The sequence below is a fragment of the Rhodoferax bucti genome (genome assembly GCF_005876985.1).
GTDB classification, from domain to species: domain Bacteria; phylum Pseudomonadota; class Gammaproteobacteria; order Burkholderiales; family Burkholderiaceae_C; genus Allorhodoferax; species Allorhodoferax bucti.
In genome coordinates this window covers 115,344-338,458 of the sequence record NZ_VAHD01000002.1, presented here as the reverse complement: position 1 = coordinate 338,458, position 223,115 = coordinate 115,344, and the positions used below count along the sequence as shown (strand labels likewise).

The window sequence follows — 223,115 nt, the reverse complement described above, 5'->3', positions numbered from 1 at the left end:
TCCAGCTGATACGCCGCTTGGCCCAGCGGCTTGCCCGTTACGCCCACGGGGCGGCCCGGCTTGGAAAACCGCAGCGCATTCACCAGCAGCTCAGTCATGATTTTCAAAAAATCCGGCGCAAAGCAACGTATGCGGGCCGGCTCCAGCCGCACCTGCACGGGGTGGCCGCCAAAGATCTGGGCTTGGCTGTCCACCTCGGCGTCTGCCAGCTTGAGCACGGCCTGTGCCTCGGTGCTGAAATGGTGGCTCCACAGCACATCGCGCACGGCAGGCACCACATCCACCACATCCCGGGCGGCGGGCAACAAGGAATCGCGTCCGGCATTGAGCTCGGCCCAATCCATCATGCGGGTGACCAAGCGGGTCAGGCTCTTGGCGTTGCGGTGAATGTCCTCCAGCATCTCCTGCACCCGAGCTTCGCTGTAGCGGCTGCGGCGCAGCATCAACAACTCGCTGGTACCTAGTAGGGTAACCATGGGGGTGCGCAGCTCGTGCGGAATGGTGGCCATCACCGCGCTGCGCAACTGGGATTTTTCGCGCTCCACATCTGCCTTGAAGCGGGCTGCCTTGTCCAGCAGGGCCGTGACGGCTTGCAACAGCTCTGCCTTGGCCCAGGGTTTGCTCAGGTAGTCATCCGCCCCGGCGGCCATGGCGCGGCGCACGCTGTCGCGGTCGTTCACCGAGGTCAGCATGAGCACCGGCGTGGTGGCCAGCGTGTCTGAGGCGCGCGCCGCCTGCATAAAGCCCCACCCATCCAGCGAGGGCATGTGGATGTCGCACAGCACCACATCGGGCCGCTCTTCGAGCGCAATATTCAGGCCCTGCCGGCCGTCCTCGGCTTCCAGCACGGTGTAGCCGGCCTGGCGCAACACATTGATGGTGAGCTGACGCACCGCATAGCTGTCATCCACCACCAATATGACGGGCACCGAAGCATTCATACACAACCATTCAATCAGGAGATAAGGGAAACACCGGCACGCTCAACCGGCAGAAAGAAAGCCCATGCGCGCGCAAATGGCGCTGGTGGTGCTCCAGCAGTCATGCAGTGCATCCGCGTGCTGGGCGCATTCTTCGGGGGTGAAACTGTGACCTTGCTTTTCAATGGTGAGCGCCAAGCGCGACAAGGCGGCCAGCCCCAGGCTGGCGGTAACGCCTTTGAAGGAGTGGCCCAGCTCCAGTAGCGCATCGGTGCGGCCCGCACGCAGGGCGTCCAGCAAGTCGGTGTAGCAGTTGGCATCGGTGCGCATCACGCCGTCTAGGAGCGACTGGTAGCCCTGCAGAGTGACGCCCACACACAGCTCACCGATCATGCCCATGTTGAGGTGCTCCGCCACATCGCCGGGGCGGAAGCGGCGGCGCGGCTTGGGCACCTCGGGCGCCGAGGCTGCCTCAGCCGCTTCAGCAGCAACAGGCGCGGCGGCAACGGCGGCCGGCACCGGCTCTACCGGCTTGGGCGCCACTTTGTCCAACGGCAAGGCCACCGAGGCCCCGCGCACACCGAAATGGAGCACCAGCTTGCGCTCCAAGGCATGCAAGTTCACAGGTTTGGGCAAAAAGCCGTCCATGCCGCCCGCAAGAACCCGCTCGCGGGATTCGTCCACCACATCTGCCGTGAGCGCGATGATGGGCAGGTCGCAATACGGTTTGGGCAAGCGGCGTATGGCTTCGGTGGCCTGCAGGCCATCCACGTCGGGCATGTGCAGGTCCATGAGCACGATGTCGGGCAACTGCTCCTGCACAGCGTGCACCGCCTGGCCTCCGTGCTCGGCAAAACGCACCGTGTGGCCCATGTTGAGCAACAAAGCCTGCATGTATTTGCGGTTGATGGCGTTGTCCTCAGCCACCAGCACGTGCAGGCCGGGGGTGCCGGGCTCACGCCGCACCGTCACCACATCTGCGGCCTGGTCTGTGAGTGGCCCGCTCAACGGCAGGCGCAGGGTGGCGACAAACTCGCTGCCCTGGCCGGGTACGCTGTGGGCCACGATATCGCCGCCCATATGGCGGGCGAGGTTGCGGGAAATCTCCAGCCCCAGCCCTGTGCCGCCAAAGCGGCGTGCGCTGCTGGCATCCCCCTGCTCAAAACGCTGAAACAAGCGGTCCAGCACCTCGGGCGACATGCCCATGCCCTGGTCTGTGACCCGCAAGGTCACCAAGGCGGTATCGCCCGCCGCAAGAGGCCGCTCATCGGCCACCGTCACCTCCAGCCGCACCGTGCCGCGCTCACTGAATTTGAGCGCGTTGGACACTAGGTTCAGCATGATTTGTTTGACGCGGGTGCTGTCGGCGTGCACCCAGCGGTGAAGGCGCTTGTCTTGGCTCACTTCCAGGGTGAGCCGCTTCTCCAGCGCCACCGGTCGCATCAAGGATTGCACATCCGCCACCATGGCTGACAGCATCACGGGCTCTGGCTTAAGGCTCATCTTGCCGGCCTCCAGGGCCGAGGCATCCAGGATGTCGTTGAGCAGGCTCAGCAGGTGCTTGGCCGAGCGGTTGGCCGTCTGGATGTAATCGTCCTGCTGGGCATTGAGCGGCGTGAACTCCAGCAAACTCAGCATGCCCAGCATGCCGTTGAGTGGGGTGCGCAGCTCGTGGCTCATATTGGCCAAAAAGCGCGACTTGCCGGCGTTGGCCGCCTCGGCTTTCTCGTTGGCCAGACGCAGCTCGTCGTGCAGGCGGTGCAAGCGCTTGCGCTCACGCTCTACCTGGGTTTGCCGGGCGCCGATCGCAATGGCAGAGGCCAGCAACAGCACCGCAAGGCTGGCCAAGAGGTGCAGCTTGGCCTCGGTGGCCGCCACTTGCTGCTTGTACGAGGCTTCTTGCTCGGTGCTGACCACCAGCGATGAGCGCATGGTGAGCGCATTCATTGCCGGTGCCAATGCATGCAGCTCCTGGGCCAGGGGCATCCACTCGTGCTCCGTAGCCACCCTGCCTTGCAGGATGCGGTCAGCATGCGCTACGGCGGCGCCCAGTTGCGCGCGCGCCGTGGTGAATTCTGTGGTTTTGCGGAAGTCTTCTGCCGCGAGGGATTGGTCCACCACTTCCAGGCGGCTGAGGAGCAAATCGAGCTCAAAGTCCAGGGCATCCGCATCGGCGGGGTGGTGGCTGTGGGCGGCCATGTCCACCGCATGCGAGAAGCGCAGGTACTCCCGCTCCAGTTGGTACACCGAAGGAGCAAACGACTCGGTGAATGCGGACTGACGCTGTCTGGCGCTTTGCAGCTCCACGTAGTCCTGCTTCCAGAGAAACCCCACCATCCCAAGCGAGACCGCTGTGGCCAACAGGAGCCACAGACGTCTTTTTTGCATCACGGTGAGGGTGAGCACAGAGGCTCCTCAGTGGGTTGCGAGGCTTACTCGACGTTGATCGACTTCAACTGCCAGGCAGAGCGCTCGTAATAGGTGGTGGAGCGCAGCTCGGCCTTGCTGTCAAACGGGTAGACGATGAACAGCGGCCCCTTGGTACGGACGGGGATGGCTTGGCCATTCATTTTGTGGGCCACGATGACATCAAAATTCTTGGCGTCGTCGGCCGGAATGGTGGTCTGGTAGTCGTTCAAAGCGGCCGCCTTCAGGGTGGTGCCGCTGGCCTTGGCGGCAGCTAACACATCACGCAACAGCGGGCCTTGGAACTTGATGGGCGCCTTGTCCCAAGGGGTTTGGGCCGTGAAGGTCTGCTGGGGCAGCTTCTCCAGCATGTCCAGGTCAAAGGCGGCGCCGGTGGCCGTGTTTTTGTCGGCCACTTTGCCGGAAATCGTCAGGATGACTTTGCCCTTGGCTGGCTCCAGGGCATGCACCTGGCTTGCAGAGACCAAAAAAGCTACGGCAACAGATGCCAGCGACAAGAAGGAACGGACAGCACGCATGGGAAGACTCCTTTTTTGAAATTTTTGGAATAATACGACAAATACAGCTTATTTGGCAAAAATATTCAAAACATTCAAATATTGTCATCGTTAACGCAACACGGACCAGAAGCACCAAAAAAGCCATTTAAAATGTTTCAAATGAACATGTTGTAATTTTTGATAAATTTGATACATTAGCCAAAAACAAGGACCATTCTTATGGCTACCAACTTCCACCAACCTTCGGTACTTGCGTTGTATGACGCGATGCCGGTCCCCATGATCACCTTCGGGGTGAACGGCGTAGCCACCTATGCCAACCGGGCGGCGCGCATCCACCCGGACAAGCCGGTGGAAGCCATGAGCGGTCGGGTCGTCATCAAGAACCTGGCCCAAGCCATCACCCTTGGCAGAGTGAAGCTGCCCTTCCAGACCGAAGTGGGGGTGAGCGAAGGCCACAAGATGAAGGGTGTGTTCATGGCCGGCCCCTCCGGGCTGGACATTGCCTTTGTGGGCGCACTCCCTGAGGCTGAAGCAACCCACGCCGGCCCCGGTATCCAAAGCCGCATGGGGTTGGAGCAGATCATTGAACTGCTGCAAGACGAAGTTGGCCCGCCCATGCGCAAGCTCACCGGCCTGCTAGGCCAACTGCCCGAGAGCGACAAAGGCGCGCGGCTGGAATTGGCTGCCGACGAGCTGCGTGAGCGCCTGCGCCGCCTTGCAGACCTGCTGGCGGTATTTGGCGAAGAAGCCATGCTCATGGACGACCGCATGGACCTCGGAGCCTTGGTGACGCAAACGGTCGAAGAGCTCAAACCCAAAGCCCTGCAGGCCAAGGTGCGCTTCGAAGTGCGGGCGCCCGGCAATACACTGCCCCCCATTTACGGCAACGCCCGCCTCATCAAGCGCGCACTGCACGAGTGTTTTGACAACGCCCTCACCTACTCCCGCCGTGAAGTGAAAAGCGGTGTGGACTGTGTGGTGCAAATCGGCTACACCCTGACTGGCGAGCACGTGCTGATCAGCGTACGCAACCAAGGCGCTATTGCCCCGGAAGACAAAGGCATTGAAACCCGCGACCTCTTTACCGCCCGCCGCACCACCCATGCCAACGGTCGCCTGGGCCTGCCGCTGGTGAACCGAATCGTGGGCCTGCACGGCGGCAACATGCGCATGTCTATCGTGGACGGGGAGGACACCCGGGTGAGGATCGAATTCCCCACCGGTGCCCCGCAACGCGGGCAAACCAATCTCGATATGGAACAGGCCCAGCGCTACGCCGCAGACCTGGCCCAACTCATGTCACGTCGCAAGAAAGAGGATGCATCATGAAACGCAAAGCACTCATCGTGGATGACCAACCCGATATCCGCAAACTCATCATGATGACCATGGAGTGTGAGGATTTCGACCTGTTTGAAGCCGACAACGGTGAAGACGCCCTGCTCACCGCCCAAAAATTGCGCCCCCGCCTCGTGCTGCTGGACGTGATGATGCCCGGTGCGCTGGACGGCTACCAGGTCTGCGAAAAAATCAAGGCTGACCCCATTCTGGGCAGCATGACCAAAGTGATTTTGCTGACCGCACGTGGCCAGAAAACCGACATCGAGCGCGGCCACGAAGCCGGCTGCGATGCCTATCTGGTCAAGCCCTTCAGCCCGATTGAGCTGCTGGACACGGTGGACCGCCTGGTCCCCTGAGCGCAGCACACATGCGCTACCTCCAGGGCCTGTCGCGCTGGCGCCGCAAGGTGCTGCCGCCGCACAGCATGACCACCACCATCATGGCGGCTGCGCTGGCAGTGATGGTGTTGGCGACCCTGGCATTCGGCGGCTACACCCTGGGGCGCATTGCCGACAACATGCAGCACATGGCCGAGGGCAATGCCAGCGCCATTGCCCGCATGGTGGCCGGCAACAGCGCCGCAGCATTGGTGACCGAGCAACTCAACAACCTGCAATCCAGTGCCATCGATGCGGTGCAACTGCCCAACATTGAGCGCATCAGCATTTACCGGGCCACCGGCATCAACCTGATTGAAGCCCGCCGCCAACGCGATGGCGTGCACGTGTACACCGGCGCGCATCTGGACCCGGCACAGCGGGCCGCCGGCCTGCCGGCCAGCCATATGGAAGACACGCGCTATGTAGCGTGGCAAGAAGCAGACAGCAGCAACCCCGACGCCAATGTGTGGGTGCGCGTGGACTACAGCCTGGACGAACAAAACAGCGTGCTGCGCAGCCTGACCGTGCAGGCTTTAGGCGGCACCCTGGCACGCTGGGCGGTGGTGATGGTGTGCCTGTACCTCATCATCCGCCGGGTATTGCGCCCGGTGCGCGAACTCACCGAGTTTGCCGCCATGATTCCCCTGCGCATGGGCGAGGAGCTGCACCTGCAGGGCGCCAGCACCGAGGCCCACGCCCTGCAAGCCGCCATCAACCAGGCCAGCCGGGGCATGGCTGCGCAGGTGAACCGGGTGCAGGCCATTGTGAATACAGCGGCCGAGGCCATCATCGGCCTCGATGAGTTTGGCCGGGTCACCAGCACCAACCCTGCCGCGAGCAGCATTTTCGGGCGCACCGCGGAAGACATTGAGGGCCAGATGATTGACCGCTGCGTGCCCGGCCTGGACGCGCAGGCCCTGCACGCCATGTTCGGCGAAGGCATGGAGCACATCCTGAGCATCAGCCGCGTCACCCGCCACGACTTCATGGGCATGCGCGCAGATGGCACCCCCTTCCCGGTGGAAATTTGCCTGGGCGAAGTGAAGAACGACCCGGCCTTGCGCTACGCCTGCATCGTGCGCGACCTGACCGACGAGCGGGCGGCGCAAGAAACCTCCGAGCTGTACGAGCGGGCGCTGGCCAGCAGCCACAACGCGGTGTTCATCACCAACGGCAAGATGGAGCACCAGCCCATCGTCTACATCAACGACGCGTTCCAGAAGTTTGTGAACCTGCCGCGTTGGGACATTCTGGGCGAAGGCCTGGCCCTGCTGCGCGGCCGCAATGCCGATGACCCCGGCGTGCACGAACTCACCCTGGCCGTGCGGGAGCACCGCAATGCCAATGTGACCATACGGCGCGAGCTGGACAACGGGCAGATACAGATCGCCGAAGTGTCGCTCTCACCCGTCAAATCCGACCAAGGCACCTTGACGCACTTCGTGGGCATCGTCTCCGACATCACCGCCCGTGTGCGTGCCGAGGAAGCCATGGCGGAGCGCCGCGCGCAGCTGGACACCATTTTCAGCCTCAGCCCCGATGGTTTTGTCATGTTTGATGCGCATGACCGCTTGGTATTTGCCAACCCCGCGTTGGAGCGCATTACCGGCCTGCACCCGGACCCACAAACCCCGTTGACCTTGGCGGACTTTGAAGCCGAGTTGCGCAGTTTGTGCGATGAATCGCTCCCCCTGCCCGTGATGCGTGGCGATCAGCCTGATGCGTCTTGGGAGGAAAGGCTCCAACTCGTGCGCCCGCAACGCCGGGTGGTGCAAGCACGCTCGCGGCGCAACGAGGCGGGCCGGCGCGAGACGATTTTGTACTTCCGCGACATCACCCACGAAGACCAGGTGGACCGGATGAAGAGCGAATTTCTCACCGCCGCCGCCCATGAGCTGCGCACGCCCATGGTGAGCATCTTTGGCTTTTCGGAGCTGCTCACCCGCCGCAAATTCACCGAACAGCGGCAGACCGACATGCTGCAAACCATCCACAAGCAATCGGGCCTGCTGGTGAAAATGCTCAATGAGTTGCTGGACCTGGCCCGCATCGAGTCCCGCGGCGGGCTGGACATGCAAATCACCCCCCAGCCCCTGGCTGCGATGGTGGACAGCAGCATCCAGAGCCTGATGCTCAAGGACACCGACCGCCCCGTACTGCTGGCCCCGGTGCCGGACCTGCAAGTGCTGATGGACCCCGAAAAAATGCAGCAGGCGCTGGTCAACCTGATTGCCAACGCGTTCAAGTACTCGCCCCACGGCGGGGATGTGCGGGTCACCGTGCGCACCGAGGCGGACGAGGGCCAGCGCTATGCCGTGATCGATGTGCGGGACCAGGGCATCGGCATGACCGCAGAGCAGTTGGGGCGCGCGTTTGAGCGCTTTTACCGGGCCGATGCGTCGGGCAATATTCCCGGCACCGGGCTGGGCCTGAGTCTGGTGAAAGAGATTGCCGAGCTGCACAAAGGCCGCGTGACGCTGCAAAGCAGCTTTGGCGAAGGTACGACCGCCAGCTTGTGGATACCGCTCGCCTGAGCGGCGGCGGAAAAAAACACAAAGAAGGTGCGGGGAGCAACGGGCGCAAAAAGCGCTCAGTCTGCGTGCCCGATCAAGCGGACAGGCTTTGGGCGTGGAGCTGGCGGCTGCGGGCCAGCGACTCCAGCCTCTCAAAGTCCACCGGCTTGCGGAACACCGCCGTACCCTCCGGCAGGCCGCCACGCTCGGCGACCTCACTGGCGCTGAAGCCGGTCACCGCCACCACCTGCAGGTTCGCATAGCCAGAGCCCGCTTGGGTGAGGGAGCGCACCATGTCAAAGCCATTCATGCCGGGCATGTTGAGATCGGTCACTACCATATCGGGCATCCACTGGCCAATCCGTACCAGGCCTTGAAAGCCATCGCTGGCGGTGCTGAGTTCCACCGGGAAATCCCACCCCTCCACCATCAAAGAGAAGAGCTGGCGCAAGTGGGCATCGTCCTCCACCACCAGCATGCGCAGCGCGCGGCTGGCGGGCTCCCGGGTGCCATGCACCACAGGCGCCAACATGCCGGTGCGCTCTTGCCGCAGCTTGTCGACCGCACTGCGCAGAATGCGCCGGTGTCCGCCGGCCGTGCGCCAAGCGGGCAATACACCTGACTCCACCCAGAGCTGCACCGTACGTACGGCCACGCCCAGCACCTCCCCGACTTCGCGGGTGGTCATGAGTTCGTCATTGCTGGAGATTTTGCGCATGAACGGGCAACATGTTTGCTATATTTTCAATAGCACCTCGCGCTAAGCGAGCATAGCTTCCCGCTCTAAAAGACGTACCGTGAGTGCGTCCAGATAACCGCACAGGCGATCGGCACTCAAGGGCTTCTGGTAGCGCACCACCCAGTTGGGCAAGCGGGCGTCGGCATTCAACTCTTGCGGCGTCATGGCGGTGAGGGCGATGATGTTCAGGCCCTCCAGCTCCTCGTCTTCGCCCAGCGCTTCCACCAGGGTGAAACCGTCCATGGGCTCCATGACCAAATCGGTCACCAGCAAGTCCGGGTGCATGGCGCGCACATGGGCCAGCGCGTGGGCGGCCTCGTTGATGATGGTGAGCTGCGCCGGATGGCCAATGCGGGCCAACAGGGCTTTGAAAAAGGCGATCTGCACCGGGTCGTCCTCCACCAGCAGGATGCGCAGGGGGCGGGCAGCAGTTACACCGGCGAGGCCGGTGCTGCGGGAGTTGAGCAGTTGCTCCACGCTGGTGCGGAAGATGCGGCGGTGCCCGCCGGGGGTGATCCATGCGTCCAGCTCCCCGCTGATGACCATTTTTTGCACCGAGGTGGTGGACAAGCCTAGCAACTTGGCGGCTTGCTGCGTGGTCAACACATCACGTTCTGCGTTCATAAATAGGATCTCCGGTAGCGATAGCTTAAAGTTATCAAATCCACACTTTAGCCGAATATTTTATTATAAATGTTTTTTGAATTTAAAAAACAAAATCGATTTAAGCGTTTGATTCAAACAAAACACATCAACTTCTTTACCGTATCAGCTATACAAATGCCATTGCACGCGCTCTGCAACGATTACCGCAGCAGAAGAACGGGCGGAAGTGTCGGAAGCGGCACTGGCGTGTGCGCTGACGGCTTTTTTAACGAGTGCCATGGAAGTGATTCCTTTCAAGTGGGGAGAGTGTGAAAACGTGGGCGCGGGCCAGAGGGAACAAATGCACAACGCTCAGGCCCGGCCCATTGCTGAACGATGCGTAGACAAACATGGGGAGTCGCTTCAAAGCGAGGGGCTGACTTCAAAGCCGGGGTCGGCTTCTTCGATCAGGCGGGTCACCAGATAGATCAGCTCTACCGGCTGGAAGGGCTTGACCAGGTAAGCCTTGGCACCACTGGCCATACCGGCATCAATGTCGGCCTGGTGGTCGGCGGAAGACAGCATCACTACTGGAATGTCTTTGAGCAGTGCATCGGCACGCATGGTTTCGCAGGCGGTCAGGCCACTGACACCGGGCATGCGCACATCCATGAGCACCAAATCGGGGCGGTGCTCACGCGCCATGGCCAATCCTTCTGCACCGTCGGCGGCCTCCAGCACATGAAAGCCCATATATTCGAGCGTCATGCGGATCAAACGGCGAATGCCGGGGGTGTCTTCAACCGAGAGAATTGTTTTTTCATGGAATTAAATGAATTAAAACATTTAAATCGACTTTATCGAAAATTCGTTTTTTTGTGTTGAATAAAACCGCATTTCGATGCCAAAACTTTCTATCAACTTGTGGCCTCCCATAGATTTCATGTTTATTTTTTCCAAGCTCGTGGGGTGGTTCACCCAGCCTTTGTTCTGGCTGTTGCTGCTGTTGGCTGCGACCTGGGTGCTCGCGGCGCGGCGTCCGCGCGCGGTGAGGCCCTTGCTGGGTGCGGGCATCGGGCTGCTGGTGCTGATCGGCTGGCAGCCCTTGCCGGAGCTGCTGATTCGCCAGCTGGAGGCGCGCTATCCCGAAATACCGCTGAACGCCGATGTGCAGGGCTACGCCGGCGTGGTGGTGCTGGGTGGCGGAACGGCGGCCGGGCGGGTGCAGCAAAACCATGCCCACGCGCTGATCAACGACGGCGGTGAGCGGCTTGCCGTGTCTGCCGCACTGGCGCTGCGACACCCGCAGCTGCCACTGATTTACACCGGTGGCGAGGGCGATCCGCAAGGCGGCGGCCCCAGCGAGGCCGAGCGGGCGCGGGTGTTTTACGAGAGCTTCCGGATTCCTGCCAGCCAGGTGCGCTACGAAGCGGTGTCGCGCAACACCTATGAAAATGCGCTGCTCACCGCCCGGCTGCCAGGGGTAGACCCCCGCGCACGCTGGTTGCTATTGACCTCGGCGTGGCATATGCCGCGCTCCATGGCCACCTTTGAAAAAGCCGGTTGGAATGTCACCGCCTACCCGGTGGACTACCGGGCGGAATTCCCGGTGGTGTGGACCCGGTATTCGCTGCAAGGCGGCGTGTCAGACTGGCAGCTGGTGCTCAACGAACTGATAGGGCTGGTTGCCTACCGCCTGGCTGGCAGGCTGTAGGCACAGGCGGGCTGTGTTGCCGGCCTAGGTGGCCACATGGCGGTACGCCCGCACCTGGTCGATACGGCGGCCTTCCAGGGTCACCACCTCAAAGGTCCACTCCCCCACCACCACCAAGGCGCCGGGCTGGGGCAGCTGGCCGGTCACCGCCATCAACAAGCCGGCCAGGGTGTTGTAGCGGCCACGTTCTTCGTCCGGCAAATCGTCTTCAATATCCAACCGGGCTTTGAGTTCGCCTACCGGCATCAGGCCGTCCAGCAACCATTGCCCATCATCTTGCAGAGTGGCCCACGCCTGCTCCTGGGCATCGGGCTTGAGCTCACCGGTAATGGCCTCCAGCAGGTCGTGCGGCGTCATCAGGCCTTGCACCACGCCGTACTCGTCCACCACAAACACCATGCGCGCCGACTTGACGCGGAACTGCTCAATCAGCTCCATGCCCGTGAGCGTTTCGGGCACAAACACCGCCTGCTCCGCCAGCGAATCCAGAGCGCCGGTGTGCTCCGCACCCGCTGCCAGCAAGCGCGACACGCTCACCAAACCCACCACATTGTCCAAAGAGCCCCGGCACACCGGGTACCAAGAGTGGCTGAGCCCTTGTCCGGTGCCGGAGGCTCGCTGCAAGGCGTCTTTGACCGAGAGCGAAGCATCCAACCAGTCAATATCCACGCGGGGCAGCATCATGCTGGTCAGCGGCCGGTCGTCGAGGTGGAACACATTGCGCACCATCTGGTGCTCATGCTCTTCGATGATGCCGGCGTCTACGCCCTCTTCGAGGCTGGCCGAGATTTCTTCTTCCGTCACCGCGCGGTTGTCCGTGGCCGTGAGGCGCAACAACTGCAAGGTGGTGTGGGTGGCATAGGCCAGCAGCTTCACAAAAGGTTTGGCACCGGTGGCCACCCAGGTCATGGGAATGGCCAGCGCGCGGGCTACCGTTTCGGGGTAAAGCTGCCCGATGCGCTTGGGCACCAGTTCCCCGAACAAGATGGTGATGAAGGTAATGCCCGTGACCACCAGCGCCGTGGCAGACACCTCGGCCACCCGGTGCGACATGGTGAAGTTCGCCTCCAGCCACTGCGACACGCCATCGCTGAACGCCGCCTCGCCCACGATGCCGTTGAGCATGCCGATGGACGTAATGCCCACCTGCACCACCGACAAAAACTGCGTGGGGTTGTCCAGCAGCGCCAGCGCCGCCTTGGCCCCCTTGTCCCCCGCCTCGACCATGGTCTGCAAACGGACTTTGCGGCTGGCCGTGAGCGCCAACTCGGACATGGCGAACACGCCATTGAGCAAAGTGAGGACAAGAATGATCAAAAAATCCATGAAAGGCCAGCGAGAATCACGACCATGGCAATGTACCTTATCGGTGATGTTCAGGGCTGCGACAGCGCGCTGGAGCGGCTCACCCAGTTGATCGACTTCTCCCCCAGCCGCGACACGCTCTACCTGCTGGGCGACCTGGTCAACCGCGGCCCGGAGTCTGCACAGGTGCTGCGCCGGCTGATGCGCTATGGCAATGCGGCGCGCAGCGTGCTGGGTAACCACGACCTGCACCTGCTGGCCACGCACTACGGCGTGCGCAAGCCTGGCAAAAAGGACACGCTGACCGAGCTACTGCAGGCCGAAGACGCCCCGGCCCTGTTGCACTGGCTGCACCAGCAAAAGTTGGCGCTGCTGGAAACGGTAGGGAAAAAAGAGCTTTTAATGCTCCATGCGGGCGTCCTGCCTGCGTGGACAGCTACTAAAACCATAGCACTGGCCGGCGAGGTAGAAGCCGTATTGCAAAGCCCGGACGCCGCCAGCTTCTTCCCGCAGATGTATGGCAATGGCCCGGACCGTTGGAGCGACAGCCTGCAAGGCGCCGACCGGCTGCGGGTCATCGTGAACGCCCTCACCCGCATGCGCTATTGCACCCCGGAAGGCGCCATGGAATTTGCCCACTCCGGTGGTTTGGCGGATACGCCCGAAGGCTATGTGCCCTGGTTCGATGCGCCGGATCGGCAAACGGCAGACCATGTAGTGGCATTCGGCCACTGGTCCACGCTGGGCTGGCTCAACCGCAACGACGTGTTTTCGCTGGACAGCGGCTGCGTCTGGGGGGGCTGCCTGAGTGCGCTGCGGGTGTCCCCCACCACCGATGGCGGGCTGGACACCGAGCTACTGCAAGTGAAGTGCGCCCAATCCCAACCGCCCGGGGACTGAGCCTACCCATCCGCGATCAGGCGGACTTGAACAGCGCCGCTACCTTGCGCTTGGGCTTGATGTTGGCAGAAATGCTGCGGCCAGCAGGCTTGGCGGCAGTTTCCCACGAGGGTGCAGCGGCCTCGGTGGCCGGGGCGCTGGGCTCGTAAGGCTTGTCAAAAAACGGATCGCGCGGTGCGGGTGCCGGGCGACCATGGTCACGGGGAGCCCGGGTACGGTAGGCATCATCCCGCTCATTGCTGTGGCTGCGGCCACGGCCTTCCCCGCGATCGCCCCGACCATCACCACGGCCCTCGGCACGCGGACCCCGGCCATTGTCGCCGCCTTCGGCGTACATGCGGCGGCCATCGTTAATACGGCCTTGGCTGCGGATGTCCGGGCGGTCTTCGTCAAACTCCACTGCTTCCAGCTCGATCTTGGTCTTGATCAGCTTTTCAATGTCGGCCAGCAGGCGCGCATCGTTACCGCCGCCCACAAAGGTCACCGCCAAACCGGAAGCGCCGGCGCGGCCGGTGCGGCCAATGCGGTGCACATAGTCTTCGGCGTTGAAGGGAATGTCGAAGTTAAACACCGCAGGCACGTCTTTGATGTCCAGGCCGCGCGCGGCCACATCGGTACACACCAGCAGATCGACTTCGCCTTTTTTGAAGGCTTCCAGCGCCTTGAGGCGCTCGTCCTGGCTCTTGTCGCCGTGCAGCGCAGCGGTTTTGAGGCCTTCACGCTCCAGCGAACGGGCCAAGCGGGCACAACCCAGCTTGCTGTTCACAAACACAAAGGCTTGCTTCATGCCGCGCTGTTTCAGGATCTGGTGCAGCGCGTGGCGCTTGTTGTCCTCACCCACACTGTAGAAATGCTGCTCCACGGTGGAAGCTGTGGCGTTGGAGCGCGCCACTTCAATGGTCACCGGGTTTTGCAGGTAGCTATTGGCCAGGCGCTTGATCTCGGGCGAGAACGTGGCGCTGAACAGCAAGGTGGTGCGCGTCTTGGGCAGGTAGCTCAGGATGCGCTGCAGGTCCGGCAGGAAGCCGATGTCCAGCATGCGGTCGGCTTCGTCCAGCACCACGTACTCCACCTGGTTGAGTACCGCGTTTTTGGCTTCGATATGGTCCAGCAGACGGCCGGGAGTGGCCACCAACACTTCGACGCCTTTTTTCAGCTCGATCGTCTGGGGCTTCATGTCCATGCCGCCGAACACCACGGCGCTGCGCAGGTTGGTGTACTTGGCATACAGCTTGACTTGCTGGGCCACCTGGTCCGCCAACTCGCGGGTCGGCAAAAGCACCAGAGCGCGCACGGGGTGGCGGGCGGGGGAGGTGGAGGCGTTTTCGTGCTTCATCATCCGCTGCAGCAATGGCAGCGCGAAAGCAGCGGTTTTGCCGGTACCGGTCTGGGCAGCGCCCATCACATCTTTGCCGGTCAGCACGACAGGAATGGCCTGCGCCTGAATGGGCGTCATGGTCTCGTAGCCCATTTCGGCCACTGCGCGGGCGATAGGGTCCGCCAGTTGCAACTGGGCGAAAGCCATGGTGGGGGTGTCCGAGGTGAGCTCGTTGGAGTTCACGGGAGTAGGAGTCAATTCAGTAATCAAATCGGTAAGGCATAGCCATAAAGAGTGCTATCCATCCGATAGCGGGTCGCCCGAAGGAAGTCAGGGCAAATCCCGATTATCCTCTAGTTCCCAATTTCCACGAAGGGCCGCCCCAAGGGGAAATAGCCCCCTCGGGGGGCAGCGACCCGCAAAGCGGCGGAGCGTGGGGGCTATATGGTCCGGCTAGAAAACGTGTCGCAGCCCTTGACGCTGCCGGTTTTCAGGCCCTTGTCGAACCAGCGCTGGCGCTGGGCACTGCTGCCGTGGGTAAAGCTCTCGGGCACCACCGCGCGGCCTGAACCGCGCTGCAAGGCATCGTCGCCGATCTTGGCGGCGGCGTTCATGGCCTCGGCTACATCGCCCTCTTCCAGCAGCTGGCGGGCATTGTTGGCGTGGTGTGCCCAGACGCCGGCGAAACAATCCGCCTGCAGCTCCAAGCGCACGCTCAGGGCGTTGCCCTCGGTGGCGCTCGCGCGGCCGCGGGCTTCCTGCACCTTGGCACTGATGCCCAGCAGGTTTTGCACATGGTGGCCAACCTCATGGGCGATCACATAGGCCTGTGCAAAGTCGCCCGGCGCGCCCAATTGCTTTTGCAAGGTCTCGTAAAAACCGAGGTCGATATAGACCTTTTGATCGGCAGGGCAATAAAAAGGCCCCATGGCGCTCTGGCCCTGGCCGCAGGCGGTGGGCGTCGCCCCCCGAAAAAGCACCAGCTTGGGGTTGCGGTAGGTGCCGCCGCCTTTGCTAAAAACCTCACCCCACACGTCTTCGGTATCTGCCAGCACGGTGGATACGAATTTGGCCATCTTGTCATCGGCTGGAGGGCGCTGGGCAGGCACTTGCTGCACATGGGCGACTGGCGCGCCATCGCCACTCAGCACGCCCAGAATGGTCAGGGGGTTGATGCCCAGCACCCAGCCCCCTAACAAGGCAATCACGATAGTACCCACGCCCAGCCGCCCGCTCAGCAGCGCACCCAAGGGACCGAGCCCGCCGCCGCCGCCACTGAAGCCCCCTCCGCCACCGCTGCGGCGATCTTCGACGTTGTCAGACTCGCGGTTGCCTTCCCATTTCATGGTGCGGGCTTTCCTTGGGTGGAGTTTTCAATGAATTGCGCCAGCTCCGCCGACCAATCGGCCGACTCGGGCTGCAAGGCTTGCAGGGACTCGATCTCTACCCCCGCATCGGCCAGCATTTTTTCGGAGGCCCCGTTGACGCGGTCCTGGTGGGCTTTTTTGTCCAGATACACCACGCGCTTGATACCCACCTGGATGATGGACTGCACGCAGCGCGGGCACGGGTACTGGGTGGCATAAATGGTGGAGCCATGCAGCGGCAGCGTGGTGCAGTTGAGGATGGCGTTCTGCTCGGCATGCACGATGTAGCTGTGGCGGGAGTTGAGCGGATCGCTGTCGTCGTCCTGCCAGTAGTGCTCGTCGGTATCGTCACAACCACGCGGCAAACCGTTGTAGCCGACCCCTGAAATCTTGTTGTCCGGGCTGACGATGCAGGCGCCATTGCGCTTGCGGGCGTCTTTGGAGCGGGCAGCCGCGAGAAGCGCCACGCCCATGAACATGGAATGCCAGTGAATCAGGGAATCGTTTTTCATAGCATGCAAGGGTTTTAGTCAGTCTAGCACCGGCCGCAAACCCGGGCTGCTGCGCCGCTCCAGCAGCACCGATGCGGCAAACACCAACAAACCCACCAGGGACAGTACAGCCCCCACGTAGCCGGTGGCCGCGTAGCCAAAACCCAAGGTAATCACCAAGCCGCCCAGCCACGCGCCCAAGGCATTGGCAATGTTGAAGGCCGAATGCATGGAGGCGGCGGCCAGCGTCTGCCCGTCGGAGGCCACATCCATCAGGCGGGTCTGGATGGCCGGGCCGGCGGCAAAGGTGCACCCGATCAAAAAGGTGCAGGTGCACAGCATCCAGGGCGTTGCGGCGGTCAGGCTGAACAAGGTCATCACCACCACGTTGAACACCAGCATGCCCCCGATGGTGCCCATCAGCGCAATGTCGGCCAGCTTGGAGCCCACCACATTGCCCACATTCATGCCGACGCCGAACAGGGCCATGATCAACGGAATCATGACGGCGGGCATGTGCGCCACCTCGGTGGCAGTGCTGGCGATGTAGGAGAAGATGGAAAACATGCCGCCAAAGCCGGTGGCGGCCAGGGTGAGGGTCAGCAGCACCTGCGGGTGGGTGAACGCCACCAGCTCGCGCATCACGCTGGCGCCCTCATGGGCTTGGTCGCGCGGCAGGTAGAACCAGATCAGCGTGACAGTGAGCGCACCAATCAGCCCCACTGACAAAAACAAGACGCGCCAGTTGAGCGACTGGCCGAAATACGCCATCACCGGCGTGCCCAACAACGTGGCCACGGTAAGACCGAGCATGACGTAGCCAACCGCCTGCGCCCGCATCTGCACCGGCACCAGCGAGGCCGCCACCAACGCCGACACCCCGAAGTAGGCGCCGTGCGGCAAGCCGGTCAGAAAGCGCAGCAGGGTAAAACTCCAGAAGTCTGGCGCCAGGGCACTGGCCAGATTGCCGACGGTGAACACCGCCATGAGCACCAGCAACAACGACCGGCGCGAGGCTTTGGCCCCCGCAATCGCAATCAGCGGCGCGCCGACCACCACGCCCAAGGCATAGGCGCTGATGACATAGCCCGCCTGCGGCGTGGTCACTTGGAAGGTAGCAGCCACATCCGGCAACAAGCCCATGATGGCGAACTCGCCGGTACCAATACCGAAGCCACCACACGCGAGCGCCAGAATCACCAAGGTAATTTGAAACCGGGTCAACGGGGCGGATGCATCTTTCAACGTCATGAAATCCTTGGGGTGGCGCGAGGGCTCAGGGAACCCATCGCTATCAAAACAGGAGCTGCTTGCGCAAACTCCACGGGCGCTAGAGGCCTCAATGGCTTACAAATCTTACGAGATGACGGTCTTCTCGACCAAGCGGTCGTCACCCAACACGATCAGACTGAACAGCAGCTCGTCGAGGTTGGACGCCAACGCCGTCTTGCGGGCCAGCAGTGGTGTGGCTTGGGGGTTGAGCACCACGAAGTCGGCCTCGCAACCGGGCAGCAGGTTGCCCACTGCAGGCCCACCGTTCGCGCCATCCAGCCCCAAAGCGCCTGCGGCACCGGCAGTGTGCTGCCACCATAGGTGCTGGGGCGAGAGCGAGAGGCCGGGCTTGGTCTGGCCCTCCCGGCCCACGTAATACGCAGCCAGCATGGTGTGGAAGGGGCTGAACGACGTGCCACCGCCCACATCGCTGGCCAGGCCGTAGTGATAGCCCACGCGGTCGGCACCTTCGTAGTCAAAGAATCCGCTACCCAAGAACAAGTTGCTGGTGGGGCTGATGGCCGCGGCCGCGCCGGTGTCGCGCATCAGAGCGCGATCATCATCATCAAAATGGATGCAGTGGGCGTAGATGGCGCGGTCGCGCATTAGGCCGAAATCGTCGTAGGTGGCGAGGTAGGAGCGGGATGCCGGGAACAGCTCGCGCGCCCAGGTGATTTCGTCCTTGTTCTCGGCCACATGGCTTTGGATCCACACATCTCCGTATTGCTTGGCCAACTCGCCCGCGCCGCGCAACTGGGCATCGGTACTGGTGGGCGCAAAGCGCGGCGTAATGGCGTAACCCAGGCGATCCACGCCGTGCCAGCGCTGGATCAGCGACTCGGTGTCGCGCAGGCTTTGCTCGGTGCCGCTCACGCTGCCCTGCCCCTGGTTCACCAGGTAGTCCGGCGCATGGCGGTCCATCAGCACCAGCCCGGTGATCAGGCGCATGTGTCGTGCTTGCGCCTCGGTGAACAAGGCGTTGACCGATTCGGGGTGCGAAGTGGCAAAGGTGAGCGCGGTGGTGACCCCGTTGCGCAGCAGCTCTGCTACAAAAAACGTAGCTGCTTGCGCACTGTGGTCCTGGGCTGAGAAGCGATTTTCTTCTGGAAAGGTGTAGTTCTCCAGCCAGGGCAGCAAACCGCTGGCGGGCGACCCGATGACATCGATCTGCGGGTAGTGGATGTGCAGGTCAATAAACCCCGGCGCGATGATGCGCCCGGGAAAATGCTGTACCGGCACCTGCGGGTACTGCTTTGATACGGTGCTGTACGCACCGACGGCCTGCACCACCTGGCGGCCTTGAGCGTCGGGGCCGACGACCAGCAGGCCGTCTTGCTCATACAAGGCACGGGCCACGCCCTCGCTGCGGGGGGCAAACCAGAGAAGGGAGGCGCGATAGGCGTTCATGGTGGTGAGCTTCAAAGACGCAGGAAGTGGCGTAGCAGCAATGTCTGTACCAAGCGCTGAAAAATCAGTGAGCGCGCAGCGTGCAGCTGTCGCCAATGCCATCGCGCCAGACGCGCACTTGCGACAGGCCCGGAAACTCGGCAGCCATAGCGCGCCAGATGAACGCAGCCAAATTTTCCAACGTGCCGGGACCGAGGCCTTCCACTTCGTCCAGCAAGTGATGGTCCAGCTGAGGTCGCAGCACCTGAATGGCGTTACGCAAATGACCCAGGTCCACCACCATGCCGGTGTCGGCATCGGCGCTGCCGGCCACCGTCACTTCAGCGTGGTAGGTGTGGCCGTGGATGCGGCGGCTTCCGGCAATTTCTTCGGCGTCATCCACCGTGCGCTTGAGAGTGTGCGCAGCATCAAAGAAGAACTTCTGGCTGACCTCGCAGCTGCGGGGGAGCGGAATGGCGGGTGCTTGGGTCATCGGATACCTGTGATCTTGTGGGTTTGCAGGGAGAGGCGCCATGCCGGGCGCTGCATGCACTGGGTGATGCAGGTCTCGGTGTTGGCGGCGCGCTGCGGGTTGTCCATGGGCTGCAGGTAGCGGTGCTTAAAGTCTGCGGCCTCGCACTCTTCCAAAGTGATGCCGGCCTGCGGCCACACCAGTTTGAGTTCGTGGCCCTGGCGCTGAATCCACTGTGAGCCGGCTTTGGGGCTCACGCAAATCCAGTCGATGCCTTCGGGCGCCAGCACCGTGCCGTTGGTTTCCACCGCGATCTGAAAGTCTAAAGCGTGCAGCGCGTCGATCAGCGCGGTGTCCACCTGCAGCAGCGGCTCGCCGCCGGTCATCACCACAAAGCGGTGGGCCGTGTCACCAGCTGGCCACTGTGCTGCAATGCGCTCGGCCAGCGCCTGCGCGGTGCTGAACTTACCGCCCAGCGTGCCATCGGTGCCCACAAAGTCGGTATCGCAAAACTTACAGACAGCGGTAGCACGGTCTTGCTCCCGACCGGACCACAGGTTGCAGCCCGCAAAGCGACAGAACACGGCGGGGCGCCCTGCATGCGAGCCTTCGCCCTGCAAGGTGTAGAAAATTTCTTTGACTTGGTATGCCATGGCAGTTATGCAGCCACAGCGAAAGAAAGAGAGAAACAACAAGCGGCCACAGGCGTGGCGGCGAGGTTTTTGTACATGGTAGTCCTCTACATGGCTCCGGAACACAAAAGGCAAGGCCCGCCGGAGCAGCGGACATTGGATTGGATTTTACCGTGCGGGCCTACAAACGGTATACAGCGCCGCAGATACTATCTATTTGATAGCTGCCCGCGCAGAAAGAACGGGCGCTAGAGGCCTATTTGGTACTCAAACGCCGCCCTGCGGCGGTCCAGAGTGCTTGGCGGGTGCTCAGCGAAAGGTTTCAAACACATCATCCAAGCGCTGGACATACTTCTGGCGCAGGGATGCGTCGATAAAGCTGGCGTCAAAGCTGTTGCGTGCCAGCGCATACGCGTGCTGGGCGCTCAGGCCCAGGGCGGCAAATGTCTGGGCGAAGTTTTCGTTCAGGTAGCCGCCGAAGTACGCCGGGTCGTCGGAATTGACAGTAGCCATGATGCCGGCGTCCAGCATGGTGCCGATGTTGTGCTGTGCCAGTGTGGGGAACACGCGCAGCTTCAGGTTGGACAAGGGGCAGACGGTGAGCGGCATCTTGTCTGCAGCCAGACGCTGCATCAGGGCTGCGTCGTGAATGGCTTGCACGCCGTGGTCGATGCGCTCGACCTTGAGCACATCCAGCGCGCTCCAGATGTAGGCGGGGGGCGCCTCTTCACCTGCGTGCGCAACCAGCCGGAAGCCTAACTCGCGGGCGCGGGCGTAGACCTTGGCAAACTTCTCGGGCGGGTGCCCGACTTCGCTGGATGCCAAGCCAATGCCCACAATTTTGTCGCGCAAGGGCAGCGCCTGCTCCAGGCATTCAAAGGCTTCCTCTTCGCTCAGATGGCGCAAGAAGCACAAGATCAGCGAGGCGGTCATGCCGAACTTGGCGGGTGCATCGGCGCAGGCGCGGTACAGGCCGTTGATCACCGTCTCGGCACTCAAGCCGTGGCCTGTGTGCGTTTGGGTGTCAAAGAAAATTTCGGTGTGCAACACGTTGTCGGCCTGGGCTTTGGCCAGATACGCGCAGGTCATGTCGTAGAAGTCCTGCTCGGTCTTCAGCACCATGGTGCCCTCGTGGTAGATGTCCAAAAACTCTTGCAGGTTGTTGAACACATAGGCGTCGCGCAGCGCCTGCTCGCTAGGGAAGCGCAGCAGCACGTTGTTGCGCTTGGCCAGTGCAAACATGAGCTCCGGCTCCAGCGAGCCTTCGATGTGCATGTGCAGTTCGGCTTTGGGCATGGCGCGCAACAGAGCGGGCATGCGATCGGCGGCGACGGTGGGTACGTTGGGATGGGTGCGCATCAGCAGACTCCAAAAGTGATTGTTTCTTGCTTTAAAAAGCGGCGGTACGCAGACGATGCTTTGTCTGCCACCGTGTGGACCTCCGCCCGCACATCGAGCGGCAGACAACGCGGGCGCTGGGATTCGAGCACCGGCTTGTCTTGCATGAAGATGGTGTGTTGAAAGTCCTGCAGCTTGCTGTCTGGCGAGTCAAAGTCCGCCATGGCGAGGCGGAACCAGACGCGGCTGGTCTCCGGCGTCACCGGGCAGATAAACAGTGCAATAGATTCACGAAAGCCTTGCAGCGCCACACTGGCGGTATCCGGCACCTTGGTCAACACAGCGGTATAAGGCGCGACGACTTCATAGGTGTATTCCACCTGCGCAGGCGCAGTGGAGTGCACATTGCTTTGCGGCTGCCAGGCAAGGCATTGGGTGGCCAGCAGGCCGGTGGGGGTGGGCTCGACCTGGTAGTCGTCAATCGCGGTCGCTTCGCGCATGCCCAGCCAGCCTTCGTGGACAAAACCGAAGTGGGCCATGTCCAAAAAGTTTTCAACAATGCGCGGCGCACTGGTGGCCACGTCGTAAGGCCCGCACAGCACTTTGCGCAACTGGGCATCAGCCTCTGCGGCAAACGCCGGCAGTGGCACAGCCGCATCCGGCATCAACTGCACCCACACCAAGCCGTAGCGCTCTTCCACCCCAAAGGTGCGCACGGCATGGCTGGCAGGCGGCACAAAGCCTGGCAATGCGGGCACATGCACGCATTGGCCCGCAGCCGAGAACTGCCAGCCATGGTACGGGCACTCCAAGCGGCCCTCACACACCCGACCCAAAGACAGCTTGGCACCCCGGTGCGGGCACTGGTCTACCCATGCATGGGCCCTACCCGCCGCATCCCGCCAGAGCACCAGCTCTTGCTCCAAGAGCACGACCGCTACGGGGACTGCAGTGAGCGCCGCACTGGCAGCCACCGGATGCCAAAGAGATTGTTCTTTCAAGGCTTTGCTTTCATCCAACAGGCCCATGGCCCCATGACACGAACAAAAAAGGGCCGCACCAGGCGGCCCTTGATTCATACCCTCACCAATTACTTGGCGCCGGGGACCTTGCCTTCGACGCCCTTGACGAAGAAGTTCACGCCGGACAGGAACTTGTCGTCCGCAGTCTCGCCGTCTTTCAACACTTCCTTGCCGGCGTTGTCCTTCAGAGGACCTTTCCAGATGGCGAAGGAGCCGTCTTTCAGGCCGGCCTTGACTTCGTCGATCTTGGCCTTGGTTTCGGCAGGCACGTCTTCCGCGATGGACACGATGTCAATCGCTCCGTCCTTCACGCCCAACCAGGAACCAGTACCACCCTTCCAGCTGCCATCCAAGGCGGCCTTGGTGGCCTGGATGTAGTAAGGACCCCAGTTGATGATGCTGGATGCCAAGTGGGCCTTGGGGCCGTAGGCGGTCATGTCGGAATCCCAACCGAAGGCGCGCTTGCCCTTGGCTTCAGCGGTCTTCAACACGGCAGGCGAATCGGTGTTCTGGAACAGAACGTCAGCACCACCGTTGATCAGGGAGGTAGCCGCTTCGGTTTCCTTTGGTGGGTCAAACCAACCATTCACCCAAACCACTTTGGTCTTGATCTTGGGGTTGCTGCTTTGGGCGCCCAAGGTGAAGCTGTTGATGTTGCGGATCACTTCGGGAATTGGGATGGAAGCCACCACGCCCAGCGTGTTGGTCTTGGTCATCTTGCCGGCGATCACGCCCGCCATGTACGCACCTTCGTAGGTACGGCTGTCGTAGGTGCGGATGTTGTCGCCTTGCTTGTAGCCGGTGGCGTGCTCGAACTTCACGTCCTTGAAGTCAGGGGCCACCTTTTGGATGGGCTCCATGTAGCCGAAAGTGGTGCCGAAAATCAGCTTGTTGCCGTCGGTCGCCAATTCGCGCAGCACGCGCTCTGCGTCGGCAGACTCAGGCACGTTTTCGACGAACTTGGTGACGATCTTGTCGCCGAATTCGGCTTCCAGGGCTTTGCGGCCGTTGTCGTGCGCAAAGGTCCAGCCGCCATCACCCACAGGGCCTACATAGGCAAAGGCAATCTTCAAAGGTTCAGGCTTGGGTGCGGGTGCAGAGGCTGCGGGAGCCGGTGCAGGTGCGGGAGCCGGTTCTTCTTTTTTGCCACAACCCACCAGGGCTGCGCTGGCCACAGCCGTCAAAGCGGCGGCTTTCAGCAAAGAACGTTTTTGCAAATCTGTCATGTCACTTCCTTATAAAAAAACGAGGGTTGGAAACGAAAACATCAAACTCAAGAGCCCGGATAAAACGGCTTGCCAATGGAGGCAGGCATATTGATCCGGATCCAACGGGGATTACGGGAAATCAGCGCCAAGACCACTATGGTCGCAAGATAGGGCAACATGGTCAAGAACTGGCTGGGCACTTCCACTCCGATGCCCTGCAAATGAAACTGCAACATGGTCACCCCACCAAACAGGTAAGCCCCAAGCAACACCCGTGCCGGGCGCCAGGTTGCGAAGGTGGTGAGCGCCAGCGCAATCCAGCCCTTGCCGGCCACCATGCCCTCCACCCACAGGGGCGTGTAGACCACCGAAATATAAGCCCCGGCCAATCCGCACAGGGCGCCCCCGGCCACCACCGCCATCAGGCGGATGCCGCGCACCGGGTAACCCAGCGCATGGGCCGACTCGGGGCTCTCGCCCACGCTGCGCAAGATCAGGCCCGCACGCGTGCGGTACAAAAACCAAATCAGGGCCAGCGCAAACAGCACCGTGAGGTACACCATGGGGTGGTGTTTGAAGAAAGCCGAGCCGATAAACGGAATGTCGGACAAGCCCGGCACCGCAAAACTGGGGCGCTCGGGCATCTTCTCTTGCACATACGAAATGCCGGCGAAAGCGGAAAAGCCACCGCCAAACAAACTCAGAGCCAAGCCGGTGGCGTACTGGTTGGTGTTGAGCCAGATGACGAGCACGCCAAAGATGGCGGCCATCACTGCGCCGGCGGCAATACCGGCCACAAAGCCCGCCACATCGCTGCCGGTGTGCACCACGGCCGCAAACCCGGCAATGGCGGCACAGAGCATCATGCCCTCGGCACCGAGGTTGACGATACCGGCCTTCTCATTGATGAGCAGCCCCAGCGATGCAATCGCCAGCACCGTGCCGGCATTCAAGGTGGCTGCAATCAGCAGTGCGTATGCATCCATTATTTTTTACCTCCCGCAGCAGACACCCATTTCAGGCGGTAATTCACCAAGGTGTCGCAGGCCAACAAACTGAACAACAGCAAGCCCTGGAACACCCCGGTCAAGGACTTGGGCAAGCCCAAACGCGATTGCGCCAGCTCGCCACCGATGTAAAACATGCTCATAAGCAAGGCCGAAAACAACATGCCCACGGGATGCAGCCGCCCCACATAGGCCACGATGATGGCGGCAAAACCATAGCCCGCTGGCACATACGGCGTGAGCTGGCCGATGGGGCCAGCCACCTCCAACGCACCGGCCAAGCCCGCCATGCCGCCGGACACCAGCAAGGCCGTCCACAATGCCTTGCGGGAAGAAAACCCTGCGTAGCGCGCAGCCGCAGGGGCCAGCCCCCCCACCTGCTGCGCAAACCCGGCGCGGGTGCGGAACAAGAAAATCCACACCCCGGCCACGCCCACCAGTGCCAGCACCACGCCAATACTCATGCGCGAGCCCTGGAACAGGCGCGGAATGCGGGTCGCCGCTTCAAAAGTCTTGGTTTGGGGAAAGTTGTAACCCAAGGGGTCTTTCCACGGGCCGTAAACCAGGTAACCCAGCACCTGCACCGCAACATACACCAGCATCAGACTCACCAGAATTTCATTGGCGTTGAACTTGTCACGCAAAAACGCTGTGAGCCCGGCCCACACCATGCCACCGGCAATACCCGCCAGCACAATGGGCACCACGATCCAGCCCCCGGTAGTTTTTTCTGCCAGCAGCGCCACACCACTGGCCGCAATCGCGCCGATGATGTACTGGCCCTCGGCACCGATGTTCCACACATTCGAGCGGAAACACACCGCCAACCCCAAAGCTATCACCAGCAAGGGCGTGGCCTTGACCACCAGCTCACCCAAGGCATAGCCGCTCTTGATGGGCTCCCAGAAGAACACCAACAGGCCCCGCACCGGGTCTTTGCCCAAAGCGAGGAACAGGGCAATGCCGATAAGCACCGTCACCAGCAAAGCCAACAGCGGCGAGCCGTAGCCCCAGGCCTTGGATGGCTGGGGGCGGGCTTCGAGTTTCAATCCGGTCTTAGCCATGGGCCACCTCTGCTGCTGCGGCCACGCCGGAACCTTCCCACAATCCGCTCATCCATTCCCCGATCTTTTCTACCGTGGCCTCCGCCACCGGTACAGAGGGCGACAAACTGCCACGTGCAATCACGTGCAGGCGGTCGCTCACCTCGAACAATTCGTCCAGCTCTTCGCTCACCACCAGCACAGCGCAGCCGGCATCCCGCAGGGCCAGAATTTCGCCGCGAATCTGCGCGGCCGCCCCCACATCTACGCCCCAGGTGGGCTGGGACACGATGAACAGCTTGGGCGCTGCATCGATCTCGCGGCCCACGATGAACTTCTGCAAATTGCCGCCGGACAGCGAACGCGCCGCCGCACCCGGGCCATTGGCTTTGACGTTGAAAGCCTTGATGATGCGCGCCGCATGGTCTTCCAGCTGGCGCACCCGAATCCAGCCACCCGCGAACTTGGGCGCAGAAATGGACTCCGTGCGGGTCAACAACATGTTTTGGGCCAGACTCAGCGTAGGTACCGCACCGCGGCCCAGACGCTCTTCGGGCACAAAGTGCAGGCCCAGCTTGCGCCGCGCACCAGGGTGCAGGGCAGACGCATCGGTTTTCCCCATGCTGACACTGCCCTTGGGCGCCCGCACGTCTTCACCCGACAAGGCATACAGCAATTCCTTTTGGCCGTTGCCAGAGACACCGGCAATGCCCACCACCTCGCCGGCATGCACCGTGAGCGAAATGCCATTCAGGTCGACGCCGAACTGGTCTTCGCGAGCCAGGCTCAGGTTTTTCACGGTGAGCACCGGGGAGCCTGCTTGCTGCGGGCGATGCTCCAGCTGCGGCGGCTCCGCGCCGATCATCAAGCGGGACAGCGATGCGTTGGACTCTTCTGCCGGGTTGCACACGCCGGTGACTTTGCCGCCGCGCAGCACGGTGCAGGCATTGCACAACTCACGGATCTCGTGCAATTTGTGCGAGATATACAAAATACTGCAGCCCTCTGAGGCCAGCTTTTTGAGCACCACAAACAGCTTCTCGACCGCCTGCGGCGTCAACACCGAGGTGGGTTCGTCCAGAATCAGCAGCTGCGGGTTGGTCAGCAAGGCACGGATGATTTCCACCCGCTGCATCTCGCCAACGCTCAGGGTGTGCACCGGGCGGCTGGGGTCGATGTCCAGACCGTATTCGGCCGCCTTGGCGGTGATGCTGGCGGTGACCTGCTCCAGGCTTTGCGCCTTGTCCAGACCCAGCCACACGTTCTCCGCCACGGTGATGGTGTCAAACAGGTTGAAGTGCTGGAACACCATGCTGATGCCCAAGGCCCGCGCCTCTTTGGGGTTGCGGATATTGGCGGGCTTGCCGTTGAACAGCACCTGGCCGGCATCGGGCTTGATGGATCCATAAATGATCTTCATCAAGGTAGACTTGCCGGCACCGTTTTCGCCCAGCACGGCATGGGTCTGGCCGGGCAGCACCGTGAGCGACACCTCGCTGTTGGCGATCACGCCGGGGTAGGCCTTGGTGATGCCGGTGAGTTGCAGCCGCGGCACGGCAGTCGGAGGCGAAGTGGATTCCATACAGGCGTGTTGTCTTCTTTAATTATTCTTTTCGGAGCTCTGCGGCCACCGATTTGATGCGCTCACGCAGCCACTTATTGGAAGCACTGGTGTGGGTGCGGGCATGCCAGAGCTGGTAGTACATCATGCGGGGAAACTCCACAGGGCAAGGCAATATTGTGACCGGCAGTGTGTCCACAAAACGTTCACAGTACTGACGGCCGGTAGTCAACACCAGCAAGGTTGATGCCACCATGCCCGGAATCAGGCTGAAATGCGGGCAACGGGCCACGATATGCCGCTGAAGCCCCAAGCGGGTGAGGTGGTCGTCAATCACGCCTTTGGCGCCGGGATGGGTAGCGCCCGGCGCAATGTGCTCGGCCTCCAGCCACTGGGTCTGGTCCCAGCCGCGACGCACGGCGGGGTGCTTGTTGGACACCAGACACACCACCTCATCGCCAAACAGGCGGCCCAGGTGCAAATCATCCGGCGGCTGCGGCCAGTTGCCAATGACCACATCAATATCGCCCTGGGCGAGTTGGGTGCGGTAGTCCGCCGCGCCGCTCAGGGGGTGGATTTCAATCTCGGCAAAAGGGGCCTGCTCCTTGATCTGCGCCACCAGTCGGGGCAGAAACAAGGGGTCGAGGTAATCACTGGCCGCCAAGCGAAAGGTGTTGCGCGCCGCCGCAGGCTCAAAGCCCCGCGCGTCAGAGAACAACATCTCCGCGGCACGCAATATGCTGGCACTGGGCTCGAGCATGCGCAGCGCCGTCTCAGTGGGCACCATGCCGGAGCCGGAGCGCACCAACAAGGGGTCGCCGGCAAAGTCCCGCAAGCGTTTGAGCGATGCGCTGACCGCCGGCTGGTGCATGCCCAGACGGATGGCGGCTTTCGAAACGCTGCGCTCGGTTAACACGGTATGAAGGACCCTGATCAAATGAAGGTCTATCTTGTCGAAAAGGGATTGGTCTCTCATACACAGCGTTCAATTGGACCCATATGCTAATGCGTATGGAAACGGAACAACACCCGGATTACCCTCCCGCACGAGGAAACACTCCATGACCACCACTCCCCTGAAGTTTGTACGCCGCGGCGAAATCGTCACGCTGCACGATGTTCCCCCCACCCGCACCCTGCTGGAGGTGCTGCGCGAAGACCTGCACTGCACGGGCACCAAAGAGGGCTGTAACGAAGGCGACTGCGGTGCCTGCACCGTGGTCGTGGGCGAATCGGTCAACGGCGAACTGCAGACCAAAGCGGTCAACAGCTGCATCAAGATGGCCCACAGCCTCAATGGCAAGGCACTCTGGACGGTAGAAGACATTGCCGCCGACGACGGGCGCTTACACCCCGCCCAGGAAGCCATGGTGCAGTGCCACGGCTCGCAATGCGGCTTTTGCACCCCCGGCTTTGTGATGAGCTTGTTTGACCTGTACCGCCACCATGCCCATGCCGGCGCCCCCATCACCCGGGACGACGCCCTGCACGCCCTGAGCGGCAATTTGTGCCGCTGCACCGGCTACCGCCCCATCCTGGATGCCGCCCAAACCATGCTGGGCCAGCCGGCCGTAGACCTGCGCGAAACCGAAACGCTATCAAAATTGGAGCTGCTCGCGCAGGAGGGACGGGCGCTAGAGGCCGATTCTTCTTATATATCCCCCACCACCCTGCCCGCCTTGCTGGCGGCGCGGGCGCAACACCCTGAGGCGCAAATCGTCGCTGGCTGCACCGACGTAGGCCTGTGGGTCACCAAGATGCACAAGGATTTCCCCCGCGTGCTGGATGTGACCCAAGTGGCCGAATTGCGGCGCGTGGAGCAGTACCCGCACCACATCGCCATCGGCGCCGCCGTCACCCTGACCGACGCATTTGCCGCCCTGGTGGCGAACCGGCCGCAGCTGGCCACGTTTGCCAGCCGCTTTGCCGGTTTGCCGGTGCGCAATGCAGGCACGCTGGGTGGCAACGTGGCCAATGGCTCGCCGATTGGCGACTCCATGCCCCTGCTGATTGCCCTGGGCGCCAGCGTGGTGCTGATGGCCTGGCGCGGCAAAGGCAGGCAAGCGAAAGCCGTGCATCGTGAGCTGCGCCTCGAGAACCTCTACACCGGCTACCGCCAGAACGTCATGGCGCCGGACGAAGTGTTGGCCTGGATCAAAGTGCCCAAGACCGTGCCCTATGAGCGGTCACGTGTTTACAAGATTTCCAAACGCTTTGAAGACGATATTTCTGCCGTCTGTCTCGCGCTGAACCTGCATATCGAAAGCGGCATAGTCACCCACGCCAGCATCGGGGTGGGTGGTGTGGCGGCCACGCCAGTGCGTGCGCTCAAAACACAGGCCGCCTTGCTCGGCAAGCCCTGGAGCGCCGCCACAGTGAAAGCCGCCCAGGCCACTTTGCGAGGCGAGTTCAGCCCGATTTCCGACATGCGCGCCAGCAGTGCCTACCGGGTCGAGGTGCTGGGCAACCTGCTGCAGCGCTACTGGCTGGAAAGCCAAGGCCTCACCGCCATCAATCTAGAGAGCTATGTGCTGACAGGAGAAGCCGCATGACTGCCTCCCCCATGAATTCAACGCGCATGCCTACGCTCTCCCCCGACGTCGCCGCCGCCGTGCCCGCACCCCGTGGCCCGGCCGCCGGCGTCAACCAGTTCCATGAAAGCGCCGTGGCCCAAGTGGCCGGCGCCGTGCACTACATCGACGACCTGCCCGAGGTGCGCGGCACCCTGTATGCCGCGCCCATTCTTTCCACCCACGCGCACGGCAAGCTGCTGGGCGTGGACAGCACGGCCGCGCGCGCCATGCCGGGCGTGGTGGACGTGGTGCTGGCCGAGGACATTCCCGGCGACCCCATGTTGGCCGCCTTTGCCGGCGACGAGCCGGTGTTTGCCTTGGACACCGTGCAGTTCGTCGGCCAGGTGGTGGGCGTGGTGCTTGCCAAAACGGTGATGCAAGCCCGCCATGCCGCCCGCAAAGTGCAACTCAAGATAGCACCCTTGCCGGCCATCCTGTCGGTGCAAGAGTCCATCCGCACCAAGAGCTTTGTGCTGCCGCCGGTCAACGTGCGGCGCGGTGATGCGGATGCGGCCCTGAAAAGCGCGCCCCACACCCTACACGGTACGCTGGAAGTTGGCGGGCAGGAACACTTTTACCTGGAAGGCCAGATTGCCTATGTGCTGCCGCAAGAGCAGAACCAGTGGGTGGTCTACAGCAGCACCCAGCACCCCGGCGAAGTGCAGCACTGGGTGAGCCACGCATTAGGCATCGACAACCACGCCGTCAAGGTGGAATGCCGGCGCATGGGTGGTGGCTTCGGCGGCAAGGAAACGCAGGCCGGCCATCTGGCCGTGTGGGCGGCCATTGCGGCGGCCAAAAACCGCTGCGCCGTGAAGCTGCGGCTCGACCGGGACGACGACTTCATGGTCACCGGCAAGCGCCACCCCTTTGCCTATGAATACAGCGTGGGCTTTGACGATACCGGCCGCCTGACCGCCCTGAAACTGCAAATGGCGGTGAACTGCGGCTTCAGCGCCGACCTGTCCGGCCCGGTGGCGGACCGCGCCATCTTCCACACCGACAACGCCTACTACCTGCAGGATGTGGACATCACCTCCTACCGCTGCAAAACCAACACCCAGAGCCACACCGCCTTCCGCGGCTTCGGCGGCCCGCAGGGCGTGGTGCTGATTGAGGCGGTGATGGGCGACATCGCCCGTGCGCTCAAGCTGGACCCGCTGGATGTGCGCATGCGCAACCTCTACAGCGATGAGGTCATCCCCGGCACCGATACCGCCAATCCCATCCGGCGTGACACCACCCACTACCAGATGAAGGTGGAGGACAACATCCTCCAGCCTCTGCTATCAAAATTGGAGCTGTCCGCGCAGTACCGACGGCGGGTAGAGGCTATTTCGGCATGGAACCAGACCAGCCCGGTGCTCAAGCGCGGCATCGCCATCACGCCTGTCAAGTTCGGTATCAGCTTCACGGCCACGCTGTTTAACCAAGCGGGCGCGCTGGTGCATGTGTACACCGACGGCAGCGTGCAAGTGAACCATGGCGGCGCCGAGATGGGCCAGGGCCTCAACACCAAGGTCGCCCAGATTGTGGCGGACGAGTTGGGCATTCCCTTCACCCGGGTGCTCAGCACTGCCAGCGACACCAGCAAAGTGCCTAATGCTTCTGCCACTGCAGCCAGTGCGGGTACCGACCTCAACGGCCGCGCGGCCCAGTTTGCCGCCCGCAATGTGCGCGACAACCTGGCCGCCTTTGTGGCCGGGCTCGATGGCTGCGGCGCAGGGGCCGTGCGCTTCAAGCATGGCGAAGTGTTCTCGCCCACCACCACGCGCAGCTTCGACGACGTGGTGGAAATGGCCTATGCCAACCGCATCCAGCTCTGGAGCGACGGCTTTTACCGCACGCCCAAGATCCACTACGACAAGACGACGCTGACCGGCCGGCCCTTCTACTATTTCGCTTATGGTGCAGCGTGCACCGAAGTGGTGATCGACACCTTGACCGGCGAGAGCAAGGTGCTCAAAGTGGACATCCTCCACGACGTGGGCCGCAGCATCAACCCCGCTATCGACGTGGGGCAAATTGAAGGCGCCTTTGTGCAGGGCATGGGCTGGCTCACCACGGAGCAACTGGTCTGGAACGACAAGGGCACCCTCAGCACCCACGCGCCCAGCACTTACAAAATCCCCACCGCGGCGGATGTGCCCGAGCACTTCAAGGTGGACCTCTGGCACGAACCCAACCGCGAAGACAACGTGTTCGGCAGCAAGGCGGTAGGCGAGCCACCTTTCATGCTGGGCATCAGCGTGTTTGAAGCCTTGCGCGATGCGGTAGCCCAGGCCAAAGGCCCGGGCTCGGCCGTGCATCTCACGGCACCGGCTACCGCAGAAAACGTACTCAAAGCGCTCAAGGTTTAACCGGCGCCGCCTGTAGCAGGCGGACCATGGCGTCAAACCCGCGCGCCTGCGCCAGTTGCAAGGGCGTGTGGCCGCTGCGGTCGGTCAGGCGCGGGTTGGCGCCCGCCGCGAGGAGCTGGCGCACGATATCGGTATGGCGCGCGCCGCCATCGCCCAGCACCACCGCCTCTATCAGCGCGGTCCAGTGCAGGTTGTTCACATGGTCCAGCGGAGCCCCGGCGGCAATCAGCTGGCGCACGACCCCTGCATGGCCCAGATGGGCGGCGGCAATGAGCGCCGTGCCCTCGTAAGGGCTGGTGATGTTTTTCGCACTCGCACCGAGTTGCAGCAGCAGCGCCAGAGTGTCTTCATCGTCGGCCACAGCGGCAATGGTGACCGGGTCGTACTGCTGATACTCCAGCGCATTGGGGTCCGCCCCGGCGGCAGCCAGCAAACGGATGGCATCGCGCTGTCGGGCGTGGGTGGCCACATGCAAAGGAGTGCGCTGCTGCGGATCACGCACTTCCAACACGGGCTTGGCCGCCAACAGGGACCGCAGCTTGGCGAGGTCGCCCCGATGGGCCGCACCGAGCAAGCCGATGTACTGCGCAGCCTGTGCGGCCGTGGGGGCCACCTGGGCCAGTGCCCCGGTGCTGCCCGCCACGCCCCACAGGGCGGCCAGCAGCACCAGGATGGAAGTGTGTGGGCGCATGGCGTGCTTACTTCAGCAAGTCAGCCACTTTGTCCAGGGCAGCAACGGCGCACTGCTCGTCCAAGTGGCCACCGGGTGCGCCACCAATGCCTACGGCGCCAATCACTTCGTTGCCCACCTTCACCGGCACGCCACCACCCACCAGCAAGAAACCGGGGATGTAGACCAGGGTTGCGGCAGCGGGATTCTTTTGGGTGTTTTCCATCATCGCCAGCGTGGTGTTTTTGGCAGATGCGGAGGTGAAGGCCTTGGCGCGGCTGGCTTCCAGGGTGTGGGGGCCGGCATTGTCAGCACGCTGCACGGCACGCACGGTGCCCGCGCGGTCCACCACGGTGGTGGTCACGGCGTAGCCTTTTTCGCTGCAAGCGGCAACCGCTGCAGTGGCAATTCGGTTGGCCAAGTCCAGCGACATGTTGCGCTCGGTGCGCACAGCGGCGTTGGCAGCGGGCGCTTGCGCCTGTGCGTGCGCGGCGGAGGCGGCCAACACAGCGATAGAGGCAAAAGCAAGGGCAGACAAAGACTTGTTCATACGGTTCTCCTGAGGGTTTTGAAGGACGGCAGACTGTTGTTTGCCGTTGGGAGAACTGTAGAAAAAGGAGGCGGTGCGGGGTATTCGTAGGCTTACGCGCAGGGCTCCGTAGAAATACGGAGATGGGCTATAGGAGGTGGGGGGAGGGATTCGATCCAAAGGTATCTCCCGCTATCTACGAATTGCTTCTTTAATAGCGGCCATTGGGATTTAGACTTTCGTGTTGTTTAGGTTCAACATCCATATGCGGCAAAAACAGACATGCCTCAAAAGAAATCCCAAGAAGAAGTTATTGCCGCATTCCAGTCTGTGCATGAGCATCGGTACGACTACTCCAAGGTAAGGTACCAAAATAGCACCACGAAAGTTGAGGTCGTCTGTCACCAGCACGGGGCCTTCTTCGTCGCCCCTGGTCATCACGCCAATGGCGTGGGCTGCCGCAAATGCTACTTCGACCGCCAGAAGACCTCTAGAGCCGAATTTATAGAAATATCTAGGCAACACTTTGGCGATCGATACGACTACAGCCTAATTTCAGAGCTGCCGCCTGCTGGTGGAAAAGTCAGCATCCGCTGTCTGGCACACGATTTGGTTTTTCAGCAAGAATTCCGCAACCACCAGCGAGGGCATGTAGGCTGCCCACAATGTATTTCGCTAAAGCATGCCCTAGATATGGGGCAGTTGACACCCGAGTTATCAGACACCGTGCTGCGTGCTCGCTTCCAAGCACAGGCGCAATCAGTCCACGGTGACAAATACCAATACGACGCTTTTCAGTACGTGAACTCGGGAGTAAAAGGCGTCATCCGTTGCTCTGAGCACGGCCCCTTTGAGCAAACTCCCTCCAACCACCTACGTGGAACCGGATGCCCGCAGTGTGCAAAGGTAAAGCGCTCCGAGGGAACATTCAAACAACGATGCAAAGAGCTGGGGATCGACTATTGGCGAGCCCTCAAACGTCGCCAAGGGGGAATGCCCGACGAACGAATTCAGAATCAAGGCACCCTTCGGGGTTCACGCGAAGTCGGCCCCATCACGGTTAACAACGTCAAATACCCCAACATTGAAGAGGCTGTACGCAGCCTGAAGCCACCCGCAAGCTCTAAAACCATATTCAGATGGATTGCAAAGGGTATGACCGCAGAAGACGCTTTTACCCGCGTTCCGAATCCAGGGTACGGGAACGGCATCATCTATCTGGTGACCCACCTGAACAGCGGTAGGCAGTATGTCGGCATCACCGTCCAGACACTATCAAGGCGTTGGCAACAGCACCTGCAAGATGCAAAGTCCGGCGAGGTAAAGGGTGAAGAGTCCTTGCATGCCGCAATTCGTACCTTCGGAAATTCGGCATTTAATATTGAGCAAATTGATAGAGGGACCAGCAAGGGAACGCTAGAGGCTAAGGAGCGCGAGTGGATTCAATGCCTAAACACGCTGGCACCATCCGGATTCAACATCTCGCCCGGAGGAACGAGTGGTGGATCCAACCCGCGGACCACTGTTGTCGACAGCATCCAATTCCCAAGCAGTAAGGCCGCGACGGATTACGTTGCCCGCACGCGTGGCATCACATACTATGCAGCCGCAGCTCGGATTCGCCAAAATCGCATTGATGTGAAAAGTCCACCTAAGCGAGGTGAAGGCATTGCCTCGACCTCTGCCTACAAAACTTGGAGCCGGTTGATCCACGGCGTGACCAACAGCAGATCAAAGGCCTACATCCAAGGAGTTGAGATTTATCCTGCATGGCGCACATTCGATGCATTCCTATCAGACATCGGGCACCCCCCACAACCTAGCATGGCCTTCGCTCGCTTGGACAAAACCCGCGGATACGTACCCGGCAATTGCATTTGGATGACCAAAAGCGAGGCTAGCAAAGTCAACGCTGCTTACATGAAAGCAGCCGGTCTGTTAACCGGGCGGCGCAGGAAAAAATGAAATCTCCCTATTTAAAGGCGAAGACACCGCACTAGGCTGCCTCAATAAGACCCTCACCCAGGTTGCGACACCGCGAGGCTCCCATCCTCATGCGGCTGCTCATGTCCCTATCCTGCAACTCAAATAAATCTACAACCCACGCTGCCCGATTCATCACTCCCCGTCTTCTACCAACGCCGCGTAGTGGCGTATCAGGTGCGCCAACGACGGCGCCTGCAGTTTCTCAAACAGGTTGGCGCGGTGCGTCTCCACCGTGCGGGGTGACACGGCCATGGCGCGGCCGATTTCCTTGTTGGTCAGCCCCTCGATGATCAGGCCCAGCACCTCCCGCTCGCGCTCCGTCAGGCCGGCGTAGCGCTGGCGTGCAGCTTGGTCTGCCGCATGGCGCTGGCGCGATTTCACATGCCGCCGCACCGCCTGCTGCAGGGTGTCCAGTAGCAGCTCGTCGTCCACCGGTTTTTCCAGAAACTCGGCTGCACCCGCCTTGAAGGCACGGCGGCACAAATCCACCGTGCCATGCCCGGTGAGCAGGATGACCGGGTGATCTACCCCCGCAGCCTGCAGTTGCTCCAACACCGCCAAGCCCGAAAGGCCGGGCATGCGCATGTCCAGCACCACAGCGCCCAAACTGTTGCGGTCAAACTGGGCCAAAAACACTTCGGGGTGGCTCCACTGGGCCACCCGCAGCCCCACCGTGCTGATGAGCAGGTCCAGCGCATCGCGCACCGCCTCGTCGTCGTCCACCAGGTGGATCAAGGGGGACAAAGAAGCCATATTGCTCATGCCAAGTCTCCTGCCTCGAGCGCAGCGGCCGGAGCCTGCTGCAGCTCCAGCACAAAGGTGGCACCGGGCCCGTCTGCCAGATAACGCACTTGCCCGCCCATGCTGCCGGCCAAGGTGTCGCACAGGCTCAAACCCAGCCCCAAACCACCTGGGCGGGCGCTCACAAAAGGCTCAAACAAGCGCTCGCGCAAGTCTGCGGGCACGCCCGGCCCGTTGTCCTGCACGAGCAAAGATGCCACGCTACCGCTGGAGTGCACACTCAGGGTGAGCACTCGCTCGCGGTCTGCCACCTGCTCCAGCGCGGCCAGGGCGTTCATCACCAGGTTGTGCACGATTTGCTCCAGTGCCACACCATCGGCCAGCACATGTACCTCGGGGCTGCCCGCCCAGCGCACCTGCACCGCACGGCGCTCGCACTCCGGCTGCAACAAGGCCATGACTTCGCGCGCCGCTTGCAACAAAGGCACCGGCGCCAAGGCCCGCGCATCCGGGCGCTCAATGGCGCGGCGCAAGCGGGCGACCACCTCTGCCGCGCGACGCGCTTGGGTGGCTGCAGCCTCCATGGCCGTGCGAGCGCGCGGCAGGTCTGCGCCGTCGTCTGCCAGCAAGCGGCCTGCTGCCTGGGTGTTGGCCAGCACGGCCGTCAGGGGTTGATTCAGCTCATGGGCCAGGCCAGCCGCCATTTCGCCCATGGCATTGAGACGCGAAACCTGCCCCAGCCGCAACAACTCTTCTGCCCGACGGCGCGCCTGGCGCTGCTGCTGCCCGGACCACCACAAGCGCACGGCCAGGCTCCAGCCCCCACACCACGCAGCCATCCATGCCCACTGTAAATCCCCCCAGCCGTAACTGCGCTGAGCCACCATGTCAAACGGCTGGCTGGGTGCGGCCAGGTGCTTGCGGAACTCCAAGGTGCGCAGGCCACCACGGTCCGGGGCACCATGCAGAGCCCAGCGGGCGCCCTCATGCTCCAGCCAGACGCGGGTGTGGCGAGCGGCTGCGGACTCGGCTTGCTCACCAAACGGCCAGTCGGCCCACGGCACCATCAAGGGCAAAGACACTTCCAGGGCATACGAGGCCGCAGGCTCTGCGGTGCCTGCAGCAGGCGCCATCACGATCCAGAACTTGCCAGCGGCCAGCTCGGCCAAAGCCAGTTGAGGCCGCCCTGCCTGCCGGCTGGCCTGCTCTAGGGCTTCGGCCAAACTGCCGGGCGCGGCCCACGACGCACCAGGCGCCTTGCGCCACATTTGCAAAAACTGGGGGTAAATCGCAGGCAAACGCGGGTCAATGTCCGGCTGCATCAGGCTCAGCGTGGCCAGCACGGCTTCGTGCTGCACTGCCCGCTGAGAAAGCAAGCGGTGGGCAATACGCGCACCGGTTTCAAAATCGTCCACGCTCTGCCGGTAAGACTGCTGCACCAGCAGCGCACACCCCAGCACGCAGCCCAACAACCACACCACGCCCAACACCGGGCGGCGTTGCAGGGCGAAGTAAGCGGGAAATTTGCCGGAATGTAAAAGCGTGCGCATGGAAAATTTTGGCACACCTTGGGCCACTGGCTGCGCCACACTGGAGCCGCAACAGCGGTTTTCGGGTTTGCACTATGCTGGCTTCATGCTTTACGTACATACGCGGCGCATCCTCACCACTTTCCTTCTTTTTGGAATGCTCATCAGCACGGCCAATGCGGAGCGCCGCTCGCCCGTGTTGTTACAGCTGGACGATAGCAACCCGCCTTTTATGTATGCCATCGACGGAGAACCAGCAGGGGTGTATCCGGCATTGGTGAAAGCGGTGTTTGCCCGTGCGGGTGTTCCGGTCCAGCTGCAGGCCAAGCCCTGGGTGCGGGTGCTCAACGATGTGGATCGGGGCCACGGGGGTATTGGCGGGGTCTACCGCACCAACCAGCGTGCCCGCAAATGGGATTTCAGCACGCCCCTGCTCACCGAAAACATTGCCGTGTTTTTGCGCAAAGATGCCAATTGGACCTTTACGGATTTCTCCGATCTGAATGACCGCACCATCGGCACCGTGCGCGGCTGGAGCTATGGCGAATCATTCAACACGGCGCGCGCCATTCCGCTACTCAGCGCAGAGGACACCCAGAGCGACCGCATCAACCTGCGCAAGCTCGCTAGCGGCCGGCTGGACGCGGTGTTGGCAGTCGAAGAAGCCGGCAACATCGCCCTCAAAAGCATGGGCATCAGCACGATTGCACAGGCAGGGCGCTACCTGAGCGCCAACCCGGCGCATATTGCGTTTGCCAAAAGCAGTGGACGGACGGCCTTGTTGCAACAACTGAACAAAGCCATTGCAGACCTCAAACGCGAGGGCGAGATCAACCGGATTTTTATGCAGGAGCTGAATCGGCACACCGCCGCCGAGGCCCTGAAAAGCCCGCAGTGATGCGACCTACACCCCAGCCAAGGAGCGCAGCCCGTGCGGATCGACCAGATTGACCGTGCGGCCCGAGCCGCTGATGAGGCTGCGTTCACGCAGGTGGCGCAACACGCGCGAGAGGGTTTCGGGCGCAATACCCAGCTGGGCGGCAATCAAGCGCTTGCGCTGTTGTAGTTGCACAGCGCAGACGCCTTTGTCGTTCGACTCGGCGTGCTGCAACAACCACTCGGCACAGCGTGCCTCTGCCCCTTTGGCCAGGCGGCTCACGGCGAGCTCCGTCTGCTCCCGGTGGGCGCGGGCCACGCCAGTCAGCATGGTGGCGCTCAGTTGCCGGTTGGCAGCCAGGGCCGCCTGAAATTCAGCCACCGGGACCTGGCGCAGCACCACATCGGTCTGAGCCACGGCATCCATGGCGGCAGGCAAGTCCAGCACGGCGGCGGTGGGATCCAGCCACGCGGGGCCTTGCATCTGGCCGAGCTGGTGCTCCATGAGCTCATCCCGGTTGCCGGGGCTGCCGCAGATGCCGAAGATCACACGCCCGCTCTCCAGGTAGGAAACGGTGGGAGCCACGTCGCCCCGGCGCAGCAGCACCTCGCCCGCCGACCGGCGCTCGGGGCTGCAGGGGGTCAACAAAGGAAGGAGTACAGGAGGGACAGATGCCAACATGACGCCCACTGTGCCTTTGCCCCCTGCGGCGCACCTTGAGCAAGATCAAACATCCTGCGAGGCCCCCAAGCCCGTGCGGGCTTTACAACACCAGAAGCGCCCGGAAGTCGTTCACGTTGGTGTGCGTAGGGCCAGTGGTAAACAGGTCGCCCAAAGGCGCAAAAAAGCCCACGGCATCGTTGCGATCCAGGCAGTCGCTGATGGAGACACCGGCCGCCAATGCGCGCGCCAGGGTGTCCGGGGTGACCAGCGCACCGGCGTTGTCTTCTACCCCGTCAATCCCATCGGTGTCGGCGGCCAGGGCCCACACCTTGGGCTGCGCTTGCAGGCCGAGGGCGAGGCCCATGCAGAACTCGCCGGCGCGTCCGCCCCGCCCTTTGGCTGCGCCCTCGCGTCGCGGGCGCACGGTCACGGTGGTCTCGCCGCCGCTCAGAATCACACAAGGCTTGGCAAAGGGTTGCACGGCGGACGCCGGTTTGAGCGCTGCCGTGCGGGCCAAAGCCGCATGCACCTTGCCGACCTCGCGGGACTCTCCCTCCAGCTCATCGCTAAGGATGTAGGCATGCAGGCCCATGCTGCGGGCCAGGTCGGCAGCTGCCTCCAACGACTGCTGGGGCGTGGCGATCAAATGCACCGTGTTGTGAGCAAACACGGCATCGCCGGGCTTGGGGGTTTCCAATACGCCGGACTCCAGCGCTTTGAGCACGAAATCGGCCTCCAGCGCTGATGCATCCTGCGCGAGGCGCTTCAAAATCGATAGCGCGTCCGCACAGGTGGTGGGGTCCGGCACCGTGGGGCCGCTGGCGATGACGCTGGGGTCGTCACCCGGCACATCGCTGATCAGCAGCGTCACCACTTTGGCGGGGTAGCAGGCTGCGGCCAAGCGCCCGCCCTTGATGGCGGACAGGTGCTTGCGCACGCAGTTCATCTCCTGAATGCTGGCGCCGCTCTCCAGCAAGAGCTTGTTGATGCGCTGCTTGAGCTCCAAGCTGATGCCGCCCTGCACGCCGTCTACCTCCCACTGCGCGGGCAGCGTCAGCAAGGAGGATCCGCCACCGGAGATGAGGCAAATCACCAAATCGTCCTCGGTGAGCCCTTGGGTCAAGGCCAGGATGCGTTGGGCTGCGGCCAAGCCGGCAGCGTCAGGCACCGGGTGAGCGGCCTCCACCACTTCAATGCGGGCTGGAGCTGCGTCTGCCGGTAGCGGCGGGGTGTGGTCGTAGCGGGTAACGACCAGACCCGACATTGGCAGGTCTTGGGGCCACAGCGCGTCCAGCGCATGGGCCATGGCGCCACCGGCTTTGCCTGCGCCCAGCACCAGCGTGCGCCCCTTGGGCGGCTCAGGCAGGTAGTGGTTGAGCGTATGCGCGGGTAGCGCTTGGCGCACTGCGGCCCAGTACAGCTGGCTCAGCAACTCGCGCGGGGCAATGTCAGAGAAATGCGCAGGGGCTTGGGGATGGGTTTCAGTACTTGGCATGTTCATCGCTTGATGCAAAAGTAAATGGGGCAAAATTCAGGGGCGCACTGCGCAAAAGCACAGCCCGGGATGCTCGGCAACGTGGTGCTCGCCTCTGGCAGCCAATCTGGCCTGCCAGCGGGATTCGGCCTCGACAGGAGCCACCTTTGCCGGTGGGAGACTTGTTTGACGGAGAAACACATTCATGGGCACTTTGCTGATCCACAACGCGCGCGCGGTCGCCACTTTCGACCACGCTGACCCGGCACACTCCACCGAGCTGCGCAACGCTTCGATTTATATCGAGGGTAACCGCATCGCTTTCATTGGCGCTACGGCCGACCTGCCGCCACACGCGCTGGAGGCTGACGAGGTGATCGACGCGCAGCGCCATCTGGTCACCCCCGGTCTGGTGAACACCCACCACCACATGTACCAGAGCCTCACGCGGGCTATACCCGGTGTGCAAAACGCAGAGCTGTTCGGCTGGCTGCGCGGGCTGTATCCCATCTGGGCCGGGCTGACGCCCGAGATGGTGCAAGTGAGCACCCAGATCGCCATGGCCGAACTGCTGATGAGCGGCTGCACCACCAGCAGCGACCACCTCTACATCTACCCCAACGGTGTGCGGCTGGACGACAGCATTGGCGCAGCCACCGAGATCGGCATGCGCTTTGTGGCCACCCGCGGCAGCATGAGCGTGGGCCAGAGCCAAGGCGGCCTGCCTCCGGACCGGGTGGTAGAACAAGAAGACTTCATTCTCAAAGAAAGCCAACGGCTGATCGAGCGACACCACGATGCAAGCTGGGGCTCCATGCTGAATGTGGCGCTGGCGCCCTGCTCCCCGTTCAGCGTGAGCCGCGACCTGATGCGCGAAGCGGCCCTGCTGGCCCGCAGCTTCAAGGGTCAGGGCGTACGCCTTCACACCCACCTGGCGGAGAACGACCACGACCTGGCCTACAGCCGCGAAAAGTTCGGCTGCACCCCCACCCAATACGCCCGGGACCTGGGCTGGCTGGGTGAGGACGTGTGGCACGCCCACTGCGTGAAGCTGGATGACGAAGGCATCAGCCTGTTTGCCGCCAGCCGCACCGGCGTGGCGCACTGCCCGTGCAGCAATATGCGACTGGCCAGCGGTATTGCGCCGATACGCAAAATGCTGAACGCCGGCGTGCCGGTAGGCCTGGGTGTGGACGGCAGCGCCAGCAATGACGCGGCCCACATGGTGAACGAGGCCCGCCAGGCCCTGCTGCTGGCCCGCGTGGGCCGCGCCATGCAGCCACCCGAAGAGCGTGTGTTGCCCACTGGCGAACGCCGCACCTTCTTCGGTTGCGATTTGGGCCCGGCCGAAATGACCGCCCGGGATGCCCTGAGCGTAGCCACCCGGGGCGGCGCGCAAGTACTGGGCCGCAAAGACATCGGCCACTTGGCGGTGGGCATGTGTGCGGACATGGTGCTCTTTGACCTGGACACGCTGGGCTTTGCCGGTGGCGCGGTGCACGACCCTGTTGGCAGCCTGCTGCTGTGTGCCAGCCCGCAGGCGGACTACACGGTGGTCAACGGCAAGGTGGTGGTGCGCGAGGGCCACTTGGACACGGTAGACCTCGGCCCGCTGATGGAGCGGCACAACCGGCTGGCCCTGCAGCTCGCACAAGCCGCGACCCGCTAGACCCATTAGACCAACCTCGCCAGCCCCCGCATGGGCTGGGGCGCCGGCAGGCCAATGTTCGCGGGCCGTTATCGGCAGTACCGTGCCCTCGTTCAACGCCTTTTTGCTCCTGAAATAGGAGCTACTCGCGCAATATCGACGGGCGCTAGAGGCCAACTCGAGCCTCAACGCACCAGGCAGGGGCGCTTGGGATCGAACTTCCAGCCAGGGATCAGGTACTGCATGGCCACGGCGTCGTTGCGCGCGCCCAGGCCGTGCTGCAGGTAGAGCTGATGGGCTTTTTCCACCTCCGCCATGTCCAGCTCCACCCCCAAACCGGGCGTGGTGGGCACCGCAATCTGCCCACCCACGATCTGCAGTGGGTCTTGGGTGAGGCGCTGGCCGTCTTGCCAGATCCAGTGCGTGTCAATCGCCGTGACCTTGCCCGGTGCAGCGGCTGCCACATGGGTGAACATAGCCAAAGACACGTCAAAGTGGTTGTTGGAGTGCGAGCCCCAGGTCAGCCCCCAGGTCTGACAGACCTGCGCTACGCGTACGGAGCCTTGCATGGTCCAGAAATGCGGGTCGGCCAAGGGAATGTCCACCGACTGCAAGGCCAGCGAATGTGCCAGCTCGCGCCAGTCGGTGGCAATCATGTTGGTGGCGGTGGGCAGACCGGTGGCGCGGCGGAACTCGGCCACCACTTCACGGCCGGAAAACACACCCTCAGCCCCACAGGGGTCTTCGGCATAGGCCATCACGCCATGCAGATCACGGCACAGGCGCACCGCGTCCTTCAACAGCCAGCCACCGTTCGGGTCCAGGGTGATGCGGGCTTGCGGGAAGCGGGCATGCAAGGCGCGGATGGCCTCCACCTCTTCTTCGCCGCGCAGCACACCGCCTTTGAGCTTGAAATCTTGAAAACCGTAGCGCGCATACGCGGCCTCGGCCAAGCGCACCACGCCGTCGGCATCCATGGCTTTGTCGTGGCGCAGGCGCTTCCAGTCGTCGGCTTCATCCGGCTCGCTGATGTAGGGCAAATCGGTCTGCTGGCGGTCGCCCACATAAAACAGGTAACCCAGCACGGCCACGCTGCTGCGTTGTTGGCCATCGCCCAGCAAAGCCGCCACCGGCACGCCCAGGAATTTGCCCAGCAAATCGAGCAAAGCGCTCTCTACGGCGGTCACTGCGTGAATCGCCACACGCAAATCGAAGGTCTGCAGGCCACGACCCTCGCTGTCGCGGGCGGCAAAGGCTTCGCGCATGCGGTTGAGGATGGCGTTGTAGTTGCCTACTGCCTGACCCACCACGAGAGTGGCCGCATCTTCCAGCGTCTGGCGGATCTTCTCGCCGCCGGGCACTTCACCCACACCGGTGTTGCCGCTGCTGTCGGTCAGGATGACGATGTTGCGGGTAAAAAACGGTGCGTGGGCACCACTCAGGTTCATCAGCATGCCGTCATGGCCGGCAACCGGAATGACGCGTAGCGCAGTCACCACAGGGGCGCCGCGCACAGAGGTAGTTTCAGACGGGGTCATGGTCAATCTCCTTAGCGGGGCGCTCGAAATGGAAGGAAGGGTGGCGCCCCTACATATAGGACATCATACAACTAAACCGCATCAACCTGCGACTTTCTCAAGCGGTCCTTGCTGTTGGCAAGATGGGTTCGCATGGCGGCGCGGGCCGCATCCGCGTCCTGATTGCGGATGGCATTGAAGATGTATTCGTGTTCGCCATGTACCCGCTGCAGGTAAGCCAAGCGCCCTTCCGGCGCACTGCTGGCGGTATTGATACGGGTACGCGGAATGATCATGGTGCCTAGGTAGGTCATCAAATCCGCAAAGTGGCGGTTGCCGGTGGACTTGGCGACTTCCATGTGAAAGCTGAAGTCCGAGGGCACGGCATCCGAATCTTCTTCGATCGACTTTTGGAAAGCATCCAGCATGGCTTGCATGGCCTGCAGGTTGGCCTCGGTGCGGCGCTGGGCGGCCAAGCCGGCGGCCTCGGTTTCCAAGGAAATACGCAGCTCCAGCAGGGCAATCACGTCGGCCACGGTGGCGAAATCCACGTCAGCGATCTGGAAGTTGCCACTGCTTTGGGGCGCCAGCGCAAAGGTGCCCACGCCGTGGCGCGTCTCCACCAAGCGGTTGGCTTGCAAGCGCGAAATGGCCTCGCGCACCACAGTGCGGCTCACATCGAAGCGGGTCATGATTTCAGACTCGGTGGGCAGCTTGGCCCCGGGCTGGATGGCGCCTTCGCGGATGCTGGCAGCGAGGCTTTCCACCACTTCATTCACCAGGCCTTTGGAGCGGCGCGGACGCAGGGCATCGGCAGATTCAGAGCTTGCAGAGGCCGCAGCGGGTGTTCTAGGGGTTTGCACTAGGTCCATGGAAAAGTCCTTGACGCGGTCTGAGACGATGACCACAATTTAACACATCAGACAACATACAACTGACAATTCAGCTCTCTATTTCATGACAATCAAAGTACACCACACTTTGCTGATGACCGGCGCCGCAGGCGGCTTGGGCACTGCGATGCGCGACCGCCTGAAGGCCAATTGCGAGGTCTTGCGCCTCTCCGACCGGAGCGATGTCGGCCCTGCCCGCGCGGGTGAAGAAGTGGTGCTGGCCGACCTAGCCGATGCCGCCGCGGTGGACGCCATGGTGAAGGGCGTGAATGCCATCGTGCATTTCGGCGGCATATCCGTGGAAGGGCCGTTTGAGCCCATCCTGCAAGCCAACATCCTAGGCGTTTACAACCTGTACGAAGCAGCACGCAAGCATGGCGTGAAGCGCGTGGTGTTTGCCAGCTCCAACCATGTCACCGGCTTTTACAAGCAAAGCGAAACCATCACCCTGAACCACCCTGCCCGCCCCGACAGCCTGTATGGCGTGAGCAAGGCGTTTGGTGAAGACCTCTCGCGCATGTACTACGACCGCTACGGCATCGAGACTGCGTGCGTGCGCATTGGCTCCAGCTTTGCCGAGCCCAAAGACCGCCGCATGCTGGCGAGCTGGCTGAGTTTTGACGACCTGCACCGCCTGGTCACCGCCTGCCTGACGACCCCCGTGCTGGGCCATACCGCGATCTTCGGCATGTCCGATAACGCGGTCACTTGGTACGACAACAGCGCAGCCCGCCATGTGGGCTATGTGCCGCAGGACAGCTCCGACCCGTTTCGCGAAGCGGTGTATGCCCGCACGCCCGAGCCCGATGTGACCGACCCTGCGGTGATTTACCAGGGCGGCGGCTTTTTGTTTCAGGGTGAGCCGATGACGGCGCACCTGCCCGCCAAGAAGAAGGCATGAGCACTACAGTGCAGCCCCGCACCCTGCCTGTGGAGTGCTTGAGCACCGGCCGCGACCAGGTGGGCGAGAGCCCCGTATGGTCGGTTGACGACCAATGCCTGTATTGGGTGGACATTGAAGCTCCTTGCATCCACCGCCTCGACTGGGCGACCCGTGTTCAAAGCAGCTGGACCTTGCCCGAGCGCGTGGGCTGCATCGCCCTCAGCGACCGTGGCACCCTGATTGCCGCCATGGAAACCGGCATTTTTGAAGTGACGCTGGCCGAGCCCCCGCTGGCACACATCAGCCTACTGACAGGCGTAAGCCACCCCCAACCCGGCATGCGCTTCAACGATGGCCGCTGCGACCGCCAAGGCCGTTTCTGGGCGGGCACCATGGTGCGCGACATGGGCCTGGCCAGCGCTGCCGGTGGCATTTACTGCCTTGACACCAGTGGCCTGCGCGGCCCGGTGCTGCAGGGCTACATCACCCCCAACGGCATGGCTTTCAGCCCCGATGGGGCCACCGCTTACCTGTCTGACTCGCACCCCCGCATGCAAAAAATCTGGCAGCACACGTTTGACGGCGCCACCGGCACTTGGGGCCCGCAGACCGCGTGGGTGGACATGCAAGCCCTGCCCGGCCGCCCCGATGGTGCTGCGGTAGATGCCGAAGGCTGCTACTGGATCTGCGGCAACGACGCGGGCCAGGTACACCGCTTCAGCCCCCAGGGCGCGTTGCTTCAGTCCATCGCCGTACCGGTCAGCAAGCCGGCCATGTGTGCCTTTGGCGGGCCTGAGTTGCGCCACCTGTTCATCACCTCCATCCGCCCTGCCGCACCGGTGCCCGGCTTTGATACCGCGCTGGACGGTGCCCTGCTGGTACTGGAGCCCGGCGTGCAAGGCCTGCCGGAGCCTGTGTTTTCCCGCTTTCCCGTTCGATAGTTTTCCGTTCGCTAACCCCCACCAATCCCATCAGAGGAGACAACATGAAACTCGTACCTACCGTCCTGGCCGCCGCCGTGACTGCACTGAGCTTCGCAGCGCATGCTGCAGAGTTCAAGTCCGCCGACATCCACAACTCGGACGACTACCCCACCGTCACCGCCGTCAAGTTCATGAGTGAAGAGCTCAAGAAGGCCTCCGGCGGCAAGAACAGCATCAAGGTGTTCAACAAGGGCGCCTTGGGCACCGAGAAGGAAACCATCGACCAGGTGAAGATCGGCGCACTCGACATGGTGCGCGTGAACATCAGCCCCATGAACTCGGTGTGCGCCAAGACCAACATCCCGGTGCTGCCCTTCCTGTTCCGCTCGGTGGACCACTTGCACAAAGTGCTGGACGGCCCCATCGGCGACGAAATTGCCAAGGACTGCGAAGCCCAAGGCTTTGTGCTGCTGGCCTACTACGACTCCGGTGCGCGCTCCATTTACAGCAAGAAGCCCATCAAGTCGGTGGCCGACACCAAGGGCTTGAAAATCCGCGTGCAGCAGTCTGACCTGTGGGTCGCCTTGACCGCGGCCATGGGCGCCAACCCCACCCCCATGCCGTTTGGTGAAGTGATGACCGCGCTCAAGACCGGCATCATCGATGCGGCGGAAAACAACTACCCCTCGTATGGCTCGGGCAGCCGCCACTTTGAGGCCGCCAAGTACTACAACAAGACCGAGCACTCCATGGCCCCTGAGGTGCTGTTGTTCTCCAAAGCCACGTTTGACAAGCTGTCCAAGGCGGAGCAAGACCAGATTCGTGCAGCGGCCAAAGCATCTGTCGCATTCAACCGCACGGCCTGGGCGGCCTACGAGAAGAAAGAGTACGACATGGTGAAGGCCGCCGGCACCGAGATCGTGGAAGTGGACAAAAAATCCTTCCAGGACGTGATGGGCCCGGTCTACGACAAGTTCGCCAACACCCCTGACATGAAGCGCCTGGTGAAGGCCGTGCAAGACACCAAGTAAACGTGTCGTTTGAACACCCCGGCGCTCTGCCGGGGTGTGTTTCCCACCCACCGGAGCTGTTCATGTATACCCGCTTCTGTGCCACGCTCTCCAAGCTCAGTCTGATGCTTGCAGTGGCTGGCCTTATCGTGCTCATCGCCTGCGTGCAATACCAGGTCATCGGGCGCTATGTGTTTAACGACACCCCCACCTGGGCCGAGGCCTTGGCCTTGCTGCTGGTGCTCTACATCACCGCGCTGGGCGTGGCGGTGGGCGTACGCGACGCCGGCCACATCGGCATGGACTCCATCATCAGCCTGCTGCCCGAAAAGCTGCGCCTGAAGCTGGAAATCCTGATCCACATTCTGGTCGGCATCTTCGGCGCGCTCATGGCCTACAACGGCTACATCTGGGCCGCCCTCAAGTGGAACGACCAAAAACCCATGCTGCCCATCCCCTCCAGCATGGACTACGTGCCGCTCATCATCGCCGGCGTGCTGGTGGTGCTCTTTACTGTTGAACATGTGATCGCCCTGCTGCAGGGCAAGGAAGTGGTGCCGGCATGGAACTGATTGTTTTGGGTGTGAGCTTTGGCTTGCTGTTGATCATCGGCGTGCCGGTGGGCTTTGCGGTAGGCCTGTCGTCGGTGGCCACCATCATTACTGCCGGTTTGCCGGTGGCGGTGGTGTTTCAGAAGATGGTGGGGGGCATGCAGGTGTTCTCCTTCCTGGCCATCCCCTTCTTTATTTTTGCCGGTGAGCTGATGCTGCACGGCGGCATTGCCCACCGCATCGTGCGCTTTGCCAACAGCATGGTGGGCCATGTACGCGGCGGCTTGGGCATGTCCAACGTGGTGGGTTGCACCTTGTTCGGCGGCGTGGCCGGCTCCCCCGTGGCCGATGTGTCCGCCATGGGCTCGGTGATGATTCCGCTGATGAAGAAGGAAGGCTACGACACCGACTACGCGGTGAACGTGACCACCCACGCATCCCTGGTCGGCGCATTGATGCCCACCAGCCACAACCTGATTTTGTACACCCTGGCCACCGCAGGCATTGCCTCGGTGAGCGTGCTGGGCATGATGCTCGCCTGCGTGGTGCCAGCCCTCTTGCTGACCGGCCTGAACCTGCTGGCCGCCTATGGTGTGGCCATCAAACGCGGCTACCCCACACGCGGCGCTTTCCCCGGTTGGGGAGAGGTGGGCAACAGCTTCCTGGCCGCGCTGCCGGGCCTGCTGATTGTGGGCATCATTTTGGTGGGTATTTTGTCGGGCGTATTCACCGCCACCGAGTCTGCCGCTACGGCGGTGCTGTGGGCCTTGCTGATCACTGCCGTGGCCTACCGCTCGTTGTCGTGGAATGACTTCATCAAGTCCTGCGCCAAGGCCTGCAAGACCACCGGGGTGGTGTTGTTCCTAATCGGCATCTCAAATGCCTTCGGCTACTTCCTGGCGATGTACGAAGTGCCTGAGCGCACCGGTGAGCTCATGAGCACCGTGACCCAGAACCCCTGGATGATCTTTTTGATGATCAACGTGGCCTTGTTCGTGCTGGGCACCTTCTTGGACATGGCGCCTACACTGCTGATCTGCACCCCCATCTTCCTGCCGATTGCCCAGAAATTTGGCATGGACCCGACGCAGTTCGGCGTGGTGATTTTGATCAATTGCGCACTGGGCCTCAACACTCCTCCCGTGGGGACAACCCAGGCGGTCGGGTGTGCCATCGGCGGCATCTCGGTGGGTGAAGTCATGCGCTCCATCCTGCCGTTTTACGGAGCCCTGCTGGCCTGCCTCGCGCTGGTGACTTATGTGCCCACGTTCTCGCTGTGGCTACCCACTTTCGTTCTTGGACATTGACCGCCCCTCAAGGAGCACACTATGCAACGTAGACACCTTTTGCACACCGGGCTGGCCCTGGCCGCCGCCCCCACACTGGGCTGGGCCGATACATGGCCGGCCAAGCCCATCACCCTGGTGGTACCTTTTCCACCAGGCGGATCTACCGACCTGATTGCCCGTGCCCTCTCCACCAAGATGGCTGAGAAACTGGGCGCCGGCTTCACCTTCATCGTGGACAACAAGGCCGGGGCCACCGGCACCATTGGCGCCGCGCAAGTGGCACGCGCACCGGCAGACGGTCACACCTTTCTGGTGTCGTCTCTCGGGCCCTTTGTGATTGCGCCGCACCTGATCAAAGCGAACTACGACGCGCTCAAGGACCTGGACCCCATCACCATCGTGGCGCAAGCGCCCAACGTGCTGGTGGTACCTGCGGCCTCGGCGCGCAAGTCGGTGCCCGAAGTCATCAGCTACCTCAAAGCCAACCCGGACAAGATGAGCTTTGCCTCGTCAGGCAACGGCAGCAGCGACCACCTGACGGCCGAGCTGTTCTGGCAACAAACCGGCACCAGCGGTGTGCATATCCCCTACAAAGGCGGCGGCCCGGTGATGACCGACCTGCTCGGCAATCAGGTCGATTGCTCGTTCATGAACATCAACACGGCCCTGCCCCAGATCAAAGCCGGCAAGTTGCGCGCATTGGCCATCACCAGTGCCAAGCGCTCGCCTTTGCTGCCCGAGGTGCCCACCTTGGAAGAAAGCGGCGTCAAAGAAGCCAACGTCAACTCCTGGCAAGCAGTGGCGGCACCCAAGGGCCTGCCGGCGGACATCAAAAAGCGCATCCATGAGGCCATCGTGGCTTCCATCAAAGACCCCGCAGTGGCCCCCAAGCTGCTGGAGCTGGGCTTTGAGTTGGTGCTCAACACCCCGGAGCAATTTGCCAGCTACCAGGCAGCCGAATACGTGCGCTGGCAAAAGCTAATCAGCGCCCGCAACATCAAAGCGGATTGATGCCCCCATGAGTTCGACTCCCTCTACGCAACAAGATTCACCGCGCAGCATCCGCATGCACGCGGCGGACAACGTGGCTATCGTGGTCAACGACGGCGGCCTGCCCGTGGGTGCGGTGCTGCCCGATGGCGTCACCCTGGTGGACCGCGTGCCCCAAGGCCACAAGGTGGCGTTGACCGCCATCCCCCAAGACGCTGCCGTGCTGCGCTACAACGTGCCCATCGGCTATGCGCTCAAGGACATTCCCGCCGGTGCCTGGGTGCATGAGCGCCTGCTGCACATGCCCGAAGCCCGAGCGCTGACCGATCTGCCCCAAGCCACGGCCCCCGCCTGGAGCGCCGAGCCCCTCACCGGCTACACCTTTGAGGGCTACCGCAACGCCGATGGCTCGGTGGGTACGCGCAACATTCTGGCTATCACCACCACAGTGCAATGCGTGGCCGGCGTGGTGGACTTTGCGGTGCAACGCATCAAGGCCGAGCTGCTGCCGCGCTACCCCAACGTGGATGACGTGATTGGCCTGGAACACGCCTACGGCTGCGGCGTGGCGATTGATGCGCCCGACGCCATCATCCCCATCCGCACGCTGCGCAACATCTCCAAGAACCCCAACTTTGGTGGCGAGGTGATAGTGGTGAGCCTGGGCTGCGAAAAGCTGCAGCCTGAGCGCCTATTCCCCGCCGAGCAGCGTGCTATCGAAATAGTAGCTACCCGCGCAAGCAATACGAGCGCTACATGCACATTGGACACTCCAACAGCGCCGGAGCTCGACGTGGTGTGCCTGCAAGCTGACAAGCATGTGGGCTTCATGAGCATGATTGACTCGGTGCTCGCCAGCGCCGTGCCCCACCTGGAGCGGCTCAACGCGCGTCGCCGTGAAACCATTCCCGTCAGCGAGCTGGTGGTGGGCGTGCAGTGCGGTGGCAGCGATGCCTTCTCGGGTGTCACAGCCAACCCGGCGGTGGGGTTTTGCACCGACCTGCTGGTGCGCGCTGGCGCCACGGTGATGTTCTCAGAGACCACCGAAGTGCGTGACGCCATTGAGCAGATGACCGCCCGCGCCACCACCCCCGAGGTGGCCGATGCCATGGCCCGCGAAATGGCCTGGTACGACGCCTACCTGGGCCGCGGCCAAGCCGACCGCAGCGCCAACACAACCCCCGGCAACAAGGCCGGCGGCCTCTCCAACATCGTGGAGAAGGCCATGGGCTCCATCATCAAGTCCGGCACCGCCCCTATCAGTGGCGTGCTCTCGCCGGGCGAGAAGCTGCGGCACAAAGGGCTGCACTACGCCGCCACCCCGGCCAGCGACTTCATCTGCGGCACGCTGCAGCTGGCCGCCGGCATGAACCTGCATGTGTTCACCACCGGCCGGGGCACACCCTACGGCCTGGCCGAGTGCCCGGTCATCAAGGTGGCCACCCGCACCGACCTCGCGCGCCGCTGGCACGACCTGATGGACGTTAACGCTGGCCGCATTGCCGATGGCGAGGCCACCATCGAAGACATGGGCTGGGAACTCTTCCACCTGATGTTGGAGGTGGCCAGTGGCCGCAAAAAAACCTGGGCCGAGCACTGGAAGCTGCACAACGCGCTGGTGCTCTTCAACCCGGCCCCTATTACCTGATTTACCCGACTTCACCGAGGCCCGCCATGAGCTACCCCACCCCTTACCGCCCGTTTCCTAACCAGTTCAAGCAAGACCTGCTCGCCGGCAAGCGCCTGATCGGCTGCTGGGCCTCGTTGGCCAGCCCCATCAGCACCGAGGTGCTGGGTGTCGCTGGTTTTGACTGGATCCTGCTGGACGGCGAGCACTCGCCCAACGACGTGATTACCTTTGTGCCACAACTGATGGCGCTCAAGGACAGCGTGAGTGCGCCTTTTGTGCGCCCCACCAGCAACAACGCCATCGAAATCAAGCGCCTGCTGGACGCTGGTTTCTACAACTTTTTGGTGCCTTTTGTGCAAAGTGCCGACGAAGCACGCCAGGCTGTGGCCGCCACCCGCTACCCGCCTGAAGGCATGCGCGGCGTGTCGGTGGCCCAGCGCAGCAACCGCTACGGCTCGGTGGCCAACTACTTCCAGGAAGCCAACCGGCACATGTGTGTGGCCGTGCAGATCGAGAGCCGCGAGGCGGTAGCCGCCAGCGGCGAGATTGCGGCCGTACCCGGTGTGGACTGCATTTTTGTGGGTCCCTCCGACCTCGCTGCAGGCTATGGGCATTTGGGCAACGCCAACCACCCGGAGGTGCAAGCCGCCATTGCCCATGTGTTTGCCCAGGCCAAGGCGCAGGGCAAGCCCACCGGCATCCTGGCGCCCGTGGAGGCGGATGCGCGCCGTTATATGGAAATGGGCGCGACCTTTGTGGCGGTGGGCAGCGACTTGGGGCTGTTCCGCAACGCTACGCAGGCTTTGCGGGATCGCTACCTCAGCTGATGTCTTTGCAGGGACGGAGGCTGGGGCGCAGCGCGTTCTGCTCCGTGTCCCCCGCCCTTCGGGCTCCTCCTTGACCTGCGCAGAACGCGCTCCGCCCCAGCCTCCTTGGCTCCAACACTTTTTTCTTACTACCTCACTCCAACACTATGACCACTCTTGGATTTATCGGACTCGGCATCATGGGCGCCCCCATGGCAGGCCACTTGCTGGCCGCCGGCCACACCGTCTACCTGAACACACGCGGTAACGTACCCGACGCCTTGCTGCAAGCCGGCGGCAAGCCCTGTGTCAGCGCGCAAGAAGTAGCGCAAAAAGCCGACATCATTTTTTTGATGCTGCCGGACACCCCGGATGTGGAACTCGTGCTGTTCGGCGCCAACGGCGTGGCCGGAGGCCTGAGCGCCGGCAAGACGGTGGTGGACATGAGCTCCATCTCGCCCATCGACACCAAGGCCTTCGCGGCCAAGATCAATGCGCTGGGCTGCCAGTATGTGGACGCACCAGTGTCGGGTGGTGAAGTGGGTGCCAAGGCCGCCAGCCTCACCATCATGGTGGGCGCCGAAGAAGCCACCTTCGCCACCGTGCTGCCCCTGCTGCAGCACATGGGCAAGAACATCACCCTGGTGGGCGGCAACGGCGACGGTCAAACCACCAAGGTCGCCAACCAGATCATCGTGGCGCTCAACATTGCCGCTGTGGGCGAGGCCCTGCTGTTTGCGAGCAAAGCCGGCGCTGATCCGGCCAAGGTGCGCCAGGCGTTGATGGGCGGTTTTGCTGCCTCGCGCATTCTGGAAGTGCATGGCGAGCGCATGGTCAAGCGCACCTTCAACCCCGGTTTTCGCATCGGCTTGCACCAGAAGGACCTGAACCTCGCCCTGAGCGGCGCCAAGGCCATGGGCCTGGCCCTGCCGCAAACCGCCGGTGCCGCGCAGCTCATGCAGATGTGCGCCGCCCACGACATGGCCAGGCTGGACCACTCGGCGCTGGTACGCGCGCTGGAAATCATGGGTGCCCACGAAGTCGCGCAGGGCTGAGCTTTCTCGTTTCTCTGCGGTGGGGCGTGGATGGTGGGTAAACGGCTCCGTTCGTGTCCCCCGACCTGCGGTAAGCCGCAGGTCTCCTCCTTTACCTCACTGCGCCATTCACCCACCATCCCCGCTTCGCGCGGTAGGATGGCGGCATGCTGACGCTCCAAACCACCCTCACCTTCTTCGCCGCCTCGGTACTATTAGCCCTCTCCCCCGGGCCCGACAACGTGTTTGTGCTGCTGCATTCGGCCGTGCACGGGCGTAAAGCGGGCCTGCTGGTGGTGTTGGGGCTGTGCAGCGGTCTGCTGTTTCACACGGCAGCCGTGGCGCTGGGCTTGGCCGCGGTGTTTGCAGCATCTGCGGCGGCCTTCACCGCGCTCAAGTTGCTGGGCGCGGGCTACCTGCTTTACCTCGCCTGGGGGGCCTGGCATGCGCCGGTGGGCATCAGCGACACGGCCCAGCAAGAAGCCATGACGCCTCTGCAAACCTATCTGCGTGGCGTGATGATGAACATCACCAACCCCAAGGTCGCCATCTTCTTCCTCGCCTTTCTGCCGCAGTTCGCCGACCCCGCCAAGGGCTCCATGGCCTTACAGATCGTGGCGCTGGGTGCCGTGTTCATGCTGGCCGCTTTGCTCACCTTCAGCACCGTGGCCTGGTTTGCCGCCGGCTTCGGGCAGGTGTTCAAACGCTCGCACACCGCGCAACGGGTACTCAACCGGGTAGCCAGCGTGGTGTTTGTGGGCCTGGCGGTGCGCCTGGCGACGGCACAGCGCTAAACCCGACACCCCCATGGCGCAGGACGCGGCACAAGCCCTGCTGGACGAGGCCCTGCAAGCCATAGAACAACGGCAGTGGCCCCTGGCTTTGGCATCGCTGCACAAGGCTTTAGCACTCGCTTCTGACGATGCAGCCCTGCACATCAACCTCGCTTTTGTGCTGGACGGGATGGGCGATTTACCCACGGCACTAGAGCACTTGTGTAATGCGCTCGACCTGGCGCCCGATCTGCCTGAGGTGCATCTGCACCTAGGCACCGTGCTGGCCCGGCTCGGCTCGATAGACATGGCCGAACAGGCTTATCGGCAAGCCATTCAGCGCGTACCCGACATGGTGGCGGCCTGGTGCAACTTGGGCAGCTTGCTGGACCACACCCACCGTGGCGCGGAGGCGGAAGCCTGCCTGCAGCCGGACAACCCGCATGCCCGCTTCAACCTCGCCTGCCTGCTGCTGCGCGAAGGCCGCCTGCAAGAGGGATGGCAAGCGTGGGAGCAACGCCAGTGGCCCATTCACCACGCCCACGACTGGCGCTGCCCCCGCTGGCGCGGCGAGCCCTTGCAAGGCAAAAACATCTTGGTAGTGCAAGACGCCGGCTTTGGCGACATGCTGCAATTCAGCCGCTTCATCCCCCTGCTGCAAACGCGAGGTGCCACACACACCGCCGTGCTCTGCCAGCCGCCCTTGCATCCCCTGATGGCGCAGCTACCCGGCGTGCACGCGGTGTACCGCTGGCAGGAAGCAGATGTGGCCCTCACCACCCGCCACTGGGACTACTGGGTGCCGGTGATGAGCCTGGCCGCCTACCTCGGCAGCGAGGCTGCGCCCTACGGCCCCACACCGCCCTATTTCGCACCCGGCGCTCCGCCCACCCACGCCAATTTACGCATCGGCATCGTGTGGCAGGGCAACCCGGATTTTCCGCACGACGCCCAGCGCTCCATCGCCGATGACTCGGTGCTCGCCCCGCTACTGGCCGTGCCCGGCACACAGTGGATCAACCTTCACAAAGACAAGCAACCCACGCTGCCGCAGCTACACGCAGTCGATGGTGGTTTGCGGGACTTTGCCGACACTGCCGCGGTGCTCGCCGGGCTGGATTTGGTAGTCAGCGTGGACACCGCCGTGGCCCACCTCGCGGGCGCCCTAGGCGTGCCCTGCTGGTTGATGCTGCCCGCGTATATGACCGACTGGCGCTGGATGCGCGAGCGCAGCGATACGCCGTGGTACCCGTCGCTGCAATTGTTCAGGCAGGTCTCAGCGGGCGATTGGACCTCGGTCGTCGCCCAGCTCATGGCCCGCCTGCAGGCACCGGATGCCGCGCAGGCTATTCGGTCTTTGCGCCGCCCTCAAACCAGCGCTTGATCACATCGCGCTCCGCGTCGGTGATGTTGGTGGCGTTGTTCATGGGCATGATTTTGGTCACCACCACCTGCTGGTACACCGCCTGTGCGTGGCTGGCCAAGGCTTGCGGGCTGTCCAGCCGCACATTCTTCATCTGCACTGCTTCGCCATGGCACATGTAGCAACGCTGTTCGAGCACCGGCTTGATATCTTTATAAGCCAATGATGCTGTAGCGCTTGTGGAATCTGCTCGAGCAGCTCCTGAATTCATAGCAATTGGTGGCTCGGGCTTCATCCACACCAAGGCCCCCAAAATGACCAATACCCCCACCGCCGCATAGGGCCAGGGGTGGCTGTTGCGACCCAGCTTGTAGCCGTGGCGCAGCACAAAAAACTGGCGAATGGCCGCCCCCGCAAACATCATGAGGATGAGTACCAGCCAATTTTGCGGGTGGCTGTAGGTAAAGCTGTAGTGGTTGCTCAGCATGGCAAACAACACAGGCAGCGTGAAGTAGGTGTTGTGCACGCTGCGCTGCTTGCCGCGCCAGCCGTGAATCGGGTCTACCGGCTCACCGGCCTTGATGCTGGCCACCATCTTGCGTTGGCCGGGAATGATCCAGTGCGCCACGTTGGCGCTCATGGTGGTGGCGAGCATGGCGCCAATCAACAAAAACGCCGCGCGCCCCGCAAACCAGTGGCAGGCCAGCCAGGAGGCAATGCACACCAGCACCGCCACGCCCGCGCCGACAATGGCATCCCCGTTTTTGCGTTGGCCGAAGCGGCGGCAAATCTGGTCGTACGCCAACCAGAACACCACCAGAAATGCCAGCGCCACGGCAATGGCGGCATGCGGGTGCCAGGCCTTGACGGAGGCATCAATCAGGTAGGTGCGCGCGTTCCACAGGTAGGACACGGTGAACAGCGAAAAGCCGGTCAGCCAGGTGCTGTAACTCTCCCAGTAAAACCAGTGCAGGTTCTCGGGCAGCTTGGGGGGCGCCCCGGCGAACTTCACCGGGTGGTAGAAGCCGCCGCCGTGCACTGCCCACAGCTCACCGCTCACGCCCTGCTTTTTCAGGTCCTCGTCCACCGGCGGCGTGAGGCTGCTGTCCAAAAACACAAAGTAGAACGAGGAGCCTATCCACGCGATGGCGGTGATGACGTGCACCCAGCGCAAGAGCAGGTTGGCCCAGTCGAGTAAATAGCTTTCCATGCAAAGGTTCTCCTCAAAACTTGTTGTTGACTTGCAAGAGTTGGGCCGCCACCGCGACCGCAATGATTTCCGGGCGCTTGTCGTTCACCCCCGGCACGCCGATGGGGCAAGTCACATGCGCCAACTCGGCCTCGGTATAGCCACGCTCGGCCAGACGCCGCCGGAAGGTGGCCCATTTGGTGTGGCTGCCAATCAGGCCCACATAGGGCAAATCGCCCGCCGCACGCTGGCGCTGCAGGCAGGCGGCCACGATGTCCAGGTCTTCGGCGTGGCTGAAGCTCATGATCAGTACCCGGGCGCCCTGCGGCAAATCGGCCACCGCCGCCTGCACCGGGTCGGAGTGCTCGCACTGCACATTCGCAGGCACCACCTCGGGGAACACGCCGTCGCGGCTGTCCACCCAGGTCACGTCAAACGGCAAGCGCTCCAGCACCTGCACCAGTGCCTGGCCGACATGGCCTCCGCCAAACAGGCCCAGCGGCCAGTGCTTGGGGCGCAAGCGCTGTTGCACAGCGTCCTGGTCTGCCGGCCCCACCACTTCAAATTGCAGGCTGACTTGCCCGCCGCAGCATTGGCCCAAGCTCGGCCCCAAGGCAAAGCTGTGCACCTGCGCGGGCACCGGCTCGCCCTGCATGTGCGATTGCAACAAACGCTGGGCCAGCGCAGTCGCATCCAGCTCTAGGCGGCCACCGCCCACCGTGCTGATCAACTGCTGCAGGGTCACCGCCATCCAGGCCCCCACCTCACGGGGCACCGAGCCACGCGTGGCATGTACGGTCACCAGCACGGCCGTCTGCTGGGCCAATACCGTGTGCAAGAGAGCAAGCGGGCTCACAAACAGATACCTTTTTCAACACCTGCGGCCGCACTGCCCGCATAATTTGCGGCACAGTACGCGGGCCAAGACCTGCCAGGAGACATGCCATGCCCACACCGTCGTTGATGAACCCGGCCGCGCACACGCGCGGCTTGAAAACCAGCCTTTGCCTCGGCCTGCTCGCACTGCTCAGTGCCTGCGGCATGCTCAAAACCGAGCCGGCCAAACCGCCCGTCGCCCAAGCTCCCACCCCGCCGGCTGCGCCTGTGGCCGTGCCCGGCGTGCCGGCCCAACCCGCCATGGTGTCCCAGGCGCCAACGCCCCGCGATTACCGGCGCGATGCAGCCAGCCACCTCTATTCCAAAAACAGCAACCGTATCTACACCGGCAAATTGCCGCCCCTGCTCTACGCCGTAGGCGTGTTGCAGGTGGATATCGACCGCCTGGGTCAGGTCACCGATATCCGCTGGATGCGCGCGCCCAGCCACGCCCCGGAGGTCATGGCCGACATCGAGCGCTCGGTGCGCGCCGCCGCCCCTTACCCCGCGCCGGTGCGCATGGGCAAGGTCACGTACACCGATACGTGGCTGTGGCACAAGAGTGGGCGTTTTCAACTGGATACCTTGACCGAAGGCCAGATGTAATGGGTTAAGAGCCCCGGTAGGTCGAATAGCTCCAAGGGCTTACCAGCAAAGGCACGTGGTAGTGCTGGTCGGCATGGGCCACGCCGAAATCGAGCGCCACGCGGTTCAAAAAATTCGGCTCGGGCAGCACCACGCCCCGGGCCTTGAAATACGGCGCCACCTCAAACACCAAGCGGTAGGTGCCGGTTTGCAGGCTGGCGTTGTCATACAGCGGGCCATCCGGATTGCGGCCATCTGCGTTCAACACAAAGCGTTTTACCAGCGTGGCCGACTCACCGTCCGTGGTGTACAGCGCCACCGTCATGCCTGCGGCCGGGGTGCCGTGCATGGTGTCCAGTACGTGCGTGCTCAAGCCCATGGCGCCTGCCTTTCGAGTGGAAAATTCAAAGTGTATACACTTTTGGGCAATCTCGGTATCATGGATTCATGGAGACCACTACCACCGGTTTCATCGTGGAGGCCATCACCGCCGCCATCGTGGACCACCAGCTCAAACCCGGCGCCAAACTGGCCGAGCAAAAACTGGCCGACCAGTTCGGCGTGTCGCGCACCCTGGTGCGGCAGGCCTTGTTTCAGCTCTCACGCAACCGGTTGATTCGCATGGAGCCGGCGCGTGGCGCCTTTGTGGCGGCACCGTCAGTAACCGAAGCGCGCCAGGTATTTGCCGTGCGCCGCATGCTGGAAGCCGGCATGGTCCGTGCATTCATTGCTGCCGCCACTCCCGACCATATCGATGCGCTGCGCCACCACATTGCCGAAGAACAAAGTGCTGTCCACCAAGGCAGCATCAGCAACCGCACCGAGTTGCTGGGCGACTTCCATGTGCGCATGGCCCAACTGCTCGGCAACGAGGTGCTGGCCTTGATGCTGATGGACTTGCTTTCGCGCTGCTCGCTCATCACGCTGATGTACCAGTCCAGCGATTCGGCCGCGCACTCCCATGAGGAGCATGCAGCGCTGGTGGACGCCCTGGAAGCCCGCAACGAAGCTCTGGCCCTGCGGCTGATGGACGAGCACCTGCAGCACGTGGAAGCCAGCCTCACCCTGCCCCCGGAAGACACTTTCTGACGCCCTCGCGAAACCCCATGAGCACCTACGACAGTACCCAACCCTACCCCCGCGACCTCATCGGTTACGGCGAATACGTCCCCCACGCCCAGTGGCCCGGCCAGGCCCGCGTAGCCGTGCAATTCGTCCTCAATTACGAAGAAGGCGGCGAAAACAGCGTACTGCATGGCGACGTCGGCTCGGAGCAATTCCTCTCCGAGATGTTCAATCCCGCGAGCTACCCCGACCGCCACATCAGCATGGAAGGCATTTACGAATACGGCTCCCGCGCCGGCGTATGGCGTATCCTGCGCGAATTCGAGCAACGTGGTCTGCCGCTGACTGTGTTCGGCGTGGGCATGGCGCTGGAGCGCTACCCCGAGCTGACCCGCCGCCTGGTGGAGCTGGGCCACGAGATTGCCTGCCATGGCCACCGCTGGATTCATTACCAGAACATGGACGAGGCGCAGGAGCGCGAGCACATGCAACTGGGCATGGCGGCCATCGAAAAGCTGACAGGGCAAAGACCGCTGGGCTGGTACACCGGCCGCGACAGCCCGCGCACCCGCCGCCTGGTGGCCGACTACGGCGGTTTTGAGTACGACAGCGATTACTACGGCGACGACCTACCCTTCTGGATGAAGGTGCAAAAGACCGACGGCAGCGTGGTGCCCCAGCTCATCGTGCCCTACACGCTGGACTGCAACGACATGCGCTTCGCCCTGCCCCAGGGCTACTCGCACGCCGACCCGTTTTTCCAGTACATGAAAGACACGTTTGATGCGCTCTACGCCGAAGGCGACCCTCACAGCCTGAACGCCCCCAAGATGATGAGCATCGGCATGCATTGCCGCCTGCTGGGCCGCCCCGGACGCATCACGGCGCTGCAGCGCTTTCTGGACCACATCGGCCAGCACGAGCACGTGTGGGTGGCGCGGCGCATTGACATTGCGCGGCACTGGAAAGCCACGCATCCTTATCAAGGCTGAGTGATGAGCACACTAACTCTGGAACAACTCAACACCCTGCCGCTGAGCGAGGCGGTACGCCTGCTGGACGGCTTGTACGAGCACTCTCCTTGGATTGTGGAAAAGGCTTTGCAACAACGGCCCTTTGTGTCACTTGCGGCCTTCAAACATGGCATGGCGCAAGTGGTGGCCGCAGCGGGACGCGAGCCCCAGCTCGCGCTCCTACGCGCCCACCCCGAACTGGCCGGCAAGGCCATGGTGGATAAAAGCCTCACCGCAGAGAGCACCAACGAGCAAAGCAAAGCCGGCCTCACGCATTGCACACCGCCCGAGTTCGACAAAATCCAGCGTCTGAATGCGGAGTACAACGCGCGCTTCGGTTTTCCCTTCATTCTCGCTGTGCGCGGCCCGCGCGGCACGGGCCTCTCCAAAGCGGAGATCATCGCCACGCTGGAGCGCCGCGTGCAAGGCCACCCGGACTTTGAGCTGGCCGAGTGCCTGCGCAATGTGCACCGCATTGCCGAGATCCGCCTGAACGACAAGTTCGGCTACACCCCGACCCAAGGCCATCAGGTGTGGGACTGGCAAGAGGCGCTGGCCCAACACACCGATGCCGCCTATGCAGGCACCGGACAACTCACCGTGACCTACCTGACGGAGGCTCACCTGGCCTGCGCCCGCCAGATCCAGGCCGACATGCTGGCGGCCGGCTGCGACAGTGCCACCATCGATGCGGTGGGCAATGTGGTTGGTCGCTATGAAAATGATAGCTACCAGCGCACATCCGACGAGCGCCAGAACCAAAATTCACCAAAAACCCTGCTCACCGGCAGCCACTATGACACCGTGCGCAACGGCGGCAAGTACGACGGCCGGCTGGGCATCTACGTGCCGCTGGCTTGCGTGCAGGCGCTCAAGACTCAAGGCCAGCGCCTGCCGTATGCGCTGGAAGTGGTGGCCTTTGCCGAGGAAGAAGGCCAGCGCTACAAAGCCACCTTTCTGGGCTCGGGCGCACTGACCGGCGACTTTGACCCCACGTGGCTGGACCAGACAGACGCCGATGGCATCACCATGCGCGACGCCATGGCAAAAGCCGGGCTGAACGTGAACGCGATTGGCGCCATCCGCCGCAACTCTGTTGACTACCAAGGCTTTGTGGAAGTCCACATCGAGCAAGGCCCGGTGCTTAACGCGCTGGACATTCCGTTGGGCGTGGTCACCTCCATTAACGCCAGCGTGCGCTACGTGGGCGAGATCACCGGCATGGCCAGCCACGCCGGCACCACCCCCATGGGCCAACGCCGCGACGCGGCTGCTGCGGTGGCCGAACTGATCTTGCTGGTGGAGCACTGCGCCACCCAAGATGGCGACTCGGTAGGCACCGTGGGTCAGCTGCAAGTACCGAACGGCTCCATCAACGTGATACCGGGGCGCTGCCAGTTTTCGCTGGACTTGCGCGCACCGTCCGATGCACAGCGCGACGCGCTAGAAGACAAAGTGCTCACCGGCCTGCGCCTGATTTGCGAGCGCCGGGGTCTGCACCACAGCCTCACCCGCACCATGCAGGCCAGCGCAGCCCCCAGCGCGCCCGAATGGCAGCAGCGCTGGGAAGCTGCAGTGAGCGCACTAGGCGTACCGCTGCACCGCATGCCCAGCGGCGCCGGCCACGACGCCATGAAGCTGCACACCATCCTGCCGCAGGCCATGCTGTTTGTGCGCGGCCTCAACTCCGGCATCAGCCACAACCCGCTGGAATCCACCACCAGCGACGACATGCAACTCGCGGTCGATGCCTTCAGCCATCTGCTGCACCAACTGGCCCACGCGGCCTGAACTTCTGAGCCCACCATGACCACCCCTTACCAACAACTCGACACCTGGATTGACGCGCACTTTGACGAGCAAGTGCGCTTTCTGCAAGAACTGGTGCGCGTACCCACCGACACGCCCCCTGGCAACAACGCCCCGCACGCCGAACGCACCGCCGAGCTGCTGGCCGCCATGGGCCTGCAGGCCGAAAAACACAGCGTGCCCGCCAGTGAGGTACAGGCTGCCGGCATGCAAAGCATCACCAACCTGGTGGTGCGCCGCCCCTACTCGGCCGGTGGCATCACCATCGGCCTCAACGCCCACGGCGACGTGGTGCCCCCCGGCGAAGGCTGGACGCATGACCCCTACGGTGGCGAAATTGCCGACGGCAACATGTACGGCCGCGCTACCGCCGTGAGCAAGAGCGATTTTTCCAGCTACACCTTTGCGGTGCGCGCCCTCGAATCGCTGGGCTTGCCGCTGAAGGGCGGCGTGGAGCTACTGTTCACCTACGACGAAGAATTCGGCGGCGAACTCGGCCCCGGCTGGTTGCTGGAAAAGGGCCTCACCAAGCCTGACCTACTGCTGGCGGCCGGTTTTTCGTACCAAGTCATTACCGCGCACAACGGCTGCCTGCAAATGGAAGTGACGGTGCACGGCAAGATGGCGCATGCGGCCATTCCCGAAAGTGGTGTGGACGCACTGCAAGGCGCCGTGCACATCCTGAACGCGCTGTACGCCCAGAACACGCTGTACAAGCAAGTCACCTCTGACGTGGACGGCATCAACCACCCCTACCTGAACGTGGGCCGCATCGAAGGCGGCACCAACACCAATGTGGTGCCCGGCAAAGTGGTCTTTAAGCTGGACCGCCGCATGATCCCCGAAGAAAACCCCACCGCGGTAGAAGCGTCCATTCGCCAAGTGATCGCCGACGCGACTGCCCAGATACCTGGAATCACCGTAGATATCAAGCGCCTGCTGCTGGCCAATTCCATGCGTCCCTTGGCAAGTAACCAACCCTTGGTCGATGCGCTGCAAAAACATGGCGAAGCCTTGTTTGGCGAACCCATCCCCGCCATGGGCACCCCGCTGTACACCGATGTGCGGCTGTTTGCCGAGCGCGGCATCCCCGGCGTTATCTACGGGGCCGGCCCGCGCACCGTGCTGGAGTCACATGCCAAGCGCGCCGACGAGCGGGTGAGCTTGGAAGATTTACGCAAAGCCACCAAAGTGGTCGCGCGGACGTTGCTGGATCTGCTGCAAGCCTGAGGACGACGTACCTGCACAGGGTAAGCCCTGTGCAGCGCAGGCAGCCGTCCCCGGAGAATGAAACGCACCGCCAAGGAGAACGCCCCAAAGTTGGGCACTCTTCTTGCTTCGCTCTACCCATCTGTTGACACTGAAGGATGTACGATGAAAAAGCGCCAGTTTCTCCACGCGATTGCTTTTGCCGCCGCCACCTTGGCAGCCGGCTCTGCCTTGGCCCAAAGCACGCCCATCAAGTTCCAGTTGGACTGGCGGTTTGAAGGCCCCTCGGCGCTGTTTCTCACCCCTGCCGCCAAAGGCTATTTCAAGGACGCCAAGCTGGACGTCACCGTGGACGCCGGCAACGGCTCGGGCGGCGCGGTGACCCGCGTGGCCTCGGGCGCCTACGACATGGGCTTTGCCGACCTGGCCGCGCTGATGGAGTTCCACGCCAACAACCCCGACGCGCCCAACAAACCCGTAGCGGTGATGATGGTCTACAACGACACGCCGGCCTCGGTGATGGCGCTCAAAAAATCCGGCATCAAAACCCCCGCCGACCTGAACGGCAAAAAGCTCGGCGCCCCCGTGTTTGACGCCGGCCGCCGCGCCTTCCCCATCTTTGCCAAAGCCAACAATGTGAGTGGTGTGCAATGGACCGCCATGGACCCACCCCTACGCGAAACCATGTTGGCCCGCGGCGATGTGGACGCCATCACCGGCTTTACCTTCACGTCCTTGCTCAACCTCGAAGCCCGGGGCGTGAAGGCCGACGACGTGGTGATCCTGCCCTACCCCGACTTTGGCGTGAAGCTGTATGGCAACGCCATCATCGCCACCCCCAAGCTACTCAAAGAAAACCCGGCCGCCGTGAAAGCCTTTTTGCTGGCATTCACCAAGGGCGCCAAGGATGTGATGGCCAACCCGGCCGCAGCGATCAACGATGTCAAGGCGCGTGACGGCATCATCAACACCGAGCTGGAAACCCGCCGCCTCAAGCTGGCGATTGATACAGCCATCAACAGCGCCAATGCGCGCACCGAGGGCTTCGGCCAGGTCAATGGCCCGCGCCTGTCGCTGATGGCATCGCAGGTGTCGGATGCCTTCAACACCAAAACCCGTATCAACCCCGATGCGGTGTGGAACGGCAGCTTCCTGCCCTCCAAGGCGGAACTCAACATCCTGCCCAAGAAGTGAGCATGAGCGCGCCCCAGAAAGCGCCGATGACTGCGCCCGCCTCTCCCTGGTTTGTGGACTTCCAGGATGTCTGGCTTGCCTACAACGATGAGCTGCTGAAGCAAAACCATTTTGCCGTCGAAGCCATCGACCTGAAGGTGCGCAAGGGAGAGTTCATTGCCATCGTCGGCCCGTCCGGCTGTGGCAAGTCCACCTTCATGAAGCTGACCACCGGCCTGAAGATGCCCTCCAAGGGCCAGATCCTGATCGACAACGCGCCCGTCACCGGGCCGTTGAAGATTTCCGGCATGGCCTTCCAGGCCTCGTCGTTGCTGCCCTGGCGCACCACGGTGGACAACGTGCTGCTGCCGCTGGAAATTGTGGAGCCCTACCGCAGCAACTTCAAAGCCAAGCGCAAAGAGTATGAAGAGCGGGCGCGCAAGCTGCTGCAGAAAGTCGGCCTGGGTGGCTATGAGGACAAGTTCCCCTGGCAGCTCTCAGGCGGCATGCAGCAGCGGGCCAGTATTTGCCGCGCCCTCATCCACGAACCCAAAATGCTGCTACTGGACGAGCCCTTCGGCGCGCTCGATGCCTTCACCCGCGAAGAGCTGTGGTGCATCCTGCGCGACCTGTGGACCGAGCAGCAATTCAACGTGATTCTGGTGACGCACGACCTGCGTGAGTCGGTGTTCCTTGCCGACACGGTCTATGTGATGAGCAAGAGCCCCGGCCGCTTTGTGGTGAAGCGTGAGATCGACCTGCCGCGCCCGCGCGACCTGGAGATCACTTACACCAAGGAATTCACCGACATCGTGCACGAGCTGCGCGGGCACATCGGCGCCATGCGCTCGACCGCCCCGGCGGCTTCTGGTGCGATCACCCAATAAAGGCAGGCGATGAGCAAAAAACAAATCGAAACCTGGGCCCCCTGGGTGCTGCTGGTGGTCTTCATCCTGCTATGGCAGGTGCTGTGCAGCGTCTTCGCGGTGTCGGAGTTTGTGTTCCCCAGTCCGGCACGCATCTGGAGCCAGTTTTGGGAGTTCAAGAGCATCATCGCCGGCCATGCATGGCGCACCTTCTGGGTCACCATGGCGGGCTTTGGCATTGCCATCGTGGTGGGGGTGTTGCTGGGCTTTGTGATCGGTAGCTCACGGCTGGCCTATGCCGCGGTGTACCCGCTGATGACGGCGTTCAACGCCCTGCCCAAGGCAGCGTTTGTGCCGATTCTGGTGGTGTGGTTCGGCATTGGGGTGGGCCCGGCCATCCTGACGGCGTTTCTGATCAGCTTCTTTCCCATCATGGTCAATATTGCTACCGGCCTGGCCACGCTGGAGCCGGAGCTGGAAGACGTGCTGCGGGTGCTGGGCGCCAAGCGCTGGGATGTGCTGATGAAAGTCGGCCTGCCCCGCTCCATGCCTTACTTCTACGGCTCGCTCAAGGTCGCCATCACGCTGGCCTTTGTGGGTACCACGGTGTCCGAAATGACCGCCGCCAACGAAGGCATTGGTTACCTGCTCATCAGCGCCGGCTCCGCCATGCAGATGGGCCTGGCATTTGCCGGTCTGGTGGTGGTGGGAGCCATGGCGATGGTGATGTACGAGCTGTTCAGCGCGATCGAAAAACACACCACTGGCTGGGCCCACCGCGGCTCGCAAAATCACTGATCCATGGTTTGGCATGCTGAATTGGCCCTCGACTACCGGGTCGAGGCAGAGCGCTGTGTGGCCCGCTACCACCACAGCGGCCCACTGCGCATTTTGCAAAACCTGTACCCCGAGGGGAACAGCATTTGCCAAAACGTACTGGTGCACCCACCGGGCGGTTTGGTGGGGGGCGATACCCTGAAGCTGAACATCACTGTGGGCGCGGATGCCCACGGGCTGGTCACTACGCCAGGGGCAACCCGCTTCTATAGGTCTGAGGGCCCGGTAGCTACGCAAGACACCACCTTGCGGCTGGAGGCAGGTGCCCGCCTGGAGTGGCTGCCGCTGGAAGCCATTTGCTACGACGCCTGCCACGCAGTGAACCGCGTGCGTCTGGAGCTGGCGCCCGGCGCCCAGTGCCTGGGGTGGGATATCACCGCGCTGGGCCTACCCCATGCCCAGCTGCCCTTTGTAAAAGGCAGCCTGGAGCAACACTTGGAGATACCCGGCATTTGGCTGGAGCGTGGCACCTTGCGTGCAGACGACCAGCGCCTGATGAACGGCCCCACCGGGCTGGACGGCCACCGCTGCCTCGCCACCCTGTTTTTTGCCAGTGGCAGCCCATGGAGCCGGGCAGAGAAAGAGGCCTTGCTGGACAGCGCCCGGACTGCCATTCAGGGCCACAGCCTGGCGGCCACGGCGGGCGCCACCAGCCCGAACGGCCATACGCTGGTGTTACGGGTACTCGCCCCCACCGTGGAGCCCGCCATGCAGTTGCTGCGCACCGTGCGCAAGCAGTGGCGCGCCCAAGCGTGGCAGCTGGCAGGGGCCGACCCGCGCATTTGGGCCATGTAATTCCCCTGTTCAAGGGCGGGCTACGCCACCATAATGGCTGCGATGGCCGCCCTTGATACGGATTTTTCCACTTGCTCTGCGCTCGTCGTCGACGGGAATCCGACCTCGCGCTCCATTCTGGTGTCCCAGCTGCGGGACTTCGGTGTGGCCAGCGTCGCCCAAGCGGCCCGCGCAGTAGATGCGCGACGCCAGCTCGAATTCCGCACCTTTGACTTTGTGTTGTGCGAGCAGCACTTCCCCACGGACTCCATGTCCGGCCAAGACCTGCTGGACGACCTGCGCCGCAATCAGTTGCTGCCGTTTTCCACCGTGTTCATCATGATCACCGGCGAGGCCACTTACGCCAAAGTGGCCGAGGCTGCGGAGTCCGCGTTGGACGGCTACATGCTCAAGCCCCACAAGGCCACGCAGTTGGGAGACCGGTTGGTAGCCGCGCGGGTGCGCAAGGTGTCGCTGCAGGCCATCTTCACCGCGATTGAGGAAGAGAAGTTTGAAGACGCTGCCCGCCTCTGCCTGGAGCGCTTTGAGTCCCGCGGCATGTTCTGGCTGTACGCGGCCCGTGTGGGGGCGGAGTTGCTACTGCGTCTGGGGCGCTGCCAGGAAGCACAAACCCTCTACAAAGCCGTGGTGGACGCCAAGACCCTGCCCTGGGCCAAGCTGGGCGTGGCCCGTGCACAGCTGGAAGCCGGCCAGATCAACCAGGCCACCACCACCCTCGAAAAGCTGATTGGCGAAGACGCCAACTACGCCGACGCCTACGACGTGATGGGGCGCGCCCAGTTTGAGCTGGGCCGTTTCGACAAGGCCCTGGAGACGTACAAAATGGCGTCCACCCTGACGCCCGCCTCTATCACCCGCCTGCAGAACCTGGCGATGATGACCTACTACTCCGGCAACCATGAGGAGGCAGAGCCACTCTTGGACAAAACCACGCGCCTGGGCCTGGAGTCCAAAATGTTCGATGCCCAAACGCTCGTGTTGCTGGCCTTCACCCGGCTCAACACCGCCGACCGCAGGGGTCTGCAGCGTTGCCACGATGACCTGCTGCGCCTCATCGAACGGGATGCCGAAAACCCGCGCCTGTACCGCTTGGCGGCCATCGTGGAAGCCCTCAACCTGATCCAGCAGCACCAGTTCGCCAAGTCTGTCGAGGCAGTCCGCGAGATGGCCAAAACCGTGCGCGAGCCGCTGTTTGACTTTGAATCTGCCAGCAACTTGGTGGCGCTGATGGCGAACCTCGCGGCCAAAGCCATTCAGCTCAATGAACTGGAAGAAACGGTGGATGTGATGGGCCGGCGTTTTTGCAGCAACCGCTCGCTCACCGAATTGCTGGCGGCCAGTGCCATTGCCCACCCGCCCTATGCCGACCGGCTGCGGCTCGCGCAATCGCAAGTGCTGGAATACGCCGAAACCGCCATGGCCCTGAGCCTGGGCGGTGACCCCACCAGCGCGGTGAAAAACCTCATCCTGCATGGGCGGGACACGCTCAACTCCCGCCTGATCGACAACGCCTACCAGCTGCTGCAAAAGCACAGCGGCAAAGTGCATTCAGCGCCCGAGCTCCTGAGCACCGTGCAGCAACTCAAAGCCAACTGCGGCCCCGTGGTAAACCGTGCCTCGCTGGGAGAACAAAAACGCCAGGCAGGAGGCTTGGCCTTGCGCACCGGCAAGCGGGTGGCACCGGAGTTCGAAAAGCTGCCCGACCCGCCCCCTGCGGCGCAGCCCGCAGAAAGCGTGCTGCCCGGCGCTTAAATTGCCACCAGCCCGCGCACGCCGTCCACTTCCATATTGCGGCCCATGCCACGGGCCAACACCGCGCCACGCTCCATGACGATGTAGTTGTCGGCCAGCTCCTGGGCAAAGTCGTAGTACTGCTCCACCAGCAAAATAGCCATGTCGCCACGGTCTGCCAGCATGCGGATCACCCGGCCGATATCCTTGATGATGCTGGGCTGGATGCCTTCGGTAGGCTCATCGAGGATCAGCACCTTGGGGCCCGCGGCCAGCGCGCGTGCAATCGCCAATTGCTGCTGTTGTCCACCCGACAAATCGCCGCCCCGGCGGTGCAGCATTTGCTGAAGCACCGGGAACAACTCAAAGAGCTCGGCCGGAATCGGTGTGCCGGCCGGCTTGTAGGCCAGGCCCATGCGCAGGTTTTCTTCCACCGTGAGGCGGGCAAAAATCTCGCGGCCCTGGGGCACAAAGCCCAACCCCAGGCGTGCCCGCTCATACGGGGTGAGTTTGTGAATATCCTTGCCGCCCATGGAGATGGTGCCGGACTTGATGGGGACCAAGCCCATCAGCGATTTGAGCAGCGTGGTCTTGCCCACACCGTTGCGGCCTAGGATGACCTTGACCTTGCCGACCTCGGCCTCCAGACTCACGTCCCTCAAGATGTGGGAGCCACCGTAGTACTGGTTGATGTTTTTTACTTCAAGCATGGCAAATCAACCTCAACGGCCCAAATAAACTTCAATCACACGCTCATCCGCCTGCACCTGGTCCAAGGTGCCTTGGGCCAGCACCGAACCATCGCACAGCACGGTGACGATGTCGCTGATGGTGCGGATAAAGCTCATGTCGTGCTCCACCACCATGAGCGAGTGCTTGCCCTTGAGCGAGAGAAAAAGCTCTGCAGTGCGCTCGGTTTCCTCATCGGTCATGCCCGCCACGGGCTCATCCAGCAGCAGCAGCTTGGGGTCTTGCATCAAGAGCATGCCGATTTCCAGCCACTGCTTTTGCCCGTGGCTCAGGTTGCCCGCCAGGCGCCCCACGCTGTCTGCGAGATGGATGGTGTGCAGGATGTCTGCCAGTCGGTCGCGCTGCGCGGAGTCCAGCTTGAAGAACATCGACGCCTTCACACCCTTGTCGGTCTTGAGCGCGAGCTCCAGGTTTTCAAACACCGAGAGTTGCTCAAACACGGTGGGCTTCTGGAACTTGCGGCCAATGCCCAACTGCGCAATTTCGGATTCTTTGTAGCGCAGCAAGTCAATGGTGCTACCGAAAAACACGGTGCCCGTATCGGGCCGGGTTTTGCCGGTGATGATGTCCATCATCGTGGTCTTGCCCGCGCCGTTGGGTCCAATGATGCAGCGCAACTCGCCGGGCGCAATGTCCAGCGACAGGCCGTTGATAGCCTTGAAGCCGTCAAAACTCACATGCACATCTTCCAAGTACAGGATACGCCCGTGGGTCACGTCTACCTCGCCCTGGTTTGCCACGCGGCCGAAGCCCGCCGTGCGCCCGCCGGACTCGGTTTGCCCCTTGTGGGCGGCCAAAGCCTCCATGTGCGCCTGCACGCGACGGGCGCCTTGCTCCAACAGATCGGGAGTCATGCTTTCCCTCCCTTCAGCTTCTTGATCAATCCCACCACACCATCGGGCAGGAACAAGGTAACGCCGATGAACAGCGCACCGAGGAAATACAACCAGAACTCAGGGTAGGTCACGGTGAGCCAGCTCTTGGCACCGTTGACGATGAAGGCGCCCACAATCGGCCCTATCAACGTCGCACGCCCGCCCACTGCGGCCCAGATGGCAATCTCAATCGAGTTGGCCGGGCTCATTTCGCTGGGGTTGATGATGCCGACCTGCGGCACATACAGCGCGCCCGCCACGCCGCACATCATGGCCGAGATGGTCCAGATGGTGAGCTTGTAGCCCAGGGTGGAATAGCCGCTGAACATGACGCGGCTCTCCGCATCGCGCACCGCCTGCAACACGCGGCCGAACTTGCTGCCCACCAACCAACGGGCCAGCAGGAAGAACACCAGCAAGGTCACCGAGGTCATGACAAACAAGGTCATACGCATGCTGGTGGTGGCAATCGGGATATCCAGAATGCGCTTGAAGTCGGTGAAGCCGTTGTTGCCACCAAAGCCGGTTTCATTGCGGAAGAAGAGCAACATAGCCGCAAATGTCATCGCCTGAGTGATGATGGAGAAATACACCCCTTTGATGCGCGAGCGAAAGGCAAAGTAGCCGAACACAAAGGCCACCAGCCCGGGCACAGCAATCACCAAAAACAACGTCGCGCCGAAGCTGCCGGACAGCGCCCAGTGCCAGGGCAGCTCTTTCCAGTCCAAAAACACCATGAAGTCCGGCAGATTGCTTTTGTAGTTGCCGTCCAGCCCGATCTGGCGCATCAGGTACATGCCCATGGCGTAGCCGCCCAACGCGAAGAACAAGCCGTGGCCCAAGCTCAAAATGCCGGTGTAGCCCCATATGAGGCCCATGGCCAGCGCGCAAATGGCGTAGCACATGATCTTGGCGGTAAGTGCCACCGCAAAATCGCTCAGGTGCAAGGCGCTGCCTGCGGGCACCAGCAGATTCAACGCAGGCACCAGAGCGCACAACACCATGAGCGCAGCCAGCCAGGCGGCCCAGCCTGTGCGGGTGAGCAGCGGTTGAGGGGTAGGTAAGGTGATGTTGCTCATGCTTCTGCGCTCCGGCCTTTCATGGCAAAAATGCCTTGCGGACGCTTCTGGATAAAGATGATGATGAAAACCAGCACGGCGATCTTGGCCAGCACCGCACCGGTCCAGCCCTCCAGGAACTTGTTCAAAATGCCCAATCCCATGGCCGCGTACACGGTGCCAGCCAGCTGCCCCACGCCGCCCAGCACCACCACCATGAACGAATCCACGATGTAGCCCTGGCCCAGGTCGGGCCCCACGTTGCCCACCTGGCTCAGTGCGCAACCGGCCAGGCCAGCGATGCCCGAGCCCAGCGCAAAGGCATAGGTGTCGATCCGCGCCGTGTTCACGCCCATGCAGCTGGCAATCGGGCGGTTTTGCGTGACGCCTCGCACAAACAGGCCCAAGCGTGTTTTCTCAATCAAAAACCACACGCCGGCCAGCACCGCCACGGCAAAGGCGACGATGACCAAGCGGTTGTAAGGCAGCGAAAGGTTGCCCAGCAACTGCACGCCGCCGCTCATCCAACTCGGGTTTTCCACACCCACGTTTTGTGCGCCAAAAATGGTGCGCACCAGCTGCATCAGCATCAGGCTGATGCCCCAGGTAGCCAGCAAGGTTTCCAGCGGGCGCCCGTACAGGAATCGGATCACGCTGCGCTCCAGCGCCGCACCCACCAAAGCAGAGGCCATGAACGCTACCGGCAAGGCCGCGAGCAGATACCAGTCAAACGCACCGGGCAGGTATTTCTGAAAGAGCACCTGCACGGTGTAGGTGGCGTAAGCGCCGATCATCATCAGCTCGCCGTGGGCCATGTTGATCACTCCCATCAGGCCATAGGTAATCGCCAGGCCCAGCGCCACCAGCAAGAGGATGGAGCCCAGACTGATGCCGCTAAAAATGGCCCCCAAGCGGTCACCCCACGCAAGGCGGGCTTCCACGGTGCCCAGGCTCTTTTGCAGCGCAGCTTTCACGCCGCCGTCTGTCTCGACCTGCAAGCGCTCCACCAGCAAGGTCTTGGTAACCGCTTGGGCGCTGCTCCCCAACTGCGTGGCCGCCTCCAGGCGCTTGGCTGCATCGTCGCTGCCCAGCATGGCGGCGGCGCGCAGCAACTGCAGCTTTTCTTTCAAATCAGGGGCGGTCTCGCTCGCCAGCGCCTTCTCCAGCAAAGGCAGCTTGCCGGCATCCACCTGCCCGCCCAGGGTTTTGATGGCTGCACGGCGCACCTCCACCTCGGGCGACAGCAGCTTCACGGCGGCCAGCGCCGTGTCCAGCTCGCCACGCATGCGGTTGTTGTTCATCACGTCTTCGGCGGTGTCTGGCACCGACACTTCTGCCTGGGTGACCGGGTCGATGCCCTTGCCATCCAGCACCATCACCGGTACCTCGCCCACGAGCTTCACCGCATCATCGGCCAGGGCCTGGATGAAGCGCACCGTGCGCGCATCCGCGTTTTCCACCGCTTTTTGCAGTGCCGCCACGCGGGCATCGCTCTCGCCCGATGCCATGCTTTTTGCCTCGTCAGCGCTCAGTGCGTATGCGCGAGCAGCTATCAAAAGCATAGCAATCATCAGCCATTGAAATATTCGTTTTGGCATACGCCAATCTCTCCGGGGTAAAAACAACAAGCCGCCACGCCTTTTGCAAGGCTGTGGCGGCTCTGGCTAAACGCTAGCCTCTCCCTGCCTTCGCCTTATTTCTTTGCGGGCTCATCGGGCTTCTTGTCATTGCCTTCGATGTAAGGAGACCATGGCTTGGCCTTCACAGGGCCGGGGGTCTTCCACACCACGTTGAACTGGCCGTCAGCCTTGATTTCGCCGATGAACACGCTCTTGTGCAAGTGGTGGTTCTTCTCATCCATCTTGCTCACGATGCCGCTGGGTGCCTTGAAGGTTTGGCCGGCCATCGCTGCGATCACCTTGTCCACATCGGTGGACTTGGCCTTCTCAACGGCTTGCTTCCACATATTGATGCCGATGTAGGTGGCTTCCATCGGGTCGTTGGTCAAAGGCTTGTCTTTGTGGCCGGCAATGCCCTTGGCCTTGGCGTAGTCGGACCACTTCTTGATGAACTCGGTGTTGGTCGGGTTCTTGATGGACTGGAAGTAGTTCCATGCAGCCAGGTGACCCACCAAAGGCTTGGTGTCCACGCCGCGCAGTTCTTCTTCACCCACCGAGAAGGCCACCACGGGTACGTCTTTGGCGTTCAGGCCTGCGTTGCCCAGTTCCTTGTAGAAAGGCACATTGGAGTCACCGTTGATGGTGGACACCACGGCGGTCTTGCCGCCGGCAGAGAACTTCTTGATGTCAGCCACGATGGTTTGGTAATCGCTGTGGCCGAAGGGGGTGTATTTTTCGTCGATGTCAGACTCTTTCACGCCCTTGGACTTCAGGTAAGCGCGCAGGATCTTGTTGGTCGTGCGGGGGTATACATAGTCAGTGCCCAGCAGAACCCAACGCTTGGCAGCGCCACCTTCTTTGCTCATCAGGTAGTCCACTGCAGGAATCGCTTGCTGGTTAGGCGCCGCACCGGTGTAGAACACGTTTTTGGAAAGCTCTTCACCTTCATATTGCACGGGGTAGAACAACAAACCGTTCAGCTCTTCGACCACCGGCAGCACGGACTTGCGGGACACCGATGTCCAGCAGCCGAAGATGACGGAGACTTTGTCCTGGGTCAGCAACTGCTTGGTCTTTTCAGCAAACAGGGGCCAGTTGGAGGCGGGGTCCACGACCACGGGCTCGAGCTTTTTGCCGAGCACGCCACCCTTGGCGTTGATTTCGTCGATGGCCATCAACACGGTGTCTTTCAACACGGTTTCAGAAATAGCCATGGTGCCGGACAGGCTGTGCAGGATACCGACCTTGATGGTGTCAGCCGCAAAGGCGGGCACTGCCGACAAGGTGGTGAGAGCGACGGCAGCGGTGAGTGCCTTCAAAGTAAAACGACGTTGCATGTGGGCTTCTCCGGGGGTTAAACAAATCCATCTCGCATGTCGCAAAACAATCTCAAACGAGGTTTTGTGATGCGATGGAGTGACTGTAGGTTTGCCCGCCCGAACCGGAAATACGCCTAGTGGCGTACACCGCCCGGCCGCCGCCACGCCCAAAAACCGGCATGCCTGCGCAGCCGGTTGATGGAGCGACGTGAACGATCAGTTTGTGGTCGTGGTCGTTGTCGTGGTGGTCACATCATCCGCACCCCGGCCCTGGCGCACGTGCCCCACGGCATCGTCCGCGCCACGCCCTTGGCGCACATGGCCTGCCGCGTCGTCAGCGCCACGGCCGCGACGGGTGCCACCGGAGTCATCGCGGCTCGCGGTGCTGACCGTGCTCGAGGTGGTGCCGCTGGCGGTCGTGGTGGAGGACGACGATGTGCCGGATGAGCTGGACGAGCCGGAAGACGAAGAACCTGAGGACGAGGAGCCCGAGGAGGACGACCCCGAGGACGAAGAACGGCCGGACGAGCTGCCCTTGTCCGCCATGGCGGGGGCGCTGGCCAGGGCCAGCATCAAGGTGGCGGCAGAGAGGGCGAGGGTGGTGCGGAGAGCGTTCATGGTGTGTTTCCTTTGCGTTGATGATGAGAGATTGGTCTAATTGTGTGTGATTTTTTCCCACACACAATTGCACTATATGCGGGAAAATCTCCCACCACAATAGATTTTGTGTAAATTTTTCCCACAAACAAGTTACATTTGGGCCATGGACAGTCCCTCCCCCTCTCTCGCCGGCCCGGCCCCCGCACTGGTACGCGCACTGCGCCGGGTGTTGCGCCCGCTGGTGCGGGTGATGCTGGCGCAAGGCATCACCTACCCCTACCTGGCCGAACTGCTGAAGAACCTGTTTGTGGACGTGGCTGCCACCGAATTCCGACTGGACAACAAGCCCCCCACCGACAGCCGCATCAGCCTGATGACCGGCGTGCACCGCAAAGACGTGAGCCGCCTGCGCGGCGAGCTGGCACAAGCCAGCGAGGCGGTGCCGGACGTGGTTTCCCTCGGTGCCCAGCTGGTAGCCGTGTGGCTGGGCACCGCCCGCTACCTGCATGAAGACGGCAGCCCCCTGCCCTTGGCGCGCTTTGCCAGCGAGGGGGGCGAACTGTCGTTTGAAAGCCTGGTGGCAGGGGTGAACAGCGACATCCGCTCCCGCGTGGTGCTGGACGAATGGCTGCGCCTGGGCGTGGCCCGCCTGGATGACGAAGGCCGTGTCTGCCTCAATGCCGAGGCCTTCGTGCCCAGCGAGGGGTTTGACGAAAAAGCCTATTACTTCGGCCACAACCTGCATGACCACGCGGCAGCGGCAGCCCACAACCTGCTGGGCGGCCAAGCGCCATTGCTGGAGCGCAGCGTGCAGTACGACGCACTGAGCCAGGCTTCCGTTGCCCAGCTGGCCAAGCAGTCGCGCGATGCCGGCATGAAGGCCCTGCTCGCCATCAACAAAAGCGCCTTGGCCCTGGAGCAGGCCGACGCCACCACCACGACCACCGGCAGACACCGCATGACCTTCGGCATCTACTTCTACACCGAACCAGTGACGGACGCTCCAACCAGCGCGCCCCCGCAGGACGGAGGTGCCGCATGAGCCGCGCCCGCACCGCCATTCACAGCGCCTGGTTGGCCCTGGGCCTGCTGTGTGCCCTGCCGGGCTACGCCGCCAATGTGTGCGGACGCAGCGACTCGCCCATCAACCCGCAAGCCGCAGTGGCACCAGGCATAGGCGGCACCGGCGACACCGCACTTCGCCCCGGCATCGGAGGCACGGGGGATGTGGCCGGCAAGCCGGGCATAGGCGGCACCGGCATCGACAACGGTGGAATCGGGGGCACCGGCATTGTGGGCGTGATCACCGGTTTTGCCAGCATCTGCGTCAACGGGGTGGAAGTGCATTACGACGATGCCACCCCCATCCAGGACAACGGCCAGCCCGTCAAGGCCGGCACGCTGGCCGTAGGCCAGATGGTGGCCGTGGTCGCCCGGGGCCAGGGGGACGAGCTGCAAGCCCAGCGCATCGCACTCCAGCACCAGGCGGTAGGCCCGGTGGAGCGGGTGGATGTGCCGCGCCGCGAAGTGCGGGTGCTGGGGCAAACCGTGCACTGGAGCGGCGATACCGGCGCGCTGGCCGCACTGCGCCCCGGGCAGTGGGTGCGGGTGAGCGGCCTGCGCTTGAGTGACGGCAGCATCGAGTCCACCCATGTGCAAACCGTGGCAGCGCAAGCCCAGGCCAGCCTGTCCGGTCCGGCCGAGCACGGGCCGGACGGCAGCATCCGCGTGGCGGGCGCCACCATCAACACCCGCTCACTGGGGCTCATGGATGGCTTGCGACTGTGGCGTGCAGCCTTGGGTGGGCAGGAAGTCCGCCTCCAAGGCCCATGGGATGGGAGCCAACTGCTCGCCACCGCGCAGGAAGTGCAACCCACCCGCAACGCCTTGGGCTCAGTGGAGCGCGTGGTCGTGGAAGGCTTTGTCAAAGCCGCCTCCAAAGACGCGCTGGACATCGGCCAGGGCCGCATGGTCTGGGGCACCCAAGTGAGTGAGCGCCAGCGCGCCGGGCTGAGCCCCGAACGCGAACAGCGGGTGCGCATCACCGGCGTGCGCGGCAGCGATGACCGCATCACCGTAGAGCGGATCGAGCTGCGGCAAAGCCTGGACAAACGCCCAGGCTCATCGGGGCGCGGCAGCGACGACAAGGGCCGCAGCGGCAAGTCAGAGGATTCCGGCAAATCCGACGACTCCAACTCGGGCAGCTCCGGCAAAACAGAGAGCGGGGACGACAGCCGCAACGGCAGCAACACCAGTGGCAGCAACAGCGGTAACTCCGGCAAAACGGAAAGCAGCGACAGCAGCAAGTCCGGCTCGTCGTCGGGCTCGTCGTCCGGCAGCAGCGGCAAATCGGACAGCTCGGGTACATCGGGAAGCTCGGGCAGCTCCGGAAGTTCCGGGGGGTCCCGCAGCTCGGGCAGCTCCAGTGGACGCAGCAGCGGAAAATAGCGAAGATAGCGCTTCGCCGGCACGCCAGCCGCTCCTGTTTTTATAGCTACTCGCGCACATCCCATGAGCACTAGACGCCGATTTCTCTCGCAAACCGCAGGCCTGAGCAGCTTGGCTGCGTTCACCGACGCCCTGGCCATGGGCCAAATGCCGCTGTTGCACGGCATACGACGCGTCAAAGGTGATGTGCGCCTCAACGGCGCGCCCGCCCGCGTGGACCAGGCCGTGCTGCAAGGGGACACGATTGCCACCGGCGCCGGCAGCGAAGTGATCTACGTGATGGGCAACAACGCCTACCTGATGCGCGACGACAGCACGGTGCAATTCATGCAAGACGGCGCAGTGGGCGTGCTGCGCCTCATCACCGGCAAAGTACTGGCGGTGTTCGGCCCCGGCGCCAAGCGGATAGAAACCCCGGCCGCCACCATCGGCATACGCGGCACCGCCTGCTACATGGAGGCGCTGGAGGCACAGCCGCTGTATTTCTGCCTGTGCTACGGCACTGCCGACATCCAGCCCCTGGCCGATGCCTCGCAAGCCCGCACCCTGACCACGATGTACCACGACGCCCCGCTCTACATCGGCAACGACACCGGCAAACCCCTGCTGGAAAAAGCCCCGGTGAAAAACCATCGCGATCTGGAGCTGATCCTGCTCGAAGAGGCCGTGGGCCGCCAACCGCCGTTCATGCAACGGCGCGCAGGCGAATCGAACTCCTACTGAGCGCGCGCCACCAACGGCTCCGCGCCGGTAGCGAGGTGATCGGCCGCGACGGCGGCCAACCAGTCCATCACCACCCGCACCCGCGCCGACAGATTGCGCCGGTGGGCGTACACCAGCGTGAGCGGCATGGCAGGCGCCTGGTACTCCGGCAATATCTCCACGAGCGCCCCGCTGTGCAAGCCGTCCAGCACGCCCACCCGCGGCACCTGGATGATGCCCAGTCCTGCCGCACAGGCGGCCGCATAAGCCTCGGCGTTGTTCACCGTGATGGCACCCGCCATGGGCACGGTTTGCAACTCCCCCTCGTGCAGGTACTCAAAGCCGTCGGGCCGAGCCCCCAGGGTATGGGCGTAGTGCACCAGCTGGTGAGCCGCCAAATCCGCAGGCGTGCGAGGCAACCCCTGGCGCGCCAGGTAGGCCGGGCTGGCGCAGTTGCACATGGCCATCTGCCCCACAGGGCGGGCCACCAGGCCGCCCTCCCCCAGCGGCCCGCCACGCAATACGCAATCAAAACCCTCGCGCACCAAATCCACCCGCCGCTCGGTGCTGCTGATTTCCAGCTCCAGCAGGGGGTGGCGGGCCAGCAACTCGGGCAGGCAGGGAATGACCGCATGGCGCGCCATGCCGGTGGACATGTCCACCCGCACGCGGCCGCGCAGTGCCGGCCCCGAGGCGGGTTGAAACATGGTTTGCAGTTCATCCGCATCGGCCAGCAAATCTTTGCAGCGCTCGTAGAACAGCTGCCCATCCTGTGTGAGGGTGACCTTGCGGGTGGTGCGGTGTAACAGGCGCGCGCCCAAGCGGGTTTCCAGTTGCTGGACGGCCACCGACACGCTGGCTTTGGTTTGCCCCAAGGCTTCTGCGGCCTGGGTGAAGCTGGCGAGTTCGGCCACCCGCGCGAAGACTTGCATCGATTCCAAGGTGCTCATTGTTTTTTTATAGCAAACAATCAAATCCAAAAATGGCTATTTATCCCTTTTTAGCCCATCAATAGACTGCAGCTCTTCTCAACCCCTTACGGAAAAGCACCCCATGCACACCACGACCACCCCCACCAACGCTACCACTCCTACCCCTATTGCCCTGATCACCGGCGGCAGCCGGGGCCTGGGTAAAAACGCGGCCTTGCACATCGCCCGCCAGGGCATGGACGTCATCCTCACCTACCGCAGCCGTGCCGACGAGGCCGAAGCGGTGGTGCAAGAAATCCGCGCGCTGGGCCGCCAAGCCCATGCACTGCAGCTGGACACCGGCCATGTGGGCAGCTTTACGGCCTTTGCCGATACCGTGCGCCACACCCTGGCGCAGACCTGGCAGCGGGAGCGCTTCGACTTTCTGGTCAACAACGCGGGCGTAGGCATTCACGCCAGCCTGATGGAAACCACCGAAGCGCAGTTTGACGCGCTGTGCAACATCCATCTCAAGGGCGTGTTTTTCCTCTCGCAAGCACTGCTGCCGCTGATGAACGATGGCGGGCGCATCATCAACATCTCCAGCGGTCTGGCACGCTTTGCCCTGCCCGGCTATGCGGTGTACGGCGCGCTCAAAGGCGGCGTCGAGACCCTGACCCGCTACATGGCCAAGGAGCTGGGGCCGCGCGGCATTGCGGTGAATGTGGTGGCCCCGGGCGCGATTGAGACCGACTTCGGCGGCGGCCTGGTGCGCGACAACGCCCAGCTCAACGCCTTTGTGTCTGCCAACACCGCGCTGGGCCGCGCCGGCGTGCCGGACGACATCGGTGGCGTCGTGGCCTCGCTGCTCACCCCTGCCAACCGCTGGGTGAACGGCCAACGCATTGAAGCCTCGGGCGGCATGTTTCTGTAAAAGATCACAGAACGGCGGATTTCTTGGGGCGCATTGTTCAGGCGAGAACAATGTGACCCCCATTTGGCTGCAAAAACCGTTATCGTTCACCCATAAATCGATAAGGGAGCCCCAAAAAGGGGAAAAACAGCATGACATTCGCATCCATACCGCCCACCCTCCCCCCCGAAGATGTCGCCCTGCGCCGCGCGGCACGGACCCTGATTGCCACCACCCTGGGGGAGTTGGTCGACCAGGATCAGGACTGGCTGGGCGCGTGCCGCAAGCGCATCAAAGACCGCATGTCGAATGCCAAGCACATCATCTTCAACAACGAGCGAAAAATCGGCATGCTGCTGCTCGGCCGCACAGACGATATTCCCGCACTGGAAACCCGCAATCGCCAGCTGGAGCAGGCCGCTCGCGTTTGCGGCCACGCCTTGGACCTGCTGGATGAGATGGTGAACCTGCCGCCCGTGCTCACCCCCGCACCCAGTAAGCCCGTGCGCAAGGCCGGCCTGGGGCGCAGGCCCGCCACCAGCATCCGCCGCGAACCCACCACCAGCCCCTGAACCGGGGCCCGGCACCGGTAACCGCCCAGCCTCTGGTGCAGGTGGGTCAGGCCGGCGCGTCGAAGCGAAAGCTCGACGCCGTCACGCCGCCAAACACATTTTCATCGTGGTACACGCAGGTGGCGGCATCGTCATACGCCGCGCCGACCGCCACCATCAGGGGCAGCAAATGCTCCTCGCGGGGGTGGGCTATGCGGGCAGATGGCGCAGCAGCCCAGTCCAGCAGCGCACGCACGCGCACATCCGGGGCGGCCGCCATGGCGTCCTGCAGCCACACGTCAAACGCCTTGGAGGGCGCACGGCCGCCGGGCCCGAAATTGCGCAGGTTGTGGTAGCTCAGGCCGCTGCCCACGATCAGCACGTCCTCATCCCGCAAGGGAGCCAGTGCCCGACCCAAGGCGATGTGCTCGGCCGGGTCCAGCCCCGCACGCAGGGACATTTGCAATACTGGCACTTGCGCCTCGGGGTACATCACTGCCAGTGGCACAAAGGTGCCGTGGTCGTAGCCGCGCTGGGGGTCGAGCGCCACCGGCAAGCCCGCGTTTTGCAGCAAGCCCTGCACCCGATCGGCCAGCGCGGGCGCGCCGGGTGCGGGGTAGACCACCGAGTAGGTGTGGGCCGGAAAGCCGCCATAGTCGTACACCATGCCGGGCGTGGGGTGGGTGCCCAGGGTGAAGGCGCGCTCTTCCCAATGCGCAGTCACCATCAGGATGGCTTTGGGCGTGCGGCCGATCTGGCGCGGCATATCCACTAGGCTTTGCTCCAGGGTGGCGAGCATGCTGCGCATGTCGTCCATCCAGGGCCAGGGGCCACCGCCGTGGGACGCAAAGTAGGTAGGCATGCGGGAGGTCATAGGGGTATCCGTTTCTTTTCAAAAAGGCGTTGTTCGGTAGGGCTCAGTCGCCCAGGTGGATCGTGGCGGCCAGCGACACACCGGCCGGGGCCTGGTAGTCCGCCACCACCCAGGCGCGCGGGCTGTGCGCAGCGGCGTCTTGCAGCAACTCGGTGATGGTGCGGATGGAAGCGCGGTCCAGCGCGGCAAAGGGCTCATCCAGGCAGGTGAGCGCTGCCCCGCTGGCGCAGGCGGCGGTGATCCACACCTTGCGCTTGGAGCCGGTGGAGAGCATGTACATGGGCTTGGGCAGGTGCTCCTCCAGCCCCAGTGCGATCACCAGCTCGGCACATAAAGCGGCATTCCACTGCTGCCACTGGCGGCTGCTTTGCTGCAAAAACTGCTCTGCAGCCGTCTGGTCCCAGGCGCTGGTGCGCGGGTCGATCCAAAAGGCATGGTGGCGGTACACGGCGGGCTGGCTTTGCAGGCTGACGCCCGCGAGCTGCACACTGCTACCGGGCACCTGCAAATCGCCGGCCAGCATGCGCAACAGGCTGCTCTTGCCGCGCCCTTCCCCACCGGTGACCAGCGTCACGCCCGGCTGCAACTGCACGTCCATCGGGCCCCACAAGGTGTGGGGGCCTGCGCTGCAACGCAGGCCACGGGCCATGAGCACAGAAGAGTTTGGCAGGGTTTCAGCCGGCATGGGATCACAAGCTCCAGAACAAAACGCTATAAAAACAATAGCTGCTTGCGCAAGCTATTCGAGCGCTAGAGCCCAATTTTTCATAAAAAAAGGCCAGCCTTGCGGCCGGCCTTCCGGGGGCGGCGGTAAGCGCCGCGCCGCAATCGCAATTACTGCTTGATGGCTTCCAGAGCGATGGTGATGGTCACGTCGTCGCCCACGTACGGTGCGAATTTACCGGCGTTGAATTCAGTGCGCTTGATGGTGGTGGTGGCATTGGCGCCGATGACGTCTTTCTTGTTCATCGGGTGGGTGGTGGAGACGAAGTTGGTCAACTTCAGCGTCACGGGCTTGGTGATGCCCTTGATGGTCAGGTTACCTTCAACCGCAGCGGGCTTGTCGCCTTCAAACACCACTTTGGTGGACTTGAAAGTGGCAGTGGGGAACTTGGCAGTGTCCAAGTGGTCTTCGCCCTGGATGTGGCCGTTGAATGCGGGGAAACCGGTTTCCACAGTCTTCATGTCGATCACGACGTCCACAGCACCGGTCTTACCAGCCTTGTCGAAAGACACGGTACCGGTGGTGGTGTTGAAACGGCTTTGCTGATTGGACAAACCAAAGTGGTTGTACGAAAAGCTGGAGAAAGTGTGGGAAGAGTCAATCGCGTAAGTCGCGGATTGGGCGCTGGCAGCACCGGCGAAAGCGGACAGTGCCAAAGCGGCGGCGATGAGGGAAGTACGCATGAAAACTCCTGATTTACGGGTTGGTTAAAAAAGAAAAACTCGGGGGAAACTTACAACTTGCCCACGCCGGTCAGCGCGAGCTTGAACTTGACTTGCACATCGTCAGCGACCATGGAGGTGTCGGCCCACTCGTTCTCGCCGATCTTGAAGGCCAAACGCTTGAGCGGGAAGGTACCGGTCACGGTGGTCGTGGCACCGCTCTGGGCCAGGGCCACAGGCACCACCACATCGCGGCTGTTACCTTTGATGGCGAGCTTGCCGCTCACTTCAAACTTGCCACCACCCAGGCCTTTAACGGCGGTGGACTGGAAGGTCGCTTGCGGGAACTTGGCGGTGTTGAACCAGTTCGGGCGGGGCAGCTCGGCGTCCGTTTCGGGCACACCCAACGTGGCGCTGGCGATGTCTACGGTGAAAGCAATCTTGCTGGTGTCGGGCTTGGCGGGGTCGAACGCAATTTGCGCATCAAACTTCTTGAAGCGGCCTTCCACCGGCACGCCCATCTGCTTGCTCACAAACACGATTTCGCTTTGGGCGGGCACCAGCTTTTGCTGGGCAAAGGCGGACGCGCCCATGAATGCAGACGCCGCCATGGCAGTGGACAGAATTACGCGGGAAACCAACATGTCAAATCCAATCAAAAAATCGGGCCAAAAGGGAGTTCAGTCGCGGCCGGGCACCATGCGGTTGATCAGGCCATCGCGGTCTATCCACTGGTGCTTGAGTGCAGCGGCAATGTGCAGACCGGCCAGTCCGATCAAGGCAAACGCACTAAGTTCATGAAAAGGCTTGATCATTTCGGCCAGTGCCTTGTCGGCGGGCACAAAGTCAGGCAAAGGCAGCACGCCGAACACCACGATGGGGAAGCCTGCGGCGGAGCTGTACGCCCAGCCGATCAGCGGCACCAAGAAAAACAAGGCATACAGCGCGTGGTGGGTGCCGTGGTGGGCCCAGGTTTGCCAGGCGGGCATGGCCGCAGCAATCTTGCCGGGCAGCTCGGGCGGACGGTGCGTCAAGCGCCACAGCAGGCGCAACGCAGACAGCGCCAGGATGGTGATGCCGGCCCACTTGTGCCAGTTGTACAGCTTGAGGCGGGTGGGCGAAAACGGCAGGTCTGCCATGTACACGCCGACCGCAAAAATACCGATCAGTGCCAAACCCAATACCCAGTGCAACACGATAGCCGTGAGGCTGTAGCGCTTGGTGCCGGCGTCAAAAGAGGAGGTGTGCTTGCTTGCCATGCCCCGAAGTCTAGGGGGCAAATGTTTCTGATTTTTGAATCTAATTGATGACTTGATTCAAAAAATATGAATGATCAAGTTCCCGGGTCCGTATGCTGAACCTCGGCAAATGCGACAAGCGGTGTGGCTTAGCGCCCTGAACGGCGCATTTCGCGCAGCATAAAGAGGTACAGCCCCTCTACCTTGTCCCGCGCCCAGGGGGTTTTGCGCAAAAACTTGAGGCTGGAGCCCACGCTGGGCTCAAAGGTAAAGCAGCGCACCGGGATGCGCTCGCCCAGTCCATCCCACCCGTAGTAATCCGCCAACTCGGTCACGATGGCTTCCAGGGTCTTGCCATGCAAGGGGTTGTTGGCTTGCTTGGGCGGGGCGGGTGGAGATGCATCGGTGCTCATGCGCTGATTGTCGCAGCCTCACCGCATCTCAAACAGCTCCTGGTGAAAGTCTGCCGCCGGCAAGCCCTGCGCCACCAGCGCTGCCTTCAAGGCGCGGCCAAATGCAGGCGGGCCGCAGAACCACACATCGGCCTCGCGCCAGTCCGGCACGGTGGCGCACAGGCCGGCAGCGTCCAGCCGACCATCGCGGGCATCGTGCAGCACATGCAGGCGCACGCCTGCAGCAGCCGCGTCGTCTTCCATCTTGTCAATGGCGCGCGGGTCCAACACGGCGGTGGAGTGAAAGAGGTCAATCTGCTTGCCGTCCGGGGACGCGGCCAATGTTTTCATACGGGCCACAAACGGCGTGATGCCGATGCCCGCCCCCACCCAAATCTGGCGCCGCTTGGGGCTCTGAAACGTGAACTGGCCGTAGGGGCCTTCGATCTCTGCGGCGTGCCCCACTGTCAGGTAGTCCGGCAAGGTGCGGGTGTAGTCGCCCAGCTCTTTGATGAGAAAGGTGATGTGCCCATCCCCCTGCCACGCGGAGCTGATGGTGAAGGGGTGTGCCCCCTCTTTGGCATCGAAGTTCACAAAGGCAAACTGCCCCGCTTGGTGACCGGGCCAGCGCCCGTCCAGACGCAGCGCCACATACAGCACTTGCAATTCATCAAAACGCTCCACTGCCTCGATCACCCCCACCACCTTGCGGTGCTCGCCCACTTTCCGGAACAGCACCACCACCGCAGAGACCGCCCCCGCCAGCATGAGTGCGGTCATGAACGGCGCCAGGCCCTGCGCCCAGTAACTGAAGTTCATCAACACCACGGCGTGGAACACCAGCACCAAGTACGTCACCGCCAACACCCGGTGGGTTTGGAAGAACCACTTGTAGGGAAAGCGCTTGATGAGGGCCAAGGCAATCATCAGCACCGTGGCGTAAAACGCCCACTCGCCCACGCCTTCGGCCAGACCGCGCCAGCTCTGAAGGAGCTTGAAGACTTCCACCGTTTGCTCCACCCGAGGCGGGCGTCCGCCGGCCGGTGGCGCCATGAGCCCGGAGCCGATCAGCCACTTGGGTGAGTTGGAGCACAACCAGTGCAAGATGGACACCACCAGGCCGCCGATACCCAGCCATTTGTGCAGGCGGTACATCTTGTCCAAGCCGCCCAGGTAGGGCTCAAACCACACCGGCCGCACCGCCAGCACCATGCCCACACTCATCATCGCCATGCCCAGCAAACCGGTGTAGTTCACCAGCGAATTGCGCACCGCAAAAAAGCCGGGGGGCGTGCTCAGCAGCGGGTCGGCCCACAGCCACCACGCGGTCAGCCCTAGCAGCAAACCCCACAGCACAGATTTGATTTTTTGCATCCCTTGGTCCTTGGTTATTTGAACCAGACCACTTTACAAAGCCCACGTAAAGCAGAGGCAAACGGCGGGTGACACCCCGGCAAACAGGGTTGTGCTACATCAACAAACGCCCAATCCCCTACCCTTCAAACTGGGGGTGCAGCTGCCGGATGCGGCTCATGGCCATGCCGGCTGCGGCCGTGCGCGTCTCCACGCCCAGCTTCACAAACACGCGCTCCAAGTGCTTCTTCACCGTCATGGGGCTGCTGCCCAGAATGTCACCGATGTCTTTGTTGGTCTTGCCCTTGACCACCCAGTACAGCACCTCGGCCTCTTTGGCGGTGAGCTTGAAGGACAGGCTCATGGCCTCGATGACGGCGGTGTCGGACACCTCGCGCATCACGATCAACCAGTCGCCACCGGCATCGCTATCGCCGATCTGTTGGTGCAGCCGGAAGGTGAGGCGCTTGGGGCCGCGCTCCAGGCTCAGCTTGGCGGGCTCATCGCCCCGAGCCACGGTCTGCAGGCAGGCCTGCAACCAGCCCAGCACCTCGGGTGGCGTGGTGGGCGCCTGGGTGCCGCAGTAACGCTCCAGCAGGTCCCGCGCCAGCGGGGTTTGCCACATCAGGCAGCCGTCGGCGGCGCGCACGGTGATGGTCGCGTAGCCGAAGGCATCCAACGCATTGCGGGTCTGGCGCCGCTCCCGCGCGCCGGCCAGGTGCACCCCCATGCGGGCCAACACCTCTTTGGGTTTGATGGGCTTGGTCACATAGTCCACCCCACCGCTCTCCAGTGCTGCCACCAGGTATTCGGTTTCGGTCAGGCCCGTCATGAAAATGATGGGAATGTGCGTGGTTTGCGGTGCGGCCTTGAGGCGACGCGCGACTTCAAAACCATCCATGCCGGGCATCATCGCGTCCAGCAAGATCACATCGGGCAAGGCCTGCATGGCCCGCATCAATGCGGCTTCGCCCGAGGTGGCGATCAGCACCGTGTAGCCGGACTCGTCCAGTGCGTCATGGAGCACCGACAGGTTGTCAGGCACGTCGTCCACGATGAGCACCACGTCACTATTGGCGCGGTCCAGCGTGCCGTCCAGCCGGGCGGCATCACTCAGGTCAACGGGGTTCATCAGCGGGGCTTGCATCGAGCACTTTCTGCAGTTGTTCGGCCATGGTTTCAAACTGGTACTGGCGGGCCAGTGCCTCTTGCTGCGCAATGAAGGCCGCGCACTCGGGGTGCTCCACCTGCAGGTTCTGCAGCTGGTTCAGCACCCCCCGGTAGTAGCCCAGGCGGGCCACCTCCAGCAAAGCGCGGCAGGCACTAGCGGGCAGTGCCCCTGCTGCCGCAGGCGCAACGGCAAGGGGCGCTGGTGCAACCGGCGGCGCAGTCTCGTTTTTGTCCACCCACACCAGCTCCAAGCGGCGCTCCAGCCAGTCCAGCAACTCACTGTGGCGCACGGGCTTGACGATGAAGTCTTCCGGCGGCAAGCCCAGCCCGTTGTCCAGCCCCCGGTCAAAGGCATTTGCTGACACGATGGCCACGTGCGGCTGGCGGCCGCCCAAGGCGGCGTTGCTGCGGATACGGCGCAGCGTTTCCCAGCCGTCGATGCCAGGCATGGCCAGGTCGAGCAGCACCACATCGGGCCGCAAACCGGCGGCCAACAGGTCCAGGCCATCGTGGCCGCTGGCCGCCGTGCGCACCTCAAAACCCAGGGGCGCCAGCAGGTTGACCAGCAGCTCGCGGTCGGCCTCCTCGTTGTCCACCACCAGCACCTTGCGGCGCGCACCGGCATAAGCCAGCCGGGGCTTGCTGTGGCCCGGCATGTGCCGCGTGTCTGCAGGCGGCATGTGCAGGTCCGGCAAAAACAAGCGCACCTTGAACACCGAGCCCTGCCCCAGCACACTGGTGGCCGACAACTCGCCGCCCATGAGGTCGGTGAGCATCTTGGCAATCGTCAGGCCCAGTCCCGAGCCACCGGAGGCCACTGCAGCCCCCGACGCCGCAATGGACCCTCGGGTAAAGGGCTCAAAAATTCGGTCCAGCTCCTGCGCCGGCATCCCGGGGCCGGTGTCGTGGATCTCGATGTGCGCCATCTCCCTCGCATAGCGCAGCACCAAGCGCACACTACCGGCCGCCGTGAATTTGATGGCGTTGCCCAACAGGTTGATACAAATCTGGCGCAGGCGCTTTTCATCGGCCCGCACCCACTCCGGCACATGGCCCTGCACTTCAAACTGGAACTGCAGCCCCTTGGCGGCGGCCTGCAACTCAAACATGCCGGCCAACTCGGCCATGCCATTGGCAAACTGCATGGGCTTCACATTGAGCGTGAGCTTGCCGCTCTCGATGTGGGCCATGTCCAGCGTGCCCTCAATCAGCGACAGCAAATGCTCTCCGCCCCGCTTGATCACGCTCACCGCCTGCTTGCGGTGGGGCGGAATGGCCGCGTCCTCGCCCATGAGCTGGGCATAGCCCAGGATGCTGTTGAGCGGCGTGCGCAGCTCATGGCTGATGGCGCTGATGTAGCGGCTCTTGGCCTGGTTGGCGGCTTCGGCGGCTTGCCGCGCCTGCTCGGCCACGCGCTTGGCTTCTTGCAAGGCCGCGTCCGTCTGGCGGTGGGACTCGATCTCGCGGAGCAGCAAATGGCTCTGGCGGTTGGACTCCTCCTGCGCCACCTGCCGGCTCTTGTGCGCCAGCACCAGCCACCAGGCCACGATGCCAGACATGAGCAGCAGCGCCGCAAACGTCTTGCTAAAGCCCGAGCGCAGCGCGGCCTCCACCGCAGAGCGCTGCTCAGTCAACGCCGCCAAGGTGCCCAGCTCCTGCGTGTAAAACATGGCGAATACGGTGGCCAGCAGCGGCAGGATGACCAGCATCAACAGCAGAAAGTGGCCCAGCCCCGTATCCAGAAACGGCCATACTTTTTTGGGCAACAACCAGCGCAAGGCGCCGGACCACTGGGTGGCCAGGTTCGCATGCGGCTTGCACATGTCGCCACAGCGGGCATCCAGCGTGCAGCACAGCGAGCAAATAGCGCCTTGGTAAGCCGGGCAGTGCGCCATGTCCGGGCCCTCGTAGTCACGCTCGCAGATAACGCAGCGCTGCACTTTGGGTGTCACGTCAAACGCTGAAGTTTGGGTGGCTATGGGTTTTGCGCAGGTCAAGGAGGAGCCTGCGCAGCAGGCGGGGGACACGGAGCAAAACGCATCGCCGCCCAAACTCCCTCCACTCTCTCGCGCGATGTAGTACCGGCCTTTCGTTACCCACGCAATGAGCGGAGAGGTAAGCAGCGATGTAACCAGCGCAATGACTGCCGAAAACGCCTTGGCCATGTCGCCAAAAAACCCCAGGTACGCCGCCACCGACAAGACCGAGGCCATGGCCATGGCCCCCACGCCCACCGGGTTGATGTCGTACAAATGCGCGCGCTTGAACTCAATGCCCTTGGGCGACAAGCCCAGCGGCTTGTTGATCACCAGATCGGCCACCACCGCCATGATCCACGCGATGGCGATGTTGGAATACAGGCTGAGCACATCGCCCAGCGCCTGGAACACATTCATCTCCATCAGCATGAAAGCAATCACGCTGTTGAACAGCACCCACACCACCCGGCCGGGGTGGCTGTGCGTCAGGCGCGAAAAAAAGTTGCTCCACGCCAGCGAGCCCGCATAGGCATTGGTCACATTGATCTTGAGCTGCGACACCACCACAAACAACGCGGTTGCGGCCACCGCCCAACCCAGTGTGGGGAACACGTACTCATACGCCGCCAGGTACATCTGGTTCGGGTCCACCGCGCGGTCGGTAGGCACGCTGTGCTGGATCGCCAGATACGCCAGGTAGGCGCCCCCCAGCATCTTGACCACGCCCAGGAACACCCAACCCGGCCCCCCCACCAGCACGCCGGCCCACCAACGCAAGCGGTTGGCCGCAGTGCGCTGGGGCATGAAACGCAGGTAGTCGGCCTGCTCGCCCATTTGGGTGATCAGGGCGATACCCACCGTCAACGCAGCACCAAACAAGTGCAGATTAAAGACACCAGACGCCCCTTTCTCCCCAGCGTAGTGCGTGATGCCGGCAAACGCTTGCGGATCACGCACCAAAACGAAGCCAAAGGGCACCACCAGCATCACCAGCCAGAGCGGCTGCGTCCAGATTTGCAAGCGGCTGATGGTGGAAACCCCGTGGGTCACCAAGGGAATAACGACTACCGCACAAATCAGATACCCCCAAGTAGGCGGGATATCCAGCGCCAGCTCCAAGGCGTAGGCCATGACGGCCGCCTCCAGCGCAAAGAAGATGAAAGTGAACGAGGCGTAGATCAGCGAGGTGATGGTGGAGCCGATGTAGCCGAAGCCCGCCCCGCGGGTGAGCAAATCCATATCCACCCCATAGCGGGCGGCGTAAACACTGATGGGCAGCCCCGCCAGAAAAATCACCAGCCCGGTGATCAGAATGGCCCAGAAAGCGTTCACAAAGCCGTACTGCACCAGCAGCGTGGCGCCCACGGCTTCCAGGATCAAAAAGGACGCCGCACCGAACGCTGTGTTTGCCACCCGGAACGACGACCACTTGCGAAAACGCTGGGGTGTGAAGCGCAGGGCGTAGTCCTCCATGGTCTCGCTGGCGACCCAGTTGTTGTAGTCACGGCGGATTTTCACCACCCGCTGCGCAGGCGCAACCGGGGGCGGAGGGGGCAGGAAATCGGTAGACACGGGCCTAGCGGGTGCAGATTCCATGCCACCAGCCTGCGCCCTTTGGCGTATGGCACCACAACAGGGCACGGGCTTTGCTTAGAGTCTTGCAACGCCCCCGGCCTGCCCCTGGAATAGAAGCATATGGAACTCACCCCTCGCGAAAAAGACAAGCTCATGCTGTTCACTGCCGGATTGCTGGCAGAGCGCCGCAAAGCCCGTGGCCTCAAACTCAATTACCCGGAGGCCGTGGCCCTGATCAGCTGCGCCGTGATGGAAGGCGCACGCGACGGCAAAACCGTGGCCCAGCTCATGAGCGAAGGCCGCACCGTGCTGACCCGCGACGACGTGATGGACGGCATCGCCGAAATGATTCCGGACATCCAGGTCGAAGCCACCTTCCCCGACGGCACAAAACTGGTGACTGTCCATCAGCCCATCGTCTGAACACCTCTTTCCGGAGAACGTCATGTCCAAAACCCTGAAATCCGCTCTTCTTTTCATAGCTGCTGGCGCACTATCCACGGGCGCTAGCGCCCATATTGGCTCAGATGTACACAGCCATAGCAGTTTCATGATCGGCCTGCTGCACCCGCTCGGTGGCATGGACCACTTGCTGGCCATGCTGGCCGTGGGTGTCTGGAGCGCAGTGTCTGCCCGCCGTGCCGGGCCTGCCCTGCTGTGGGGACCGCTCGCCTTCGCCAACATGCTGGTGCTGGGCGCATTGCTGGGCCTGCAGGGGCTGGGCGGTGCGGCGGTGGAGCCCATGGTGGCCGCCTCCGTGCTGGCACTAGGCCTGCTGGTGCTCACACGCCAAGGCATGAACGCCGCTGCGTCCATGGTGTTGGTGGGTGGATTTGCTGTGTTCCACGGACTGGCCCACGGTGCGGAGTTGGCAGCTACCGGTGACGCGGTTGCGGCCGTGGCCGGCATGTTTGCCACCACCATCGCGCTGCACCTGACAGGCGTAGCACTGGGCTGGACCCTGCGCGTCTCCCCCGTGTGGGCAACCCGCGCCACCGGTGCGGCAGTGGCTGCTTCGGGCGTGGCCCTGTTGATGCAATTGGCGTGAAGGACGGCACCATGACCCCCGGCGAACTCCTTCTTGACGACGGCGAGCACCTGCTCAACACGGGCCGCCGCACCGTGACGGTGGTGGTGCAGAACCAGTCGGACCGGCCTATCCAGGTCGGTTCCCACTACCACTTTGCAGAAACCAATGGCGCGCTCGGCTTTGACCGCGCGGTAGCCCAAGGCATGCGCCTGAACATCGCATCCGGCTCGGCCGTGCGCTTCGAACCTGGCCAGCAACGCACCGTGGAGCTGGTGGAGATTGCCGGCGACAGAATGATTTACGGCTTTCGCGGCCTCGTGAATGGACCAGTCGACACAAGCGTCGAGGGGAAACTTTGATATGGCAACGATTGGACGCCGCGCCTACGCGGAAATCTTCGGCCCCACCACCGGCGACCGTGTGCGCCTGGCAGATACCGGCCTGATCATTGAGGTCGAAAAAGACTACACCCTGGCCGCCGGAAGCTACGGCGAAGAGGTGAAATTCGGCGGTGGCAAAACCATTCGCGACGGCATGGCCCAAAGCCAGCGCACCAGAGCGGAAGGTGCCGTGGACTGCGTGCTGACCAACGCCCTCATCCTCGATCACTGGGGCATCGTCAAAGCCGACATTGGCCTCAAGGGCGGACGCATTGTGGCCATCGGCAAAGCCGGCAACCCCGACACGCAGCCGGGCGTGAACATCGTCATCGGGCCGGGCACTGAGATCATCAGTTGCGAGGGCAACATCGTCACCGCAGGCGGCATCGACAGCCACATCCACTTCATCTGCCCGCAGCAGATTGAAGAGGCACTCTCCAGCGGCGTGACCACCATGCTGGGCGGCGGCACCGGCCCTGCTACCGGTACTTTTGCAACCACCTGCACGCCAGGCCCATGGAACATCGAGCGCATGCTGCAAGCGGCCGACGCCTTCCCCATGAACCTGGGCTTTTTGGGAAAGGGTAATGCCTCGCTGCCTGCTGCGCTGCACGAGCAAATCAACGCCGGCGTGATCGGCCTCAAGCTGCACGAAGACTGGGGCACCACGCCCGCAGCCATCAGCAACTGCCTGGACGTGGCCGACAACACCGACACACAAGTCGCCATCCACTCCGACACGCTCAATGAATCGGGGTTTGTGGAGAACACCATAGAAGCGACCAAGGGTCGCAGCCTGTGCGCCTTCCACACCGAGGGCGCAGGCGGCGGACATGCGCCGGACATCTTGAAGGTCGTGGGTCAGGCGAACTTTTTGCCCAGCTCCACCAACCCCACCATGCCCTACACCGTCAACACGCTGGACGAGCATGTGGACATGCTGATGGTGTGCCACCACCTGGACGCAGGCATTGCCGAAGACCTGGCCTTTGCCGAGAGCCGTATCCGCAAGGAAACCATTGCGGCCGAGGACATCCTGCACGACATGGGCGCGATTTCCATGATGAGCAGCGACAGCCAGGCCATGGGCCGTGTGGGCGAAGTCATCATCCGCACTTGGCAGACGGCGGACAAGATGAAGTCGCAGCGCGGCTCGCTGCCAGAGGACTCCTCACGGAACGACAACTTCCGCGCCAAGCGATTCGTGGCCAAGTACACGATCAACCCGGCCATCGCCCACGGCATCAGCCACGAAGTCGGCAGCATCGAAGTCGGCAAGTGGGCCGACCTGGTGATCTACAAACCCGCCTTCTTTGGCGTCAAACCCGCGCTGGTCTTGAAGGGCGGATTCATTGCCCACGCCGCCATGGGCGACCCGAATGCGTCCATCCCAACCCCGCAGCCGGTGCACTACCGCCCCATGTTCGGCAGCTTCGGTGGCGCGCTGCACCGCGGTTCGCTGACCTTTGTGTCGCAGGCAGGTTTGAACGCAGGCATCAAGGAACGCTTCGGCCTTGCGAAGAACGTCGCGGCGGTGAAAAACATCCGCGGCATACGCAAGCAGCACATGGTGCACAACAGCTACTTGCCCACCATGGAGATCGACGCGCAAACCTACAGCGTGCGCGCCGACGGCCAACTGCTGACGTGTGAGCCGGCAGTCAAGCTGCCCATGGCGCAGCGCTACTTTTTGTTCTAAAGCCGTATCACGCACGCCATGGACATTCGCATCGATGACCTGCAGGGGGCGGCCATTGCCGCCCTGCTGCAAGTGCACCTGGATGCGATGCACCAGCACTCGCCACCCGAGAGCGTGCACGCCCTCGATCTGGAAGCTTTGAGAGACCCGTCCATCACCTTCTGGACGGCATGGGACGGGGATGCCCTGATGGGCTGTGGCGCGCTCAAAACGCACAGCGCCACCCACGCAGAGCTCAAGTCCATGCGCACCGCCGCGGGCCATGAACGCAAAGGGGTTGCGCGCGCCCTGCTGCGGCATATGGAGGCAGAGGCGCGGGCAAGAGGCATGCAGCACATCAGCCTGGAAACCGGTACCAACGCCCCGTTCTTCCCGGCCCACAGACTCTATGAAAGCGAAGGATTTGTAGAGTGCGGCCCGTTTGCCGACTACCAGCTAGACCCCTGGAGCCGGTTCATGACCAAGGCCCTCACCTGAGAGGCGCAGGTGCCCCTGCGCCACAATGCGGCCATCCACCAGTACACCTGAATTCATATGCTCCAAGTCTCCAAACGCATCCCCCAAGGCCAAGGTCTGGCACCGGTCCTCGTCAAGCGCGCTGCCACCGTCGAGTTGGATTGGGACGTGCGCCAGAAAAGTCGTTTTGACGCCACCGACAGCCAGGGCCGCCAGATCGGCGTGTTTCTGCCCCGTGGCACTGTGGTGCGCGGTGGCGATGTGCTGGTGGCCGAAGACGGCTCTCTCATCGTCGCCCAAGCCGCGCCGCAAGCGGTGCTGAAGATCACCCACTGCAGCAACCATGGCACACCGTTCGACCTGATCCGCGCGGCCTACCATTTGGGCAACCGGCATGTGCCCATTGAGCTGCAGCCCGACCACCTGAAGATTGAGCCCGATCACGTGCTGGCCGACATGCTGCGTGCCATGCACCTGATCGTGAACGCGGTGGACGAAGCGTTTGAGCCAGAAAACGGCGCTTACGCCACCGGTGGACACCACGGAGGTCATCACCACGGACACGATCGCGACCATGGACATGACCACGGGCATTCCCACGCCGGCCACAACCATGACCACGCGCTCAAGCCTGCGGCTACTTTGCGCGGAATCCCGGTCGCGGTGCAAGCCAAACCGCATGTGCATGGCCCAGACTGCAAGCACGGTCACGACCATGGTCATGACCACCATCACGGCGACCAGTAAACCCATTCAGCCATGCTCGACAGCAGCCTGATGCAGCTCATGTGGCTGGCCTCCCCGGCCTTGCCGATTGGCGGATTTTCCTACTCCGAATGCCTGGAAGCGGCCGTGGAGTCTGCGCGAGCCGCTACAGAAAGTGAAGCGTCCGTCTGGCTGGTCGACCAACTGCACATGACGCTGGCCCGCTCCGAGCTGCCGGCGGTGGCCCAGGCCATTGCCGCTTGGCGCGCAGACGACCAGCCCCGCATCGCCGAGCTCAATGCCTGGGTGCTGCAGACCCGCGAAAGTGCCGAGTTGCGTGCGCAAACCGAGCAAATGGGCAAGAGCCTGCTGGAATGGTTGAAGAACCACACCACGGCCACGCCCGCACAAATCGCCCTGCTTGCCGCGCAGTCACCGACCTACCCGATTGCATTCGCGCTGGCCGCAAGCAGCACAGGTGCCCCGGTCCGCGAGTGCCTGTTGGCCTTTGCCTTCGGCTGGGCCGAGAACATGATGCAGGCTGCCATCAAGGCCGTGCCACTGGGCCAAAGTGCCGGGCAGCGCATCCTGTCGGCGCTGACCGCCGAGATTCCTTTCGCCGTCGATTACGCGCTGAGTGTGAGCGACGACACCCGCCAAGCCTTCAGCCCCATGCTGGCCATTCTGAGCAGCCAGCATGAGGTGCAATATTCAAGGCTTTTCCGCTCCTAGCGCCCGTTGAACTTGCGCAAGCAGCTCACTTTTTGATAGTAAACACCATGTCCGCACTTCACCACATCGCCAACCGCACCAAGACCCTTCCCCCGCTGCGCGTGGGCATAGGCGGCCCCGTGGGCTCCGGCAAAACCACCTTGCTGGAAATGCTGTGCAAGGCCATGCGCGACCAGTACGATTTGGTCGCCATCACCAACGACATCTACACCAAGGAAGACCAGCGCCTGCTCACCGTGAGCGGCGCCCTGCCCGCCGAGCGCATCATGGGCGTGGAAACCGGCGGCTGCCCGCACACCGCCATCCGCGAAGACTGCTCCATCAACTTGGAGGCCATTGACCGCATGCTGGTGGACTTCCCCGATGCCGACATCGTGTTTGTGGAGAGCGGTGGCGATAACCTGGCCGCCACCTTCAGCCCCGAGCTGAGCGACCTGACCATCTACGTGATCGACGTGGCTGCCGGTGAGAAGATTCCCCGCAAAGGCGGCCCCGGCATCACCAAGAGTGATTTGTTCGTCATCAACAAAACCGACCTGGCTCCCCACGTGGGCGCCAAACTGGAAGTGATGCGCGCGGACACCGAGCGCATGCGCAACACCCCCAAGGGCATGAAGCCCTTTGCCATGACCAACCTCAAAGACCTGACCGGCCTGCAAGAGGTGATCCACTTCATCGAAACCAAAGGCATGCTCAAGGCCGGCTAGAATACGCAGCTCTGGAAGCTTGGCCGAGCGGTTTAAGGCACCGGTCTTGAAAACCGGCGAGGGTTTATCCCCTCCGTGAGTTCGAATCTCACAGCTTCCGCCAAACACCCAGTATTCATGCGGGTTTCAGGGCTATCTCACACGATATGTACCTATTTATGGACCATACGCTGTGAGTCCTACTGATTCGATCTGAAACACTGAAATTGCCAACGGCACGCAGTCGACAGAACTGAGACACGGAGCCTCGCCTCCCCGCTTTTCAAGAAAGCGTGTCTCATGGCCAGCTATTCCGATCAGTTCACCCGACACGACCCTTGGGCCTTCAGGCCTTCGATGCCAATTGCGACTTGGCCAGCGGTACTCCTCAAGGACGCACGTGATCTTTTGCACGGACTTGACTCAGAAACGCTGATACAAATTGCTGAGGAACTCGAGCTGGCTTTGAGGGAGTATTCGCAGCCTTACAACTTTCCGCCAGATAAGTCACATTGGATTTGGTCCAGAGTTCTGCCCGGGTGGACAAGCGCGGAGAGCATTAGTTCGTCGGAGAACATCCGAAAAAACTTTGAAGACCTGAATCTGTTCTTGGCCTTCTATCGCCCGAGGGATTTCCAAGCGGACTCTCGACTCAACTTCGCAGCAACTGAATGGCAACTTTTGGCTGTTCTAGCCATCTGGAAGCTTATCGATGCTTTCGACGCATCTTTTCGTTCCGATGGTATGGAACGTGCGCCAATCAATAGAAAACCTGTGGATGCGTTAAGTGCGACCGCTGCATTGGCAATGGAGGCACAGGCAGCTGTTGCTCACGCCGTACAAATCAAATTACGAGCTCGACACATCACAGAACTCGAGGAGATGCGTAGCCGGAATGAAGCGGCCAATCGATCCAAAAAGGGCACTTCTGCAGTGACGGTGCGCCATCAAAAGATGGATTCTGTTCGCCTAGCTGCTTTTGCTCTAGCGGACAAAGGAAAGTTCGAGTCTCAACCAACTGCTGCAGAGGCAATTTCGAACAACGTTGAGATTTCACCGGGAAAATTTGTACCTTATCAAACAGCATACCGTTGGTTGCTGAAACGCAAAGATTGGGAAGACAAGATCGCCAATCGTGCCAATTGACCTCTACTCAGTACAAGCTTACCTCTACTGAGTAGAGGGGGTGCGCAATCAGCGCAGTGAAAGCACATTCGGGTCTTCTCAACTTGACCTAGGACCCGCTAATGTCATCAACGCAATTGCACCCAGCCTGCCCCGCATGTGGACAAGAAATCGTCATTGACTCTCGAAAGAGGATTTTGGAAGCACTGCCGGAGCGGGGCTATATTCGACAAAAACTGCTGATCCCCCATCTAGTCCCGTATTCCCCCGCCACACTTTGGCGGCGTGTCAAATCCGGAGAGTTCCCTGCTCCGATAAAGCTCTCGCCACGTATCACTGCTTGGCGCATCGAGGACGTTAAAGCATGGCTGAATGCAAACCCAGACTCCAAGCGCAGGTCAAAAAGCAGTCCGCAGTAGTGCCTTGTTTTCGAAAAGTCCTCTGGAAAAGGCTGTGTGGTGTGCAAACGTTTAGACAGGCGTAAAAAAGCCCTCTCTAGGAGGGCTAAGGCTCCTGGTGGAGCTTGGGAGTTGGAAAGCGTTATGGGGTTTTAGGGGCGGGAGCAGGTGTCAAAACAGACAGGCCCAGCATTAGAGCTCCATAGGCTTGCCTTCCTGTAAGCCAGGCAACGGCTTCACGAATTGCGCCATAGGCAACACTGTGACCAGTGATCGTCAAGCCGCGCTTAGCCTCATCGCCGGAGAGTGTGTCATCTACGCGCAAAAGCGCAATGCATTCCATTTCAACGAAATATGGCGAAGCTTTATCAAGCTCTTGATTCACGGTCGTCTTCATCGTAAAACTAAATAGGCCCTTATCTTCAGGAACCTCGCTGAGACTGATTTCATTGCGTGGAGGTGACGAGATCTTGCTATCTGTGGGAACATGATTTGGGATTGCCTCCACCCTGCTTTTTACAAAGAAAAGCTGCTCTAGCTGTATTGGGTGCGGTGCGTTACCACTCATGCTGCAACTCGGTATTGTTTATAGCTGTCATTATTTGCTGCAGCAACGTAATCAGCGAGAGATACAACTGTGTTTGGCGTTGACATTGGTGCAACAAAACCACCCTTCTGCACCCTTACCAAGGAAGCCTTATCCCAGCGTACAGATGCCGCCTCCGCAGGCACGACGCGTACATCTAAATGACCGCCTGTGGCCCTTGCGAGCTTGACCATGCTCTCGATTGTCATATTGGAGTCACCACGAAAAATCTTGGTGATGTAGGCGGCGCTCGTACCTATTTTTTCAGCAATTGCCGCGTAAGTCATATTGACGGATTTCCGTTGCTTGTCGAGACCCACAGCGAATTCAAGCTTCGCAGCTTCTACCCAGTATGAGTCGCTTTTCTTGGACTCAGTCACAAATGATTTGAGTGCTTTACTCAGCTTCATCGTCAATTACCTCGCATGTATTGTTAGCTCGAGCTTCAAAATAAGTGGTTCTAAGTTTCGCGGCTCTTGAAACAGAAGATTTGTCTGCCTTTTGCCCACTTTTGCGCACACCCGTCGTGCAAATTGCCACCTGGTTCCCCTCTCCTTTGAAAAAGAAAAGTCGCAGTGGTCCTTTTATAAACTCATATATCTTTTCCGCTTTGTTGGCCTCGTGAAACCAGGCGCTTGGCGCTCCATGAAGTCCATGTTCTGCGACATATCCGATCATTTCCAGCAGGCTCCCCCGCGCGGCTGCCGTACTCGCGTCACCATGTAGAAGGAAATTTTCGGCGGGGCATAAATCGCCGTCCATAACGCCAACAACTTGATAGGCATCTTCTGCCAAAATCTTGATTTTCAAGATGTTAACCTATGAGTTAAGGTTGTCAATGATACAGAACATCTAAATGACCCGCTTTTTAGTGTCACTTCGTTCACTTTCCACACTCCTTGCGTTCCCACTTGTCCTTCGCCGTCCCCTCTGCAATCATCTGCCATTGCATGTTCTCGAGAGAGTCCTCGCCACCACAGGCCAAAGCCTTCACATGATCCACGACCCAGCCAGGGCAAGGAAACTTGTGCAGCCCCGTACTCGGACAGGCTCGTTCCTTGATAAACGCCCTCAGAGCTGCCTTGCTTCTGGTGGTACTCGGCGTGGGCGCTTGTGGATAGTAGTAGGGCCAGAAGCATGAATTTACTCACGAGGGGCCCATCGATAGCCAGCCGAAATTGTCAAACCCACCATGGCGTGGATTGGGAAGTCGAGACTGTTCTGAGTCCAGCCAACTAAACCTATCTGGATCCCAAGCATCGCCAACTGACCATGCTTTCCCCGTCTTTAAGAAACACAGCATCGGCGGCTGTTTCAACTTGATTATTGAAAACGGCACTCGATCGTCAGCCATGAACAGTATTTTCCCGCTATAGGTGCTATCTTGAGGTGTCACATCCACAAGCTCGCCAGATTCTTCGAGCAGTACTGCATGATGCTGGGCTAGGTAATAAGTAGCCCCATCATTGCACTCACCAGGCCAAATCGCCCAGCCATACACGGCCGTCCCAAGACCAGCATTTACCGATGCGTCAACGTTAAACCAGCACTGCAGAGCCTTGTAACCAGCTACGGATCGGTTGGGAATGTATTTGGGCGGAGTAGATAAGTACGCCCCCCTCACAGAGAAATCTACTTTTTCCAAAACTGGATGGTTCTGGATGTAAAGGGCCATTTGGTCCACACAAGTGGCATCCAATTCGTTCACTTCGTACAACTCCCCTCAATACCGTTCAACGCGGCCATCGCTCAACACCCGGACACAACCCGTTTTGCCACCGCTGTAATGTTTACCGTTGAAGTTCACACCCGAACCACCACAAACCTCGGATTGCGTTGAAGCTGAATAGCTCGAACTCGATTTGCTGGAGAGTTCGCCCTGTATGCGGGAGAGCTGCTGCTCGTAGTCTGCGCGCACCCTGACTTCGGCATCGTGACTTCCCTGGGCGTAACCGTCCTGATAACCGTCTTTGTACTTATCGCCACAAGCTACCAATACGACGGCAGCCAGCATGATCACCAGAATGCGCATAGATCGACTCCTACAGCGACTTCAAAATTTCGTCACGCTTACGCTGATAGGCTTCCTTATCAATCAGTCCCTTCCCGAGCAATTCCTTAAGCTCCTGCAGTCGCTTCTCGACGGTCTTATTTGGTGGTTCAACTGCCTGTACTGGGCATTCGCTGCCCTCAAGCACCATCGACTTGGTACTCTCGCAGAACACGTAAGACGCCCCCTTTGAAGCGACTACTGCAGGTTTCGCTACTGGGGTTGATACCGGTTTCAGGTCTTTCAACTTCGGAACAGCGGCGAACGTATCTGCCGCACGGCGGTAGTCCATCTGGGCAGCAACTGCATCTTGATAAAGCTCCGCCCATGACTGCAGCTTGGCAAGCAAAGCTGCCTTAGCCGGATCGGATTGCACTGTGTACTTGTTCCACTCGGGTGCGGCGGTGCCTGGAAAGCCAAGGTACGAAACATTGAATGCGACGGTCCCGATGTAATAACGGCCGCCAGTTTGCGATTGCACCGTATGGACCACCAAAAACGTCTCTTGCTTGGAGCCGACAGTTGTCGAATCCACCTTGATGGTCATGCAGTCATCTAGCCGACCACGTCCCCGGACACGCTTTGCAAGGCTTTCACCATCACAAGGGGCGCCAGACCAATATGCCCCATTGTTGGAGCGCAGGTTTGTAACGATGACTTGGGTAGCCGCGATTTCTCCCGCTTCCCAAGCAGTCATGCGAATGACGCCAAGAGGGATGCTGTCAGCACTCCCGCCTGAAGTAGACACCTTGGCGTCTTCAAACTGCCACGTGCCATTGCCGCTGTAGATTTGATAACCGCCGATTTGGTCATCGGCGTAGATGTACTGGCCTCGGGCGAAGGTAGGAGCTTTCTCCCCTTCAAAGAGTTCTCTCGAGTGTGCGCCTTGAAGTAGGCCAAGAAGAGAAAAAAGAAATACCAATACCGCCCGTGTAGGGATAGCCACCATGAGTCCTCCGTGAATTTTTACGCCAACGACGGAGTGGCCAGTTTGTGGCTCTGGTCTGAATTTATCCGAAAAATGGTAGCGTCTTAGCACCGCGCACGTCTGCTGCGTAAAAAAGCCCGCGCGGGGCGGGCCTTGGTACTGGGAATCAATGTGCCTTCAGGGTTCCGCCCCATGGATCAGAACCAACGCACTAGGGCCCTCCTTCTGAAGGCAAAGCACCTCCCACCTTATGAATCGTGACGCCTGATCCATTGTTTGAAAACGCACCCCACGATTCACGTTCCTCCCTAGGAGTGAGCGCATAGTGCGCACCGTTTGGGTATTGATTGAGTAGCCAGTAAGACCGGATTGGGCTTGTTTCAGGTGCGTACTTACCCATGCAATCCTTTTCAATTCTTGTCCTGAAATCTGCTATCGGCTCGCCTTCCCCCCTCACCCAACGTTTGTATCCCGTCCCTGTTTGAGTAGCGGTGCTCGTAATGGTTTCGTCATCCTGACCCATAGCCGGGATGTAAATAAACGTCACCTCGTTTTCAGCCGATGGTTGCTTCGCCTCCAATGCAGATATGCGTTGTTCAAGCTTTTGCATGGTTACTCCTGAGGCACTCCTGCGGATGAAACCTCACCAAAGAGCATCACCACCTGATTCGGCGCCCGTGGCGTCTCTGACGTTGCACGACTTTTAAACGTTTCTTCCGTCTCATTGGGCATTCGGTGCCAGTGATTGCCGTGGTTGTCGTAGATGTGAGTAATCTCGCTCTCCGTTTCTCCCATGCCCACCAGAATGATGAACATTACCCGCTCTTGCAGTGCGGTCGCTACGGTCTGTTCCAGGGCTTCGATTCGCTTCTCAATGCTTTGCATGTTGCTCCTCCAACTTCGCAATCCGTGCCGACAGTTCATCGATCTCAGCAACCCTCGCAAGGGCCCCAAGGGCAGTTACAAGCTGTGCACCGTTGGACGGTGATAGCTGTCCTTCAGACACTGCGGCGATGACTGCGCGGCCCTGTTCGGTCAGGCTTCCATCTGTGGGTAGTTGAAGACCTACAGGCAAATCAATCGGCTTAACCGAGGGAATGACCTTATCCAAGACAAGGCGAGCGGCCTGTAGATCGCCACCTCTGGCCGCTGCAATCACCTGTTCAATGATTTCAGGGACATGCACAGATAACATCTGACGCAGCTTTGCAATCTCGCCGTGTCCAGGCGCTCTCCCGTTTGGGTTGCCGGACTGCCCCGGCTTGAATCGAGTGTCTTTTTTGTCTGCCATTGCCTGCTTTTTTCCTGCTCAATCAGGCGAAGTTGCCAACAAACCTCGGAGCTGTAGAGGTTCTGCCAACTGGGAACCGATCTGCGAACCAGCCGTTGCACCCCACTGTTGTGCACGCATTGCTTGGCCTTGATTCAACCTGCGAACCAGATCAGTCAACCCGTTGGTCGCATCCTCAGCTAGAAGGCCTTTGGAGAGCAGCAAGCTTCCGACCTGATCACGCACCGCCTGTGGTGTCGAGACTTGATTCCAAGCGCTTTTAAGTGCGCCCGCTGCACCCAGCACATTCCCAGACTTTGCGGCTGCCAACGCACCCCCCGCATCACCGAGGGCAGACATGTCCAGATCACCCGCTCCGAATTGACGAGCAGCGGTCTGAGAACCACGACCAACCGTCTCAAGTGACTTCAGGCGAGATTCCTTGGCGACCTTTGCAGCGAATGAACGGAATCGCAGCTCATCGCCGAAGATTGCAGAGAGCTTTTCCCTAGTGGCCGGTTCCTTCCACATCTTGAGGATTTCTGTCTGACCCGCTTCTTTGCCAAGTTTGCTGCGCAGTGCTTCAAATGCACCCAACTGAAACGCTTGCTTCTCAGAAGCGGATAAACCTTGGACTGCACCCGAAATCGCTGCACCATTCTTTGAGAGGCTGGAACGTCCGAGCTGAGCGGCATCGATCAGTGCCGACGGACCCGCAAAGGCATCCCGCGCACTCTTGTAGAGAGAAACACCGGTCTTCTGGTCTGTCGTGAGGTTGTCGAGCTCACCAACAAGCTTGCTCTTCAGGTCTTGATACGAAAGCCCCAGCGGAGTCAGCTTGCCAGCAACTGGATCCCACTGTTTGGCAATTTTTTGATCAATACCCTGCTTAACGTGGTCAAGGTCAGTCATCGTCCAGCTTGGCTTTTCAGGCAAATTGAGCAAGCTGCTGGAACGCTGAGGGGCGATGTCCAGAGTGAAAGGCATTTGACGAGCTGCTGCCATCTCACGACCCAGAGAGATAGCGCCTATGTCATCTGCTGCTGCAACGATGGACTTCAATGATTCAGATGGAGCAACAGATGTTCTGCTAAGTTGTCCATACAGTGGTGCTGCCGCCTCATGACGCTGGGAAATCCAAGACTCAAGTGTGGGCGAGAGTCGCTGTCCAGAAGTCTCCAATCCAGTCTCAGCCGCACTGATCAAACGGTCTGCACGCGTTGCCTGACGTTGATGAATCAACTGCTCAACAGCCTCTTTTGTACGCCCTGGCATTGTTGCCACCGTATCAAGCAACTGCTTTGTATTTTGTCCACCGGCATCCGCAAGGGTTGCCTCATTGCCAAGCTTGGTTAGACGAGATTTGACCTGCGTAATGGGATTGGATTGCCCAGACGTAAAAACTTCACCACGAGCATCCCTAGCCAAAGCTTCAGCAACCTTTTGCTTTGCCGCCTCAACTGCAGATGGAACAGAGAAGCGCTGCGAGACATTACGACCTGCAGCCCCCATACCCGCCAGAACGGGAGCACCAACAGCACCCAGGCCTACTCCAGTTGCTCCGCCCACCAATCCATCTTGAACGACGCCCTCCAGTGAGTCGGCCGTGGAGTCACCAACACCTTGGACTGCTCCGTACCCAAATCCAGATGCTGCAGCGTTTTTAATCTTCGCCCCTAGCCCTGCAACTGTACTTGCGTGCTTTACGGCAGCAGACATCGGAAGCATGGCCTTTGCATATCCAGCAGCACGTCCAAGTGGATTCAGTACCATTGTTGGGGCAGAAGTCGCCGTCTGAGTGAGCGCTGTTGTGATTGGGGCTTCATCTCTACGCGCATCTACCATTCCTCGATAGCCATCACGCAACTCACGGTAGTTCTCAGCCATTGGTCGTCCGTTGACAGCGGATTTCAGTGGCGTACCCAGCACGGCGAGCACTTCATCTCCGAAACCCATAAGAGGACCGTTAACAGCAGCTACAAGGCCCTGCAAGCTGGAGCTAGCCTGTCGACCCTCTTGATAGGCTGGCGACTTTGTATCTGCTCCAAACCGCTCATAGGCTTGATCGTATTTGTCGACGCTCGGTCCATTGAATTTAGCGAACGCTTCATCGTATTTGTCGGCCATTACTTAACTCCCGTAACCATCTTCCAGTTGGCCAGGGCCTTCTGATCTTTGAATACGTATGTTTTCCCATTGGGCGCAACCACGGAGAGTTGCGAATCGCTGCCACTGTTGGCCAGCGCAGGAACATCGGCAGGCTTGCCCAGCGCTCGGTCAGCATTGAGACCGTATTCACTTCCCTGCTGGCGATACTCACTCCGCTTGGAGTTGTAGGCGTGCGCACTCGCGGCAGTGAGCTCCGTGGCCAAAGCCAAGAAGTCCTGACGTTGAGTTGGCGTCAACTTCGTGCCACTCATGGACTGCGACAGGTATTCGCGGAGTCTGTCCATACGACCACCCGCAGCCATCGCCATACCTAACTCACTTTCGCGGACCACGGAGCCCGGATCAAGCAGCTTCATGATTTTTGTCGCCGCTGCTGTATCGCTGATGGGAGTACCTTGTGATAGCGATGCCTTGATCTGCTGAAAGGCACCTTGCATTGCGCTATGGTCTTTGTAGATGGGCTCTTGCTTGAAGGCACCACCAAGCTTCATCTCATTGTCAAAGCCTTTTTGACCGTCGCTCATGCTGATGTTGGTGGTTGACGCACCTGCACGCTTCTGAGCCAGTTGAAACTGCTCAAAGCTGCCTTTGTAGCCCTGCCCAAGTGCATATTCGTACTCTTGCACGGCTGCGGGTGCAGCCTTGGGCTTGGGCAGACTGAAAATAGGTTTCATAGTTTCGCGGTCAAGCATCACCTCGCCTTCTTTGATGGTGAGGGGGGTCTTGTCCTTTTGCAGGACTTGTTGCAAGCGCAGAGACTCCATCGGGTCAACGCCTGCCATCGCCTGTGCATAGCCTTGGAAATCAAACCCAGCCGGTTTAGCGGGTGTCATGCCGCTGGTGGACATGTTGCTCAGGCTAGGGCTGTACAAGTTTGGCCCTGTGTCCCCTTGGATGTTGAGGGGCACTTGTGGGCCTTGCTGCGCTGGAACTGCTGGGGTTGCGTAACGCTTCGCCAACTCTTCCATTTGCTTCTGCTTGGCCATCTGTGCTTGTGCTGCATCCAACTGGAGCTTTTGCATCTGCCCTTGAGCCTGACGGTTTTTGTATGCGTCGAATCCAGCCAAAGCCTCTTGAATCCGCTGCCCATCGTTGGCACCGTCAAAGCGAGGGCCAGCCGCAGCCAGCAGCCCAAGCGAGAAGCGGGTGTTGTCGTCGCCAAATGCGTCTAGTAGTCCTGCCATGATGTTCCTTTAATGAGCTATTTCGTTGTCGCTTGACCAAGGCAAAAATGCCAAAAGCCGTGAAATTTCAGGCACTTCGTACCAGCCGCCCGCATCGCTAGGAATTGAGAAAGAAAAATGTCCAATGTCTGTGACCACAGCCGCGTCCGATGCGACCAACAGTGGCCAAAGCCACGGCATCTGCTTTTGCACCGTTTCAGATACAAATGCTGCAAACGCTTCATTTTTTTCTTCGTCAGTCTTTGGAATCGGTCTTGGCTGGTGCGCTGACCATGGCGTGGATATGTAAACAGCCATGTCAAGCAACTTTGCGAGGTTGATGTTCTCGCAACATGATCAAGCTCGACAGCCAGTCGTTTACCTCCGCCTCCACAAACCCAACAGAATTGGGGCCAAGAGCGACGGGACATGGGAAAGCCTGCTGACGGAGGCGTTGATAGATGGTCGATTTGCAGAGGCCCGTTTTGCGAACCACCTCGGGCAATCGGAGGATGCGGATGCTTCCGGAATCTATAGTCTTTGCACTCATCGAGAGAACTCCCTTGGACTGGAATACTCTCTATTGAACGCCTCCGCACGTCCTAGAAAACCTCGTTTCTCAGGACAGTTGCAGGCAGTTTCTTGGCCTTACCGAGTTCATTGCGAATCGTTTTCAACTTGCCTTGAAACGCTTGGTCTTCCGTTCTCCCTGCTCGCAAGCCATCGCTTACAAATTGCCGTGAGAAGTAGGCCTTGAGCAGTTCGACATCTGAGGCCTCCTTGCGCCCAAATGCGGCGTAGAACCACGCCTTGATTTTTTGATAGTCCCGCCAGAGCGAAAGATAGAACTCCTGCGTGCGCTTCTTGGGCCTACCCCTTGAACGCAGCACTGCGGGAGGCCTGTCCGCCACCAGACCAGCGAGCTCATTGCAGCGGGGAAGTGACTCCCTATCCATCACCACATCCCCACACTTTTCGTCCACTTGCGGAAGTATTCCAATATATCGGCCTGAGCCTCAATCGGAAGCTCTAGGCATTGCTCCCTCATATCCTCACGCGCCTTCGGACTGTCGTCGTAATAGTCGCAGACCAACTCCGAGTACTTAAGCAGTTCAGCCGTAATACGAGGAGCAGTCAGGGCAGACGGTTGCGTGTTGCACGCACTGGCAAATGCAACATGCAACTTTTGCCCTCCAGTTGCACTCCTTTCTCCCTCAAGTTGCACACCAGTTGCATGGCTTGTTGCTGCCTGATTGGCTGTTTTGGGAGGCTGGCCAATGGGCGGTTGCACAGAAGTTTCCGCACCTGTTGCATAAATTGCCTTTGAAGTTGCGTGTTGCATCTCTAAGGGCGTGCAACTTGCAACTGCTTTTGTCAGTGCTTCTCGAAGGCTCATTACTTTGTCCCTCCGGTCACATCCCCAAGCTCCCTCGCCTTACGCAGATGCCTGGATACGGTGGACTTGTTCACCTCCAACTCCGCGCAGATCTCGCCAGGGGATAGGCCCTCTTTGGTGAGTGCGACGACACGGTCATAGGTGGAGTCCTCTACGGTGCTCCATTTCCACTCCGCGCGCACGTCGGTACCGCCAAGTGTGAGTTCAAGGCTTTCGGCTTGTCCCCCGCTCAAATGGCGACTCTTGGTAAATTCGGCAATGAAAACAGCGCCCTGAGAAGGGTCGTAGTCGTTAGGGCGTTTCAGGCGAATAACAGCGTCAAGCAAGTCCTCACGTTTGGAGGTTCCCCTCTGCTCGCCACCCTTTCCAGCATGGTGAACCAGCACTACAGCAATGCCCCTGCGACGTAAATGAAGAATCCAATCGGCAATAGGCGACCAGCTCTCCGCCTCGTTTTCCCGACCGGTTCGCGCCCATGAGCTGATGTTGTCCAGAAAGACGATCTCTGCATCTCCGATCATGTGATCGACGGCCACTTGACCTTCGATTGTTGAGATGTCCGGCAGTGTGCGTTCGTCAGGCAGCAGGTCCGGAGTGAAGACCCGTAAGTACCCACGCTCTGGCTCTACGTCAGGGCAATGCATCAGCAGCCGCTTTTGCATGACACTTCCCTGCAGCTCTCCGTCCAAATACAAGACTTTCCGTGGCTTTGGAGCCTGCCAATGAACAAAGCTCCCGCCTGTTGCACATGCGTATGCAACGCTCAAGCCAAAGTGCGTTTTGCCAATACCCCGAGCGGCGAAGATCATGCAAAGGTCTTGGGAATGCAACCAGGGCGCGAGAAATACCTCGCGCTCCTTGAAGTGCATCTGTGCGAGGTCGTGAGCGTCCAAGGCCTCAAGCGGCTTGAAGACGACCTTTTCTTGAGTGGGCTGTATGGCGCCAATGTCTGCAGCAAACTGATCCAGTTCCGCTGTCAGTTCTGCGTAGTTCTCTGCCTTCATTGAAATGCCTCCACCAAGCGGGTGATTCGATTACTTGCAACCATCACTCGTGCTTGGTCGACATCCGTAAGGCTTACGCCATTTGCGACATTGCCCGCCGCAACCGCTATCAGAGTGGCTTCAAAAGCCATGACGCTCAACGCCTGTCTTGGGCTTAAGGGTGTGGGCTTCTGCGGCAAAGACTGACGCCCATCCTCCACCCATGCACCTAGATGCTTCGCTGCGTCCACGAAGTCATTGCCGGTGGTCTTGATTTCGTACGCGAGTACATCACCACCCTTTTCTCCGCAGTTCATGCAGACCCATGCGCCGCTGGCCGCATTAACCCGCATCGAATTCCCGCCATGAAAAGAGCAGTCGGTGGTTTTCCACTTTGAACGGGCAGGCCCGGACAACTTGAGGCCCTTGGATTCAAAGTAACTGGTTGGCTCTGGGAGGAGGTTCCGATCAAAGCCCATTGATCACCCCCAGTTGAGTGGCAAATCGCTTCAAGGCGGCAAAGTCTTCGCAGTACCTGGTCATTCCGTACTTGCAGGCCGTAAAACCACCATTCTTTCCTCGATGCACTGCATGCCCCGCAAGTGCCATCTGGGCAATGAGCGTGTTTTCCTCTTTACTTGGGAGAGGTCGTGTGGCAAATTCTGCTGCTGAAACTGCGATAGTTTTAGCGCCCTTGATGCCCTGCGTGTCGAGGGCGTTTTCTTTTATGGGCGTAGCGGTTCCGCTCCGGTGGAGCTGGCTGTATTGGTCCATTGGTCGGCCCTCACTTACTAGCTTGAGCTTTAAGCCACGCACGGACATCACCGCACCGCCATGCCGTCACACGCACTGACAACTTAACTGGTGTCGGGAAGCTTTCCGATTTCACTTTTCGCCAAAGCGTCGGCATGCTGAATGGCAATGGTGCATTCGGACATCTTTTACTTTGAACAAGCTGGGATGCACGCATAAACGCGCCGTCTGGCATGGAGTCAAATGCATTTGTGCTTTGCATCGCGGCCTCCATCAATGGGTTGCCTGTTCGGTGCGCTTGACGTGCAAGCGTTGAACCAGCTCTCTAATTTCGGCCTCTGTCTTACCAGCGATACGCGCGGCATTGATAGCCTTAACTTCATCAGATGGCCAGCCTACAGAACGCTGTCCAATCGGCACGGGCTTGGTAAACAGCCCGGCGTGGATTGCGCTGTAGATGCTTGCATTGCTGCGGTGCCCTGTTTCCGCTTTGACAGTGGGCATTCTCCAGATTGACATATCTGGCCCCTTTCGTACGGCTTTGGCTGCCGTTGTTTTGATGGGGCAAATGTCAGTCTTCGGCGCTTTTGAGTCACTCCCTGAGTGCCAGCTAACCGTCCGTTCTGCCAGCAGGCGGGGTGCCTGCAAGCCAGACCTCTCTCAATTGTTTCTCTGTTACCTTAAAGTTCAATTCATTCCAAACTCGCTTTACATAGTCACGCGCGAAAGCCGACTTATTGTTTCCGTAGCTTTCCTTGTGGTGCGCCCACTCACTCTGCACAAACTCCTTCGCTTGACGAGCTGGTCTATTTTTTGCAATCCCCGCATTTCTAGCCTGCTCCCTCCTAATATCACCAGGCAACTGTTGGTTCGCTTTCTGCAGACCCTCCAAAGCCGCTTGAGATGCGAGGTGCTCAAGATATAGGGAGCTATAGAGGTTGGTAATTTTTTCCATGTTTTGGATCACTACGTCTATGTCTTCAGCGGAACTCCTCAATGACTCCGCTAGACGCCCACGGAGATACGCAGAAATCGAAACGTACTCAACCAGCGACTCCCACGTAGGAATGGCTTCCCAATCTCCGCTTCCCTTCCTTGATAGATGGGTTCCAAAAATTACTGCAATGACAACCAATCCACTGAGTAGCTGATCGTTCGCTTTGGAACTAGCATTAAGCAAGCGTTCCGCTCGTTCGGTATAGATGGTTAACTCAGCCTTTTGCTGGTCAGACAGAGGCTTGCGCTTTGCCTGATGCTTCAGCACTTGAATCATTGGGAATGCACTTCCACATTCCGCTAACAACTCTGCATTGAGACCACATCCGTCAATCAAAATATCTTCAATTGCAGAATATTCCCTATCCAACAGGTGCTCTAGCGCTCTATCCATAGGTTGTTTTCCTTTGATCGTTTTCAACTACGCAGAACCCTGCGATAGGCCTTCAAATTGGCATATGTCGGCAGCACGATGTACCTGACCTTGCATCGCTCCAGCTCTCCGATCGCATCAGCGAGATCTGCGTCGCTCATGCCCTCGGAACAAATTGATACCGCTGGCTCCTTCGGCGCACCGAGGATGGGAATCCAGCGCAAGTTACTCATGATGGGACTCCCGGAGCTTGGATGAAATTACACGCAACTTCTCCAAGTCGGTTTGAGCGTAGTTCGCAAGAACAATGATCCGCTCTTCGGCTCTCCCTATCTCTTCTTTGCTCTCAGGGCTGACCTGAACCATCGTGTCGGTGATCATCTCCAAAACAATGCGCAAACTGTCCTGAGCCGCGTAAATTTCTTCTGAGAATTTGCCGGGGGTGTGTTCGTCAGCTTTATGCATTTTGAATCTCCTCCGCAAGAGTCATCGCTTCACGGATACGACCAACTTGTGACGCGAGAAGCATCGTGAGCGCTGTCGATTCTTCGCGGTCCCAACGGGCAGTGTCGACCACTATATCGTGCTTTTTCAAGCGCTTCGCTAGCTCATCGTCGTAGCTTGCTGCGTGTGCGAGTTGCCAAATTAGCCCTCTCGCTACCTCAATCCACCCAGATAACGCGCCAGTCCAAACCGCCTGTTGCAATCCATCTTGAATATCGATGCTCTTCAATGTGACAGACTCTTGTTCACTTTTTGCCTCTGGGGCGATAATTCCTTTAGCCAATTTCACTCCGATACAGTGTTTACGGTTAGGGTCTGGTGAGGGCTCCACCCCTCCCCATTCCCGCCTTGATTGCCCTGCATAAACCGGCGCAGGGCTTGCCGGTTATTTCTTTTCAGGGATCGGCGCTTCGTCGATCTTGTCTCTGACCCATTGCGGTCCGCCCAAATCCTTCAGCTTGTCTTTTTGGCTCTCTGCCATCCGTATGACGACAGGAACCGTAACTTCCCCAGGCTTCAGGGATTTGCGGCCTTGTCCGCGCCCCGCACCACCTCGCGACTTTGCTGGTTCGTTGCTCATATTGAACTTTCACTTTACTTTTTTTGATATTGTATTCGTTAATCAAAATATTGCAATAGGCAGTTGTTCAAATGAGGGGCGTGTTCGGCACAAAGGAGGCATCATGAAAATTGAACTGGAAAGAGTGGCTCTCTACCAGGAGGTTTGGGATAGGCCGTTTGCAGACATCTGCAGTAAGTACAGGATGTCTCAATCTAAGCTACGAGCAGCATGTCGTGCTTTGGGAATACCTGTTCCGACCGAACGTTATTGGGCAAAGCTGGCCACCGGGCAAGATGCTGCCAAATCGCCTCTGCTAGAGGAATTTGACTGCTACACCTACGCCTACGAGCAGGTGAAATCACATGCAGACTTCGTGGAAGAAGAGGATCTCCATTGGCTAGAAAACAAGCTCAAATGGGAGCGCGCGCGCGAAAACCTGATTGCTGTGGTTTCGCCCCCGACGAAGTGGGACCCAGCCATACGAGAGGTAAGAAAACACTTGGAGGCTCAAGCAGTCCGAGTGAACCAACAAATTGCCGAGTACGAGGCGAGAAAGTTAAGGCCACGAAACGCAAATAGAAGTTGGGAGCCCGATTGGAACAATCCCTCCGGCCCAGTGGAGGCAGGCGCATTCCTGGTGGACAAACATTCGGTAACAGGCTTCCGGGTATCGCCAGCCACTTTCAAGCGCGCGTTGTCCATCGCCAATGCAATTGCTATGGCATGCAGATCAAGGGAACTGAAGTTTGAAGTGCTTAAAACCCACGGTCCTATAGTCATAAGTAGAGAGGCCGCCACGATTACGCTAGCATTACGCGAGCGACAGGAGGTTGCTCCTTTGCCAAAAAGTGTTCTCAGCCCCTCAAGGCATTACCTCCCGACCGACAAGCTTGCGCTTGTAATTAGTAGGCACGGTGGAAGCGATTTGCAAATTGTCGATTCAGCAGACTTCAAAGTAGAAGATCGACTAAACGAAGTGTTCTGCTGCATGTGGAAGCAAGTCGTGCGCGAAAAAGAAGAAGGCCGACACCGATCTTACGAACAGCAGGAGAGAGAGGAAATTGCAAAGATCGAAGAAGACATTCGTGGACGATTGGCCGCAGAGCACGCCCTTAAAGATGCAGAAGATGCGAGGAAAGCTGCCTTGGTTGCCGACGCCGAATCATTTGCTACTGCCGAGCGAATTCGGGCCTACGTGCAAAACGCTTCAGAACTAGTCACAGATGAGCTGCACGACCTGTTTTCGCAATGGCGAATGTGGGCGCTCGATGTTGCTGACGCCAAAGATCCCACGAAAGCACTTTTCAAAAAGCTGAGAGAGGGAAACCACCCGAGCTAAACCAAGCCCGCCGCCCGCATTTGGCTGTTCAATTTTTTGGCCTTTTCATATTGCCTTTGAACATGTGCATCAAGATCAGATTGCATGACGTAGAGGGGCCCTTTCCTCGTTCCTGTGATTCGGAATGCAGGCACTGGTAACAGTCCATTCGATGCCTTGCGGGTAGCGACACGCTCAGAGATCCCAAAATACTCCTCGCAGATGTCTGCCAACAAAAGTCGTTTGTCTTCCGTCATTGAGCAGCTCCATCCTTCGGATGCTGCTCACAGGATGATTTGTGGAGTTTCAGTGCAGCGACTTCGACCTGCAGCTTCTCCACCTGCAAATTTGCGAGGCGATCGTCTCTAAGCTGGATCACAGAATGCCATTTACTTGCACCCCATAGACTGATGATGACACCCAAAGCAATGACACCACCGGCAAACGTATTGGCCGTTCCCTCATTGCCCTTTGTCACTTCCAGCATCCGTTTGTTCAACTTCAAAATCTCGTTGTCCTCGACAGTCTTGCCGACTTTTGCCTCAAGCATCACCACCGCCTGGTAGTACTGCATCTTTTTGTCCAACGATGACGAGTAAACCGCGACAAAGGAGAAGATCGAAGTAACGATCAAAGTGAGACCAAACAGGCACGCGAACTTGTAGATGTTGTCGGTCGGTATGGGAAGGCTTGGGTTCATTGACTGTGTTTTCGCTATGCTGCTTTAGTGCCGATGGGAACAACTTTACTTCCCAACTCAGCGCTAGACGTCGAGCAAAAGTCTGCCCACTTCTGCATTAATTTTCGACGCTTTTCAAACGCATCACTCCGCAGGTATGCACGCTCAACGGCATCACCAACGGTATGTGCCAGAGCCTTCTCAGAAATCTCATACTGAAAATTCGTGCGGTCCTGAGCCCAATCTCTGAAGGTAGAACGGAGACCATGAGGCACGGCATTACGTCCGTTATCACTTTTGTATCCCATGCCCTTCATCAATTTACTCATGGCCATATCTGACAGAGGGGTCCCTTTACGGGGAGACGGAAACAGAAGGTCAGACCCAGCCATCCTTTCAAGACCCTCTAACAGTGTTATGGCTCGCTTGGACAAAGGAACACGGTGAGCGACACCGGACTTCATGCGTTGTCCAGTTCCCTCCCCTTCGCTGTCTTCACCTGGGATAGCCCAAGTCTTACCCACCAAGTCAATCTCAGACCAAGTGGCATGCCGTACGTTGTGCGATCGAACACTAGTCAACAACAAGAACTCCAGCGCCCTTGCACTTTGCCCAGATATAGCGCGAAGGTCTTTTGCAAAGTTCCCAACCTGATTGACTTGAACTGCTGGCTGATGCCTGACTTTCTTCACCTTGTTGGGGGACGCTAATTGGTTATCAAGGTTGTCTTTCCAAGCAGCAGGGTTGTCTCCAGTTCGATGGTTCAGAGTCTTGGCGTAGCTAAGAATCGCTTCAATTCGCCCACGGACGTTCACAGCGGTCGTCGTTTTGGTAAGCCAAATCGGCCGAAGAATGTCCAAGATATGAGAGATCGCAACGTCCCTGACCCAGAGTTGGCCGATGACCGGATATGCATACTTCTCCAGGGTTGATGTCCATTGAGCCGCATGCTTCTCATTTGTCCAGCCGGGCGTATGCGCCTCAATGTATTCCTCTGCGCACTGTTTAAAAGTCACGTTCTTGGCTCGACTTCTAGCAAGTGCTGCACGGCCTTCCTTTCTCGCTTCAATCGGGTCAAAGCCATCGAAAACTTGCCGCTTAGCACTACGGGCCCGCTCCTTAGCATCCGCCAAAGTAACGTCTGGATAGCCCCCCAATCCCATCTTCCGCCTCTTACCTGCAATCGTCGTCCGCAGCACCCAGCAGCGCGCGCCCGTCTCAAACACCTGCAAGCCTAGGCCTGAAACCCCACCCACGGCGTGAAAGCCGACCTTTGTGAGACGCTTGATCTCGAGCGCGCCCAACTCCTTGACTATCTTTGGCATTCTTTTCTTTGCATCAACTTATGTACCAATAATAATGAGATTAAGTGATACGTCAAGAAACCAACTGATGCAATGAAATGCTTACTCCCCTGAGGGGATCATCTGACTTGATACGATATGAGCCTTCTCAATACCTGTACTTGGCAGACACAGCTTCCGCCAGAACGCAACTTGATAAGTTGTTGATTTTTAAGGGATTTACTGCATTTTAGCAGCCTAAGCATCAACAAGCAAATATCAAAGCTACTATCAAATGCCACAGCGGTTCAAACCCTGTGGCGTTTTTCTTTCTGGATTGCGCACTTCCTATTGCCATCTGCACGGAGGCGTTTGGCAAGACGTGCTGTCTGGCAAAGTTATTGAGTTGACGATGGTTGTTGGTAGGCGCTTACACTGAAAGCGTCACGGCAACACCACCATTCGGTGCGGGCTTGCCGCTGACCAGCGCGTAGGGCAGACACCAGCCCACTGCCGCAAAGCCCACTTTCCCTGATTCGTAATTCTCTGAGCCCATCAGCAACTCGGGTTGACTTTGCCCTGCGCGTTGATTTCAACCCTTCAAGGAATCAATCCATGGCTACAGCACTTGTCCCCTCAAATTTCCAACCCCACTTTAAGCGCGTCGCAGCAGGCGAAGACCGGCATGCAGATGTGTACTGCGTCATCGCATCCCTAGTTGGCAACGCCAAGACACTGGACGACATCCGCAAACAAGCCGAAACGCTGGGCGTGCCCAAAACAGGGCCGTACTACCCCTATATCGACGGCGACCTGATTGCCAAACTTCTGGCGGGGTATGGCCTGGTTGCCACGGTGTGGAAAGAGTCCAAAGACTTCAAGGATTTGCCCGATGTGGCGATTGCGATGGTGGATTACGACGCGGACTGGGAGGTGGGCCGATGCGTGGTCTTCCACCGCATGCGTTCAGCAGACGGAAAAACCGCCCAGTCATATTGTGTGGACTCGTCGGCGGGCAAACCTGCGGTCACCACGGACCTGACCGGGTTGATCCCAAGCTGGTACATCGGTGTCACACAAATGCAAAAGACGTCAAGTAAGTAAACCATGAGAGCCGACCACCGCTATCTGATGCTGGAGTTTGGCAATGCTGTTTGAACAACTCTTAATCCACCCATTGCAGAAGATTGAGTTGATCGACCCATGGCCGGGAGACACTCCCGGTGTTGCAGGAGTCAGCTTGCTTGCCGGTGCCATGATCTTGCACTTCGATCAGACAGCGATGGTTTGCACCTCCCCATTGCGGTACATGCGCAGCCAGTCAGGGACCACCATCGCAGTTCCTGGCACGGAAAGCATGGCATCTCTGGGTTACCGGCTCACGCTGACACCACGGGACGACGCGGATCTGATGTTTCCGTCATGCCTTCACCGCAGGGTGATTGCACCCAAGGAATGGATGGTGTCCGCTGATCCCAACGCCGCGTCCGTCGGCCACGTGTTGCTGCTGGCCGAAGTGGAGCAGAAATCGCAGGCTGCATGGTCATTACGGATGCAGTTTCTTGGCGGTTCGTACTGCCTGACATGGCGACCAGACCTCGACGGCTGCATTGAGTTCGCACCAGCGGGGCGCCAGCACACCATTGACCGTATCGTAGTCACCAGTCAGGACGGCGCATTTGGATGGCTCCACCCAGCCTATCCGCATCCGTTTGTTCTGGACGAAAGCTGCTGGCGCTCAGCCCAGGTCAGCGATTGGCCGTGGCCTTTACGCAAGGTGCTGCAAAGTCAACATGCACGGGAAACGGTCTACCGAGACACGATGTGCCGAGCCTTGGCAGCGAGATTTAGACAGGCACCACTGCTACGGCAGCGGTTGCTTGCACTGCGTTACCCGACGCAGATCGAGGGCGTACCGGACGGACTGATCCTCGACGTTGCTGCTGAACTACATGCAATTGTTAACTTGGGTCCAAATCAAAGCCCCTCGATATGGACCGCGACATGAATCGAGTTCTTATTGCTCAGATTCGATCACTTTTTCATCAAACTGGCTATTGAAAGCGGAACATGAGTCCAAAAAAACTTGAATACAATGACTTCCATGAAGAAAAGGAAGTCAAAATGGATGAGCAAGGATACTTCCACACGTTCCCAGCCGTGCAAGGTTCCCAAGCCGGAAGGCATTTTTTTATCGCAATGTGTCCTCTTCGCATCATTCCAAAACTTTTTGTTTTTGATGAAGAAGAAGTTCCGCCAGAGCTTCGTGCACAGCGCACCCTCAATCGTGCTCGTGTGCCAGAAATCGCACAGTACTTGGTGGATAACCCAGCAAGCTATGTAATGTCCGCACTGACTGTTTCTGTAGACAGTCAAGTCAAGTTTAATGCCATCGACCCAAGTAAGCAGGCATCGCTGGGCTTCCTCCAAATTCCCATGGATGCACGCATCCTAATTAACGATGGACAACATCGTCGTGCGGCAATCGAAGAGGCTATCAAGGAATCGCCAGAGCTAGGGCACGAAAACGTGCCTGTCCTCTTCTTTATAGATGAGGGACTAGACCGAAGTCAGCAAATGTTTGCGGATTTAAACAAGTACGCAGTGCGACCGAGTTACTCCCTGTCGACCCTGTACGACCACCGTGACCCGGGGTCTGACTTGGCGCGGTACCTAGCTGGTAATTGCTTGGCATTTAAGGGGTTGGTAGAGATGGAGAAGTCCACTATATCAAACAGATCTACCAAGCTCTTCACGCTCAGTGGGATCAAGCACGCTAGTCGCGCACTACTGCGGAAGTCTCTGCGCGAAGCAGTGTCAAGTGAAGAAAAACTGCTTGCAAAGGAGTATTGGGATACTGTTGCCGAAAATGTTGCTGATTGGATTCGTGCGCGTACCAAACAAGTATCTACGGCAGAGCTACGTCAAGAGTATGTGCATTCGCACGGTGTTGTGCTTCACGCATTAGGTATTGCCGGTGCAGCTTTGCTTTCTCAAAACCCAAAGGGGTGGAAGAACCAGCTAAAGGCGCTCAAGAAGATTGATTGGTCACGCACCAATGTGGCAGATTGGGAAGGTCGAACCATGCTGCATGGGCGCATCAGCAAAGCATCGACCAATGTGCGACTTACAGCGAACTACATCAAGCAGGTTTTAGGGGTTCCCTTGTCTGAAGATGACAAGCTGATCGAATCCTCTCAAGCCGTCAGCAGCTAAGAATACCTTACTGGAACAAACATGGAACATTTAGCAACGTCGCGCGAAGACGTCCTTAGGATTTACCGACATGACAACCGACCTTGGGTAATCGGCTATAGCGGAGGCAAAGACTCCACGGCAGTAGCTCGCCTAGTCTTTGAGAGCTTGCTCTCCCTACCAGCCGAGGAAAGGACCAAGCCCGTTTTTATTGTCTCTTCAGATACGTTAGTTGAGACCCCCTTGGTTGTGGGAATCATCAAGGACACTCTTGAGGCGATGGGTAAGTCCGCATTGACGCTTGGGTTACCTATAGTGGTTGGGCCGCCGGTAACACCCCAGACAGATGAAACTTTTTGGGTCAACCTGATTGGTCGCGGCTATCCAGCCCCTACCAGGCAGTTCCGATGGTGCACCGAGCGGATGAAGATTGACCCGGTCAGTGATTTCATAAAGAGTAAGGTAGCGGCGTATGGAGAGGTGATTGTTGTACTGGGATCGCGCAGCCAAGAAAGCTCCTCTCGTGCGCAAGTGATGCGGAAACATCGCATCGAAGGTTCACGACTGTCACGCCACGTCAGCCTACCGAACGCATTTGTATTCACCCCCATTGACGAATGGTCTGCTGACGATGTTTGGGAGTACTTATTTTCAGGACCGGCCCCCTGGGGTGGCGATCACCAGGCGTTGTTTGACTTGTATAAAGGATCGAACGCCGGGGAATGCCCATTGGTTATTGATACGAGCACACCGTCGTGTGGAAATTCACGTTTTGGCTGTTGGACCTGTACCGTCGTGACCCAAGACCGAGCGATGGATGGACTGATTGAGACGGGCCACACTTGGATGGTCCCTCTGCGAGATTTTCGCAATGAACTTTACAAGTCCACATTGCCGGAAAATAAGGCTATTTATCGGAGCACCAAGCGCCGAGACGGCTCGGTCACGGTGTTGACAAATAAGAAGACCGGTGAGGACAAGCACATTCTTGGCCCTTACAAAATGGAATACCGCCGAAAGTTTCTTGAAGATTTACTGCAAATCCAAAAGACCATCGACAAGACCAATCCTGGACCTGCTTACGCGCTCATCACGAAACCGGAGTTGGAAGCCATCCGTGTTCAGTGGCGTTTGGATCCCAATGAGCCAGATTGGGAAGATAGTTTGCCGCAAATTTATCGCCGCGTGATGGGGAACGCGGCCGACATAGCTTGGGAGGTGAACGACGATTTTGTGTTTGCAGGTGGAGAAGAGAGCCTGATCGCCGAGCTAAGTGCAAAACACGGCGTGTCCAAAGAACTGTTTATGAAACTCATTGAACTTGAGCTTTCGTTTGAGGGCTACTCGCGCAGGTCAAAACTACAAGACAAGTTAGGTGAGCTGCTAGCACGTGACTGGGCTGTAGGCGACAAAGTGCTGACACGCAAGATGGGTGAACGGGTCGTCGTGAGGGATCGCGACGATCAAGAAAAGGCTTTGCTAGCCAAGTATGCAACTTTGCAGGGGGCGTTGGGCGATGCTGCTTAAGAAACTAACACTTGTAGATGTCGGCACTTACGCGGGCCAACAAGACTTTGATCTTGCTCCTCGCATTAAATATGGGGCCAAGCGCCCGATCATATTGTTTGGTGGATTGAACGGAACCGGTAAGACCACATTTTTGACGGCTGTGCGCTTGGCACTGTATGGCCGCCAATCACTGGATGTAACACCAACACAAAAGGAGTACGAAGAGTATTTGCTGGAACTGATACATCGGCCAAGGCATCTTTTGGTAAAGGCAAAACAAGCCAGCGTAGCCCTGGTATTTGAACATGCCCGTATGGGCGAAAGAGCAACCTATAACGTGGTTAGATTTTGGGAGGAGCGAGGTAAGGGAGCAGAGGAGCGTCTTGTTATCTACCGAGACGACGCTACCGAGGCATATTTGAGTGATGAGCAGGCCCAAAGTTTTTTGAATCAACTGGTGCCTCCAGGTGTCGCCCAGTTTTTCTTTTTTGATGGTGAAAAAATCTCTTCACTGGCAAAGGATGACTCCGATGCAGTTTTAGCAGATGCGATCAAAAGGCTGCTGGGGCTTGACTTAGTTGATCGGCTCAATAGTGACTTGAACGTTTTTATGCGTAGCCATCGGGCTTCCTTGGGTGATAAAAAACTTAGAGAGGAAATTGATCTTCATGAAACAGCTCTCGCTGCCGCAGAGGAACTTTCTGGCCTCTTGGGTAAGAAGCGGAATGCACTTGAGGAGCAACGCACCTTAGCGACCGAGAACTTCCACAACAAGAAAGCCGAGCTCTCATCACAAGGAGGGGCATGGTCAGTAAATCGATCTGAACGTGAGGCGGAGTTAGATCGTTTGCGTGAAAAGCGATTGCGACACGAAGAGGCGCTGCGAGAAGGTCTCAATGGGCTAGGTGTATTTGCGCTGGCGCCAAATGCTTGTCGACGTGCAATTGCCACTCTGACAGCAGCAGAAGGACAGTTGGATATTGAAACGGTCAAACGAGCCGTCACAACCCGCGCCGATGAACTCATAGATGTTCTAACAAAGGCGATCTCGATTGGAGCAAAAGATCAATCGACCTTAGCAGCAACAGTGGATGCTTGGGTCAGCGGCTTTGATGTGGGTGTCTCAGAGGCTGAAAAAAAGGTGTCCCTAGGCTCTGCTGATATTCGGCAGGTACGCAACGCGTTGGAAGGTCAAGTGAGAATCGAGCATCAGACGCTCAAAGCAGAATTTCAGCAAGCTCGAACGACGCTTGAACAAGAAGAAAAAATTCAAGATCAACTTGCACATGCACCTAGCGATGACTCAATTAAAGCGGCTTTTGAAGCTGTCACGGTAGCCGCACAAAAACTTGGCGGAATTGAGGTCGAAAGAAGGATGCTTATTGAAGAGCAGCGCAAAGTTCTATGGCAATCTATCGAGCTGGTGAGGAAGCTGAAAAAACTTGAGGAAAAGCTGGTCAGCGAAGGGGGGGTTGAACGTGGTCACCTCGCGGCGGAATCAACCCAGGAATTGATTGCAGAGTTCAAAGTATCGGCAGCGCAACATAAGTGTGAATTATTGCGGCAGCACTTCGTGAAGGCATTTAAGCGTTTGGCACGTAAGGACGACATCGTGAGGGATGCGCACATTGATGCGGAGACTTTTCAGGTCACGTTAAAAGACGGTTCGGGTCGTGACGTTGCCAAGAAGCGGTTGAGTGCTGGGGAAAAGCAAATCTACTCCATTGCGATGCTGGAGGCGCTAGCGAAAACCTCCGGTCGAAACTTGCCTGTGATTATTGATACGCCCTTGGGACGACTGGACAGCAAGCATCGCACAAAACTTGTGGAATCGTATTTCCCAGTAGCTAGTCATCAGGTCATTGTGCTGTCCACAGATACGGAAGTGGACAGCAAGTTTTACGACGATTTGATGAACAAGATTTCACATGCATACCACCTGTCATTTGATGAGGACAGTGGTTCAACTGAAGTCAAGCCTGGCTATTTTTGGCGCAACACTGCGGAGGTGCACTGACATGTTGCCTAAGAGAATGAAAATTTCAAAATCATCAGCAGATAGCCTGAAGATGCTTAAAGGTCGGACAGGGGTGACACCAAACTTGATTTGTCGAATTGCGCTCCTCTTGTCCATCGAAGACGGAGAACAAGGTGGCCACCGTACCTGCGACCAAGATGGCAATGAATTCAACTCGTCAACATTGTTTGGAGACCATGGTCTATTGTTTGAGTGCTTGTTGCGAGAGCTACATGGTGAATTAGATACGAAGGCATGTGCCTCCACTATCGCTAGTCATATCGAAGTAGGCCTAGACCGATTGAGAAAATCCAAAACTCTCTTGGAGCTCGTGGAACATAGTGGACTCACCAGTGCAAACGTGGGTACGAATATGTAGAAAACGGATTTGATGCATTTCCAATCGCAGTTGGGCTTGCTCCAACCGGAGACAAAAAAGGGTGCCTTAAGAGCACCCTTTTTTTGCAACTGATTGCGTTAGATCGAAACCTCTTGCGCCAATACTCCATAGCACAAACGATAGGCTGCAGGCTTTTTGCCGACCTCAGCCGGTTTTTCCTTGTTGGAGATGTGTTCTTCTTTAATGATGTCGCACATTTCATCAATAGTTGCATCCAACACTACCATTGGATCGCGAATCCATTTAAACAAGCCATTGTCCCAATCGGACTTAGAAATATTGGCACGAAACGCCGAGATCATTGGGAACAACCAGCCTACAGGAAAGAACCCATCAATCTGGCCACCTGCAAAATAAGCCTCACGCTGCTTATGTGCAACTGATGCAACCCGACCAGTATTCTTGGCATTGGCGGTTTTAACTTTGAGGCGTGGCAGTAGTTTCACGCCACGGCGCTGCACCTCATCTGCGAGCTTCAAGATCTCCTGAAGTTTTGGCAGCATGATGTCAAAGCTCTGCACCGGAGTCGGTCCAGTTTGATCTTCTGCAAATTTGTCCAACACTTTTCCTGTCTGACCGAAGTAAGTGTTCGGATGTGTCTTGCGGTCTGGAAACACTGTGAGGTTCAGCGCAACCATCAAGGAGAGCAAATACTGAACATCAACTGGTTTGGGGTCGCCTTGGAAATAAGCGATCTGGTCGTGACCAGCCTTGCCGTCCATTTGATTCTTAATTTTGTCAAACAAACCACGCAAGTTTTCTAGACTCTTGTCATCAACCTGGAGCGAGCGGTTTAAGCCCTCTGCCATCGCAGGGATAACATCTTTTTCCAGCCCTTCAAAGATGTGCAAACGCACCATGGCATTCCATGGATCAGGACGATCAGGATCTTCGCTGGTCTGGAAAATAGCGGACAGCGTGTGTGCCCCGTTTGGAACGCCATGTTGGGCTTTGTCAGAGAGCGTAAGGGTTAGCTCACCCTTGCCGCCAGCACTTTTCACGTGCTCAGCTTTCTCCACCAAGATAGTGATGCCGTTGTTCATCAATGCCATCATGTCTGGCTTTTCCATCAAGGTTTCAACAATCGCAGTGGCGACCGGACCTTTGAGCTCGTCAGAGCCTTTTTTTAATGAAGGAGCGCGGGGATTTACTTCGAGCCAATCACGTAGCTCGGTAGGTAGTGCCTCAACGGCGACATAACAACTACCAACCTTAGGACGTGAAGAATCCTGATTGACGAAGGGGATGGGGTGAGAGCGATATTCGTCGACAGGAAGACGAACAATAAGAGAAGAAGCCATGGTAAATTTTCCTTAACAGAAGGCCTGAGCCCGCTACAAAAAACGTTTGCAATTACGCAGACGCACTTTTGTTGGCAATTCGGAATCCCTACCGGGACGCTGAATTAACGCCAACGGTCAGAATATACCCTATTCTTCAACTTTGGTGTCAAGCTTTATTTAAAAACTTTCGACCCCACCCTGCCTGGAAAAACCTATGGGCAGATGTGATGCGTGGCACTTACTTCGGACAGCACGAACCCTTCGATGTTTCCGCAACAGTTAACCGTTGCCGGAATTCTCTAAGCTGCAGAAGACTGGCAGTTGGTAGCGCCGACTGAGCAAGAACGTCATCCTAGCCAAAGTTTCACCAAGCTGGACAGCCAATGCGACCGATAGCTAAAGTGATGCCATCGGCGCTGCTGGCCATGTTGGCGGCGGTAGGCCGTGCCGCGTGAGCTGCGGGTAAACTCAATACATCCAAACCAAAGGGCTGCGGCATACGTCGTAGCCCTTTGTCGTTTCTGGCTTCGCGCTCATGCGGCTGAACCTCAACTGGGAAAACAGCCATGAAGACCGAACCTCTTCCCCCAATGCCAGGCACCACGCTTGAGCACCTACGCCCTGACCAGATTTGCGATGAACCGCCAGCGTTGTTCTCGCTGGGCAATGTGGTTGCCACCCCTGCCGCATTGGCAGTGATCCAAAAACACGGCGCATCTATTCCGCATCTGTTAACTCGGCACCAGACTGGCGACTGGCAGGACGAGCTGTGCACCAACGACCGCAATGCCAACTGGCGGGCGGCATTCAGTGGCGAACGCGTCCTGAGTGCATTCAATATCGGCACTGCCGACCAGCCCGTCAAGATTTGGATCATCACAGAATGGGATCGAAGCTACACCACGGTTTTGACCCCGGCATGCTATTAGCCATGGGCGAGGAACCCGTCTCCACGCGGCCAATGCGAGAACTGCTGCTGCAACAGCCACTGTTGCCGATCACCCCGGATCACCGCATTGACGATGAAGCTGCCGACGCAGATTTACTGCTTGAGCTGGCCGACAAGGCCGAAACGGTGATGAGCACCATCAACTTGGGTCTGTCCGCCGTGGGCACGATCCTGGCGCACGCCTCGCCCGAGGTAGGTAGTGAAATCTCAGGCTACATGATTGAAGCTCTTGGCTGGCATATAGCGGACAGCTCAGATGCCGCAGCCGCTTTGCTCAGCCTCGTCCACGCATGCAGGCATTACACCGCCGACCATTCGCCACCCCAGCCCAAGAAGGCTCCGATGGTCAGGTTCTGACACAGAACGCCATCGCAACATCCCCACCAGCCGCGCACCGTCGCGGCTTTCGTTTATGCGCTTAACGTCGGCACATCACATATGTGTCGGCGTCAAAAGCGACCAAATTTGTGAGTAAAACCATGCAGAAAACCATCCACCAAAATGCTGCTCCAGCCACCAAGGAACTAGCGGACATGACCGCTGACGACTTTGCACGCGCAGCCCGCGCCGCTTCGACCCGGCGTGAGAATGCAAAAGATGTTCGTTACTTCATTCAACAAGGTGGAACGCTGCCAGCAACTCCGGCGGTTTTGGTAGCGTGGTTGACCAAAGTCGCCAGCCAGTTGGCCCCAGCCACGATACAGCGGCGCATGCTGTCCGTTGGACTGTGGCATCAAGAAAACGGGCACCCATCGCCCATCACCGACCCTCAGGTCAAACGGGTATTTGCCGGAATTGGCCGTACAGTGGGCTTGGCACAGCGCATGGTCGCGCCTTTGGTACGGGATGATTTACTGGCCGTTCTGGTGGCGGTGGATCGACAGAAGCCCATGCGTGCAGCCAGAGATACAGCCTTGCTGCTGACCATGTTCAGTGGGGCACTGCGCAGAGGCTCCGCCATTGATATTCTCGTCGAGGACATCACAGCGCACGAGTACGGCATTGATCTGCTCTTGCGGCGAAGTAAGACCGATCAGGCGGGTAAGGGGTTGGTGGTCAGTATTCCGTATGCGTTGGGCGACAAATGCCCGGTGAAGGCCATTGCCAAGTGGCGCGAATTGGCAGGCATTGAGTCAGGCTACCTTTTCCGTAGCGTGAACAAGCACGATCAGGTTGGGGCGACCAAACTGCACGCTGATTCAGTCTGCCGTATCGTCAAGCACGCCATCATGTTGTCGGGCCGCGACGCTAGTAAGTACAGTTCACATTCGGCCCGGGCGGGCTTCGTAACTTCCGCCGCCGCTGCACAAATGCCCTTGGCGGACATTGCACAGGTTACGAAGCATCGCGGCTTGCAAAGCCTTCAGCGGTACTTGCGGGTGGTGGATCAACGCCGCACAAAGTCGTTGCTTTGATCGTTTTCAAAAAGCATTAGGGATGATCCGGTGCTTTTGTTGGTCAGCCTTCCATTCAGGACTTGATTCAGTTTGCTGCTGGGATGGACTAGAATGATTGTTGGCTTAGGGAGCCAGCCCCTCCCGCCCGACTTCGGGCAAGGTGAATCCCTTCAAATTTTTCTTCCACTTTGCTTCACAAGTGAGCACAGAACGGAAACGGGAGGACCTGTTCTATCGTGTGTTCACGCGCGGAGTAAGGTATGTCTCTCTCATCTTTTGAAGTTAAGCAAATTGCCGCCTACATCAAGGCGTCATGTTTGCACCTCCCCCCAACTTTTGATTCGCCCAAGTTAGGTCAGTGGCTGGATGCCATTTCTCGCTCATCAGGATTCCGCGACTGGAACGCATTGAGTGCGATTGCGCCAGATGTTCCTAAAACCGAATGGGGCGAATGGTCCGGGGCTTTCTTCGGTTTTGCGCGGGTGTTGATTGATGGCAAGGAAGCCACCAATCATTTTTCTTGGCACCGCAACAACGAATCCAGTCGGCACGAGATTGCCGAAAATTTAGCCAAGTCTGTCATGGATCACCATGGCGCAACGATCCGCGGGGTCAAATTAAAGTACTCCCAATCCGATTGGCGGCAGTCTGAATTTCAGATAGTCACGGCTGCTACGGTGCGCCAGCAGATGCCGTTCCACAGGAATGCTGCATCACCAATCGTTGCGACATCTGCCGACAAAGATGTCACTATGCTGATCTGGTGGCTAAGTGAAAGTTACACGATGGCGGAGCATTTGCCAAAGCGAGAGCGCAAATTCAGTTGCCATTCATTTCGCTTCGACTCCGACGAATCGCCAGGTGCGGTTTCTGGCACCACCCCGCAGGGGCCAGACTCACTAACCGATCACTTTCTCAAAAACGTGACAGGCGCAGTTCTACCCAAAAGAACTTGTCTATACATTTCTCTACTGCCTAACGGCCCAGATGGATCATTCGTCCCAGTCAGGGTTCAGGAATGCAACGGCCAAGGTGAATTGACATCATCTGATTTTGGATTTGATAGAGACGAAGCTGTGCTGCAAGTGCAGGCCCTCAACGCCAAGAGCGGATTAACAGTGGCCGACATGGAGGCCATTGCCCGCAGATATAACAAGCATGAGCCTTATCCAGAGGAGGATTTTTGCGAATTCTCCGGCATCTATGACGAATGAAACCAGTTGTCGTCAAAGGAACTCACCATGCCAGCTTATCACTATCAATGTGCATCCTGTTACTGCACTCTTTCCTTAGATCCTGAACCTGACGATGGCATTTATTATTCTGTTGTCAACGGCGATTTATGTTGGTCATGCCAAGCCACGCAGGATGCGAACGACCAAAACGATGACGATGACGACTAGAGCGGATATGTAGCCATCTATTTCTTACGAAGTGACTGAATGGCTCCCTGATGTTGATTTTCGCGGAAAGCCATTTGACATCGGGGTGCTTCGCTTACACAGGTTAAAAAGTATGCTGACAGGCAGCCACTTGGCATCATCTGCATAACGCACAGGCCGTCAGCAACCAGACCCTTAGTAGCAAGTGCCCCGTGTCTCGAACGGCAACTTTGGCGGGCTGCCCTATGATCCACGGTCGAGCAGACGGTGCGGTCAACTCCAGCAGCAGGCCTACCATTGTGCCAACTCCGATTCGGACTCGGTAGGCTTGGCAGTCGCAGTGTCCGTGTCACCCGATTCGGCAGGCTCGATTTTGCCAATGGGGCGTACCCGGACATCACCATTGTCCAGCACACGAATAGACACCGATCTGCCTACCGAAAGGCCGGACGCAGCCAAAACAGCAGCAGGTAATCTCAGGCCAACCGAGTGGCCCCAGCGGTTTAGACGGGTACTCATGGTGAATTTCTCCTTGCATAGCCAATGAATACCGTCAAATTGCGTGGGTGCTGCCATTGGCTCAATCAATGGCAGCGGGCACTATTTATTGCAGGGGTGGCACGTAGCAGTGCGTGCCATGCGCCCAGTCCGGCACGGGCAGCACGTTGGCGGGGCTAAAGACTTCTGACAGCTTGATTTTGGGTAGGGCTTCGGGGCGGCGGTCGCCTCCAACTTCGATACCCGTCTTGCGCGAGATCGCGTTGATGTACTCATTGGCGGTGCTGCGGCTCTTGAACTGGTCTCGAACGGCAGTGCCCTTCAACCAAGCCGTATAGACCTTGCGTTCGTTGAAATCCAGCATGCCCAATTCGTCCTCGGTCAGCAATTGCTGGATGGCAGAGCGAATGCCAAAGGACTTGATGCTGTTGAAGTACACGGCTGCGATGTCTACATTGCGCCAGCCCACGCCGGATTGCAGCTTCAAATACTTGAGCCCTTGTGAATACAGCTTGAGTTCCACCCGGATCGAGTCACGGAACGCCTCAATAATCTTGGCTTGCAGCGGGCCAGGATTAGGCCAGTCTTCCAGCAGTTTCAGATACTTGTCGTACACCGTTAGAACGCGGTACTTAGAGCGGCGCTTCTTGGTAAACCCAAGGCTGATGTCGGTGTCACTGTCCTTGTGCTTGCCGCGAGGGGTGTTCTGGTCGATAGCCGTGATGATGGCCAGCACGGCAGAGTGTGGACACGCAAAGTTGGCCGTTAGATGCACCTCGGTGAGCCAAAACAGCCCGTCATACCACTGTTGGCGCTGGCGAGGATCGACCTCTATCCCCAGCTTGGCGGTAAGCAAATCGAAGATGCGGCAAACGTAGTCCACAAGATTGCCATGCCCAAAGACGTTGTGTTTTTGCAGGATTTGCGGCGGGCATACGTGAATCTCCAACTGCTCAGCCGTGCCCCCAGGCTGAACCCTGCGAGAGCGCACGTAGTAGTTGCAAGCATCATGGCCCAAGGTGCCGTTGACCGCGTTCGCGGCACTGCGTATCTCTCCCGTGTCTTTGTCGGTGAGTTTCCATATGCCATTGCCCAGGACTTTGTGCGTGCATGGCCCGGTCACGCGAAATCGGTCAATGTGGATATTGGGGGCTTGCAGCTGTGTGACGGCATTGACAGCAGTGTTGATGGGGGTAGTCTTAAACATGGTGAATAGAGCCTAGACAGCTCTCGTGGTTAATGGTGTGTACAAATTGCGTACCAATGTGATTTGGTATAGCTTTTGGCAACGGTAAGCAAAAAATACTGGCATCCGGTCAATGGCGTTCGCCGGGTTCGTTGTGTGAGAGGTGTTGCAAAGAACCCCGCCAAATTCGCAGTGATCTGGGCCGTTTTATGCATTTATGCATGCATGCAGGCCATGCATCAACGCGCATGGCCTGCATATCGGGGTTGCTTTAATGCAGGCCGTCGCCGATGTCCAGCAGTTCGGTAGCCACGCTGTGTTTACCTTGGCGCGTAGCAGTCAGGCCCCTGGACGGCTTGGCCAAGTCGCGTGAAACAGTCCACTGTTTGATACCGAGTGCCTTGGCAATATCCTTTTGTTTCAAGCCAGCCGCTGCGTACTGACGCACCAGAATCTCGCGCTCAGCAATGGCAATCTCCTTGGCCGAAAGCTCAGACGCAGGGTCACGCCATTCCCAGCCCGTCTTGAACTCTCCGTCAATGACTGCCCACCACCATTGAATCGTTGCAGGCAGTTTGTCGTGCAGGCCCAAAGTCTTGCGGCAGATATTGAAGCCGCCGCCAATCTCGACCGGGGCACAATCATCCCGTGTCAGCCGAATCAAGTTGCTGGCGTGGGCAAGATACTGTTCGCAGAAACGATCCCCCGCTTTGGTGGCCCGGTCAAAGACAACAAGTGCGATGCCGCGCTGGGCGAGGTCGTGAATCACTGTTTCCAAGCGAATTTCATCGTCTCGGCGTGCGCTGCTTGGGCTCAGCCACTTGGCAATATCGTCCAAGATGACAACCTTGGTGCGAGGGCGAGAAAGCAGCGATTCACGCAGGGCATCGCGGCCCTCGGCAGTGTCCAGATATGCGGCGTGGTCTTTTTCATGGTGACGGTGGTAGACGGCAAGGCGTTTTTGCGTGTCAGCAGCCGCCCAGTCGCGGTCATGTTGCTGCAAGATGTTGATGAATGCCGCATCCTCTTTCGCGTGACCACTACTGACAAGCAGAGTGACATCCACTGCGCCATCAGTTGCAAATGGGCCAATGTCGCTATTGGTGGCCAGACTGCGTGCCAAAAGGTACATGAAAGGGCTGGTGTCTACGTTGGGATCGGCGCGAAAAACTGTTAGTTCGCCTGCGGCAATCAGCCCTTGCATCAGCGGAGGCGACAAATGCTGAGCGCCTTGTGCCAGTTCGTCCAAACTGCGCAGTTGGAAGTGGCGGATGTTGTTGAATTCGTCTTGAAGGGATGCCATGATGCAGAGTCTTTCAAATAGTGTTAGCGGTTGTAGGGGCGGCGGTGCTGCGTTTAGCCATGAGTTTTTGCACCCACAACTCCACTTCACTGGCGACCCAGCGCACAGCGGCACGGCGAGACGACCCCAATCTGACCGGCTCCGGGAAGTCGGGCTGAGCGTAGATGAAGGACTTCTGAAAGCCCACGATAGACATCACACGCTCAATGTCGATTAACTGAATGACGGGTGGATCGTCTGATGCACGCTCGACAGGCACGCCAATGGTCAGCTTTGTGGAGTGGCGCGGCGCTTTCTTCTTCGGTGCGCCGTTGAGATACTTCGTGCGTACTTCGACTTTGCCGGAGTATCCTGGGCAGTGCGGCGGTTGTTTTTTGTCCATGAGAACATGCTTACCGCTGGGCTGCGTCATGTGGTGAATCCACAAACGATCAGGGTCTTGCACCACATAGGTGTGGCCGTCTTTTGGGGCGGGTTTGAAGTGCTTGGCGAAGGTGGCGCTGACGAAGACAAGGCTGTCTTTCGGCATTGCTGCCAAAGTGCTTGCGACGGAGGTCGCACAGACTTTGGGTACTTTATAGACGAGGTGGTCGGGTGGGCGCTTCGTCTTGCGCATAGGTACTTTCGTACTGCGCATAGATGCCGTCGGCCTGCGCAAAAGTGCTTTCGTCCAGCGCGTAGGTGCTTTTGTGGGGAAGTCAGAATTGATGTCCATTTCCAGTCTCGTTGGTTCGAGGGCTGGAAAGGCAAACGCCAACCAGCCCGGTTAAGGGATAGTTGGCGTCATTCGGACAAGTCCACTACTGCTGTGGAGTCAAGCCATGCCTCAGCTTTGAAAGCTGCGGGACGCCTCGTCAAGGGATGCAGTGACGAGGAGTGACGGTCACAAAATGACGCAATCACAGGCGTATTCTGTGCTCAGTACACCTGACTTGTCAAATTCGGTTGGCATTTCAACGCAAATGCGGGGGGTGCTGGCGCGTCTAAGCCGGGCATTTGGACATGCAAAATTTCTCCCAGTCCGCGATGAGGCTGACCCGTCTATCGTAGAAATCAGTGCGCAAGTACGCCGCCGCGACCGCATCTGGCAGCCGATGCGCCAGTGCCTGCTCGCAGACCTCGAACGGAAAGGTAGTTTGCTCCCCCGCCCAGTTTCGGAAGGTCGAACGCATCCCGTGAACCGTGATGTCCGTGTAGCCCATTCGCCGCAAGAGCATAGACATTGCCATATTGGAAAGTGGGGAGTCCTTCTTCCTTCCTGCGAAGACGTATTTCTTTCCTGAAAACGGACGCACCAAAGTCAAGATTTCTAGCGCCCGCTTGCCCAGGGGGACACGGTGCTCGATACCCGCCTTCATTCGCTCCTTGCCAATGACCCATAGGCCTTTGGGCAAGTCGAATTCATCCCAGGTGGCATCAATCACTTCACCAGTACGCGATGCACAGAGGATCAAAAATTCGAGCGCATAGCGGGCCATACCGCTCTGCTCATTCAATCCAACGATGAAGGCTGGCAGTTCCTCATATGGCAAGGCGGGATGGTGTTGGTGACGTTCAGCGTCCCGCAACTTGGGAAGCATGTGCTCAAGATGCCCTTTGAGCCGCGCAGGGTTATCGCCCTCACGCAGGCCATGCACGGTTGCCCAGTCGATCACTGATTCAATGCGCCCACGCAAGCGCATGGCCGTTTCTGTCTTATTTACCCAGATTGGTTTGAGGACTCGAACTACATCTGCTGCATGCACTGCACCGACAGGCAATTGACCAATAAACGGATATGCATACTGGGACAGGGTGTTTTCCCATTGCTGTGCGTGCTTGGCATTCTTCCAAGATGACCGCGACAGCGCAATGAACTCTTCGGCACAGGTTTGAAACGTCTTGGACTTGGCTTGTTGCAGCTTTTGTTCCCGCATTGCCTCCCTCTTGGCAGCCATGGGATCAACACCCCCAGCTCTGGCATCTCGCAGAGTTTGTGTCTTTTCACGGGCCTTTTGCAGCGATGTGCCGGGGTACGCCCCCAGGCCAACGGACTTGGCCTTGCCGTGATCCATGTAACGGAACAGCCAACTGGCCGTTCCGTTCTTGGCGATGCTCAGGTATAGCCCTTGACCATCGCCGACCAACGCATTCTTTGGGGTGCTGAATGCGAGGTCTTGTATCTCCCGGATTTTTGCTTTGACCTTTAGGTCGGTAAGTTTGTGGATCGCCATAGAGGTATTTTGGGTGAAGTTTTGTTCGACTGAACCCCAACTATCAAGCCACATATCAAAGTCGTGCGATTTCTACCGGATAGTCGCGGTGAATGGCGGACTCAAAATGCACGTAACCCGTTGAATCTCATGGGTTGCAGTACACTCGCGGAGAATCACGGAAGCTACTTGCACTGTCACAGCTTCCGCCAAACACCTCTTTGGCGCAGTGCTCAGGCGTCACACCGCCGCACCATGACCACCGACGCTTCCCTCCCCCCACTCTCGGCGCTGTTCAAGCACCAAGCCTTCGTCCGCTACTGGTTCGCCCGCATTGCCGGCATCATGGGCAACCAGATGCTCATGGTGGCGGTGGCCTGGCACATGTACGACCTGACCTCCAGCGCGTGGGACCTCGGGCTGGTGGGGCTGTTCCAATTTGTGCCCGCCTTGGTGATGACGCTGCCCGCAGGGCATGTAGCCGACCGCCTGCACCGGGGCCGCATTTTTGCCGCCTGCATGGCTTTGCAGGCGGGCGTGGCGCTCACACTCTTGAGCGCCACCCTGGGGCAGTTTGCGTCGCGCGAGCTGATTTTGCTCATCTCGGTGGTGCTGGGGGTGGCGCGCGCCTTCCAAATGCCCGCCCAGCAGGCACTGGTGCCGCTACTCGTACCCACCAATTTGCTGGGCCGTGCCGTGGCACTCAGCTCCACCGGCATGGAAATCGCCGTCATCAGCGGCCCTGCGCTGGGCGGCTTGCTCTATGCCAGCGGCGCCACCCATGTGTATATCTGCTGCGCCGTGTTGATGCTGCTGGCCACCGGGCTGATTCTGGCGGTGCACTACCGCCACAAACCTTCTCACTTGGCCGCCACGTGGTCCAGCCTGTTTGCCGGCGTGCGTTTTGTGTGGGAGCGCAAGCTGCTGCTGGGCGCCAGCTCGCTGGACTTGTTTGCGGTGCTGCTGGGCGGCGCCACCGCCTTGCTGCCGATTTATGCGCGCGACATCCTGCACACCGGGCCCACCGGCCTGGGCTTTTTGCGGGCGGCGCCTGCGGTGGGCGCGCTCACCATGTCACTGGTCATCACCCGCTGGCCCTTGCGCCGGCATGTGGGCAAGCGCCTGCTGAGCGCCGTGGCGGTATTCGGGCTGGCCACGGTGCTGTTCGGCATATCCGAATCCTTCTGGCTGTCCATGTTTGCCCTCACCGTAACCGGCGCAGCGGATTGCATCAGCGTGGTCACCCGCAATACCTTGGTGCAGCTGGAAACACCTGACGAGATGCGCGGGCGCGTCGCCGCTGTCAACTCCATCTTCATCGGAGCCTCGAATCAGTTGGGCGAATTCGAGTCCGGCGCCACGGCGGCGATGTGGGGCCCGGTAGGCTCCGTGGTGGTAGGCGGCATCGGCACCATGCTGGTGGCAGGCCTGTGGTTCAAGCTTTTCCCGGCTTTGGCCCACCGCGATCACATGGAGCACCAAGGCAAACGGTAAGCGCCAACAGCGCGCTCAAGTCCACAGGTCCAGCGGCGGATCAGCCACCACGGCGCGCAAAATGTCGGAGCGGGACACAAAACCGCGCACCGTGCCCGCCTCGTCCACCACCGACAACCCGGGCAAACCGGTATCCAACAGCACGCGCGCAAGCCGGCGGATATCCGTGTCAGCAGCCACACTGGGTACCGGCGTCCACATCACCTCCTGCACGCTCTGGGCCAGAAAAGCCCGCCACACCAGCGCATGGGCATCGGCGCGGGGCAAGTGCTCGGCGCGGGTCAACTCTGCCCGGGTGAGTAGCCCCACCAAAACACCCTCTGCAGACACTACGGGTGCTTGCGCAATGCCATGCGCATGGAGCTGTGCCCAGGCATCTTCAATCGTGGCGGAGTCGGACACCGTGACCACATCGTGGCTCATGATGTCGGCCACATGGGTCAGGGGTTGGCGGGTCTGCGCAGGTTTACGGACCTCGCCGTAGGCCGCCAGGGCGGCCCGGTGTGCGATGTCGGTGGCGGGGGCCTCCAACGAGGGGGCGCTCAGCACATCAGTAAAACGCAGCGGGCTGTGGTCCTGCGCATCCAAGCCCAGCGCTTCGATACGGCGACTGCGCGCAGTCCGGCGTATGCCGGCCACTTTGCCCAGCTCCTCCAGAGAGCCCCGGAATATCTGACCTGCTTTGCCGTAAACCGAAAACATCAAGTCCCCCTGCATGGCCGGGCGGGCCGCGGCGCAACCCCTTCAGTCCGGATTGGACAGGAAAATTTCCTGCAAGTCACTCAAAAAGTCGAAGCCTTTGATGGTCGGGCGCACGCGGGCAAAGTCCCGCTCAATCAAGCCTTTGCGCTCGGCTTCTTCCAGCCCCTTTTGGATGGCGGTAATCGCCAGCCCGGTGCGCTCAGTGAAGTCGCGCAGCCCGAAGCCATTGCGCAAGCGCAAGGCGTTGAGCATGTACTCAAACGGCAAATCAGCACGGGCCACTTCGTCATCCTGCGCCACGGCATGGCCGGCCAGCGCCTGCTCCATGTAGCGAGCCGGATCACGGAAGCGCACCTGCCGCACCACCCGGTGCGCAAAGCTGAGCTTGCTGTGCGCGCCGGCACCTATGCCCAGATAGTCGCCAAACTGCCAGTAGTTGACGTTGTGAAAACAACGGTGGCCTTGGCGTGCATAGGCCGACACCTCGTACCGGTCCATCCCGGCCGCCGCGGTGGCCTCGGAAATGCGATCCAACATGGCGTAGGCCGTGTCGTCTTCCGGTATCTGCGGCGGAAACTTAGCGAAGTAGGTGTTGGGCTCGATGGTCAGGTGGTAAATCGAGATGTGCGGGGGCTGGAACTGCAGCGCGGTGGCCAAGTCTTCATCCAGCTGCGCCTGCGTCTGCCCCGGCAGGGCGTACATGATGTCGAGATTGAAGGTGTCGAACGAAGCAGCCGCCTCCTCCACCGCCGCCAGCGCCTGCGCGCGGTCATGCACCCGGCCTAGGGCTTTCAGGTGGGCGTCGTTAAAGCTCTGCACCCCGATGGACAGCCGCGTCACGCCAGCGCCCCGAAAAGCCTTGAACCGGTCTTTCTCAAAAGTGCCTGGGTTGGCCTCCATGGTGATTTCGCAGTCCGCCTCCAGCCGCAGGCGGGCACGAATGTCGCCCAACAAGCGGTCAATCGCCTCGGGCGAAAACAGGCTGGGCGTGCCGCCGCCGATGAAGATGCTGTGGATGTTGCGTCCCCAGATCAGGGGCAGAGCGGCCTCCAGGTCGGCGATGACAGCGGCTATGTAACGCTGCTCTTGTACGCCGTCCAGCTGCCCGGCGCCGGGCCGCCACAAGCCGGAAGCGCCCCCGTGGGGGGCCGACGCCAATGGCGTCTTGGGGGCAAATTCATGCGAGTTGAAGTCGCAGTAAGGGCACTTTTTGATGCACCACGGCAGGTGCACATACAAGGACAAAGGCGGCAGCGCACTGAACTGCAGGCTGCCCGGGCGCATGTAGTGCTGGATGTCGCGCTGTACTGCGGCAGCACCCTCAGCAACGGGCGTGATCGGGATCATGCGCCTCAGGCTCCCATCCAGTTGGATCGGATCAAAGCAGCCATGGTCGCGGCGGCTCGGCCGCGGTGGCTATGGGCATTTTTGACTTCCACTGGCAGCTGGGCAAAGGTCTGGCCGAACTCGGGGATCCACATCACCGGGTCGAAGCCGAAGCCGTTGCTGCCTACCGGCTCAGGCGCAATCTGCCCGACCACACGGCCGACCGCTATCAGCGGCTCGGGGTCGTCCACACTGCGCACCGCCACCAGGGTGCTCACCAGCGCGGCGCGGCGGTTGCTCACGTCCTTCATTTGTTCCAGCAGGGCTTTGACGTTGTTGTCATCCCCTTTGGCGTAACCAAACTGGGTGGCGTAGTAGGCCGTATCCACGCCTGGCAAGCCGCCAAAGGCGTCCACACACAAACCGGCGTCATCGGCCAGCGCGGGCAAGCCGGTGTGCTGTGCTGCGTTGCGCGCCTTGGCCAGCGCGTTTTCAATAAAAGTGCGAAACGGCTCGGGCGACTCGGGCACGCCCAGGTCGCCCTGGCGCACCAACTCACAGCCCAGCGGGGCAAACATGGCATTGAGCTCAGCGAGCTTGCCCTGGTTATTGGATGCAAGAACAATCTTCATAAGAAATAAGCCTCTAGCGCTCGCAGAATATGCGCGAGCAGCTATTATTTTGATAGCACCTGTTGCTGCAACTGCATGAGTTCACCCACGCCTTTTTCAGCCAGCGTCAGCAGTTGGTCCATCTCAGCGCGGGTAAAGGCCACGCCTTCAGCCGTGCCTTGCACTTCCACAAAGTGGCCGGCGCCGGTCATCACCACATTCATGTCGGTATCGCAGGCCGAATCTTCGGTGTATTCCAGGTCCAGCAAGGGCGTGCCATCCACAATGCCTACGCTGATGGCCGCCACGGCGGCAGTGATGGGCGTCTCAGTGATCTTGCCAGCAGCCAGCAAGCCATTGACTGCGTCTTGTGCGGCCACGAAGGCGCCGGTGATCGCCGCCGTGCGGGTGCCGCCATCGGCCTGGATCACATCGCAATCCAGCTGGATGGTGCGCTCGCCCAGTTTTTTCAGGTCAAACACGGCGCGCAGCGAGCGGCCAATCAGCCGCTGGATCTCCTGGGTGCGGCCGGTCTGCTTGCCTCGGGCAGCCTCGCGGTCGCTGCGGCTGTGGGTGGCGCGGGGCAGCATGCCGTATTCGGCCGTGACCCACCCTTCGCCACTGCCTCGCTTGTGCGGAGGCACTTTTTCTTCCACCGACGCGGTGCAGAGTACCTTGGTGTTGCCGAACTCGATGAGCACCGAGCCCTCGGCGTGCATGGTGTAGTGACGGGTGATGCGCACCGGGCGCAGTGCATCAGCGGCGCGGGCGTCGGAGCGGACAAATGCGGTCATGGAGACTTCCTCTAAATTCCGGCAGTAGCCGGAGGCGAACACAGCGCTAGTTTTTGCGGGCAGCCGAGCGGCGAATCGCTTCGTTGATCTCGGCAATCGAGCGCTCTATGGCCTCGTCATCCAGATCATCCACCTCGGCATCGGCCCACGCGGCTTGCACGGTAGAGGCAAACACGCCTTCGCTGATGCTGTCGGTGGAAATCGTGCCCTTGGTGGACTCGAAGCTGTCCGGCGTCTCCCACTCCATCGCGATCACGGTCACGTTGTCGCAGTGCGGGCCCCCCTTGAGCATGGCTTGCTCCACCAGATCCGGCGCGGCCTCACCCACCGGTTTTTGCGAGAGGTGGTAGACGATGTCTGAATCCTGCAAAGGGCCCCACAAGCCGTCAGAGCACAGCAGCAGGCGGTCGCCTTGGTGCAAGGGCACCGGGCCGGTCATGTCAAACACCGGGCGCATCGGAGAGCCCAAGCAGGTGAACAACACGTTGCGGTTAAAGCCCACGGGCGTGCCGCCCGGACGCTCCATTTCCTTTTGCTCGGAATAAGAGTGGTCGCGGGTGCGGGCCAGCAACTCGCCCTGGCGCACAAAATACAAGCGGGAGTCCCCGCAATGCACCCAGTGCACCGCGCCGCCTTGCACCACGGCGGCGACCAGGGTAGTGCGCGGCGTATCCGGCAAGTTGCGCTCAGCGGCGTAACGCAAAATCTGGCGGTGCGCGGCCATCACGGCTTTGTTGAAAAACTCACGGACATCCGGCAACTCCGGTGTCGCTTCCTTTTGGTACAGCGCCGAAATGACCTGCAAGGTCATCTGCGAAGCCACTTCCCCTTCGGGGTGCCCGCCCATGCCATCGGCCAGCAAAAACAGGCCCGAGGCTTTGGTGTAGCAGTAGCCCATGCGGTCTTCATTTTTTTCCCGCCCGCCTTTGCGGCTGATTTGAAAAACAGAAAACTTCATTTCGGCTTGGCCGCAGCAGGTGTGGCCCCCATCACGGTCTTTTTGGTGTCGGACACCATGGAGTCAAACTGCATGCGCACCTTCTCGGTGACGGTGAGCTTGGTGTAGCGGCGCTCGCCTTCGCGCGAGAGCTCTTTTTGCAAGGCAAAAACCGATTGGGGCCGGGAGAGCGGGTCCAGCGACATGCACCACTCCACCACTTCAATCAAGTTATCGGAATACACCCCGCGCAAGCGCGCCAGCGAGGTGGTGATGCGGTCTTTTTCCAGCCGCTGCGGCGCTTCATTGGGCGGGTAGCCCTGCATGCAGGCGTAGATGCAAGCGCCGATGGCGTAAATATCCGTCCAAGGCCCCATGGAGGCATCGCGACGGTACATCTCCGGCGCGGCAAAGCCCGGTGTGTACATGGGGCGGATGAAGTTGCCTTCTTTGCTCAGCACCTCACGGGCCGCACCAAAGTCAATCAGCACCGAGCGGTTGTCATCGGTAATAAAGATGTTGGCGGGCTTGATGTCCAAGTGCAGCATCTTGTGCTGGTGCACGATGCGCAAGCCGCGCAAAATTTCGTCAAACAGCGAGCGAATCGTGGATTCGCGGAACACCTTGCTCTTCTTCAAATCCCGGGCGGTCACGATGAAATCCTGCAAGGCAGCGCCTTCTAGGTAGTTCATCACCATGTAAACAGTTTCGTTCTCGCGGAAGAAGTTCAGCACGCTCACCACGGACGGGTGGGAGATTTGCGCCAGCGAGCGCCCCTCTTCAAAAAAACTCTTGAGCCCGAGGCGGTACAGCGACAGTTTCTCCGTCTGCACCTGCGGGAGAAGCTCACCCGGAGCGCGCGTGGCCAAGGAGGAAGGCAAATACTCTTTCACTGCCACCTGCTGGCCTTCGGAGTCCAGCGCCAAGTACACCAAGCCGAAGCCCCCCGCCGCTACTTTGCGGATGATGCGGTAGCCACCGATGATGGTATCCGGGGGGAGAGGCGCTGGCTTGACCTTTGACATAGGGGCAGTGGGAATGCTCGTGAGGTTCGTTTGAAACGGGTTATTCTCGGGGCCGTTTCCATCGCCGCGAAAGCCCTTGATGCCAGTTTACAGCATGACCGGTTATGCCAGTGCACAGCACAGCACAGCCTCCAACGCCCCGGAAGGGGAAGCCCGCTCCCAACCCGTCACCCAGCTCGGTCTGGAAGTGCGCTCCGTCAACAGCCGCTTTCTGGACCTCACCTTCCGCCTGCCGGAAGACCTGCGCCAGTTCGAACCAGCCCTGCGCGAGTTGCTAGGCGGCAAGCTCAAGCGGGGCAAGGTGGAGGTGCGCGCATCGGTGGAAAGCACCAGCGCCACCAACATTCCGGAACCCACGCCCAAGCTGCTGCAAAAACTTAACGCCACCCAGGACAGCATCCGCGCCTGGCTGCCCACCGCTAACCCCTTGAGCGTGGCCGACGTGATCCGCCTGGCGGCCGCCGAGCAAGGCACCAGCCGCGACTGGAGCGCCGATGTCATGCCACTGGCAGAAAAAGTGCTGAAAGAACTGCTCAGTGCCCGCCAGCGCGAAGGCGCCCGCCTTGCCACCATGCTGCTGGGCCACATCACCCAGTTGCGCGCCTTAGCAGAGCAGGCCGGCCCGCTGGTACCCAAGCTGGTGGAGCAGCAACGCCTGCGCTTCATGGAGCGCTGGAAAGAAGCCATGGCTTTGACGGAAGGCGCCACCCTGCCAGAAGCCGCGCAGGACCGTGCATTGACGGAGGCCACGGCCTTCGCCATCCGCATTGATGTGGCCGAAGAAATCACCCGCCTGAACTCCCACCTGGACGAGTTGGAGCGTCTGATCAAAAAAGGCGGAGAAATCGGCAAACGCCTGGATTTTCTGATCCAGGAGTTGCACCGGGAAGCCAATACCTTGGGCTCCAAATCGGCGGCGCTGGAGCTGACCCACATTTCCGTAGACATGAAGGTCTTGGTCGAGCAAATGCGCGAACAAGTGCAGAACATAGAATAAGAAGGCTTTAGACACCGCATCACGGAGCCTCAGTCCATGGACTACCCCGGAAATCTTTTTGTCGTTGCCGCCCCCAGTGGGGCCGGCAAGTCCAGCCTGTGCAAGGCCCTGCTAGAGTTGGACTCCCGCCTGCAACCCTCTGTCTCCCACACGACCCGCCCGCCACGGGGGCAAGAAAAGCATGGCCGAGAGTATTTCTTTGTGTCACAGCAAGAATTCGATGCGATGGTGGAGGCAGATGCCTTTGTGGAGTGGGCGCATGTGCACTCCAACCGCTATGGAACTTCCAAAAAAGCCATTGAAGACCGTATGGCTATGGGCGCGGACGTGATTCTGGAAATCGACTTCCAGGGCGCCGTGCAGATCAAAAATGTCTTCAGCAATGCCATTTGCATCTTCATCCTGCCGCCCAGCTGGGAGGAGCTGCGTTCCCGCCTAGAGCGACGTGGCGAAGACTCACCCGAGATCATCGACATGCGCATGAAGAATGCGCAATTAGAGGTCGCACAGGTCGGAAAATTCGACTTCGTTATAATCAACGAACTGTTTGACCGTGCGCTTTTCGATCTGAAAGCCATAGTCCACTCCCAGCGACTCAAGATTTCTGCCCAGCGCCGTGCGCGTGCCGAAACATTCCAAGCGCTGAACATCCTCTAGCTTTCCGGAGAAATTCATGGCCCGCATCACCGTTGAAGACTGCCTCGAGCAGATCCCTAACCGCTTCCAATTGGTTCTGGCTGCCACTTACCGTGCCCGCATGTTGAGCCAAGGCCACACCCCCAAAATCGAAAGCAAGAACAAGCCCGGCGTGACTGCCCTGCGCGAAATTGCGGCCGGTAAAGTCGGCATCGAAATGCTGAAAAAAGTACCGCTGTAAACCCAGCCTGCTGAATTTAAAAAAGCACCGCTTGCGGTGCTTTTTTCATGTGCGGACCACAAGCCGCGTAGCCGCGCTACATTTACACCATGGGCAGCCTTCTTCAAACACCTCCAAGCACCTCGAACGCCGGCAAGTCCGCCAAACCGGGCTCGCCGGTAGCGGCCGTCAACGCCGCTGCAGCCAGTTTTGCCGGACTCACAGCGAAACTGGACTACCTGAGCAGCAGCGATGTAGAGCAGGTGCGGCTGGCCTACCGGTTTGCCGATGAAGCCCATTTGGGCCAACTCCGGAACAACGGAGAGCCGTACATCACCCACCCCATCGCCGTTGCGGCGCAATGCGCGGAGTGGAAGCTGGACGCCCAGGCCCTGATGGCCGCCCTCTTGCACGATGCACTGGAAGACTGTGGCATCACCAAGATTGAGCTGATTGAAAAATTCGGCTCCCCGGTGGCCGAACTGGTAGATGGCCTCACCAAGCTGGACAAGCTGCAATTCAATACCCGCGAAGAAAATCAGGCCGAGTCTTTCCGCAAGATGCTGCTCGCCATGGCGCGCGATGTACGGGTCATTCTGATCAAACTGGCCGACCGCTCACACAACATGCGCACGCTGTCTGATGTGCCGCGTAGCAAGTGGGGCCGGATTTCATCAGAAACACTGGATATTTACGCCCCCATCGCCCACCGCCTGGGTCTGAACCAAACCTACCGGGAGCTGCAGGACCTGTCTTTCCAGCACCTGCGCCCATGGCGCTATGCCATCCTCTCCAAAGCGGTTGCCAAAGCACGCAGCCGCCGGCGCGACCTGATTCAGAAAGTGCAAAAAGAGGTTGAAGAAGTTTTTGCGCAAGCGAAAATGCCTATCCGCATTGCGGGCCGCGAGAAAACCTTGTACTCCATCTACCAGAAGATGGACAAAAAACACCTCAGTTTTGCGCAAGTAACCGACATTTACGGCTTTCGCGTGCTGGTGCCTCAGGTCACCGACTGCTATACCGCCTTGGGCCTGCTGCACCAGCTCTACAAGCCGGTGCCCGGCAAATTCAAGGACCATATTGCGATTGCCAAGGTCAACGGTTACCAGTCATTGCACACCACGCTGGTGGGCCCAGCCGGCATCAACATCGAATTCCAAATGCGGACCGAGGCCATGCACGTGGTGGCCGAATCCGGTGTGGCGGCTCACTGGCTCTACAAGGTCAACAACCCCGAAGACGGTACAGCTGACCGCTTGGGCACCAAATGGCTGCAATCACTGCTCGACATCCAGGACGAAACCCGCGATGCCGCCGAGTTCTGGGACCACGTCAAGGTAGACCTTTTTCCCGACGCGGTGTACGTTTTTACGCCCAAGAGCCAGATCATGGCCTTGCCACGGGGCGCCACTGTGGTGGACTTTGCCTATGCCATTCACAGCAATATCGGCGACCGCACCGTGGCTGCGCGCATCAATGGAGAGCAAGTGCCTTTGCGCACCGAGCTGAAAAACGGAGATGTGGTGGAAGTGGTAACCGCACCGGTATCCACTCCCAACCCGGCATGGCTGGGTTTTGTCCGTACCGGCCGCGCCCGCTCAAAAATCCGCCATCACCTCAAAACCATGGCCCAAACCGAGTCGGAAGGGCTGGGAGCCAAATTACTGGCGCAAGCGTTGCGGGCCGAAGGGATCGAGAGCTTCCCGGAAGACAGCCCGGTATACGCGTCTTTGTGGGACAAGCTGTTGCGCTTTACCGGCAACAAAACCCGCCAAGAGCTGCTGATGGATATCGGCCTGGGCAAGCGGATTGCCAACATCGTGGCCAAACGCATGGTGAATTTGCTCAGCGACACAGGGGAACGCCCCGACGCCCTGATTCTGACCCGCGAGCGCTTTACCGCACACGAAACCAACTCGCTGAGCTCTATCACTCTGGATGGCAGTGAAAACGCCTCCGTGCAATTTGCCCAGTGCTGCCGGCCAGTCCCCGGCGACACCATCGTGGGCTACCTGGGCCGGGGAGAAGGCCTGGTCGTCCACATGGCGGATTGCGGTGTCGCCAAGAAGCTGCAAGCCAGGGACAGCGAGCGCTTTATCGGCGTGGAGTGGGCGGACGAACCGGTGCGCGCTTTCGAAACCGGCTTGATCGTCACCGTGAGCAACGGCAAAGGCGTATTGGCCAAAGTGGCGGCCGCACTGGCGTCTGCCGAAGCAGACATCATCCACATCGATATGGGGGAAGATGGCATGCGTGAGGCTTCTGATTTGCGCTTCATCGTGGGGGTGCGTGACACCGCCCACCTGGAAATTGCATTGCGAAATCTGCGCCGCACACCATCCGTATTGCGCGCCCAGCGGTCAAGCAACGGCGCTAGTTGAGCGTCACACCGATGCAGGTGCGGGGTACTGCACCTTCAGCACCTCGATATCGCACACGCGATCGGGCATCACCAACTTGAGCTCATCGCCCTCGCGGGCCTTCAGCAACGTGCGCGCAATGGGCGAAATCCAGCTCACCTCGCCAACAGCGCTGTTGGCCTCGTCAATCCCTTTGATGGTGATGGTGCGCTCCACATCCTGATCGTCCACATAGGTCACCGTGGCGCCGAAGAAAATCTGCTCGTTGCCGTGGTGCAGTGAGGGGTCTGTGACCTCCGCAATCTCCAGACGCTTGGTCAGGAAACGGATGCGGCGGTCGATTTCACGCAGGCGCTTTTTGCCATAAAGGTAATCGCCGTTCTCTGAGCGATCACCATTGCTGGCGGCCCAGTGCACGATGTCCACAATCTTGGGGCGCTCGTTGTCGATCAGGTCGAGCAACTCATCGCGTAGCGTCGCGAAGCCTTGGGGGGTGATGTAGTTTTTGCCGCCGGCTGGCAGTGCAGGCAGTTGCAGCTCATCATCGTCTGCACCATCGGACTCTTTGGTAAAAGCCTTGCTCATGGATGTGCCCATTGGGGAATCAGAATAAGAAAAAGGTCTGCAACCTTGCGATTGCAGACCTTTACTTTTTGGTGCGGCTGGCAGGAATCGAACCCACGACCCCTTGGTTCGTAGCCAAGTACTCTATCCAGCTGAGCTACAGCCGCTAAGCTTCGTATTCTAGCACGCTTTTTTTCGTACTATCCGGAAAGACCGGAGAAACTTTTTCAAACGCTCTTTTCTGCAGCATTCGGGATGGACGTATTCTACCCTGCCCGCAGACCCAAAATAGCTCTCGCCTCAGAAGGATTTGCAATTGTTCGTCCTGCACGCTGGGCACACGCTGCCAGCGCTTCGATGAGCACACCATTGCCGGCAGCGCGTGCACCATCGGGCAAATAGAAGGTGTCTTCTAGACCGGTCCGCAGCATGCCTCCCAAATCGGCAGTCTTCTGGTGCACTGGCCAGATCTCAGTGCGGCCTATCAAGGTGGTTTGCCACACGCTGTCGGTGGCCATGTACTTGGGCAACAGCGAAAGCAGATCCGCGTCACACGGCATGCCGGAAGCCACGCCCATCACCAGGTTGTATTCCGCACGGCCCATATCGGGCTTGAGCATGCCGTTCTTCAAATACATGGTCACCGACCGGACGATGCCCACATCAAAGCACTCAAACTCAGGATGGGTGCCGCACTCCTGCATCACATCCAAAAACTGCTGCACCTTGGCCACCGGGTTATCGAACACCATGGGCGGCCAGGCCCAACTGCCGTCTTCCTTGAGCTTGAGGTAATTCAGACTGCCCGCGTTGCAGGCGGCAATCTCGGGCTTCACGCGGCGTATGCAGTTCAAGGGGCCGCTGATGTCTTTGCCCACCACGCCGGTGGTCAGGTTGATGATGACGCCCGGGCAAGCCTCGCGGATGGCATTCACAATGCTTTCGGCTACATCCGGGTCCCAACTGGGCATGTGCCCCAGGCCGTCTTCCTGCATGCGCATGTGGATGTGCATGATGCTGGCGCCGGCATTAAACGCATCGCGAGCCTCCGCCGCCATCTGGGCGGGCGTGACAGGTACGGGGTGCTGCTTGGGGTTGGTCAACACGCCGGTCAAGGCGCAGGTCAATATGGCTTTGTCCATGGGATTCCTCAGTGTGTTTCAGTGGAGGCCACATCCGACCCGGCGCTCAGCTCCACCAGCACGGCGCCGGCGTCCACCTGCTCGTCTGCACAGGCATGAACCGCCTGCACTTGGCCCGCCTGTTCGGCACAGAGCCACATTTCCATCTTCATGGCCTCCACGCAGACGAGTTGCTGGCCCTCAGTAACCGCGTCGCCCGGCACCACCAGCACCTGCGTGACCTTACCGGCCACTGGCGATAGTGCACGGCTGGCATCTTTCAAAGCGTCCGCATCGGGGAAGGCCGACACCTCGCTGAACACATGGCTGTCGCCCGCATGCGCCACATGCCATGCACCAGCAGCGAACACGGCAATGGCGGTCTGCGCCACACCATCCAGCTCCAGACGCAGAACGGCGTTTTGCCAAGCGATGACGCGGGCCTGCGCTGTCACCCCATCCATGGTGATGGTGGTCAAGCCTTGACCATCGCTGCTGATGCGCACAGTGCGCACCACTTCACCGCACAGCAACCGCACGCTGTAGGCCGACACACTGTTCGCCCGCCAGCTGCTGCCTTGCTGCTGCGCCAACGTCAAGGCAGCAACTTGCCAGGCCGCCATGGAAGGCACCGGGGCTTGCAGCAGCGGCTCGCCCTGCTCCAGCCACTGGTCGATCAGCGTGGTGGTCATACGCGCTTCGCGGAAGGCGGGGTGATCCACTAAGTCGCTCAGGAAACGACCGTTGTTCTTCAAACCCAGCAAGGGCGCGTTCACCAAAGCCGCACGCAGTCGGCGAATGGCATCGCCGCGGTCACGTCCATGCACGATGACTTTGGCCACCATCGGGTCGTAGAACGGCGAGACCACACTCCCTTGCCGGATGCCATCGTCAATTCGTATGCCGGGCTGCAACGCACGCTCGGGCAGCCAATAGACCACGGTGCCGGTCTGCGGCGCAAAGCCGGTGTACGGGTCTTCGACATACAGGCGTGCCTCGATGGCATGGCCACTCAGGCGGATGTCCTCCTGCCGCGCAGGCAAGGGCTCGCCCGCTGCTACTTGCAGCTGCCACTCCACCAGGTCGAAACCGGTGATGCATTCGGTAACCGGATGCTCCACCTGGAGGCGCGTGTTCATTTCCAGAAAGTAGTGTTTGAGGTGCTCATCGACGATGAACTCCACCGTGCCCGCACCGCGGTAGCCCACCGCCAGCGCCGCGGCCACGGCATCGCGCCCCATGGCCTCGCGCATGGCGGGGCTGACCACCGGGGACGGCGCTTCTTCAATCACCTTTTGCCGGCGTCGCTGGGCCGTACAGTCGCGCTCACCCAGGTAGACCGCATTGCCGTGCGCGTCCGCAAACACCTGTATTTCGATGTGGCGGCCGTTGTCTATCAAACGTTCCAACATCAGCGTGCCATCACCGAATGCGCTGATAGCTTCCCGGCGGGCGCCATCCAGGCCGGGCTGCAATTCGGCGTCTCTGCGGACCAGTCGCATGCCGCGTCCACCGCCACCGGCCACGGCTTTCACCAGCAATGGGTAGCCTAATCTGTGCGCCTCCTGCGTCAGCACCGCGCCGCTCTGGTCAGCACCCAAATATCCCGGTGCGCATGGCACGCCAGCTTGCAACATGCGCTGCTTGGCCAAGGCCTTGTCGCCCATGGCGGTGATGGCGTCCGGTGGCGGGCCGATGAACACCACGCCCGCATCGGCACAGGCCTTAGCAAATGCAGCGTTCTCGCTCAAGAAGCCATAGCCGGGGTGCAAAGCATCTGCGCCGGTTTTGCGCGCGGCTTCCAGAATGGCGTCTACTTTGAGGTACGACTCGGCGGCCGGTGAGGGGCCGATGTGCACGGCCTCGTCGGCCAAGGCCACATGGGGTGCGTCGCGGTCGGCATCGCTGTAAACGGCCACGGTTTGGTAGCCGAGTTTGCGGGCGGTGCGGATGACGCGGCATGCGATTTCTCCGCGGTTGGCGATCAGAATTTTGCTAAACATCCAAGACCTCTTCCTTTGGCGCCTGCGGGGCGATGCGCTTTGCTCCGTGTCCCCCGCCCGCTTTGCGGGCTCCTCCTTGACCTACGCAAAGCGCATCGCCCCACAGGCTTGGAGTGGCTTTGTTGGTTGACCATAAATTCATGTCACGGCCCAGGTTGGTTTGCGTTTTTGTATGAATGCGGTCATGCCTTCCAAGCCTTCGGCGCTTTGCGCTGAGTGGGCGAATACGGCTGCGGCTTGCTCCACCAGATCAGCAGCCGGGCTAAAGCGCGCTTGCTGCATCAAGGCTTTGGTGGCGGCCAAGGCGCCGGGGGCGCAGGCCAATAAGTCGGAGAGCACGCGACTCAGTGTCTGCGGCAGGTCGTCAGCACTGTACAGCTCATGCACCAAGCCCATTCTGTGCGCCGCAGTTGCGTCCAAGCGCCCGCCGGTCACGGCCAAACGCTTGGCCTGCGAATAGCCCAAGCGCTCGACCAGAAACGGCGCGATCTGTGCAGGCACCACGCCCAGCGACGTCTCGGGCAGGCGGAACGAAGCACTGTCTTCCGCCAGCGCCACGTCGGCCACACAGGCCAGGCCGAAGCCGCCGCCCATGACCGTGCCTTCGAGCACGGCCACCACGGCCAGCGGGGTCTGGGCGTAGGCCACGCACAGGCGGCCGAAGGCGGCGTTCACCTCTGCAATCGGGTCGGGCGCGCCAGCCTCGCGCTGCATGGAGCGCATGCGTGCGCCAGCCATGTCTTTGAGGTCCGCACCCGCGCAGAAGTGCCCGCCTGCGCCGCGCAACACCACCACGCGCACAGCGCCTTCGTTGCCTGCGGTGGCCTCAGCCGCCTGCAACGCTTGTTGCAGCTCGGCCACCATTTGCAGCGACATGGCGTTGCGCGCCTCAGGCCGGTTCAGGGTGATGTGCAACACCGCCCCCACCTGCTCTGCGCGGATATGCCCGTAGCCTGGCGCAGGCGTGTCCGCTCCTTTTTCAGGAGCTGCTTGCGCAATATACATGGGCGCCAGCGGGCTATTTGACTCAGAAACCTGCATAGCTCAGGCGGCTTTACCGGGCAAGGTGCCTTCGAGCTTGCAGATGATGCCAAGCATGATTTCGTCCGCCCCGCCACCAATCGAGATGAGGCGGCTGTCGCGGTAGGCCTGCGAGATCGGGTTATCGGCGGTGAAGCCCATGCCGCCCCAGTACTGCAGGCAGCTGTCGGTCACCTCGCGGCTCAAGCGGCCCGCCTTGAGCTTGGCCATGGAGGCCAGCTTGGTCACATCCTTGCCGCCCACGTATTGCTCCACCGCACGGTAGGTGAGCGCGCGCAGGCACTCCACCTCGGTGCGCAGCTCGGCCAGGCGGAAGTGCACCACCTGGTTGTTGAGGATGGGCTGGCCGAAGGTCTGGCGCTGGCGGGTGTAGTCGATGGTGAGGTTGATCAGGTTGTCCAGCGAGCGCAAGCTGCTGGCCGCGCCGTAGAGCCGCTCCTCCTGGAACTGCAGCATCTGCAGCATGAAGCCCATGCCCTCCTGGCCGATCAGGTTACGCTGCGGCACCCGCACGTTGTCAAAAAAGAGCTGGGCTGTGTCGCTGCTGTGCATGCCGATCTTTTCGATCTTCTGGCGGGTGATGCCCGGCGCATCCATGGGCACGATGATGAGCGACTTGTTCTTGTGCACCGCGCCTTCGCTGGTATTGGCCAGCAGGCAGCACCAGTCGGCCTGCATGCCATTGGTGATCCACATCTTGGAGCCGTTGATCACGTAGTCGCCGCCGTCTTTGCGGGCTGTGGTCTTGAGGGCGGCCACATCCGAGCCGCCGGTTACCTCGCTCACGCCTATGCAGCCCACCATGTCGCCCGCAATCGCCGGCGCCAGATACTGGTTGCGCAGCTCGTCGCTGCCGAAGCGTGCCAGTGCCGGAGTGCACATGTCGGTCTGCACGCCGATGGCCATGGGCACACCGCCCACATTGCTGTCGCCCAGCGCCTCAGCCATCACCATGGAGTAGCTGAAGTCCAGCCCCATGCCGCCGAACTCGGTGGGGTACTTGATGCCCAGCAGCCCGAGGTCGCCCATCTTCTTGAACAAGGCACGCGCCGGGAAGATGCCCGCTTTCTCCCACTCCGCAGTGAAGGGGTTGATCTCGTTGGCCACAAATTTGCGCACCGTGTCGGCAATCTGGGTGTGCTCGGAGGTGAATTTCATGGGGTGTCCTCGGGTCGTTGTAATGAGTGAGTCGGTCAGCCGCGCTCAGAGGCGGGCCACACCAAAAGTGTTGGCGTTCAGCCGGCGGTCAGCGGCCTCGGCAGCCAGCGCCAGGCACAGGCCCAGAATGCGGCGGGTGTCGCGCGGGTCGATCATTCCGTCGTCCCACAAGCGGGCGGTACCAAAGAGGGCCGCGCTCTCTTTGTCCAGCCGCAGGCGCAGCCCGTCGGACATGGCTTTGAGCGCTTCGTCATTCGCCTCCATGCCCATACGCTCCACCTTGGCGCGGTTCACGATGTCCATCACCTTGGCGGCCTGCGCGCCGCCCATGACTGCGGTGCGCGCCGTGGGCCAGCTGAAAATAAAGTTCGGGTCAAACCCGCGCCCACACATGCCGTAGTTGCCCGCTCCATACGAGCCGCCCAGCACTACGGTGAACTTGGGCACGCGCGCGTTGGCCACCGCCTGAATCATCTTGCTGCCGTGCTTGATAGCGCCATTGCGCTCGGCTACCGAGCCCACCATGTAGCCGGTGGTGTTCTGCAAAAACAGCAGCGGTGTGCCGCTCTGGTCGCACAGCTGGATGAACTGCGCCGCCTTGGTAGAGCCCGCGGGTTGAATCGGCCCGTTATTGCCCAGAATGCCCACCAGCCGCCCCTCGATGCGGGCGTGGCCGCACATCATCTCGGGGGCATAGCCGGCCTTAAACTCCAAAAAGTCCGAGCCATCCACCAAGCGGGCAATCACCTCGCGCACGTCGTAGGGCTCGCGCTCGTCGGCAGGGACGATACCCATCAGCTCCTGCTCGTCAAACAGTGGTGCGGCAAAGCCGGCGCCCTGGGCTGGAGCTGGTGGTGCAGTGTCCCAGTTGATCTTGTCCATCAGCTCGCGGGTCAGGGCGATGGCGTGGGCGTCGTCTTCAGTGAGGTACTCACCCAGGCCGGTCACTTGCGCATGCGTCTCGGCGCCACCCAGCTCGTCGTCTGTGCAGTCCTCGCCGATGGCGGCTTTCACCAAGGGGGGGCCTGCCAGGTAGATGCTGCTGCGCCCGCGCACCAACACCACGTAGTCCGACAAACCCGGCAGATACGCGCCACCCGCCGTGCTGGAGCCATGCACCACCGAGATTTGCGGAATACCCGCTGCCGACATGCGCGCCTGGTTGGCAAAGCTGCGCCCGCCCTCCACAAAGATTTCCGACTGGTACATCAGGTTGGCGCCGCCACTCTCCACCAGGTAAATCACCGGCAGCTTGTTCTGCAGGGCCACCTCCTGGGCGCGCAGCGCCTTCTTGAGGCCCATGGGTGCAACCGTGCCGCCTTTGACCGCACTGTCGTTCACCGAGATCAGGCAGCGCTTGCCCGCCACGGTGCCGATGCCGATGATGGAGCCGCCGCCCAGCACGGCCTTTTTGCCGTCGTCGTCGTGCATGTTGAGGCCTGCCAAGCGGCTCAGCTCCAGGAACGGCGAGTTGCGGTCCAGCAGGCGGGCCACGCGTTCACGCGGCAACAGCTGGCCGCGCTTCTCAAACTTTTCGCGCTTGCTTTCCGACTCGGCAATCACCATGTCCTGCAAGCGCTGCACCTCGGCCAGCAGGCCCTGCATGCGCTGGGCATTGGCGGCAAAGGCATAGCATCGCGGGTTGATCTTGGAACGCAGGGCAGGCATAGGTCTGGGCTTTCTGAGTTGCTTGACGCATTAGAGGCCAGGGTGACGTTAACGTCAACCAGTTGCCGTATAGGTGTTTTCACTGTGCCTTACGTTATGCTCGGCCACTACCATCCGCCACGGTCCATTCGATTTACCCGACACCGGAGAACACCACATGTCCCTCGAATCCGCAACCCAAGCCATCCGCGCCAAAGTGGGCATTGATAGCGGCCTCAACGCCACCCTGAAGTTCGACATGGGCGCTGACGGCGTCATCGTCATCGACGGTGCCAGCACCCCCAACACGGTTAGCAACACCGACACCGATACCGACTGCACTGTGGGTATCACCTTGGACAACCTGCAAGCCATGCTGGACGGCGACCTGGAGCCCGCCACCGGCTTCATGGCCGGCAAACTCAAGGTCAGCGGCAACATGGGTGTGGCCATGCGCCTGCAACGCGTGATCTGACCCTGCGCATGGCCAAAAATGCCCCTGTGCCCGACGCCCTGACCGACGCGCAAGCGTTTGTCGACTCCCACCGCGACGAGGGCACCACCGAACTCTTCGGCATCACCGAGCTGTGCCGGGAGTTCGGCATCACCCTGCGGGCGCTGCGCTTTTATGAAGACAAGGGCCTGCTCGCCCCCCGCCGGGTGAACGGCGCCCGCGTCTACACCCGGCGCGACCGGGCGCGGCTGGCCCTGATCCTGCGGGCCAAGGCCATCGGCTCGCCGCTCTCAGAAATCAAAACCTATCTCGATTTGTATGGCGACCACGGCGAAGGCCGCGCGCAGCAGCTGCAATACGTCATCTCCCGCACCGACAACGAGATCACCGAGCTGGAGAAAAAGCGCGCCCAGATCGACGCCACCCTGGCCGAGCTGCGCGTCATCAACGGCAGCTGCCGCGCCCTGCTGATCGAACGCCAACGCAAGCCCAAGGCCAAAGCCTGATCACTCGGGGTTGAGTGCCAAATCGGCCTCTAGCGCTCATGGAATATGCGCGGGCAGCTCCTAAAATAGGAGCAAATACAAACTCACTGCGCGCTGCTCACTTGCCCAGCAAGCCCTTGAACAGGTCTTTGGCCTTGTCTTTCACGGCGTCTTCGACCTTGGTTTTGATCTCCTGCTTTTTCTCTTCCACCCTGGCCTTGGTGGCGTCTTCCAGCATGGCGCCGAATTCGATTTTGTAGCTCAGCGCCTCAAACGGGCCGCTCAGGCGCACCGGCACGGTCAGGCCTTTGAGCTGGTTGGCGTCTTTGCCACCCTGCCCTTCGCCGCTGGCCACCACCGTGGCCTTGGCCAGGTAGTTCATCTGGCCCGCACCCACATCGATATCGCCCGCACCGCCCAGCCGGATGAAGGGGGACTTCATGCTCAGGTCGTCGTTGCGGGCCACGCCGTTGGCGATTTTGAAGCTGGCAGTCAGTTCCGAAAAGTCGGTCTTCTGGCTCGCATTGGCCGCCTGGGTGCTGTCCGCCTGGCCCAGCTTGGCTTTCACATCGCGCAGGCTTTGCGCGAGGTTGATGCCCTTGATGGCGCCGTCTTTGAGCGCCACTGCCGCGCTGCCGCCCAGCACCTTTTTGAACGCGCTCACCGTCTCGCCGCGGGTGTTCACATCCAGCGTGATGTTGCCGCGGCCTTCGAGCATGTCTTTGTTCAGCAGGTCTTTCATCAGCGGGTTGATGCTCACGCCCTGCAGGTTCTGGCGCAGGGCGATCTGGTTGTCATTGGCGTTCACCGACACGCTGCCGCTGGTGCTGCCTTCATAGAGCTTCATGCTCAGCGGCGCCACATCGAGCTTGCCACCGGCCAACCCCAGCTTGGCGTTGATTTGCGCCAGCTTGAGCTTGGCCACCTGCAGGCTGCCGATGTGGATGTTGCCCTGCACCGTGGGCCCTTTGAGGGCGGCCAGGTTGATGGTCGCATCTTTGCCCGTAGCCTCTTTGGCCGATGCCTCGCTCGCAGGTTTGGGCGGCAGATATTTGTCCACATTCAGCTGGTCAATGTCCAGGTCAAAGCCCAGCGACAGAGGCGCGAACCTGGCCACGTTGAGCTTGGTGGAGATGTTGGATTCATCAAACTTGGTAGCAAGGGCCAAGGCCGCGCTTTGCTGCGCCAGGTTCACTTGCAGACTGCCATTCAGCGGCAGACTGAGCTGCTTCATGGGCATGTCGGGGTGGGCCAGGTCCAGGCTGCCGGTGAGCTTGCTGATGCGAATGGCGTCGGCATTACCCTCTACCCCGCTCAGCGCCAGCTTCAGCAGTGCACTGCGGCCACTGCCCTGCACACCCGCACTCAGGGTGACTGCCTCGCCGCTGGAGCGGGCGGGCGACAAAGCCAGTTTGGGCGCGTCCAGCGCGAGGCTGAAGCCGTCGGCCCCGGCCCGGCCTTTGATGGCGAGGCTCAGCTTTTCGATATTGGCCGTTTTAGCGCCCGTGTCCGCCTGCACATGGCCGGTGGACAGGCTCAGGTTGTTGATGTTGGTGGTGCTGCCAGCCTGCTCGTCGCGCCAAGTGAGCTGGGCATCGGCAATGCGAATGGCAGCCACGTCGATCTTGAGGGGCTCTGCCGGCTGCGCAGGTGCATCGGCCGGCGCGGGCTGGGCGCTTGGGTCGCCCAGCAGGTCGGCAATGTTCAGGCTGCCGTCTTTGCGCTTGATGAGGGTGGCCTTGAGGCCGGTCACGTCCAGAGCGCGCACCTGCACTTGTTTGCTCAGCAGCGGCATCACCGCCACCGAAACGCGGGCCGACTGCAGGGCCGCAAACTCGGTGCTGCAGCCCCGCTCCGAGAGGGTGACGCCGTCAAGCTGAATGCCCACATCCGGCCACACCGAGAGCTGGGGCTTGCCCGCAATCACCAGCGTGCGCTGCTTTTGCTCCAGTACGGTGCGGCTGATTTCGGCCTTGATCTTGTCGCCATCAAACAGCGCAAACAAGGCGCCCACCGCCACGGCCAACAGGCCCACCACCGCCAGAACCACCCACCCGACTATGCGAAGCGCTTTCATGCCTACCCCTTTATGCCAACCACCACCATGGTGCGCGGTCATTCTAGGGGGGGCGGGTGAGCCGCGTCGGTGCGGCAGGGCTTCAGGCCAGCATCGGGTCTTTGGTGATGAAGTACTTGCGGGCGTAGGCCACCAGCTGGGCGTCAGTGGGGTGGTCTATGCTTTCCACACCCACTACTTTGTTGCCCACCTGCGGGTCGTGGCTGTGCAGGTGCTTGATAAGCTGCAGCTTGGCCTGCGCGGGGCCCACCACCAAGATTTCTTCAGCGCCCTTGAGCGCCTCGGCAATGGCGTGGAAGTACTGCTTGTCTTCGGCTGCCTTGCCCGAGCCCACTACGCCGCTCTTGGCGTGCACATGCGAATGCGGGTGCTTGGGCCGCACGATGGAGGCCTCCACATCATCCGGCGCAATGTGCATGACGTGTGCTTCAGAGTGATCCAACCAGACAACGGCGTGGTAATGCGACATGGTGTGTTTTCCTAAGTGATGAACAACATAGTCAGCGTATGCCTCTGGCTGCATGGCGTGTTGCGCTGCGTCAAGGCGCGCGCAAACGGTAGAACCACGCTTTACATACAGTACATTTTGAGGATTGCGCAACAGGCCTTGGCCTGTGCAGCAAGCGCACCGTCTTGACCCGTTTTAACGAGAAAGCAGCAGCCCCATGTCTTCTGTGCCCCACCTGCCTATGGCCCACCCCACTGTGCGTACCGGCCGCGCCCTGCTGGCCGCCGGCTTGATCGCCAGCGCGCTCTCCGGTTGCGCCATCTGGCCCAAGGCGCTGACCTGGGGCTCAGACGACACACCGCCACCCGCCCCTGCTGCCCAACCCGTCACGCCCCCACCCGCACCGCCGGTAGTGGTGGAAGAAGCCCCCAAGCCCAGCCCGGCACCGGTGCCCGCCAGCACCGCAGACACGGCACCCCTGGAGCCCCAGCCGGTCATGAAGTCCACCCCCGTGATGGCACCGCCCGAACCCGCGCCAGCCCCGGTCGCAGCCAAAGGCAAAGGCAAAACTCCAGCCGGTGCGCACAGCGCGGCCGACCACAAGACCAGCGCGAAATCAGCCGCTCCCAAATCAGGTAGCGGCGAATTGGTACCCGGCTTCTATATCAACGTCGGTTTGTTTGCCGTGCCCACCAACGGCACCAACGCCTTCCGCACCCTAGAGAAGGCTGAGCTGCCCGTGTTCACCGATGTGGTGAAGAGCAAAAAAGGCCCCCTCACCCGCGTGCGCGTGGGCCCCTACCTGAGCAAGGCCTTGGCAGATGCTGCGGCCGAGAAGATCAAGGGGATGAAGCTGGAAGCGGTGGTGTTTCAGCACTAAGGTACGGGTGCACTGATTGCTGCTGCGCGGAATAAAGAAAGCCTGTGGGTCGTGAGACGCACAGGCTTTTTCTTTGGAGACACTTAAAAGTGAAGAGGCGTGCTGGTTAAGCGCACCGTTGAAGGTGAAGGTTATGCAGTCGCAGTCTTGCGACGCGCAAAGCGACCCACCATCAACAAACCAGCCAGCATCAACGCATAGCTCTCAGGTTCTGGCACAGCCGTCGTGATGCGGGCTCCGCCTGCACCCGAAATTTGCAAGGGATCGGCGATGCTGGCAGACACGCCACCACATTCGTAGGCACATCCATCAGGATCTTCCCAGCGCGCAAAACTCGAGAGGGTGTAAGTGACATCCACGACCTGACCCGCCGCAAAAGAACCCAAGTTCACTGCACCTGCAAAACCCGTAATGGTGTAACTTGCGTTTTGATCTTGACGTTGGTACTCATCATCAACAGCGGGCTGGTACCAGACATCGTCATGCGCAACCGTTGCACCGGTTTGCACGAAACTAGCGCCAGCCCCATTCAGAGTCAAAGTCTGACTAGCGCCCCAAACGGATTGCCCATTCACAGAAATGTCAGCAATAAAGCCACCTTGCATGTTGCGTGTGGCTACATTCGCGGTCCACCCTCCCAACCTCACGTATCCACCAGTGATATCGATGTTCATCTGATAGCTCGTGGGTACCAAGCCACTCACAAAACTGGTGTGCCAAACCGAAGAGCTCACGCCAACACCGCCGGCTCGCAGGCCAACCGAACTGTTCATATCACCCGACACACTGGTGTACGCATCCAAATTCATGTAGGTCGAATGCCCGGCGGCCTCAGGGTCATCTGTTCTCACGAAGTCGTCGGAAGTGGCAGAGACCTCGGAGCTCCCTGCGTTAGCAACAGAGGCCCCATTCAATGTTTCGAGATAGGTCCCCGCATTGAGCCCGGACGGGTTGTAGGACACGATTGCTTTTACGTCTTGCGCGTGGGCAGAGCCCAGAACAGACATGGTCACTGCAACGCCGGTAGCCCAAACCTTCAAATTGCCCATATTCGTACTTTGGTTTTAATTCATCGAAACGAGCGACTGCAATGACAGCCCCTCCCCACGAACGAGTTTAAAGACCACTAGCCACGCAAGGGATAGTTCTTTCAGACTATGCGCTGAGGACTTCGGGAAATAAAAAAACCCGCTGCGAAAGTCGCAACGGGTTTTTGAGGGGTGTTCGAATGGTAGGCCGTGACAGACTTGAACTGTCGACCAAAGGATTATGAGCATGGTTACGGCTAATGTTGTTTTTCGCCACTCGTCGCCCTCTGTAGACAACGGACGTTAACAACCTCAACAGCCCTGCGGGTTCAAACGGCAAAACTCGGTAAACCGTGACTGGCCTCGATGAATGCTCACGGTAGCAAACGTGCGATCTATTGCTACAAAAGGCACGGGTTCCGTAGCCACTACGTAGCAAGATTTCCCGCATGCACAAAGACCAATCAACCCCCAGCAACCGTCTGAACTTTACCAAGCGAGCCCTCGACCGGCTGACGCTGCCGTCCGAAGGCGTGGCCTACTTCTACGACACAGACACCAAAGGACTCGCGATCAGTGTCGGCAAGACCGGCCGGAAGAGTTTTCTGCTGTACCGCAAGATCCAAGGCCGACCGGAGCGCGTCAAGATCGGCCGCTACCCAGATGTGACCATCGAGCAGGCCCGCAAGACCGTCGCGGCGCTGAATGCAGACATCGCGCAGGACCTCAATCCAGCCGAGTCAATGCGAGCCCGACGCAGCGAGATAACGCTGGCCGACTTCTTCAAGGTGTACTACGAGCGTCACTCGTCCGTCCGCAAGATCTCCCACAAGGAAGACCTCGATAAGTTCAAGCGCCACATCAACACGACTGATTACGGAGTCAACCTTGCGAAGCTACGACTGTCGGACATCACGCGCGCTCAGCTGATCTCCCATCACGCAAAGATGGGCCACATCCCGACGACGGCCAACCGCGTGATTGCACTCATCAGCTCGATGTACAGCCGCGCCATCCAGTGGGGCTACTTCGACGGCAACCATCCCTGCCGGGGAATGGACAAGTACAGGGAGAAGTCCCGCTCAAGATTCGTACTCCCCGATGAGATGCCCCGCCTGATGCTGGCCATGGAGCATGAAACGAACGAGCTGGTGCGTGACTTCGTGAAACTCGCCCTGTACACGGGTGCACGCCGCAGCAACGTCATGTCGATGCAATGGCCGGATGTTCACCTTGAACGCAAGGAATGGAGCATCGAGAGAACCAAAAATGGCGAGCCACAGACCGTGCTGCTGACCCCCGAGGCCATCGAGGTTCTGGAACGAAGAAAGAAGGCTGCCCAAGGCAGCAATTCACTTTTCGTGTTCCCTGGTTCCGGCGAATGCGGTCATTTGGTGGAGCCACGAGGGGCTTGGGAGCGCATGCTGGCGCGCGGCACGGCGTTGGGTTTGGTTGAGGCGTTGGCGGAGAAGGCAACGGCCAAGACCTTCGACTACCAACTTGCCCTTGAAGAGGCCATCGACTTCCCGGTCCAAACCATCGAACGCTACACGCCATTGGCGGAGAAGCACGGGCTGCACTTGCAGCACTACGAGATGCGTGACCTGCACATTCATGACCTGCGCCGCACTTTGGGCTCTTGGCTTGCCAGCAGCGGCACCAGCCTGCCCATCATCGGCAGGGTTCTGAATCACAAGACCCCGGAAGCCACCAAGGTCTACGCTCGATTGATCGTCGCCCCAGTTCGCCACGCCATGGAAGAAGCCACGGCGGCCATGCGCAAGATCGGCGAGCAGTAGAACCCCAAGGCGCGGGGCCGATTGAATTTCGCATCACTTGAACAAAAGTAGTGCGGATATTAAACTACCCCTCATGAATCAGTCTGACCACATCCTCGAACTGGCCCGGCACCGGCGCGTGCTGCGGGCAGCGGATGTTCGCGAGCATGGCTGGTCACCGCAGCTGCTGATCCGGCTGCATCAGGCTGGCAAGCTGCAACGGTTCGCCCGTGGCCTATACGGACTGCCCGACGCCGAAGTCACCGAGCACCAGACGCTGACCGAGGTCTGCCAGCGTGTGCCCAAGGCCGTGCTGTGCCTTCTGAGTGCGCTGCAATTCCATGAGATCGGCACGCAACTTCCGCACGAAGTGTGGATCGCGCTGCCCGAGGCTACGCAAACCCCGGCCCTAAGCTACCCCACGCTGCGCATCACGCGCCTGCGCGGCGCCGCCTACAGCGACGGCATCGAGACCGTGACCGACCACGGCGCCCCCATCCGGGTGTACAGCGCCGCCAAGACGGTGACCGACTGCTTCAAGTTCCGCAACAAGATCGGACTAGACGTGGCACTGGAGGCGCTGAAGGATGCTTGGCGCAGCCGCAAGGTCACCATGGCCGAGCTGAGCCACTTCGCCAAGATCAACCGGGTCGAACGTGTCATGCAGCCCTACCTGGAGGCGGTGACACAATGACCGGCAACCTCTCCGCGTCAATCCTGGCTCGACTGCTGACCCTCGCCAAACAGCGCGGCGACGACTACAACCTGCTGCTGAACCGCTTCGGGATGGAGCGCCTGCTGACGCGCATCAGCATCTCACCGCATGCCGAACGCTTCCTGCTGAAAGGCGCCCTGCTCTTTGCGCTCTGGTATGACAACCCGCACCGACCGACAAGGGACGCCGACTTGCTGGGGTTCGGCCCTGACGACGAGGCGAACCTGATCGCCACCTTCCGCGAAATCGCCGCCATGGACCTGGGGGACGGCATCGTGTTTGACCCCGACTCCGTGAAGGCCGATGCCATTCGCGAGGACAACACCTACGGCGGCACCCGCATCACGCTGGTGGCACGCATCGGTTCCGCACGCTGTGCCCTGCAGATCGACGTCGGCTTCGGTGATGCCGTTACGCCGGGGCCACAAACAGTGGCTTACCCCACATTGCTGGGCGACTTCCCAGCCCCCACGCTGCGGGTCTATCCGGTCTACACCGTGATCGCCGAGAAGTACCAGGCCATGGTGATGCTTGGGCAAGCGAACAGCCGCATGAAGGATTTCTTCGACCTGGCGGTCATCGCGCAGCGCACGGAACTGGACGTCGCCACGCTGGCCACCGCCATCGCCGCCACCTTTTCTCGACGCCAGACCGCCCTGCCCACCGAGCGGCCCTTGGCACTGACCCAGCAGTTCAGCGAAGACGCCGCAAAGCTGCGCCAGTGGCAGGCCTTCCTGAACAAGAACCGCATCGAAGCCGCGAGCCTGGGTGAGACCGTCGCACTGCTGGACGACCTGCTGTGGCCACCGACGCAGGTTGCGGCTTCTGGCAGTCAGGCGACAGCCACATGGCGTCCCGAAGCCCTGCGCTGGGTCTAGCCCAACCTGCAACGGCTTCGGGCATCTTCAAAGCAGCGACGGAATCTTTCGCTTCTCGACCGGCCGGATGTAGCGGGCCAGCACGGCATCGCTGCGGTGCCCAGTCTGCTCGCGGATGAGCCATGTGGGCAGAGACGCCATCGCCGCCGTGGTCACGTAGCCTGCGCGGAGACTGTGACCTGAAAATTCTTCCGGCTCACGCCCCATGGCCTTGGCCGCGCGCTTCACGATCAAGGCCACCGACTGCGCCGTCAGCGGGTCATCTGACACCACACCGCCCTTGGTCACCGAGCGGAACAGCCAGCCGGTCTCGATGCCCGCCACCGCCAGCCACGCCTTGAGGCTCTGGATGGGGCACCGCTCGCCGCTGGCCTGCGGCAGAAACACCGAACGCCCCTTGCCAAACTGATCGGTCTTGGAATACCGAAGCAGCACCTCGGCATGGGTCTCGTGGAAGGTCACGTCCTCCACCCGCAAGGCCACCAGCTCAGCACGGCGGAACGCACCGGCGAAACCGACCAGCAGCAAAGCCCTGTCTCGCGCTGCCTTAGTGGGGTGTGACTTCTGCTGGTCGAGCACGGCCAGCATCTCCAGCAGCACGTCGCGGGTGATTGGCTTCACTGCACGCTGGCGGGTGCCGTGCTGGCGGCGGATGCCTTTCATGGTCGCCACGACCACATCGGCCCGCGTCGGTGACTTCAGCCCTTGGTCGCGGTGGGCCTGCGCGATGGACACGCAACGCCGCTCCAGCGTCGCCACTTTCATGGCCGGGGCCAACTTCGCCAAGTACTCCGCCACCATGGCCGGAGTTGCCGGTATGGCCCCGCCGTGCTGGATGAAATGGCGCACATCGCTGGCGTAGGCCCGCTTGGTGGCTTTCGAGCTGGCAGAGGCGACATAGCCAGCCACGGAGCCGGTCGGCGGCTTCTCTGCCGTTTTGGCTGCGGTACTGGCGGTCGATTCTTCGCTCGATGCTGGCGATTTGGTGCCAGCCGATGCGTGCGGCTTTTTGGTGGTCATTTTGGTAGTGATAAGTGCGTGCTATCGCTACGAACGCAGCGACAAAAAAGCCGTGCGGCGCGAGCGCGGCACGGCGGAATGAGCTGGCCGCAACTTTGCGCTGCGGCCTGCGGACGGTGATTTGGGGTTAGTAGCAGCTGGGCAGCAGCACCGTGGTGACCGACCGGTCCCACTCGGTGATGACCCACACGACCGCCGGGTCGCCTTCCTTGCCAATGTCGAACAACGAGAAGATGCGTGATTCACCAGACAAAACAGCCTGCCAGTTGGCATTGCGATCCTCCGCGCACATGGCGTCCCACTCGCACCGCTGGTGACGGCGCAGCAAGTCGAGGACGTTCCCACCGCGCTTTTCGATCAATCGCAGCGCGGGCGGCGTGGCGACGACATCGCCCAACTCGAAGAGCACGGGCGGGTGGATGGCGATGGGCAGTGGATCGTTGGGCGATGCAGGGCCTGCCTTGGGAGGCATGGCGGATTTTTGAGACATGGGGTTTCCTTCAGATGGGGTTGCGCCAACCTGCCCGCCAGAAACGACAAAGGGCTGAGACAAAACGTCTCAGCCCTTGGCGATGACCGGCAGCGGTCGGCAGATTTGCTTGCGCGGCGCGGCTGACCAGTTGAAGTCAGCCACCGCCGCGTCGTCACAGTAGCGCGGGGCGAAACCGGCCGCAATCTCGGTGTGACTTCGCTTCAGACGAACCAGAAATCACCACACATCCCAGCTGTCGTCATCGGACGACTTGGCGTCAGGGGTGGGCGCGCTGCCATTCGGGACGGCGTAGCCCGGTGGGACCGCGCCCTGACGAGCCGCCCTCACCAGAATGTCGCCCGAATCGAGCAGACGGATGTAGAGCTGGTCGCCGCATTGCAGACCGGCCCGCTCGGCAATATGGCTCGGCACTCGAACACCGAGCGAATTACCCCATTTCGACAGCTTGCTTGGCATGGTGTTGCACTCACTTCATTGATACACATTGGCTATTGCAAATTGGCAGCAGGTGCCCTTGCTAACCATGCTTCTGTCTTTGTAGTGCTGTCTTGTAAAGGCTCCGGGCGGAATTTCCCGCATCAACCAGGAGCAATCCACCATGCAAGCTCAGACCATCGAACGCCGCTTCAAGGCAAACCGGGTCTTCATCAACAACCAAGTGCGGATGGGTAACTACACCCGCTTTGACCTCTGGTGCGGCCTCATCGTCAACGTCTACGACACCGGCAGCGTGGTCGTTCAAGGCCGCATCCGCGCGTTCCCTTATCCCTACGACCCTCTGCCGGGGATTCGCAAGAGCCTGCCCTTCGACACCGCTTGGCAGTTCTCCCGCGCCAAGAAGTAAGGTCAGTCCGGTGGCGGTCGGTGGACCGCCACGGCGGTCTGCACGGTGATCCGACAGGATTACACCTCTGAGGCTGGAGGGCAAAAGTGCGAGCAAGGCGCTTAAACCGTATGCCAATCCCCTATCTTCATTCAGGTCGAGCGTCAACCCTCAGGACTTGAAGTAGTCGCTCAACCTGTCTACGCCCTTTTTGAAGCCTGATCGAACGACATGATCTAAGAGATGAATATTCCAGTGATCTTTGTATGACCCTGATCCATACGTCTTCTTGTCAGCTTTAGAACCAATAACAAACTCGCCATTGGAACTCCAAACTTGCACATCACTCCATGAGAGACGCACTTTTTCATTAGCCCCCAGAAACTTGTGCTTCTCAAGAGTTACACATCGATCCTCAACGATCATGTTGCCAAAGTGAAGAGCTTTCCCTGCCTCCAGCGCCTCACTCATTTCAATCATGAGCCGTACACAAACAGCCCTCCACAGGGCCTCAATGAATCCTGAGTACGTGGCTTCCTTCCGGAGACTAATTGAAGTTGCACCTGATCGACTCGCAAAAGCAATTTCATAGTCCGTACCTGTAGGAATGCCATTGACCGAGTTACGCACTGCGCCCCAGCGCACAGCAGTAATGGAATCAAGTGGGTACCGCACCCCTTTCCAGTTAATTCCATCGACAGAAATCGATAATGAATCCTTGAAGACAACCCCCACGTCAGCGGAAAACGAAATAGCACGAGCCCACTCGGCTTCTCTGGCCTTAGATTGCGCCTCCGCAACTGTTCGCTTGGATTGAATTTCTGAGAGCGCACTGGCATCCTGCTCAACCCTTTCAGCAAACTCCGGCAACTCAGCAAATATTTCCCCGAGCAACCTTGTAAGTCTTCTGGACTGATTGATCTGGTCGTGCTCATTGAACAGGTCGATGGCCAGACTTCTGATCGCGTAAGCCAACGTATTGCTGGCATCGTGGTCAATGCCGCGTGCCTTCGCGCTCAATTGAATGGGCTGAGCGAAGCGATCCCAGTTCCTGGCCACACGCTCCAACTTGTCAATCAACGGCGCCGTCGCGGATTCACCACCGCTTGCTACTCGTCGGACTGACTCGATGAGCTTGTTTACGGTTGCCGCCTCGTTCTCAAGGACGCTTTGCACCTCAATCGCGTACCCATCGACCAACTCATCGATGAGCTCTGGTGCATGATCCTCACCCCCACACGTTGCACCATCCACAGCCGCGGTGATCGCTGCGAGCAAGGCCTCTGGGGGCAAACGATTCAGCGCATCCTTGATTGCGGACCGGAAATATCGCTTCCGTTCAAGCAACTCAGCTTCAACTTGATCAACTGCCTTCACCTCTGGAAAGCCAGAAATGGTCCGATCCTCATTGATGTCTCGGATCACTTCATCTGCATTCAGGTCGTCGACAAGCACAGCAAGCTCTTGGATGAACTCGGCCAGGTCCTCCGGTGGATAGGAACTTGGCACCGCCTCGAATGCAGCGGCCAGGAGGTTGCAATGAGCGAGCGTTGGCAAACCCGTCTCACCACGAACAGCCATGGCGTCGACGAGCAGGCCATCTAGCAATTGAGAAGCGCGACGGGGGGAGACGCCCGGCAGCCAAGCGATCTCAGCCACCAATCGGTTTCTGGGGTTTGTTAGGTCGCTTCTCGCCTTCTGACAGTCGTCGGGATTGAGTTCAAGCGATTTGTGTTCAGCTTGATCGACGATCTTGCGGCGATCGTCCCTGCTGGTTACGCCGAGTAGCGCGAACGCGGTGCCGTGCAGCTTTGAGGACTTCATGCTCATCCTCACCGCTCCTTTTGGAAGTCCGGTGTCATGCAGGAGTTTTTCGTATTCATATTGCTTTGCCTCGCGGACTAAATGGGCGAACAACCGGCCCCGACTTGCTTAAAGCCTCGCTTGCAGGTCCAGTCCTTTCCGGTGTAATCCAACTCGGCATTCACGGGTATCTCGACGCGCTCGCAACCGCCTCCGAGTAGCTTAAAGCCTCGCTTGCAGGTCCAGTCCTTTCCGGTGTAATCCAACTCGGCATTCACGGGTATCTCGACGCGCTCGCAACCGCCTCCGAGTAGCTTAAAGCCCCGTTTGCAGGTCCAATCCTTTCCGGTGTAGTCCAGTTCTGCATTTGCAGGCATGTCAACACGTTCGCAGCCACCTCTGATTAGTTTGAAGCCACGCTTGCAGGTCCAATCTTTCCCGGTGTAGTCCAGTTCGGCATTTGCGGGCATGTCAACAGATTCGCAGCCACCTCTGATTAGTTTGAAGCCACGCTTGCAGGTCCAATCTTTCCCGGTGTAGTCCAGTTCGGCATTCGCAGGCATGTCGACACGTTCGCAACCAGTTCCGAGTGGCTTAAAGCCCCGTTTACAGGTCCAATCCTTTCCGGTGTAGTCCAGCTCTGCATTTGCAGGCATATCGACACGTTCGCAACCAATGCCGACCTGCTTAAACCCCCTCTTGCATGTCCAGTTCTTCCCGGTGTAATCCAGCTCGGCATTTGCGGGGATTCCGCTCTGCCTTGGAATGTCCTGGCTGGGAGGCAACGTCGGGGGTTGTACCGGCGTTGGCACTGCAGACTTCGTAGCAGCCGAGCTCTGCGCAGGTGGCAGATGCTCCGAGAGGCGCTTCAAGAGTTCCAGACCGGGGGTTCCGTCGACCGGGATGTTTTGGTCGCGCTGGAAAGCTGAAATAGCTGCTCGCGTCTGTTCGCCAGCGAATCCATCCTCCTCGCCAGCGTCATAGCCAAACTTGTTCAACCTTCTCTGTATTGCTTGAACGGTGAAGTCCGGCTTCGCCACCGGAATCTCAGGAAGACGATTGGTCGAGCCGACTGGCGCAGACGCGCGAGAGAACCTTGCTCGGCCCTCCGCCTCTATCTCGGATCGGTGTTGCTCGACCTCGGACCGAGCGTTTTCCAAGGTGCCGCGCCTGTACCTGAACTGTCCGCATCGGCTGTTGTAGTCCGCTACGAGCGCGTTGAATCGGTCTATGTCCGTGTCGCTGTAGCTACTGATAACCACCTTGGCCGCGTCTAGTCGGATGTTTTCCGCTGTGCAATATCGCAGCTGAGGCATCGACAAGCTCAGACCGTTGCCCACCGGAGGCGGCTCCTCTGTGGGCCGATTGGACTGCTGGACAGCTGGCGTTGACGGCTGCCAAGCTGGAGTCGTAGGTGGCGCAGACTGGGATTCCGGAGCCGGCGTATAAGTCGGCGATGTGCTTGGGGTGCGCTTGTCTGAAAGCGATGCGAGCCAGATCAACCCAACCACTACCGCGATGCCGGCAATCCACTTCCCTGTTGATCCACCTCCGCTTGGTTGCGGTGGGGGTTGATAGGCAGGATTCTGCTCCGACGAAGGTGACGAATTTTGAGACGCGGCCGCACCAGTCGTCTCACGACCAGCCGCACGCGAAGGCGCTTCTGCAGTTCTGCCAACTTCCGATACGGTAGCGTCGACATCTGAGACCAACGACGACAGGCCAGCGAACCCTTTAGTCCCGTCCTTGCCATCTTGGTCGTCTGTACCTTTTCCCACATCCCGCCCCTCAAACGAAGCCTATGCGGCGCTGACTTCCGCCCTCGCGCTCCCGTGCTGGCGTTGCGGCCATCGCGGCAAGCAGGCTCTCTTGATTCAGCTGGTCCCTTCCAGCACGCGCGGCCAGCCGTGCGCCTTCGCGCACGATGAAAGTCACATCGGACAGGGGCCGGCCTGCCATTTCCCTTGCAAAGGGTCGTGGGTCTACCGAATGATCTTTCGGCAACGTGGACAAGAGCTTCTCAAGCAGGGACAGCACCTCAACTTCACTGGCAAAGTCGACCTTGATAATGTGATCGAAGCGCCCTCGACGAAGTATTGCAGGATCAATCATCTCGATCCGATTCGTCATCGCAACGACTAAGACATCGCTCTTGGCGGCCTCAGGAATCCGCCTCAGAAACTCGGCGACCTCTTCAACACGGTGGTGACCGCTGCCCATCTCGCGGTCGGCGAGGAAAGCCTCCATCTCATCGATAACCAGGACTGACGGCGCGTTCTGAATCGCCTTATCAAAGACCTCTGCCACCTTCTTGCTGGTCTCGTGGATGTAGGGGCTCGCGACACTAGATGCATCAATCTGAAAACTTGGCCAACCTAGGAAGTCGACCAGACGGTCAACAGCGAAGGTCTTCCCACAGCCCGGCGGCCCGTGCAACACAACAGCCGATGGGAACTCGATCCCAAGCGCCTTGTATCGGTCACGGTTCTGAACTATGTCGACTATGTGTTCGTTGAAGAACTCGGCCAAGTCAGGACGCCCTGCAAGCTCGAACACCGCAGGCCTGTCAGTCTCATTGGTGGGAGTTGTCGAAGGCTCTCTTGACCGCTCCTCCGGATTTGGCTTTTTCTCATCAGGTGCAGTGCGTCGCTTTGTCGCAGGAACGACTTCGGCAACCTCAAATCCGGCAGCTTGGACTACGTCCTTCAAATGACCGGCGCCCAGCCAACTCATCGTCTGGCGTAGGCGCCTGAAAGCCTTCGCTGATACCGGTGCCCCTCCGGTCAGCCAGTAACCCAACACAACGTCATCGTCCGTCCGTGATGAAATGCTGTATGTGGGGAGGAGACGGCTAATCTTCTCGACGTAGAGCGCATCCTGAAGGGGCGACTCTCCATCGACAGTTCGAGTTGCCTTGAAGGCCATTGCGAATGACAGCGCCTCGGCCTTAGTGTCCGGTGACTTTCCTTCAGTCACAGGGCACAAGACTTGAGTGGCCCCACAGGAGATAGATCGCAAGCGGCGATCGCCATAGTCGAAGGCTTCAAACTGCCCGTCGTCGGCGATCCCGGAATCAACCCAACGCTTGGCCAGTTCATCCAGTGCGACCAGTGCTCGGCCGGCACCTTGCGTCTCCAAAATTTGCCAATTTGCCCCCTCAAACAGCGCCACTCGGGTTTTGGCGCCGTCGGGCAGCTTGAAGCCAATTGGAAGCCACGAGTCAATTGCCATGACTTAGCTCCGCACGATGTTGGCGCCAGCCATCATCTCATCGTCACCACCGGATCCAATGCGTATGGAATCCATTTGTGCCACGACAGTGCGCAGCTTGTCGATGTCATTGGCCATGAGAGCCTCGGCCCCAAGGTTAGAAAGCTGTGCGTGCTCTCTTGCGTCGGGGAAGAGGTAGGAGTCCTTCGAAAGCCATTTGAAGCGGTCAATGACGAACCAGTCTTGACGCCAGAGGATCATGAAGTTCTTGCTGCGCAGGTCGTCCAGATGGGCCTCAAAGTCGCCACTGTTGTTGTCGATGGCGCGCTGGGCAGTCTTAGCCAAGTTGTCAAACGCGTTAGTCTCGGTTGGCCTGGCGTGCTCACGAACTAAGCGGTCAAAAAAGTCCACTGCCTTACCCAGCTCCATCTGCCGGATTTCCTTGAGGTGATCCTTCCTAGCAAGTGCAAGCAGTCGCTTGGCTTCCTGCACGTTGTCCATGGCCTGCTTCGCAGTCTCCGGATCTGTCTCTGTTGACTTGATGGACTCAGCCTGTTCGAGTTTGTCTCGCGCCTGCTCAAGCCTCGGGTCGTCAATCTTCGACTCCATTTCCTCCAGACGCTGCTTGGCTTGCTCCGACTGCTCCTCGACCAACTTGGACGCCTGGGAGTAATCGATCTGACCGTCTTGGCGAGAGTAGAAGTTGCGACCGCTGTGGAAGGATCCGCCGATCGAGGGCACAGAGACTTCCATCACGATGTTGCCTGAGTCGAGGATTTCGTACTCCAGGACTAACTCCGCGCCTGCGGCGATGACACCATCGTCAAAGTCCGAGGCTTTGATCTCAAACATACCGATGAATCGGTTGTCGTTAACGGGGTCGGCGATCTCACCTTCCCACAGCTTGAACTTGATCGACCCCGTGCTACCGGCACGCAGGGACTCCTCGGCCTTGAAGGTCTTCTTCCCCTTCTTGGGAAGTTGGTCGCCTTCACGCACCAGATAGTCGAGCACCAAGCGCCCGCCGAGCTTTTCCCTCGCCTCAATTCCGATCGAGTGAGACGCTGGAATCGCATCAATGCTCGCGGCGGTCCTTGCGATGACGATCTTGTCTTCCTTGAGTGCGACCGGGCCGCCCTTGGAGTCGAACACGAACACCTTGAAGGTGTTTTCGCCGGGCTTGGAAAGCGTCAGATCGACCGACGCTCCGTCCTTCAGCGCAAGGCGCCCCGAGGACCACCCCGTATCGAGACTGTCGATCTGAAACTCTGCACCGGCGGCGGCCGTACCGCCGACCTTGACGACCACCTTAGCCCTGGAGTCCGGTGTCCGAGCGATGTAATTGAAGGCCAGATCGAGTGCGCCGCCCGCACTCAGGGCACCCCGGCTGCTCTTGCGACCACGACTCTGGGACTTCCAGTCGATGGATTCCGCGAATACGGCGGCGCCTTCCGCCACAGCAGTCATCGGGTTGACGTCGGTCGACGGTGCGATCCCAAGTTCGAAGGCAACCTTGTCGCGTAGGGGCTTGTACTGGGTTGGTCCGCCTACGAACACCATGCGTTCGACGTCGTGTGCGCTGAGGCCAGCCTTCTCTAGGGTGTCGCGAGCCGACTGAATAGCCTCATCAACCTTCGGGGCGATCAACGCGTCCAACTGCTTCCGTGTGAAAGGGATGTCGACGTAGATCTCTGCGCCTGATTCGTCACTCACCCCGAGATCGGACTCAGTCAGGCTGATAACCGACTCTTCCTTGGCAGATAGCTCGATCTTCGCCTTCTCAGCGGACCACAGGCACATCCGCAGCAGGGATTTGTACTTGGTCGATGTAGTTAAGTCCTCAGGAAGGTCGAAATTCTCGAAGAGCCAGGGTTTCACGACGTTATCGAGAATGGAGCGGTCAAAGTCAGTGCCGCCACACATGGCGACGCCACCGTGAGCGAGCAAGCTCACCCGACCACTGATGCTTTCGGCAATCGCAATATCTAGCGTGCCGCCGCCCAGATCGAAGACCAGGAAAACGCCGTCGCCCTTGCGCTGCTTCATCACGCACATTACCGCCGCCACCGGCTCCTGCATAAGTGCAACGCTCCCCAGGCCCGCCATCTCGGCAGCAGCAAGCGTTGCGTCCTTCTGCATCTGGTTGAATGCGGCAGGAACCGTGATGACCGTTCCCGTTGCACCCCCATTGCGGATCTCTTCGGGTAGGTAGCCGAAGCACAGCTTGAGGATCTCCGCAGAGCACTCCTCCGGCGTCATCGTTATGTTTACGGCACTCAGCTTGACGGGCGTGCTCGTGCCCATCATTCGCTTGAACTTTGTTGCGGCGTTGTCCGGATTCTTTGCTGCGCTGTCGTAGGCCCGTTTGCCGAGGTACTTATTTCCTCGACGATCGATGAAGATCGCCGACGGTGTTACATCGTTCTGGTCGGGGCTCTTGTACAGCCGGACCGCTTCGCCGTCATAGGAGCAGATCGCGCTGTTGGTCGTGCCGAGGTCGATTCCGATGTATCTCATGCTTGCACCTTCTTGAGCGTCACAGTTCCTTGCCGACGCAGGCCTTCAGGCCCCATGAGGATCGGCTCGACCATCTGCTCAACGATCAGGACGTCGTCCGGACCGAAGTCACCGATATTGATTGCGGAGGCTGCCATTCCGGGGTCGAATGGGTGTCCCTCGACGTTGACGATCTTCAGACCCGCAGCGTCGAGACTCTCCTCGACCTTCTTCTGGAAGTAGCGCATCTGGTTCACATACCGGGAGCTTTCTCCAGCGTCGAGCTTGCTGACGAGGCGGGCAAAGAGACGCGTGAAGCGCCAGCTCTCCACTGCCATGTCCATGAGTGAGCGTTCGATCTGCTCGCCTCTGTCAGTTTGTTCAGTCGTCATTTCGATCCCCGGTTGATGCAGTTGTTATCACTCTCCGGCCCCGCCTTCAGATTGACTGGCTATCCAACCATCGATATCCGAGCGCCTGAAGCGCCAAGATCCGCCAACCTTGAACGCTGGCATCTTCTTGGCCGACAACAACCGGTAGATCGTCCGTTCATTGACCTTGAGGTATTCAGCTACCTCGCGGATAGTCATGATCTCTGCGTTGTCGGCTGTGCTGGACATAGCCTTGGTAAATCTGTCTAGATTTGGCAAGGATAGTCGAAAAATGGCACCGAACATTTGCTAGCCAGAAGATTCCGGCTCTGTTGAACTGAGCCGTAGCCTGCTAAGCGAGGCGCGGTTGCACGCGGGTTGAGATCTCTTCAAGGAGACCGTCCGGTACACCTTTCACTTGGACGGCACAGCGCAAGACTGAAAGCCTGTCTCGCAGACGGTCGTGCTGAGTAAACCGAGCCGACAGTGCACGCTGCATCGTCTCTCGGTATTGATCCCCAGCTGGTTGACTTTGCAACCCCTTCGCCAAAGACCACGGCCAATCTCGCGGGTGCGCCGTCCGCCAGTACAGCCCATCCAGAACAAAGGGGTACTCACTGGCGGGATGTAGCCAGCCTAATTCGTCAGCCGGAGAGTTCACGACAACGAGCGGAACCTCCGCTCGCGCGCTCTCCGGCGACAACTCAATGACTCCGTCAAGATCTGGCCGGTAGCTGACGCTGCACCAACCCCGATCCAGCAACCGAAGACGCAGTAGGTAGTCGCTGCCGAGGCAACTCAGGTCAGCCCGCAAGAACACGGACTCTGCCTTTCCAACACGCCTGAGGCCTGACCACTGGTCGGGAGTCAGTGAAAGCCGTGGCTCGCATGCGGCGAAGAGCCCGTCGACATCCTCGGACGGCACGACGTCGAACCGATAGCCCAACGTCAGTGGCGCGCCGCTGGACCGAACCCCAATGACCGTGCCAGTTTGGCAGCGGGCAAACCTCAAGGGTGATCTGAAAATCAGTGCGGAGTCCGCGAAGTGGATCGCCATCGCACCAGCCAGCAAACTGTCAGCCACGACGCCAACCTTCTTGCCAGCCGCACGCCATGGCTGGATCAGGTCGATTCGCCTGATGGGCTGAATCAGCAACTGTTCCAGCAGCATGGGGGTCACTCCGACGACTCGTTGCCTGCGCCGATCTCGGTAGCTGGCACTTCAGAGGTGTCGCCGCCCAAAGCGTCGGTTGACGTCGGCCCCGAAGCTGGCGACACATCGCCGCCTTCAGCCGACCCTATCGGCGTCACCGGTGCCTTCTTCTTTGCGGCCGGTTTGGGCTTCCCGGCCGACGCCTTGACCACTGCCGTTTTGGGAGTCTTGGCCGTTGCCTCACCAGCCATATTGGCTTCTGGGCTAGCCAACTCGACCACTTCCGCCGCAGCCTTCTTGGTGCTCTTCTTGGGCGAGCCCGCTTGCTCAACGAGAAGCACCGGCACGAATGTGTCCAGCTTGATGCGATTCCAGTCCCGCCGCTCCTGCTGCTTGAGCCAGAAGCCAGGGTCGAGCACGCGCTCGTCGCCGTCTGGCAACCGCTCGAACACGACCAAGTGCGAATTGCCCGTGCTCGGCATCTTGCGCGTCTCCATGATCGCCAGCGAAGGCATGGCAGCCAGGCTCTTGAACGGTGCCTTCTTGCCATGGCCGATGCCGAAATGGGCCAACAGCTTGAAGAGGTTTTCGTGGGTGGTCGTGTACGGGCCATCTTTCGGATAGCCCAACTCCTTGATCGCAACCTTGCGCACCGTTGCCAGGGACTGGCCACTGACCATGGCGACGCAGGCCAAGCCGCAGTCCGTCAGCGTCTCTTGGGTAACCAGCTTCACGGCCATTTCGTCTCTCCTTTGCCGATTCGGTTCATCTCTCGTTCCTTTCGAGGTTGAGCACGGCATGCAGCGGCGCGCCAGTGCTGCCAAGGGCACGGGCTGTCATGTGTGCGGTGGGGGATTTGCGGCAATGCCGCAGCGAGTCGCGAGCGCAGCGGCCAGTCTGGTCGGTGGCCGTTTCGGCTCGCGCTTTACCGTTTTAGCCGCCTGCGATCAGGAGTGGCAAGCGCCGTGTGACTTCGCCAGACGCTAGTTCTGGATGCCGGTCATCGTGGTCCTTTGCAAGGTCTCTCGCCCACAAAACGTGCGATTTGCAGATCAACAAACTGCGCGCTTTTCGTTAACCGAAACCTACATTGGACCCATCGAAACGACGGAGCGATGAATGAAGCAGATTGAGATCAACAACGAGTTGCTGACCGAGGCCCAGGCGGCAGCCTACTTGGGGCTGAAGAACCCCAAAACGCTGGCGGTCTGGCGATGCACCAAACGGTACCCGCTGACCTACGTGAAGTACGGGCGCACGGTGCGATACCGCCGCAAGGACCTGGATGCCTTCATCGAATCAGGCGTGACCCGCATTCAAGCGCCGGAGGTCAGCAAATGACGCCGTAGACCTTGACCATTTTGCGCCGGGTCCTGGCGCGACCACACCGTGTAATACATGAATAGCTGTTCATATTGGTTATGCAGATATGCCATGTATGACTTGATGAGACATACCAGCTTATAGACCTACCACTACCAATATGGGTCTATGGCATGAAGGAAGTGAGATTGAGATGTTGACTGAAAAAATGATTTTTGTGGATACCACTGCCACGCAATTCAACCTGACGGAGTCTATGGACAGCGAGGCGTCGCAACCCAGCAATGCACGTTCGGGACCGCCCCGCGCCAGGCGCATGTCGGTTCCGGGCGACTTTGCCGATAAAGATCTGCACGCCCTTCATCTGCCCTCGAAGAATATCTTGATTGTGGAGGGCAGCGTCAACAACTACAAACAAGGCCATAACGTCTTCGGCTCGTGCAACGTGCCGGAACAGGTGCTGAGTGCGTTCAAGGCTACGCACTGCAAGTGGTGCTACGAATTCTCCGAACAGGAAAAGCGCCGAATTGAAGCAGACGAAGGCATGACACTGAAGCGACTGGACGTTGGGGTGAATCTGGCCCTGCCGCCAGATACGCCGATCAGCCGCGTGCTGGTCGAACTGGCACACAAGATGGTTGACGCGGGAATCGACACGTCCACCTATGGCTACGGCGAAACGGTCTACCGGAGCCAGCACTCGCAGAGTTCCTCGCACAAGTTCTATGACAAGGCCAAGCAGTTGTACGACACGCGAGGCCTGCCGTCTAACTTGCCGAATCGGGACGCCATCATGGAGTTCGCCAAAACGGTGATTCGGTCCGAGATCGTGCTCCGCTATCCAAAGATGAAAATCTTGGAGATGACCAAGCCCCGCGATTGGACCTTCGCCAAGCTGAAGGCCGAACTGGTCAGCGCCTTCGACAGGTTGCATCTCAGCGGGACAGTGCGTGCGGGTTTAAGCGCGCTGGACCTCCGCGACGTGAAGCACATGTACCGCACAACCTACCGCTGCTGGGAACACGGCGACGATTTGCAGGTTCTGCTGGAGCCCAAGGCCTACAAGCGTCAGGTGGCCTATTTCGAGTCCATCGGCTTCGACATCACAACACCCCCGCCAGTGAGCGGCGAGGAGACGCCGTTGGGTGACATCTTCACGCTGTCCAATGCGGTGGAGCCGCCGCCCGAACTGTGGGGCGACGATGACGACGCAGAAGCCGTTGAATGCTGACCAGGCTGGTGATGCGTCTATCGCGTGGCGCATCACCGCCCGGAAGTCCAGTCAATCAGCCTTCATCGCGAAAGCCATGGCGACGATCTGCCGGAAGGCTTCGTCGCTTTCTTCAATGTACTTCTCGCTACGCGCCCGCCAATTCGGCACCATGGCGGAAGAGCCAATGGCGGCTCCGATCAGGTCGATCAAGCCTGTGTTCTTGCGGCGCCGTTGGGCCGCCTTCCCCACCGCGCCACCGGTCGGATGGTCAAGATGTCCGTAGTCAGCGTGGAATTGCCTGACGATCAGGTCGCGGTCCAGTCTCGGATTCAGAGTGCCTTGAGCTATTCGTGCTTCAGCGAGTGCGTCCCAGGTTCTGAGCCAAAACGGGTGCAGTTCAACATGCTTGAGCAAGACCCGGCCGACTTTCGCTGCCGCCCGCGGGGAGAATTCGCCCGCGAAGTCTTCATCCCGAAGAACCGCCTTGCCCATCAACTTTCGGCCGGGGGCCGGCAATGGATCAAGCGCACGCTGTGGGCGCTTTCTTGCAATGGTCTGTGCCCGCTCGAACTCGTGCCGAATTGACTCGACCTGCTGATCGAACGATGCATCGAGCCGGAGGCGAACCAGCACCTCGTTGGCGCGAAGGTAGGTGCTGATGTTTTGTGGGCGGTCTGCCGGTGCCTCGTTGGAGATAACCGAGACAGCCGCAGCCGGCGCACCGAACAGGCCGCTCTTGCGCAAGTGGTCGAAATGCGTGGCAGGGTTCGGCACGTAGGTGATCCCCCACAGGTCCATGACCCAGCGGTATCGGTTCATCACGAACCATGGTTGCCCCGCTTTCTCCTGCGCCGCGATATAGGAGCCGAAGGTCTCGTCCTGACCTGCAATGGGCGGTTCGCACTGGTGACCACGCAAGGGGCATGTAGCCCAGCCCGGAAAAGCCGGGGGGCTGTCGCTGGTGTAGAAATGCTTGGGACTCGACTTAAAAAAGCTGGGCGACTTGATGCCCAGCTGATCGAGCTTGCGATGTTGCCTGCGGTAGCGCGGCATGCGCCGCAGCAGTTCCCAGGCCAGTCGCAGGTAGTCGTTGCGCGTGTAGCTGTCCAGCGGCTTGAGCGCCGGATACTGGTCTTGCTTGCGCCAGTTTGCGCCCGGCGCAAACAGCTCGTGCGACTCTTCGTTACCCGCCTCAAAGCGCAGCCACATGGGGCGGTCTGCGGGGCTTGAAGGAGTGCGGGGCATGGGCTCAGTTGTCTTATGAATGGTAGGCCGTGTTGGACTTGAACCAACGACCAAAGGATTCAGGTTTGCATGAGTTTCCTCATTCCCTGGACTATCTCACCACCCTCGCCGCGAATTGCTTCGCGCGTTAGGGTGCCGGGCGCTCTTGGGGTGCTTATCGGATTGGCTCCTCACACCCTAGTCTCTGCACCTTCTCGCCTACCGGTCCTTTGACCTGCCTTCGGCGAGCTTGGCTCAGGATTGCCGGGCCATTGACTGGCTGACGGTTTCCCTGAGTTCACCCGGTTTTTCCATTGCCGCTTTCACGGCAAGGTCACCATTTCGATGAGTCCTCTGCTCTAACCAACTGAGCTAACGGCCCATTCATAAAACAACTTCAACTCACTGCGCTTTCAACACCCCGAGGGGCGCCGAAAACCGCCATTTCTCCTTCAGTAGCAAGAATGTAGCAAGCGACCCTCAGCCGACTTCCTCGGTAGCAATCCGGCGAAATCGCCAGAACGCTGTAAGTGCTTGATTTCAAAGCGTTGGAATCAAGCAACCAATCCGAAAGAAACCGCCGGTTAATCGCTTTGGCCTCTTGATTATGAGTCCTCTGCTCTAACCAACTGAGCTAACGGCCCAACCGAACCGATGATTGTACCGGGGTAGCGGGGGCTATTTGTGGTGGCTCAGCGCGTTGCTGACCAGCTTGGAGGTAATGTCCACGATCTGGATCATGCGGTCGTAGGCCATGCGCGTGGGGCCGATGACGCCCAGCGTGCCGACCACCTTGCCATCCACCTCGTACGGGCTACTAACGATGGACAGGTCTTCAAACGGCACCACCTGGCTCTCGCCGCCAATGAAGATGCGCACACCTTCAGCCTGGCCGGTGACGTCCAGCAAGCGCATGAGCTGCGCCTTTTGCTCAAACAAATCAAACGCGCGGCGCAGATGGCCCATGTCGCTGGAAAAGTCCGATACCGAGAGCAGGTTGCGCTCGCCAGAGATCACCACCTCGTCCTGCGACTCGCTGATGGCCTCGGAGCTGGCGTGCACGGCGGCCTGCATCAGGGTGGCAATTTCGCTGCGCAGGCTGTCCACCTCGTTTTGCAGGCGCTTGCGCACCTCTTCAATCTCCAGCCCGGCGTAGTGCGTATTGAGGAAGTTAGCGCCCTCCACCAGCTGGCTTTGGGCGTAGTCCACCTCGGTGTAGATGACGCGGTTTTGCACGTCACCGTCGGGTGACACGATGATGACCAGCAGGCGCTTTTCGGACAGGCGCAAAAATTCAATGTGCCGAAACGCCGAGGTGCGGCGCGGCGCGATGACCACGCCCACAAACTGCGAGAGGCTGGACAGCAGGTTGGCCGCGTTGGAGATGACGCGTTGCGGCTGGTCGGGTGCCAGGCTGTGGGTGGGCATGGCGCCCTGCTGCACGGTGAGCATGGTGTCCACAAACAGGCGGTAACCGCGTGCGGTGGGGATGCGCCCGGCCGAGGTGTGGGGGCTGACGATGAGGCCCAAGTCCTCCAGGTCCGACATGACGTTGCGGATGGTGGCGGGCGAGAGGTCGAGGCCAGACTCTTTGGAGAGCGTGCGGCTGCCGACGGGCTGTCCATCGGCGATATAGCGCTCCACCAGCGCCTTCATCAACAACTTGGAACGATCATCGAGCATGCGGCCATTTTAGTAACCTATTTAGTGTCTAATTTGCGCATGTTGTCCCAATTTAGGCATGTCGCTCTGATCGGCAAGTACCAATCCACCGGCACCAGCGCTGCGGGGGCCTCGTCCCGCAAATCGCTGGACGAGATTGCCCACTATCTGATGGACCAGGGCTGCGAGGTGGTGATCGAGGCGGACACCGCCACCAACACGGGCCTAAGCAACTACACCACGCTGGATGTGGCGGGCATTGGCAGCCACTGCGACCTCGCCCTGGTGGTGGGTGGCGATGGCACCATGCTGGGCATTGGCCGCCAGCTGGCGCGCTACCAGGTGCCGCTGATCGGCATCAACTCCGGGCGGCTGGGCTTCATTACCGACATCCGCTTCGAGCAATATAAAGCCACGCTGGCCCCCATGTTGGCCGGCCACTACGAGGTGGACGACCGTTCCCTGATGCACGCGCGGGTGATGCGCGACGGCCACTGCGTGTTTGAGGCCGAGGCCATGAACGACGTGGTGGTGAACCGTGGCGCGACCTCGGGCATGGTGGAGCTGCGGGTGGAGGTGGACGGACACTTTGTGGCCAACCAGCGGGCGGACGGGCTGATCATTGCCTCGCCCACGGGCTCCACCGCTTACGCCATGTCGGCTGGCGGGCCGCTGTTGCACCCCTCGATTGCCGCGTGGGTGATGGTGCCGATTGCGCCACATACCCTGTCAAATCGGCCGATAGCGCTCGCCGACAGTGCGCGGATAGCTATCGAAATAGTAGCAGGGCGCGATGCCAGCGCCAACTTTGACATGCAGAGCCTGGCCAGCCTGATGCACGGCGACCGCATTGAGGTAACCCGCTCGGAGCACAAGGTGCGCTTTTTACACCCCAAGGGCTGGACCTACTTTGACACCCTGCGCCAGAAAATGCATTGGAATGAAGGGGTGGCCTGAGCGCCACCAAAAGTGAACACATGGCACTCAAGCGAATTGTTCTCAGAGACTTTGTGATCGTCAGCGAACTGGAGCTGGACTTGGAGTCCGGCTTTTCGGTGCTGACGGGAGAAACCGGCGCGGGCAAATCCATCCTGATTGATGCGCTACAGCTGGTTACCGGCGCGCGCGCCGACACTGGCGTGATCCGCGAAGGTGCGGCCCGCACCGATGTGAGCGCCGAGTTTGACAACGCACCGGGCCTGCAAGCTGTGCTTGACGAAGCCGGTTTCGAAGCTGGCGACACCCTGCTGCTGCGCCGCACGGTGGACACACAAGGTAAAAGCCGCGCCTGGGTCAATGGCAGCCCCGCCACCGCCCAGCAGCTGCGCACCATCGGCGAGCAGCTGCTGGACATTCACGGCCAACACGCTTGGCAAAGCCTAACCCGACCCGAGGCCGTGCGCGGCCTGCTGGACGCCTATGCCAAGGTAGATACCAGCGCCTTGAGTAGCCTGTGGGCCAGCTGGCGCCAAGCCCAACAAGCCCTCACCCAAGCCCAAGCCGCCCAAGACAGCCTGCAGCGGGAGCGCGAGCGCCTGGCCTGGCAAATTGGCGAGGTGGACAAGCTCAACCCCGGCACCGACGAGTGGCCCGAGCTCAACGCCAGCCACAGTCGCCTGGCCAACGGGCAGGCGCTGATTGACGCGGCCCAAGGCGCCGTCAACCTGCTGGAAGACGACGACACCAACGCCTTGGCCCCGCTGCATGCCGCGCTGCAGCTGCTGCAAGCCCAGTCGCACCTGGAAACCGAATTCAAAGACGCCATTGAGGCCCTGAACTCCAGCGTCGCGCAGATAGAAGACACGGTGCACAGCCTGCGCAGCTACGCGCGCCGCGCTGAGCTGGACCCGGAGCGGCTGGCCGAGCTGGACGAACGCATGTCGCTCTGGGTGAGCCTGGCGCGCCGCTACAAACGCCCGCCCGAAGAGCTGGCCGAGTTGTGGGCCAGCTGGAAGACCGAGCTGGCCCAGCTGGACGCCGCTGCTGACCTGGACGGCCTGCAAGCCAAAGAGCGCAAGGCCCAGGCCGCCTTCATGGCGGAGGCCAAAGCCCTCTCCAAACAACGTGCCAAGGCCGCGCCTCTGTTGGCTCAAAGCATCACTCAAGCCATGCAAGGCTTGGGCATGCAGGGCGGCCGGTTTGAGGTGGCGCTGGAGCCCCTGGCCCAGCCCCAAGCCAGCGGCTTGGAAGACGTGCAGTTTCTGACCGCCGGCCATGCGGGCAGCACACCGCGCCCGGTGGGCAAGGTAGCGTCGGGTGGCGAGCTGTCGCGCATGGCGCTGGCCATTGCGGTGACCACCAGCCGCTTGGGCACCGCCCAGACCTTGATATTTGACGAGGTGGATTCCGGCGTGGGCGGCGCAGTGGCCGAGACCGTGGGCCGCCTTATGCAGCAGTTGGGCAGCGACCGCCAGGTGCTGGCCGTGACGCACCTGCCCCAGGTAGCCGCTTGCGCGCACCACCATTTGGTGGTGTCCAAGCAGCTGCAAGGCAGCGCCACCCTGAGCACGGTGGCACCCGTGGGCGGCGAGCAGCGCGTAGCCGAAATTGCCCGCATGCTGGGTGGGGAAAAGCTTTCGGGCACTACGCTGGCGCATGCCAAAGAAATGCTGGATTCAGGCCTGTAAATGAGCAACATGCCCCCCCCTTCGTCAATGCCCATGGAGATTGTGCTCATCACCGGCATGTCCGGCTCGGGCAAGTCGGTGGCGCTCCACGCGCTGGAAGACGCTGGCTTTTACTGCGTGGACAACCTGCCACCCGAGCTGCTGCTGCCATTTGTAGAGCTGGAGAAGACCCACAACGCGCAGCGCGTAGCCATCGCCATGGATGTGCGCAGTGCAACTTCCCTGCCACTGGTGCCCCAGCAACTGGCCGCCGTGCGTGCGCTGGGCGTAACGGTGAAGCCCCTGTTTCTGGACGCCACCACTGACACGCTGGTGCGCCGCTACTCCGAAACACGACGCAAGCACCCGCTGTCGCAAAACAGCTCCGACCATGGTGAGCGCGACGAGCGCCGCGCATTGGTAGACGCCATTGAGCTGGAGCGCGAGCTGCTGGCCGACCTGCGCGAGCAGGCGCATGTGATCGACTCCAGCATCATCCGCCCCTCGCAGCTGCAAGGCTACGTGAAGGCCATGATTGCCGCCCCCGGCGGGCAGCTGACGCTGGTGTTTGAGTCGTTTGCCTTCAAGCGCGGCGTACCCACCGATGCGGACTACATGTTCGATGTGCGCATGCTGCCCAACCCGCATTACGATCCCGAGCTCAAGCACCTGACCGGGCGAGACCAGCCGGTAATCGACTTCCTGAAAGCCCAGGAGGCGGTGGAGCTGATGCAGCACCACATTGCCCATTTTCTGGAAAGCTGGCTGGACGCCCTCGCCAGCGACCACCGCAGCTACGTGACCGTGGCCATCGGCTGCACTGGCGGGCAGCATCGCTCGGTGTACTTGGTAGAGCAGCTGGCGCGCCGCTTCAGCGGCGAGTGGGTGACGCTCAAACGCCACCGCGAGATGGACGCGAGGGACTGAGTACGCCCCCACGCTCCGCCGCTGCGCGGGTCGCTGCCCCCCCCAAGGGGGCGCCTTTGGCAAAACCCCGAGTCCACGCCTTGGGGCGGCCCGGCGACGAAACTCTCTCTAGCCTTCCAACAACTTTCGCACCGGCGCTGGCAAGCCCGCCGCAGCCCACTCGGCAGGGGTAAACCAGTCGCCATCGCCCAAACTTTTTGCTATCAAATCGGTAGCTACTCGCGCACATTCCACCTGCGCTGGATGCATAAATAGGTCTTTATGCGTAAGCACATGGGTGACTGCGGACAAAAACCGTAAGTTGGCAGCCAACGCAGGCGGCAGTGCGGCGCGCAAGGCGTCTTCGCTCTCAAACAGCGGAAAGCATTGCAAGCCTGCCCACACCCCGGGCGTGGGGCGCTTGCTGAGCCACACGGCACCGTCATCCCGCTGCAACCACAGCAGCCACAGGCTCTGGCTGCTGCGCTTGAGCTTGCGGGTGCGTACCGGGTAGCGTTCGGCGTCGCCCGCCTTGGCGGCGGCACATTGGCTGTTCACCGGGCAAAGCAGGCAGCTCGGCTTTTTGGGGCTGCACAGCGAGGCGCCCAAATCCATCATGCCCTGCGTGTAGCGCGGCATCACGCGCGGACCCTCGGCGGCCACTTCGGCCTCGGTGGGGAGCAAGGCAGTAGCGCGGTCCCACAAGGCACGTTCGTTGGTGGTGGAGGCCAGGTCGGCATCAAACCCCAATACGCGGGTGAGCACGCGCTTCACGTTGGCGTCCATGATGGCGACGCGCTCGTCAAAGCAGAGCGAGGCAATCGCCGCGGCGGTGGATCGGCCTATGCCGGGCAGGGTGACCAGTGTGGCCGCATCGCGCGGGAAGGCGCCGCCATGCAGCTCCATCACCAGCTGCGCGCAGCGGTGCAGGTTGCGGGCGCGGCTGTAGTAGCCCAGGCCACTCCAGAGGCCCATGACTTCGTCGCTGCTGGCGGCGGCCAGATCGGCCACCGTGGGGCAGCGGACCAAAAAGCGGCCGAAGTAGCCAATGACGGTGGCCACCTGCGTTTGCTGCAGCATGATTTCCGACAGCCAGACGCAGTAGGGGTCCTGGGTATTTTGCCAAGGCAGGCTGTTGCGGCCATGCTGCGCCTGCCAGCGCACCACGGCGGTGGCAAAACTCTCGGGCGCCGTACTCAAACCAGTTCCACGTCGACTTGGGTGGGCGATTTGGCGCTGCGCTGAGCCGCCACCAGGTAGGAGGTGAGCTCCATCAGCTTGTTGTCCAGCTCGTCCAGCGCACTGCTTTGCTGGTTGATTTCCACAATCCGGTCTTCCAGGCCGCCGGCAGCTTGGGAGATGCGGTCAATCGCCTCGATGCGGCGGGCGAAGTTGCGGCGGCGTTCGCGCAGTTGGGCGTCCAGCTGGGCAGCGGCTGATTTGCTCCACAGCTCCACATCGGCCAGCGCGGCCTCATGGATGTTCCGCAAGCGGGTGGAAAGCGCACGCACCAGGCGGTCTGCAAACTCGGGCTGGGCCAGCTTGAAGGCATTGCCCAGGCCGAGGTACTGCAGGTGGTTGCGCTCCACAGTGTCCAGGTCGGCCGAGAAGCGGGCCATGTCGGGCTCCACCGGCGGCTGCAGCGAGAAGCCGTATTCGGCATTCAACGAGGTAAAGCTGGCCTCCAGCATGCTCTGGATTTCGGCGCACAGACTTTGCACCCGCTGCAGGTTGCCACGCAAGCGGTCAAAAGTTTCGCCATACGCGCGCTTGATGCCCAGCTTCAGGCCTTTTTGCAGCAGCGAGTCGCTCAGGCTGGCCATTTCTTTCTTGAGGTAGGCCGAGCCCAGCACGTTGAACACCTCGCGCAGCAGCTTGAGGTGCACTGAGCGCACAGCGTGGATCTTGGCGCCGCCCTGGTCAAACTCCGCCTGCTCTTGTGAGATGCGGTTGCGCATGTGCTTGATAACGGTGGCGTTTTTGCCCTGCAGGCTTTGCAGCTCCAGCATCTGCTCGGTGAGGTCGCGCTTGCGGATGTTGATGACGCGCCCGGTCTCGGCGCGCAGGTCGGTAATGCCCACCTTCATGGCCGAGGCCAGGATGCTCTGGCGCTTGCCCATCATGCCGTGGCCGAGCACGTCTTCGAGCACCGGCAGGCAGCTCTGGCGTAGCAAGGCGTCGTCTTCCGTGACCTTGGCGACCAGCCCTTTTTGGGCCGACACAGCAATCACCCGCTCTTTGGGAATGCCCAAAATATCGGCGGTGCTGCTGCGCTGGCGGTCAATCTGCGTTTGAATCTGCGCGGGCGAACTCAAGGCGTCCCACAAGGTGTCGATTTTGTTGAGCACCACCAGGCGCGCATCGGGGTCGGTGGACTCGGTGATCAGGTGCTCGCGCCAGATGGACAGGTCGGACTTGGTGACGCCCGTGTCGGCCCCCAGCAAAAACACCACCGCATGGGCTTGCGGAATCAAACTCACCGTCAGCTCCGGCTCAGCGCCGATGGCGTTCAAACCGGGGGTATCCAGAATGACCAACCCCTGCTTGAGCAGCGGATGGGCAATATTGATGAGCGCATGGCGCCAGCGTGGCACTTCGACCATGCCCTGCGCATCCACCATGGGGTTGTCATCCGGCGCCTGGGCATGCCAGAAGCCCAAGGCGCGGGCCTCTTCCTGCGTAACTTTGAGGGTTTCGGCCACCTTCTCCAGCGCTTTGGCGAGTTGCTGCGGGTTGTTCACATCGAGGTCGATGCGGGTCCACTTCTCGGGCGCCATGCGCCACTCCATCAGGGCCTGGGGTTGCAAGCGCGTCTCAATCGGCAAGAGGCGCAAACAGGGCGGAACATCGGCGTCATAGCCCATCTCGGTGGGGCACATGGTGGTGCGGCCGGCGCTGGCAGGCATGATGCGCCGGCCGTACCCTGCGAAAAACAGGGCGTTGATCATCTCGGACTTGCCGCGCGAGAACTCGGCCACAAAGGCCACCATCACTTTGTCGGAGCGCACCTGGGTTTCCAGGCGCAGCAGGCGCTCTTCCACGCCAGCGTCCAGCAACTCGTGGTCCTTGAGCCATTCGGCCAGCAACTTCAGGCGCAGGGCAAAGGCGCGCCGCCAGGTGCCATGTTGGTCAAACTGTTCGTTGAATGATGTAGCCAATGGGTCCCCCGAGCAATCGTTCAATATAGCATCGCGCGCCGGCTCAGCGCTTCTGGCACAGCGGGCAAAAAAAGGTGGAACGCTGCCCCTGCCGGATGGCGCGCACCGGGGTGGCGCACACACGGCAGGGTTGGGCTTCGCGGCCATACACCATGGCCTCCAATTGAAAGTACCCACTCTCGCCATTCGCATTGGAAAAGTCGCGCAGCGTGCTGCCGCCCTTCTCCACCGCGCGGCTGAGCACGTCTTTCACCGCCGCATGCAGCTTGGCCGCCCGGGGCTTGCTGATGCTGTTGGCCGGGCTGGTGGGGCGTATGCCCGCCAGAAACAATGCCTCCGACGCATAGATATTGCCCACGCCCACCACCACCTCGCCGGCCAGCACCACCTGTTTGATAGGCGCCTTGCGCTGGCGCAGACCGGCCTGAAAAGCCGCTAAATCAAAGTCATCGCCCAAGGGCTCCACACCCAAATGCCCCAATAGCTTTTGCGCCACCGGATCGGACTCGCCCTGCGCAAACACCACCGCCCCGAAACGGCGGGGGTCGTGCAGGCGCAAAGTGCCCAGGTCGGTCACCAGATCGAAGTGGTCATGCACGCCAGCGGGCGGCAGTTGGCGGTCAAAAATGACCGAACCCGACATGCCTAGGTGCACCAGCAGCAGACCCCCGCTGAGGTCAACCAGCAAATACTTGCCCCGCCGCCGCACACCGCGCACCCGCATACCGACCAGCGCGGCGGGCTCGCACTGCAGCGGCCAACGCAGGGGCTTGCCCATGCACGCCGACTGGATGGTGGCGCCGGTAATCCGGTCGGCAAAACTCCGGCGGGTTACTTCGACTTCGGGCAATTCAGGCATGGGTGCTCTCGGGTTCGGGGGTTGGATTATTATGGTCTGATGCACCGCACCCAACGCCTCATCGCCATTGCCGCCGTCGTGGCAGGACTCGCCCCTTTCAGCCCCGCACACGCCGCAGCGCCAGAGCCCGCAGTCGTCAACTCGGACCTGAATGCGGCGCTGATGTACCAAATTTTGTTGGCAGAAATCAGTGCCAGCAATGGCGACGACGCCAACGCGTTTTCGCTCACCCTGGATGCGGCGCGCAAAACCAATTCGGCCAAGCTGTTTGAGCGCGCGGTAGAGCTGGGCCTGCGGGCCCGCAATGCGGACTTCGCCATTGAAGCCGCACGCGCCTGGCAACGGGGGTTTCCGACCTCCAAAGACGCCAACCGCTATGTACTGCAGATACTGATAGGCACCAACAAGCTGTCGGAAATTGCCGAGCCCCTGAAGCGCGAGCTTCAGGGCCTGAGCGGCAAAGACCGGGTGGCCAGCATCAACCTGATTCCGCGCTACTTTCCCCGTGTGACCGACAAAACACTGGCTGCCGCCATGGTGGAGCAAGCCCTGGCCGCCGACCTGCCCACCAGCAACTACGGCCCTGCCGCGTGGACAGCGGTCGGCAGCATGCGCCTGGCGGCCAACAACCCCTCTGGCGCACTCGATGCCGCCCAGCGCGGGTCCGCCCTCGATGGTGGCGCCGAAGAGCCTGCAGTCCTGGCATTGAACCTGATGGAGGCCAAAACCCCGTCAGCCGAAACCATTGTGCGCAAGTACCTGAGCGGTAATGCCCTGCCCGACATCCGCATGGCCTATGCCCGCACGCTCATTGGCAGCCAGCGTTATGCCGAAGCCCTGGCGCAAATGAAAACCCTGAATCAGCAAAAACCGGACTTCCCCGACGCCTGGCTGGTGCGGGGCTCGCTGGAGTTGCAAGACAGAGGCAACACCGCAGCAGAAAAGTCGCTGAAAAAATACCTGAGCCTGCTGCCCGCAGAGCAAAACCCGGACGACGAGAGCGAAACCGGCCGTGGCGCGGTGCAAGCCTATTTGCTGCTGGCCCAGATTGCCGAGCAAGACGGCAAGCCCGACGAAGCCAACGCCTACCTGCAGCGCATCAAAAGCCCGCAAGACGCCTTGCGCGTGACCACCCGCCGCGCCATGCTGCTGGCCCGCCAAGGCAAGCTCGACGAAGCCCGCGCCGCCATCCGCAGCGCCCCGGAGCTGCAGGCCGACGATGCCCGCACCAAGCTGGCCACCGAAATCCAGCTGCTGCGCGAATACAAAAAAATGGACGAGGCTTATGCGCTGCTGGGCCAGGCCGTCAAAACCTACCCCGCGGACACCACCTTCGCCTACGACCAGGCCATGGTCGCCGAGAAGCTGGGCCGCATTGACGAGATGGAGCGCCTGCTGCGCCAGCTGATCAGCAAAGCACCGGATTACCACCACGCCTACAACGCGCTGGGCTACTCGCTGGCCGATCGCAATGTGCGCCTGCCGGAAGCGCGCCAGCTCATCCAAAAAGCGCTCGAATTTGCGCCTGCAGACCCCTTCATTGTGGACAGCCTCGCTTGGGTCGAATACCGCAGCGGCAACCTGCCCGAGGCACAGCGCCTGTTGGAGCAGGCCTATGCCAGCCGGCAGGATGCCGAAATTGCCGCCCACTTGGGTGAAGTGCTGTGGGTGTCCGGCCAGCGCGAAGCCGCCGCCAAAGTCTGGCGCCAAGGGCTGGAGCAGCAAAAAGACAACGAAACCCTGCTCGAAACCTTGAAGCGCATTCAGCCCGCTTTATGAAGCGCCGGAATTTCGCGCGGTTAGGCAGCACCCTGCTGCTCACCGCTACGGTTTTGATAGCTGGTTGCGCACACAAGACGGGCGCTAACGCCCTATTTCCTGCTGAAGCACAGTGGAGCGGCCGGCTGGCACTCAAGGTACAAAGCACGCCACCCCAGGCCTTCAGCGCCGACTTTGAACTGGGCGGCGGACCGCAGCAGGGCCTACTCGTCTTCTTCTCCCCGCTGGGCACCACGGCAGCTCGCCTGCAATGGGCACCGGGCGTAGCCACGCTGGCGGCAGACGGTGAAACCCGCTCTTTTAATTCCCTGAGCGCACTCGCTTTGCAAGCCACCGGCGCAGAATTGCCGATTGAGGCCTTGTTTGACTGGCTGCAAGGCCGGGCTACCGATGTGCCGGGCTGGACGGCAGACCTGTCAGCCTTGGCGCAGGGCCGGCTGCAGGCGGTGCGTGCGGCCGGAGAACTCCCCCGCGTCGAGCTGCGCATCCTGCTGCAGCGCTGAGGGCAAGGGGCGTGCTGCGGGGATAATCGCGGCATGCAGTCGCTCTACGACATCCCCGCCCCCGCCAAGCTCAATTTGTTTCTCCATATCGTGGGCCGCCGCGACGATGGCTACCACTTGCTGCAATCCCCCTTCATGCTGATTGATTGGTGCGACACATTGCACTTCAGCAAGCGCAGTGATGGCCGCATCAGCCGTGAAGACCTCAGCTGGGCCTTGCCGGAAGACGACCTCGTGACGCGCGCCGCCCGTGCCCTGCAACACGCAAGTGCTTGCACGCTGGGGGCCCACATCGGCATTCATAAATCCATTCCGGCGCAGGCGGGCATGGGTGGTGGCTCATCCGATGCCGCATCCACCCTGCTCGCACTCAACCGTCTCTGGGGTCTCCGCTTACCTCTGGAAGCCTTGGCAAAAATCGGCCTATCCTTGGGGGCTGATGTGCCTTTCTTTCTGGGTGGTCGTAACGCCTTGGTGGAAGGCATCGGAGAAAAACTCACCCCTGTCGACATCCCAGTTTCAGGCTGGTTGGTGGTCAAGCCGGATGCCGGATTGGAAACAAAAAGAATTTTTTCTGATCCGAACTTGAAACGTGACTCAGAGTGCGCTACAATCTATGGCTTCGCTGCACACGAAATCGATAAGACATTCAGTCAAACTCGAAATGACTTGCAGGCCATAGCCCAGACGCTATGCCCCGAGGTTAATCAAGCCCTTCAGTGGTTAGATTCCAAAGGCTTAAGCAGTCGGATGACTGGTTCAGGAAGCGCAGTTTTTGCGCACCTCAACCAAGACGTCAATCTGGATGATGCGCCCAGCAACTTTGAAGTCAAGTTGTGCAGCAGTTTGGATGTTCACCCCCTTCAGGGATGGGCACCCAGCGACGGTTTATCGGTGGGTAGCATTTAGCTATCAACCCGTGTAGGGGAGTCGCCAAGTTGGTTAAGGCACTGGATTTTGATTCCAGCATGCGAAGGTTCGAATCCTTCTTCCCCTGCCAAATTGCTGTTCGGGCCGGTCCCGATACAGCATGCGATCTGTGACGAAATAAACCCAATCTCTTCGCTGGACCACCCCACATGCAGGCATTCACCCCCCCTGATTTCATGGTTTTCACTGGCAATGCCAACCCCGGCATGGCTGAAGACATTGCCAAGCACCTTGGCATTTCTCTGGGCGCCGCCAGTGTCGGTCGCTTCTCGGATGGTGAAGTCACCGTCGAGATCAACCAGAACGTGCGTGCCCGTGATGTGTTTGTGGTGCAGAGCACTTGCGCGCCCACCAACGAAAACCTGATGGAACTGCTGATCATGGTGGACGCACTCAAGCGCGCCTCTGCCGAGCGTATCAGCGCTGTGATTCCTTACTTTGGTTATGCCCGCCAGGACCGTCGTCCCCGCTCTGCCCGCGTGCCCATCACTGCCAAAGTGGTGGCCAACATGCTGCAAGCCGTGGGCGTGGACCGCGTGCTGACCATGGATTTGCACGCGGACCAGATCCAGGGCTTCTTTGATATTCCGGTGGACAACATTTATGCGTCCCCCGTGCTGCTGGGCGATTTGCGCCAGAAGAATTACAGCGATTTGATCGTGGTGTCGCCTGACGTCGGCGGCGTGGTGCGAGCCCGTGCGCTGGCCAAGCAGTTGAACTGCGACATGGCCATCATCGACAAGCGCCGCCCCAAGGCCAACGTATCCGAAGTGATGCACGTGATCGGCGAAATCGAAGGCCGCAACTGCGTGATCATGGACGACATGATCGACACCGCAGGCACTTTGGTGAAGGCCGCTGAAGTATTGAAGGCCCGCGGCGCGAAGAAGGTGTATGCCTATTGCACACACCCCATCTTCTCCGGCCCGGCCATCGAGCGTATCGCCGGTGGCGATGCCCTCGACGAAGTCGTGGTGACCAACACCATTCCTTTGAGCGCTGCCGCCGCGCAGTGCAGCAAGATCCGCCAACTCTCCGTGGCTCCGCTGATCGCCGACACGATCCAGCGTATCGCCAAGGGAGATTCGGTCATGAGTTTGTTCACCGAGTAATCACTCGGAACAAAAAGCAGACGCTGCCGGCTTCCGCCTGTGGCGTCTTTTACTGTCGGAGTCACACTGGTCGCGGTGGACTCTTTTTTGGAGTTAGATATGAAATTTGTCGCTTTTGAGCGCGCTAAGCAGGGCACGGGTGCGAGCCGCCGTCTCCGCGTTACCGGTCGTACACCTGGCATCGTTTACGGTGGCACTGGCGAACCCCTCTTGATCGAGCTGGACCACAATGCTTTGTGGCACGCCCTCAAGAAAGAAGCTTTCCACTCCACCATCCTGGACATGGAATTCAACGGCAAGGAAAGCAAGGTTTTGTTGCGTGATGTGCAAGTGCACCCCTACAAGCAACTGATTTTGCACATCGATTTCCAACGCGTTGAAGCCAACACCAAGCTCAGCATGCGCGTGCCTTTGCACTTCAGCGGCCAGGAAAACTCTCCTGCCGTGAAGACTGACGCTTGCTTGATCAACCACGTCATCACTGAACTGGAAGTGGCTTGCTTGCCAGCCGACCTGCCTGAGTTCATCGCTGTGGACCTGAGCGGTCTGGAAAAGGGCAAGTCCCTGCACGTGAACGACCTGGCTCTGCCTAAGGGTACCGTTGCTGTGACCCACGGCAAGCCTAACCCCGTGGTCGTGTCCGTCGTGGCTCCTGTGGAAGAAGTGGCTGCTCCTGTTGCCGCTCCTGCTGCTGATGCCAAAGGCAAAAAAGGCAAGAAGTAATTAACGCCCTGCGTTGATTTCCTTGAAACGGCCCACTTCGGTGGGCCGTTTTGCTTTGGAGCCCCGGGCTCCGATGTTTTGTAAGCCATAATTTTTCGCATGATCAAACTGTTTGTCGGCCTGGGCAACCCGGGCCCCGAGTACGACGGCACCCGCCACAACGCCGGGTTTTGGTGGATTGACGCGCTGGCCCGCGAGCTCAAAGTCCACCTGAGCATGGACCGCGGTTACCACGGCCTGGTCGCCCGCACCACCATCCGAGGCGAGAACGTCTGGTTGCTGGAGCCGCAAACCTTTATGAACCTTTCGGGCAAATCAGTGGACGCGCTGGCCCGCTTCTTCAAGATCAAGCCCGAAGAAATTCTGGTGGCGCACGACGAGCTCGATGTGGTGCCCGGCGAAGCCAAGCTCAAGTTCGGTGGTAGCCACGCCGGCCACAACGGCCTGCGTGACATCCATGCCCAGCTCGGCACTGGCGACTACTGGCGACTGCGCCTCGGCGTGGGGCATCCGGGCGTGAAGTCAGAAGTCGTGCACTGGGTATTGAAAAAGCCTTCGCTGGACCACCGCATTGCCATCGACCAGAGCATTGACCGCTCGCTCAAGGCCCTGCCCCATTTGCTGGCCAGCGAGATGGACAAAGCCACCATGCTGATCCACACCAGCAAGCCGCCGCGCCCCAAGCCACCCCGTGCGCCTGCGCCCTCGCCGGCGCCAGAGGGTACCGCTGCGCAAACAGCGCCACCCCCCACCGTGCCGGACACTCCCTTGGTTTAACACCTGACGCTCTGCCCCGGAGATTTGCCATGCTCGCCAAACCTTTTCTCGCTACACTTTTCATAGCTACTTGCGCACTATCCACGGGCGCTAGCGCACAAAAAGTCTATCGATGTGGCAGCACCTACAGCCAAACGCCGTGTGGCGGGGATAAAACGCTGGATATCGCATCCCCCAACGCCCAGTCCGCCGCCGCACGCAAACAAGCGGTGGACAAGGAAAACAAACGGCAGATGGCCGCCGCCAAGGCCATGGAAAAAGAGCGGCTGGCGAATGAAGCCGCAGCCCAAAAGCGGCATGAGGCGGACCTGAAAGCCATGGAACTGGAAAAAGCCAAAGTGGCCAAAGGGGGCAGTGACGAAGCGGGCAGTGCTCCCGCTCCACTGAAAAACAAAAAACCACCCGAATTCTTTACCGCCAAGCCGCCCGTCAGCACGCCTTGAGCAGGTGATCGGGCCCGGTCAGGGCCGGTAGACGGGGCCTCGTCAGGCGGGTTTGCCTGCCGCAACCTGCAAACGCAGGTACTTTTGCATCAGCGTTTCTTTACTTTCCACGAACTCGGGGTTCACCGGAATACAAGACACCGGGCACACTTGCACGCACTGCGGCTCGTCAAAATGGCCCACGCACTCGGTGCACTTGTGCGGGTCAATCTCATAAATCTGCTCGCCGAGGTAAATCGCCTCATTCGGGCATTCAGGCTCGCACACATCGCAGTTGATGCACTCGTCGGTAATCAGCAGTGCCATGTTCAGGCCACCTTCGCCAGCAAGCGAGTATGGACGACGGGTGCCACGAACTGCGCCACTTCGCCCTTCAAACTGGCGATCTCGCGCACCAGGGTGCTGGAGATGAACTGGAAGCGCGAGTCCGGAGTGAGAAACACGGTGTCCACATCGGGCGCCAGCGCCTTGTTCATGCCGGCCAGCTGGGCTTCGTAGTCAAAGTCGGTGACCGAGCGCACGCCACGCACCATGGCACGCGCACCATGGGCCACCGCAAAGTCGCGCACCAAACCGGTAAAACTCTCGACCCGCACGTTGTCCAAGGGCTGGAACACTTCGCGCACCATCTCCAGCCGCTCTTCAAGGCTGAACATGGTTTTCTTGTGGTGCGCCACGGCCACGGCCACGATCACCGTGCCGAACATGCGGGATGCGCGGCGGATCAGGTCCTGGTGCCCCAGGGTAATGGGGTCAAAGGTTCCCGGAAAGACGGCGATAACAGGTTGTGGCATGGCCGGAATTATGCCGCCGTGTGCTTGAGCAGGTGCGCATGCACCGCGCCGGCCTTGAGGTGCCTGTGGACACTGAGGCCCACAGCGCTCAGGGTTTCATCGGTGTAGGCCGTGGGCGACTCCAGGTACACCCAGCCTTCGGGCGCCAGCGCACGTGCACACGCGCCCAGCGCAGGTTCAAACAGCGGCGCGTCAAACGGCGGGTCGATAAAGATCACATCCAAGCTGCCGGATGCCGCCTGGCGGATGGCGGCCACACCGTCACCGCGCTGCACATGCACGGCGGTGGCTTCGAGCTGGACCTGGGTTTTCTTGAGCTGCTCGATCAAAGTGCCGTCCTGCTCAATGATGAGCACGTCTTTGGCGCCACGGGAGGCGGCTTCAAAGCCCAAGGCACCGGTGCCGGCAAAGGCGTCGAGGCAGCGCAAGCCGCTCATGTCCTGGCCCAGCCAGTTGAACACGGTCTCGCGCACCCGGTCCGGCGTGGGGCGCAGGCCGGGCTTGTCGGCCACTTTGAGTTTGGTGCGTTTCCAGAGCCCGCCGATGATGCGGATTTCGTGGCTCTGACCGGCACGGGGCCGCGCGGGGCGCTTGGGCGCAGCTGCAGCGCTGCGAGGGGAAGTGGCTTTGGCGTTCATGCGGGGAGCTTAACTGAATGGGTTGCGATCAGCGGGCGGGCTCCGGCGCGCCCAGCACCACGGTGGCCATGCGCGCCGGCTGCAGGGTACGGGCCATGGTGGTGCGTACGTCGGCCACGGTCAGGCGCTCCACCTGCTGCGTCCACGTGTCCAGGTAGTCCAGCGGCAGGCCGTTCCAGGCGATGTTGGCCACGTTGTCGAGCAGCTTTTTATTGCTGTCGATGCGCAGCGCAAAGCCGCCGATCAGGTTGTCTTTGGCAGCTTGTAGCTCTTTTTCGGTCGGGCCTTCTTCCACAAACTGGGTCACCACCTCGCGCACCAAGGTCAGTGCTTGCTCTGCTTGGTCGGGCCGCGTTTGCAGTCCGATGGTGAAGGCGCCTGCATGCAGGCCGGGCGCAAAGTAGCTGTACACGCTGTAGGTGAGGCCGCGCTTCTCACGCACCTCTTCCGTCAGGCGGGCGGTAAAGCCGCCACCGCCCAGAATGTGGTTGCCCACCGTGAGCGCAAAGAAGTCCGGATCGTTCCGCTTGAACCCCGGCTGCCCCACCAGCACATGCGCCTGGGCAGATGCAAACGGAATGCGTACCTCGCTCGCTGCCGCTAGCGCTGCCACCTCGGGCACCGCCGGCTGGGTGGTGCAGCCGCCTTGCGGCACGCGGGCCAGCAGCTTGGCCACCAAAGCATCCGCCTGCACCCGGTTGAGCGCACCCACGATGCTGACCTGTGCCGCACAGGCACGCAGCACCTTGGCGTGCAGGGCGCGCAGGTCTTCCACGTTGGTCCGCAGCAGGCTGGCCTCGGTCGTCTCGCGGCCATAGGGGTGATTGCCGTAAACGGCTTGGCTGAACGCACGCCCGGCCAGCGTGGCGGGGCGAGTGTTGGCTTCCTTGAGGCTGGCAATCATCTTGGGACGGTCGCGCAGCCAAGGTGCTTCGGGGAACGATGGCTCGCCCAACTGGCGGGCGGCCAGCGCCACCGCTTTGTCCAGCAGGTCAGGATAGGTCAGGGAGCGCAGGCCAAAGCTCATGCGGTCGGCACTGGCGCTACCGCCGAAGGACGCGCCCAGGTCCGCCCAGGCTTCGCTGAGCTGGTGCTCATCCAGCGCGGGGCCAGCAGCGCTGGCGCGCACGCCGTTGGCGGTGCTGGCAGCCATCAGGTTGGCCAGGCCGGGCTTGTCGATAGGGTCGCGGCGGGCGCCGGCATCGAGGTCGATCTGCACATCGACCATCGGGATGGCGGGGCTCTCGACGAGGTACACGCGCACGCCGCTAGGCTGCGTCCAGTGCTGGATGGGTATGCCCGCCCACACCGAATGCATGCCAAACAAGGCGCTAGCGCACGCCAATAGTGCGCGAGCAGCTATGAATTTAGGAGTAATCATGGGGTCAATGGCTACAGGCGCTGTTCAATGGCGAAGGCCCAGCGCAGGAATGCGGGGCTTGCGGGTACTGTCCACGGGCTGGGGCAGCAGGGTAGCGACGGTGAGGGCGTCATCCCCAAAGTACTTGGTGGCCACCGCCTGCACCTGCGCCGCAGTCACTTTGCGTAAGCGCTCCAGCAGCAGTTGGTCAGCGCCCAAGGGAAAGCCATTGATCCAGCTCACCCCCAGCAGGCGGGCCTGGTTGAACACGCTGTCTTGCTTGTAGACCTCGCCCGCCACCCAGCGGTTTTTGACGCGGGTGAGCTCGGCCTCGGTGACGCCGTCTTTGGCGACCAATGCCACCTGGGCGCGCAATGCGGCCTCCACCTCGGCGGCCGTTTTGCCCACAGCCGGCACGCCGTAGAGCGAGAACAGTTGCGGGCCCCGGGCCGTCAGCCCGTAGTACGCGCCTGCGTCATCGGCCACTGGCTTTTCCGACAAGGTCAGCGCGCGCGGCAGCCGGGCACCGTCGTAGCCCGACAGCACAGCCGAGAGTACGGTCAGCGCCAATGCGTCGTCACTGGTCGCGTCAGTGGGGGCCGTCGCCGTCGCTGGCAAACCGGCGGGTTGGAGACCCGGCACCTTGAAGGCCAGGGCCACATAGGCCTGTTCCGCAGGCGCTTTGAAGTCCAGACGGCGCAGCCCGGTTTGTTCAGGCTCAGTGCGCGGCTTGCGCTCGGGCACGGCGTGCACCGGCAGGCTGCCGTAGTACTTTTCGGCCAAGGCACGCACCGCGCCCACCTCCACATCCCCCGCCACGATCACGGCGGCATTGGTGGGCGTGTACCAGCGGCGGTAGAAGGCGCGGGCGTCGTCGGCGGTCATGCTCTCCAGGTCGCTCATCCAGCCCACGATGGGGCGGCGGTAGGGAGCGGCCTGGTAGATCACCGCGTCCATGGCCTCGTGCAGGCGGGCGTGGGGCTTGTCTTCAGTGCGCAGGCGGCGTTCTTCTTTCACCACCTCCAGCTCTTTGGCAAACACCTCGTCCGTCCAGGTGTTGTTGGCAAAGCGGTCAGATTCCAAGCGCATCACGTCTTCGAGCTTGGCCGAGGGAATCTGCTGAAAGTAGCCGGTGTAATCCTTGCTGGTGAAGGCGTTTTCACGACCGCCCAGCGCGGCCACTTTGCGCGAGAAATCGCCGGCCTTCACCGTAGGCGTGCCTTTGAACATCATGTGCTCCAGCACGTGGGCCACGCCGCTGGTGCCGTCCACCTCGTCCATGGAGCCTACGCGCACCCACACCATGTGCACGGCAGTGGGGGCGCGGCGGTCGGGTTTGACGATGAGCGTCATGCCGTTCTTCAGCGTGAATTGCTGGGCCTGCGCTGCAGCGAGCCCGGCTTGCACCGCCTGCGCGTGGCCGGACAAGGGTGTTGCCAGTGAAATCAAGGAAGACAGCGCGGCCAGCGCCAAGGCAGACGCCGGCGCAGCCCAGCGGGCGCCCGACAGGTGAAATGGGTGTTTCATAGAATGCTGTGATTCTAGAAACACCCTCATGTTCAGTTTTTTCAAAAAGAAATTCCTTTCCTCGTCCACTCCGGCCGCAGAACCGGTAGCGCCTGCGCCGGCGCCGGAAGCTGCAGCGCCTGCGCCCGCACCGCAAGTGCCCGCTGCGCCGGCTGGCGGGGCTGTACCCCCAGCACCTGCCGCCAGCACCACGACTACGGAGGTGCACGCCGAGCCCAGCGCGCCATCTGCGCCGCCGGCAGTGGCAGCAACACCGACGGCTCAAGCTCCTGTCGCGGCGCCCACCACCCCGGTAGCTTCTGCAGCAGCGCCTGAGGCACCCGCCAGCGCCGCCTGGGGCTCGGGCTCGCTGATCGGCAGTGCGCTGGTCGCGCCTATCGAGATTCCGGTCGCCCCCGCCGCCCCACCCGAGCGCCAAAAGTGGCTGGACAAACTCAAGGCGGGTTTGGGCAAAACCGCAGCCAGCATCTCCGGCGTCTTCGGCGGCAGCCAGATTGACGAAGCACTGTACGAAGACCTGGAAGGCGCGCTGCTCATGGCCGACGCCGGCGTGGCTGCTACCCAGTTGCTGACGGACGCCCTGCGGAAAAAGGTGAAAGCCACCGGCGTGACCCACCCTACGGCCCTCAAAAACATCCTGATCGCCGAGCTGACCGAGCTGCTGCAGCCCCTGCAAAAGCCGCTGGTGATCGGCGAGCACACGCCCACCGTCATCATGGTGGCGGGGGTGAACGGTGCGGGCAAAACCACCAGCATCGGCAAGCTGACCAAACACTTGGCCGACAGCAACGCCAGCGTGTTACTGGCTGCGGCAGACACCTTCCGCGCCGCTGCGCGCGAGCAGCTCACCGTCTGGGCTGACCGCAACACCGTAGAAATCGTGAGCCAGGAAGGCGGCGACCCGGCTGCCGTGAGCTACGACTCGGTGACCGCCGGCAAGGCGCGCGGCAAGGACGTGGTGCTCATCGACACCGCAGGCCGCCTGCCCACCCAGCTGCACCTGATGGAAGAGTTGAAAAAGATCAAGCGCGTCATCGGCAAAGCCGATGGCACCGCACCGCATGAGGTGCTGCTGGTGATCGACGGCAACACCGGCCAGAACGCAGTGGCCCAGGTCAAGGCCTTTGACGATGCCTTGGGCCTCACCGGCCTGATCGTCACCAAGCTGGACGGCACTGCCAAGGGCGGCGTGCTGGCGGCGATTGCCCGCGAGCGGCCCATTCCGGTGTACTTCATCGGTGTGGGCGAAAAGCTCGACGAGCTGGAGACCTTCAACGCGCGGGAATTTGCGCAGGCCTTGCTGGCGTAACGACCTAGAGGCCTGCGGGCCTCAACCCCGCGAACTGCGGGGTGTAAGAAACGGGCTTATGGTCCGACCCATTATTTTCAACAGACGACCGGAACCATGCGCCTTTCTATTCAACGCCGCCAATTGCTAACCGCCGCTGCCACCGCAGTAGCCCTGCCCGCTTTTGCCCAATCCACCCCCGCCTGGTCGGCCATCGAGGCCAAGGCCAAAGGGCAGACGGTGTACTTCAACGCCTGGGGCGGCTCGGAGACCATCAACGCCTACATCCAGTGGGCGGCGGGTGAAGCGCAAAAGCGCTTTGGCGTGACGGTGCAGCACGTCAAGATCGCCGATGCGCCGGACATGATCAAGCGGGTACGCAACGAAAAAGCTGCAGGAAAAACCAACGGCAGCGTAGATCTGGTATGGATCAACGGCGAAAACTTTTTGACCATGAAGCGCGAGGGCCTGCTCTTCGGGCCGTTTGCCGAAAGCCTGCCGTCCTATGCCAAGGTGGACGTGCAGGGCAAGCCCACCACGCGCCTGGACTTTGCCGAGCCGACCGACGGCCTAGAAGCCCCCTGGGGCATGGCACAACTGACCTTTATGGTGGACAGCAAGCGCACGCCCAAGCCGCCGCAGAATCTGGCCGAGCTGCAAGCCTTTGCCAAAGCCAACCCCGGCCGCGTGACCTACCCGCGCCCGCCCAACTTCCACGGCACCACCTTCCTGAAGCAAGTGCTGATGGATGTGAACGCCCACCGCGACGCGCTCTACAAACCCGTCACGCCTGACGCATTTGCCAAAGCCACTGCGCCCTTGTGGGCCACGCTGGACCAGCTGCACCCGCACCTGTGGCGCGGCGGCAAGCAGTTCCCCAACAACGCAGAAGCCATCCGCCAGATGCTGGCCGATGGCGAAGTGGCACTGGCTCTGACCTTCAACCCGAATGAAGCAGCCAACGAAATCGCCGCTGGCCGCCTAGCCACCAGCGTGACCAGCTATCAATTCAGTAGCGGCACCATCGGCAACACGCACTTTGTGGCCATTCCGGTGAACGCCACCGCCAAAGAAGGTGCGCAGGTATTTACCAACTTTTTGCTCAGCGCCGAGGCCCAAGCCCGCAAGGCCGACATTGCCGTGTGGGGCGACCCGACGGTGCTGGCGCTGGACAAGCTCAGCGCCACCGAGCGCGCGGCCTTTGCGGCCAAGCCCCTGCCCGGACAGGTGGAGAAGCCTGCCCCTGCCATCCCTGAGCCGCACGGCAGCTGGGTGGATGCGCTGGAAAAAGAGTGGACCAAGCGCTATAGCGCCTAGGCCCCGCCGGTCACCGCCGCAGACACTGGCAACGGGGGCTCGCGCCGCGCCGTGAATGCGCTGCCCGCAGCCGCCGCCATGATGAGCACAATCGCACCCCACTGCGCGGGGGTGAGCTGCTCGTTCAGCATCACCAGCCCCAGCAAGGCCGCCACGGCAGGCTCCATGCTGGTCATGATGCCGAACGCCTCTTGCGGCAGGCGCTTGAGGGCCACCATCTCCAGCGAGATGGGAATGGCGCTGGAAATCGCCGCCACCACCAAACCGATGAGCAACGTACGCGGCTCCAGCAGCGCGGCCCCTGCGTGCCAGATGCCAAAGGGCACCACCGTCATGGCCGCCACCGTGAGCCCCAACGCCACCGAGTGCCCGGCATGCAAGTGCCCCACCCGCTTGCCGAACACGATGTACGCGCCCCAAAACGCCGCTGCAGCCAGCGCGTAGAGCACCCCCACCACATCCAGCGCCTGCCCTGTGTCGCCAAACGGCAGCAGCAAGGCCAGCCCGGCAATGGCCAGCACTAGCCACACAAAGTCCACCGGCTTGCGCGAGGAATACAGCGCCACGGCCAGGGGCCCAGAAAACTCGATCGCCACCGCAATACCAAACGGAATGGTGCGCAGCGACATGTAAAACAACAAGTTCATCAGCCCCAGCGCCACGCCGTAGCGCAGCAGGGACATGCGGTCCACCGGCGCCAACGCCCAACGCCAGGGCCGCCAGATCAGCAAGAGCAACAGGGCCGAAAACCCCACGCGCAAGGCGGTGGTGCCCAAAGACCCGACCAGCGGAAACAGCTGTTTGGCGATCGACGTGCCCAGCCCCAAGGCCGTGACAGAACCCAAAACTGCCAGCAGGGGCAGCACATGATGAAAACGGTGTGAAGACATGCCCCGACGATAACCGCAGCCCACCATGCAGCCGGCCGCGGTCCGGCGCAGGGTTAATGGAAGGCGGTTTCGAGCGCCTTGATGCCCACTGCCGGGTCTGTCATGCCGTGGTAGATCGCAGGAATCTCTCGCTCCACACCGAAAAACGCATACACCGCCAGCATGGCGCAGCGCACCGAATACTCCACGGTGAACACCACGTCTTCCGGTATCTCCACAAACTGCCCCATGAACGCAAAGTTCTGCGCTCCCCGGGGAATGTTCAAGGGCCGGTCCGACGCAGTGCGGCAGGCAAACAAGGCCGATGCGTAGGGCAGCATGGCAGTCGTCACCTCCGTCGTTGCCAGCACGTGCTCCAGGATGTCGTCAAAGCCCAATTGCTTGATCACCTCCGTCAACACCTCGCGCCCGGTGGCAGCACTCATGGGCTTGCGCACGTAGTCCCCGGTGCCGTCCACCTCGAAACCATATCCCCACAGCGTGAAGTGGCCGGGCGGCAGGTCTGCAAAGTGCGGCTGGTAAGGCACCACCAAGCTCAGGTGCCAACCCGACTCAAAGAAAGTCATAAGTGCCCCGGTACCCGGAGCGTTGCCCGAATACGCCTCGATGCGTTTGAGCAAGGTGTCGTCGCGCATGGTGAAGGTAAACGACTCCCACTTGTGCTCATCCACATTGCCGCAAAAGGCCACCGGACGGCCGAAGTCGGGCGCTTTGCGGGCGATGTTCTCCCACAGGCTCCAGCCGTGGTCGCGGCGGTCGCGTACCAGCTCAGGCACGGTGTCATTGCCACCAAAGCGGGCATCCGAGGTGATGGAGCCCAGGGTGATAAAGGCCAAATCTTGCTCACGCATGGCCAGCGCTTGCGTACCTTGCGGCGTTTGCAGGTGCAGCACGCTGGCGCGGCGCTCGCCATTGGGCAGGGTGGCAAAGTCCACATCCGTCACACGGTGGCCAAAACGCACGTCCACCCCCTGCGCCACCAGCCAGCGCTGCAGCGGCACGATCATGGAGTCGTATTGGTTGTAAGGCGTGCGGCGCACACCCCCTAAGGTGTGCAAGCGACTGAACTCTTGCACAAATCGCAGCAGGTAGCGCTTGAGTTCGGCAGCGCTGTGCCATTGTTGGAACGCAAAGGTGGTGCGCCACATGCGCCAGAAGTTGCTTTGAAAGAAGTCGGGGCTGAAGTATTCGTCAATCCGCTTGCTGCCCACACGGTCTTCGCTGGTGGCCAGAAGGCGCATCATCTCCAAGCGGCTGTGCATGGACAAGCCGAGTTTGGAGGCATCTATCGTCTGGTGGTTTTTGTCGATCAAGCGGGCCTTGGCCTCGGTTTTGACACGCTCGTTGAAACGCCTGACGTCTTCGCGCACCGACACCGCAGGGTCCTCCAAGGAGGGAATGGTGTCGAACAAATCCCAGGTGCACAAATAGGTTTCGTCCGTCAGCATGCGGCCGCCCCGGGTCACCCATGCCTGGTGCGGGTTGTTAGGCGCATGCGCGCCATCCATGGAGCCGCCCGTGATGCCGGTTTCTTCCAGAATATGGATATTTTTGCCCGGCACCCCTGCATCGCGAATGGCAAAGGCTGCCACCGACATACCCGCAATCCCCCCGCCCACAATCCATAGCTCGGAATCTGCGGCAGAAAACCGCGGTGCGCTGGCCTGTTGACCGTGACTCATAGTCCTATCCTTCTCGTGTGTTTCGATAACGTCAAAACGCCATTTTTTCTTGGCCACACGCCAGACCACTTGATCTGCGTCAGGGTTGAAATACCGCAACGCCTCCAGTTGCCGCCTTCTTGCGTTAGCGCAAGCCGGATGCAGATCCTTGCAACTCAGGTATAAACCCGTCTCCCCAATTCACAACCACGCCTGCGCCATGACTGCCCTGCTCTCCTGCATCGAACTCGAATCCGCCCCCAACCCCACCGCCGCTGTCATCTGGATGCACGGGCTGGGCGCCAGCAGTGACGACTTTGCAGGCCTGGTACCCGAGCTGGACCTGGAAGGCTGCCAAGCCATCCGCTTTGTGTTTCCGCAGGCGCCCAGCATCCCGATCACCATCAACGGTGGCTACGTGATGCCCGGCTGGTACGACCTGTATGGCATGGACCTGGTGAGCCAGCAGGATGCGGCCGGCATCCAGCGGTCTGAGGCCGCGATTGCGGCGCTGGTAGAGCGCGAAGTGGCGCGTGGCATTCCTTATGAGCGCATCGTGCTGGCGGGTTTTAGCCAAGGCTGCGCCATGGCACTGCACACCGCGCTGCGCTTGCCCCACCAAATTGCGGGTGTGATGGCCTTGTCCGGCTATCTGCCGCTGGCCGACCGCTTTGCCGCCGAGCGCCACACGGCCAACGCCAACACCCCCATTTACATGGCCCACGGCACGCAAGACCCGGTGGTGATCTTGAAACGTGGCGAAGACTCGCGCGATGCGCTGGCCGCCTTGGGCCACCCCGTGCAGTGGCACACTTACCCCATGCCGCACAGCGTGCACCCGCGCGAAGTGGCGGACATTGCGGCTTTCTTGCGCCAGGTTTTGCCCGCGTGAGCGCCGGTGCTCGCCCCCTGGTGCTGGGTATTGACTTCGGCACCTCGAACTCCGCCTGCGCCCTGATTGATGCCAGCGGTGCCCTGCAAGTGATTCCGCTGGATGGTGCCAAGGCCGAAATGCCGACCGCGCTGTTTTTTGCCAGTGAAACGCATACCGTGCTCTATGGCGCAGAGGCTATGCAGGCCTACCTGAACGGCACCGAGGGCCGCTTGCTGCGCTCGCTCAAGAGCCTGCTAGGCAGCCGCCTGATGGACGAATACACCGCCGTGGGCGACAAGAGCATCCGCTTCTTTGACATCGTGGTGCTGTTCTTCAAAGAGCTCAAGCGCCGCTGCGAAGCCCATGTGGGCCAGCCGCTGACGCACGCCGTGCTGGGCCGCCCGGTGCACTTTGTGGACGACGATGCAGAGCGCGACCTGCTCGCACAAGAGACGCTGGGCCGCGCCGCGCTGGAAGCCGGCTTCACCCACATTGCTTACCAGATGGAGCCGATCGCCGCTGCGCTGGACTATGAGCAGCGTGTGGCCCACGAGACCACCGCGCTGGTGGTGGACATTGGCGGCGGTACCTCGGACTTCACCGTGATCCGCCTCAACCCTGCGCGCAGCGCGCAGAGCGACCGCACGGCAGACATCCTGGCCACCACCGGCGTGCACATTGGCGGCACCGACTTTGACCGCCTGTTGGACCTCGCCACCGTGATGCCCCACCTCGGCTACAAGCACGTGGGCACCGGCGGGCGCATTGTGCCCAGCAGCGTGTTTTTTGACCTGAGCACCTGGCACCTGATCCACCAGGCCTACACCCGCAAGTCCCTGCACTTTGCCAAGGAGCTGTGGACCGACTACACCGACCAGGCCCTGCACCGCCGCCTGATGGACGCGCTGGAAGAACAGCACGGCCACCGCATGCTGGCCAGCGTGGAAGCCGCCAAGATTGCCTGCTCCATCAGCGGCGAGAGCGCCACGGTGCAACTGGACTTTCTGGACCGCAACCTCAGCCCCACGGTCGATGCCCCGGGCATGGAAGCCACCCTGCACGCCTCGCTCGCGCAGGTCGTGCAATGCGCGCAAGACTGCGTGGCCGCCGCCGGCCTGCAGGGTGTGGACGCGGTGTACCTCACCGGCGGTTCGTCGGCCCTGCGCCCGCTGATCGAGGCGCTGCGCCACGCCATGCCCGAAGCCACGCTGGTAGAAGGCAACCGCTTTGGCGGCGTAGCCGCCGGGTTGGCCTGGGCAGGCTTGGTGCAGCCGTTTTAAATTGCTATATTTTTAGGAGCTACTGGCGCACATTCCACCTGCGCTAGCGGCCTCAAAGACATATATTTCCTGCGCAAGCCAAAATAGCCGCCGCTACGGCCGGAACCGCTTGCGCCCACCTCCCTTGCACCCTTGAAATTCGACTTGGCGGGGATTAGTGGGGCTATTTTTGAATTTATCTATCAATCAAACAATAACGATAAAAATGTTACTTTAACAAAAATACATTAAATTCATTCGAATTCAATTATGATCGTCAGCAATGCGAAATATTCGCGGCGTACGTTCAAAACCTTATCAACCAAGGGGATTCGCGATGAAAAATGTGTTTTCTGTTTGCTTGCTGGCTGCCGCCATGGCGGGTCAAGCGTTTGCAGCCGATGTGCTGATCGACCAAAAAGACAAGCAATTCAGCAAAAAAACGCTGAAAGTGAAAGTGGGCGATTCGGTGGAATTCCGCAATTCCGACCCGTTTGCCCACAATATCTTTTCCCTCTCGGACACCAAGGCGTTTGACCTCGGCTCCTACCCCCAGGGCCAATCCAAAAAAGTCACGTTCGACAAAGCCGGCAAGGTGGAAGTGGAATGCTCCATCCACCCCACCATGCAGATGGTGATTGAGGTCGAAAAATGAGCGCCGCACGCCTGTGGGCAGTCGCAGCACTCTGCCTCGGCATGAGCACCGGCGCCACTCTGGCGCAAGTCCAGGATTTGAAGCGGCTCAACACCGAGCAGGCCCTCAAAACCTGCACCGGCACCATCACCGATGAATGCGTGGTCCGGCACTTCAAGGACACGCTGGAGGCCTCCATCATCCGCGGCCATGTGGCGTTTCAAAACTACTGCGTGCTGTGCCACGGCGCCGAGGGCAAGGGCGACGGGCGTGCGGCCAAGCTGCACACCCCCCGCCCCTTCAACCTGACCCAGTCCATGGCACCGCGCGATTACATCGCCCAGGTCGTGCGCAAGGGGGGTGAGGCCATGGGGCGTGGCAAAGGCATGCCGCCGTGGGGCGACCAGCTCACCGACGAGCAGATCAACGACACGCTCAACTACCTCATGACCATCCGGGTGAACAAGTAGCCCTCTGCCCCCGCCTCTCGCTTGCAACAGGAAGACATTTCATGAAAAACATTCTCGCCACCCTGGCCATCGCGGCCCTGCCCCTGGGCGCACTGGCCGCTGCCGACGCGCCCCTGGTCTTCAAGCCCGGCCACGCCAGCCTGAAACAATTCCTGTTGCCTGCCCAAGTGCCCCACCCTGCGGACAACGCCCCCAACGCCGCCCGCGTGGCGCTGGGCCAGACGCTGTTTTTTGACCCCCGTCTCTCGGGCGACGGCAATATGTCCTGCGCCACCTGCCACAACCCCGGCCTGGGCTGGTCGGACGGCCAAGGCACAGCCCGTGGCGTCAAGAGTTCGGTGCTGGGGCGTGCGTCCCCCACCGTCATCAACACTGCCTACAACAGCATCCAGATGTGGGACGGCCGCAAGGCCAGCCTGGAAGACCAGGCCATGGGACCCATGCAGGCCAACGTCGAGATGAACATGGACATTGCCAAGCTCTTTCAGTGGCTCAATGGCAGCGAAGGCTACAAAAAGATGTTTGACAAGGCCTACCCCGGCCAAGGCATCAACGAAGGCACCGTGTCCAAGGCCATCGCCTCGTTTGAGCGCACGGCCATCAGCCGCAACTCGCCATTCGACAAGTGGGTCAAAGGCGACGCCAAGGCCATGACGGCCCAGCAAGTCAAGGGCTTTGAAGTGTTTACCGGCAAGGGCAACTGCATGGCCTGCCACAGCGGCGCCAACTTCACCGACAACGGTTTCCACAACCTGGGGCTGGAGTCCTGGGGCCTGGCAGAGCCCGACATGGGGCGCTACGCGATCAAACCCGTCAAGGCCATGAAGGGCGCCTTCAAAACGCCAACCCTGCGCGATGTGGCCCGCACCGCGCCTTACTTCCACGACGGCTCGGCCCAGACCCTGATGGACGTGGTGGAGCACTACGACACCGGCGGCACCGTGAAGACCAACCTGTCGCCCAACATGAAGCCGCTGAACCTCACACACGACGAAAAGCTGGCTTTGGTGGCCTTCATGGAAGCGCTGACCTCCCCCTACAAACCGGTCAAAGTGCCCGCCCTGCCGGTGAAGTAAGCTTGCGCCATGCGTAGGCCCGCGCTTGGCACATCGGAAAACGAGATCACTCCCGAGGCGCTGTTCTTCAGCCGCCGGGAGTTCGTCGCGCGCGCCGCTTGGTTGACTGCAGGCAGCATGGCGCTGCCAGCGTACGCGGGCGATGCCACGGCAGCCCACTACGTGATTCCCGGCGACGCCTTGAGCGCCGAGAACGACGTCACCGGCCACAACAACTACTACGAGTTTTCCAGCGACAAAAAAGCGCCCCGCGTCCTCGCGCAGGCGCTCACCACCAGCCCCTGGACGGTGACAGTCGACGGTGAGGTCGAAAAGCCCTACACCGTGGACATGGACGAGCTGCACAAGCTCTTTGGCACCGAGGAGCGCATCTACAGGCTGCGCTGCGTGGAGGGCTGGTCCATGGTGGTGCCGTGGTCGGGCTTTGCGCTGTCGCGCCTGATTGAGCGGGCCCGCCCCACCAGCAAGGCCAAGTTTGTAGAGTTCGAGAGCCTCAAGCGCAGCAGCGAAATGATCGGCCAGCGGGGCGAACCCATCCCCTGGCCCTACCGCGAGGGGCTGCGAATCGACGAGGCCATGAACCCGCTCGCCTTTGCCGTGACCGGCCTCTACGGCCGCCCGCTGCCCAAGCAAAACGGCGCGCCGCTGCGCATGGCCATTCCGTGGAAATACGGCTTCAAAAGCCCCAAGGCCATCGTGCGCATCCGCCTGCGCGACACGCAGCCCGCCACCAGCTGGAACCAGGCCGTGCCCTCCGAGTACGGGTTTTACGGCAATGTGAACCCGGCCGTGCCCCACCCCCGCTGGAGCCAGGCCCGCGAAAACCGCCTGGGTGAGATTCAAAAGCGACCCACGCTGCCCTTCAACGGCTACGCGCAGTGGGTGGCCGAGCTCTACCAGGGCCTGGACCCGCGCACCCTGTACTAAGCTCCCGCCATGGCCAGTGTCTGGATCAAGCGCCACTTCAAGGCCCTGCAACGGCTCACCATGCTGGCCTGCGCGCTACCGGCGCTCGGGCTGCTGCTGGACCTGCACCGGGGCCACCTGGGTGCCACCCCTTTGAACACCTTGCTGCAAGTGAGCGGACGCAGCAGCTTGGTGATCCTGATCGCCACCCTCTCCATCACCCCGCTGCGGCGCCTGCTGGCACTGCTGGCCACCGCCGCCCGCTGGAAGCACGGCAAGCGCATGGCCGACTGGAACTGGCTCGTCAAACTCCGCCGCCCGCTGGGCCTGTGGTCGTTTGCCTACGCCACGCTGCACCTGTGGCTGTACCTGGCATTTGACCTGGCCTACGACTGGGCCACCGCCTGGGAGGAACTGCGCACCAAAGCCTACCTGCTGGCCGGCTTTGTGGCCTGGGCGCTGCTGGTGCCGCTGGCCCTGACCTCCACCCAGCGCATGATGCGGGCCCTCGGCCGGCACTGGATGCGACTGCATGCGGCGGTGTACCTGATTGCACTGCTCTCGCTGCTGCACTTCTGGCTGCTCACCAAGCACGGGGCCAGCCCCCCCTGGCCCGACACCCTGGCGCTGGCCGCCTTGCTGCTGTACCGGGCCCTGCTCAAAACCGGCTTGCTGCCCCGCTGGCAGGGTGACGATGGCACCGAGAGCCCGGAGCGCGCCCGCGCTTGACGCATGATGGCGGGCATGACCCCACGGACTCTGCACCTCGCGCGGCGCCTGCGCCCCCTGGCGCTTCCTTTGACGGTGGTGCTGGCGCTGGCCTGGGCAGGCCTCTGGCTGTACCAGGGCTATGCACGCCTGGCCCCGGCCCTGCCGCGCAAGGTCGTGACCCTGCAACTTCAAAACGCGGGCACCGCCAAATTTGTGTTTTCTGCCGCACAGCCGGACCACGAGGTGCTGTACGAGATGCGCGCCGTGTTGGCCCCGCGCATGGAGGCCGACCCCGCCGCCTTCGTGGGCCAGCGCTACGAAGCCCCCTACCAGGACTACCTGCGCCACACCCTGTGGGGCCTGTGGTGGTATGCCGCGCTGGCACTCTTGGGGCCGGCAGGAGGTTGGGCTTGCTATCGTTTCAGGAGCTACTTGCGCAGAATGGGTAAGCGCTAGAGGCCTACTTCTCTTGCAAAGCGTGCGTTGTCACGCCGGGGCCTCGCCCAACGCAGCCTGCAGCATTTCGATAAACACCCGCGTCTTGGGCGGCATCAGCTTGCGCCCCGGGAAGACAGCAGAGATCGGCATGCGCGGCAGGCACCACGCGGGCAGCACGCGCACCAGCGTCTGGCGGCGCACCTCGGGTTGGGCAAACACATCGGGCAAGGCGGCGATGCCGGCACCGGCCACCGCCATGCGCAGCGCGAGGTCGGGGGCGTTCACCGTGAACCGCCCGGGCGGCACCCCCACCCACTCGTCGCTGCCCTGCTGCAAGCGCCATGACACGGCTTCGCCATTGCTGGCCAGCATGCGCAGGGCTTGGTGCTGCATCAAATCCTGCGGGGTTTGCGGGCTACCGTGCTCGGCTAGGTAGTGGGGCGATGCGTACACGCCGGCCGTCAGGGCGTTGAGGCGGCGGGCGGCCAGCAGGCTGTCATCGCTGAGCGGGCCGATGCGCAGGGCCAGGTCGAACCCTTCACCCAGCAAATCCACCCGGCGGGCCGACAAGTCCAGCTCCAGCGAAATATCGGGGTACATGGCCACAAAGGCGGCCAGCATGTCGGCCAGCAGCAAATTGGCAATATCGGAGGGCATGGACACCCGCAGCCGCCCGGTCGGCGTGGCCTGGCGGCGCTCGCTCAGGGCGGCCACGGCTTCTACCTCCAGCACCACTTGCTTGGCGTGCTCCAGCAGTTGCTGGCCGAACTCGGTGAGCGTTTGGCGGCGGGTGGTGCGTAGCAGCAGGCGCTCACCCAGGCGCTGCTCCAGCGCAGCGAGCCGGCGCGACACGCTGGACTTGGGCAGCCCCACCTTGTCCGCCGCGCGGCTGAAGCTGCCCAGCTCCGCCACGCGGGCGAAGATGAGCAGGTCATTGGGGTCAATGGCAGTGTGCTGGAGTGCGCTTGATTGTTCCATAGTGACAACAATCATATCCATTTCAAGGGATTTCCAGAGTGATTGGTGAGACATACAGTTCACCCATCGCCAACAACTTCTCCTTTGAAAGGAAACCGCCATGTCTACATCTTCTGCTTCCACCACTGCCAACAACGCCCTGAATCTTGCAGGCCGCGTGCTGCTGGCTGCCCTGTTTCTGCCAGCCGGCATCAGCAAACTGACGGGCTTTGCAGGCACCGTGGGTTACATCAGCTCGGTAGGCCTGCCACTACCAACGGTCGGTGCCGCTCTGGCCCTGGTGGTGGAAATTGTGGGCAGCCTGGCGCTGCTGGCCGGCTTCGGCACCCGCATCGCCGCGCTGGTGTTGGCCGCGTTCACGCTGGTGGCCAGCTTCTTCTTCCACGCGTTCTGGGCCGTGCCTGCGGACCAAGCCTTTGTGGTGCAACTGCTGTTCTTCAAGAACGTGGCCGTGGTCGGTGGCTTGCTGGCTTTGGCAGCGAATGGTGCCGGTGGCTGGAGCTTGGACGCTCGCCGCGCCTAAAGCCCCACATCACCCACAGCGCTTCAAGCACAGGCCGCCTACGCGGCCTGCTCGTCCGTTTCACCCAAGGAGATTGCCATGACTGTTCAACACCCCCGCACCGTCGAGCGCCTAGTGGCTGGCCAAGCCACGTCGGATGGCGCCGGCGTCAAACTCACCCGGGTGCTCACCCAAAACCTGCAGCACCGCCTGGACCCGTTTTTGATGCTGGACGCCTTCGGCAGCGACAACCCGGACGACTACATTGCCGGATTCCCAGAGCATCCGCACCGGGGGTTCGAGACCGTGTCGTACATGCTCAGCGGCCGCATGCGCCACCGCGACAGCGCGGGCCACGAAGGCCTGGTCACAGACGGTGGCGTGCAGTGGATGACTGCGGCGCGCGGCGTGATCCACTCCGAGATTCCGCAGCAAACCGAAGGCCACATGGAAGGCTTCCAGCTCTGGCTCAACCTGCACAGCAGCGAGAAGATGGGCGCGCCCTGGTACCGCGACATCCAAGCCACCGACCTGCCCAAAGTCACCACGGCCGAGGGTGTGCAAGTGACCGTGATTGCCGGAGAAAGCCACGGCACCCCTGGCGCCGTGCAGCGCAAGATCACCCAGCCGCTGTACCTGGATGTGCACATGCCCGCAGGCAGTCACTTCAGCCAGCCCCTGCCCGCCACGCACAACGCATTCATCTATGTGTACCGAGGCGAAGTGCAGGTGGGCGACAAGACAGTGCCCGCCCAGCGCATGGCCATCCTGGCCAACGAAGCGGGCAGCGATGGCGTGACCCTCACTGCCAGCGCGGATGCCAAGTTCCTGCTGATTGCCGGCCAACCGCTCAAGGAGCCCATCGTGCAATACGGCCCGTTTGTGATGAACTCGCAGCAAGAGATTTATCAGGCGCTGAGCGACTTCCGGGATGGTGTGCTGGGCGCTGCCTGAAGATGCTGCGGACTGCTTGATGCTATGTTTTTCATAGCTGCTCGCGCATATCTCTAGGGCGCTAGCTGGCTTTTATGCCATAGCGCCGCGTGATCTTGTCGATGGTGCCATTGGCCAGCAGCGCATCCACTGCCTGGTCAAGGGCCTTGTGGTCCTGCTCGGTGGTGGAGGCTTTGGACAGCCCGATGTGGATGCGGTCCCGTGCAGACTCCAGGGCCATTTTTTGTAAGGGCCCCAGCCCCAGCATCTTGGCGGTGTACTGCAGCACATAGGCGTCGTTCAGCACCACATCCCCCCGGTTGGCTGCCAGCATACGCAAAGCCCGCTCGGGGCCCTCGACCTTGGAGAGTTTTTTGCGCTCCAGCAGCACGGGCTCGGCCTCGGCGTAGGCCGCGCCGTAAAAGCCAGACAACGGTGCGACTACATGCAACTGCTGATCCAGCACATCGGCAAACGACTTCACGCTCTCGGCCTGCAGATGTTTTTTCATGCTGAACACCCCCACCACCTCAAACCGGTAGGGCTTGGTAAAGCGGGCAAACTCGCGCCGCTCTTCGGTGAAGGAGTAGCCGGTGAACACATCAATCTCGCCGCGCTGAAACATCGCGTGGGTGCGCGCGCCGGGAATGTCGATCAGCACCTCGATCTTGCAGCCCGCCTTCGCGGCCACCGCCAGCAGGATGTCCACATCAATGCCGCGACCCTCAGCAATCGGCGTTTTGAAGGCATAGGGTTGCCAGTCTGCAATGGCGTAGCGCAGGGTACGGCTGCACTGGGCATGCGTTAATGCGGTGGCGCACAGCAACACCCCAAGAAAAGCCAAACGCAGCCGGAGGGTCACACACGAGGTCATACAGCGCTTTCTGAAGAAGGTGTGCCCAGTATTTTTGCAAGGGCACGCCCCGTCAAGCGGGGAAACTCCGCCCGTCAGCCGTCTGAAGGCTTGCATGCCCTAAGCTTATTGCATGCACACCCCCACCACTCGCTCGCCCGATAGCCCCTTGGTCAACCTGGCCCTGCAAGGCGGGGGCTCGCACGGGGCCTTTACCTGGGGCGTGCTGGATGCACTACTGGAAGACGGCCGGCTGGACTTTGAAGGCATCAGCGGCACCAGCGCGGGCGCCATGAATGCCGTGGCACTGGCCCACGGCTTCGCGCAGGCCGAGGGCAAACCACGCGAGGCGGCCAGAGACAGCGCCCGCCAATCGCTGGAAGACTTTTGGGAAGGCGTGGTCAGCATGGGCGCGCTGAGCAATACCCTGGCGGGTGCGCACAAAGTGCCGTTTGACTTGCTGTTTGGTGGACTCTCCGCGCTGACCGGCGGGGCCTCCCCCAGCCAGATGCTGTCAGACGCAGTCACCAGCTTTTGGACCCAGTCCGTCTCGCCCTATCAAAGCAACCCGCTGGACATCAACCCGTTGCGGGATTTTTTGGAGCGGCAGATCGACTTCGAGCGTCTCGCTGCCCACCACCCGCTCAAGGTGTTTGTGGTGGCCACCAAGGTGCGCACCGGCAAGGCCGAGATTTTCTCGGGCAAGCGGCTCACGGCCGATGCGGTGATGGCGTCGGCCTGCCTGCCCACGGTGTTTCAGGCGGTAGAGATCGAAGGCGAGCACTACTGGGATGGCGGCTACGCCGGCAACCCCGCCATCCACCCCCTGATTTACGAATGCCAGTGCCCCGACGTGATGCTGGTGCAGATCAACCCCATCGAGCGCCACCAACTGCCCACCACGGCGGCCGGTATTCTGGACCGGCTCAACGAAATTACGTTCAACTCGGCATTGATTGCCGAGATGCGCGCTATCGACTTTGTGAAGCGCCTGCTGGCCGAGGGTAAGCTGGACCCGGCGCGCTACAAAAATGTGCTGATGCACCGCATCGATGGTGGCGGCGCGCTAGAGGCCTACCCCGCCTCCACCAAGTCAGACACCGACGCCAAGCTCATCCACGCCCTGCGGGACCTGGGGCGAGCCTCTGCCCAACACTGGCTCAAAAAGCACCTAGCCTCGGTGGGGGTGGCGTGCAGCATCAACATCGCGGCCGACTACCTCGACGACCTGCGCGTACCCACCGCACCCTGACGCAAAAAACCCCGCTGCATGGCCGGTACACCGGCCGCACAGCGGGGTTGCAAGCCGCCGCCACGAGGGCAGCGGCAATCACCATCGTTGGCTTACGCGAGGTCGAAACGGTCCAGGTTCATTACCTTGGTCCAGGCGGCCACAAAGTCGCGCACAAACTTGGCTTGCGCGTCGTTGGTGGCGTAGACCTCGGCCAAGGCACGCAGCTGCGAGTTGGAGCCGAACACCAGGTCCACGGTGGTGCCAGTCCACTTCAGCGTTCCCGTCTTGCGGTCGCGGCCTTCGAGCACCCCCGCTTCTGTGGCCTTGCTCCATTGGGTGCGCATGTCGAGCAAGTTCACAAAGAAATCGTTGCTCAGGGTTTCAGGCCGGGTGGTGAACACGCCGTGCTGGGCTTGGCCCACGTTGGCATTCAGGGCACGCAGGCCACCGACCAGCACCGTCATCTCGGGTGCGCTCAAGGTAAGCAGCTGGGCTTTGTCGAGCAGCAGTTCGGCAGCCACGCCTTCGAGGCCTTGGTGGGTGTAGTTGCGGAAGCCATCGGCCACCGGCTCCAGCACCTGGTAAGACTCCACATCAGTTTGCTCTTGCGAGGCATCCATGCGGCCAGAGGCAAAGGGCACAGTCACAGCTTGACCTGCTTTCTGAGCCGCTGCTTCCACTGCCGCACTGCCTGCCAACACGATCAGGTCCGCCAGCGAAATCTTCTTGCCACCGCTCTGGGCCGCGTTGAAGGCTTGCTGAATCGCTTCGAGCTTGCCCAGCACCTTGGCGAGCTGCGCGGGCTGGTTGGCCGCCCAGTCTTTGGCGGGGGCCAGGCGGATGCGGGCACCGTTGGCACCGCCGCGCTTGTCGCTGCCACGGAAGGTGGAGGCAGACGCCCACGCAGTGCTCACCAGCTCAGAGATGCTCAGGCCGGAAGCAAGCACCTGGGCTTTCAAAGCAGCCACATCGGCCGCATCGACCAAGGCATGGTCCACCGCAGGAATCGGGTCTTGCCAGCTCAGCACCTCGGCGGGCACCAACTTGCCTAGGTAGCGGGCACGGGGGCCCATGTCGCGGTGAGTGAGCTTGAACCAAGCGCGGGCAAACGCATCGGCAAACTCGGCCGGGTTCTGGTGGAAGCGGCGCGAAATCTTCTCGTACGCGGGGTCCATGCGCAGCGACATGTCGGCCGTGGTCATCATCGGCGCATGCTTTTTGGATGCATCGTGCGCATCCGGAATCATGTGCTCCGGCTTCACGTTCTGGGCGACCCACTGGTGCGCGCCCGAGGGGCTCTTGGTCAGCGCCCATTCGTAGCCGAACAACATGTCGAAGTAGCCGTTGTCCCAGGTGGTGGGGTTGGGCTTCCAAGCGCCTTCGATGCCGCTGGTGGTGGTGTGCACACCTTTGCCAGTGCCCAACTTGTTGATCCAGCCGAAGCCCTGCTCTTCAATGCCCGCTGCTTCCGGCTCGGGGCCCACCAGGGTGGGGTCGCCAGCACCGTGGGCCTTGCCGAAGGTGTGGCCACCGGCCACCAGGGCCACGGTTTCCTCATCGTTCATGGCCATGCGGGCAAAGGTTTCGCGCACATCGCGGCCGCTGGCCACGGGGTCGGGCTTGCCGTCCGGGCCTTCAGGGTTCACGTAGATCAGGCCCATTTGCACGGCGGCCAGCGGGCTCTCCAGCTTGCGGTCGCCGCTGTAGCGGCTGTTTTCCTTGTCGCTGGTCGCCAGCCACGCTTTTTCGGCGCCCCAGTAAATGTCTTGCTCGGGCTCCCAAATGTCTTCACGGCCACCGGCGAAACCAAAGGTCTTGAAGCCCATGGATTCGAGCGCCACATTGCCGGCCAGAATCATCAAATCCGCCCAAGAGAGCTTGCGACCATACTTTTGCTTGACGGGCCACAGCAGGCGGCGGGCTTTATCGAGGTTGCCGTTGTCGGGCCAGCTATTGAGCGGGGCAAAGCGCTGGCTGCCGGAGCCGGCGCCGCCCCGGCCATCGGCCGTGCGGTAGGTGCCGGCGGAGTGCCAGGCCATGCGCACCATCAGGCCGCCGTAGTGGCCCCAGTCGGCGGGCCACCAGTCTTGTGAATCGGTCATCAGCGCGGTCAGGTCTTGCACCACGGCGTCGAGATCAAGCGTTTTGAATTCTTCGGCGTAATTGAAGTCCTCGCCCATGGGGTTGGAGGCCGGTGCGTGCTGGTGCAGGATGCCCAGTTTGAGTTGGTTAGGCCACCAATCGGCGTTCGATGGCGCTGCGGCTTTGGTGTGGGCGCTGGTAGCAGCGTGGGGGAAGGGACATTTGGCAACAGAGGACATGCAACTCTCCTGAGTGGTTGAGAAATCGGTATGGACTGCAGTTTAGTTTTTGACTATTAATCAAGCAAATTCAATTGCACTATGTGGGTCATAGTGTTTTTTGTGCCTCCGGCGCTGCATACACTCCCAGCCTAGTTCTCCAACAAAGACCCTTGACTGTGCAAGCCCTGCTCTCCGCCATCGCCACGATGGAAATCCCCTCCGACGCCTGTCGCCTTTTCCACGGACGCGGTGGCCTGTACCCCGGCTGCGAGCAGTGGTCGCTGGACTGGTATCCGCCAGTGCTGGTGCTCACCAGCTTCAAACCGGTGGGGGAGGACGACTTGAGCACCATCAGCGCCGCAATGTCTGCGCGCTGGAGCACGCTCGCCACCGGGCAGGCACTCAACTGGGTCTTCCAGTGCCGGGCCGAAGGCCTTGCTGACACGCGGCTCATGACGGGCGCGGTGCCCGAGCCCCATGTGGTGACCGAGGCCGGCACCCAGTACAAAGTGCATGTGCTGCGGGGCCAAAACCATGGCCTGTTTCTCGATATGGCCGAAGGCCGCCGCTGGGTGCGCGACTATGTGGCGGCCCACCCCAAGACCTATGCCTTTCGCGTGCTCAACCTGTTTGCTTACACCTGCTCGTTCTCGGTCGTGGCCTTACAGGCCGGTGCGCGGCATGTGGTGAATGTGGACATGAGCCAAGGCGCGCTCGCCACCGGCCAGCAAAACCACCGGCTCAATGGCATCGAGAGCGGTGTGAGTTTTCTGGGGCACGACATCTTCAAGACCTGGGGCAAGATCACCCGCAGCGGGCCCTATGACCTGGTGGTGCTGGACCCGCCCAGCTACCAAAAAGGCAGCTTTGTGGCGACCAAGGACTACGCCCGCCTGGTGCGCCGCCTGCCCGAGCTGCTGGCGCCCGGCGGCCATGCGCTGGTGTGTCTAAACGCGCCGGAGCTGGGCACGGCGTTCCTGAAACAGCACATGCAAGAGCAGGCACCGGCACTGGAGTTCGTGCAGCGCTTGCCCAACCCCGCAGCGTTTGCGGATGTGGAGCCGGAGCGGGCGCTCAAGGTGTTGGTGTACCGGGCACCCGACTAGGGCAAATCCTGAGTCATTTTCCGCATATTTAAATTAAATACCGTTAATATGAAAGCGCTTTCTTTTTTGAAACAAATTTAAAAAATAATTTCCCTTTCAAGCCCATCCCCATCGCTACAGAAACGCCCCCGTGATGCAAACACTCCCCAGCTCCGCCTCCACCACCATCCACGGCCCCTTGCAAGCCCACGGGCTGTGGGCACCGGGGGTGGTACTCATGCGCAACCTGGGGTTCACCTCCAAAGCGCTGCTGATCAGCGTGGCCTTTCTGGTGCCCTTGGTGGGCTTGGTAATGTGGTTATTGATAAGCCAGGCGGACAGTGCCATGAGCGACCGCCATACGGCTACCCGCCAGCATGTCGAGGTGGCACACGGCGTGCTCCAGTGGGCGTACAGCCAGGAGACCTCTGGCAAGCTCACCCGGGAGCAGGCCCAGGACATGGCCAAGCAAGCCATTTCCAAACTGCGTTACGACAAAAACGAATACTTTTGGATCAACGACATGACGCCCGTGGTGGTCATGCACCCGATCAAGCCCGAGCTGGACGGCAAAAATGTGAGCGACGCCAAAGACCCCAACGGCTTTGCGCTGTTCCGGGGCTTTGTGGACAAGGTGCGCACCGAGGGCAAAGGCTTTGTGCCCTACCAGTGGCCCAAGCCCGGCCTGGAAAAACCGGTGGACAAAATCTCGTATGTGCAAGGCTTTGAACCTTGGGGGTGGGTGATCGGCTCGGGCATTTATGTGGACGACTTGCGTGCCGAGCAGGCTGCCCGCTTGTGGAAAGCCGGCACGGTAGTGGCCATCGCTTTGCTGATTGCAGGCTATGTGTTCATTGCTTTTTACAAGGTCAACAAAGGCGGCTTGGCGGTAGTGACACAGCACCTCAATGAGCTGAGTGCCGGTGACTTGCGCAACAAGCCCAACAAGCCATGGGGTGCCGATGAGCCGGCCATGTTGATCACAGGCCTGGGCCAGGTATATGACTCCATGTACGAACTGATACGCCGGGTGCGCCACTCGGCGCGCGAGTTGGCCATGACCAGTGCCGAAGTGTCACGCGCCAGCCTAGACTTGTCATCGCGCACGGAGTCCGCAGCATCCAACCTGGGCCAGCAAGCCGCGTCGGTGCAGCAGATCGGTTCCCAGGTAGCAGAAACCGCAGATCGCACCCACGCGGCAGCCGGTGTGGCGCAAGAAAACTTCCAGGTGGCAGCCAAGGGCGGCCAGATCATTGCCGAAGTGGTTACCACCATGCGGGACATTCAGACCTCTTCCGCCCGCATCCACGACATCATTGGCACCATCGACGGTATTGCCTTTCAAACCAACATCCTCGCGCTCAACGCCGCCGTCGAAGCGGCGCGCGCCGGCGAATCCGGCCGTGGCTTTGCGGTGGTGGCGTCTGAAGTGCGCTCTCTGGCGGGACGCAGCGCGGAGGCCGCCCGTGAAATCAAGTCCCTGATCTCTGCCAGCGTGGAACGTGTCGAACTTGGCACCCAGGTGGTGCAAAGCGCAGGCAACACCATGGAGGAAATGGTGAGCAACGCGCAAACCATCAACCGCTACCTGGACGACATCGCCGCGGCCTCCGGCCAGCAAGCCACCGGGGTCAAAGAAGTGGTGCACGCCATTCAGCAGCTGGACGCTCACACCCAGCAAAACGCCGCACTGGTGGAGGAAACCAGCGCTGCCGCGAGCGCGCTCAACGACCAGGCCAACAAGCTCACCCAGGAGATAGGCCGCTTCGTGGTGGCCTGATCACCCACGGTGCCCTCGCGGGCACCTTATCAGTCAAAAATCTCGTGCAGCCATGACTTCTTGCGGCTCTGCGGGTAGCGCTTGTGCTCATGAAAATCCGAATCTTCAAAGTCCCGGTGCCGGGGTGCCTGCGCTGCACGCAGAGTTGTGGTTGCGGGGGCTGACGTAGCGCCGGCCTTGTCCAGCAATTTGTCGAGCTCGCCACGGTCCAGCCAGATGCCGCGGCAGCTCGGGCAATAGTCAATCTCAACTCCCTGGCGCTCAGTCATGACCAGGGTGGAGTCGGTGCAATGGGGGCATTTCATCGGGGTTTCCTTTTCGGGTTACAGGGAAAAAACAGCGGCAGACAAGAGCAACCCGCCAGCGCCAACACCCGCCAGCAACTTGGCATCGCGCATGTTCCGCTGGGTGTACTCAAACCAAGCGGCATAAAGCACCGGCACGGAGAGGGCCAGGCCAATCCACTCCATCGTCAATACGGTCGTGTCCATCGGGAATCCTTTAGGGGGTTGCAAAACTGGCGCTACGTTAAGGCCACACTCATTCCTTAAAAAGCAGATAATTTCTTCTATACATTCCCAATAATTCTCACCATGAGCACTCCGTTCAACTACAAGCACCTGTATTACTTTTGGGTCGTGGCCAAGGAGGGCGGCATGTCCCGCGCGGCGGACAAGCTGGACATGGCGGTGCAAACCGTGAGCGCCCAGGTGCGCGAGCTGGAGCGCTCTTTGGGCTACGCACTGCTCAAGCCGGCGGGGCGTGGCTTGGTGTTGACCGAGGCGGGCACCACCGCCATGCGGCTGGCTGACCAGATCTTTCAGATCGGCGAAAACCTGCCGACCTTGGTGCGTGACGCCGCCAGCACGCCGGCGGCCCGGTTGGCGGTAGGCATTTCCGATGGCCTGCCCAAATTGGTGGTGCGGCGGCTGCTGCAACCGGTGATCACCGAGCCCAACCTGCGCCTGATCTGCCACGAAGACGAGCTGGACGATTTGCTCGGCGACCTGGCCCTGCACCGGCTGGATGTGGTGTTCTCTGACCGGCCGGCGCCTGCCAATCCCAACATCAAGCTCTACAGCCACGCCATGGGGCACTCGCCCATGGCGTGGTACGCCACGCCCGCGCTGATCAAGGCAGCGGGCAAAAAATTTCCTCAGTGCCTGGCCGAGCAGCCGGTGCTGCTGCCCACCACCCACACGGCGGTGCGGGGCCGGCTGGACCATTGGTTTGAGCAGCACGGCATCCGCCCCCGCATCGTGGGCGAGTTTGAAGACAGTGCCTTGCTCAACACCTTCGGTGCCAGTGGTATGGGCATCTTCCCGGCAGCCGAGTGGGCGGAGGACGACCTGCTGGCGAACTACGGCGTCAAGCGGCTGGCTGCGTGTGAGGGGGTGAGCGAGCACTTCTATGCGGTGGGCACCGAGCGCAAAGTCCACCACCCCCTGGTGTTGCGGGTGTTGCAAGGCGTGAAATAAGTGCCCACAAACCGGGCAAACACTCAGTTTTTTTAAGAACGTTCTTCATCCAAACGCTTGTTTTTCAGAATTCACTTCACCGGTAGTCTCCATCTGTCTTTCTTTTTCTGGAGATCAACATGAAGAGACTTCTTTCCGTTTTGGCCGTGGTGTTTTCACTCGGCATTGCCACCATGTCCCTAGACGCCGAGGCCGCCAAGCGACTGGGCTCGGGTAAATCCATGGGCACCCAACGCCAGGCGGTGCAAGACAAATCGCCTGCCGCGCCCACGGCCACCAATGCGGCGCCCGCTGCGGGTGCAGGCGCTGCAGCAGCGGCTCCCAAGCGTTCCTGGATGGGCCCGCTCGCCGGACTGGCTGCTGGCCTGGGCATTGCCGCACTGGCATCGCACCTGGGCTTCGGAGATGAACTGGCTTCCATGATGATGATGGGCTTGGTGGTGTTTGCGGTGCTGGCCGTCATCGGCTTCATCATGCGCAAGCGGGCCCTGGCACGCCAAGGTGGCATGCAGCAAAGCGGCGGCTTGATGCCCGCCACCATTGGCGGTGGCCCGGTGCCGCCCCAAACCCCGGCTTACAAGGTATCCATGCCTGCAGCCGCAGCCCGCTCCACGCCATCCGGCGGCTCGCTGATCGGTGCAGACCTGGGTGCTGGCAGCAGCCCAAGCCCGTCGATTCCGGCAGACTTTGACCGTGCAGGCTTCGAGCGCAACGCCAAGGTCAACTTCATCCGCCTGCAAGCGGCTTACGACGCGGGCAACTTGGATGACATCCGTGAGTTCAGCACCCCCGAGATGTTTGCCGAGTTGAAGCTGGACTTTGCCGAGCGCGGCACCGCCACGCAAAACAGCGATGTGGTGCGCCTGGACGCCGCCGTGCTGGAAGTGGTGGAAGACAACAACCGCTACCTGGTCAGCGTGAAGTTCACCGGCTTCATCCGCTTCGGCGCGGGTGTGGACGACGAAACCTTCGACGAAATCTGGCACCTGACCAAGCCCCTGCAAGGCAGCGGCGGCTGGGTGCTGGCAGGCATTCAGCAAGCCAGCTAAGCCACGCGCCGCGCAACGCGGCGCCCCCTCAGGCCCAGTCGGCCAAGCCCAAAATGCGCTCACCCAAGGGGGTGAGCCGGGCGGTAGGGTATTTCAACTTCTCCCACTCGCGCGGGTCCCCCGGAAAGGCATAGCCTTTCGGGGCTTCCCGCTCGCGCCATGAGCGCACCCTCGCCTCCCGCAACGCCGTATCGGACTGGTTGGCCGGCGTGAAAGCGATGTACTGCGCCATGCGCACCAAATGCTCGCTGGTGTTGGGGCGAATACCGTGGGCCAGCAAGCTGTTAAAGATCAGCAAATCGCCCGCCTGCAGGTGGATAAATTGCACCGGCCAAGGCAGGCTCTCTACATCAGGGCGCCAGGGGTTGCGGTCTGCAGGGGCCGTTTGGCGCCACTCCGCAAAGTGCTTGAACAGCTCGGGAATGCACTGAAAACCACCGCTCTCCGGGCTGGTGTCCGACAGGGCAAGCACGCCCTGCACGTTCACCGGCAGCGGGTCCAGCGTGGTATCCGCATCCCAGTGAATGAAGCCGCTGAACTGGCGCGCACCGCGGTTGGGCGTGTTGAGGTTGGCGCGGTCGATGCTCACCCACAAATCTTCGCGGTCCCAGATGTCCACAAACGCGTCGTACACACGCGGGGTCTGGCGGTTGTTCCACAGGGTCTGGTGCTGGTAGGTTTCCACCATGCCGGAGCCGTTGAGCTCCTTCATCTCGTGACCGCGCAGTTCGGCGCGGTTCCAAGTGGCAGGATCGTTCGGGTTCCAGTCTTGAAACTCCCATAAAAAATCGGTGCTGGCCTTCACCTGCTCTGGCGAGATGGCTTGCTTGATCACCACATAGCCATAGGTTTGCCAGTGGGCAAAGTCGGCCTCCGACAACACGCGCAAAGGCATGTGCTTCCGGATGTCGCGCAACTGCACATGGGCGGTGTACGAGAGGGTGGGGTTGCCGGGGCGTTGGTCGCCGTAGCGGTAGCGGTCGTTCATGGCGGTGTCCTGCGTGTCTTTGAAAGTGGTGTTGACCTGGAAATTGTGAAAACAGACATGCCCGAGCGGTACCTGCGAACTGCTGCATACTGATACGATTCTGACCAATAAAACCTACCCAATGTCATGAAACCCCAGTTTGAACAAGTCACCGTGCCCGTGGGCGAGTCGTGGAGCCTGCTGTGGCGCGAGTTGCCGGAGCTGCCGTTTCTGTGGCACTACCACCCCGAGTTCGAGCTAACCCTGACGCTGAACGCCCAGGGCCAGCGCTATGTGGGAGACAGCTTGGAAGACTTTGTATCCGGCGACCTGGTGCTCACCGGCCCCAACCAGCCGCACACCTGGGCCGCTACCGAGCGCCCCGATGCCCACCAGCCCATGCTGGCCGTGGTGATGTGGTTCAGCACCGACTGGCTGGAGCGTGCCCTGGCCGGCTGGCCCGAGCTGGCGGCACTGCAAAGCTTGTCTGCCCAGGCCGGGCGCGGGCTCAAGTTCTCAGACGTGGCACGTGCGCAGGTCGAGCCGCTGATCCTTTCGCTGCAGGCGCAAGACCCGGCGCTGCGCCTGCCTACGCTGCTGCATATCCTGGCGCTGCTGGCCAAAGACACGGCAGCCCGGCCGCTGGCCACCCACGCCTACACGCCGGCAGGCGACAAGGTGGGGGCACGCATGGGCAAGATATTGCACCGCCTGCATGCCCAGCCGGCAGACACGGTGTCAGCCCCGGCCCTGGCCGAGGAGGTGGCGATGTCGGTGGGCGCCTTTCACCGCTTCTTCAAGCGCCACACCGGCATGACGGTGCTGGACTACGTGGCCCAGCTGCGCATCGGCCAAGCTTGTCAGTTGCTGATCGCCACCTCGCTCCCCATTCAAGTGATTGCCAGCGACGTAGGCTACGGCACGCTGGCGCACTTCAACCGGCAGTTTCTGGAGCGCAAGGGCATGACGCCGCGCGCCTTCCGCGCCAGCTACCGAGGCGCAGCGGTGTAGGCAGGTTGATTCGCTATGTTTTTAATAGCTGCTTGCGCATATTCCGCAAGCGCTAGAGGCCGATTTCATTATGATTCCGGCATGCAAGTCCGCCGCCCCCAACTGCGCCCCACTGCCCGCCATGCCCTCGCGCTTGCGCTCATGGCCGTGGTGGCTTTGCCGCTGCTGTGGAGCCTGTGGGGCGCGCTGGCCGCCGGGCTGGATGCTGGTGCTTGGCAGGCCTTGGCACAAGAGCCTCACCTGCTGCAAGCCCTCGCGCTGACGCTCTGGACCGGGCTGGCATCCACCGCTCTGGCCGTGGGCGCCACAGCGGCCGTGCTCGCCGCCACTGCGGGGCGCCTGCACACCCACGCCACACAACGCCTCACCCGCTGGCTGGCACCGCTGTTGGCCGTGCCGCATGCGGCCTTTGCCATCGGGCTGGTGGCGCTGCTGGCGCCCAGCGGCTGGGTGCTACGCCTGCTCTCGCCCTGGGCCACCGGACTGACCACGCCGCCGCCCTGGCCCACCACGCAAGACCCGTGGGGTCTGGGGCTGATGGCGGTGCTGGTGCTCAAGGAAGTGCCGTTTTTGCTGTGGGCCGCACTGGCCCACCTGCAGCGCCCCGATGTAGCCCGCCGCCTGCACCAGGAGCTGCGCCTGACCCACATCTTGGGCTACAGCGCCGCCCAAGCCTGGTGGCGCGTGGGCTGGCCCCAGCTATTGCCCCGCCTGCGCGCGCCGCTCTTGGCGGTGCTGGCTTACAGCCTCACAGTAGTGGATGTGGCGCTAGTCATCGGCCCCACCGCGCCGCCCACGCTGGCCATGCTGGCCTGGCAATGGCTGCAGGACGCCGACCCCGCCACCAATGCCCAAGGCGCCGCTGCCGCATGGGTGCTGACGCTGGTGCTGGCGGCCTGTGCGGGCGCGCTCTGGGCCGCACTCCGCTGGCGCATGTGGCGCGGGCGCTGGACGCGGGGCAATGACCTGGCCCACGGCACCCCACGCCACCAAGCAACCCGGCAAGCCCCGCGCACGCCATGTTTGGCGGCAACGCTTCTGGCGGTTTATGCCGCTGTGATGTTGGCCCTGCTCATCGGCAGCGTCACCGGGCCGTGGCCTTTTCCCGACCTGCTGCCGACGGCATTCACCCACGCCGCTTGGGCCAGTGTCGCGGGCAGCCACGACAGCCTCTGGACCACCGTGTGGCTGGGGCTGAGTAGCGCCTGCGCCGCGCTGGTGTGGGTGGTGGCATGGCTGGAGTGGGCGCCACCACGCTGGCAGCAGCGCAGCTCGGCGCTCTGGATGTTGCCCTTGGTGCTCCCCAGCGTGTTATGGGTGGTGGGCCTGCACCGCCTGAGCATCGCCTGGGGCTTGGACACCACGGCCACCGGCCTGTGGCTGGCCCACACCCTGGCCTGCGTGCCCTATGTGCTGATCGCGCTGCAAGGGCCTTACCTCGGTTTTGACCGGCGCTTGCAGCAGGTGAGCGCCACCCTGGGTCAGCCGCACACGGTGTTTTTGCTGCGGGTGAAATGGCCGTTGCTGCGCGCACCGCTGGCAGCCGCCTTGGCGGTGGGCTTTGCGGTCAGCGTGGCGCAGTACTTGCCGACCTTGTATGTGGGCGCGGGCCGGTTTCAAACCATCACCACCGAGGCTGTGACCTTGGCCGCGGGCGGGCAGCGCTCGCTGACCGCTGCCTTTTCCTGGCTGCAGTGGATGCTGCCGGTGCTGGTGTTCGGCCTGGCCGCCTGGGCCGGACAAGCGCGGCGCTGGCCCGCCCACACCTCCGTATCGGCACAATCCGACCATGACGCTTAACACCGCCAGCACTCCTCCCACCCCAAATGAGCCCCGCCACTGGTCCGAGGTACCGCACGCCCCGGCGCCCGGCACAGTGCTGGGGCAATTCGGCGCGCTGGCGGACGGCAGCGCCACGATGCTGGAGATAACCAACCCCAACGCCACCGGCCCAGCCACCGCATTCCGCTACCTGCTGTTGCGCAGCGGGCACGAAGTCAAAGCCTATGTGAACCGCTGCGCCCACTTCGGCGTACCGCTGGTCGCGCGGCAAGACCTGCTGCTTTACCAGCCCCACGGGCGCATCACCTGCAACGTGCATTACGCCCACTACCGCTGGAGCGACGGCCTGTGCACCGCTGGCGACTGCGAGGGCGAATCGCTGCTCGCAATTCCTGTGAGCATCGACGCGGACGGCACGATCCGCATTGCGCCATGAGCTTACAGATTCACATAAGCCAACTCGCCAGCCCCGCCGGTGTGCTGCTGCGCGACCTGCATCTGGAAGTGGCCCCCGGCACCGTGCACACCCTGATGGGCCCCAGCGGCTGCGGCAAAAGCAGCGTGCTCGCGGCCGTGTGCGGCACGCTGGAAGACGGCATGCACTGGCATGGCAGCGTGCACCTCAACGGCCAGTGCCTCGACACCCTGCCCGTGCAGGCGCGCCGGGTGGGCATTCTGTTTCAGGACGACCTGCTCTTTGCTCACATGACGGTGTTTGAGAACCTGCTATTCGCCGTGCCTGCAGGCCCTGCCGCCGGGCGGGAAGCCGCCGTGCAGCAAGCGCTGGCGGATGTAGAAA

227 protein-coding genes, 3 tRNA genes and 1 pseudogene (2 of these 231 cut by a window edge) are annotated in these 223,115 nt (G+C 60.8%); 104 read left to right on the top strand and 127 right to left on the bottom strand.

Features of this window, described 5'->3' with window-relative positions; all coding sequences use genetic code 11:
• The 3 genes in view from FDM28_RS08130 to FDM28_RS08120 are tightly spaced (at most 42 nt apart) and all read right to left on the bottom strand, a layout consistent with a single transcriptional unit that may run on beyond the window.
• On the bottom strand, window positions 1–941 hold the 5' portion of the coding sequence (locus FDM28_RS08130) for a hybrid sensor histidine kinase/response regulator (RefSeq protein ID WP_138514660.1). The gene continues 226 nt to the left of window position 1, outside the view; only the first 941 of its 1,167 coding nucleotides appear in the window; the start codon lies at window positions 939–941; the stop codon falls past the left edge of the window.
• 42 nt (window positions 942–983) lie between these two features.
• On the bottom strand, window positions 984–3,326 hold the full coding sequence (locus FDM28_RS08125; RefSeq protein WP_138514659.1) for an ATP-binding protein: 2,343 nt from the start codon (window positions 3,324–3,326) through the stop codon (window positions 984–986).
• Window positions 3,327–3,352: 26 nt separating this feature from the next.
• On the bottom strand, window positions 3,353–3,865 hold the full coding sequence (locus tag FDM28_RS08120) for a putative pterin-binding protein (RefSeq protein ID WP_138514658.1): 513 nt from the start codon (window positions 3,863–3,865) through the stop codon (window positions 3,353–3,355).
• Between the two features lie 201 nt (window positions 3,866–4,066).
• On the opposite strand from FDM28_RS08120, the gene FDM28_RS08115 reads away from it, so the two are divergent.
• Genes FDM28_RS08115 through FDM28_RS08105 form a run of 3 tightly spaced genes read left to right on the top strand, consistent with a single transcriptional unit; the run spans window position 4,067 to window position 8,105 of the window.
• Window positions 4,067–5,179 carry a sensor histidine kinase gene (locus tag FDM28_RS08115; RefSeq protein ID WP_138514657.1) on the top strand — a complete coding sequence of 371 codons (1,113 nt, stop codon included), beginning with the start codon at window positions 4,067–4,069 and terminating at the stop codon, window positions 5,177–5,179.
• On the top strand, window positions 5,176–5,547 hold the full coding sequence (locus tag FDM28_RS08110) for a response regulator transcription factor (protein WP_138514656.1): 372 nt from the start codon (window positions 5,176–5,178) through the stop codon (window positions 5,545–5,547). The genes FDM28_RS08115 and FDM28_RS08110 overlap by 4 nt, the downstream gene beginning before the upstream one ends.
• 11 nt (window positions 5,548–5,558) lie before the next feature.
• The gene (locus tag FDM28_RS08105; RefSeq protein WP_138514655.1) at window positions 5,559–8,105 is read left to right on the top strand and encodes a PAS domain-containing sensor histidine kinase; all 2,547 of its coding nucleotides are present in this window, start codon (window positions 5,559–5,561) and stop codon (window positions 8,103–8,105) included.
• 73 nt (window positions 8,106–8,178) lie between these two features.
• Here the strand turns inward: FDM28_RS08105 and FDM28_RS08100 are convergent, their stop codons facing one another.
• The 3 genes from FDM28_RS08100 to FDM28_RS08090 all read right to left on the bottom strand — a co-directional run bounded on the left by FDM28_RS08100 (window position 8,179) and on the right by FDM28_RS08090 (window position 10,221).
• Window positions 8,179–8,802, bottom strand: a complete 624-nt coding sequence (locus FDM28_RS08100; protein ID WP_138514654.1) for a response regulator — start codon at window positions 8,800–8,802, stop codon at window positions 8,179–8,181.
• Between the two features lie 42 nt (window positions 8,803–8,844).
• On the bottom strand, window positions 8,845–9,447 hold the full coding sequence (locus tag FDM28_RS08095) for a response regulator (RefSeq protein WP_138514653.1): 603 nt from the start codon (window positions 9,445–9,447) through the stop codon (window positions 8,845–8,847).
• A 384-nt stretch (window positions 9,448–9,831) separates the two neighbouring features.
• Window positions 9,832–10,221, bottom strand: coding sequence for a response regulator transcription factor (locus FDM28_RS08090; RefSeq protein WP_276611898.1), 390 nt, complete (start codon window positions 10,219–10,221; stop codon window positions 9,832–9,834).
• A gap of 130 nt (window positions 10,222–10,351) precedes the next feature.
• Here FDM28_RS08090 and FDM28_RS08085 point away from each other — a divergent pair, with 130 nt between their 5' ends.
• The gene (locus FDM28_RS08085) at window positions 10,352–11,122 is read left to right on the top strand and encodes a YdcF family protein (protein ID WP_170211661.1); all 771 of its coding nucleotides are present in this window, start codon (window positions 10,352–10,354) and stop codon (window positions 11,120–11,122) included.
• A 24-nt stretch (window positions 11,123–11,146) separates the two neighbouring features.
• Here FDM28_RS08085 and FDM28_RS08080 read toward each other — a convergent pair whose 3' ends face one another.
• Window positions 11,147–12,448 (bottom strand): hemolysin family protein, encoded by a 1,302-nt coding sequence (locus tag FDM28_RS08080; protein WP_138514650.1) that lies wholly within the window; start codon window positions 12,446–12,448, stop codon window positions 11,147–11,149.
• 24 nt (window positions 12,449–12,472) lie between these two features.
• Here FDM28_RS08080 and FDM28_RS08075 point away from each other — a divergent pair, with 24 nt between their 5' ends.
• A complete protein-coding gene (locus FDM28_RS08075; protein ID WP_138514649.1) occupies window positions 12,473–13,327 on the top strand; it encodes a symmetrical bis(5'-nucleosyl)-tetraphosphatase in 855 nt (284 codons plus the stop codon).
• A 16-nt stretch (window positions 13,328–13,343) separates the two neighbouring features.
• On the opposite strand, the gene FDM28_RS08070 is transcribed toward FDM28_RS08075, so the two are convergent.
• The 14 genes from FDM28_RS08070 to FDM28_RS08005 all read right to left on the bottom strand — a co-directional run bounded on the left by FDM28_RS08070 (window position 13,344) and on the right by FDM28_RS08005 (window position 28,420).
• The gene (locus FDM28_RS08070) at window positions 13,344–14,852 is read right to left on the bottom strand and encodes a DEAD/DEAH box helicase (RefSeq protein WP_138515215.1); all 1,509 of its coding nucleotides are present in this window, start codon (window positions 14,850–14,852) and stop codon (window positions 13,344–13,346) included.
• Window positions 14,853–15,085: 233 nt separating this feature from the next.
• Complete coding sequence (gene ypfJ / locus FDM28_RS08065; RefSeq protein WP_138514648.1) at window positions 15,086–15,991, bottom strand: KPN_02809 family neutral zinc metallopeptidase; 906 nt, start codon at window positions 15,989–15,991, stop codon at window positions 15,086–15,088.
• Window positions 15,988–16,524: a deoxycytidylate deaminase gene (locus FDM28_RS08060; protein WP_138514647.1), complete on the bottom strand. Its 537-nt coding sequence runs from the start codon at window positions 16,522–16,524 to the stop codon at window positions 15,988–15,990. The genes ypfJ and FDM28_RS08060 overlap by 4 nt, the downstream gene beginning before the upstream one ends.
• A gap of 18 nt (window positions 16,525–16,542) precedes the next feature.
• Complete coding sequence (locus tag FDM28_RS08055; RefSeq protein ID WP_138514646.1) at window positions 16,543–17,754, bottom strand: MFS transporter; 1,212 nt, start codon at window positions 17,752–17,754, stop codon at window positions 16,543–16,545.
• 105 nt (window positions 17,755–17,859) lie between these two features.
• A complete protein-coding gene (gene guaD / locus FDM28_RS08050; protein WP_138514645.1) occupies window positions 17,860–19,182 on the bottom strand; it encodes a guanine deaminase in 1,323 nt (440 codons plus the stop codon).
• Between the two features lie 64 nt (window positions 19,183–19,246).
• A complete protein-coding gene (locus FDM28_RS08045; RefSeq protein ID WP_138514644.1) occupies window positions 19,247–19,654 on the bottom strand; it encodes a 6-carboxytetrahydropterin synthase in 408 nt (135 codons plus the stop codon).
• Entirely contained in the window at window positions 19,651–20,286 is a 636-nt protein-coding gene (gene queE / locus FDM28_RS08040) for a 7-carboxy-7-deazaguanine synthase (RefSeq protein ID WP_138514643.1), read from the bottom strand. Before queE ends, FDM28_RS08045 begins: the two co-directional genes overlap by 4 nt.
• 288 nt (window positions 20,287–20,574) lie before the next feature.
• The gene (locus FDM28_RS08035; protein WP_138514642.1) at window positions 20,575–21,624 is read right to left on the bottom strand and encodes an adenosine deaminase; all 1,050 of its coding nucleotides are present in this window, start codon (window positions 21,622–21,624) and stop codon (window positions 20,575–20,577) included.
• Window positions 21,624–22,631 (bottom strand): aromatic ring-hydroxylating dioxygenase subunit alpha, encoded by a 1,008-nt coding sequence (locus FDM28_RS08030; protein WP_420853008.1) that lies wholly within the window; start codon window positions 22,629–22,631, stop codon window positions 21,624–21,626. The genes FDM28_RS08035 and FDM28_RS08030 overlap by 1 nt, the downstream gene beginning before the upstream one ends.
• A 62-nt stretch (window positions 22,632–22,693) precedes the next feature.
• On the bottom strand, window positions 22,694–23,851 hold the full coding sequence (locus FDM28_RS08025) for a BMP family ABC transporter substrate-binding protein (RefSeq protein ID WP_138514640.1): 1,158 nt from the start codon (window positions 23,849–23,851) through the stop codon (window positions 22,694–22,696).
• A 47-nt stretch (window positions 23,852–23,898) separates the two neighbouring features.
• Window positions 23,899–24,819, bottom strand: a complete 921-nt coding sequence (locus FDM28_RS08020; protein WP_138514639.1) for an ABC transporter permease — start codon at window positions 24,817–24,819, stop codon at window positions 23,899–23,901.
• Window positions 24,819–25,904 (bottom strand): ABC transporter permease, encoded by a 1,086-nt coding sequence (locus FDM28_RS08015; RefSeq protein WP_138514638.1) that lies wholly within the window; start codon window positions 25,902–25,904, stop codon window positions 24,819–24,821. Before FDM28_RS08015 ends, FDM28_RS08020 begins: the two co-directional genes overlap by 1 nt.
• Window positions 25,897–27,465 (bottom strand): ABC transporter ATP-binding protein, encoded by a 1,569-nt coding sequence (locus FDM28_RS08010; RefSeq protein WP_138514637.1) that lies wholly within the window; start codon window positions 27,463–27,465, stop codon window positions 25,897–25,899. The genes FDM28_RS08015 and FDM28_RS08010 overlap by 8 nt, the downstream gene beginning before the upstream one ends.
• Window positions 27,466–27,487: 22 nt before the next feature.
• Entirely contained in the window at window positions 27,488–28,420 is a 933-nt protein-coding gene (locus FDM28_RS08005) for a LysR family transcriptional regulator (protein ID WP_138514636.1), read from the bottom strand.
• Between the two features lie 85 nt (window positions 28,421–28,505).
• Between FDM28_RS08005 and xdhA the strand changes: the two genes are divergently transcribed.
• On the top strand, window positions 28,506–29,996 hold the full coding sequence (xdhA, locus tag FDM28_RS08000; RefSeq protein WP_138514635.1) for a xanthine dehydrogenase small subunit: 1,491 nt from the start codon (window positions 28,506–28,508) through the stop codon (window positions 29,994–29,996).
• Between the two features lie 26 nt (window positions 29,997–30,022).
• Window positions 30,023–32,377 carry a xanthine dehydrogenase molybdopterin binding subunit gene (gene xdhB, locus FDM28_RS07995; protein ID WP_420853015.1) on the top strand — a complete coding sequence of 785 codons (2,355 nt, stop codon included), beginning with the start codon at window positions 30,023–30,025 and terminating at the stop codon, window positions 32,375–32,377.
• Here the strand turns inward: xdhB and FDM28_RS07990 are convergent.
• On the bottom strand, window positions 32,367–33,068 hold the full coding sequence (locus FDM28_RS07990; protein ID WP_138514634.1) for an ankyrin repeat domain-containing protein: 702 nt from the start codon (window positions 33,066–33,068) through the stop codon (window positions 32,367–32,369). The two genes, xdhB and FDM28_RS07990, sit on opposite strands and share 11 nt — an antisense overlap.
• A gap of 7 nt (window positions 33,069–33,075) precedes the next feature.
• Window positions 33,076–33,597: a GlcG/HbpS family heme-binding protein gene (locus FDM28_RS07985; RefSeq protein WP_206021936.1), complete on the bottom strand. Its 522-nt coding sequence runs from the start codon at window positions 33,595–33,597 to the stop codon at window positions 33,076–33,078.
• 261 nt (window positions 33,598–33,858) lie between these two features.
• Between FDM28_RS07985 and FDM28_RS07980 the strand changes: the two genes are divergently transcribed.
• Window positions 33,859–35,541: a GIY-YIG nuclease family protein gene (locus FDM28_RS07980; RefSeq protein ID WP_138514633.1), complete on the top strand. Its 1,683-nt coding sequence runs from the start codon at window positions 33,859–33,861 to the stop codon at window positions 35,539–35,541.
• Between the two features lie 153 nt (window positions 35,542–35,694).
• Here FDM28_RS07980 and FDM28_RS07975 read toward each other — a convergent pair whose 3' ends face one another.
• Window positions 35,695–36,324 (bottom strand): response regulator transcription factor, encoded by a 630-nt coding sequence (locus FDM28_RS07975; RefSeq protein WP_138514632.1) that lies wholly within the window; start codon window positions 36,322–36,324, stop codon window positions 35,695–35,697.
• On the bottom strand, window positions 36,321–37,853 hold the full coding sequence (locus FDM28_RS07970) for a sensor histidine kinase (protein WP_138514631.1): 1,533 nt from the start codon (window positions 37,851–37,853) through the stop codon (window positions 36,321–36,323). The genes FDM28_RS07975 and FDM28_RS07970 overlap by 4 nt, the downstream gene beginning before the upstream one ends.
• An 85-nt stretch (window positions 37,854–37,938) precedes the next feature.
• On the opposite strand from FDM28_RS07970, the gene FDM28_RS07965 reads away from it, so the two are divergent.
• On the top strand, window positions 37,939–38,730 hold the full coding sequence (locus tag FDM28_RS07965) for a substrate-binding periplasmic protein (protein ID WP_170211659.1): 792 nt from the start codon (window positions 37,939–37,941) through the stop codon (window positions 38,728–38,730).
• 6 nt (window positions 38,731–38,736) lie between these two features.
• On the opposite strand, the gene FDM28_RS07960 is transcribed toward FDM28_RS07965, so the two are convergent.
• The gene (locus FDM28_RS07960; protein ID WP_138514629.1) at window positions 38,737–39,390 is read right to left on the bottom strand and encodes a Crp/Fnr family transcriptional regulator; all 654 of its coding nucleotides are present in this window, start codon (window positions 39,388–39,390) and stop codon (window positions 38,737–38,739) included.
• Between the two features lie 82 nt (window positions 39,391–39,472).
• Window positions 39,473–40,873: a glycerate kinase type-2 family protein gene (locus tag FDM28_RS07955; RefSeq protein ID WP_138514628.1), complete on the bottom strand. Its 1,401-nt coding sequence runs from the start codon at window positions 40,871–40,873 to the stop codon at window positions 39,473–39,475.
• A gap of 178 nt (window positions 40,874–41,051) precedes the next feature.
• Between FDM28_RS07955 and FDM28_RS07950 the strand changes: the two genes are divergently transcribed.
• The gene (locus FDM28_RS07950; RefSeq protein ID WP_138514627.1) at window positions 41,052–42,515 is read left to right on the top strand and encodes an 8-oxoguanine deaminase; all 1,464 of its coding nucleotides are present in this window, start codon (window positions 41,052–41,054) and stop codon (window positions 42,513–42,515) included.
• A 164-nt stretch (window positions 42,516–42,679) separates the two neighbouring features.
• Here FDM28_RS07950 and gudD read toward each other — a convergent pair whose 3' ends face one another.
• Window positions 42,680–44,032, bottom strand: a complete 1,353-nt coding sequence (gudD, locus tag FDM28_RS07945; protein WP_138514626.1) for a glucarate dehydratase — start codon at window positions 44,030–44,032, stop codon at window positions 42,680–42,682.
• Window positions 44,033–44,103: 71 nt separating this feature from the next.
• Complete coding sequence (locus FDM28_RS07940; protein ID WP_138514625.1) at window positions 44,104–44,883, bottom strand: FadR/GntR family transcriptional regulator; 780 nt, start codon at window positions 44,881–44,883, stop codon at window positions 44,104–44,106.
• 85 nt (window positions 44,884–44,968) lie between these two features.
• Here FDM28_RS07940 and FDM28_RS07935 point away from each other — a divergent pair, with 85 nt between their 5' ends.
• The 11 genes from FDM28_RS07935 to FDM28_RS07885 all read left to right on the top strand — a co-directional run bounded on the left by FDM28_RS07935 (window position 44,969) and on the right by FDM28_RS07885 (window position 56,177).
• On the top strand, window positions 44,969–45,805 hold the full coding sequence (locus FDM28_RS07935; protein ID WP_138514624.1) for an NAD-dependent epimerase/dehydratase family protein: 837 nt from the start codon (window positions 44,969–44,971) through the stop codon (window positions 45,803–45,805).
• The gene (locus tag FDM28_RS07930; protein WP_138514623.1) at window positions 45,802–46,728 is read left to right on the top strand and encodes an SMP-30/gluconolactonase/LRE family protein; all 927 of its coding nucleotides are present in this window, start codon (window positions 45,802–45,804) and stop codon (window positions 46,726–46,728) included. The genes FDM28_RS07935 and FDM28_RS07930 overlap by 4 nt, the downstream gene beginning before the upstream one ends.
• Window positions 46,729–46,772: 44 nt before the next feature.
• A complete protein-coding gene (locus tag FDM28_RS07925) occupies window positions 46,773–47,741 on the top strand; it encodes a TRAP transporter substrate-binding protein (RefSeq protein WP_138514622.1) in 969 nt (322 codons plus the stop codon).
• A gap of 62 nt (window positions 47,742–47,803) precedes the next feature.
• Window positions 47,804–48,292, top strand: a complete 489-nt coding sequence (locus FDM28_RS07920; protein ID WP_138514621.1) for a TRAP transporter small permease — start codon at window positions 47,804–47,806, stop codon at window positions 48,290–48,292.
• Window positions 48,283–49,578: a TRAP transporter large permease gene (locus FDM28_RS07915; protein ID WP_138514620.1), complete on the top strand. Its 1,296-nt coding sequence runs from the start codon at window positions 48,283–48,285 to the stop codon at window positions 49,576–49,578. The genes FDM28_RS07920 and FDM28_RS07915 overlap by 10 nt, the downstream gene beginning before the upstream one ends.
• Window positions 49,579–49,599: 21 nt before the next feature.
• The gene (locus tag FDM28_RS07910; protein ID WP_138514619.1) at window positions 49,600–50,571 is read left to right on the top strand and encodes a Bug family tripartite tricarboxylate transporter substrate binding protein; all 972 of its coding nucleotides are present in this window, start codon (window positions 49,600–49,602) and stop codon (window positions 50,569–50,571) included.
• A gap of 7 nt (window positions 50,572–50,578) precedes the next feature.
• On the top strand, window positions 50,579–52,198 hold the full coding sequence (garD, locus tag FDM28_RS07905; protein ID WP_138514618.1) for a galactarate dehydratase: 1,620 nt from the start codon (window positions 50,579–50,581) through the stop codon (window positions 52,196–52,198).
• A 26-nt stretch (window positions 52,199–52,224) separates the two neighbouring features.
• On the top strand, window positions 52,225–53,007 hold the full coding sequence (gene garL / locus FDM28_RS07900) for a 2-dehydro-3-deoxyglucarate aldolase (protein ID WP_138514617.1): 783 nt from the start codon (window positions 52,225–52,227) through the stop codon (window positions 53,005–53,007).
• Between the two features lie 146 nt (window positions 53,008–53,153).
• On the top strand, window positions 53,154–54,041 hold the full coding sequence (locus tag FDM28_RS07895) for a 2-hydroxy-3-oxopropionate reductase (RefSeq protein WP_138514616.1): 888 nt from the start codon (window positions 53,154–53,156) through the stop codon (window positions 54,039–54,041).
• A gap of 146 nt (window positions 54,042–54,187) precedes the next feature.
• A complete protein-coding gene (locus FDM28_RS07890; RefSeq protein WP_138514615.1) occupies window positions 54,188–54,814 on the top strand; it encodes a LysE family translocator in 627 nt (208 codons plus the stop codon).
• 13 nt (window positions 54,815–54,827) lie between these two features.
• Entirely contained in the window at window positions 54,828–56,177 is a 1,350-nt protein-coding gene (locus tag FDM28_RS07885; RefSeq protein ID WP_138514614.1) for a tetratricopeptide repeat protein, read from the top strand.
• Here the strand turns inward: FDM28_RS07885 and FDM28_RS07880 are convergent.
• Both FDM28_RS07880 and xdhC read right to left on the bottom strand, forming a co-directional pair.
• Entirely contained in the window at window positions 56,140–57,366 is a 1,227-nt protein-coding gene (locus tag FDM28_RS07880) for a urate hydroxylase PuuD (protein WP_138514613.1), read from the bottom strand. The genes FDM28_RS07885 and FDM28_RS07880 overlap by 38 nt on opposite strands.
• Window positions 57,367–57,379: 13 nt before the next feature.
• Window positions 57,380–58,201 (bottom strand): xanthine dehydrogenase accessory protein XdhC, encoded by an 822-nt coding sequence (gene xdhC / locus FDM28_RS07875; protein WP_138514612.1) that lies wholly within the window; start codon window positions 58,199–58,201, stop codon window positions 57,380–57,382.
• 89 nt (window positions 58,202–58,290) lie between these two features.
• Here xdhC and FDM28_RS07870 point away from each other — a divergent pair, with 89 nt between their 5' ends.
• Window positions 58,291–58,827 (top strand): energy transducer TonB, encoded by a 537-nt coding sequence (locus FDM28_RS07870; RefSeq protein ID WP_240791947.1) that lies wholly within the window; start codon window positions 58,291–58,293, stop codon window positions 58,825–58,827.
• 4 nt (window positions 58,828–58,831) lie between these two features.
• On the opposite strand, the gene uraH is transcribed toward FDM28_RS07870, so the two are convergent.
• A complete protein-coding gene (gene uraH, locus FDM28_RS07865) occupies window positions 58,832–59,185 on the bottom strand; it encodes a hydroxyisourate hydrolase (protein ID WP_138514611.1) in 354 nt (117 codons plus the stop codon).
• 68 nt (window positions 59,186–59,253) lie between these two features.
• Here uraH and FDM28_RS07860 point away from each other — a divergent pair, with 68 nt between their 5' ends.
• The 9 genes from FDM28_RS07860 to FDM28_RS07820 all read left to right on the top strand — a co-directional run bounded on the left by FDM28_RS07860 (window position 59,254) and on the right by FDM28_RS07820 (window position 69,325).
• A complete protein-coding gene (locus FDM28_RS07860; protein ID WP_138514610.1) occupies window positions 59,254–59,895 on the top strand; it encodes a GntR family transcriptional regulator in 642 nt (213 codons plus the stop codon).
• Between the two features lie 17 nt (window positions 59,896–59,912).
• On the top strand, window positions 59,913–60,863 hold the full coding sequence (gene puuE, locus FDM28_RS07855; RefSeq protein ID WP_138514609.1) for an allantoinase PuuE: 951 nt from the start codon (window positions 59,913–59,915) through the stop codon (window positions 60,861–60,863).
• Between the two features lie 3 nt (window positions 60,864–60,866).
• Window positions 60,867–62,675, top strand: coding sequence for a 2-oxo-4-hydroxy-4-carboxy-5-ureidoimidazoline decarboxylase (gene uraD, locus FDM28_RS07850; protein WP_138514608.1), 1,809 nt, complete (start codon window positions 60,867–60,869; stop codon window positions 62,673–62,675).
• Between the two features lie 15 nt (window positions 62,676–62,690).
• Window positions 62,691–63,923: a M20 family metallopeptidase gene (locus tag FDM28_RS07845; protein WP_138514607.1), complete on the top strand. Its 1,233-nt coding sequence runs from the start codon at window positions 62,691–62,693 to the stop codon at window positions 63,921–63,923.
• A 144-nt stretch (window positions 63,924–64,067) separates the two neighbouring features.
• On the top strand, window positions 64,068–65,096 hold the full coding sequence (locus FDM28_RS07840) for an ABC transporter substrate-binding protein (protein WP_138514606.1): 1,029 nt from the start codon (window positions 64,068–64,070) through the stop codon (window positions 65,094–65,096).
• A 2-nt stretch (window positions 65,097–65,098) separates the two neighbouring features.
• The gene (locus tag FDM28_RS07835; protein ID WP_240791946.1) at window positions 65,099–65,962 is read left to right on the top strand and encodes an ABC transporter ATP-binding protein; all 864 of its coding nucleotides are present in this window, start codon (window positions 65,099–65,101) and stop codon (window positions 65,960–65,962) included.
• A 9-nt stretch (window positions 65,963–65,971) separates the two neighbouring features.
• Window positions 65,972–66,739: an ABC transporter permease gene (locus FDM28_RS07830; RefSeq protein WP_138514605.1), complete on the top strand. Its 768-nt coding sequence runs from the start codon at window positions 65,972–65,974 to the stop codon at window positions 66,737–66,739.
• 3 nt (window positions 66,740–66,742) lie between these two features.
• The gene (locus tag FDM28_RS07825; RefSeq protein ID WP_138514604.1) at window positions 66,743–67,573 is read left to right on the top strand and encodes an urease accessory protein UreD; all 831 of its coding nucleotides are present in this window, start codon (window positions 66,743–66,745) and stop codon (window positions 67,571–67,573) included.
• A gap of 42 nt (window positions 67,574–67,615) precedes the next feature.
• On the top strand, window positions 67,616–69,325 hold the full coding sequence (locus FDM28_RS07820; protein WP_138514603.1) for a response regulator: 1,710 nt from the start codon (window positions 67,616–67,618) through the stop codon (window positions 69,323–69,325).
• Here FDM28_RS07820 and urtE read toward each other — a convergent pair.
• From urtE to FDM28_RS07790, 6 genes are all read right to left on the bottom strand, one after another.
• Window positions 69,322–70,014 carry an urea ABC transporter ATP-binding subunit UrtE gene (gene urtE, locus FDM28_RS07815; protein ID WP_138514602.1) on the bottom strand — a complete coding sequence of 231 codons (693 nt, stop codon included), beginning with the start codon at window positions 70,012–70,014 and terminating at the stop codon, window positions 69,322–69,324. The two genes, FDM28_RS07820 and urtE, sit on opposite strands and share 4 nt — an antisense overlap.
• Before the next feature lie 12 nt (window positions 70,015–70,026).
• Window positions 70,027–70,908 (bottom strand): urea ABC transporter ATP-binding protein UrtD, encoded by an 882-nt coding sequence (gene urtD / locus FDM28_RS07810; protein ID WP_138514601.1) that lies wholly within the window; start codon window positions 70,906–70,908, stop codon window positions 70,027–70,029.
• A complete protein-coding gene (gene urtC, locus FDM28_RS07805) occupies window positions 70,905–72,008 on the bottom strand; it encodes an urea ABC transporter permease subunit UrtC (protein ID WP_138514600.1) in 1,104 nt (367 codons plus the stop codon). Before urtC ends, urtD begins: the two co-directional genes overlap by 4 nt.
• Window positions 72,005–73,585 (bottom strand): urea ABC transporter permease subunit UrtB, encoded by a 1,581-nt coding sequence (gene urtB / locus FDM28_RS07800; protein ID WP_138514599.1) that lies wholly within the window; start codon window positions 73,583–73,585, stop codon window positions 72,005–72,007. The genes urtC and urtB overlap by 4 nt, the downstream gene beginning before the upstream one ends.
• Before the next feature lie 95 nt (window positions 73,586–73,680).
• The gene (gene urtA, locus FDM28_RS07795; protein WP_138514598.1) at window positions 73,681–74,943 is read right to left on the bottom strand and encodes an urea ABC transporter substrate-binding protein; all 1,263 of its coding nucleotides are present in this window, start codon (window positions 74,941–74,943) and stop codon (window positions 73,681–73,683) included.
• A 198-nt stretch (window positions 74,944–75,141) separates the two neighbouring features.
• Entirely contained in the window at window positions 75,142–75,543 is a 402-nt protein-coding gene (locus tag FDM28_RS07790) for a hypothetical protein (protein WP_138514597.1), read from the bottom strand.
• A gap of 145 nt (window positions 75,544–75,688) precedes the next feature.
• On the opposite strand from FDM28_RS07790, the gene FDM28_RS07785 reads away from it, so the two are divergent.
• From FDM28_RS07785 to FDM28_RS07775, 3 genes are all read left to right on the top strand, one after another.
• On the top strand, window positions 75,689–76,567 hold the full coding sequence (locus FDM28_RS07785; protein ID WP_138514596.1) for a DUF6502 family protein: 879 nt from the start codon (window positions 75,689–75,691) through the stop codon (window positions 76,565–76,567).
• Window positions 76,564–77,973 carry a DUF5666 domain-containing protein gene (locus FDM28_RS07780; protein WP_138514595.1) on the top strand — a complete coding sequence of 470 codons (1,410 nt, stop codon included), beginning with the start codon at window positions 76,564–76,566 and terminating at the stop codon, window positions 77,971–77,973. The genes FDM28_RS07785 and FDM28_RS07780 overlap by 4 nt, the downstream gene beginning before the upstream one ends.
• A 63-nt stretch (window positions 77,974–78,036) precedes the next feature.
• On the top strand, window positions 78,037–78,696 hold the full coding sequence (locus FDM28_RS07775) for a FecR domain-containing protein (RefSeq protein WP_138514594.1): 660 nt from the start codon (window positions 78,037–78,039) through the stop codon (window positions 78,694–78,696).
• On the opposite strand, the gene FDM28_RS07770 is transcribed toward FDM28_RS07775, so the two are convergent.
• On the bottom strand, window positions 78,690–79,625 hold the full coding sequence (locus FDM28_RS07770; protein ID WP_138514593.1) for a LysR family transcriptional regulator: 936 nt from the start codon (window positions 79,623–79,625) through the stop codon (window positions 78,690–78,692). The two genes, FDM28_RS07775 and FDM28_RS07770, sit on opposite strands and share 7 nt — an antisense overlap.
• A gap of 103 nt (window positions 79,626–79,728) precedes the next feature.
• Between FDM28_RS07770 and FDM28_RS07765 the strand changes: the two genes are divergently transcribed.
• Together FDM28_RS07765 and FDM28_RS07760 are read left to right on the top strand one after the other, a co-directional pair.
• The gene (locus FDM28_RS07765) at window positions 79,729–80,520 is read left to right on the top strand and encodes an SDR family NAD(P)-dependent oxidoreductase (RefSeq protein WP_138514592.1); all 792 of its coding nucleotides are present in this window, start codon (window positions 79,729–79,731) and stop codon (window positions 80,518–80,520) included.
• A 131-nt stretch (window positions 80,521–80,651) separates the two neighbouring features.
• On the top strand, window positions 80,652–81,071 hold the full coding sequence (locus FDM28_RS07760; RefSeq protein WP_138514591.1) for a hypothetical protein: 420 nt from the start codon (window positions 80,652–80,654) through the stop codon (window positions 81,069–81,071).
• A 46-nt stretch (window positions 81,072–81,117) separates the two neighbouring features.
• Here the strand turns inward: FDM28_RS07760 and FDM28_RS07755 are convergent, their stop codons facing one another.
• From FDM28_RS07755 to FDM28_RS07715, 9 genes are all read right to left on the bottom strand, one after another.
• Window positions 81,118–81,924: a DODA-type extradiol aromatic ring-opening family dioxygenase gene (locus tag FDM28_RS07755; protein ID WP_240791944.1), complete on the bottom strand. Its 807-nt coding sequence runs from the start codon at window positions 81,922–81,924 to the stop codon at window positions 81,118–81,120.
• A 43-nt stretch (window positions 81,925–81,967) separates the two neighbouring features.
• The gene (locus FDM28_RS07750) at window positions 81,968–82,609 is read right to left on the bottom strand and encodes an ABC transporter ATP-binding protein (protein WP_240791943.1); all 642 of its coding nucleotides are present in this window, start codon (window positions 82,607–82,609) and stop codon (window positions 81,968–81,970) included.
• A 149-nt stretch (window positions 82,610–82,758) separates the two neighbouring features.
• Entirely contained in the window at window positions 82,759–83,331 is a 573-nt protein-coding gene (locus FDM28_RS07745; RefSeq protein WP_138514590.1) for a YceI family protein, read from the bottom strand.
• Between the two features lie 50 nt (window positions 83,332–83,381).
• Window positions 83,382–83,954 (bottom strand): YceI family protein, encoded by a 573-nt coding sequence (locus FDM28_RS07740; RefSeq protein WP_138514589.1) that lies wholly within the window; start codon window positions 83,952–83,954, stop codon window positions 83,382–83,384.
• A 36-nt stretch (window positions 83,955–83,990) separates the two neighbouring features.
• Window positions 83,991–84,569, bottom strand: coding sequence for a cytochrome b (locus FDM28_RS07735; protein WP_138514588.1), 579 nt, complete (start codon window positions 84,567–84,569; stop codon window positions 83,991–83,993).
• 128 nt (window positions 84,570–84,697) lie between these two features.
• A complete protein-coding gene (locus FDM28_RS07730) occupies window positions 84,698–84,961 on the bottom strand; it encodes a VF530 family protein (RefSeq protein WP_138514587.1) in 264 nt (87 codons plus the stop codon).
• A gap of 18 nt (window positions 84,962–84,979) precedes the next feature.
• The gene (locus FDM28_RS07725) at window positions 84,980–86,314 is read right to left on the bottom strand and encodes a ferredoxin reductase family protein (RefSeq protein WP_138514586.1); all 1,335 of its coding nucleotides are present in this window, start codon (window positions 86,312–86,314) and stop codon (window positions 84,980–84,982) included.
• Between the two features lie 118 nt (window positions 86,315–86,432).
• Window positions 86,433–87,425 carry a response regulator transcription factor gene (locus FDM28_RS07720; protein ID WP_138514585.1) on the bottom strand — a complete coding sequence of 331 codons (993 nt, stop codon included), beginning with the start codon at window positions 87,423–87,425 and terminating at the stop codon, window positions 86,433–86,435.
• Window positions 87,412–91,038, bottom strand: coding sequence for a hybrid sensor histidine kinase/response regulator (locus FDM28_RS07715; RefSeq protein WP_138514584.1), 3,627 nt, complete (start codon window positions 91,036–91,038; stop codon window positions 87,412–87,414). The genes FDM28_RS07720 and FDM28_RS07715 overlap by 14 nt, the downstream gene beginning before the upstream one ends.
• Before the next feature lie 99 nt (window positions 91,039–91,137).
• Here FDM28_RS07715 and ureA point away from each other — a divergent pair, with 99 nt between their 5' ends.
• The 11 genes and pseudogenes from ureA (at window position 91,138) to FDM28_RS18110 (ending at window position 98,249) form a co-directional block, all read left to right on the top strand.
• Window positions 91,138–91,440, top strand: a complete 303-nt coding sequence (gene ureA, locus FDM28_RS07710) for an urease subunit gamma (RefSeq protein ID WP_138514583.1) — start codon at window positions 91,138–91,140, stop codon at window positions 91,438–91,440.
• 22 nt (window positions 91,441–91,462) lie between these two features.
• Window positions 91,463–92,065 (top strand): HupE/UreJ family protein, encoded by a 603-nt coding sequence (locus tag FDM28_RS07705; protein ID WP_138514582.1) that lies wholly within the window; start codon window positions 91,463–91,465, stop codon window positions 92,063–92,065.
• An 11-nt stretch (window positions 92,066–92,076) separates the two neighbouring features.
• Window positions 92,077–92,406, top strand: coding sequence for an urease subunit beta (locus FDM28_RS07700; RefSeq protein WP_138514581.1), 330 nt, complete (start codon window positions 92,077–92,079; stop codon window positions 92,404–92,406).
• A gap of 1 nt (window position 92,407) precedes the next feature.
• A complete protein-coding gene (gene ureC, locus FDM28_RS07695) occupies window positions 92,408–94,126 on the top strand; it encodes an urease subunit alpha (RefSeq protein ID WP_138514580.1) in 1,719 nt (572 codons plus the stop codon).
• Between the two features lie 18 nt (window positions 94,127–94,144).
• On the top strand, window positions 94,145–94,603 hold the full coding sequence (locus tag FDM28_RS07690) for a GNAT family N-acetyltransferase (RefSeq protein WP_138514579.1): 459 nt from the start codon (window positions 94,145–94,147) through the stop codon (window positions 94,601–94,603).
• A 57-nt stretch (window positions 94,604–94,660) separates the two neighbouring features.
• Window positions 94,661–95,329, top strand: a complete 669-nt coding sequence (gene ureE / locus FDM28_RS07685; protein WP_138514578.1) for an urease accessory protein UreE — start codon at window positions 94,661–94,663, stop codon at window positions 95,327–95,329.
• Between the two features lie 21 nt (window positions 95,330–95,350).
• A pseudogene (locus FDM28_RS07680) lies at window positions 95,351–96,019 on the top strand (urease accessory protein UreF); the annotation flags it as partial.
• Window positions 96,020–96,066: 47 nt separating this feature from the next.
• Window positions 96,067–96,726 (top strand): urease accessory protein UreG, encoded by a 660-nt coding sequence (ureG, locus tag FDM28_RS07675; protein WP_138514576.1) that lies wholly within the window; start codon window positions 96,067–96,069, stop codon window positions 96,724–96,726.
• A 13-nt stretch (window positions 96,727–96,739) separates the two neighbouring features.
• Window positions 96,740–96,829, top strand: a tRNA-Ser gene (locus FDM28_RS07670).
• A gap of 176 nt (window positions 96,830–97,005) precedes the next feature.
• Window positions 97,006–97,851, top strand: a complete 846-nt coding sequence (locus FDM28_RS07665) for a hypothetical protein (protein ID WP_138514575.1) — start codon at window positions 97,006–97,008, stop codon at window positions 97,849–97,851.
• 101 nt (window positions 97,852–97,952) lie between these two features.
• On the top strand, window positions 97,953–98,249 hold the full coding sequence (locus FDM28_RS18110; RefSeq protein WP_138514574.1) for a helix-turn-helix transcriptional regulator: 297 nt from the start codon (window positions 97,953–97,955) through the stop codon (window positions 98,247–98,249).
• A gap of 121 nt (window positions 98,250–98,370) precedes the next feature.
• Here FDM28_RS18110 and FDM28_RS07655 read toward each other — a convergent pair whose 3' ends face one another.
• The 25 genes from FDM28_RS07655 to FDM28_RS07540 all read right to left on the bottom strand — a co-directional run bounded on the left by FDM28_RS07655 (window position 98,371) and on the right by FDM28_RS07540 (window position 111,979).
• Window positions 98,371–98,796: a hypothetical protein gene (locus FDM28_RS07655; RefSeq protein ID WP_138514573.1), complete on the bottom strand. Its 426-nt coding sequence runs from the start codon at window positions 98,794–98,796 to the stop codon at window positions 98,371–98,373.
• On the bottom strand, window positions 98,793–99,224 hold the full coding sequence (locus FDM28_RS07650; protein ID WP_138514572.1) for a helix-turn-helix domain-containing protein: 432 nt from the start codon (window positions 99,222–99,224) through the stop codon (window positions 98,793–98,795). The genes FDM28_RS07655 and FDM28_RS07650 overlap by 4 nt, the downstream gene beginning before the upstream one ends.
• Window positions 99,211–99,624, bottom strand: coding sequence for a type II toxin-antitoxin system RelE/ParE family toxin (locus tag FDM28_RS07645; RefSeq protein WP_138514571.1), 414 nt, complete (start codon window positions 99,622–99,624; stop codon window positions 99,211–99,213). Before FDM28_RS07645 ends, FDM28_RS07650 begins: the two co-directional genes overlap by 14 nt.
• Window positions 99,625–99,961: 337 nt before the next feature.
• Window positions 99,962–100,522 carry a hypothetical protein gene (locus FDM28_RS07640; RefSeq protein ID WP_138514570.1) on the bottom strand — a complete coding sequence of 187 codons (561 nt, stop codon included), beginning with the start codon at window positions 100,520–100,522 and terminating at the stop codon, window positions 99,962–99,964.
• Between the two features lie 15 nt (window positions 100,523–100,537).
• Window positions 100,538–100,846 (bottom strand): hypothetical protein, encoded by a 309-nt coding sequence (locus FDM28_RS07635; protein WP_138514569.1) that lies wholly within the window; start codon window positions 100,844–100,846, stop codon window positions 100,538–100,540.
• 10 nt (window positions 100,847–100,856) lie between these two features.
• Window positions 100,857–101,813, bottom strand: a complete 957-nt coding sequence (locus FDM28_RS07630; protein ID WP_170211657.1) for an SHOCT domain-containing protein — start codon at window positions 101,811–101,813, stop codon at window positions 100,857–100,859.
• A gap of 190 nt (window positions 101,814–102,003) precedes the next feature.
• Window positions 102,004–102,402 carry a hypothetical protein gene (locus tag FDM28_RS07625; RefSeq protein WP_138514567.1) on the bottom strand — a complete coding sequence of 133 codons (399 nt, stop codon included), beginning with the start codon at window positions 102,400–102,402 and terminating at the stop codon, window positions 102,004–102,006.
• 2 nt (window positions 102,403–102,404) lie between these two features.
• Window positions 102,405–102,677: a hypothetical protein gene (locus tag FDM28_RS07620; RefSeq protein WP_138514566.1), complete on the bottom strand. Its 273-nt coding sequence runs from the start codon at window positions 102,675–102,677 to the stop codon at window positions 102,405–102,407.
• Complete coding sequence (locus tag FDM28_RS07615) at window positions 102,664–103,083, bottom strand: DUF5681 domain-containing protein (RefSeq protein WP_138514565.1); 420 nt, start codon at window positions 103,081–103,083, stop codon at window positions 102,664–102,666. Before FDM28_RS07615 ends, FDM28_RS07620 begins: the two co-directional genes overlap by 14 nt.
• An 18-nt stretch (window positions 103,084–103,101) precedes the next feature.
• Complete coding sequence (locus tag FDM28_RS07610; protein ID WP_138514564.1) at window positions 103,102–105,189, bottom strand: hypothetical protein; 2,088 nt, start codon at window positions 105,187–105,189, stop codon at window positions 103,102–103,104.
• Window positions 105,189–106,415, bottom strand: a complete 1,227-nt coding sequence (locus FDM28_RS07605) for a hypothetical protein (protein ID WP_138514563.1) — start codon at window positions 106,413–106,415, stop codon at window positions 105,189–105,191. The genes FDM28_RS07610 and FDM28_RS07605 overlap by 1 nt, the downstream gene beginning before the upstream one ends.
• 9 nt (window positions 106,416–106,424) lie before the next feature.
• The gene (locus FDM28_RS07600) at window positions 106,425–106,712 is read right to left on the bottom strand and encodes a hypothetical protein (protein ID WP_138514562.1); all 288 of its coding nucleotides are present in this window, start codon (window positions 106,710–106,712) and stop codon (window positions 106,425–106,427) included.
• Window position 106,713: 1 nt separating this feature from the next.
• On the bottom strand, window positions 106,714–106,944 hold the full coding sequence (locus tag FDM28_RS07595; protein ID WP_170211656.1) for a helix-turn-helix transcriptional regulator: 231 nt from the start codon (window positions 106,942–106,944) through the stop codon (window positions 106,714–106,716).
• Between the two features lie 52 nt (window positions 106,945–106,996).
• Window positions 106,997–107,377, bottom strand: coding sequence for a hypothetical protein (locus FDM28_RS07590; protein WP_138514561.1), 381 nt, complete (start codon window positions 107,375–107,377; stop codon window positions 106,997–106,999).
• Window positions 107,350–107,790 (bottom strand): hypothetical protein, encoded by a 441-nt coding sequence (locus FDM28_RS07585; RefSeq protein ID WP_138514560.1) that lies wholly within the window; start codon window positions 107,788–107,790, stop codon window positions 107,350–107,352. The genes FDM28_RS07590 and FDM28_RS07585 overlap by 28 nt, the downstream gene beginning before the upstream one ends.
• Window positions 107,790–108,794, bottom strand: a complete 1,005-nt coding sequence (locus FDM28_RS07580; protein WP_138514559.1) for an AAA family ATPase — start codon at window positions 108,792–108,794, stop codon at window positions 107,790–107,792. Before FDM28_RS07580 ends, FDM28_RS07585 begins: the two co-directional genes overlap by 1 nt.
• Window positions 108,791–109,252: a CHC2 zinc finger domain-containing protein gene (locus FDM28_RS07575; RefSeq protein ID WP_138514558.1), complete on the bottom strand. Its 462-nt coding sequence runs from the start codon at window positions 109,250–109,252 to the stop codon at window positions 108,791–108,793. Before FDM28_RS07575 ends, FDM28_RS07580 begins: the two co-directional genes overlap by 4 nt.
• Window positions 109,242–109,547: a hypothetical protein gene (locus FDM28_RS07570; RefSeq protein WP_138514557.1), complete on the bottom strand. Its 306-nt coding sequence runs from the start codon at window positions 109,545–109,547 to the stop codon at window positions 109,242–109,244. Before FDM28_RS07570 ends, FDM28_RS07575 begins: the two co-directional genes overlap by 11 nt.
• A 10-nt stretch (window positions 109,548–109,557) precedes the next feature.
• Window positions 109,558–109,683, bottom strand: coding sequence for a helix-turn-helix transcriptional regulator (locus FDM28_RS17920; RefSeq protein WP_240791975.1), 126 nt, complete (start codon window positions 109,681–109,683; stop codon window positions 109,558–109,560).
• Between the two features lie 116 nt (window positions 109,684–109,799).
• Window positions 109,800–110,030 (bottom strand): helix-turn-helix transcriptional regulator, encoded by a 231-nt coding sequence (locus FDM28_RS07560; RefSeq protein ID WP_240791942.1) that lies wholly within the window; start codon window positions 110,028–110,030, stop codon window positions 109,800–109,802.
• Window positions 110,031–110,136: 106 nt separating this feature from the next.
• Window positions 110,137–110,943 (bottom strand): hypothetical protein, encoded by an 807-nt coding sequence (locus tag FDM28_RS07555; protein ID WP_138514554.1) that lies wholly within the window; start codon window positions 110,941–110,943, stop codon window positions 110,137–110,139.
• On the bottom strand, window positions 110,940–111,128 hold the full coding sequence (locus FDM28_RS17635) for a hypothetical protein (protein ID WP_170211654.1): 189 nt from the start codon (window positions 111,126–111,128) through the stop codon (window positions 110,940–110,942). Before FDM28_RS17635 ends, FDM28_RS07555 begins: the two co-directional genes overlap by 4 nt.
• Window positions 111,121–111,360, bottom strand: a complete 240-nt coding sequence (locus FDM28_RS07550) for a hypothetical protein (RefSeq protein ID WP_138514553.1) — start codon at window positions 111,358–111,360, stop codon at window positions 111,121–111,123. The genes FDM28_RS17635 and FDM28_RS07550 overlap by 8 nt, the downstream gene beginning before the upstream one ends.
• Window positions 111,353–111,688: a hypothetical protein gene (locus FDM28_RS07545; RefSeq protein ID WP_138514552.1), complete on the bottom strand. Its 336-nt coding sequence runs from the start codon at window positions 111,686–111,688 to the stop codon at window positions 111,353–111,355. The genes FDM28_RS07550 and FDM28_RS07545 overlap by 8 nt, the downstream gene beginning before the upstream one ends.
• Before the next feature lie 96 nt (window positions 111,689–111,784).
• Window positions 111,785–111,979 (bottom strand): hypothetical protein, encoded by a 195-nt coding sequence (locus tag FDM28_RS07540; protein ID WP_138514551.1) that lies wholly within the window; start codon window positions 111,977–111,979, stop codon window positions 111,785–111,787.
• 103 nt (window positions 111,980–112,082) lie between these two features.
• On the opposite strand from FDM28_RS07540, the gene FDM28_RS07535 reads away from it, so the two are divergent.
• A complete protein-coding gene (locus FDM28_RS07535) occupies window positions 112,083–113,300 on the top strand; it encodes a hypothetical protein (protein WP_138514550.1) in 1,218 nt (405 codons plus the stop codon).
• On the opposite strand, the gene FDM28_RS07530 is transcribed toward FDM28_RS07535, so the two are convergent.
• Genes FDM28_RS07530 through FDM28_RS07520 form a run of 3 tightly spaced genes read right to left on the bottom strand, consistent with a single transcriptional unit; the run spans window position 113,297 to window position 115,283 of the window.
• Window positions 113,297–113,536, bottom strand: a complete 240-nt coding sequence (locus FDM28_RS07530; protein WP_138514549.1) for a pyocin activator PrtN family protein — start codon at window positions 113,534–113,536, stop codon at window positions 113,297–113,299. The genes FDM28_RS07535 and FDM28_RS07530 overlap by 4 nt on opposite strands.
• Complete coding sequence (locus FDM28_RS07525; protein WP_138514548.1) at window positions 113,533–113,979, bottom strand: hypothetical protein; 447 nt, start codon at window positions 113,977–113,979, stop codon at window positions 113,533–113,535. The genes FDM28_RS07530 and FDM28_RS07525 overlap by 4 nt, the downstream gene beginning before the upstream one ends.
• Before the next feature lie 14 nt (window positions 113,980–113,993).
• A complete protein-coding gene (locus tag FDM28_RS07520) occupies window positions 113,994–115,283 on the bottom strand; it encodes a tyrosine-type recombinase/integrase (RefSeq protein WP_138514547.1) in 1,290 nt (429 codons plus the stop codon).
• Between the two features lie 573 nt (window positions 115,284–115,856).
• On the opposite strand from FDM28_RS07520, the gene FDM28_RS07515 reads away from it, so the two are divergent.
• The 6 genes from FDM28_RS07515 (at window position 115,857) to dndE (ending at window position 122,341) form a co-directional block, all read left to right on the top strand.
• Window positions 115,857–116,345, top strand: coding sequence for a hypothetical protein (locus tag FDM28_RS07515; RefSeq protein ID WP_138514546.1), 489 nt, complete (start codon window positions 115,857–115,859; stop codon window positions 116,343–116,345).
• A gap of 43 nt (window positions 116,346–116,388) precedes the next feature.
• Entirely contained in the window at window positions 116,389–117,249 is an 861-nt protein-coding gene (locus FDM28_RS07510) for a hypothetical protein (RefSeq protein WP_138514545.1), read from the top strand.
• Between the two features lie 62 nt (window positions 117,250–117,311).
• The gene (dndB, locus tag FDM28_RS07505) at window positions 117,312–118,457 is read left to right on the top strand and encodes a DNA sulfur modification protein DndB (RefSeq protein WP_206021933.1); all 1,146 of its coding nucleotides are present in this window, start codon (window positions 117,312–117,314) and stop codon (window positions 118,455–118,457) included.
• 21 nt (window positions 118,458–118,478) lie between these two features.
• The gene (gene dndC, locus FDM28_RS07500) at window positions 118,479–119,963 is read left to right on the top strand and encodes a DNA phosphorothioation system sulfurtransferase DndC (RefSeq protein WP_138514544.1); all 1,485 of its coding nucleotides are present in this window, start codon (window positions 118,479–118,481) and stop codon (window positions 119,961–119,963) included.
• Entirely contained in the window at window positions 119,953–121,962 is a 2,010-nt protein-coding gene (gene dndD / locus FDM28_RS07495) for a DNA sulfur modification protein DndD (protein ID WP_170211652.1), read from the top strand. Before dndC ends, dndD begins: the two co-directional genes overlap by 11 nt.
• Window positions 121,874–122,341, top strand: coding sequence for a DNA sulfur modification protein DndE (gene dndE, locus FDM28_RS18185; protein ID WP_138514542.1), 468 nt, complete (start codon window positions 121,874–121,876; stop codon window positions 122,339–122,341). Before dndD ends, dndE begins: the two co-directional genes overlap by 89 nt.
• Before the next feature lie 98 nt (window positions 122,342–122,439).
• Here dndE and FDM28_RS07485 read toward each other — a convergent pair whose 3' ends face one another.
• A complete protein-coding gene (locus FDM28_RS07485; protein WP_138514541.1) occupies window positions 122,440–123,663 on the bottom strand; it encodes an AIPR family protein in 1,224 nt (407 codons plus the stop codon).
• A gap of 548 nt (window positions 123,664–124,211) precedes the next feature.
• Here FDM28_RS07485 and FDM28_RS07480 point away from each other — a divergent pair.
• The 4 genes from FDM28_RS07480 (at window position 124,212) to FDM28_RS07465 (ending at window position 127,205) form a co-directional block, all read left to right on the top strand.
• A complete protein-coding gene (locus FDM28_RS07480; protein ID WP_240791941.1) occupies window positions 124,212–124,574 on the top strand; it encodes a hypothetical protein in 363 nt (120 codons plus the stop codon).
• Complete coding sequence (locus FDM28_RS07475; protein ID WP_138514540.1) at window positions 124,565–124,951, top strand: hypothetical protein; 387 nt, start codon at window positions 124,565–124,567, stop codon at window positions 124,949–124,951. The genes FDM28_RS07480 and FDM28_RS07475 overlap by 10 nt, the downstream gene beginning before the upstream one ends.
• Before the next feature lie 122 nt (window positions 124,952–125,073).
• Complete coding sequence (locus FDM28_RS07470) at window positions 125,074–126,009, top strand: site-specific integrase (protein WP_138514539.1); 936 nt, start codon at window positions 125,074–125,076, stop codon at window positions 126,007–126,009.
• A gap of 242 nt (window positions 126,010–126,251) precedes the next feature.
• Window positions 126,252–127,205: a hypothetical protein gene (locus FDM28_RS07465; protein ID WP_138514538.1), complete on the top strand. Its 954-nt coding sequence runs from the start codon at window positions 126,252–126,254 to the stop codon at window positions 127,203–127,205.
• A 459-nt stretch (window positions 127,206–127,664) separates the two neighbouring features.
• On the opposite strand, the gene FDM28_RS07460 is transcribed toward FDM28_RS07465, so the two are convergent.
• From FDM28_RS07460 to FDM28_RS07440, 5 genes are all read right to left on the bottom strand, one after another.
• Window positions 127,665–127,892, bottom strand: coding sequence for an AbrB/MazE/SpoVT family DNA-binding domain-containing protein (locus tag FDM28_RS07460; RefSeq protein ID WP_138514537.1), 228 nt, complete (start codon window positions 127,890–127,892; stop codon window positions 127,665–127,667).
• Window positions 127,893–127,977: 85 nt separating this feature from the next.
• Window positions 127,978–129,078: a phage/plasmid replication protein, II/X family gene (locus tag FDM28_RS07455; protein ID WP_138514536.1), complete on the bottom strand. Its 1,101-nt coding sequence runs from the start codon at window positions 129,076–129,078 to the stop codon at window positions 127,978–127,980.
• Window positions 129,079–129,328: 250 nt separating this feature from the next.
• Window positions 129,329–130,306 (bottom strand): helix-turn-helix domain-containing protein, encoded by a 978-nt coding sequence (locus FDM28_RS07450; protein ID WP_138514535.1) that lies wholly within the window; start codon window positions 130,304–130,306, stop codon window positions 129,329–129,331.
• A 67-nt stretch (window positions 130,307–130,373) separates the two neighbouring features.
• Window positions 130,374–131,075: a helix-turn-helix transcriptional regulator gene (locus tag FDM28_RS17915; RefSeq protein ID WP_240791940.1), complete on the bottom strand. Its 702-nt coding sequence runs from the start codon at window positions 131,073–131,075 to the stop codon at window positions 130,374–130,376.
• A gap of 268 nt (window positions 131,076–131,343) precedes the next feature.
• Window positions 131,344–132,573, bottom strand: coding sequence for a tyrosine-type recombinase/integrase (locus FDM28_RS07440; protein ID WP_138514534.1), 1,230 nt, complete (start codon window positions 132,571–132,573; stop codon window positions 131,344–131,346).
• A 234-nt stretch (window positions 132,574–132,807) separates the two neighbouring features.
• On the opposite strand from FDM28_RS07440, the gene FDM28_RS07435 reads away from it, so the two are divergent.
• Window positions 132,808–134,046 carry an MFS transporter gene (locus FDM28_RS07435; RefSeq protein WP_138514533.1) on the top strand — a complete coding sequence of 413 codons (1,239 nt, stop codon included), beginning with the start codon at window positions 132,808–132,810 and terminating at the stop codon, window positions 134,044–134,046.
• Between the two features lie 15 nt (window positions 134,047–134,061).
• Here the strand turns inward: FDM28_RS07435 and FDM28_RS07430 are convergent, their stop codons facing one another.
• The 6 genes from FDM28_RS07430 to FDM28_RS07405 are packed head-to-tail and all read right to left on the bottom strand — an operon-like array spanning window position 134,062 to window position 139,441.
• Window positions 134,062–134,748, bottom strand: a complete 687-nt coding sequence (locus FDM28_RS07430; protein WP_138514532.1) for a CBS domain-containing protein — start codon at window positions 134,746–134,748, stop codon at window positions 134,062–134,064.
• A 42-nt stretch (window positions 134,749–134,790) separates the two neighbouring features.
• Complete coding sequence (hemW, locus tag FDM28_RS07425) at window positions 134,791–136,095, bottom strand: radical SAM family heme chaperone HemW (RefSeq protein ID WP_138514531.1); 1,305 nt, start codon at window positions 136,093–136,095, stop codon at window positions 134,791–134,793.
• A gap of 5 nt (window positions 136,096–136,100) precedes the next feature.
• Window positions 136,101–136,706, bottom strand: a complete 606-nt coding sequence (gene rdgB / locus FDM28_RS07420) for an RdgB/HAM1 family non-canonical purine NTP pyrophosphatase (protein ID WP_138514530.1) — start codon at window positions 136,704–136,706, stop codon at window positions 136,101–136,103.
• Window positions 136,707–136,750: 44 nt separating this feature from the next.
• Complete coding sequence (rph, locus tag FDM28_RS07415; protein WP_138514529.1) at window positions 136,751–137,479, bottom strand: ribonuclease PH; 729 nt, start codon at window positions 137,477–137,479, stop codon at window positions 136,751–136,753.
• Window positions 137,480–137,525: 46 nt separating this feature from the next.
• The gene (locus FDM28_RS07410) at window positions 137,526–138,437 is read right to left on the bottom strand and encodes a PP2C family protein-serine/threonine phosphatase (RefSeq protein WP_138514528.1); all 912 of its coding nucleotides are present in this window, start codon (window positions 138,435–138,437) and stop codon (window positions 137,526–137,528) included.
• Complete coding sequence (locus FDM28_RS07405; protein WP_138514527.1) at window positions 138,434–139,441, bottom strand: serine/threonine protein kinase; 1,008 nt, start codon at window positions 139,439–139,441, stop codon at window positions 138,434–138,436. The genes FDM28_RS07410 and FDM28_RS07405 overlap by 4 nt, the downstream gene beginning before the upstream one ends.
• A gap of 79 nt (window positions 139,442–139,520) precedes the next feature.
• Here FDM28_RS07405 and FDM28_RS07400 point away from each other — a divergent pair, with 79 nt between their 5' ends.
• The 4 genes from FDM28_RS07400 (at window position 139,521) to FDM28_RS07385 (ending at window position 143,675) form a co-directional block, all read left to right on the top strand.
• A complete protein-coding gene (locus FDM28_RS07400; RefSeq protein WP_138514526.1) occupies window positions 139,521–140,438 on the top strand; it encodes a YicC/YloC family endoribonuclease in 918 nt (305 codons plus the stop codon).
• 36 nt (window positions 140,439–140,474) lie between these two features.
• A complete protein-coding gene (gene gmk, locus FDM28_RS07395; protein ID WP_138514525.1) occupies window positions 140,475–141,095 on the top strand; it encodes a guanylate kinase in 621 nt (206 codons plus the stop codon).
• 16 nt (window positions 141,096–141,111) lie between these two features.
• On the top strand, window positions 141,112–141,315 hold the full coding sequence (rpoZ, locus tag FDM28_RS07390) for a DNA-directed RNA polymerase subunit omega (RefSeq protein ID WP_094477502.1): 204 nt from the start codon (window positions 141,112–141,114) through the stop codon (window positions 141,313–141,315).
• Window positions 141,316–141,404: 89 nt separating this feature from the next.
• Window positions 141,405–143,675, top strand: a complete 2,271-nt coding sequence (locus FDM28_RS07385; RefSeq protein ID WP_138514524.1) for a RelA/SpoT family protein — start codon at window positions 141,405–141,407, stop codon at window positions 143,673–143,675.
• A gap of 3 nt (window positions 143,676–143,678) precedes the next feature.
• Here FDM28_RS07385 and greB read toward each other — a convergent pair whose 3' ends face one another.
• From greB to FDM28_RS07350, 7 genes are all read right to left on the bottom strand, one after another.
• Complete coding sequence (gene greB, locus FDM28_RS07380; protein ID WP_138514523.1) at window positions 143,679–144,239, bottom strand: transcription elongation factor GreB; 561 nt, start codon at window positions 144,237–144,239, stop codon at window positions 143,679–143,681.
• Window positions 144,240–144,308: 69 nt separating this feature from the next.
• Window positions 144,309–144,385, bottom strand: a tRNA-Arg gene (locus FDM28_RS07375).
• Window positions 144,386–144,484: 99 nt separating this feature from the next.
• Entirely contained in the window at window positions 144,485–145,360 is an 876-nt protein-coding gene (locus FDM28_RS07370; RefSeq protein ID WP_138514522.1) for a beta-keto acid cleavage family enzyme, read from the bottom strand.
• A gap of 8 nt (window positions 145,361–145,368) precedes the next feature.
• A complete protein-coding gene (locus FDM28_RS07365) occupies window positions 145,369–147,342 on the bottom strand; it encodes an acetyl/propionyl/methylcrotonyl-CoA carboxylase subunit alpha (RefSeq protein WP_138514521.1) in 1,974 nt (657 codons plus the stop codon).
• Window positions 147,343–147,480: 138 nt separating this feature from the next.
• On the bottom strand, window positions 147,481–148,383 hold the full coding sequence (locus FDM28_RS07360; protein ID WP_240791939.1) for an enoyl-CoA hydratase/isomerase family protein: 903 nt from the start codon (window positions 148,381–148,383) through the stop codon (window positions 147,481–147,483).
• 3 nt (window positions 148,384–148,386) lie between these two features.
• On the bottom strand, window positions 148,387–149,541 hold the full coding sequence (locus FDM28_RS07355; RefSeq protein WP_138514520.1) for an acyl-CoA dehydrogenase family protein: 1,155 nt from the start codon (window positions 149,539–149,541) through the stop codon (window positions 148,387–148,389).
• Window positions 149,542–149,586: 45 nt separating this feature from the next.
• Window positions 149,587–151,209, bottom strand: a complete 1,623-nt coding sequence (locus tag FDM28_RS07350; protein WP_138514519.1) for an acyl-CoA carboxylase subunit beta — start codon at window positions 151,207–151,209, stop codon at window positions 149,587–149,589.
• A 157-nt stretch (window positions 151,210–151,366) separates the two neighbouring features.
• On the opposite strand from FDM28_RS07350, the gene FDM28_RS07345 reads away from it, so the two are divergent.
• Both FDM28_RS07345 and FDM28_RS07340 read left to right on the top strand, forming a co-directional pair.
• A complete protein-coding gene (locus FDM28_RS07345) occupies window positions 151,367–151,663 on the top strand; it encodes an SCP2 sterol-binding domain-containing protein (protein WP_138514518.1) in 297 nt (98 codons plus the stop codon).
• A gap of 8 nt (window positions 151,664–151,671) precedes the next feature.
• The gene (locus FDM28_RS07340; protein ID WP_138514517.1) at window positions 151,672–152,148 is read left to right on the top strand and encodes a MerR family transcriptional regulator; all 477 of its coding nucleotides are present in this window, start codon (window positions 151,672–151,674) and stop codon (window positions 152,146–152,148) included.
• A gap of 97 nt (window positions 152,149–152,245) precedes the next feature.
• Here the strand turns inward: FDM28_RS07340 and FDM28_RS07335 are convergent, their stop codons facing one another.
• Window positions 152,246–154,204, bottom strand: coding sequence for an AsmA family protein (locus FDM28_RS07335; RefSeq protein ID WP_170211648.1), 1,959 nt, complete (start codon window positions 154,202–154,204; stop codon window positions 152,246–152,248).
• A gap of 82 nt (window positions 154,205–154,286) precedes the next feature.
• Window positions 154,287–154,673 (bottom strand): translational machinery protein, encoded by a 387-nt coding sequence (locus FDM28_RS07330; RefSeq protein WP_138514515.1) that lies wholly within the window; start codon window positions 154,671–154,673, stop codon window positions 154,287–154,289.
• Window positions 154,674–154,869: 196 nt separating this feature from the next.
• Here FDM28_RS07330 and FDM28_RS17735 point away from each other — a divergent pair, with 196 nt between their 5' ends.
• A complete protein-coding gene (locus FDM28_RS17735; RefSeq protein ID WP_206021931.1) occupies window positions 154,870–155,532 on the top strand; it encodes an SPOR domain-containing protein in 663 nt (220 codons plus the stop codon).
• Window positions 155,533–155,663: 131 nt separating this feature from the next.
• On the opposite strand, the gene FDM28_RS07320 is transcribed toward FDM28_RS17735, so the two are convergent.
• Window positions 155,664–156,581 carry a PEP-CTERM sorting domain-containing protein gene (locus FDM28_RS07320; protein WP_138514514.1) on the bottom strand — a complete coding sequence of 306 codons (918 nt, stop codon included), beginning with the start codon at window positions 156,579–156,581 and terminating at the stop codon, window positions 155,664–155,666.
• Window positions 156,582–157,009: 428 nt separating this feature from the next.
• On the opposite strand from FDM28_RS07320, the gene FDM28_RS07315 reads away from it, so the two are divergent.
• From FDM28_RS07315 to FDM28_RS07305, 3 genes are all read left to right on the top strand, one after another.
• Complete coding sequence (locus FDM28_RS07315) at window positions 157,010–158,359, top strand: tyrosine-type recombinase/integrase (protein ID WP_138514513.1); 1,350 nt, start codon at window positions 157,010–157,012, stop codon at window positions 158,357–158,359.
• 73 nt (window positions 158,360–158,432) lie between these two features.
• A complete protein-coding gene (locus tag FDM28_RS07310) occupies window positions 158,433–159,032 on the top strand; it encodes a type IV toxin-antitoxin system AbiEi family antitoxin domain-containing protein (protein WP_138514512.1) in 600 nt (199 codons plus the stop codon).
• Window positions 159,029–159,931: a nucleotidyl transferase AbiEii/AbiGii toxin family protein gene (locus tag FDM28_RS07305; protein ID WP_138514511.1), complete on the top strand. Its 903-nt coding sequence runs from the start codon at window positions 159,029–159,031 to the stop codon at window positions 159,929–159,931. Before FDM28_RS07310 ends, FDM28_RS07305 begins: the two co-directional genes overlap by 4 nt.
• Window positions 159,932–159,958: 27 nt before the next feature.
• On the opposite strand, the gene FDM28_RS07300 is transcribed toward FDM28_RS07305, so the two are convergent.
• The 3 genes from FDM28_RS07300 to FDM28_RS07290 all read right to left on the bottom strand — a co-directional run bounded on the left by FDM28_RS07300 (window position 159,959) and on the right by FDM28_RS07290 (window position 161,900).
• A complete protein-coding gene (locus tag FDM28_RS07300; protein WP_240791938.1) occupies window positions 159,959–160,951 on the bottom strand; it encodes a site-specific integrase in 993 nt (330 codons plus the stop codon).
• Window positions 160,952–161,078: 127 nt separating this feature from the next.
• The gene (locus FDM28_RS07295; protein ID WP_240791937.1) at window positions 161,079–161,441 is read right to left on the bottom strand and encodes a hypothetical protein; all 363 of its coding nucleotides are present in this window, start codon (window positions 161,439–161,441) and stop codon (window positions 161,079–161,081) included.
• A gap of 219 nt (window positions 161,442–161,660) precedes the next feature.
• Window positions 161,661–161,900, bottom strand: a complete 240-nt coding sequence (locus tag FDM28_RS07290; RefSeq protein WP_138514510.1) for an AbrB/MazE/SpoVT family DNA-binding domain-containing protein — start codon at window positions 161,898–161,900, stop codon at window positions 161,661–161,663.
• Window positions 161,901–162,042: 142 nt separating this feature from the next.
• Here FDM28_RS07290 and FDM28_RS07285 point away from each other — a divergent pair, with 142 nt between their 5' ends.
• On the top strand, window positions 162,043–162,288 hold the full coding sequence (locus FDM28_RS07285) for a hypothetical protein (protein WP_138514509.1): 246 nt from the start codon (window positions 162,043–162,045) through the stop codon (window positions 162,286–162,288).
• A 150-nt stretch (window positions 162,289–162,438) separates the two neighbouring features.
• Here the strand turns inward: FDM28_RS07285 and FDM28_RS07280 are convergent, their stop codons facing one another.
• From FDM28_RS07280 to FDM28_RS07245, 8 genes are all read right to left on the bottom strand, one after another.
• Window positions 162,439–164,097, bottom strand: a complete 1,659-nt coding sequence (locus FDM28_RS07280; protein ID WP_206021930.1) for a thioredoxin domain-containing protein — start codon at window positions 164,095–164,097, stop codon at window positions 162,439–162,441.
• Between the two features lie 71 nt (window positions 164,098–164,168).
• Window positions 164,169–165,110, bottom strand: coding sequence for a peptidoglycan-binding domain-containing protein (locus FDM28_RS07275; RefSeq protein ID WP_170211645.1), 942 nt, complete (start codon window positions 165,108–165,110; stop codon window positions 164,169–164,171).
• A 748-nt stretch (window positions 165,111–165,858) separates the two neighbouring features.
• Window positions 165,859–167,301, bottom strand: coding sequence for an ATP-binding protein (locus FDM28_RS07270; RefSeq protein ID WP_138514507.1), 1,443 nt, complete (start codon window positions 167,299–167,301; stop codon window positions 165,859–165,861).
• 3 nt (window positions 167,302–167,304) lie between these two features.
• The gene (locus tag FDM28_RS07265) at window positions 167,305–169,797 is read right to left on the bottom strand and encodes an Hsp70 family protein (RefSeq protein WP_138514506.1); all 2,493 of its coding nucleotides are present in this window, start codon (window positions 169,795–169,797) and stop codon (window positions 167,305–167,307) included.
• Entirely contained in the window at window positions 169,794–170,168 is a 375-nt protein-coding gene (locus FDM28_RS07260) for a hypothetical protein (RefSeq protein WP_138514505.1), read from the bottom strand. The genes FDM28_RS07265 and FDM28_RS07260 overlap by 4 nt, the downstream gene beginning before the upstream one ends.
• Before the next feature lie 27 nt (window positions 170,169–170,195).
• Window positions 170,196–170,396, bottom strand: a complete 201-nt coding sequence (gene mads1 / locus FDM28_RS07255; RefSeq protein WP_138514504.1) for a methylation-associated defense system helix-turn-helix domain-containing protein MAD1 — start codon at window positions 170,394–170,396, stop codon at window positions 170,196–170,198.
• Between the two features lie 103 nt (window positions 170,397–170,499).
• Window positions 170,500–171,318: a hypothetical protein gene (locus tag FDM28_RS07250; RefSeq protein WP_138514503.1), complete on the bottom strand. Its 819-nt coding sequence runs from the start codon at window positions 171,316–171,318 to the stop codon at window positions 170,500–170,502.
• Between the two features lie 5 nt (window positions 171,319–171,323).
• Window positions 171,324–172,040: a cysteine peptidase family C39 domain-containing protein gene (locus FDM28_RS07245; protein ID WP_138514502.1), complete on the bottom strand. Its 717-nt coding sequence runs from the start codon at window positions 172,038–172,040 to the stop codon at window positions 171,324–171,326.
• 379 nt (window positions 172,041–172,419) lie between these two features.
• Here FDM28_RS07245 and FDM28_RS07240 point away from each other — a divergent pair, with 379 nt between their 5' ends.
• A complete protein-coding gene (locus tag FDM28_RS07240) occupies window positions 172,420–172,641 on the top strand; it encodes a helix-turn-helix domain-containing protein (RefSeq protein WP_138514501.1) in 222 nt (73 codons plus the stop codon).
• A gap of 175 nt (window positions 172,642–172,816) precedes the next feature.
• A complete protein-coding gene (locus FDM28_RS07235; protein ID WP_170211643.1) occupies window positions 172,817–173,854 on the top strand; it encodes a phage/plasmid replication domain-containing protein in 1,038 nt (345 codons plus the stop codon).
• A gap of 51 nt (window positions 173,855–173,905) precedes the next feature.
• Here the strand turns inward: FDM28_RS07235 and FDM28_RS07230 are convergent, their stop codons facing one another.
• Complete coding sequence (locus FDM28_RS07230) at window positions 173,906–175,045, bottom strand: hypothetical protein (protein WP_138514499.1); 1,140 nt, start codon at window positions 175,043–175,045, stop codon at window positions 173,906–173,908.
• A 693-nt stretch (window positions 175,046–175,738) separates the two neighbouring features.
• Window positions 175,739–176,743, bottom strand: coding sequence for a heat-inducible transcriptional repressor HrcA (hrcA, locus tag FDM28_RS07225; RefSeq protein ID WP_138514498.1), 1,005 nt, complete (start codon window positions 176,741–176,743; stop codon window positions 175,739–175,741).
• A 39-nt stretch (window positions 176,744–176,782) separates the two neighbouring features.
• Between hrcA and FDM28_RS07220 the strand changes: the two genes are divergently transcribed.
• The 3 genes from FDM28_RS07220 to rapZ are packed head-to-tail and all read left to right on the top strand — an operon-like array spanning window position 176,783 to window position 180,255.
• A complete protein-coding gene (locus FDM28_RS07220; protein ID WP_138514497.1) occupies window positions 176,783–177,679 on the top strand; it encodes an NAD kinase in 897 nt (298 codons plus the stop codon).
• 20 nt (window positions 177,680–177,699) lie between these two features.
• Entirely contained in the window at window positions 177,700–179,349 is a 1,650-nt protein-coding gene (gene recN, locus FDM28_RS07215) for a DNA repair protein RecN (RefSeq protein WP_138514496.1), read from the top strand.
• Window positions 179,350–179,376: 27 nt separating this feature from the next.
• Window positions 179,377–180,255, top strand: a complete 879-nt coding sequence (gene rapZ / locus FDM28_RS07210) for an RNase adapter RapZ (protein WP_138515199.1) — start codon at window positions 179,377–179,379, stop codon at window positions 180,253–180,255.
• Window positions 180,256–180,363: 108 nt separating this feature from the next.
• On the opposite strand, the gene mutY is transcribed toward rapZ, so the two are convergent.
• From mutY to mutM, 3 genes are read right to left on the bottom strand one after another with little or no spacing between them, the layout of a single operon-like run.
• Window positions 180,364–181,434, bottom strand: a complete 1,071-nt coding sequence (gene mutY / locus FDM28_RS07205; protein WP_138514495.1) for an A/G-specific adenine glycosylase — start codon at window positions 181,432–181,434, stop codon at window positions 180,364–180,366.
• A complete protein-coding gene (locus FDM28_RS07200; protein ID WP_138514494.1) occupies window positions 181,431–183,392 on the bottom strand; it encodes a dynamin family protein in 1,962 nt (653 codons plus the stop codon). The genes mutY and FDM28_RS07200 overlap by 4 nt, the downstream gene beginning before the upstream one ends.
• Before the next feature lie 43 nt (window positions 183,393–183,435).
• Window positions 183,436–184,251 carry a bifunctional DNA-formamidopyrimidine glycosylase/DNA-(apurinic or apyrimidinic site) lyase gene (gene mutM, locus FDM28_RS07195; RefSeq protein WP_138514493.1) on the bottom strand — a complete coding sequence of 272 codons (816 nt, stop codon included), beginning with the start codon at window positions 184,249–184,251 and terminating at the stop codon, window positions 183,436–183,438.
• 39 nt (window positions 184,252–184,290) lie between these two features.
• Between mutM and FDM28_RS07190 the strand changes: the two genes are divergently transcribed.
• The 8 genes from FDM28_RS07190 to FDM28_RS07155 all read left to right on the top strand — a co-directional run bounded on the left by FDM28_RS07190 (window position 184,291) and on the right by FDM28_RS07155 (window position 190,518).
• Window positions 184,291–186,030 (top strand): tetratricopeptide repeat protein, encoded by a 1,740-nt coding sequence (locus FDM28_RS07190; RefSeq protein WP_240791935.1) that lies wholly within the window; start codon window positions 184,291–184,293, stop codon window positions 186,028–186,030.
• Window positions 186,027–186,533, top strand: a complete 507-nt coding sequence (locus tag FDM28_RS07185; RefSeq protein WP_138514491.1) for an outer membrane lipoprotein LolB — start codon at window positions 186,027–186,029, stop codon at window positions 186,531–186,533. Before FDM28_RS07190 ends, FDM28_RS07185 begins: the two co-directional genes overlap by 4 nt.
• Before the next feature lie 33 nt (window positions 186,534–186,566).
• A complete protein-coding gene (gene ispE, locus FDM28_RS07180) occupies window positions 186,567–187,442 on the top strand; it encodes a 4-(cytidine 5'-diphospho)-2-C-methyl-D-erythritol kinase (protein WP_138514490.1) in 876 nt (291 codons plus the stop codon).
• Window positions 187,443–187,456: 14 nt separating this feature from the next.
• A tRNA-Gln gene (locus FDM28_RS07175) sits at window positions 187,457–187,533 on the top strand.
• 79 nt (window positions 187,534–187,612) lie between these two features.
• Window positions 187,613–188,575 carry a ribose-phosphate pyrophosphokinase gene (locus FDM28_RS07170; protein WP_087494859.1) on the top strand — a complete coding sequence of 321 codons (963 nt, stop codon included), beginning with the start codon at window positions 187,613–187,615 and terminating at the stop codon, window positions 188,573–188,575.
• A gap of 99 nt (window positions 188,576–188,674) precedes the next feature.
• Window positions 188,675–189,298 (top strand): 50S ribosomal protein L25/general stress protein Ctc, encoded by a 624-nt coding sequence (locus FDM28_RS07165; protein ID WP_138514489.1) that lies wholly within the window; start codon window positions 188,675–188,677, stop codon window positions 189,296–189,298.
• Between the two features lie 99 nt (window positions 189,299–189,397).
• The gene (gene pth, locus FDM28_RS07160; RefSeq protein WP_138514488.1) at window positions 189,398–190,075 is read left to right on the top strand and encodes an aminoacyl-tRNA hydrolase; all 678 of its coding nucleotides are present in this window, start codon (window positions 189,398–189,400) and stop codon (window positions 190,073–190,075) included.
• Between the two features lie 29 nt (window positions 190,076–190,104).
• Entirely contained in the window at window positions 190,105–190,518 is a 414-nt protein-coding gene (locus FDM28_RS07155) for a hypothetical protein (protein ID WP_138514487.1), read from the top strand.
• Between the two features lie 42 nt (window positions 190,519–190,560).
• Here FDM28_RS07155 and FDM28_RS07150 read toward each other — a convergent pair whose 3' ends face one another.
• From FDM28_RS07150 to FDM28_RS07130, 5 genes are read right to left on the bottom strand one after another with little or no spacing between them, the layout of a single operon-like run.
• Window positions 190,561–190,824, bottom strand: coding sequence for a YfhL family 4Fe-4S dicluster ferredoxin (locus tag FDM28_RS07150; protein ID WP_138514486.1), 264 nt, complete (start codon window positions 190,822–190,824; stop codon window positions 190,561–190,563).
• Between the two features lie 2 nt (window positions 190,825–190,826).
• Window positions 190,827–191,312: a pantetheine-phosphate adenylyltransferase gene (gene coaD / locus FDM28_RS07145; RefSeq protein WP_138514485.1), complete on the bottom strand. Its 486-nt coding sequence runs from the start codon at window positions 191,310–191,312 to the stop codon at window positions 190,827–190,829.
• A gap of 8 nt (window positions 191,313–191,320) precedes the next feature.
• Entirely contained in the window at window positions 191,321–191,950 is a 630-nt protein-coding gene (gene rsmD, locus FDM28_RS07140; RefSeq protein ID WP_138514484.1) for a 16S rRNA (guanine(966)-N(2))-methyltransferase RsmD, read from the bottom strand.
• A 28-nt stretch (window positions 191,951–191,978) separates the two neighbouring features.
• Window positions 191,979–193,331 carry a M16 family metallopeptidase gene (locus FDM28_RS07135; protein ID WP_138514483.1) on the bottom strand — a complete coding sequence of 451 codons (1,353 nt, stop codon included), beginning with the start codon at window positions 193,329–193,331 and terminating at the stop codon, window positions 191,979–191,981.
• A gap of 24 nt (window positions 193,332–193,355) precedes the next feature.
• Complete coding sequence (locus tag FDM28_RS07130) at window positions 193,356–194,837, bottom strand: M16 family metallopeptidase (RefSeq protein ID WP_138514482.1); 1,482 nt, start codon at window positions 194,835–194,837, stop codon at window positions 193,356–193,358.
• Window positions 194,838–194,865: 28 nt separating this feature from the next.
• Between FDM28_RS07130 and ftsY the strand changes: the two genes are divergently transcribed.
• Both ftsY and FDM28_RS07120 read left to right on the top strand, forming a co-directional pair.
• On the top strand, window positions 194,866–196,146 hold the full coding sequence (ftsY, locus tag FDM28_RS07125) for a signal recognition particle-docking protein FtsY (RefSeq protein WP_138514481.1): 1,281 nt from the start codon (window positions 194,866–194,868) through the stop codon (window positions 196,144–196,146).
• Between the two features lie 96 nt (window positions 196,147–196,242).
• The gene (locus FDM28_RS07120) at window positions 196,243–197,442 is read left to right on the top strand and encodes an ABC transporter substrate-binding protein (protein WP_138514480.1); all 1,200 of its coding nucleotides are present in this window, start codon (window positions 196,243–196,245) and stop codon (window positions 197,440–197,442) included.
• Here the strand turns inward: FDM28_RS07120 and FDM28_RS07115 are convergent.
• On the bottom strand, window positions 197,439–198,332 hold the full coding sequence (locus tag FDM28_RS07115; RefSeq protein WP_138514479.1) for an EamA family transporter: 894 nt from the start codon (window positions 198,330–198,332) through the stop codon (window positions 197,439–197,441). The two genes, FDM28_RS07120 and FDM28_RS07115, sit on opposite strands and share 4 nt — an antisense overlap.
• A 53-nt stretch (window positions 198,333–198,385) precedes the next feature.
• Window positions 198,386–200,014: an oleate hydratase gene (locus tag FDM28_RS07110; RefSeq protein WP_138514478.1), complete on the bottom strand. Its 1,629-nt coding sequence runs from the start codon at window positions 200,012–200,014 to the stop codon at window positions 198,386–198,388.
• Window positions 200,015–200,213: 199 nt separating this feature from the next.
• Between FDM28_RS07110 and FDM28_RS07105 the strand changes: the two genes are divergently transcribed.
• The 8 genes from FDM28_RS07105 (at window position 200,214) to FDM28_RS07070 (ending at window position 206,379) form a co-directional block, all read left to right on the top strand.
• A complete protein-coding gene (locus FDM28_RS07105; RefSeq protein WP_138514477.1) occupies window positions 200,214–200,885 on the top strand; it encodes an alpha/beta hydrolase in 672 nt (223 codons plus the stop codon).
• Entirely contained in the window at window positions 200,882–202,147 is a 1,266-nt protein-coding gene (locus FDM28_RS07100) for an Hsp70 family protein (protein WP_206021929.1), read from the top strand. Before FDM28_RS07105 ends, FDM28_RS07100 begins: the two co-directional genes overlap by 4 nt.
• A 316-nt stretch (window positions 202,148–202,463) precedes the next feature.
• Window positions 202,464–202,781, top strand: coding sequence for a cupredoxin domain-containing protein (locus FDM28_RS07095; RefSeq protein WP_138514476.1), 318 nt, complete (start codon window positions 202,464–202,466; stop codon window positions 202,779–202,781).
• On the top strand, window positions 202,778–203,230 hold the full coding sequence (locus tag FDM28_RS07090) for a c-type cytochrome (RefSeq protein WP_138514475.1): 453 nt from the start codon (window positions 202,778–202,780) through the stop codon (window positions 203,228–203,230). Before FDM28_RS07095 ends, FDM28_RS07090 begins: the two co-directional genes overlap by 4 nt.
• A gap of 41 nt (window positions 203,231–203,271) precedes the next feature.
• Complete coding sequence (locus tag FDM28_RS07085; protein ID WP_138514474.1) at window positions 203,272–204,306, top strand: cytochrome-c peroxidase; 1,035 nt, start codon at window positions 203,272–203,274, stop codon at window positions 204,304–204,306.
• A 9-nt stretch (window positions 204,307–204,315) separates the two neighbouring features.
• A complete protein-coding gene (gene msrP / locus FDM28_RS07080; RefSeq protein ID WP_138514473.1) occupies window positions 204,316–205,233 on the top strand; it encodes a protein-methionine-sulfoxide reductase catalytic subunit MsrP in 918 nt (305 codons plus the stop codon).
• A gap of 9 nt (window positions 205,234–205,242) precedes the next feature.
• Window positions 205,243–205,941 carry a protein-methionine-sulfoxide reductase heme-binding subunit MsrQ gene (locus FDM28_RS07075; protein ID WP_138514472.1) on the top strand — a complete coding sequence of 233 codons (699 nt, stop codon included), beginning with the start codon at window positions 205,243–205,245 and terminating at the stop codon, window positions 205,939–205,941.
• A gap of 15 nt (window positions 205,942–205,956) precedes the next feature.
• Window positions 205,957–206,379: a hypothetical protein gene (locus FDM28_RS07070; protein WP_138514471.1), complete on the top strand. Its 423-nt coding sequence runs from the start codon at window positions 205,957–205,959 to the stop codon at window positions 206,377–206,379.
• A 30-nt stretch (window positions 206,380–206,409) separates the two neighbouring features.
• On the opposite strand, the gene FDM28_RS07065 is transcribed toward FDM28_RS07070, so the two are convergent.
• A complete protein-coding gene (locus FDM28_RS07065) occupies window positions 206,410–207,339 on the bottom strand; it encodes a LysR family transcriptional regulator (protein WP_170211641.1) in 930 nt (309 codons plus the stop codon).
• A gap of 100 nt (window positions 207,340–207,439) precedes the next feature.
• On the opposite strand from FDM28_RS07065, the gene FDM28_RS07060 reads away from it, so the two are divergent.
• Window positions 207,440–207,862: a DoxX family protein gene (locus tag FDM28_RS07060; protein WP_138514469.1), complete on the top strand. Its 423-nt coding sequence runs from the start codon at window positions 207,440–207,442 to the stop codon at window positions 207,860–207,862.
• A gap of 78 nt (window positions 207,863–207,940) precedes the next feature.
• A complete protein-coding gene (locus FDM28_RS07055) occupies window positions 207,941–208,795 on the top strand; it encodes a pirin family protein (RefSeq protein ID WP_138514468.1) in 855 nt (284 codons plus the stop codon).
• Between the two features lie 61 nt (window positions 208,796–208,856).
• On the opposite strand, the gene FDM28_RS07050 is transcribed toward FDM28_RS07055, so the two are convergent.
• The gene (locus FDM28_RS07050; RefSeq protein WP_170211639.1) at window positions 208,857–209,648 is read right to left on the bottom strand and encodes a substrate-binding periplasmic protein; all 792 of its coding nucleotides are present in this window, start codon (window positions 209,646–209,648) and stop codon (window positions 208,857–208,859) included.
• A 112-nt stretch (window positions 209,649–209,760) separates the two neighbouring features.
• On the opposite strand from FDM28_RS07050, the gene FDM28_RS07045 reads away from it, so the two are divergent.
• Complete coding sequence (locus FDM28_RS07045) at window positions 209,761–210,879, top strand: patatin-like phospholipase family protein (RefSeq protein ID WP_138514466.1); 1,119 nt, start codon at window positions 209,761–209,763, stop codon at window positions 210,877–210,879.
• Window positions 210,880–210,971: 92 nt separating this feature from the next.
• On the opposite strand, the gene katG is transcribed toward FDM28_RS07045, so the two are convergent.
• The gene (katG, locus tag FDM28_RS07040; protein ID WP_138514465.1) at window positions 210,972–213,182 is read right to left on the bottom strand and encodes a catalase/peroxidase HPI; all 2,211 of its coding nucleotides are present in this window, start codon (window positions 213,180–213,182) and stop codon (window positions 210,972–210,974) included.
• A 158-nt stretch (window positions 213,183–213,340) separates the two neighbouring features.
• Here katG and FDM28_RS07035 point away from each other — a divergent pair, with 158 nt between their 5' ends.
• Together FDM28_RS07035 and FDM28_RS07030 are read left to right on the top strand one after the other, a co-directional pair.
• On the top strand, window positions 213,341–214,270 hold the full coding sequence (locus FDM28_RS07035) for a class I SAM-dependent methyltransferase (RefSeq protein WP_138515197.1): 930 nt from the start codon (window positions 213,341–213,343) through the stop codon (window positions 214,268–214,270).
• Window positions 214,271–214,403: 133 nt separating this feature from the next.
• Window positions 214,404–216,029: a methyl-accepting chemotaxis protein gene (locus tag FDM28_RS07030; protein WP_138514464.1), complete on the top strand. Its 1,626-nt coding sequence runs from the start codon at window positions 214,404–214,406 to the stop codon at window positions 216,027–216,029.
• Between the two features lie 29 nt (window positions 216,030–216,058).
• Here FDM28_RS07030 and FDM28_RS07025 read toward each other — a convergent pair whose 3' ends face one another.
• The gene (locus FDM28_RS07025; protein ID WP_138514463.1) at window positions 216,059–216,334 is read right to left on the bottom strand and encodes a TFIIB-type zinc ribbon-containing protein; all 276 of its coding nucleotides are present in this window, start codon (window positions 216,332–216,334) and stop codon (window positions 216,059–216,061) included.
• 18 nt (window positions 216,335–216,352) lie between these two features.
• On the bottom strand, window positions 216,353–216,520 hold the full coding sequence (locus FDM28_RS17630; protein WP_170211637.1) for a hypothetical protein: 168 nt from the start codon (window positions 216,518–216,520) through the stop codon (window positions 216,353–216,355).
• A 102-nt stretch (window positions 216,521–216,622) separates the two neighbouring features.
• Here FDM28_RS17630 and FDM28_RS07020 point away from each other — a divergent pair, with 102 nt between their 5' ends.
• Together FDM28_RS07020 and FDM28_RS07015 are read left to right on the top strand one after the other, a co-directional pair.
• Entirely contained in the window at window positions 216,623–217,507 is an 885-nt protein-coding gene (locus FDM28_RS07020) for a LysR family transcriptional regulator (RefSeq protein WP_138514462.1), read from the top strand.
• A 119-nt stretch (window positions 217,508–217,626) separates the two neighbouring features.
• Window positions 217,627–218,556: a Tim44 domain-containing protein gene (locus tag FDM28_RS07015; protein WP_138514461.1), complete on the top strand. Its 930-nt coding sequence runs from the start codon at window positions 217,627–217,629 to the stop codon at window positions 218,554–218,556.
• 28 nt (window positions 218,557–218,584) lie between these two features.
• Here the strand turns inward: FDM28_RS07015 and FDM28_RS07010 are convergent, their stop codons facing one another.
• Window positions 218,585–219,544, bottom strand: a complete 960-nt coding sequence (locus FDM28_RS07010; protein ID WP_138514460.1) for a phytanoyl-CoA dioxygenase family protein — start codon at window positions 219,542–219,544, stop codon at window positions 218,585–218,587.
• 126 nt (window positions 219,545–219,670) lie between these two features.
• Between FDM28_RS07010 and FDM28_RS07005 the strand changes: the two genes are divergently transcribed.
• The 4 genes from FDM28_RS07005 to FDM28_RS06990 form a co-directional block, all read left to right on the top strand.
• Entirely contained in the window at window positions 219,671–220,534 is an 864-nt protein-coding gene (locus FDM28_RS07005; protein WP_138514459.1) for a helix-turn-helix domain-containing protein, read from the top strand.
• A gap of 81 nt (window positions 220,535–220,615) precedes the next feature.
• Window positions 220,616–222,334, top strand: coding sequence for an ABC transporter permease family protein (locus FDM28_RS07000; RefSeq protein ID WP_240791934.1), 1,719 nt, complete (start codon window positions 220,616–220,618; stop codon window positions 222,332–222,334).
• Entirely contained in the window at window positions 222,324–222,752 is a 429-nt protein-coding gene (locus FDM28_RS06995; protein WP_138514458.1) for a Rieske (2Fe-2S) protein, read from the top strand. Before FDM28_RS07000 ends, FDM28_RS06995 begins: the two co-directional genes overlap by 11 nt.
• Window positions 222,749–223,115, top strand: partial view of an ATP-binding cassette domain-containing protein gene (locus tag FDM28_RS06990; RefSeq protein WP_138514457.1) — the 5' portion only. 263 nt of this gene lie beyond the right edge of the window; 367 of the gene's 630 nt are visible here — the first part of the coding sequence; it begins with the start codon at window positions 222,749–222,751; the stop codon falls past the right edge of the window. Before FDM28_RS06995 ends, FDM28_RS06990 begins: the two co-directional genes overlap by 4 nt.

Excerpts from the sequence above, each read along its gene's own strand:
- gudD (WP_138514626.1), bottom strand. The coding sequence starts at position 44,032 with ATGACCCCGTCTGAAACTACCTCTGTGCGCGGCGCCCCTGTGGTGACT.
- FDM28_RS07950 (WP_138514627.1), top strand. The coding sequence starts at position 41,052 with ATGGGCACTTTGCTGATCCACAACGCGCGCGCGGTCGCCACTTTCGAC.
- FDM28_RS07510 (WP_138514545.1), top strand. The coding sequence starts at position 116,389 with ATGCTGTTTGAACAACTCTTAATCCACCCATTGCAGAAGATTGAGTTG.
- FDM28_RS07115 (WP_138514479.1), bottom strand. The coding sequence starts at position 198,332 with ATGTCTTCACACCGTTTTCATCATGTGCTGCCCCTGCTGGCAGTTTTG.
- FDM28_RS07550 (WP_138514553.1), bottom strand. The coding sequence starts at position 111,360 with ATGCATAAAGCTGACGAACACACCCCCGGCAAATTCTCAGAAGAAATT.
- FDM28_RS07625 (WP_138514567.1), bottom strand. The coding sequence starts at position 102,402 with ATGCAAAAGCTTGAACAACGCATATCTGCATTGGAGGCGAAGCAACCA.
- FDM28_RS07600 (WP_138514562.1), bottom strand. The coding sequence starts at position 106,712 with ATGGCTGTTTACATATCCACGCCATGGTCAGCGCACCAGCCAAGACCG.
- FDM28_RS07885 (WP_138514614.1), top strand. The coding sequence starts at position 54,828 with ATGGCGCAGGACGCGGCACAAGCCCTGCTGGACGAGGCCCTGCAAGCC.
- FDM28_RS07785 (WP_138514596.1), top strand. The coding sequence starts at position 75,689 with ATGGACAGTCCCTCCCCCTCTCTCGCCGGCCCGGCCCCCGCACTGGTA.
- FDM28_RS07580 (WP_138514559.1), bottom strand. The coding sequence starts at position 108,794 with ATGAAGGCAGAGAACTACGCAGAACTGACAGCGGAACTGGATCAGTTT.
- greB (WP_138514523.1), bottom strand. The coding sequence starts at position 144,239 with ATGAGCAAGGCTTTTACCAAAGAGTCCGATGGTGCAGACGATGATGAG.
- FDM28_RS07185 (WP_138514491.1), top strand. The coding sequence starts at position 186,027 with ATGAAGCGCCGGAATTTCGCGCGGTTAGGCAGCACCCTGCTGCTCACC.
- FDM28_RS07745 (WP_138514590.1), bottom strand. The coding sequence starts at position 83,331 with ATGCGTACTTCCCTCATCGCCGCCGCTTTGGCACTGTCCGCTTTCGCC.
- FDM28_RS07315 (WP_138514513.1), top strand. The coding sequence starts at position 157,010 with ATGCACAAAGACCAATCAACCCCCAGCAACCGTCTGAACTTTACCAAG.
- FDM28_RS07620 (WP_138514566.1), bottom strand. The coding sequence starts at position 102,677 with ATGCAAAGCATTGAGAAGCGAATCGAAGCCCTGGAACAGACCGTAGCG.
- FDM28_RS07340 (WP_138514517.1), top strand. The coding sequence starts at position 151,672 with ATGGCCAAAAATGCCCCTGTGCCCGACGCCCTGACCGACGCGCAAGCG.
- pth (WP_138514488.1), top strand. The coding sequence starts at position 189,398 with ATGATCAAACTGTTTGTCGGCCTGGGCAACCCGGGCCCCGAGTACGAC.
- rpoZ (WP_094477502.1), top strand. The coding sequence starts at position 141,112 with ATGGCCCGCATCACCGTTGAAGACTGCCTCGAGCAGATCCCTAACCGC.
- FDM28_RS07980 (WP_138514633.1), top strand. The coding sequence starts at position 33,859 with ATGCCTCAAAAGAAATCCCAAGAAGAAGTTATTGCCGCATTCCAGTCT.
- FDM28_RS17920 (WP_240791975.1), bottom strand. The coding sequence starts at position 109,683 with ATGCCGACGCTTTGGCGAAAAGTGAAATCGGAAAGCTTCCCGACACCA.
- FDM28_RS07790 (WP_138514597.1), bottom strand. The coding sequence starts at position 75,543 with ATGAACGCTCTCCGCACCACCCTCGCCCTCTCTGCCGCCACCTTGATG.
- FDM28_RS07485 (WP_138514541.1), bottom strand. The coding sequence starts at position 123,663 with ATGGCTTCTTCTCTTATTGTTCGTCTTCCTGTCGACGAATATCGCTCT.
- FDM28_RS07770 (WP_138514593.1), bottom strand. The coding sequence starts at position 79,625 with ATGAGCACCTTGGAATCGATGCAAGTCTTCGCGCGGGTGGCCGAACTC.
- FDM28_RS07530 (WP_138514549.1), bottom strand. The coding sequence starts at position 113,536 with ATGACGGAAGACAAACGACTTTTGTTGGCAGACATCTGCGAGGAGTAT.
- FDM28_RS08100 (WP_138514654.1), bottom strand. The coding sequence starts at position 8,802 with ATGCGCAAAATCTCCAGCAATGACGAACTCATGACCACCCGCGAAGTC.
- FDM28_RS07515 (WP_138514546.1), top strand. The coding sequence starts at position 115,857 with ATGGCTACAGCACTTGTCCCCTCAAATTTCCAACCCCACTTTAAGCGC.
- uraH (WP_138514611.1), bottom strand. The coding sequence starts at position 59,185 with ATGGGCTTGAGCACGCACGTACTGGACACCATGCACGGCACCCCGGCC.
- rdgB (WP_138514530.1), bottom strand. The coding sequence starts at position 136,706 with ATGAAGATTGTTCTTGCATCCAATAACCAGGGCAAGCTCGCTGAGCTC.
- FDM28_RS07750 (WP_240791943.1), bottom strand. The coding sequence starts at position 82,609 with ATGCCGGCTGAAACCCTGCCAAACTCTTCTGTGCTCATGGCCCGTGGC.
- FDM28_RS07690 (WP_138514579.1), top strand. The coding sequence starts at position 94,145 with ATGGACATTCGCATCGATGACCTGCAGGGGGCGGCCATTGCCGCCCTG.
- rapZ (WP_138515199.1), top strand. The coding sequence starts at position 179,377 with ATGCCCATGGAGATTGTGCTCATCACCGGCATGTCCGGCTCGGGCAAG.
- FDM28_RS07845 (WP_138514607.1), top strand. The coding sequence starts at position 62,691 with ATGACCACCCCTTACCAACAACTCGACACCTGGATTGACGCGCACTTT.
- urtE (WP_138514602.1), bottom strand. The coding sequence starts at position 70,014 with ATGCTTGAAGTAAAAAACATCAACCAGTACTACGGTGGCTCCCACATC.
- FDM28_RS07990 (WP_138514634.1), bottom strand. The coding sequence starts at position 33,068 with ATGCGCCCACACACTTCCATCCTGGTGCTGCTGGCCGCCCTGTGGGGC.
- FDM28_RS07525 (WP_138514548.1), bottom strand. The coding sequence starts at position 113,979 with ATGAACCCAAGCCTTCCCATACCGACCGACAACATCTACAAGTTCGCG.
- FDM28_RS07150 (WP_138514486.1), bottom strand. The coding sequence starts at position 190,824 with ATGGCACTGCTGATTACCGACGAGTGCATCAACTGCGATGTGTGCGAG.
- urtD (WP_138514601.1), bottom strand. The coding sequence starts at position 70,908 with ATGACTCCCGATCTGTTGGAGCAAGGCGCCCGTCGCGTGCAGGCGCAC.
- FDM28_RS07435 (WP_138514533.1), top strand. The coding sequence starts at position 132,808 with ATGACCACCGACGCTTCCCTCCCCCCACTCTCGGCGCTGTTCAAGCAC.
- recN (WP_138514496.1), top strand. The coding sequence starts at position 177,700 with ATGGCACTCAAGCGAATTGTTCTCAGAGACTTTGTGATCGTCAGCGAA.
- FDM28_RS07730 (WP_138514587.1), bottom strand. The coding sequence starts at position 84,961 with ATGAGCACCGATGCATCTCCACCCGCCCCGCCCAAGCAAGCCAACAAC.
- FDM28_RS07405 (WP_138514527.1), bottom strand. The coding sequence starts at position 139,441 with ATGTCAAAGGTCAAGCCAGCGCCTCTCCCCCCGGATACCATCATCGGT.
- FDM28_RS07725 (WP_138514586.1), bottom strand. The coding sequence starts at position 86,314 with ATGCAAAAAATCAAATCTGTGCTGTGGGGTTTGCTGCTAGGGCTGACC.
- FDM28_RS07635 (WP_138514569.1), bottom strand. The coding sequence starts at position 100,846 with ATGCGCATTCTGGTGATCATGCTGGCTGCCGTCGTATTGGTAGCTTGT.
- FDM28_RS07090 (WP_138514475.1), top strand. The coding sequence starts at position 202,778 with ATGAGCGCCGCACGCCTGTGGGCAGTCGCAGCACTCTGCCTCGGCATG.
- FDM28_RS07615 (WP_138514565.1), bottom strand. The coding sequence starts at position 103,083 with ATGGCAGACAAAAAAGACACTCGATTCAAGCCGGGGCAGTCCGGCAAC.
- ureC (WP_138514580.1), top strand. The coding sequence starts at position 92,408 with ATGGCAACGATTGGACGCCGCGCCTACGCGGAAATCTTCGGCCCCACC.
- FDM28_RS07365 (WP_138514521.1), bottom strand. The coding sequence starts at position 147,342 with ATGTTTAGCAAAATTCTGATCGCCAACCGCGGAGAAATCGCATGCCGC.
- FDM28_RS07970 (WP_138514631.1), bottom strand. The coding sequence starts at position 37,853 with ATGCGCACGCTTTTACATTCCGGCAAATTTCCCGCTTACTTCGCCCTG.
- ureG (WP_138514576.1), top strand. The coding sequence starts at position 96,067 with ATGTCCGCACTTCACCACATCGCCAACCGCACCAAGACCCTTCCCCCG.
- FDM28_RS07880 (WP_138514613.1), bottom strand. The coding sequence starts at position 57,366 with ATGGAAAGCTATTTACTCGACTGGGCCAACCTGCTCTTGCGCTGGGTG.
- FDM28_RS07430 (WP_138514532.1), bottom strand. The coding sequence starts at position 134,748 with ATGTTTTCGGTTTACGGCAAAGCAGGTCAGATATTCCGGGGCTCTCTG.
- queE (WP_138514643.1), bottom strand. The coding sequence starts at position 20,286 with ATGGCATACCAAGTCAAAGAAATTTTCTACACCTTGCAGGGCGAAGGC.
- FDM28_RS07840 (WP_138514606.1), top strand. The coding sequence starts at position 64,068 with ATGAAAAAGCGCCAGTTTCTCCACGCGATTGCTTTTGCCGCCGCCACC.
- FDM28_RS08120 (WP_138514658.1), bottom strand. The coding sequence starts at position 3,865 with ATGCGTGCTGTCCGTTCCTTCTTGTCGCTGGCATCTGTTGCCGTAGCT.
- FDM28_RS07400 (WP_138514526.1), top strand. The coding sequence starts at position 139,521 with ATGCCAGTTTACAGCATGACCGGTTATGCCAGTGCACAGCACAGCACA.
- xdhA (WP_138514635.1), top strand. The coding sequence starts at position 28,506 with ATGACCACCACTCCCCTGAAGTTTGTACGCCGCGGCGAAATCGTCACG.
- FDM28_RS07320 (WP_138514514.1), bottom strand. The coding sequence starts at position 156,581 with ATGGGCAATTTGAAGGTTTGGGCTACCGGCGTTGCAGTGACCATGTCT.
- FDM28_RS07280 (WP_206021930.1), bottom strand. The coding sequence starts at position 164,097 with ATGAGCATGAAGTCCTCAAAGCTGCACGGCACCGCGTTCGCGCTACTC.
- dndB (WP_206021933.1), top strand. The coding sequence starts at position 117,312 with ATGAGTCCAAAAAAACTTGAATACAATGACTTCCATGAAGAAAAGGAA.
- hemW (WP_138514531.1), bottom strand. The coding sequence starts at position 136,095 with ATGATCCCGATCACGCCCGTTGCTGAGGGTGCTGCCGCAGTACAGCGC.
- FDM28_RS07700 (WP_138514581.1), top strand. The coding sequence starts at position 92,077 with ATGACCCCCGGCGAACTCCTTCTTGACGACGGCGAGCACCTGCTCAAC.
- FDM28_RS07925 (WP_138514622.1), top strand. The coding sequence starts at position 46,773 with ATGAAACTCGTACCTACCGTCCTGGCCGCCGCCGTGACTGCACTGAGC.
- FDM28_RS07015 (WP_138514461.1), top strand. The coding sequence starts at position 217,627 with ATGAAGAGACTTCTTTCCGTTTTGGCCGTGGTGTTTTCACTCGGCATT.
- FDM28_RS07570 (WP_138514557.1), bottom strand. The coding sequence starts at position 109,547 with ATGGACCAATACAGCCAGCTCCACCGGAGCGGAACCGCTACGCCCATA.
- FDM28_RS07715 (WP_138514584.1), bottom strand. The coding sequence starts at position 91,038 with ATGGAATCTGCACCCGCTAGGCCCGTGTCTACCGATTTCCTGCCCCCT.
- FDM28_RS07260 (WP_138514505.1), bottom strand. The coding sequence starts at position 170,168 with ATGACGACTGAACAAACTGACAGAGGCGAGCAGATCGAACGCTCACTC.
- FDM28_RS07935 (WP_138514624.1), top strand. The coding sequence starts at position 44,969 with ATGACAATCAAAGTACACCACACTTTGCTGATGACCGGCGCCGCAGGC.
- FDM28_RS07265 (WP_138514506.1), bottom strand. The coding sequence starts at position 169,797 with ATGAGATACATCGGAATCGACCTCGGCACGACCAACAGCGCGATCTGC.
- xdhB (WP_420853015.1), top strand. The coding sequence starts at position 30,023 with ATGCCTACGCTCTCCCCCGACGTCGCCGCCGCCGTGCCCGCACCCCGT.
- rsmD (WP_138514484.1), bottom strand. The coding sequence starts at position 191,950 with ATGAACGCCAAAGCCACTTCCCCTCGCAGCGCTGCAGCTGCGCCCAAG.
- FDM28_RS07055 (WP_138514468.1), top strand. The coding sequence starts at position 207,941 with ATGACTGTTCAACACCCCCGCACCGTCGAGCGCCTAGTGGCTGGCCAA.
- ypfJ (WP_138514648.1), bottom strand. The coding sequence starts at position 15,991 with ATGAAATGGGAAGGCAACCGCGAGTCTGACAACGTCGAAGATCGCCGC.
- FDM28_RS07095 (WP_138514476.1), top strand. The coding sequence starts at position 202,464 with ATGAAAAATGTGTTTTCTGTTTGCTTGCTGGCTGCCGCCATGGCGGGT.
- katG (WP_138514465.1), bottom strand. The coding sequence starts at position 213,182 with ATGTCCTCTGTTGCCAAATGTCCCTTCCCCCACGCTGCTACCAGCGCC.
- FDM28_RS07135 (WP_138514483.1), bottom strand. The coding sequence starts at position 193,331 with ATGATTACTCCTAAATTCATAGCTGCTCGCGCACTATTGGCGTGCGCT.
- FDM28_RS07300 (WP_240791938.1), bottom strand. The coding sequence starts at position 160,951 with ATGACCACCAAAAAGCCGCACGCATCGGCTGGCACCAAATCGCCAGCA.
- FDM28_RS07575 (WP_138514558.1), bottom strand. The coding sequence starts at position 109,252 with ATGGGCTTTGATCGGAACCTCCTCCCAGAGCCAACCAGTTACTTTGAA.
- FDM28_RS07960 (WP_138514629.1), bottom strand. The coding sequence starts at position 39,390 with ATGTTGGCATCTGTCCCTCCTGTACTCCTTCCTTTGTTGACCCCCTGC.
- FDM28_RS07165 (WP_138514489.1), top strand. The coding sequence starts at position 188,675 with ATGAAATTTGTCGCTTTTGAGCGCGCTAAGCAGGGCACGGGTGCGAGC.
- FDM28_RS08080 (WP_138514650.1), bottom strand. The coding sequence starts at position 12,448 with ATGGATTTTTTGATCATTCTTGTCCTCACTTTGCTCAATGGCGTGTTC.
- FDM28_RS06995 (WP_138514458.1), top strand. The coding sequence starts at position 222,324 with ATGACGCTTAACACCGCCAGCACTCCTCCCACCCCAAATGAGCCCCGC.
- dndE (WP_138514542.1), top strand. The coding sequence starts at position 121,874 with ATGCATACCACCTGTCATTTGATGAGGACAGTGGTTCAACTGAAGTCA.
- FDM28_RS07470 (WP_138514539.1), top strand. The coding sequence starts at position 125,074 with ATGCAGAAAACCATCCACCAAAATGCTGCTCCAGCCACCAAGGAACTA.
- FDM28_RS07955 (WP_138514628.1), bottom strand. The coding sequence starts at position 40,873 with ATGAACATGCCAAGTACTGAAACCCATCCCCAAGCCCCTGCGCATTTC.
- ureE (WP_138514578.1), top strand. The coding sequence starts at position 94,661 with ATGCTCCAAGTCTCCAAACGCATCCCCCAAGGCCAAGGTCTGGCACCG.
- FDM28_RS08075 (WP_138514649.1), top strand. The coding sequence starts at position 12,473 with ATGGCAATGTACCTTATCGGTGATGTTCAGGGCTGCGACAGCGCGCTG.
- FDM28_RS07930 (WP_138514623.1), top strand. The coding sequence starts at position 45,802 with ATGAGCACTACAGTGCAGCCCCGCACCCTGCCTGTGGAGTGCTTGAGC.
- FDM28_RS08085 (WP_170211661.1), top strand. The coding sequence starts at position 10,352 with ATGTTTATTTTTTCCAAGCTCGTGGGGTGGTTCACCCAGCCTTTGTTC.
- dndC (WP_138514544.1), top strand. The coding sequence starts at position 118,479 with ATGGAACATTTAGCAACGTCGCGCGAAGACGTCCTTAGGATTTACCGA.
- FDM28_RS07780 (WP_138514595.1), top strand. The coding sequence starts at position 76,564 with ATGAGCCGCGCCCGCACCGCCATTCACAGCGCCTGGTTGGCCCTGGGC.
- FDM28_RS07410 (WP_138514528.1), bottom strand. The coding sequence starts at position 138,437 with ATGAAGTTTTCTGTTTTTCAAATCAGCCGCAAAGGCGGGCGGGAAAAA.
- FDM28_RS07330 (WP_138514515.1), bottom strand. The coding sequence starts at position 154,673 with ATGTCGCATTACCACGCCGTTGTCTGGTTGGATCACTCTGAAGCACAC.
- FDM28_RS07915 (WP_138514620.1), top strand. The coding sequence starts at position 48,283 with ATGGAACTGATTGTTTTGGGTGTGAGCTTTGGCTTGCTGTTGATCATC.
- FDM28_RS07305 (WP_138514511.1), top strand. The coding sequence starts at position 159,029 with ATGACCGGCAACCTCTCCGCGTCAATCCTGGCTCGACTGCTGACCCTC.
- FDM28_RS07860 (WP_138514610.1), top strand. The coding sequence starts at position 59,254 with ATGGAGACCACTACCACCGGTTTCATCGTGGAGGCCATCACCGCCGCC.
- FDM28_RS07050 (WP_170211639.1), bottom strand. The coding sequence starts at position 209,648 with ATGACCTCGTGTGTGACCCTCCGGCTGCGTTTGGCTTTTCTTGGGGTG.
- FDM28_RS08055 (WP_138514646.1), bottom strand. The coding sequence starts at position 17,754 with ATGACGTTGAAAGATGCATCCGCCCCGTTGACCCGGTTTCAAATTACC.
- FDM28_RS07345 (WP_138514518.1), top strand. The coding sequence starts at position 151,367 with ATGTCCCTCGAATCCGCAACCCAAGCCATCCGCGCCAAAGTGGGCATT.
- FDM28_RS07605 (WP_138514563.1), bottom strand. The coding sequence starts at position 106,415 with ATGGCAGGACTACTAGACGCATTTGGCGACGACAACACCCGCTTCTCG.
- urtC (WP_138514600.1), bottom strand. The coding sequence starts at position 72,008 with ATGAGCAACATCACCTTACCTACCCCTCAACCGCTGCTCACCCGCACA.
- urtB (WP_138514599.1), bottom strand. The coding sequence starts at position 73,585 with ATGCCAAAACGAATATTTCAATGGCTGATGATTGCTATGCTTTTGATA.
- FDM28_RS07920 (WP_138514621.1), top strand. The coding sequence starts at position 47,804 with ATGTATACCCGCTTCTGTGCCACGCTCTCCAAGCTCAGTCTGATGCTT.
- FDM28_RS07005 (WP_138514459.1), top strand. The coding sequence starts at position 219,671 with ATGAAACCCCAGTTTGAACAAGTCACCGTGCCCGTGGGCGAGTCGTGG.
- urtA (WP_138514598.1), bottom strand. The coding sequence starts at position 74,943 with ATGCAACGTCGTTTTACTTTGAAGGCACTCACCGCTGCCGTCGCTCTC.
- FDM28_RS07520 (WP_138514547.1), bottom strand. The coding sequence starts at position 115,283 with ATGCCAAAGATAGTCAAGGAGTTGGGCGCGCTCGAGATCAAGCGTCTC.
- FDM28_RS07560 (WP_240791942.1), bottom strand. The coding sequence starts at position 110,030 with ATGCCCACTGTCAAAGCGGAAACAGGGCACCGCAGCAATGCAAGCATC.
- FDM28_RS07335 (WP_170211648.1), bottom strand. The coding sequence starts at position 154,204 with ATGAAAGCGCTTCGCATAGTCGGGTGGGTGGTTCTGGCGGTGGTGGGC.
- FDM28_RS08005 (WP_138514636.1), bottom strand. The coding sequence starts at position 28,420 with ATGAGAGACCAATCCCTTTTCGACAAGATAGACCTTCATTTGATCAGG.
- FDM28_RS07440 (WP_138514534.1), bottom strand. The coding sequence starts at position 132,573 with ATGGCGATCCACAAACTTACCGACCTAAAGGTCAAAGCAAAAATCCGG.
- FDM28_RS17630 (WP_170211637.1), bottom strand. The coding sequence starts at position 216,520 with ATGGACACGACCGTATTGACGATGGAGTGGATTGGCCTGGCCCTCTCC.
- FDM28_RS07230 (WP_138514499.1), bottom strand. The coding sequence starts at position 175,045 with ATGTGGCTGCGCTTTGAGGCGGGTAACGAAGAGTCGCACGAGCTGTTT.
- FDM28_RS07775 (WP_138514594.1), top strand. The coding sequence starts at position 78,037 with ATGAGCACTAGACGCCGATTTCTCTCGCAAACCGCAGGCCTGAGCAGC.
- FDM28_RS08030 (WP_420853008.1), bottom strand. The coding sequence starts at position 22,631 with ATGGGCCTGTTGGATGAAAGCAAAGCCTTGAAAGAACAATCTCTTTGG.
- FDM28_RS07360 (WP_240791939.1), bottom strand. The coding sequence starts at position 148,383 with ATGCAGGTTTCTGAGTCAAATAGCCCGCTGGCGCCCATGTATATTGCG.
- FDM28_RS07075 (WP_138514472.1), top strand. The coding sequence starts at position 205,243 with ATGGCCAGTGTCTGGATCAAGCGCCACTTCAAGGCCCTGCAACGGCTC.
- FDM28_RS07245 (WP_138514502.1), bottom strand. The coding sequence starts at position 172,040 with ATGGCCGTGAAGCTGGTTACCCAAGAGACGCTGACGGACTGCGGCTTG.
- FDM28_RS07000 (WP_240791934.1), top strand. The coding sequence starts at position 220,616 with ATGCAAGTCCGCCGCCCCCAACTGCGCCCCACTGCCCGCCATGCCCTC.
- FDM28_RS07170 (WP_087494859.1), top strand. The coding sequence starts at position 187,613 with ATGCAGGCATTCACCCCCCCTGATTTCATGGTTTTCACTGGCAATGCC.
- FDM28_RS08010 (WP_138514637.1), bottom strand. The coding sequence starts at position 27,465 with ATGGAATCCACTTCGCCTCCGACTGCCGTGCCGCGGCTGCAACTCACC.
- ureA (WP_138514583.1), top strand. The coding sequence starts at position 91,138 with ATGGAACTCACCCCTCGCGAAAAAGACAAGCTCATGCTGTTCACTGCC.
- FDM28_RS07355 (WP_138514520.1), bottom strand. The coding sequence starts at position 149,541 with ATGAAATTCACCTCCGAGCACACCCAGATTGCCGACACGGTGCGCAAA.
- FDM28_RS07250 (WP_138514503.1), bottom strand. The coding sequence starts at position 171,318 with ATGCTGCTGGAACAGTTGCTGATTCAGCCCATCAGGCGAATCGACCTG.
- FDM28_RS07070 (WP_138514471.1), top strand. The coding sequence starts at position 205,957 with ATGACCCCACGGACTCTGCACCTCGCGCGGCGCCTGCGCCCCCTGGCG.
- mads1 (WP_138514504.1), bottom strand. The coding sequence starts at position 170,396 with ATGTCCAGCACAGCCGACAACGCAGAGATCATGACTATCCGCGAGGTA.
- FDM28_RS08105 (WP_138514655.1), top strand. The coding sequence starts at position 5,559 with ATGCGCTACCTCCAGGGCCTGTCGCGCTGGCGCCGCAAGGTGCTGCCG.
- FDM28_RS07455 (WP_138514536.1), bottom strand. The coding sequence starts at position 129,078 with ATGTTTAAGACTACCCCCATCAACACTGCTGTCAATGCCGTCACACAG.
- FDM28_RS07120 (WP_138514480.1), top strand. The coding sequence starts at position 196,243 with ATGCGCCTTTCTATTCAACGCCGCCAATTGCTAACCGCCGCTGCCACC.
- FDM28_RS07535 (WP_138514550.1), top strand. The coding sequence starts at position 112,083 with ATGAAAATTGAACTGGAAAGAGTGGCTCTCTACCAGGAGGTTTGGGAT.
- hrcA (WP_138514498.1), bottom strand. The coding sequence starts at position 176,743 with ATGCTCGATGATCGTTCCAAGTTGTTGATGAAGGCGCTGGTGGAGCGC.
- FDM28_RS08015 (WP_138514638.1), bottom strand. The coding sequence starts at position 25,904 with ATGGCTAAGACCGGATTGAAACTCGAAGCCCGCCCCCAGCCATCCAAG.
- FDM28_RS07895 (WP_138514616.1), top strand. The coding sequence starts at position 53,154 with ATGACCACTCTTGGATTTATCGGACTCGGCATCATGGGCGCCCCCATG.
- FDM28_RS07110 (WP_138514478.1), bottom strand. The coding sequence starts at position 200,014 with ATGAGTCACGGTCAACAGGCCAGCGCACCGCGGTTTTCTGCCGCAGAT.
- FDM28_RS07870 (WP_240791947.1), top strand. The coding sequence starts at position 58,291 with ATGCCCACACCGTCGTTGATGAACCCGGCCGCGCACACGCGCGGCTTG.
- FDM28_RS07585 (WP_138514560.1), bottom strand. The coding sequence starts at position 107,790 with ATGAGCCTTCGAGAAGCACTGACAAAAGCAGTTGCAAGTTGCACGCCC.
- FDM28_RS07025 (WP_138514463.1), bottom strand. The coding sequence starts at position 216,334 with ATGAAATGCCCCCATTGCACCGACTCCACCCTGGTCATGACTGAGCGC.
- FDM28_RS08045 (WP_138514644.1), bottom strand. The coding sequence starts at position 19,654 with ATGACCCAAGCACCCGCCATTCCGCTCCCCCGCAGCTGCGAGGTCAGC.
- FDM28_RS07030 (WP_138514464.1), top strand. The coding sequence starts at position 214,404 with ATGCAAACACTCCCCAGCTCCGCCTCCACCACCATCCACGGCCCCTTG.
- FDM28_RS07010 (WP_138514460.1), bottom strand. The coding sequence starts at position 219,544 with ATGAACGACCGCTACCGCTACGGCGACCAACGCCCCGGCAACCCCACC.
- FDM28_RS07540 (WP_138514551.1), bottom strand. The coding sequence starts at position 111,979 with ATGAGCAACGAACCAGCAAAGTCGCGAGGTGGTGCGGGGCGCGGACAA.
- FDM28_RS08095 (WP_138514653.1), bottom strand. The coding sequence starts at position 9,447 with ATGAACGCAGAACGTGATGTGTTGACCACGCAGCAAGCCGCCAAGTTG.
- FDM28_RS17635 (WP_170211654.1), bottom strand. The coding sequence starts at position 111,128 with ATGAGTAACTTGCGCTGGATTCCCATCCTCGGTGCGCCGAAGGAGCCA.
- FDM28_RS07825 (WP_138514604.1), top strand. The coding sequence starts at position 66,743 with ATGGTTTGGCATGCTGAATTGGCCCTCGACTACCGGGTCGAGGCAGAG.
- FDM28_RS07370 (WP_138514522.1), bottom strand. The coding sequence starts at position 145,360 with ATGGACAAAGCCATATTGACCTGCGCCTTGACCGGCGTGTTGACCAAC.
- FDM28_RS08070 (WP_138515215.1), bottom strand. The coding sequence starts at position 14,852 with ATGGCTTTCGCCCAGTTGCAACTGGCGGACCCTATCGCCCGCGCAGTG.
- mutM (WP_138514493.1), bottom strand. The coding sequence starts at position 184,251 with ATGCCTGAATTGCCCGAAGTCGAAGTAACCCGCCGGAGTTTTGCCGAC.
- puuE (WP_138514609.1), top strand. The coding sequence starts at position 59,913 with ATGAGCACCTACGACAGTACCCAACCCTACCCCCGCGACCTCATCGGT.
- FDM28_RS18110 (WP_138514574.1), top strand. The coding sequence starts at position 97,953 with ATGTCATCAACGCAATTGCACCCAGCCTGCCCCGCATGTGGACAAGAA.
- rph (WP_138514529.1), bottom strand. The coding sequence starts at position 137,479 with ATGACCGCATTTGTCCGCTCCGACGCCCGCGCCGCTGATGCACTGCGC.
- garL (WP_138514617.1), top strand. The coding sequence starts at position 52,225 with ATGAGCTACCCCACCCCTTACCGCCCGTTTCCTAACCAGTTCAAGCAA.
- FDM28_RS07465 (WP_138514538.1), top strand. The coding sequence starts at position 126,252 with ATGTCTCTCTCATCTTTTGAAGTTAAGCAAATTGCCGCCTACATCAAG.
- FDM28_RS07045 (WP_138514466.1), top strand. The coding sequence starts at position 209,761 with ATGCACACCCCCACCACTCGCTCGCCCGATAGCCCCTTGGTCAACCTG.
- FDM28_RS07630 (WP_170211657.1), bottom strand. The coding sequence starts at position 101,813 with ATGGTGGCTATCCCTACACGGGCGGTATTGGTATTTCTTTTTTCTCTT.
- FDM28_RS07755 (WP_240791944.1), bottom strand. The coding sequence starts at position 81,924 with ATGACCTCCCGCATGCCTACCTACTTTGCGTCCCACGGCGGTGGCCCC.
- FDM28_RS07060 (WP_138514469.1), top strand. The coding sequence starts at position 207,440 with ATGTCTACATCTTCTGCTTCCACCACTGCCAACAACGCCCTGAATCTT.
- FDM28_RS07665 (WP_138514575.1), top strand. The coding sequence starts at position 97,006 with ATGGCCAGCTATTCCGATCAGTTCACCCGACACGACCCTTGGGCCTTC.
- FDM28_RS08115 (WP_138514657.1), top strand. The coding sequence starts at position 4,067 with ATGGCTACCAACTTCCACCAACCTTCGGTACTTGCGTTGTATGACGCG.
- dndD (WP_170211652.1), top strand. The coding sequence starts at position 119,953 with ATGCTGCTTAAGAAACTAACACTTGTAGATGTCGGCACTTACGCGGGC.
- FDM28_RS07235 (WP_170211643.1), top strand. The coding sequence starts at position 172,817 with ATGTTGACTGAAAAAATGATTTTTGTGGATACCACTGCCACGCAATTC.
- FDM28_RS07240 (WP_138514501.1), top strand. The coding sequence starts at position 172,420 with ATGAAGCAGATTGAGATCAACAACGAGTTGCTGACCGAGGCCCAGGCG.
- coaD (WP_138514485.1), bottom strand. The coding sequence starts at position 191,312 with ATGCCACAACCTGTTATCGCCGTCTTTCCGGGAACCTTTGACCCCATT.
- garD (WP_138514618.1), top strand. The coding sequence starts at position 50,579 with ATGAGTTCGACTCCCTCTACGCAACAAGATTCACCGCGCAGCATCCGC.
- FDM28_RS07020 (WP_138514462.1), top strand. The coding sequence starts at position 216,623 with ATGAGCACTCCGTTCAACTACAAGCACCTGTATTACTTTTGGGTCGTG.
- FDM28_RS07835 (WP_240791946.1), top strand. The coding sequence starts at position 65,099 with ATGAGCGCGCCCCAGAAAGCGCCGATGACTGCGCCCGCCTCTCCCTGG.
- FDM28_RS07760 (WP_138514591.1), top strand. The coding sequence starts at position 80,652 with ATGACATTCGCATCCATACCGCCCACCCTCCCCCCCGAAGATGTCGCC.
- FDM28_RS07190 (WP_240791935.1), top strand. The coding sequence starts at position 184,291 with ATGCACCGCACCCAACGCCTCATCGCCATTGCCGCCGTCGTGGCAGGA.
- guaD (WP_138514645.1), bottom strand. The coding sequence starts at position 19,182 with ATGAACGCCTATCGCGCCTCCCTTCTCTGGTTTGCCCCCCGCAGCGAG.
- FDM28_RS08110 (WP_138514656.1), top strand. The coding sequence starts at position 5,176 with ATGAAACGCAAAGCACTCATCGTGGATGACCAACCCGATATCCGCAAA.
- FDM28_RS07655 (WP_138514573.1), bottom strand. The coding sequence starts at position 98,796 with ATGAGTGGTAACGCACCGCACCCAATACAGCTAGAGCAGCTTTTCTTT.
- FDM28_RS07270 (WP_138514507.1), bottom strand. The coding sequence starts at position 167,301 with ATGGCAATTGACTCGTGGCTTCCAATTGGCTTCAAGCTGCCCGACGGC.
- FDM28_RS07650 (WP_138514572.1), bottom strand. The coding sequence starts at position 99,224 with ATGAAGCTGAGTAAAGCACTCAAATCATTTGTGACTGAGTCCAAGAAA.
- FDM28_RS07610 (WP_138514564.1), bottom strand. The coding sequence starts at position 105,189 with ATGGCCGACAAATACGATGAAGCGTTCGCTAAATTCAATGGACCGAGC.
- FDM28_RS07085 (WP_138514474.1), top strand. The coding sequence starts at position 203,272 with ATGAAAAACATTCTCGCCACCCTGGCCATCGCGGCCCTGCCCCTGGGC.
- gmk (WP_138514525.1), top strand. The coding sequence starts at position 140,475 with ATGGACTACCCCGGAAATCTTTTTGTCGTTGCCGCCCCCAGTGGGGCC.
- FDM28_RS07220 (WP_138514497.1), top strand. The coding sequence starts at position 176,783 with ATGTTGTCCCAATTTAGGCATGTCGCTCTGATCGGCAAGTACCAATCC.
- FDM28_RS08020 (WP_138514639.1), bottom strand. The coding sequence starts at position 24,819 with ATGGATGCATACGCACTGCTGATTGCAGCCACCTTGAATGCCGGCACG.
- FDM28_RS07910 (WP_138514619.1), top strand. The coding sequence starts at position 49,600 with ATGCAACGTAGACACCTTTTGCACACCGGGCTGGCCCTGGCCGCCGCC.
- FDM28_RS07065 (WP_170211641.1), bottom strand. The coding sequence starts at position 207,339 with ATGGAACAATCAAGCGCACTCCAGCACACTGCCATTGACCCCAATGAC.
- FDM28_RS17915 (WP_240791940.1), bottom strand. The coding sequence starts at position 131,075 with ATGGACATCAATTCTGACTTCCCCACAAAAGCACCTACGCGCTGGACG.
- uraD (WP_138514608.1), top strand. The coding sequence starts at position 60,867 with ATGAGCACACTAACTCTGGAACAACTCAACACCCTGCCGCTGAGCGAG.
- FDM28_RS08035 (WP_138514642.1), bottom strand. The coding sequence starts at position 21,624 with ATGCGCACCCATCCCAACGTACCCACCGTCGCCGCCGATCGCATGCCC.
- FDM28_RS07475 (WP_138514540.1), top strand. The coding sequence starts at position 124,565 with ATGCTATTAGCCATGGGCGAGGAACCCGTCTCCACGCGGCCAATGCGA.
- FDM28_RS07460 (WP_138514537.1), bottom strand. The coding sequence starts at position 127,892 with ATGAGTACCCGTCTAAACCGCTGGGGCCACTCGGTTGGCCTGAGATTA.
- FDM28_RS07295 (WP_240791937.1), bottom strand. The coding sequence starts at position 161,441 with ATGTCTCAAAAATCCGCCATGCCTCCCAAGGCAGGCCCTGCATCGCCC.
- FDM28_RS08025 (WP_138514640.1), bottom strand. The coding sequence starts at position 23,851 with ATGACAGATTTGCAAAAACGTTCTTTGCTGAAAGCCGCCGCTTTGACG.
- FDM28_RS07940 (WP_138514625.1), bottom strand. The coding sequence starts at position 44,883 with ATGGACCTAGTGCAAACCCCTAGAACACCCGCTGCGGCCTCTGCAAGC.
- FDM28_RS07105 (WP_138514477.1), top strand. The coding sequence starts at position 200,214 with ATGACTGCCCTGCTCTCCTGCATCGAACTCGAATCCGCCCCCAACCCC.
- FDM28_RS07350 (WP_138514519.1), bottom strand. The coding sequence starts at position 151,209 with ATGCCTGCCCTGCGTTCCAAGATCAACCCGCGATGCTATGCCTTTGCC.
- ftsY (WP_138514481.1), top strand. The coding sequence starts at position 194,866 with ATGTTCAGTTTTTTCAAAAAGAAATTCCTTTCCTCGTCCACTCCGGCC.
- FDM28_RS07830 (WP_138514605.1), top strand. The coding sequence starts at position 65,972 with ATGAGCAAAAAACAAATCGAAACCTGGGCCCCCTGGGTGCTGCTGGTG.
- FDM28_RS07765 (WP_138514592.1), top strand. The coding sequence starts at position 79,729 with ATGCACACCACGACCACCCCCACCAACGCTACCACTCCTACCCCTATT.
- FDM28_RS07735 (WP_138514588.1), bottom strand. The coding sequence starts at position 84,569 with ATGGCAAGCAAGCACACCTCCTCTTTTGACGCCGGCACCAAGCGCTAC.
- FDM28_RS07595 (WP_170211656.1), bottom strand. The coding sequence starts at position 106,944 with ATGAGTGCAAAGACTATAGATTCCGGAAGCATCCGCATCCTCCGATTG.
- FDM28_RS17735 (WP_206021931.1), top strand. The coding sequence starts at position 154,870 with ATGTCTTCTGTGCCCCACCTGCCTATGGCCCACCCCACTGTGCGTACC.
- FDM28_RS07705 (WP_138514582.1), top strand. The coding sequence starts at position 91,463 with ATGTCCAAAACCCTGAAATCCGCTCTTCTTTTCATAGCTGCTGGCGCA.
- FDM28_RS07310 (WP_138514512.1), top strand. The coding sequence starts at position 158,433 with ATGAATCAGTCTGACCACATCCTCGAACTGGCCCGGCACCGGCGCGTG.
- FDM28_RS08060 (WP_138514647.1), bottom strand. The coding sequence starts at position 16,524 with ATGAAAAACGATTCCCTGATTCACTGGCATTCCATGTTCATGGGCGTG.
- FDM28_RS07285 (WP_138514509.1), top strand. The coding sequence starts at position 162,043 with ATGCAAGCTCAGACCATCGAACGCCGCTTCAAGGCAAACCGGGTCTTC.
- FDM28_RS07480 (WP_240791941.1), top strand. The coding sequence starts at position 124,212 with ATGAAGACCGAACCTCTTCCCCCAATGCCAGGCACCACGCTTGAGCAC.
- FDM28_RS07890 (WP_138514615.1), top strand. The coding sequence starts at position 54,188 with ATGCTGACGCTCCAAACCACCCTCACCTTCTTCGCCGCCTCGGTACTA.
- ispE (WP_138514490.1), top strand. The coding sequence starts at position 186,567 with ATGCAGTCGCTCTACGACATCCCCGCCCCCGCCAAGCTCAATTTGTTT.
- msrP (WP_138514473.1), top strand. The coding sequence starts at position 204,316 with ATGCGTAGGCCCGCGCTTGGCACATCGGAAAACGAGATCACTCCCGAG.
- FDM28_RS07385 (WP_138514524.1), top strand. The coding sequence starts at position 141,405 with ATGGGCAGCCTTCTTCAAACACCTCCAAGCACCTCGAACGCCGGCAAG.
- FDM28_RS07720 (WP_138514585.1), bottom strand. The coding sequence starts at position 87,425 with ATGAACCCCGTTGACCTGAGTGATGCCGCCCGGCTGGACGGCACGCTG.
- FDM28_RS07985 (WP_206021936.1), bottom strand. The coding sequence starts at position 33,597 with ATGAACAAGTCTTTGTCTGCCCTTGCTTTTGCCTCTATCGCTGTGTTG.
- FDM28_RS07130 (WP_138514482.1), bottom strand. The coding sequence starts at position 194,837 with ATGAAACACCCATTTCACCTGTCGGGCGCCCGCTGGGCTGCGCCGGCG.
- FDM28_RS07820 (WP_138514603.1), top strand. The coding sequence starts at position 67,616 with ATGGCCGCCCTTGATACGGATTTTTCCACTTGCTCTGCGCTCGTCGTC.
- FDM28_RS07740 (WP_138514589.1), bottom strand. The coding sequence starts at position 83,954 with ATGTTGGTTTCCCGCGTAATTCTGTCCACTGCCATGGCGGCGTCTGCA.
- FDM28_RS07975 (WP_138514632.1), bottom strand. The coding sequence starts at position 36,324 with ATGAGCAATATGGCTTCTTTGTCCCCCTTGATCCACCTGGTGGACGAC.
- FDM28_RS07290 (WP_138514510.1), bottom strand. The coding sequence starts at position 161,900 with ATGCCAAGCAAGCTGTCGAAATGGGGTAATTCGCTCGGTGTTCGAGTG.
- FDM28_RS07965 (WP_170211659.1), top strand. The coding sequence starts at position 37,939 with ATGCTTTACGTACATACGCGGCGCATCCTCACCACTTTCCTTCTTTTT.
- FDM28_RS07155 (WP_138514487.1), top strand. The coding sequence starts at position 190,105 with ATGCTCGCCAAACCTTTTCTCGCTACACTTTTCATAGCTACTTGCGCA.